At 42.0% G+C, this 230,686-nt stretch carries 231 protein-coding genes and 7 tRNA genes (2 of these 238 cut by a window edge); 84 read left to right on the top strand and 154 right to left on the bottom strand.

Annotated features, from left to right (window positions below):
* The 22 genes from KDW99_RS10420 to KDW99_RS10315 all read left to right on the top strand — a co-directional run.
* Positions 1 to 48: transfer RNA gene (locus KDW99_RS10420), tRNA-Gly, on the top strand (it extends 27 nt beyond the left edge of the window).
* Between the two features lie 55 nt (positions 49 to 103).
* A tRNA-Glu gene (locus tag KDW99_RS10415) sits at positions 104 to 179 on the top strand.
* Between the two features lie 62 nt (positions 180 to 241).
* A tRNA-Glu gene (locus KDW99_RS10410) sits at positions 242 to 317 on the top strand.
* Positions 318 to 374: 57 nt separating this feature from the next.
* Positions 375 to 449: transfer RNA gene (locus tag KDW99_RS10405), tRNA-Gly, on the top strand.
* 29 nt (positions 450 to 478) lie between these two features.
* A tRNA-Glu gene (locus KDW99_RS10400) sits at positions 479 to 554 on the top strand.
* Between the two features lie 48 nt (positions 555 to 602).
* Positions 603 to 1,430, top strand: a complete 828-nt coding sequence (gene pabC / locus KDW99_RS10395; RefSeq protein ID WP_255824635.1) for an aminodeoxychorismate lyase — start codon at positions 603 to 605, stop codon at positions 1,428 to 1,430.
* Entirely contained in the window at positions 1,417 to 2,448 is a 1,032-nt protein-coding gene (gene mltG, locus KDW99_RS10390; RefSeq protein WP_255824633.1) for an endolytic transglycosylase MltG, read from the top strand. Before pabC ends, mltG begins: the two co-directional genes overlap by 14 nt.
* Positions 2,449 to 2,459: 11 nt before the next feature.
* Positions 2,460 to 3,098 carry a dTMP kinase gene (gene tmk, locus KDW99_RS10385; RefSeq protein WP_255824631.1) on the top strand — a complete coding sequence of 213 codons (639 nt, stop codon included), beginning with the start codon at positions 2,460 to 2,462 and terminating at the stop codon, positions 3,096 to 3,098.
* Complete coding sequence (holB, locus tag KDW99_RS10380) at positions 3,099 to 4,037, top strand: DNA polymerase III subunit delta' (protein WP_255824629.1); 939 nt, start codon at positions 3,099 to 3,101, stop codon at positions 4,035 to 4,037.
* A gap of 7 nt (positions 4,038 to 4,044) precedes the next feature.
* Positions 4,045 to 4,845 carry a TatD family hydrolase gene (locus tag KDW99_RS10375; RefSeq protein WP_255824627.1) on the top strand — a complete coding sequence of 267 codons (801 nt, stop codon included), beginning with the start codon at positions 4,045 to 4,047 and terminating at the stop codon, positions 4,843 to 4,845.
* A 217-nt stretch (positions 4,846 to 5,062) separates the two neighbouring features.
* Positions 5,063 to 7,546 carry a Lon protease family protein gene (locus KDW99_RS10370; protein ID WP_255829238.1) on the top strand — a complete coding sequence of 828 codons (2,484 nt, stop codon included), beginning with the start codon at positions 5,063 to 5,065 and terminating at the stop codon, positions 7,544 to 7,546.
* A gap of 545 nt (positions 7,547 to 8,091) precedes the next feature.
* A complete protein-coding gene (locus KDW99_RS10365; RefSeq protein ID WP_255829237.1) occupies positions 8,092 to 8,517 on the top strand; it encodes a cytochrome b562 in 426 nt (141 codons plus the stop codon).
* Positions 8,518 to 8,578: 61 nt separating this feature from the next.
* Positions 8,579 to 8,932: a hypothetical protein gene (locus KDW99_RS10360; protein WP_255829236.1), complete on the top strand. Its 354-nt coding sequence runs from the start codon at positions 8,579 to 8,581 to the stop codon at positions 8,930 to 8,932.
* A 123-nt stretch (positions 8,933 to 9,055) separates the two neighbouring features.
* A complete protein-coding gene (locus tag KDW99_RS10355) occupies positions 9,056 to 10,117 on the top strand; it encodes an AraC family transcriptional regulator (protein ID WP_255829235.1) in 1,062 nt (353 codons plus the stop codon).
* A gap of 141 nt (positions 10,118 to 10,258) precedes the next feature.
* Entirely contained in the window at positions 10,259 to 12,028 is a 1,770-nt protein-coding gene (locus tag KDW99_RS10350; RefSeq protein ID WP_255829234.1) for an acyl-CoA dehydrogenase, read from the top strand.
* Between the two features lie 54 nt (positions 12,029 to 12,082).
* Positions 12,083 to 13,732, top strand: a complete 1,650-nt coding sequence (locus tag KDW99_RS10345; RefSeq protein WP_255829232.1) for an electron transfer flavoprotein-ubiquinone oxidoreductase — start codon at positions 12,083 to 12,085, stop codon at positions 13,730 to 13,732.
* 115 nt (positions 13,733 to 13,847) lie between these two features.
* The gene (locus KDW99_RS10340; RefSeq protein WP_255829231.1) at positions 13,848 to 14,297 is read left to right on the top strand and encodes a YaiI/YqxD family protein; all 450 of its coding nucleotides are present in this window, start codon (positions 13,848 to 13,850) and stop codon (positions 14,295 to 14,297) included.
* A gap of 74 nt (positions 14,298 to 14,371) precedes the next feature.
* Positions 14,372 to 15,661, top strand: a complete 1,290-nt coding sequence (locus KDW99_RS10335; protein WP_255829230.1) for an NAD(P)/FAD-dependent oxidoreductase — start codon at positions 14,372 to 14,374, stop codon at positions 15,659 to 15,661.
* Positions 15,662 to 15,817: 156 nt separating this feature from the next.
* Positions 15,818 to 16,228, top strand: coding sequence for a MerR family transcriptional regulator (locus tag KDW99_RS10330; protein ID WP_255829229.1), 411 nt, complete (start codon positions 15,818 to 15,820; stop codon positions 16,226 to 16,228).
* A 33-nt stretch (positions 16,229 to 16,261) separates the two neighbouring features.
* Positions 16,262 to 18,841 carry a heavy metal translocating P-type ATPase gene (locus tag KDW99_RS10325; protein WP_255829228.1) on the top strand — a complete coding sequence of 860 codons (2,580 nt, stop codon included), beginning with the start codon at positions 16,262 to 16,264 and terminating at the stop codon, positions 18,839 to 18,841.
* 269 nt (positions 18,842 to 19,110) lie between these two features.
* A complete protein-coding gene (locus tag KDW99_RS10320) occupies positions 19,111 to 20,298 on the top strand; it encodes an MFS transporter (protein WP_255829227.1) in 1,188 nt (395 codons plus the stop codon).
* A 113-nt stretch (positions 20,299 to 20,411) separates the two neighbouring features.
* Positions 20,412 to 21,989 carry a sensor domain-containing diguanylate cyclase gene (locus tag KDW99_RS10315; RefSeq protein WP_255829226.1) on the top strand — a complete coding sequence of 526 codons (1,578 nt, stop codon included), beginning with the start codon at positions 20,412 to 20,414 and terminating at the stop codon, positions 21,987 to 21,989.
* A gap of 224 nt (positions 21,990 to 22,213) precedes the next feature.
* Here KDW99_RS10315 and yjjG read toward each other — a convergent pair whose 3' ends face one another.
* From yjjG to KDW99_RS10280, 7 genes are all read right to left on the bottom strand, one after another.
* Positions 22,214 to 22,894, bottom strand: a complete 681-nt coding sequence (gene yjjG / locus KDW99_RS10310; RefSeq protein WP_255829225.1) for a pyrimidine 5'-nucleotidase — start codon at positions 22,892 to 22,894, stop codon at positions 22,214 to 22,216.
* 24 nt (positions 22,895 to 22,918) lie between these two features.
* A complete protein-coding gene (yjjX, locus tag KDW99_RS10305) occupies positions 22,919 to 23,485 on the bottom strand; it encodes an inosine/xanthosine triphosphatase (RefSeq protein ID WP_255829224.1) in 567 nt (188 codons plus the stop codon).
* A gap of 81 nt (positions 23,486 to 23,566) precedes the next feature.
* Positions 23,567 to 24,664, bottom strand: a complete 1,098-nt coding sequence (gene aroC, locus KDW99_RS10300; RefSeq protein WP_114412536.1) for a chorismate synthase — start codon at positions 24,662 to 24,664, stop codon at positions 23,567 to 23,569.
* A gap of 3 nt (positions 24,665 to 24,667) precedes the next feature.
* Positions 24,668 to 25,582: a 50S ribosomal protein L3 N(5)-glutamine methyltransferase gene (prmB, locus tag KDW99_RS10295; protein ID WP_255829223.1), complete on the bottom strand. Its 915-nt coding sequence runs from the start codon at positions 25,580 to 25,582 to the stop codon at positions 24,668 to 24,670.
* A 52-nt stretch (positions 25,583 to 25,634) separates the two neighbouring features.
* On the bottom strand, positions 25,635 to 26,399 hold the full coding sequence (locus tag KDW99_RS10290; protein ID WP_255829222.1) for a hypothetical protein: 765 nt from the start codon (positions 26,397 to 26,399) through the stop codon (positions 25,635 to 25,637).
* Positions 26,400 to 26,561: 162 nt separating this feature from the next.
* Entirely contained in the window at positions 26,562 to 27,581 is a 1,020-nt protein-coding gene (sppA, locus tag KDW99_RS10285) for a signal peptide peptidase SppA (protein ID WP_255829218.1), read from the bottom strand.
* 2 nt (positions 27,582 to 27,583) lie between these two features.
* Complete coding sequence (locus KDW99_RS10280) at positions 27,584 to 28,228, bottom strand: HAD-IIIA family hydrolase (RefSeq protein WP_255829216.1); 645 nt, start codon at positions 28,226 to 28,228, stop codon at positions 27,584 to 27,586.
* Between the two features lie 67 nt (positions 28,229 to 28,295).
* Here KDW99_RS10280 and KDW99_RS10275 point away from each other — a divergent pair, with 67 nt between their 5' ends.
* Positions 28,296 to 28,712, top strand: coding sequence for a MaoC family dehydratase (locus KDW99_RS10275; RefSeq protein WP_255829214.1), 417 nt, complete (start codon positions 28,296 to 28,298; stop codon positions 28,710 to 28,712).
* A 77-nt stretch (positions 28,713 to 28,789) separates the two neighbouring features.
* Here the strand turns inward: KDW99_RS10275 and adhP are convergent, their stop codons facing one another.
* Positions 28,790 to 29,800, bottom strand: coding sequence for an alcohol dehydrogenase AdhP (gene adhP / locus KDW99_RS10270; protein WP_255829213.1), 1,011 nt, complete (start codon positions 29,798 to 29,800; stop codon positions 28,790 to 28,792).
* Between the two features lie 210 nt (positions 29,801 to 30,010).
* On the opposite strand from adhP, the gene KDW99_RS10265 reads away from it, so the two are divergent.
* Both KDW99_RS10265 and KDW99_RS10260 read left to right on the top strand, forming a co-directional pair.
* A complete protein-coding gene (locus tag KDW99_RS10265) occupies positions 30,011 to 30,316 on the top strand; it encodes a hypothetical protein (protein WP_255829211.1) in 306 nt (101 codons plus the stop codon).
* 41 nt (positions 30,317 to 30,357) lie between these two features.
* Positions 30,358 to 30,951 carry a CBS domain-containing protein gene (locus KDW99_RS10260; RefSeq protein WP_255829210.1) on the top strand — a complete coding sequence of 198 codons (594 nt, stop codon included), beginning with the start codon at positions 30,358 to 30,360 and terminating at the stop codon, positions 30,949 to 30,951.
* Positions 30,952 to 31,019: 68 nt separating this feature from the next.
* Here the strand turns inward: KDW99_RS10260 and tusA are convergent, their stop codons facing one another.
* Together tusA and KDW99_RS10250 are read right to left on the bottom strand one after the other, a co-directional pair.
* The gene (gene tusA / locus KDW99_RS10255; RefSeq protein ID WP_255829208.1) at positions 31,020 to 31,253 is read right to left on the bottom strand and encodes a sulfurtransferase TusA; all 234 of its coding nucleotides are present in this window, start codon (positions 31,251 to 31,253) and stop codon (positions 31,020 to 31,022) included.
* Between the two features lie 28 nt (positions 31,254 to 31,281).
* Entirely contained in the window at positions 31,282 to 31,866 is a 585-nt protein-coding gene (locus KDW99_RS10250; RefSeq protein WP_255829207.1) for an alpha/beta family hydrolase, read from the bottom strand.
* A 183-nt stretch (positions 31,867 to 32,049) separates the two neighbouring features.
* On the opposite strand from KDW99_RS10250, the gene hemN reads away from it, so the two are divergent.
* The 3 genes from hemN to KDW99_RS10235 are packed head-to-tail and all read left to right on the top strand — an operon-like array spanning position 32,050 to position 34,770.
* Positions 32,050 to 33,420, top strand: a complete 1,371-nt coding sequence (gene hemN / locus KDW99_RS10245) for an oxygen-independent coproporphyrinogen III oxidase (protein ID WP_255829206.1) — start codon at positions 32,050 to 32,052, stop codon at positions 33,418 to 33,420.
* A 21-nt stretch (positions 33,421 to 33,441) separates the two neighbouring features.
* Positions 33,442 to 34,203 carry a fumarate/nitrate reduction transcriptional regulator Fnr gene (fnr, locus tag KDW99_RS10240; protein WP_255829205.1) on the top strand — a complete coding sequence of 254 codons (762 nt, stop codon included), beginning with the start codon at positions 33,442 to 33,444 and terminating at the stop codon, positions 34,201 to 34,203.
* Positions 34,204 to 34,227: 24 nt separating this feature from the next.
* Positions 34,228 to 34,770 (top strand): adenine phosphoribosyltransferase, encoded by a 543-nt coding sequence (locus tag KDW99_RS10235; protein ID WP_255829204.1) that lies wholly within the window; start codon positions 34,228 to 34,230, stop codon positions 34,768 to 34,770.
* Between the two features lie 61 nt (positions 34,771 to 34,831).
* On the opposite strand, the gene KDW99_RS10230 is transcribed toward KDW99_RS10235, so the two are convergent.
* From KDW99_RS10230 to KDW99_RS10215, 4 genes are all read right to left on the bottom strand, one after another.
* Positions 34,832 to 35,401 (bottom strand): YfaZ family outer membrane protein, encoded by a 570-nt coding sequence (locus KDW99_RS10230; RefSeq protein ID WP_255829203.1) that lies wholly within the window; start codon positions 35,399 to 35,401, stop codon positions 34,832 to 34,834.
* Between the two features lie 12 nt (positions 35,402 to 35,413).
* On the bottom strand, positions 35,414 to 36,253 hold the full coding sequence (gene ttcA / locus KDW99_RS10225; protein ID WP_255829202.1) for a tRNA 2-thiocytidine(32) synthetase TtcA: 840 nt from the start codon (positions 36,251 to 36,253) through the stop codon (positions 35,414 to 35,416).
* A gap of 120 nt (positions 36,254 to 36,373) precedes the next feature.
* Positions 36,374 to 36,898, bottom strand: coding sequence for a SprT family zinc-dependent metalloprotease (locus KDW99_RS10220; RefSeq protein WP_255829201.1), 525 nt, complete (start codon positions 36,896 to 36,898; stop codon positions 36,374 to 36,376).
* A complete protein-coding gene (locus tag KDW99_RS10215; protein WP_255829200.1) occupies positions 36,889 to 38,655 on the bottom strand; it encodes a RecQ family ATP-dependent DNA helicase in 1,767 nt (588 codons plus the stop codon). The genes KDW99_RS10220 and KDW99_RS10215 overlap by 10 nt, the downstream gene beginning before the upstream one ends.
* Before the next feature lie 96 nt (positions 38,656 to 38,751).
* Here KDW99_RS10215 and KDW99_RS10210 point away from each other — a divergent pair, with 96 nt between their 5' ends.
* Positions 38,752 to 39,399, top strand: coding sequence for a UPF0149 family protein (locus KDW99_RS10210; protein ID WP_255829199.1), 648 nt, complete (start codon positions 38,752 to 38,754; stop codon positions 39,397 to 39,399).
* Positions 39,400 to 39,427: 28 nt separating this feature from the next.
* On the opposite strand, the gene KDW99_RS10205 is transcribed toward KDW99_RS10210, so the two are convergent.
* The 7 genes from KDW99_RS10205 to KDW99_RS10175 are packed head-to-tail and all read right to left on the bottom strand — an operon-like array spanning position 39,428 to position 47,152.
* A complete protein-coding gene (locus KDW99_RS10205; RefSeq protein WP_255829198.1) occupies positions 39,428 to 40,582 on the bottom strand; it encodes a fused response regulator/phosphatase in 1,155 nt (384 codons plus the stop codon).
* Between the two features lie 11 nt (positions 40,583 to 40,593).
* The gene (locus tag KDW99_RS10200; protein WP_255829197.1) at positions 40,594 to 40,896 is read right to left on the bottom strand and encodes an STAS domain-containing protein; all 303 of its coding nucleotides are present in this window, start codon (positions 40,894 to 40,896) and stop codon (positions 40,594 to 40,596) included.
* Between the two features lie 27 nt (positions 40,897 to 40,923).
* Complete coding sequence (locus tag KDW99_RS10195) at positions 40,924 to 41,229, bottom strand: BolA family protein (RefSeq protein ID WP_255829196.1); 306 nt, start codon at positions 41,227 to 41,229, stop codon at positions 40,924 to 40,926.
* An 11-nt stretch (positions 41,230 to 41,240) separates the two neighbouring features.
* On the bottom strand, positions 41,241 to 44,657 hold the full coding sequence (locus KDW99_RS10190; RefSeq protein ID WP_255829195.1) for an SbcC/MukB-like Walker B domain-containing protein: 3,417 nt from the start codon (positions 44,655 to 44,657) through the stop codon (positions 41,241 to 41,243).
* 9 nt (positions 44,658 to 44,666) lie between these two features.
* Complete coding sequence (locus tag KDW99_RS10185; protein ID WP_255829194.1) at positions 44,667 to 45,314, bottom strand: DUF4194 domain-containing protein; 648 nt, start codon at positions 45,312 to 45,314, stop codon at positions 44,667 to 44,669.
* Positions 45,314 to 46,705, bottom strand: coding sequence for a Wadjet anti-phage system protein JetA family protein (locus tag KDW99_RS10180; protein WP_255829193.1), 1,392 nt, complete (start codon positions 46,703 to 46,705; stop codon positions 45,314 to 45,316). The genes KDW99_RS10185 and KDW99_RS10180 overlap by 1 nt, the downstream gene beginning before the upstream one ends.
* Before the next feature lie 39 nt (positions 46,706 to 46,744).
* Positions 46,745 to 47,152, bottom strand: a complete 408-nt coding sequence (locus KDW99_RS10175) for a sirohydrochlorin chelatase (protein ID WP_255829192.1) — start codon at positions 47,150 to 47,152, stop codon at positions 46,745 to 46,747.
* Positions 47,153 to 47,319: 167 nt separating this feature from the next.
* On the opposite strand from KDW99_RS10175, the gene KDW99_RS10170 reads away from it, so the two are divergent.
* Positions 47,320 to 48,201 carry a TIGR01777 family oxidoreductase gene (locus KDW99_RS10170; protein ID WP_255829191.1) on the top strand — a complete coding sequence of 294 codons (882 nt, stop codon included), beginning with the start codon at positions 47,320 to 47,322 and terminating at the stop codon, positions 48,199 to 48,201.
* A gap of 20 nt (positions 48,202 to 48,221) precedes the next feature.
* Here KDW99_RS10170 and KDW99_RS10165 read toward each other — a convergent pair whose 3' ends face one another.
* The 6 genes from KDW99_RS10165 to KDW99_RS10140 form a co-directional block, all read right to left on the bottom strand.
* Positions 48,222 to 48,737, bottom strand: coding sequence for a DNA topoisomerase family protein (locus KDW99_RS10165; protein WP_255829190.1), 516 nt, complete (start codon positions 48,735 to 48,737; stop codon positions 48,222 to 48,224).
* A gap of 4 nt (positions 48,738 to 48,741) precedes the next feature.
* Entirely contained in the window at positions 48,742 to 49,110 is a 369-nt protein-coding gene (locus tag KDW99_RS10160; RefSeq protein ID WP_255829189.1) for a hypothetical protein, read from the bottom strand.
* On the bottom strand, positions 49,110 to 49,847 hold the full coding sequence (locus KDW99_RS10155; protein WP_255829188.1) for an HAD family hydrolase: 738 nt from the start codon (positions 49,845 to 49,847) through the stop codon (positions 49,110 to 49,112). Before KDW99_RS10155 ends, KDW99_RS10160 begins: the two co-directional genes overlap by 1 nt.
* Before the next feature lies 1 nt (position 49,848).
* Positions 49,849 to 50,841, bottom strand: coding sequence for a ferrochelatase (hemH, locus tag KDW99_RS10150; RefSeq protein WP_255829187.1), 993 nt, complete (start codon positions 50,839 to 50,841; stop codon positions 49,849 to 49,851).
* A gap of 160 nt (positions 50,842 to 51,001) precedes the next feature.
* On the bottom strand, positions 51,002 to 51,805 hold the full coding sequence (locus tag KDW99_RS10145) for a sulfite exporter TauE/SafE family protein (RefSeq protein ID WP_255829186.1): 804 nt from the start codon (positions 51,803 to 51,805) through the stop codon (positions 51,002 to 51,004).
* Between the two features lie 104 nt (positions 51,806 to 51,909).
* Positions 51,910 to 52,845, bottom strand: a complete 936-nt coding sequence (locus KDW99_RS10140; protein ID WP_255829185.1) for a chemotaxis protein CheV — start codon at positions 52,843 to 52,845, stop codon at positions 51,910 to 51,912.
* Positions 52,846 to 52,959: 114 nt separating this feature from the next.
* Between KDW99_RS10140 and KDW99_RS10135 the strand changes: the two genes are divergently transcribed.
* The gene (locus KDW99_RS10135; protein ID WP_255829184.1) at positions 52,960 to 54,144 is read left to right on the top strand and encodes an EAL and HDOD domain-containing protein; all 1,185 of its coding nucleotides are present in this window, start codon (positions 52,960 to 52,962) and stop codon (positions 54,142 to 54,144) included.
* A complete protein-coding gene (locus KDW99_RS10130; RefSeq protein WP_255829183.1) occupies positions 54,141 to 54,917 on the top strand; it encodes a TatD family hydrolase in 777 nt (258 codons plus the stop codon). Before KDW99_RS10135 ends, KDW99_RS10130 begins: the two co-directional genes overlap by 4 nt.
* Positions 54,918 to 54,925: 8 nt before the next feature.
* Here the strand turns inward: KDW99_RS10130 and KDW99_RS10125 are convergent, their stop codons facing one another.
* Genes KDW99_RS10125 through KDW99_RS10115 form a run of 3 tightly spaced genes read right to left on the bottom strand, consistent with a single transcriptional unit; the run spans position 54,926 to position 60,477 of the window.
* The gene (locus KDW99_RS10125; protein ID WP_255829182.1) at positions 54,926 to 57,277 is read right to left on the bottom strand and encodes a DNA polymerase II; all 2,352 of its coding nucleotides are present in this window, start codon (positions 57,275 to 57,277) and stop codon (positions 54,926 to 54,928) included.
* A gap of 60 nt (positions 57,278 to 57,337) precedes the next feature.
* On the bottom strand, positions 57,338 to 59,797 hold the full coding sequence (locus tag KDW99_RS10120; RefSeq protein WP_255829181.1) for an ABC transporter permease: 2,460 nt from the start codon (positions 59,795 to 59,797) through the stop codon (positions 57,338 to 57,340).
* Positions 59,794 to 60,477 (bottom strand): ABC transporter ATP-binding protein, encoded by a 684-nt coding sequence (locus KDW99_RS10115; protein ID WP_255829180.1) that lies wholly within the window; start codon positions 60,475 to 60,477, stop codon positions 59,794 to 59,796. The genes KDW99_RS10120 and KDW99_RS10115 overlap by 4 nt, the downstream gene beginning before the upstream one ends.
* 26 nt (positions 60,478 to 60,503) lie before the next feature.
* On the opposite strand from KDW99_RS10115, the gene KDW99_RS10110 reads away from it, so the two are divergent.
* The 3 genes from KDW99_RS10110 to KDW99_RS10100 are packed head-to-tail and all read left to right on the top strand — an operon-like array spanning position 60,504 to position 62,812.
* Positions 60,504 to 61,133 carry an arylesterase gene (locus tag KDW99_RS10110; RefSeq protein WP_255829179.1) on the top strand — a complete coding sequence of 210 codons (630 nt, stop codon included), beginning with the start codon at positions 60,504 to 60,506 and terminating at the stop codon, positions 61,131 to 61,133.
* 18 nt (positions 61,134 to 61,151) lie between these two features.
* Positions 61,152 to 62,090, top strand: coding sequence for a D-2-hydroxyacid dehydrogenase (locus KDW99_RS10105; protein WP_255829178.1), 939 nt, complete (start codon positions 61,152 to 61,154; stop codon positions 62,088 to 62,090).
* Positions 62,087 to 62,812: a pseudouridine synthase gene (locus KDW99_RS10100; protein WP_255829176.1), complete on the top strand. Its 726-nt coding sequence runs from the start codon at positions 62,087 to 62,089 to the stop codon at positions 62,810 to 62,812. Before KDW99_RS10105 ends, KDW99_RS10100 begins: the two co-directional genes overlap by 4 nt.
* On the opposite strand, the gene KDW99_RS10095 is transcribed toward KDW99_RS10100, so the two are convergent.
* Positions 62,784 to 63,326 carry a GNAT family N-acetyltransferase gene (locus KDW99_RS10095; RefSeq protein WP_255829175.1) on the bottom strand — a complete coding sequence of 181 codons (543 nt, stop codon included), beginning with the start codon at positions 63,324 to 63,326 and terminating at the stop codon, positions 62,784 to 62,786. The genes KDW99_RS10100 and KDW99_RS10095 overlap by 29 nt on opposite strands.
* 146 nt (positions 63,327 to 63,472) lie before the next feature.
* On the opposite strand from KDW99_RS10095, the gene yciH reads away from it, so the two are divergent.
* The 4 genes from yciH to KDW99_RS10075 all read left to right on the top strand — a co-directional run bounded on the left by yciH (position 63,473) and on the right by KDW99_RS10075 (position 67,384).
* Complete coding sequence (gene yciH, locus KDW99_RS10090; protein WP_255829174.1) at positions 63,473 to 63,817, top strand: stress response translation initiation inhibitor YciH; 345 nt, start codon at positions 63,473 to 63,475, stop codon at positions 63,815 to 63,817.
* Positions 63,818 to 63,977: 160 nt separating this feature from the next.
* On the top strand, positions 63,978 to 65,006 hold the full coding sequence (locus KDW99_RS10085) for a GGDEF domain-containing protein (protein ID WP_255829173.1): 1,029 nt from the start codon (positions 63,978 to 63,980) through the stop codon (positions 65,004 to 65,006).
* Positions 65,007 to 65,029: 23 nt separating this feature from the next.
* On the top strand, positions 65,030 to 65,428 hold the full coding sequence (locus KDW99_RS10080; protein WP_255829171.1) for an acyl-CoA thioesterase: 399 nt from the start codon (positions 65,030 to 65,032) through the stop codon (positions 65,426 to 65,428).
* Between the two features lie 57 nt (positions 65,429 to 65,485).
* Positions 65,486 to 67,384: an alkaline phosphatase D family protein gene (locus KDW99_RS10075; protein ID WP_255829170.1), complete on the top strand. Its 1,899-nt coding sequence runs from the start codon at positions 65,486 to 65,488 to the stop codon at positions 67,382 to 67,384.
* A 362-nt stretch (positions 67,385 to 67,746) separates the two neighbouring features.
* On the opposite strand, the gene zapE (KDW99_RS10070) is transcribed toward KDW99_RS10075, so the two are convergent.
* The 3 genes from zapE (KDW99_RS10070) to KDW99_RS10060 all read right to left on the bottom strand — a co-directional run bounded on the left by zapE (KDW99_RS10070) (position 67,747) and on the right by KDW99_RS10060 (position 70,706).
* On the bottom strand, positions 67,747 to 69,219 hold the full coding sequence (zapE, locus tag KDW99_RS10070; protein WP_255829169.1) for a cell division protein ZapE: 1,473 nt from the start codon (positions 69,217 to 69,219) through the stop codon (positions 67,747 to 67,749).
* A 740-nt stretch (positions 69,220 to 69,959) separates the two neighbouring features.
* Positions 69,960 to 70,047 (bottom strand) — tRNA-Ser (locus KDW99_RS10065).
* 92 nt (positions 70,048 to 70,139) lie between these two features.
* On the bottom strand, positions 70,140 to 70,706 hold the full coding sequence (locus tag KDW99_RS10060) for a nitroreductase family protein (protein WP_255829168.1): 567 nt from the start codon (positions 70,704 to 70,706) through the stop codon (positions 70,140 to 70,142).
* Positions 70,707 to 70,816: 110 nt separating this feature from the next.
* On the opposite strand from KDW99_RS10060, the gene KDW99_RS10055 reads away from it, so the two are divergent.
* On the top strand, positions 70,817 to 72,343 hold the full coding sequence (locus KDW99_RS10055) for a hypothetical protein (RefSeq protein WP_255829167.1): 1,527 nt from the start codon (positions 70,817 to 70,819) through the stop codon (positions 72,341 to 72,343).
* 30 nt (positions 72,344 to 72,373) lie between these two features.
* Here the strand turns inward: KDW99_RS10055 and nadA are convergent, their stop codons facing one another.
* The 13 genes from nadA to KDW99_RS09990 all read right to left on the bottom strand — a co-directional run bounded on the left by nadA (position 72,374) and on the right by KDW99_RS09990 (position 83,103).
* Entirely contained in the window at positions 72,374 to 73,420 is a 1,047-nt protein-coding gene (nadA, locus tag KDW99_RS10050) for a quinolinate synthase NadA (protein ID WP_255829166.1), read from the bottom strand.
* A gap of 41 nt (positions 73,421 to 73,461) precedes the next feature.
* Positions 73,462 to 73,537: transfer RNA gene (locus KDW99_RS10045), tRNA-Lys, on the bottom strand.
* Between the two features lie 41 nt (positions 73,538 to 73,578).
* A complete protein-coding gene (ybgF, locus tag KDW99_RS10040) occupies positions 73,579 to 74,364 on the bottom strand; it encodes a tol-pal system protein YbgF (protein ID WP_255829165.1) in 786 nt (261 codons plus the stop codon).
* Positions 74,364 to 74,942: a peptidoglycan-associated lipoprotein Pal gene (gene pal, locus KDW99_RS10035; RefSeq protein WP_255829164.1), complete on the bottom strand. Its 579-nt coding sequence runs from the start codon at positions 74,940 to 74,942 to the stop codon at positions 74,364 to 74,366. The genes ybgF and pal overlap by 1 nt, the downstream gene beginning before the upstream one ends.
* 19 nt (positions 74,943 to 74,961) lie before the next feature.
* The gene (gene tolB, locus KDW99_RS10030; protein ID WP_370646891.1) at positions 74,962 to 76,257 is read right to left on the bottom strand and encodes a Tol-Pal system beta propeller repeat protein TolB; all 1,296 of its coding nucleotides are present in this window, start codon (positions 76,255 to 76,257) and stop codon (positions 74,962 to 74,964) included.
* A 2-nt stretch (positions 76,258 to 76,259) separates the two neighbouring features.
* Positions 76,260 to 77,201, bottom strand: a complete 942-nt coding sequence (gene tolA, locus KDW99_RS10025) for a cell envelope integrity protein TolA (protein WP_255829163.1) — start codon at positions 77,199 to 77,201, stop codon at positions 76,260 to 76,262.
* Positions 77,201 to 77,626 (bottom strand): protein TolR, encoded by a 426-nt coding sequence (gene tolR / locus KDW99_RS10020; RefSeq protein ID WP_255829162.1) that lies wholly within the window; start codon positions 77,624 to 77,626, stop codon positions 77,201 to 77,203. The genes tolA and tolR overlap by 1 nt, the downstream gene beginning before the upstream one ends.
* The gene (gene tolQ, locus KDW99_RS10015) at positions 77,626 to 78,306 is read right to left on the bottom strand and encodes a protein TolQ (protein WP_255829161.1); all 681 of its coding nucleotides are present in this window, start codon (positions 78,304 to 78,306) and stop codon (positions 77,626 to 77,628) included. The genes tolR and tolQ overlap by 1 nt, the downstream gene beginning before the upstream one ends.
* A 9-nt stretch (positions 78,307 to 78,315) precedes the next feature.
* Positions 78,316 to 79,329 (bottom strand): Holliday junction branch migration DNA helicase RuvB, encoded by a 1,014-nt coding sequence (ruvB, locus tag KDW99_RS10010; RefSeq protein WP_255829160.1) that lies wholly within the window; start codon positions 79,327 to 79,329, stop codon positions 78,316 to 78,318.
* Between the two features lie 4 nt (positions 79,330 to 79,333).
* Positions 79,334 to 79,936, bottom strand: coding sequence for a Holliday junction branch migration protein RuvA (gene ruvA, locus KDW99_RS10005; protein WP_255829159.1), 603 nt, complete (start codon positions 79,934 to 79,936; stop codon positions 79,334 to 79,336).
* Positions 79,933 to 80,490 (bottom strand): crossover junction endodeoxyribonuclease RuvC, encoded by a 558-nt coding sequence (ruvC, locus tag KDW99_RS10000; protein ID WP_255829158.1) that lies wholly within the window; start codon positions 80,488 to 80,490, stop codon positions 79,933 to 79,935. The genes ruvA and ruvC overlap by 4 nt, the downstream gene beginning before the upstream one ends.
* A 162-nt stretch (positions 80,491 to 80,652) precedes the next feature.
* Positions 80,653 to 82,422 (bottom strand): aspartate--tRNA ligase, encoded by a 1,770-nt coding sequence (aspS, locus tag KDW99_RS09995; RefSeq protein WP_255829157.1) that lies wholly within the window; start codon positions 82,420 to 82,422, stop codon positions 80,653 to 80,655.
* A gap of 189 nt (positions 82,423 to 82,611) precedes the next feature.
* Entirely contained in the window at positions 82,612 to 83,103 is a 492-nt protein-coding gene (locus KDW99_RS09990; RefSeq protein WP_255829156.1) for a transcription elongation factor GreAB, read from the bottom strand.
* Positions 83,104 to 83,313: 210 nt separating this feature from the next.
* On the opposite strand from KDW99_RS09990, the gene KDW99_RS09985 reads away from it, so the two are divergent.
* Positions 83,314 to 83,760, top strand: a complete 447-nt coding sequence (locus tag KDW99_RS09985; protein ID WP_255829155.1) for a MarR family winged helix-turn-helix transcriptional regulator — start codon at positions 83,314 to 83,316, stop codon at positions 83,758 to 83,760.
* Positions 83,761 to 83,770: 10 nt separating this feature from the next.
* Complete coding sequence (locus tag KDW99_RS09980) at positions 83,771 to 84,511, top strand: siderophore-interacting protein (protein ID WP_255829154.1); 741 nt, start codon at positions 83,771 to 83,773, stop codon at positions 84,509 to 84,511.
* A gap of 81 nt (positions 84,512 to 84,592) precedes the next feature.
* Here the strand turns inward: KDW99_RS09980 and cysN are convergent, their stop codons facing one another.
* The 3 genes from cysN to KDW99_RS09965 all read right to left on the bottom strand — a co-directional run bounded on the left by cysN (position 84,593) and on the right by KDW99_RS09965 (position 88,366).
* Positions 84,593 to 86,206 (bottom strand): sulfate adenylyltransferase subunit CysN, encoded by a 1,614-nt coding sequence (cysN, locus tag KDW99_RS09975; RefSeq protein WP_255829153.1) that lies wholly within the window; start codon positions 86,204 to 86,206, stop codon positions 84,593 to 84,595.
* An 18-nt stretch (positions 86,207 to 86,224) separates the two neighbouring features.
* Positions 86,225 to 87,130 (bottom strand): sulfate adenylyltransferase subunit CysD, encoded by a 906-nt coding sequence (cysD, locus tag KDW99_RS09970; protein WP_255829152.1) that lies wholly within the window; start codon positions 87,128 to 87,130, stop codon positions 86,225 to 86,227.
* Positions 87,131 to 87,442: 312 nt separating this feature from the next.
* Positions 87,443 to 88,366 (bottom strand): hypothetical protein, encoded by a 924-nt coding sequence (locus tag KDW99_RS09965; protein ID WP_255829151.1) that lies wholly within the window; start codon positions 88,364 to 88,366, stop codon positions 87,443 to 87,445.
* A 160-nt stretch (positions 88,367 to 88,526) separates the two neighbouring features.
* Between KDW99_RS09965 and KDW99_RS09960 the strand changes: the two genes are divergently transcribed.
* On the top strand, positions 88,527 to 89,111 hold the full coding sequence (locus KDW99_RS09960) for a Fe-Mn family superoxide dismutase (protein ID WP_255829150.1): 585 nt from the start codon (positions 88,527 to 88,529) through the stop codon (positions 89,109 to 89,111).
* A gap of 75 nt (positions 89,112 to 89,186) precedes the next feature.
* On the opposite strand, the gene KDW99_RS09955 is transcribed toward KDW99_RS09960, so the two are convergent.
* Both KDW99_RS09955 and KDW99_RS09950 read right to left on the bottom strand, forming a co-directional pair.
* Positions 89,187 to 89,633: a TerB family tellurite resistance protein gene (locus KDW99_RS09955; protein ID WP_255829149.1), complete on the bottom strand. Its 447-nt coding sequence runs from the start codon at positions 89,631 to 89,633 to the stop codon at positions 89,187 to 89,189.
* Positions 89,627 to 90,097 carry a DUF6942 family protein gene (locus KDW99_RS09950; RefSeq protein ID WP_255829148.1) on the bottom strand — a complete coding sequence of 157 codons (471 nt, stop codon included), beginning with the start codon at positions 90,095 to 90,097 and terminating at the stop codon, positions 89,627 to 89,629. The genes KDW99_RS09955 and KDW99_RS09950 overlap by 7 nt, the downstream gene beginning before the upstream one ends.
* A 218-nt stretch (positions 90,098 to 90,315) precedes the next feature.
* Between KDW99_RS09950 and KDW99_RS09945 the strand changes: the two genes are divergently transcribed.
* The 4 genes from KDW99_RS09945 (at position 90,316) to KDW99_RS09930 (ending at position 93,551) form a co-directional block, all read left to right on the top strand.
* Entirely contained in the window at positions 90,316 to 90,714 is a 399-nt protein-coding gene (locus KDW99_RS09945; RefSeq protein ID WP_255829147.1) for a YeeE/YedE family protein, read from the top strand.
* Between the two features lie 10 nt (positions 90,715 to 90,724).
* Positions 90,725 to 91,144: a DUF6691 family protein gene (locus KDW99_RS09940; protein WP_255829146.1), complete on the top strand. Its 420-nt coding sequence runs from the start codon at positions 90,725 to 90,727 to the stop codon at positions 91,142 to 91,144.
* A 266-nt stretch (positions 91,145 to 91,410) separates the two neighbouring features.
* The gene (locus tag KDW99_RS09935) at positions 91,411 to 92,577 is read left to right on the top strand and encodes a type III PLP-dependent enzyme (RefSeq protein ID WP_255829145.1); all 1,167 of its coding nucleotides are present in this window, start codon (positions 91,411 to 91,413) and stop codon (positions 92,575 to 92,577) included.
* Between the two features lie 131 nt (positions 92,578 to 92,708).
* The gene (locus tag KDW99_RS09930; RefSeq protein WP_255829144.1) at positions 92,709 to 93,551 is read left to right on the top strand and encodes an MOSC domain-containing protein; all 843 of its coding nucleotides are present in this window, start codon (positions 92,709 to 92,711) and stop codon (positions 93,549 to 93,551) included.
* 77 nt (positions 93,552 to 93,628) lie between these two features.
* Here KDW99_RS09930 and KDW99_RS09925 read toward each other — a convergent pair whose 3' ends face one another.
* Positions 93,629 to 95,215: an ABC-F family ATPase gene (locus KDW99_RS09925; RefSeq protein ID WP_255829143.1), complete on the bottom strand. Its 1,587-nt coding sequence runs from the start codon at positions 95,213 to 95,215 to the stop codon at positions 93,629 to 93,631.
* A gap of 299 nt (positions 95,216 to 95,514) precedes the next feature.
* On the opposite strand from KDW99_RS09925, the gene KDW99_RS09920 reads away from it, so the two are divergent.
* Positions 95,515 to 96,009 (top strand): Crp/Fnr family transcriptional regulator, encoded by a 495-nt coding sequence (locus tag KDW99_RS09920; RefSeq protein WP_255829142.1) that lies wholly within the window; start codon positions 95,515 to 95,517, stop codon positions 96,007 to 96,009.
* A 71-nt stretch (positions 96,010 to 96,080) separates the two neighbouring features.
* Here the strand turns inward: KDW99_RS09920 and KDW99_RS09915 are convergent, their stop codons facing one another.
* The 11 genes from KDW99_RS09915 to KDW99_RS09865 form a co-directional block, all read right to left on the bottom strand.
* Positions 96,081 to 96,434 (bottom strand): RidA family protein, encoded by a 354-nt coding sequence (locus tag KDW99_RS09915; protein WP_255829141.1) that lies wholly within the window; start codon positions 96,432 to 96,434, stop codon positions 96,081 to 96,083.
* A gap of 109 nt (positions 96,435 to 96,543) precedes the next feature.
* Positions 96,544 to 97,152, bottom strand: coding sequence for a cob(I)yrinic acid a,c-diamide adenosyltransferase (gene cobO / locus KDW99_RS09910; protein WP_255829140.1), 609 nt, complete (start codon positions 97,150 to 97,152; stop codon positions 96,544 to 96,546).
* 69 nt (positions 97,153 to 97,221) lie between these two features.
* The gene (gene metH, locus KDW99_RS09905) at positions 97,222 to 100,959 is read right to left on the bottom strand and encodes a methionine synthase (RefSeq protein WP_255829139.1); all 3,738 of its coding nucleotides are present in this window, start codon (positions 100,957 to 100,959) and stop codon (positions 97,222 to 97,224) included.
* 160 nt (positions 100,960 to 101,119) lie between these two features.
* Complete coding sequence (locus KDW99_RS09900) at positions 101,120 to 102,709, bottom strand: hypothetical protein (protein WP_255829138.1); 1,590 nt, start codon at positions 102,707 to 102,709, stop codon at positions 101,120 to 101,122.
* A 186-nt stretch (positions 102,710 to 102,895) separates the two neighbouring features.
* The gene (gene pepN, locus KDW99_RS09895) at positions 102,896 to 105,529 is read right to left on the bottom strand and encodes an aminopeptidase N (protein WP_255829137.1); all 2,634 of its coding nucleotides are present in this window, start codon (positions 105,527 to 105,529) and stop codon (positions 102,896 to 102,898) included.
* A 13-nt stretch (positions 105,530 to 105,542) separates the two neighbouring features.
* The gene (locus KDW99_RS09890) at positions 105,543 to 106,367 is read right to left on the bottom strand and encodes a DUF2797 domain-containing protein (protein WP_255829136.1); all 825 of its coding nucleotides are present in this window, start codon (positions 106,365 to 106,367) and stop codon (positions 105,543 to 105,545) included.
* On the bottom strand, positions 106,367 to 106,648 hold the full coding sequence (locus KDW99_RS09885; protein ID WP_114412007.1) for a YeaC family protein: 282 nt from the start codon (positions 106,646 to 106,648) through the stop codon (positions 106,367 to 106,369). The genes KDW99_RS09890 and KDW99_RS09885 overlap by 1 nt, the downstream gene beginning before the upstream one ends.
* A gap of 66 nt (positions 106,649 to 106,714) precedes the next feature.
* Positions 106,715 to 107,584, bottom strand: coding sequence for a rhomboid family intramembrane serine protease (locus KDW99_RS09880; protein WP_255829135.1), 870 nt, complete (start codon positions 107,582 to 107,584; stop codon positions 106,715 to 106,717).
* A 57-nt stretch (positions 107,585 to 107,641) separates the two neighbouring features.
* Entirely contained in the window at positions 107,642 to 108,523 is an 882-nt protein-coding gene (locus KDW99_RS09875; protein WP_114412005.1) for an NAD(+) kinase, read from the bottom strand.
* A 132-nt stretch (positions 108,524 to 108,655) separates the two neighbouring features.
* Positions 108,656 to 109,615: a 1-aminocyclopropane-1-carboxylate deaminase/D-cysteine desulfhydrase gene (locus KDW99_RS09870; protein ID WP_370646900.1), complete on the bottom strand. Its 960-nt coding sequence runs from the start codon at positions 109,613 to 109,615 to the stop codon at positions 108,656 to 108,658.
* Between the two features lie 230 nt (positions 109,616 to 109,845).
* A complete protein-coding gene (locus tag KDW99_RS09865; protein ID WP_205114672.1) occupies positions 109,846 to 110,739 on the bottom strand; it encodes a LysR family transcriptional regulator in 894 nt (297 codons plus the stop codon).
* Between the two features lie 117 nt (positions 110,740 to 110,856).
* Between KDW99_RS09865 and KDW99_RS09860 the strand changes: the two genes are divergently transcribed.
* The 3 genes from KDW99_RS09860 (at position 110,857) to KDW99_RS09850 (ending at position 116,291) form a co-directional block, all read left to right on the top strand.
* Positions 110,857 to 111,729, top strand: coding sequence for an aldo/keto reductase family oxidoreductase (locus KDW99_RS09860; RefSeq protein WP_255829133.1), 873 nt, complete (start codon positions 110,857 to 110,859; stop codon positions 111,727 to 111,729).
* Between the two features lie 689 nt (positions 111,730 to 112,418).
* The gene (ydiJ, locus tag KDW99_RS09855) at positions 112,419 to 115,493 is read left to right on the top strand and encodes a D-2-hydroxyglutarate dehydrogenase YdiJ (RefSeq protein WP_255829132.1); all 3,075 of its coding nucleotides are present in this window, start codon (positions 112,419 to 112,421) and stop codon (positions 115,491 to 115,493) included.
* Positions 115,494 to 115,562: 69 nt separating this feature from the next.
* Positions 115,563 to 116,291, top strand: a complete 729-nt coding sequence (locus KDW99_RS09850) for a spermidine synthase (protein ID WP_255829131.1) — start codon at positions 115,563 to 115,565, stop codon at positions 116,289 to 116,291.
* 86 nt (positions 116,292 to 116,377) lie between these two features.
* Here the strand turns inward: KDW99_RS09850 and pgm are convergent, their stop codons facing one another.
* Both pgm and KDW99_RS09840 read right to left on the bottom strand, forming a co-directional pair.
* Entirely contained in the window at positions 116,378 to 118,021 is a 1,644-nt protein-coding gene (pgm, locus tag KDW99_RS09845) for a phosphoglucomutase (alpha-D-glucose-1,6-bisphosphate-dependent) (RefSeq protein WP_255829130.1), read from the bottom strand.
* A 115-nt stretch (positions 118,022 to 118,136) separates the two neighbouring features.
* The gene (locus KDW99_RS09840) at positions 118,137 to 119,261 is read right to left on the bottom strand and encodes a beta-ketoacyl-ACP synthase III (RefSeq protein WP_255829129.1); all 1,125 of its coding nucleotides are present in this window, start codon (positions 119,259 to 119,261) and stop codon (positions 118,137 to 118,139) included.
* A gap of 277 nt (positions 119,262 to 119,538) precedes the next feature.
* On the opposite strand from KDW99_RS09840, the gene KDW99_RS09835 reads away from it, so the two are divergent.
* On the top strand, positions 119,539 to 120,684 hold the full coding sequence (locus KDW99_RS09835; protein ID WP_255829128.1) for a patatin-like phospholipase family protein: 1,146 nt from the start codon (positions 119,539 to 119,541) through the stop codon (positions 120,682 to 120,684).
* Between the two features lie 3 nt (positions 120,685 to 120,687).
* Here the strand turns inward: KDW99_RS09835 and murI are convergent, their stop codons facing one another.
* Genes murI through KDW99_RS09795 form a run of 8 tightly spaced genes read right to left on the bottom strand, consistent with a single transcriptional unit; the run spans position 120,688 to position 127,263 of the window.
* The gene (gene murI, locus KDW99_RS09830; RefSeq protein WP_255829127.1) at positions 120,688 to 121,497 is read right to left on the bottom strand and encodes a glutamate racemase; all 810 of its coding nucleotides are present in this window, start codon (positions 121,495 to 121,497) and stop codon (positions 120,688 to 120,690) included.
* Entirely contained in the window at positions 121,494 to 122,567 is a 1,074-nt protein-coding gene (gene murB, locus KDW99_RS09825; RefSeq protein WP_255829126.1) for a UDP-N-acetylmuramate dehydrogenase, read from the bottom strand. The genes murI and murB overlap by 4 nt, the downstream gene beginning before the upstream one ends.
* A gap of 8 nt (positions 122,568 to 122,575) precedes the next feature.
* Positions 122,576 to 123,052 (bottom strand): low molecular weight protein-tyrosine-phosphatase, encoded by a 477-nt coding sequence (locus KDW99_RS09820; RefSeq protein WP_255829125.1) that lies wholly within the window; start codon positions 123,050 to 123,052, stop codon positions 122,576 to 122,578.
* On the bottom strand, positions 123,049 to 123,246 hold the full coding sequence (locus KDW99_RS09815; RefSeq protein ID WP_255829124.1) for a Trm112 family protein: 198 nt from the start codon (positions 123,244 to 123,246) through the stop codon (positions 123,049 to 123,051). The genes KDW99_RS09820 and KDW99_RS09815 overlap by 4 nt, the downstream gene beginning before the upstream one ends.
* Positions 123,239 to 124,276: a tetraacyldisaccharide 4'-kinase gene (gene lpxK / locus KDW99_RS09810; RefSeq protein WP_255829123.1), complete on the bottom strand. Its 1,038-nt coding sequence runs from the start codon at positions 124,274 to 124,276 to the stop codon at positions 123,239 to 123,241. The genes KDW99_RS09815 and lpxK overlap by 8 nt, the downstream gene beginning before the upstream one ends.
* Positions 124,273 to 124,695 (bottom strand): ExbD/TolR family protein, encoded by a 423-nt coding sequence (locus tag KDW99_RS09805; protein ID WP_255829122.1) that lies wholly within the window; start codon positions 124,693 to 124,695, stop codon positions 124,273 to 124,275. The genes lpxK and KDW99_RS09805 overlap by 4 nt, the downstream gene beginning before the upstream one ends.
* Positions 124,692 to 125,318, bottom strand: a complete 627-nt coding sequence (locus tag KDW99_RS09800) for a MotA/TolQ/ExbB proton channel family protein (protein WP_255829121.1) — start codon at positions 125,316 to 125,318, stop codon at positions 124,692 to 124,694. Before KDW99_RS09800 ends, KDW99_RS09805 begins: the two co-directional genes overlap by 4 nt.
* Positions 125,319 to 125,331: 13 nt before the next feature.
* The gene (locus tag KDW99_RS09795; protein ID WP_255829120.1) at positions 125,332 to 127,263 is read right to left on the bottom strand and encodes a ComEC/Rec2 family competence protein; all 1,932 of its coding nucleotides are present in this window, start codon (positions 127,261 to 127,263) and stop codon (positions 125,332 to 125,334) included.
* Between the two features lie 44 nt (positions 127,264 to 127,307).
* Between KDW99_RS09795 and KDW99_RS09790 the strand changes: the two genes are divergently transcribed.
* The gene (locus tag KDW99_RS09790) at positions 127,308 to 127,823 is read left to right on the top strand and encodes a DUF2062 domain-containing protein (protein ID WP_255829119.1); all 516 of its coding nucleotides are present in this window, start codon (positions 127,308 to 127,310) and stop codon (positions 127,821 to 127,823) included.
* Between the two features lie 96 nt (positions 127,824 to 127,919).
* Here the strand turns inward: KDW99_RS09790 and KDW99_RS09785 are convergent, their stop codons facing one another.
* The 5 genes from KDW99_RS09785 to dapA form a co-directional block, all read right to left on the bottom strand.
* Complete coding sequence (locus KDW99_RS09785) at positions 127,920 to 128,603, bottom strand: ABC transporter ATP-binding protein (RefSeq protein ID WP_255829118.1); 684 nt, start codon at positions 128,601 to 128,603, stop codon at positions 127,920 to 127,922.
* Entirely contained in the window at positions 128,596 to 129,840 is a 1,245-nt protein-coding gene (locus tag KDW99_RS09780; protein ID WP_255829117.1) for a lipoprotein-releasing ABC transporter permease subunit, read from the bottom strand. The genes KDW99_RS09785 and KDW99_RS09780 overlap by 8 nt, the downstream gene beginning before the upstream one ends.
* Before the next feature lie 81 nt (positions 129,841 to 129,921).
* Entirely contained in the window at positions 129,922 to 130,638 is a 717-nt protein-coding gene (gene purC, locus KDW99_RS09775; RefSeq protein WP_255829116.1) for a phosphoribosylaminoimidazolesuccinocarboxamide synthase, read from the bottom strand.
* Positions 130,639 to 130,678: 40 nt separating this feature from the next.
* Positions 130,679 to 131,752 carry a hypothetical protein gene (locus KDW99_RS09770; RefSeq protein WP_255829115.1) on the bottom strand — a complete coding sequence of 358 codons (1,074 nt, stop codon included), beginning with the start codon at positions 131,750 to 131,752 and terminating at the stop codon, positions 130,679 to 130,681.
* Positions 131,749 to 132,630 (bottom strand): 4-hydroxy-tetrahydrodipicolinate synthase, encoded by an 882-nt coding sequence (gene dapA / locus KDW99_RS09765; protein ID WP_255829114.1) that lies wholly within the window; start codon positions 132,628 to 132,630, stop codon positions 131,749 to 131,751. Before dapA ends, KDW99_RS09770 begins: the two co-directional genes overlap by 4 nt.
* Positions 132,631 to 132,847: 217 nt before the next feature.
* Here dapA and bcp point away from each other — a divergent pair, with 217 nt between their 5' ends.
* The gene (gene bcp, locus KDW99_RS09760) at positions 132,848 to 133,297 is read left to right on the top strand and encodes a thioredoxin-dependent thiol peroxidase (protein WP_255829113.1); all 450 of its coding nucleotides are present in this window, start codon (positions 132,848 to 132,850) and stop codon (positions 133,295 to 133,297) included.
* Positions 133,298 to 133,351: 54 nt separating this feature from the next.
* Here bcp and KDW99_RS09755 read toward each other — a convergent pair whose 3' ends face one another.
* Positions 133,352 to 134,332 (bottom strand): aldo/keto reductase, encoded by a 981-nt coding sequence (locus tag KDW99_RS09755; RefSeq protein ID WP_255829112.1) that lies wholly within the window; start codon positions 134,330 to 134,332, stop codon positions 133,352 to 133,354.
* 107 nt (positions 134,333 to 134,439) lie between these two features.
* Here KDW99_RS09755 and KDW99_RS09750 point away from each other — a divergent pair, with 107 nt between their 5' ends.
* Both KDW99_RS09750 and KDW99_RS09745 read left to right on the top strand, forming a co-directional pair.
* Positions 134,440 to 135,330 (top strand): LysR family transcriptional regulator, encoded by an 891-nt coding sequence (locus tag KDW99_RS09750; RefSeq protein ID WP_255829111.1) that lies wholly within the window; start codon positions 134,440 to 134,442, stop codon positions 135,328 to 135,330.
* Positions 135,331 to 135,363: 33 nt separating this feature from the next.
* Positions 135,364 to 136,248, top strand: coding sequence for an AEC family transporter (locus KDW99_RS09745; protein WP_255829110.1), 885 nt, complete (start codon positions 135,364 to 135,366; stop codon positions 136,246 to 136,248).
* A 9-nt stretch (positions 136,249 to 136,257) separates the two neighbouring features.
* On the opposite strand, the gene KDW99_RS09740 is transcribed toward KDW99_RS09745, so the two are convergent.
* Positions 136,258 to 137,151, bottom strand: a complete 894-nt coding sequence (locus tag KDW99_RS09740; protein ID WP_255829109.1) for a choline sulfate utilization transcriptional regulator — start codon at positions 137,149 to 137,151, stop codon at positions 136,258 to 136,260.
* A 130-nt stretch (positions 137,152 to 137,281) separates the two neighbouring features.
* Here KDW99_RS09740 and betC point away from each other — a divergent pair, with 130 nt between their 5' ends.
* Complete coding sequence (gene betC / locus KDW99_RS09735; RefSeq protein ID WP_255829108.1) at positions 137,282 to 138,802, top strand: choline-sulfatase; 1,521 nt, start codon at positions 137,282 to 137,284, stop codon at positions 138,800 to 138,802.
* A 44-nt stretch (positions 138,803 to 138,846) separates the two neighbouring features.
* Positions 138,847 to 139,776 (top strand): choline ABC transporter substrate-binding protein, encoded by a 930-nt coding sequence (gene choX, locus KDW99_RS09730; protein WP_255829107.1) that lies wholly within the window; start codon positions 138,847 to 138,849, stop codon positions 139,774 to 139,776.
* 104 nt (positions 139,777 to 139,880) lie between these two features.
* Here choX and queF read toward each other — a convergent pair whose 3' ends face one another.
* The 3 genes from queF to KDW99_RS09715 are packed head-to-tail and all read right to left on the bottom strand — an operon-like array spanning position 139,881 to position 142,403.
* Positions 139,881 to 140,696: an NADPH-dependent 7-cyano-7-deazaguanine reductase QueF gene (gene queF / locus KDW99_RS09725; protein ID WP_255829106.1), complete on the bottom strand. Its 816-nt coding sequence runs from the start codon at positions 140,694 to 140,696 to the stop codon at positions 139,881 to 139,883.
* An 11-nt stretch (positions 140,697 to 140,707) separates the two neighbouring features.
* On the bottom strand, positions 140,708 to 141,481 hold the full coding sequence (locus tag KDW99_RS09720) for an ABC transporter permease (RefSeq protein ID WP_255829105.1): 774 nt from the start codon (positions 141,479 to 141,481) through the stop codon (positions 140,708 to 140,710).
* Between the two features lie 4 nt (positions 141,482 to 141,485).
* Entirely contained in the window at positions 141,486 to 142,403 is a 918-nt protein-coding gene (locus tag KDW99_RS09715) for an ABC transporter ATP-binding protein (protein WP_255829104.1), read from the bottom strand.
* Between the two features lie 61 nt (positions 142,404 to 142,464).
* Between KDW99_RS09715 and KDW99_RS09710 the strand changes: the two genes are divergently transcribed.
* Entirely contained in the window at positions 142,465 to 142,872 is a 408-nt protein-coding gene (locus KDW99_RS09710; RefSeq protein ID WP_255829103.1) for a PA2817 family protein, read from the top strand.
* A 48-nt stretch (positions 142,873 to 142,920) separates the two neighbouring features.
* Here the strand turns inward: KDW99_RS09710 and fabF are convergent, their stop codons facing one another.
* From fabF to KDW99_RS09675, 7 genes are all read right to left on the bottom strand, one after another.
* The gene (gene fabF, locus KDW99_RS09705) at positions 142,921 to 144,162 is read right to left on the bottom strand and encodes a beta-ketoacyl-ACP synthase II (RefSeq protein ID WP_255829102.1); all 1,242 of its coding nucleotides are present in this window, start codon (positions 144,160 to 144,162) and stop codon (positions 142,921 to 142,923) included.
* A 104-nt stretch (positions 144,163 to 144,266) separates the two neighbouring features.
* A complete protein-coding gene (gene acpP / locus KDW99_RS09700; RefSeq protein WP_012069834.1) occupies positions 144,267 to 144,500 on the bottom strand; it encodes an acyl carrier protein in 234 nt (77 codons plus the stop codon).
* Positions 144,501 to 144,634: 134 nt separating this feature from the next.
* On the bottom strand, positions 144,635 to 145,369 hold the full coding sequence (gene fabG / locus KDW99_RS09695; protein ID WP_255829101.1) for a 3-oxoacyl-ACP reductase FabG: 735 nt from the start codon (positions 145,367 to 145,369) through the stop codon (positions 144,635 to 144,637).
* 61 nt (positions 145,370 to 145,430) lie between these two features.
* On the bottom strand, positions 145,431 to 146,354 hold the full coding sequence (gene fabD / locus KDW99_RS09690; protein ID WP_255829100.1) for an ACP S-malonyltransferase: 924 nt from the start codon (positions 146,352 to 146,354) through the stop codon (positions 145,431 to 145,433).
* Positions 146,351 to 147,298: a fatty acid synthesis protein gene (locus KDW99_RS09685; RefSeq protein WP_255829099.1), complete on the bottom strand. Its 948-nt coding sequence runs from the start codon at positions 147,296 to 147,298 to the stop codon at positions 146,351 to 146,353. The genes fabD and KDW99_RS09685 overlap by 4 nt, the downstream gene beginning before the upstream one ends.
* A gap of 11 nt (positions 147,299 to 147,309) precedes the next feature.
* The gene (gene rpmF, locus KDW99_RS09680) at positions 147,310 to 147,489 is read right to left on the bottom strand and encodes a 50S ribosomal protein L32 (RefSeq protein WP_072839128.1); all 180 of its coding nucleotides are present in this window, start codon (positions 147,487 to 147,489) and stop codon (positions 147,310 to 147,312) included.
* A gap of 17 nt (positions 147,490 to 147,506) precedes the next feature.
* A complete protein-coding gene (locus KDW99_RS09675) occupies positions 147,507 to 148,028 on the bottom strand; it encodes a YceD family protein (RefSeq protein WP_255829098.1) in 522 nt (173 codons plus the stop codon).
* A gap of 137 nt (positions 148,029 to 148,165) precedes the next feature.
* Here KDW99_RS09675 and KDW99_RS09670 point away from each other — a divergent pair, with 137 nt between their 5' ends.
* Positions 148,166 to 148,768, top strand: a complete 603-nt coding sequence (locus KDW99_RS09670) for a Maf family protein (RefSeq protein ID WP_255829097.1) — start codon at positions 148,166 to 148,168, stop codon at positions 148,766 to 148,768.
* Between the two features lie 9 nt (positions 148,769 to 148,777).
* On the opposite strand, the gene KDW99_RS09665 is transcribed toward KDW99_RS09670, so the two are convergent.
* The 9 genes from KDW99_RS09665 to dinG all read right to left on the bottom strand — a co-directional run bounded on the left by KDW99_RS09665 (position 148,778) and on the right by dinG (position 158,299).
* The gene (locus KDW99_RS09665; RefSeq protein WP_370646890.1) at positions 148,778 to 149,701 is read right to left on the bottom strand and encodes a patatin-like phospholipase family protein; all 924 of its coding nucleotides are present in this window, start codon (positions 149,699 to 149,701) and stop codon (positions 148,778 to 148,780) included.
* A 6-nt stretch (positions 149,702 to 149,707) separates the two neighbouring features.
* Positions 149,708 to 150,499, bottom strand: coding sequence for a DUF4892 domain-containing protein (locus tag KDW99_RS09660; protein WP_255829095.1), 792 nt, complete (start codon positions 150,497 to 150,499; stop codon positions 149,708 to 149,710).
* Positions 150,500 to 150,539: 40 nt separating this feature from the next.
* Positions 150,540 to 151,403 carry an alpha/beta fold hydrolase gene (locus tag KDW99_RS09655; protein ID WP_255829094.1) on the bottom strand — a complete coding sequence of 288 codons (864 nt, stop codon included), beginning with the start codon at positions 151,401 to 151,403 and terminating at the stop codon, positions 150,540 to 150,542.
* 37 nt (positions 151,404 to 151,440) lie between these two features.
* Positions 151,441 to 151,920 (bottom strand): phosphohistidine phosphatase SixA, encoded by a 480-nt coding sequence (sixA, locus tag KDW99_RS09650; protein WP_255829093.1) that lies wholly within the window; start codon positions 151,918 to 151,920, stop codon positions 151,441 to 151,443.
* Entirely contained in the window at positions 151,907 to 152,191 is a 285-nt protein-coding gene (locus KDW99_RS09645; RefSeq protein WP_255829092.1) for a DUF4389 domain-containing protein, read from the bottom strand. The genes sixA and KDW99_RS09645 overlap by 14 nt, the downstream gene beginning before the upstream one ends.
* Positions 152,184 to 153,212: an NAD(P)H-dependent glycerol-3-phosphate dehydrogenase gene (locus KDW99_RS09640; protein ID WP_255829091.1), complete on the bottom strand. Its 1,029-nt coding sequence runs from the start codon at positions 153,210 to 153,212 to the stop codon at positions 152,184 to 152,186. The genes KDW99_RS09645 and KDW99_RS09640 overlap by 8 nt, the downstream gene beginning before the upstream one ends.
* 52 nt (positions 153,213 to 153,264) lie before the next feature.
* Positions 153,265 to 154,686 carry a protein adenylyltransferase SelO gene (locus KDW99_RS09635; protein ID WP_255829089.1) on the bottom strand — a complete coding sequence of 474 codons (1,422 nt, stop codon included), beginning with the start codon at positions 154,684 to 154,686 and terminating at the stop codon, positions 153,265 to 153,267.
* Between the two features lie 28 nt (positions 154,687 to 154,714).
* Entirely contained in the window at positions 154,715 to 156,079 is a 1,365-nt protein-coding gene (locus KDW99_RS09630; RefSeq protein ID WP_255829088.1) for a DEAD/DEAH box helicase, read from the bottom strand.
* A gap of 96 nt (positions 156,080 to 156,175) precedes the next feature.
* Positions 156,176 to 158,299 (bottom strand): ATP-dependent DNA helicase DinG, encoded by a 2,124-nt coding sequence (gene dinG, locus KDW99_RS09625; RefSeq protein ID WP_255829087.1) that lies wholly within the window; start codon positions 158,297 to 158,299, stop codon positions 156,176 to 156,178.
* Between the two features lie 69 nt (positions 158,300 to 158,368).
* Here dinG and lexA point away from each other — a divergent pair, with 69 nt between their 5' ends.
* Positions 158,369 to 158,992 (top strand): transcriptional repressor LexA, encoded by a 624-nt coding sequence (gene lexA / locus KDW99_RS09620; protein ID WP_255829086.1) that lies wholly within the window; start codon positions 158,369 to 158,371, stop codon positions 158,990 to 158,992.
* Between the two features lie 117 nt (positions 158,993 to 159,109).
* Here the strand turns inward: lexA and KDW99_RS09615 are convergent, their stop codons facing one another.
* The 3 genes from KDW99_RS09615 to topA are packed head-to-tail and all read right to left on the bottom strand — an operon-like array spanning position 159,110 to position 162,476.
* On the bottom strand, positions 159,110 to 159,376 hold the full coding sequence (locus KDW99_RS09615) for a hypothetical protein (protein WP_255829085.1): 267 nt from the start codon (positions 159,374 to 159,376) through the stop codon (positions 159,110 to 159,112).
* Positions 159,377 to 159,378: 2 nt separating this feature from the next.
* Positions 159,379 to 159,849 carry a DUF6586 family protein gene (locus KDW99_RS09610; protein WP_255829084.1) on the bottom strand — a complete coding sequence of 157 codons (471 nt, stop codon included), beginning with the start codon at positions 159,847 to 159,849 and terminating at the stop codon, positions 159,379 to 159,381.
* On the bottom strand, positions 159,846 to 162,476 hold the full coding sequence (gene topA, locus KDW99_RS09605; protein WP_255829083.1) for a type I DNA topoisomerase: 2,631 nt from the start codon (positions 162,474 to 162,476) through the stop codon (positions 159,846 to 159,848). The genes KDW99_RS09610 and topA overlap by 4 nt, the downstream gene beginning before the upstream one ends.
* A gap of 190 nt (positions 162,477 to 162,666) precedes the next feature.
* Here topA and KDW99_RS09600 point away from each other — a divergent pair, with 190 nt between their 5' ends.
* Positions 162,667 to 163,419 carry a DNA topoisomerase I gene (locus KDW99_RS09600; protein ID WP_255829082.1) on the top strand — a complete coding sequence of 251 codons (753 nt, stop codon included), beginning with the start codon at positions 162,667 to 162,669 and terminating at the stop codon, positions 163,417 to 163,419.
* Between the two features lie 36 nt (positions 163,420 to 163,455).
* Here the strand turns inward: KDW99_RS09600 and KDW99_RS09595 are convergent, their stop codons facing one another.
* Complete coding sequence (locus tag KDW99_RS09595) at positions 163,456 to 163,944, bottom strand: hypothetical protein (RefSeq protein WP_255829081.1); 489 nt, start codon at positions 163,942 to 163,944, stop codon at positions 163,456 to 163,458.
* A gap of 62 nt (positions 163,945 to 164,006) precedes the next feature.
* Here KDW99_RS09595 and KDW99_RS09590 point away from each other — a divergent pair, with 62 nt between their 5' ends.
* Entirely contained in the window at positions 164,007 to 164,447 is a 441-nt protein-coding gene (locus tag KDW99_RS09590; protein ID WP_255829080.1) for a universal stress protein, read from the top strand.
* 69 nt (positions 164,448 to 164,516) lie between these two features.
* Here the strand turns inward: KDW99_RS09590 and cysS are convergent, their stop codons facing one another.
* From cysS to KDW99_RS09565, 5 genes are all read right to left on the bottom strand, one after another.
* Positions 164,517 to 165,899 (bottom strand): cysteine--tRNA ligase, encoded by a 1,383-nt coding sequence (cysS, locus tag KDW99_RS09585; protein WP_255829079.1) that lies wholly within the window; start codon positions 165,897 to 165,899, stop codon positions 164,517 to 164,519.
* 4 nt (positions 165,900 to 165,903) lie between these two features.
* Entirely contained in the window at positions 165,904 to 167,577 is a 1,674-nt protein-coding gene (locus KDW99_RS09580) for a glutamine--tRNA ligase/YqeY domain fusion protein (protein WP_255829078.1), read from the bottom strand.
* A gap of 111 nt (positions 167,578 to 167,688) precedes the next feature.
* A complete protein-coding gene (locus KDW99_RS09575; protein WP_255829077.1) occupies positions 167,689 to 168,018 on the bottom strand; it encodes an AzlD domain-containing protein in 330 nt (109 codons plus the stop codon).
* The gene (locus tag KDW99_RS09570) at positions 168,015 to 168,749 is read right to left on the bottom strand and encodes an AzlC family ABC transporter permease (RefSeq protein ID WP_255829076.1); all 735 of its coding nucleotides are present in this window, start codon (positions 168,747 to 168,749) and stop codon (positions 168,015 to 168,017) included. Before KDW99_RS09570 ends, KDW99_RS09575 begins: the two co-directional genes overlap by 4 nt.
* Positions 168,746 to 169,729, bottom strand: coding sequence for a bifunctional helix-turn-helix transcriptional regulator/GNAT family N-acetyltransferase (locus tag KDW99_RS09565; protein ID WP_255829075.1), 984 nt, complete (start codon positions 169,727 to 169,729; stop codon positions 168,746 to 168,748). Before KDW99_RS09565 ends, KDW99_RS09570 begins: the two co-directional genes overlap by 4 nt.
* A 223-nt stretch (positions 169,730 to 169,952) precedes the next feature.
* On the opposite strand from KDW99_RS09565, the gene queC reads away from it, so the two are divergent.
* The 4 genes from queC (at position 169,953) to KDW99_RS09545 (ending at position 172,740) form a co-directional block, all read left to right on the top strand.
* Entirely contained in the window at positions 169,953 to 170,612 is a 660-nt protein-coding gene (queC, locus tag KDW99_RS09560; protein ID WP_255829074.1) for a 7-cyano-7-deazaguanine synthase QueC, read from the top strand.
* A gap of 157 nt (positions 170,613 to 170,769) precedes the next feature.
* Entirely contained in the window at positions 170,770 to 171,420 is a 651-nt protein-coding gene (queE, locus tag KDW99_RS09555; RefSeq protein ID WP_255829072.1) for a 7-carboxy-7-deazaguanine synthase, read from the top strand.
* Between the two features lie 49 nt (positions 171,421 to 171,469).
* Positions 171,470 to 171,964: a peptidylprolyl isomerase gene (locus KDW99_RS09550; RefSeq protein ID WP_114413636.1), complete on the top strand. Its 495-nt coding sequence runs from the start codon at positions 171,470 to 171,472 to the stop codon at positions 171,962 to 171,964.
* Entirely contained in the window at positions 171,964 to 172,740 is a 777-nt protein-coding gene (locus tag KDW99_RS09545; RefSeq protein WP_255829071.1) for a UDP-2,3-diacylglucosamine diphosphatase, read from the top strand. Before KDW99_RS09550 ends, KDW99_RS09545 begins: the two co-directional genes overlap by 1 nt.
* A gap of 86 nt (positions 172,741 to 172,826) precedes the next feature.
* Here KDW99_RS09545 and KDW99_RS09540 read toward each other — a convergent pair whose 3' ends face one another.
* Entirely contained in the window at positions 172,827 to 173,138 is a 312-nt protein-coding gene (locus tag KDW99_RS09540; protein WP_255829070.1) for a hypothetical protein, read from the bottom strand.
* A gap of 83 nt (positions 173,139 to 173,221) precedes the next feature.
* Positions 173,222 to 173,833: a tRNA-(ms[2]io[6]A)-hydroxylase gene (locus KDW99_RS09535; RefSeq protein WP_255829069.1), complete on the bottom strand. Its 612-nt coding sequence runs from the start codon at positions 173,831 to 173,833 to the stop codon at positions 173,222 to 173,224.
* A gap of 88 nt (positions 173,834 to 173,921) precedes the next feature.
* Between KDW99_RS09535 and KDW99_RS09530 the strand changes: the two genes are divergently transcribed.
* A complete protein-coding gene (locus tag KDW99_RS09530; protein ID WP_255829068.1) occupies positions 173,922 to 175,679 on the top strand; it encodes an SUMF1/EgtB/PvdO family nonheme iron enzyme in 1,758 nt (585 codons plus the stop codon).
* Positions 175,680 to 175,923: 244 nt separating this feature from the next.
* The gene (locus tag KDW99_RS09525) at positions 175,924 to 178,725 is read left to right on the top strand and encodes a bifunctional aconitate hydratase 2/2-methylisocitrate dehydratase (RefSeq protein ID WP_255829067.1); all 2,802 of its coding nucleotides are present in this window, start codon (positions 175,924 to 175,926) and stop codon (positions 178,723 to 178,725) included.
* A 191-nt stretch (positions 178,726 to 178,916) separates the two neighbouring features.
* Here KDW99_RS09525 and hpf read toward each other — a convergent pair whose 3' ends face one another.
* Positions 178,917 to 179,309 carry a ribosome hibernation-promoting factor, HPF/YfiA family gene (gene hpf, locus KDW99_RS09520; protein ID WP_255829066.1) on the bottom strand — a complete coding sequence of 131 codons (393 nt, stop codon included), beginning with the start codon at positions 179,307 to 179,309 and terminating at the stop codon, positions 178,917 to 178,919.
* A 566-nt stretch (positions 179,310 to 179,875) separates the two neighbouring features.
* On the opposite strand from hpf, the gene KDW99_RS09515 reads away from it, so the two are divergent.
* Together KDW99_RS09515 and KDW99_RS09510 are read left to right on the top strand one after the other, a co-directional pair.
* Positions 179,876 to 180,526 carry a hypothetical protein gene (locus KDW99_RS09515; protein WP_255829065.1) on the top strand — a complete coding sequence of 217 codons (651 nt, stop codon included), beginning with the start codon at positions 179,876 to 179,878 and terminating at the stop codon, positions 180,524 to 180,526.
* Entirely contained in the window at positions 180,519 to 181,274 is a 756-nt protein-coding gene (locus tag KDW99_RS09510) for a DUF3307 domain-containing protein (RefSeq protein ID WP_255829064.1), read from the top strand. Before KDW99_RS09515 ends, KDW99_RS09510 begins: the two co-directional genes overlap by 8 nt.
* Positions 181,275 to 181,348: 74 nt before the next feature.
* On the opposite strand, the gene asd is transcribed toward KDW99_RS09510, so the two are convergent.
* The 4 genes from asd to leuC form a co-directional block, all read right to left on the bottom strand.
* The gene (gene asd / locus KDW99_RS09505; protein ID WP_255829063.1) at positions 181,349 to 182,467 is read right to left on the bottom strand and encodes an aspartate-semialdehyde dehydrogenase; all 1,119 of its coding nucleotides are present in this window, start codon (positions 182,465 to 182,467) and stop codon (positions 181,349 to 181,351) included.
* Between the two features lie 78 nt (positions 182,468 to 182,545).
* Positions 182,546 to 183,625 (bottom strand): 3-isopropylmalate dehydrogenase, encoded by a 1,080-nt coding sequence (gene leuB, locus KDW99_RS09500; RefSeq protein ID WP_255829062.1) that lies wholly within the window; start codon positions 183,623 to 183,625, stop codon positions 182,546 to 182,548.
* Positions 183,626 to 183,671: 46 nt separating this feature from the next.
* Positions 183,672 to 184,322 (bottom strand): 3-isopropylmalate dehydratase small subunit, encoded by a 651-nt coding sequence (gene leuD, locus KDW99_RS09495; RefSeq protein WP_255829061.1) that lies wholly within the window; start codon positions 184,320 to 184,322, stop codon positions 183,672 to 183,674.
* A gap of 9 nt (positions 184,323 to 184,331) precedes the next feature.
* A complete protein-coding gene (leuC, locus tag KDW99_RS09490) occupies positions 184,332 to 185,759 on the bottom strand; it encodes a 3-isopropylmalate dehydratase large subunit (RefSeq protein WP_255829060.1) in 1,428 nt (475 codons plus the stop codon).
* 93 nt (positions 185,760 to 185,852) lie between these two features.
* On the opposite strand from leuC, the gene KDW99_RS09485 reads away from it, so the two are divergent.
* Complete coding sequence (locus tag KDW99_RS09485) at positions 185,853 to 186,734, top strand: LysR family transcriptional regulator (RefSeq protein WP_255829059.1); 882 nt, start codon at positions 185,853 to 185,855, stop codon at positions 186,732 to 186,734.
* A gap of 22 nt (positions 186,735 to 186,756) precedes the next feature.
* On the opposite strand, the gene KDW99_RS09480 is transcribed toward KDW99_RS09485, so the two are convergent.
* A complete protein-coding gene (locus KDW99_RS09480; RefSeq protein ID WP_255829058.1) occupies positions 186,757 to 187,908 on the bottom strand; it encodes an MFS transporter in 1,152 nt (383 codons plus the stop codon).
* A gap of 201 nt (positions 187,909 to 188,109) precedes the next feature.
* On the opposite strand from KDW99_RS09480, the gene KDW99_RS09475 reads away from it, so the two are divergent.
* A complete protein-coding gene (locus tag KDW99_RS09475; RefSeq protein ID WP_255829057.1) occupies positions 188,110 to 189,735 on the top strand; it encodes an alpha-glucosidase in 1,626 nt (541 codons plus the stop codon).
* 82 nt (positions 189,736 to 189,817) lie between these two features.
* Here KDW99_RS09475 and KDW99_RS09470 read toward each other — a convergent pair whose 3' ends face one another.
* Both KDW99_RS09470 and KDW99_RS09465 read right to left on the bottom strand, forming a co-directional pair.
* Positions 189,818 to 190,879 carry an AI-2E family transporter gene (locus tag KDW99_RS09470; protein ID WP_255829056.1) on the bottom strand — a complete coding sequence of 354 codons (1,062 nt, stop codon included), beginning with the start codon at positions 190,877 to 190,879 and terminating at the stop codon, positions 189,818 to 189,820.
* A gap of 12 nt (positions 190,880 to 190,891) precedes the next feature.
* Positions 190,892 to 191,137 carry a sulfurtransferase TusA family protein gene (locus tag KDW99_RS09465; RefSeq protein ID WP_255829055.1) on the bottom strand — a complete coding sequence of 82 codons (246 nt, stop codon included), beginning with the start codon at positions 191,135 to 191,137 and terminating at the stop codon, positions 190,892 to 190,894.
* Between the two features lie 35 nt (positions 191,138 to 191,172).
* On the opposite strand from KDW99_RS09465, the gene KDW99_RS09460 reads away from it, so the two are divergent.
* Positions 191,173 to 192,603, top strand: a complete 1,431-nt coding sequence (locus KDW99_RS09460) for a M48 family metallopeptidase (RefSeq protein WP_255829054.1) — start codon at positions 191,173 to 191,175, stop codon at positions 192,601 to 192,603.
* A 65-nt stretch (positions 192,604 to 192,668) separates the two neighbouring features.
* On the opposite strand, the gene KDW99_RS09455 is transcribed toward KDW99_RS09460, so the two are convergent.
* From KDW99_RS09455 to KDW99_RS09445, 3 genes are read right to left on the bottom strand one after another with little or no spacing between them, the layout of a single operon-like run.
* Positions 192,669 to 192,950 carry a hypothetical protein gene (locus tag KDW99_RS09455; RefSeq protein WP_255829053.1) on the bottom strand — a complete coding sequence of 94 codons (282 nt, stop codon included), beginning with the start codon at positions 192,948 to 192,950 and terminating at the stop codon, positions 192,669 to 192,671.
* 50 nt (positions 192,951 to 193,000) lie between these two features.
* Entirely contained in the window at positions 193,001 to 193,273 is a 273-nt protein-coding gene (locus KDW99_RS09450; RefSeq protein ID WP_255829052.1) for a hypothetical protein, read from the bottom strand.
* Between the two features lie 53 nt (positions 193,274 to 193,326).
* The gene (locus tag KDW99_RS09445) at positions 193,327 to 193,602 is read right to left on the bottom strand and encodes a hypothetical protein (protein WP_255829051.1); all 276 of its coding nucleotides are present in this window, start codon (positions 193,600 to 193,602) and stop codon (positions 193,327 to 193,329) included.
* A 332-nt stretch (positions 193,603 to 193,934) separates the two neighbouring features.
* Between KDW99_RS09445 and KDW99_RS09440 the strand changes: the two genes are divergently transcribed.
* Positions 193,935 to 195,182 carry a tyrosine-type recombinase/integrase gene (locus tag KDW99_RS09440; RefSeq protein WP_255829050.1) on the top strand — a complete coding sequence of 416 codons (1,248 nt, stop codon included), beginning with the start codon at positions 193,935 to 193,937 and terminating at the stop codon, positions 195,180 to 195,182.
* 86 nt (positions 195,183 to 195,268) lie between these two features.
* Here KDW99_RS09440 and KDW99_RS09435 read toward each other — a convergent pair whose 3' ends face one another.
* From KDW99_RS09435 to moaC, 3 genes are read right to left on the bottom strand one after another with little or no spacing between them, the layout of a single operon-like run.
* Positions 195,269 to 195,718, bottom strand: coding sequence for a molybdenum cofactor biosynthesis protein MoaE (locus KDW99_RS09435; protein ID WP_255829049.1), 450 nt, complete (start codon positions 195,716 to 195,718; stop codon positions 195,269 to 195,271).
* Complete coding sequence (locus KDW99_RS09430) at positions 195,719 to 195,973, bottom strand: MoaD/ThiS family protein (protein ID WP_255829048.1); 255 nt, start codon at positions 195,971 to 195,973, stop codon at positions 195,719 to 195,721.
* A complete protein-coding gene (gene moaC / locus KDW99_RS09425; RefSeq protein ID WP_255829047.1) occupies positions 195,966 to 196,448 on the bottom strand; it encodes a cyclic pyranopterin monophosphate synthase MoaC in 483 nt (160 codons plus the stop codon). Before moaC ends, KDW99_RS09430 begins: the two co-directional genes overlap by 8 nt.
* 151 nt (positions 196,449 to 196,599) lie before the next feature.
* Between moaC and KDW99_RS09420 the strand changes: the two genes are divergently transcribed.
* The 3 genes from KDW99_RS09420 (at position 196,600) to trmJ (ending at position 201,304) form a co-directional block, all read left to right on the top strand.
* A complete protein-coding gene (locus KDW99_RS09420) occupies positions 196,600 to 199,071 on the top strand; it encodes an EAL domain-containing protein (RefSeq protein ID WP_255829046.1) in 2,472 nt (823 codons plus the stop codon).
* Between the two features lie 105 nt (positions 199,072 to 199,176).
* Positions 199,177 to 200,481 (top strand): DnaJ domain-containing protein, encoded by a 1,305-nt coding sequence (locus KDW99_RS09415; RefSeq protein ID WP_255829045.1) that lies wholly within the window; start codon positions 199,177 to 199,179, stop codon positions 200,479 to 200,481.
* Positions 200,482 to 200,521: 40 nt separating this feature from the next.
* Positions 200,522 to 201,304 carry a tRNA (cytosine(32)/uridine(32)-2'-O)-methyltransferase TrmJ gene (gene trmJ / locus KDW99_RS09410; RefSeq protein ID WP_255829044.1) on the top strand — a complete coding sequence of 261 codons (783 nt, stop codon included), beginning with the start codon at positions 200,522 to 200,524 and terminating at the stop codon, positions 201,302 to 201,304.
* An 87-nt stretch (positions 201,305 to 201,391) separates the two neighbouring features.
* On the opposite strand, the gene efpL is transcribed toward trmJ, so the two are convergent.
* From efpL to KDW99_RS09395, 3 genes are all read right to left on the bottom strand, one after another.
* On the bottom strand, positions 201,392 to 201,964 hold the full coding sequence (efpL, locus tag KDW99_RS09405) for an elongation factor P-like protein EfpL (RefSeq protein ID WP_255829043.1): 573 nt from the start codon (positions 201,962 to 201,964) through the stop codon (positions 201,392 to 201,394).
* A gap of 171 nt (positions 201,965 to 202,135) precedes the next feature.
* Positions 202,136 to 202,498 carry a nucleotide pyrophosphohydrolase gene (locus KDW99_RS09400; protein ID WP_255829042.1) on the bottom strand — a complete coding sequence of 121 codons (363 nt, stop codon included), beginning with the start codon at positions 202,496 to 202,498 and terminating at the stop codon, positions 202,136 to 202,138.
* A gap of 3 nt (positions 202,499 to 202,501) precedes the next feature.
* Positions 202,502 to 203,656 carry a M14 family metallopeptidase gene (locus KDW99_RS09395; RefSeq protein WP_255829041.1) on the bottom strand — a complete coding sequence of 385 codons (1,155 nt, stop codon included), beginning with the start codon at positions 203,654 to 203,656 and terminating at the stop codon, positions 202,502 to 202,504.
* A 37-nt stretch (positions 203,657 to 203,693) separates the two neighbouring features.
* Between KDW99_RS09395 and KDW99_RS09390 the strand changes: the two genes are divergently transcribed.
* Both KDW99_RS09390 and KDW99_RS09385 read left to right on the top strand, forming a co-directional pair.
* Complete coding sequence (locus KDW99_RS09390) at positions 203,694 to 204,209, top strand: hypothetical protein (protein WP_255829040.1); 516 nt, start codon at positions 203,694 to 203,696, stop codon at positions 204,207 to 204,209.
* A 102-nt stretch (positions 204,210 to 204,311) separates the two neighbouring features.
* Positions 204,312 to 204,797 carry a putative 4-hydroxy-4-methyl-2-oxoglutarate aldolase gene (locus KDW99_RS09385; RefSeq protein ID WP_255829039.1) on the top strand — a complete coding sequence of 162 codons (486 nt, stop codon included), beginning with the start codon at positions 204,312 to 204,314 and terminating at the stop codon, positions 204,795 to 204,797.
* Between the two features lie 21 nt (positions 204,798 to 204,818).
* Here the strand turns inward: KDW99_RS09385 and KDW99_RS09380 are convergent, their stop codons facing one another.
* Positions 204,819 to 205,430, bottom strand: a complete 612-nt coding sequence (locus tag KDW99_RS09380) for a MarC family protein (RefSeq protein ID WP_255829038.1) — start codon at positions 205,428 to 205,430, stop codon at positions 204,819 to 204,821.
* An 83-nt stretch (positions 205,431 to 205,513) separates the two neighbouring features.
* Positions 205,514 to 205,993, bottom strand: a complete 480-nt coding sequence (locus KDW99_RS09375; RefSeq protein WP_255829037.1) for a GNAT family N-acetyltransferase — start codon at positions 205,991 to 205,993, stop codon at positions 205,514 to 205,516.
* A 516-nt stretch (positions 205,994 to 206,509) separates the two neighbouring features.
* Here KDW99_RS09375 and KDW99_RS09370 point away from each other — a divergent pair.
* The gene (locus KDW99_RS09370) at positions 206,510 to 208,414 is read left to right on the top strand and encodes a methyl-accepting chemotaxis protein (RefSeq protein ID WP_255829036.1); all 1,905 of its coding nucleotides are present in this window, start codon (positions 206,510 to 206,512) and stop codon (positions 208,412 to 208,414) included.
* An 81-nt stretch (positions 208,415 to 208,495) separates the two neighbouring features.
* On the opposite strand, the gene KDW99_RS09365 is transcribed toward KDW99_RS09370, so the two are convergent.
* The 14 genes from KDW99_RS09365 to zapE (KDW99_RS09300) form a co-directional block, all read right to left on the bottom strand.
* On the bottom strand, positions 208,496 to 209,281 hold the full coding sequence (locus tag KDW99_RS09365) for a class II glutamine amidotransferase (RefSeq protein ID WP_255829035.1): 786 nt from the start codon (positions 209,279 to 209,281) through the stop codon (positions 208,496 to 208,498).
* A complete protein-coding gene (locus KDW99_RS09360) occupies positions 209,274 to 211,145 on the bottom strand; it encodes a VWA domain-containing protein (RefSeq protein WP_255829034.1) in 1,872 nt (623 codons plus the stop codon). Before KDW99_RS09360 ends, KDW99_RS09365 begins: the two co-directional genes overlap by 8 nt.
* 56 nt (positions 211,146 to 211,201) lie before the next feature.
* Entirely contained in the window at positions 211,202 to 211,681 is a 480-nt protein-coding gene (locus KDW99_RS09355) for a YcgN family cysteine cluster protein (RefSeq protein WP_255829033.1), read from the bottom strand.
* A gap of 17 nt (positions 211,682 to 211,698) precedes the next feature.
* Entirely contained in the window at positions 211,699 to 211,992 is a 294-nt protein-coding gene (locus tag KDW99_RS09350) for a YcgL domain-containing protein (RefSeq protein ID WP_255829032.1), read from the bottom strand.
* Between the two features lie 28 nt (positions 211,993 to 212,020).
* A complete protein-coding gene (gene rnd, locus KDW99_RS09345) occupies positions 212,021 to 213,163 on the bottom strand; it encodes a ribonuclease D (RefSeq protein WP_255829031.1) in 1,143 nt (380 codons plus the stop codon).
* Position 213,164: 1 nt separating this feature from the next.
* Positions 213,165 to 213,758, bottom strand: a complete 594-nt coding sequence (recR, locus tag KDW99_RS09340) for a recombination mediator RecR (RefSeq protein ID WP_255829030.1) — start codon at positions 213,756 to 213,758, stop codon at positions 213,165 to 213,167.
* A gap of 9 nt (positions 213,759 to 213,767) precedes the next feature.
* The gene (locus tag KDW99_RS09335) at positions 213,768 to 214,094 is read right to left on the bottom strand and encodes a YbaB/EbfC family nucleoid-associated protein (RefSeq protein WP_255829029.1); all 327 of its coding nucleotides are present in this window, start codon (positions 214,092 to 214,094) and stop codon (positions 213,768 to 213,770) included.
* 17 nt (positions 214,095 to 214,111) lie between these two features.
* Positions 214,112 to 216,421, bottom strand: a complete 2,310-nt coding sequence (gene dnaX / locus KDW99_RS09330) for a DNA polymerase III subunit gamma/tau (protein ID WP_255829028.1) — start codon at positions 216,419 to 216,421, stop codon at positions 214,112 to 214,114.
* Positions 216,422 to 216,680: 259 nt separating this feature from the next.
* Positions 216,681 to 216,968, bottom strand: a complete 288-nt coding sequence (locus KDW99_RS09325) for a hypothetical protein (RefSeq protein WP_255829027.1) — start codon at positions 216,966 to 216,968, stop codon at positions 216,681 to 216,683.
* 155 nt (positions 216,969 to 217,123) lie between these two features.
* A complete protein-coding gene (locus KDW99_RS09320; protein WP_255829026.1) occupies positions 217,124 to 217,501 on the bottom strand; it encodes a ClpXP protease specificity-enhancing factor in 378 nt (125 codons plus the stop codon).
* A gap of 89 nt (positions 217,502 to 217,590) precedes the next feature.
* Entirely contained in the window at positions 217,591 to 218,223 is a 633-nt protein-coding gene (locus KDW99_RS09315) for a glutathione S-transferase N-terminal domain-containing protein (protein WP_255829025.1), read from the bottom strand.
* 399 nt (positions 218,224 to 218,622) lie between these two features.
* On the bottom strand, positions 218,623 to 219,015 hold the full coding sequence (rpsI, locus tag KDW99_RS09310) for a 30S ribosomal protein S9 (protein WP_255829024.1): 393 nt from the start codon (positions 219,013 to 219,015) through the stop codon (positions 218,623 to 218,625).
* Between the two features lie 14 nt (positions 219,016 to 219,029).
* Positions 219,030 to 219,458, bottom strand: coding sequence for a 50S ribosomal protein L13 (gene rplM, locus KDW99_RS09305; protein WP_255829023.1), 429 nt, complete (start codon positions 219,456 to 219,458; stop codon positions 219,030 to 219,032).
* 152 nt (positions 219,459 to 219,610) lie between these two features.
* Positions 219,611 to 220,711, bottom strand: a complete 1,101-nt coding sequence (gene zapE / locus KDW99_RS09300; protein WP_255829022.1) for a cell division protein ZapE — start codon at positions 220,709 to 220,711, stop codon at positions 219,611 to 219,613.
* 127 nt (positions 220,712 to 220,838) lie between these two features.
* Between zapE (KDW99_RS09300) and KDW99_RS09295 the strand changes: the two genes are divergently transcribed.
* Entirely contained in the window at positions 220,839 to 221,294 is a 456-nt protein-coding gene (locus KDW99_RS09295) for a ZapG family protein (RefSeq protein ID WP_255829021.1), read from the top strand.
* Between the two features lie 88 nt (positions 221,295 to 221,382).
* On the opposite strand, the gene KDW99_RS09290 is transcribed toward KDW99_RS09295, so the two are convergent.
* The gene (locus tag KDW99_RS09290; protein ID WP_255829020.1) at positions 221,383 to 222,144 is read right to left on the bottom strand and encodes a Nif3-like dinuclear metal center hexameric protein; all 762 of its coding nucleotides are present in this window, start codon (positions 222,142 to 222,144) and stop codon (positions 221,383 to 221,385) included.
* A 39-nt stretch (positions 222,145 to 222,183) separates the two neighbouring features.
* Between KDW99_RS09290 and KDW99_RS09285 the strand changes: the two genes are divergently transcribed.
* Positions 222,184 to 223,215 carry a S1C family serine protease gene (locus KDW99_RS09285; RefSeq protein ID WP_255829019.1) on the top strand — a complete coding sequence of 344 codons (1,032 nt, stop codon included), beginning with the start codon at positions 222,184 to 222,186 and terminating at the stop codon, positions 223,213 to 223,215.
* A gap of 8 nt (positions 223,216 to 223,223) precedes the next feature.
* Here the strand turns inward: KDW99_RS09285 and KDW99_RS09280 are convergent, their stop codons facing one another.
* The 9 genes from KDW99_RS09280 to KDW99_RS09240 all read right to left on the bottom strand — a co-directional run bounded on the left by KDW99_RS09280 (position 223,224) and on the right by KDW99_RS09240 (position 230,141).
* The gene (locus tag KDW99_RS09280; protein WP_255829018.1) at positions 223,224 to 223,775 is read right to left on the bottom strand and encodes an SRPBCC family protein; all 552 of its coding nucleotides are present in this window, start codon (positions 223,773 to 223,775) and stop codon (positions 223,224 to 223,226) included.
* Positions 223,775 to 225,085 carry a histidinol dehydrogenase gene (gene hisD, locus KDW99_RS09275; protein ID WP_255829017.1) on the bottom strand — a complete coding sequence of 437 codons (1,311 nt, stop codon included), beginning with the start codon at positions 225,083 to 225,085 and terminating at the stop codon, positions 223,775 to 223,777. The genes KDW99_RS09280 and hisD overlap by 1 nt, the downstream gene beginning before the upstream one ends.
* Complete coding sequence (hisG, locus tag KDW99_RS09270; protein ID WP_205114898.1) at positions 225,086 to 225,730, bottom strand: ATP phosphoribosyltransferase; 645 nt, start codon at positions 225,728 to 225,730, stop codon at positions 225,086 to 225,088.
* A 1-nt stretch (position 225,731) separates the two neighbouring features.
* Complete coding sequence (gene murA / locus KDW99_RS09265; protein ID WP_255829016.1) at positions 225,732 to 226,994, bottom strand: UDP-N-acetylglucosamine 1-carboxyvinyltransferase; 1,263 nt, start codon at positions 226,992 to 226,994, stop codon at positions 225,732 to 225,734.
* Positions 226,995 to 227,018: 24 nt separating this feature from the next.
* The gene (locus KDW99_RS09260) at positions 227,019 to 227,255 is read right to left on the bottom strand and encodes a BolA family protein (protein WP_255829015.1); all 237 of its coding nucleotides are present in this window, start codon (positions 227,253 to 227,255) and stop codon (positions 227,019 to 227,021) included.
* Between the two features lie 220 nt (positions 227,256 to 227,475).
* The gene (locus tag KDW99_RS09255) at positions 227,476 to 228,093 is read right to left on the bottom strand and encodes an MlaC/ttg2D family ABC transporter substrate-binding protein (protein WP_255829014.1); all 618 of its coding nucleotides are present in this window, start codon (positions 228,091 to 228,093) and stop codon (positions 227,476 to 227,478) included.
* Positions 228,094 to 228,095: 2 nt separating this feature from the next.
* Positions 228,096 to 228,560: an outer membrane lipid asymmetry maintenance protein MlaD gene (gene mlaD / locus KDW99_RS09250; protein WP_255829013.1), complete on the bottom strand. Its 465-nt coding sequence runs from the start codon at positions 228,558 to 228,560 to the stop codon at positions 228,096 to 228,098.
* A 1-nt stretch (position 228,561) separates the two neighbouring features.
* Positions 228,562 to 229,344, bottom strand: a complete 783-nt coding sequence (gene mlaE, locus KDW99_RS09245; protein ID WP_255829012.1) for a lipid asymmetry maintenance ABC transporter permease subunit MlaE — start codon at positions 229,342 to 229,344, stop codon at positions 228,562 to 228,564.
* Positions 229,341 to 230,141 (bottom strand): ABC transporter ATP-binding protein, encoded by an 801-nt coding sequence (locus KDW99_RS09240; RefSeq protein WP_370646889.1) that lies wholly within the window; start codon positions 230,139 to 230,141, stop codon positions 229,341 to 229,343. The genes mlaE and KDW99_RS09240 overlap by 4 nt, the downstream gene beginning before the upstream one ends.
* A 145-nt stretch (positions 230,142 to 230,286) precedes the next feature.
* On the opposite strand from KDW99_RS09240, the gene KDW99_RS09235 reads away from it, so the two are divergent.
* Positions 230,287 to 230,686, top strand: partial view of a calcium/sodium antiporter gene (locus KDW99_RS09235; protein WP_370646888.1) — the 5' end (the start) only. It continues 581 nt past the right edge of the window; 400 of the gene's 981 nt are visible here — the first part of the coding sequence; its start codon is at positions 230,287 to 230,289; the stop codon falls past the right edge of the window.

The following is a 230,686-nucleotide window of genomic DNA, read 5'->3' as shown; positions in this document are numbered from 1 at the left end:
ACCTTGCCAAGGTTGGGGTCGCGAGTTCGAGCCTCGTTTCCCGCTCCACTTTCTTAAACTAGAAAGTGAGTGATTAGTTGTAGCTCTATAAAAGCTAAATTGTGTCCCGTTCGTCTAGAGGCCTAGGACACCGCCCTTTCACGGCGGTAACAGGGGTTCGAACCCCCTACGGGACGCCACTTTTACTTTGAAAGTAAAAAGTGTGTGAAGAGTGATATTGTTAATGTAGTAAAAAGTTTATGTCCCGTTCGTCTAGAGGCCTAGGACACCGCCCTTTCACGGCGGTAACAGGGGTTCGAACCCCCTACGGGACGCCACTTTTACCTTTAATAAAAGGTAAAATGTTGCTAAGTAGTGTATAGCAACAAACAAATGCGGGAATAGCTCAGTGGTAGAGCACAACCTTGCCAAGGTTGGGGTCGCGAGTTCGAGCCTCGTTTCCCGCTCCACTTTCTTTGATAAAGAAAGTTTTTTGTATGTCCCATTCGTCTAGAGGCCTAGGACACCGCCCTTTCACGGCGGTAACAGGGGTTCGAACCCCCTATGGGACGCCATCCTTTTTTGCGCTATCATAGCTAACCTTAATTTTTGAGTTTTTAGCCATGACTTGGTTCGTCAATTACAGATTAGACCATTCGGTTTCCGTTGCTGATCGTAGTTTGGCTTATGGCGATGGCGTGTTCGAAACTATTCGTGTTTTTCCTCAGCGTTTCTTGCAAATAAATGATCACCTCTCTCGTCTTTATCGTGGGCTATCTAAGCTTGCTATGCCTTTCTCTACAGAGCAGAAATCTTTACTGTACGACTTTTTACATTCCAATGTTTTGCCATTAATCCATGAAGAGTCCGTTGTAAAAATTATTGTGAGTCGTGGAGAAGGTGGAAGAGGCTATTTAGCGCCTGAGAACTGCATTCACTCCGTCATTATCGGTATTCTGCCTGCACCAAATTACCAACTTCATCGTCAAAAAGGCGTTTCGCTTTCTATTTCGCCTGTTCCTGTCAGTTCCAATCGTTTTCTTGCTGGAATAAAGCATTTAAATCGGCTTGAAAATGTCATCGCCAAACAATTTTTAGTATCTGCTGATTTTGAGGCCATCATGATGAATGGCAAACGAGAGTTGGTTGAATGCATCCAGAGTAATGTTTTTTGGTGTAAGCAGGGCGTTCTTTACACACCTTCACTAGAGTTGTCGGGTGTGCAGGGAACTTATCGAAAAGCCATTATTGAAAATCAAAGCAACTACACGGTCCAAGTCGGTCATTTTTTTATTAACGACCTAATGGCCGCAGACGAAATTTTTATTACGAATAGCCTGATGGGCATAGTTCCTGTTACCGAGGTTACAGGAGTATCATTTCCAATTGGAGTTCATACTCGAAAGTTACAAATTTTATTGCAAGCTAAGGATATGCATGGCGTACATTAAGTGGTTTTATCGCGCAGTTTTTTTGTCTATTACACTGTCAGCCATATTAGCTGGTTATCTTTACCATTCAATTACCGCTCCTGTAGATATAACATCTAAAGAAGAGTTTGAGGTTAAAGCGGGAGATACGGCTTTTAGCTTGGGGCACGAGTTAAGTGAAAACGGTTTGATTTCTAACCCATATTTAACACGCGTGGTTGCCAAGCTTCATCCTGAATGGGTGCCTAAGGTTGGTAAGTATGCCATCAAACCTGAGATGAACTTATTGGATATTATGGCGTTGTTTGATTCTGGACAGTCAATTTTTTATTCCATTACGTTATTGGAAGGCAAAACGACTCGGGATTTTTTGCTTGCCATGCAAGCAAGTGGCAATATCACCATGACCTTGCTTGACGCATCAAATGAAGAAATAGCGCAAAAAGTAGGACTTGATACTCAGCACCCAGAGGGTCAATTTTTTGCTAATACTTATCGTTATCATGAAGGTGATACAGATGTCAGCATACTAAAGCATGCCCATGAATTGATGACTCAAACATTGACTGATTTATGGAACAATAAAGCTGAGAACTTACCCTATGATTCGCCATATGAAGCGTTAATTATGGCCTCAATCATTGAAAAAGAAACTGGCGTGGCTTATGAACGTCCAATGATTGCGCGAGTATTTATTAGTCGATTAGAGAAGGGGATGCGACTACAAACAGATCCCACTGTTATCTATGGGCTTGGTGATTTATTTAAAGGTAATTTGACGCGCAAAGGCTTGCAAAATTCATCACCTTATAACACTTATAAAGTCTATGGTTTGCCGCCAACACCGATCGCCAATGTCGGTAGAGAAGCTATCGAAGCGGCATTAAACCCAGGGGAAACCAAGGCCTTGTATTTTGTAGCTAAAGGCGATGGGACACACGCTTTTTCTAATACGCTAAAAGAGCATAATCGCGCGGTTAGAAAATATCAGTTTAAGCGACGAGAAGACTATCGTTCGACTCCAGCGACTGCGAAATAGAGGAAGATTGTATGAGAGGTAAATTTATTTCGCTTGAGGGTGGCGAAGGCAGTGGTAAGACGACAGCGATTCACTTTATTCGTCAGTGGTTAGATGATCATAATATTCCCTATATCATGACTCGTGAGCCAGGTGGTACGCCACTTGCGGAAGAAATTCGCCAGCTAATTTTGTCACCACGAGAAGAAGTGGTGAATGATACCACTGAGCTATTGCTTGTTTTTGCAGCCAGAGCACAGCATTTAGCTGAAAAAATCCAACCTGCTTTAGATAAAGGTACATGGGTGATCAGCGACCGTTTTTTGGACTCAAGTTATGTTTACCAAGGTAAAGCTCGTGGTGGCGATATTGCCATGCTTGACCAACTAGCGAGTTGGGTTGTTGGCGATAATAAGCCAAATGCAACTCTTGTCTTAGATGTGTCTGTCGAATTAGGGCAGGAGCGCGTTGTACAGCGACAGCATCAAGACCGTTTAGATAAAGAGTCACTAGCATTCCATCAAAAAGTGCGCGACGGTTTTCTTGAGCGAGCGAAAGCGGATCCTGAAAGAGTGAAAATAGTGGATGCCAGCCAGTCTTTAGAGTCAGTCAAGATTCAGATTGAGAAAGAGCTATCACAACTTCATAAAACTTGGGTTGGTGATTGTTAAATGTCAAAAATTGCTGACTGGTTAATTCCTTGTTTGCGTCAAGTGCAAGTGCTTAAACAAACAAACAGTTTATCACATGCCTTGTTAATTACTGGCGCTGACGGTGTTGGGCAGGAAGAATTAGCCCATGAAATGGTGAAGGATTTAATGTGCGAAAAAGATCAGGCTGCCGCGTGTGGTACCTGTCATTCTTGTCAGTTGATGAGCGCTGATACGCATCCTGATTATCGTATATTGGATGGTGAGAACGCGACGATCAAAGTTGATCAAGTGCGTTTATTGGTTCGCCAAATTAGTCAAAAACCTCAGGTTGGTCAAAACAAAGTCGTATTAATTACTCATGCTCAAGCAATGAATACGAATGCGGCAAATGCCGTACTTAAAGCCCTTGAAGAACCTGCCGATCGTACTTTTTTTGTCCTAACAAGCTCTCAGTCTACTAGCTTGTTACCGACTATTCGAAGCCGATGTTTATTGGTTAATGTGCCAACTCCTAGCATGGGGGAAGTGAAGTCTTGGTTAATGCAGCAACCAGATGGTGAAGCTTTGAGCTCTCTATTTTGGCTAACCACTCAGCCATTTCGCTTATTATCTATTCACCAGCAAAATAAGACCCAATTATACACAGCCTTGCCAGATCAATTGACGAGCATGCTGCGAGGAACAACCCCCGTTAGTGTTGTGCTGAAAGGGTTGGATAGCAATAACATTGCGGACTACTGTAACGGCTTAGCAGCGATTTTACACCAGTGTATTTGTCATTCGACTGGCGCCCCTATCGATGAGGCTTTGCAGTCAATATACGAAGCGCTTATTGCTCGCCTTGGTATTCAGACTCTAATGGTACGTTATCAATCGCTGCAAAAATTGAAGTCAGACCTTCAAAAGACAAATTTAAACCCCATTATGCAACTCACACACGAATTGAATCAGTGGTAAACCAACTATGTTAATTGATACCCATTGCCATCTCGATATGCTTGATTTGGCTCCTCATAACAATGATATCAACTCAGCCATCGATGCAGCGTACCGCCAGGGCGTTAGACAGTTGCTGACGATTTCTGTTGATCTTAACAAAATGGATACTGTGTTAGGTTTCACCCAGCGTGATGGTATTTACGCTAGCTGCGGTGTTCACCCATTACAGAGCGAAGGTTTGGTTACTGATGAAGTGCTTTTGCGTCAGTTCGCAGCAGACCCTAAAGTGATTGCTATCGGTGAAACGGGCTTAGATTACTTTTACGAAAAATCAGCAGAAGTACATGAGTCTCAGAAAGTGAGTTTCATGCATCACCTTAAAGCCGCTGGGGATTTAGAACTTCCTGTTATTGTTCATACTAGAAGTGCCAAAGAAGATACTCTGTCTTTGATTAAGCAATATGGTAATCCTAATAGCGCAGGTGTATTGCATTGTTTTACCGAAGATTACGATATGGCCAAAGCTGCATTGGATGAAAACTATCTCATCTCCATTTCTGGTATTGTGACCTTTAAAACGGCGCAAGATCTCAAGGAAACCGTTCGTAAGTTACCGCTAGAGTCTTTGATTATTGAGACCGACTCACCTTATTTAGCACCAGTACCTTATCGTGGCAAAAAAAATGAGCCTCAGTATGTGTCAGAAGTGGCTCAATATGTGGCCGATTTGAAAGGCATTCGTTATGAGGCCTTACTAGAAGCGACAGCTGCCAATTTCCATCGAGTTTTTGCGAAGGCAAATCCGCAGCATCAACTTCAGCTCTAGATGGTTTGCCAAAATTTCGCGTAATTGAGTAACAAAAAGTTGGACTACTGATGTTTTTTGCTAATAAAACCATGATATTTCTGCTTCTATATAGTCGAAGTGAAATCACAGTGTTAGTCTCAACATATTGTATTTATTTAAAATATTTGAAAGAAGAGCCTTCTTCTTTCGCAAGCCTATTTTTTGAATGGCTTGTTAGACATAAGGAAATCCATTGATGTCCAACATGGTTACTTCTCTACCTTATCAAGCTCTTTCAGCCAAAGTTCCTGCGGATCACCTGACTTTCAAGACATTAAACGACATTGAGCCGCTAAGCGGCATTTTAGGTCAAGAGCGTGCCGTTGAAGCCATTCAATTTGGTGTGGCGATGCAGCGCCCAGGCTACAATATTTTTGCTATGGGTGATTCTGGTACTGGCCGCTCTTCCTATGTACTCAGTTACTTAAAGAGTGAAGCAAAACGCCGTCCAGCACCTAATGAATGGGCTTACATTAATAATTATACCGAAAGCCATCGCCCAAAGGCATTGGAATTTTCTCCAGGACAAGCCTCTGAATTCGAAAAAGAAATTCGAGCGCTAATCGATGGGTTAATGGTTACCTTTCCTGCTGCTTTTGAAAACCCAACGTATCAGCAGCAAAAAAGTATAATCGATCGTGCCTTTAATGATCAGTACGAAGCCGCGATTAATAAAGTAGAACGAGTGTCGGGGAAAGTTGGTGTTGCCATGTTTCGTGATGCATCCTCTGTGAGTTTTGCGCCAATGAAAGATGGCAAAGCACTGGAAGAAAATGAGTTTGCTGCATTAACAGATGATGAACGTGATGCATTTCAGGAAGGCGTTTCTACACTGGAAGGGTTGCTTAATGAAGAGTTGTTGGGTTTACCACAATGGAAACGCGCAACCTACGAGAAAATTCGTCAGCTGAATCTAGATACCGTTAAAGAAGCTCTGGATCCATTAATGTCAGCCTTGTTTGAAAAATACCAAGATGATGCGGATATTAGCTCACACTTAAAGGCCTTGAGAGACGATCTAGACAAAACTATTATTGATCAAATGGCCGATGACAAAGCCACTGAAAATCGTGATGAGATTGGTCGCCGTCAGTTTTATGAAGAACTGTATTTACCCAATATCGCCGTTACACACGAAACCAGTGGCGGGCAGCCCGTGGTGTATGAACCACATCCTACTTATCGTAATTTATTTGGTCAGGTGGAGCACAGTAGCGATCAAGGTATGTTGGTAACAAGTTATCGCTTAATTCGTTCTGGTAGCTTGCATGCGGCTAATGGCGGTTATTTGATCTTAGATGCTGAGAAACTGCTGACAGATCATTACTTGTGGGAAGCCCTTAAACGCGCCCTTAAAAGTAAAACGATCAAAATTGAGCATCCTTATGCGGATATGGGATTGATGAATACCACGACCTTAACTCCGCAAGATTTACCTTTGCAAGTGAAAGTTGTGCTGATAGGCGCTCGTGATATTTATTACTTGCTACAAGATGCTGATCCTGATTTTCAAGAAATGTTCCGTGTGTTAGTTGATTTTGACGATACTCTAAAACGCTCTAAAGATTCTGAGTTGTCTTTTGCGCGTCTAATGAAGGATCGAGTTGATAAAGAAGAATACGCTAACGTGACACGTGATGGCGTTGCCGCCTTGATCGAATACAGCGGTCGTTTGGCTGAACATCAGCGTGAAATGGCAGCGAAAATCGGCGATGTGTTTGAGTTACTAGGTGAAGCGGATTTTGTGCGTCAAATGGCGAAAGAGGAAGAAATTACTGCCAACCATATTACACGTGCTTTAAAAGCGAAAAAGCATCGAACGGGTCGTGTTAGTGAAAAGATCATAGAAGAAATCATTGAAGGTACAGTGTTGCTTGAAAGTGACGGTTATGCGGTTGGTAAAATTAACGGTTTAACCGTTATGCAGATTGGAGATAGCAGCTTTGGCGCGCCTGCGCGTATTTCCACGACAGTTTATCCGGGTGGAAAAGGCATCATTGATATCGAAAGAGAATCAAACCTAGGTCAAAACATTCACTCTAAGGGTGTGTTGATCTTGTCTGGTTATCTTGGTAATAAATACGCTCAGCGTTTTCCGTTAGACATATCCGCTTCCATCGCTATGGAGCAAAGTTATGGGTATATCGATGGAGACAGTGCCTCTACGGCAGAATTATGTTGTTTGTTATCTGCATTGATTCAGGTTCCTTTACGTCAAGACCTTGCCATTACGGGCTCTTTGAATCAGTACGGTGAGATTCAGGCCATTGGTGGCGTAAACGAGAAAATTGAAGGATTCTTTAATGTTTGCAGTGCGCGTGGATTAACCGGCACACAAGGTGTGATTATACCTAAGTCTAATGCGGTTAATTTGATGCTAAGTGATGAAATTATTGATGCCGTAAAAGAGGGGATGTTCCATGTTTATGCTATTTCTACCGCCGATGAAGCATTGCACTTATTGACAGGTATTGAGCCCGGTATTGCCGATAAAGAGGGCGAATATCCAGTAGATTCTCTATCTGCTCGAGTGATAGAACGATTAGAAGAAATCTCTAAGCTTGGCGAAGAAGAGGAAGATGAAGAAGAGGAAGATGAAGAAGCATCTGATAATTCGTCAAAAGGAAATAAAGATAAAAAATCAGAGAAAGACAAAAAGCCTGAAAAAACTCAAAAATAAAGGTTAAGAACGCATAGCTTTAGTGCTTACCATTGGTTCTCTTAATGATTTTAGTTTTACATTGGGAGTTAACCAAAGAAAAAACCGTGTAATAGAGGTCGTCCGCTTTGACATAAACAAAGCTGGCGACCTCTTTTCTTTTGCTAGGAAGGTGCTTTTTTAAAACCATCGCGCTTTTGAATGTTTTCCCACCCATATATTTCTGCGCATCTTTGTCGGCTGCAAGTTTTGCGTCAAAGTCACTGCATTCTGCATAGACAAAACTGGTCGCAACTAGACTAAGCAGGATAAGTAAATGGTATCTAAACTTAAAAATATTGAACTCCTATTGTGTTTGAATGACTAACTTATATTACAGCCTAGTGATATTGGTAAGATACACGTCAAACACCTTAAGTGTCATTAGTGAATTAGACTGCAATGTCAATATCGTTTAGCGCATTACAAGATAGTAGGTGTTTTTTTTAGCGAGCATGCTATTTTAAACATATTGTCTTGTGTCATTGGTTTCATGCTTAAGTATTTTAAGAATAAAGGGTGTATTTATGAAAAAGGGTCTTCTTACTGCTGCAGTTATTTCTATCACTTGTTCATCCGGTGCGTTTGCACATGGTTCATGCGACACAGAACTACATGGATATATGCAAGATATCAAAGATGAAATGCGCGCCATGTCATCTGATGTAAAATCTGGAGACAATCAATCTGCAGCAAAACATGTAGATTCTCTTATAAGTTATTTTGAAAAATCACGCAGCGAAACGCCTCATAAATTTATCCATGACGATCTAAAAGGCGCAGAGTTAAAATCTCAAACCGCCGAATACCACAAAGTTGTTGATGGAATGATTGATGTGCTTAAAAATCTAGAAGGCGCATTACAGTCTGGCGATTCTTCTAAAGTAAGAGAATTGCTTGGAGCAATAGTTGAGCACAGAAATTCAGGACATAGTTCTTTTAAGGAATGCTAATACTGTTTGATGACCTAGAGTGAATTCACTGCTACAATGCGCGCGATAAAGAGAGGATATTATGGCTCGTGTTAAAAAATCGCGCAGTATGCGTGGAAAACTTGGAAAAACTGGTTCAAAAGAGATGATGAAAGAGCAAAACAAAGCTCGTAAGGCTTCATCAACTCGTCGTTTTGTGACAAAGAAATCCAAGGAACGCAAAGAACAAGCGCACAAAAAGCTTGAACGACTAGGTTTGCTTCCAGAAAAAGATGCTGGGGCAGCTCCCGTGCGACCTCGTCGTTTTGTTTTCGTGAAACCTGTTGATGAAAAGGCAGAAGAAGCGAAAATAGAGGTAGAATCAAACAATGTTGATACGGACAGTGAAGATCTGTCAGTAGACGAATTGTTGTCTGCATTTACTGAGCAAAAGTAAAAGCAGAAAAATAAGTAAATCAATGTACAATAAAAAAGGCTGCTGATGCGGCCTTTTTTTATGCTAAAAAAAGCATCGTAGAATAAAAATTAACTAGGATAATCTGATAGATAGGTGATAAGTGTGAAAGCTTCTGTTCCGATGTCGAGTGTTCGCTATCTTTTAAAAGCTGTGGAGAGCCAAGGGTTAGATCGTCAGTCAGTATTAGACAGCTTGGAATTAACGCAAGATGAAGTAGAACAGAGCGAGTCATTCCCCGCTTATCGTTACGGCATGCTTTATCAGAAAATCATGTGGCTGATGCAAGACGAGTCTTTTGGAATGCTCAGTGGTGGTAAGGTTCCAAACGGCACATTCAGAATGATGTGCCTGTGTATCATACATGCCCGAAGTTTGACCCATGCTTTGTACCGCTGCAGTGATTTTTATGAAATATGCAGAGGGCCAACGGTGAAGCCAGTTCTGATCAAGAAAGGGCGCTTTGCTATGGTGACCTTTGCCGCTTTGGATTCTTCTGAAGACAAAATCAACGAACTTGTGGTACCTGAGTCAAAAGAGCAATTAAGAACGACCCTTTCCATGTGGCATCATTTTATTTGCTGGTTAATCGGACGTCGATTAAATTTGAAGGCAGCTTATTTTACTAGTGAGCGTCCAGATGATGTGGAGTATTACAAAACTCTTTTTCAATCCGAAGTGAAATTCAATCAGCACGCGAATGCCTTAGTATTTCCAGCAAGTTATCTTGATATGCCAATTGTCCAAACGGAAGACAGTCTGAGAGGCTTTTTAAAAACGGCCCCTTACCAATTATTGGTGATGGTTGAGAACGACAACAGCTTGAAGTCACAAGTCATGGCGATGCTAGGGAAGGATTTTTCCAGAGAAATGCCAAGTGCTGATGAAGTAGCCAGTGCTCTTAACATGAGTGTGTCTACCTTGCGTAGACGCTTAAATGATGAAAAAACCTCCTACCAAAACATAAAGGATGATTGTCGCAAAGAAGCCGCAATTACCTATATGAATGCCCCTCAATTGAGTATTAATGATATTGCCGCTTTAATGGGCTTTGATGAGCCAAGTGCATTTTTTCGTTCCTTTAAAAAATGGACAGGAATGACCCCGGGCGAATATCGAAAAAGTGAGGAATATTTAAAGTTTGGTAAAGCAATGAAACGCCTATAAATTAGGCTCTTAACGCTTTATATTTTGTCTCATGAATGAATTTGTTAGAAATATAGGTCTGTATTGTTATTGAGAGATTTGCTTTATTTTTCCATTCTATAGGTATAAATCCGCTCGGATAAACTAACTGGAGAATAAAAAATGAGCGAATACCTATATCCAATCAACGACATTTTATTCAGCTTACGTTCTGTTGCTAAAACGGAACGCCTTACACCTTTTTTAGAAGATGCTGTCGATAACGATTTATTGGAAGCGATTCTGGGTGAAGCCGGAAAATTAGCAGAACAAGTTATTGCGCCCATCAATGCCAGTGGCGACAAAGAAGGCTCTCGAGTAGAGAATGGCGAGGTTATTGAAGCAAAAGGCTTTAAAGAGGCTTTTAAGGCTTATTCAGAAGGAGGCTGGATTGGTTTATCTGGTGACCCTGAATATGGCGGTCAAGGCCTTCCTTCTTATGTTGCTACTGCTGTTAACGAAGGCGTTCAAGCGGCCAATCTAGCTTTTTCTCTATGTCCTTTGTTAAGTCTCGGTGCAATCGAAGCGATTAGCCTGCACGCTAGTGACGAGTTAAAGAACCTCTACCTTCCTAAAATGTTGGCTGGCGAATGGGCTGGAACAATGAACCTAACTGAGTCCGCAGCGGGCTCCGACCTCGCGGCCATTGCTTGTAAAGCGATACCCGATGGGGATGTTTTTCGAATCAAAGGTCAGAAAATATTCATCACCTGGGGTGATCATCAAATGAGTGATAACATCATTCATTTGGTGTTAGCTCGCTTGCCAAATGCGCCTGAGGGTGTGAAAGGTATATCTTTATTCATAGTGCCGAAATTTACTTTGGATGATCAGGGTGAGCCTGCTCAACGTAATGATGTTCATGTGGTTTCTGTTGAACATAAAATGGGCATCCATGCCTCACCTACATGTGTAATGAGTTTTGGTGATAAAGAAGGGGCGGTTGGCTATCTTGTGGGTCAAGAAAACGAAGGCATTAAAGCCATGTTCACCATGATGAACAATGCAAGGCAAGGTGTTGGTTTACAGGGTTTGGCTATATCTGAGAGAGCGTACCAGCAAGCATTAGACTATGCTCAAGAACGTAAACAGGGAATGAATGCCGAGCGAACAGCTCGCGCTGCTATTATCGAGCATCCTGATGTGCTTCGTATGCTGATGACAATGAAGTCTCAAATAGATGCGATGCGCTCTCTTATTTACGTGTCTGCAGTGGAAAATGACTTATCACATTTCGCTTCAGGGGAAGACCAGAAACAAGCCATTGCTCGTACTGCGCTTTATACTCCAATTGTTAAAGGTTGGATCACTGAGCAAGCTCAGGAAATAACGTCGTTAGCAATTCAAGTGCATGGTGGAATGGGTTTCATCGAAGAAACGGGCGCGGCTCAGCATGCACGCGACGCGAGAATCTTGCCTATTTATGAAGGTACTAATGGTATACAGGCAATTGATTTGATTGGCCGTAAATTGCATTCAGACAAAGGGGTCGCCATGATGTCTTTATTGGCTGACATCGAAACTGAAATAGCAGAATGGCAGTCATCTACTGTGAGTGCTTATGCTGACAAAGTGAAACTAATTCTAGATCAGACTAAATCGGCCACTGAGAAATGTTTGGCTGCTATGGAAAAGAATCCTGTTTTAGGTACGGGCTTAGCGTATTCTTATATGATGTTAATGGGGTATTTGATTGGTGCCTGGTTGCAAGTAAGAGCTTTATACGCGGCACAGAATGATGAAAAACTCGACGAATCACAAAAAAATTCTTGGGAGCAATCTGTCTCATTTTATTGTGATCATGTTTTGCCACGGGCTTTGGGTCATGTTCACTCAATAATGTTTGGATCAACAACTGTTGACAAACTAAACAAAAATGTTTTCAATCGATGAAAAAGCATTTCATGACCGTAAAGAATGCCCTTAAAAAAAATAATGGGAGGCAACATGTCAGATAGAGAAGTAATGGAATTTGATGTTTTAATTGTTGGCGGTGGTCCAGCTGGGTTATCTGCGGCCTGCCGTATTATGCAAAAAGCACAAGCTGAAGAAAAAGAAATTAGTGTTTGTTTGGTTGAAAAAGGTTCTGAAATTGGAGCGCACATATTATCTGGTGCCGTAGTCGAACCATCCGCTTTAACGGAACTGTTCCCAGAGTGGCAAGAAATGGGCGCTCCGCTAAACACCAAAGTAAACGTCGACGAACTTCATTGGTTAGGTTCGGAGACAGCGTCCAAAAAATTTAACAATTGGATGATTCCGAAAACACTCCATAACGATGGCAATTATATTATTAGCTTAGGTAATCTATGCCGCTGGCTTGCTGAGCAAGCAGAATCTTTAGGTGTAGAAGTATTCCCCGGTTTTTCCGCTGCACATGTTGCCTACGATGATAAAGGCAATGTGGAAGGGGTGATCACGGGAGATATGGGGTTAGCAGCAGACGGTTCAGAAAAGGATGGCTTCATGCCAGGCATGTTACTGAAAGCCAAATACACTGTCTTTTCAGAAGGTTGTCGTGGGCATTTAGGCAAAGAGCTTCTTAATCACTTTGAGCTAGATAAAGACAAAGCCCCTCAGCATTATGGTCTTGGTATCAAAGAGTTATGGGATGTTCCTGAGTCTCAAAGCAAACCTGGCACAGTAATTCATACGGCGGGTTGGCCGTTAGGTAATGAAGCGGGCGGTGGCGGCTTTTTGTATCATTTAGAAAACAATCAAGTAGTGGTTGGTCTAATTGTTGATTTGAACTATAAAAATCCATACCTAAGTCCTTATGATGAATTTCAAAAATATAAACATCATCCGATTATCTCTGAGCACTTAAAAGGCGCCAAACGCGTATCTTACGGTGCTAGAGCGATAGCTAAAGGTGGCTGGGCTTCATTACCTAAAATGAGTTTTCCTGGTGGTTTGGTGATCGGCTGTGATGCTGGCACGTTGAATCCAGCCAAAATTAAAGGCACTCACACCGCAATGAAGAGCGGTATGTTAGCTGCAGAAAGTATTTATGATGCGCTTCAGGCAGAAACACTAGTAGCCGATCTGGTTCAGTTTAATGATGCAATGCGTAGTTCGTGGCTAGGTAAAGAATTGCAGCAAGCTCGTAACTTTGTTCCAGTAATGCATAAGCTTGGCACTTTTTGGGGCGGTGCGTACAACTGGTTAGATCAGAATATATTCTCTGGCGGTTTGCCATTCACATTCAACGATATGACACCAGACTATGCGTGCATGGAGCTGGCTGATAAACATGTAGCGCCAGAGTATAAAAAGCCAGATGGCTTATTAAGCTTTGATAAATTGTCTTCTGTGTTCTTGTCGAACACAAACCATGAAGAGAATCAACCATGTCATCTGAAATTAAAAGATGCGGCGATTCCAATACAAAGTAACTTACCCAAATATAATGAGCCCGCTCAACGGTATTGTCCAGCTGGCGTTTATGAAGTAGTCGAGTCCAATAGTGAGTCTGTTTTTCAGATAAACTCTCAAAATTGTATTCATTGTAAAACCTGTGACATAAAAGACCCTGCACAAAATATCACGTGGGTGACGCCTGAAGGTTCTGGTGGGCCAAACTACCCAAATATGTAGCTCTATTTGTGTTAGAGCAAACGGATCACTTATATGTGCTCCGTTTGTTCTTATTCACTACTGGATTTCACTTTTCGACTGATCAATAATAGAGATCTTCAAAAAGGGGAATCCTATGCGTTTATGGGTCGATGCTGACGCCTGTCCAAATGTTATTAAAACCATTCTGTTTCGTGCTGCTGAACGTGTTGAAATCCCTTGTATCTTAGTGGCTAACCAAGCCATATCCATTCCACCTTCCAAGTGGATCGAGCGTCGAGTGGTAAGTTCTGGCTTTGATGTGGCAGATAATTACATCGTCGATAACATCTCTACCGAAGATTTGGTTGTCACTGCCGATATTCCTTTGGCATCTGATGTAATTGAAAAAGGCGCTTTGGCAATAAATCCCCGCGGTGAGCTCTATACAAAAGAGAATATTAAACAGCGTCTGGGAATGCGAGATTTCATGGAACAGATGCGTTCATCTGGTGTGCAGATGGGCGGGCCAGCGACCTTTAATCAACAAGATAGAATGGCATTTGCAAACACACTAGATAAGTTATTAGCTCAAAGAATCAAGTGAGGTTTTAATCGAGGAATCTGGAAAGTAGTCGATGAATATTTTCCAGATTATTCAATGTTTATAGGTGATTTTATATGAAAAAAATCGTGGTTGTTGGCGGTGGCGCCGGTGGTTTGGAATTGGTTACCAAGCTAGGGCATAGCTTTGGTAAAAAGCGCCAAGCAGAGATTGTGCTGATTGATAGAAGCCAAACTCACATTTGGAAACCTCTGCTGCATGAGGTGGCCACGGGGTCGTTGGATATTAATAACGATGGCGTCAACTACCGAGCCCACGCTGCTAAGCACCATTATCAATTTCAATTAGGCACCCTGATGGGGGTTGATCCTGAAGCTCGTAAGCTGACCCTGGACTCTCTTTCTGATGATATGGGCCACATCGTTTTACCAGAACGTACTATTTCTTATGACATTCTAGTTATGGCGGTAGGCAGTGTGAGTAACGATTTTGGTACGCCTGGGGTGCTAGAGCATTGTTATTTTCTAGATTCCCATAAGCAAGCTGAGCGCTTTCAACAAGCGCTTTTGAATCAGTTTCTACGAATTCATCAAGAAGGAACTGATGCTAAGTTGAAGCTAGCCATTGTTGGCGGTGGCGCAACGGGTGTTGAACTGTCAGCTGAACTGTTTCATGTTGCCGACATGCTAAAAGCTTATGGCATGCCAGAAATGTCTGGTAAACGAGTGAATATCCAGCTTATCGAAGCTGGGCCTCGAATTTTAGCGGCGCTGCCAGATAGAATTGCCTCCTTAGCAACAAAAGAGCTGATCCGCTTAGGCGTCACCGTTAGTCAAAGTACTCGTGTTGTCCGTGCTTATGATGGCGGTTTTCAAACAGCAGACGAAAAAAATATCGAAGCCGACCTAATGATTTGGGCGGCAGGTGTAAAAGCGCCAGATTTCGTTGCTAAGATTGAGGGCTTTGAAACCACACGCAATAATCAGATTTTGGTAAAAGGAACCTTACAAACAACAGGGTTCGAGAATATTTATGTGATCGGAGACTGTTGCGCCTGTAAACAAGCGGATGGTTCTTTTGTACCTCCAAGAGCACAATCGGCCCATCAAATGGCAGCATTAGTATTTGATAATATCAAAGCATCTTTCTTGAGCGAGCCTTTAAAAGATTATACTTACAAAGATTATGGCTCCTTGGTTAATTTGAGCCGCTACAGTACAGTCGGCAATCTCATGGGTAACCTAATGGGTGGTTCAATGTTTATTGAAGGTCGTCTTGCCCGTTTTGTGTATGTTTCTCTATACCGACTTCATTTGATTGCGATACATGGTTGGCTTAAAGCAACGGTAATTATGGCGGCGCAAAAAATAGGCAAAGTTGTTAAACCAAAATTGAAATTGCATTAATTATTAGCCATCACAGGTAACTTAAAAACCGAGCCACTATGAGCTCGGTTTTTTTTGCTTCAAATTTTTTTCTACGTCTTCTAGTAATGCTTGACCTATGTGCAACACACAGGTTTTACACTATGGTAATGGTTTATACATTTCAAAGGAGTTCTTATGCGAGTGAGTGAGCTAGCGACAAAAGCTGATGTCACAGCCGAGACTGTTCGCCATTACACTAGACTTGGCCTGATTCACGCAGAACGAGACCCTAACAATGGCTATCAACTATACGACCATGTGGCATTACAACGATTAAATTTTATTCGTCAAGCCAGTGAATTAGGCTTCAGTTTAAAACAAATCGAAGAGATTTTTCATCAATCCGACAGTGGTGACTCACCTTGCCCTATGGTTCGGGACTTATTGCAAAAAAAAGTCCCAGAAACCAGATTGAAAATAGCTCAACTGCAAGCGCATTTAATCAAGATGGAAAATGCATTAGCCGCTTGGGAAAGCATGCCAAATGGTGCGCCTGATGGTCATTCAATCTGTTGTTTGATCGAAGATTGGGAAGAGACCAAATAGGGTATCAATAGCGGTACTAAGAGGAGGACTGAAATGACGCGAGCAGATTCAAAAACAGCCGATCAAAATACAACGTTTGCATTGAACGTTACAGGTATGTCTTGCCAAGGCTGCGTATCGAAAGTGCGCAAGCTCATTCAAGAGAAAAGCCCAGAAGCAATCATCGAAGGTATGCCGAAAGAGCATAAGTTGGTTGTTACGTCGGATTTAGATTTAGCAACAATTGAAGCCAGTGTCCAGAAAGCCGGCTATCTTTCACAGGGATTATTTGATTATGAGCGCGCTCAATTAAACGCTAAGCAGGAATCCCGAGATGACAAAGGCATTACAGATAAAAAGCAGGACAACTACGGTGAAGTGGACGATTCTGTTAATTATCAATTTTCTATTGGTGGAATGACCTGTGCTGGTTGTGTTAATACGGTACAAAAGGCGTTATTAAATTCTGAAGATGTTATTTCCGCAGATGTTAACTTCGCCAACCATACCGCACAAGTAGTCACCAAAGGTTCTCCAGATGCATTAATCAAAGCAGTAGAAAATTCAGGTTATCACGCAAACCTCATCCTTGATGCTGAGAAAAGTGAAGAAGAGCGAGACGAAAGGGAGTTGGCTGAATATTACCATAAACGTAGATCATCAGGACTTGGCTTAGGCTTAGGGATTCCCTTGATGCTATATGGTTTGTTGGGCGGAAACATGATGGTGAGCTCGCTCACTGATAGAGTTATCTGGTTTGTTGTTGGCGTTGCCACATTGTTAATTATGGTGAGTGCGGGTAAGCATTATTTCCGAGGTGCGTGGAAGGCCTTCACTAGTCATCAGGCGAATATGGATTTACTCATTGCTTTAGGTACTGGTAGCGCTTGGCTATATTCTATGCTGGTCGTGTTTGCACCGGTTAGCTGGCTGCCGGAAAATGCACGTCACCTTTACTTCGAAGCGTCAGTGATGATTATTGGGTTAATCAATCTTGGTCAAGCTTTAGAACTGAGGGCGCGTCGTAAAACGAGCCAAGCTTTGCATCGACTTTTAGATTTACGTCCAAAAATGGCCACTCTAGTAGCTGGTGATAGCGAATCTCGTATTAGTGTTTCTGATATCAAAGTAAATGATATTCTGCGAGTTCGTTCTGGTGACAAGATCCCTGTTGATGGCGAAGTCATAGAGGGTCTTTCAACAGTAAATGAATCCATGCTGACAGGCGAGGCAGCGCCAATAGAAAAGAGCACTGGGAGCTTGTTATCTGCTGGTACAGTAAACGGGCAAGGCAGCTTACTATTTAAAGCCACCCGAGTTGGATCTGACACCTTACTTGCTCAGATTATAACCATGGTGGGGAAGGCGCAAAACTCAAAACCACCGATCAGCGTATTGGCTGATAAAGTATCGTCTATCTTTGTTCCCAGTGTGATTATTATCGCCATTTTAACAGCACTTGCTTGGTTTAACCTTTCTTTATTTGGCATGGGCAATAACTCTGTTATGTCCTATATGTTGGTAACAACTATTTCGGTACTGATTATTGCTTGCCCATGCGCTTTGGGATTAGCGACGCCAATCTCTACAATGATAGGAATCGGCAAGGCCGCAGAATATGGCGGACTGATACGCAATGGCGATGCCCTGCAAAGAGCCAGTGAACTAACTGTCGTGGTACTTGATAAGACGGGAACGATTACAGAAGGTAACCCTAAAGTCGTTTACAGTGTTTATAATGAGCAAGCTCATTATAAGTTTGTTAACCAGTTGATTTTAGCCCTAGAGTCTCGAGCCAATCATCCTTTGGCGGATGCTTTGTTAAAACATTGCCAGACAGACGTAGAAGAAAAGCAAAATATCAACTTAGAAGAATTTGGTTCGCTGGTAGGTTTAGGCGTAAAAGGGCGTATTGACGGGGAAACTTATTATCTTGGTAATGAACGTCTGATGAATGAGAAGAACATACCTTTAAGTTTAAGCGCTTCTGATGAACATCATAATGCAGCAACTCGTGTTTACCTCTCTAATGAAACCATGCTATTGGCTGTTTTTTATATTGAAGATCCCATTAAACAAGGGGTTAGGGCGGCTATTTTAAACTTCAAAAAACAGGGTTTAAAAGTGGTTATGCTGACTGGCGATAACCCAGAAACCGCTGCTTCAGTTGCCAATACAGTTGGTATTGAAGATTATCATGCGCAGCTGATGCCAGACGATAAGCTGAACTGGGTTAAGAAGCTACAAGACCAAGGTGAGGTGGTTGGCATGATTGGTGATGGCATCAACGATGCTCCTGCTTTAGCTCAGGCCGATGTGGGTTTTGCGATGGGAGCAGGAACTGACGTGGCTATGGAAAGTGCTGACATTACTTTGATACATAATGAACTAACCGGCGTCGCTGATGTTATTCAGATAAGCTCCGCAACGTTAAGCAACATAAAGCAAAACCTATGGGGGGCATTTGCTTATAACAGTTTAGGTATTCCTATTGCTGCAGGGGTTTTATTTCCGTTTACAGGATGGTTATTGAGTCCAGTTATTGCTGGCGCTGCAATGGCGTTATCATCAGTCACCGTGGTGACTAATGCAAATCGACTGAGACTATTCCGTATTTCACGTTCTAATGGGTAAGTTTTGAGGAGGTAATGTGAGCGCGCTCATTAATGTAATAGGCTTTTTGCTAATTGTGTTTGTTGTTTATTGGTTTTGGTGGCCTCGCCATCAGAAAAAAGCAAAATGATAATCGCTAAAGAAACTTTTCATTAAACAATCATACTGCAAGTGTTGTAATATATTTGTGTTGATTAATAAGCCAAGGGTGCAAGCTCTTGGCTTATTTTGTTTTCAATCTTACATAGTCACTTCTACTAACAAATCTTGAATCAATCTTGGGAGCTTTTATGCTTGCTTATCAGTGGGGTATTTTCGCCATTGCATTAGGGACTTTTGGAATAGGGACAACCGAGTTTATGCCTATGGGCTTGTTACCGGTTATTGCAGATGGTGTGAATGCGTCCATTCCTGCGGCTGGTTTGCTCATTAGCGCTTACGCTGTTGGAGTAATGATTGGTGCGCCCTTAATTACTTTATACTTAACGCGCTATAGTCATAAAACCTCTTTGTTAGCTCTAATGATCATTTTTATTATTGGCAATGTGCTTTCAGCCATTTCCATTAATTATGAGACTTTCTTAGTGTCTCGTGTGATTACTAGCCTTTCTCACGGTGCTTTTTTTGGCATTGGTGCTGTTGTTGCGATGAATCTTGCGCCTATTAATAAAAAAGGATCAGCAGTAGCGTCGATTTTTTTAGGCTTGACCATTGCTAATATTGTTGGTGTACCAATTACCACTTGGTTAGGGCAAACTTTTGATTGGCGTTTGTCGTTTGCGGTAACCGCTTTATTGGGGGGGATTGCTTTTGTTGGTATTTTAAGGAGTTTGTCAGCGATGCCTAGAGCTGAAAAGCCAGACGTTAAAACAGAACTCAAGGCTATCATGCAACCTGCTGCTTTGAGGGCATTCTCTACAACGGTATTGTGCGCTGGTTCCATGTTCACGCTTTATACTTACATTGCACCTATTATGCAGACGTTGGCGAAAGCGTCGGATAACGCTATTGCTACCATGCTTATGTTGGTGGGTATTGGTTTTACACTAGGAAATTATATCAGCGGTAAAATTACTGATAAGTCACCAGACCTGGCTTTATTTGTCTTTCTAGGCTTGCAGGTTTTGGTTTTATTGATGTTTCGCTTTACGTCTACGACGCTTATTGGTGCGGGATTAACTACTTTACTGTGGGGTGTTGTAATATTTGGCAGTGGACCGCCATTACAGATGCAGGTCATGAAGATTGCTGATCAAGCACCAGGTCTAGCATCCTCTATAAATATTGGTGCATTCAATTTAGGCAATGCTTTAGGTGCCGCACTAGGTGGATTGGTTATTAGTATCGGTTTCAGCTTTGATTGGATCCCGAGTGCGGCCGCTTTACTCTCATTTTTGGCACTTGTTATGGTTTGGTTCAATCGACGGAAATCCAGCCAGATATCCAAAGCCAATCCCACAGAAAATAGTGTGGCTTGATAATCGGTAATGAGATCAAAACAAGGGGTGCAGTATGCACCCCTTGTTTTATGCTTTAACTTCATGTGTAGTATGTAGTGAGATGTTAAAATCAATGTAATGGATGAACTGTTTTGACCGTATTAAAAAGTAAATTCTTGAAGCTCAATCGATTAATTCTACTCTTAGCGCTATCCGCCACCATCTTAACTTTCATTAATAGTTTTTATTCGAACTATGAAGTACAGAAAGAGCAGTTAATTCTGCAAGCAATAGAAGTAAATAGGGCTTACGCCAATAAACTATCCGACACTACCGAAACCTTTCTGAACTCTTCTCAACAGCAGCTTGCTTACTCAGCCAAGGCGTTATTTAATAAAATGAATGACGATTCTCGCCTTAAAGAAGAGGCCAATCGACTTATGTTTCAAACAGATAGCTTTAACTCTGTCGTCATTAGTGATGCTTCTGGCCATATTCAGGCAATTTCGCCACAAGCATTAGACCTAGTTGGAATGAAGCTCTCATCAACGGGTAGTGTTGAAGCGCTAGAAGAAAAGAGGGCGCTGATAAGCAGCCCATACCTCTCAACATTAAAGAATTTAATCGTATTTCTTTCTACCCCCATTATTGATTTTAAAGGTAATTATCTTGGGTTTCTTGGTGGCGCTATTTATCTCAAAAGCCCAAACATTCTCAGCAAAATACTGGATGAGCATTATTACAAGAATGGCTCTTATATTTATGTAATAGACCAGGATAAACAAGTTCTATACCACCCAGAAAAAAAACTTATCGGCTCCTTTGTAATGGATAATGATGGCGTAGATGAAATATTAGCGACAAAAGAAGGTGGGTTATTACTGAATAACAGCAATGGAGTTGAAATGTTAGCAGGCTATTCAACAATCCCTAGCACTGGGTGGACAGTAATCACTCAAACGCCATTGGAGTCCACTTTAGTGCCATTAACTGGAATTATGGAAAAAGTTATTTTACGCACATTGCCTCTGGCTTTAGCTGTATTTCTATTTATTTGGTTTTTTGCACGAGCCATTTCTAAGCCACTTCAGCAACTTACCGATAAGGTTGGCTCGCTTGATAGTCCAACGGTTAGCGAGGACATTGAAAATATTCATTCCTGGTATGTGGAGAGCTTTGGGTTAAAACGAGCAATGTTAAATGGTGTAAAAGTCATTCAAAACCAGATTGGTGACCTTAAGCGTGACGCGGAAACAGACCCGCTAACAGGTGCGAATAACCGTCGAGCACTTCAGTTTAGACTAAAGCAATTATCATTACTTGAAATGCCATTTTCAATTTTGGCATTGGATATTGATTATTTTAAACGCATAAATGACAACTATGGCCACAGTGTAGGTGATGATGTCCTTAAGCAGCAAACCCAAATATTGCACAGGTTTTGTAGAGATCAGGATATGGTTGCCCGCACCGGCGGTGAAGAATTTGTACTGTTATTAAAAGAAACGTCTATCGAAAACGCATTTGCCATTGCTGAGCGATTACGCATCGCCATTTCAGAAGAAACATTTGGCGTAGTTGGTCACATTACCACATCGATTGGAATCGCGGCCTGGCCTATATCTGATGAGAGCAGCATAGAAGAAACTTTATCACTGGCGGATCAAGCTTTGTATGAAGCAAAAGGACAAGGTCGGAATCGCTGTATCATTGCGAATAGACCAATATAATTTCTAATAAAACGAGTAACAGCTTAAGCTTTGTATGTTGTAAGGTTGGCAACATGCAAAGCTTGAGAGCTTGTAGCAAACTAGATGATTTAATCATGAAGCTGGAGATTATGATCAAAAACTAGCGCTATTTCCTAATACTCACTATTTCCGATAATAACATTTATCGGAAATAGTGAGTCTATATAGAGCACTCTAGTTGCTACAAACTTTGATTATTTATCTTATTGAGTTTTCAACCATACCAACAACTCTGTCAGTGAATTAATTTGATGCGTTGGTGTAATCTCTTGCGGATGTTGGTTGTCATGATGGTTCAACCAACAAGTATCAATTCCAAAGTTGTTCCCACCTAAAATATCTGATTCAAGTGTGTCGCCAACCATTAATACCTGATCTTTATTTGGTGAACCCATTTGCTCTAAAGCGTGTTCAAATATCTTCGAGTGTGGTTTAGCTACGCCAACGAGTTCAGAAATAACCACTGGTGAGAAATATGGCAAAAAGCCAGTTCGTTCTAATCGGATCTGTTGTAGCTGGACAAAACCATTGGTAATGATGCCCATTTTTACGTTATTTTCATATAAATGCGTTACGAGTTCTACAGCACCTGGTAACGTTTTACAGATATCCGCCATAGAATCTAAAAACTGCTTATTAAGCTCTTTAGTGCTTATGGCCAGTCTATCGCTCCATAGCTTGAAGCGCCTAGTTTGTAATTGCTCTGCATTAATCTGATTGTTTTGATATTCCACCCAGAGCTGCTTATTTACAACTTGGTATTCATTGTATTCTGCTTTTTCAAAAGTAACGCCATGTTGCGCAAACATGTGTTTTAGGCCGGCGTAATTATCGAAATGAAATAGCGTTTCGTCAGCGTCGAATAAGATCCATTTATATTTCATCGTATCTGCTACTTATATAGGTGTTTAAATGTAATGTTCTGGGTGTAACGCAGGAGCAAGAGCAAGCACCAAAGCTTCGGTGTATACGCTTTCTCTAGTGGCTGCATGATTAGTAAACAAGCCTATGGCGCCGCCTTTTTGTCGGATGTTATCTGTATTAAATAACTCATCCATAACGTCGCCTAATTCATCATTGCTTAGTAAGCGTTGATAAACTTTATTCGGCAAAGGCAAATTAGCTGAACGTCCTGTCATTAAATGCCCTTCACTGTTTAAAATGGCGACGTAAGCAAAGGTAGCTGCGCCCTCCTCAAATTCATCGACACCACCTTCCATTGCTACAAAGAAATTCATATCTTGGTGGCTAGCATGGTTCTCAAAACAATAGCGAGCGCGGTTCTGTGCGCCAAGACGGGTTTCTGCTTCGCTCATTGGTTGTTCAGCAACACCAGAAGGAGAATGCATTTCTTCGCAATGAATGATGTGATTAGGAAAGGCCTGCGAAAAAGCCTGTCTTGCAGCATTTACTTTGACTGGATTACTTGATCCAACACAAACTCGAATAACGGTTGAGCCTAGTTTGTTAGCCATTTAGTCGCCTCAATTAAAGATGTAACAATAAAAAAGCCGCTATAATTGTTATAGCGGCTTGGTATTTAGACTATTGTAAACCTACGCTTGTCCTTTAATAATAGGCGTTGGACAAACAACGTCGGCATTTTGGGCTCTGTGTCTTAGCAAATGATCCATAATGGTCAAAGCTAACATAGCTTCTGCGATAGGCGTTGCTCTTATGCCAACACATGGATCATGTCGACCCTTTGTAATGACATCAATTGAGTTGCCTGCACGATCGATACTTTTACCAGGAATCGTGATGCTTGATGTTGGTTTTAGTGCCATGTGGACAACAATATCTTGCCCCGATGAAATACCGCCCAACACGCCGCCAGCATGATTGCTTAAAAAGCCTTCAGGCGTCATTTCGTCACGGTGTTCACTGCCTTTTTGTTCTACAACATCAAAACCGTCACCAATTTCCACGCCTTTTACTGCGTTAATGCTCATAATAGCTTTGGCTATGTCAGCATCTAAGCGATCAAAAACTGGCTCGCCTAGACCTGGCATAAGATTTTTTGCAATGACTGTAATCTTAGCACCAACAGAGTCACCTTCACGACGTAGTGCAGTCATGTATTCTTCAAGCTGCGGAATGGCGTCTGGGTCTGGGCTGAAAAAACTGTTTTCATAAACTTGGCTTAAGTCTTTAACTTCTAACTTTATTGGGCCTAGTTGCGATAGGAAGCCTTGGATTTCGATACCAAATTGTTGTTTCAAGTATTTCTTTGCAATGGCGCCAGCGGCAACACGCATCGCAGTTTCACGAGCAGATGAACGACCGCCACCACGATAATCGCGAAAACCGTATTTTTGATCATAGGTATAATCAGCGTGAGCAGGACGGAAAGTATCTGCAATATTACCGTAGTCTTTAGAGCGCTGATCGGTGTTTTCTATGATTAAGCCAATTGGTGTGCCCGTGGTTTTGCCTTCAAACACACCTGACATGATTTTAACTTCGTCAGCTTCGCGACGTTGTGTGGTGTGTTTTGATGTTCCAGGTTTACGCAGGTCTAAGTCACGCTGAAGATCTGCTTCACAAATCTCAATGCCTGGAGGGCAACCATCTACAATGGCGCCAAGCGCAAGACCGTGACTTTCACCAAAAGTGGTGACTTTAAAAAGTGTTCCAAATGTATTACCAGACATAGTTTATTTCTGCTCTTGTAATAGTTCGCTAAGTTGTTCTTTCGTTAGGATAAAAACACCATTACCACCCTGCTCTAATTCAACCCACATAAAGGGGATGTGAGGGTAAGCAGCTTGTAACGCTACTTCGGTGTTTCCTACTTCGTATACTAATATACCGTCATCTTGCAGATAATGCGCGACTTGGGCTAAAAATTCGTGGGTAAAATTAAGTCCATCTTCACCGGATGTTAAGGCCAATTCTGGCTCGTTATGGAACTCAGCCGGCGCGCTTTCAAAGTCCTCGGCATCTACATAAGGTGGATTGCAAATAATAAGATCGTATTGTTTGCCTGCTAAGCCTTTAAACATATCTGAATGAATGGCACGAACTCTGTCTTCCACTTGATGACGTTCGATATTCTCTGTGGCCACCAAAAGTGCTGCTTCGCTGATGTCTGAAATATCGACTTCAGCGTCTTCAAACACTAGGGCTGCGGCAATGCCTAAACAGCCTGAGCCGGTGCACATATCTAAAATATTTAATGGGTAGTTTTTTAGCCAAGGGGTAAATTCGCTTTCAAGTAGCGAGATAATCGGTGAGCGCGGAATTAAGGTGTCTTTGGTGACTTTAAATGGCAACCCCATAAACCAAGCTTCGCCTAACAAGTACGGTAATGGCTCGCGCTTGGTGATACGCGTCTGAACAAGTTTAAGAATGTGCTTTTTTTCATCATAAGTCAGTGCGCAGTCCAGCATATCACGATCAAAATCGAGAGGAAGCTTTAACGCGCCCATTACGAGTTGAACCGCTTCGTCCCATGGATTATCTGTACCATGACCGTAAAACAAGTTCGTTTGTTGAAAACGGCTGAATGTCCAACGAATATAATCTTTGATGGTGGTTAAATCACGAACGGCTGTTTGTTTGTAGCTCATCTTCTCTTCTTAATTTGAATACACGGATACGGCGAATGACACATTATAGCGGTTATTGTTTCGGGCCTCTATCTTTGCGTTGCATGGTTTTCACTGAGCTGGTTAATGCATCAAGTTTTTTTGTCATTTCTTGCCATTTTGTCATTTCATCTGCAGCCTTATTGTTTTGATGCTCTTCGAGTAATGCGGTCAATTTTACGTTTTCCTCGGTTAGCTTTATAAGCTGATTGTCTTGCTTGGCAAGATCCACTTCTTTTTGAGCAAGATTAATTCTGAACTCAGTGCTTTCTTTCTGCTCTTGTTTAAGCTGATTTGTTAGTACTGAATTTTGAGCAATGACCTCTTGGTACCTTTGTTCGCTATAAGTAAGTTTCTGCTGGAGCGATTCGGCTTCAGCACATACTTCTTTGTGTTTTGACGTTAATGCGTCGTGTGTATTTTGTAATTCAATTAGCGCTGAAGATAAAGACAGATAACCGCTTTGTGTTGCCTCTTGTTTACGTATTTGATGCTGTTCAATTTCGGACGATTTTTCATCGAGTAACAGCCCAATATTTTGAGTCACTTCTCTCGAGAAGCGTTTAAAGACAGGAAGCAACACATCATTAAGTTCGCTTAATTCATGTTGCTGCTGTTCTTTATAGGCTTCTTCCCAGTGAGTAATCGCATTTAGAAAAGTGGTGTTTGAACAGCGCCGCCCATCCTTTTGCAGAAAGTATTCAGTTAAGCGAGGTATATTGGGAAAGCTGTTTTTTTCGATTAGCTCCCAACAAGCTTGGTGAATTTCTTCTCTTGCTATGTTCGCTTTACGAGCCATCAGTTGTCTCCAAATCTAAATATGATAATTTATATAATTATTTTATCTTATTTATGATTTCAATAAAACTGGTTGCTTCTATCCGTCATGAACCGACATCTGAGTGTTAATTTTAGGCAATAAAAAAGCTCCCGTAGGAGCTTAGTCGCATTGCGATTGAAATTATTGAATATTGGTTGTGTTGATGACTTTTGTTGCCATTTCAACACCAAACTCTTTGGCTAGCTCTTTCCATGAGTCTTGTTTTGGCTCATAAACAACAGGTTCGGCATCTGGAAAGCGTGAGTCTAATATGCCATTTACACTAGCTAAACCATCGATAAGGCCAATTTTTACAGCCTGAGAGCCAGTAAATACCATGCCAGAGAAAACATCATCTGTAATGACTAGTCTATCACCACGACCTTCTTTAACAGCATTGATGAACTGCTGATGAGTTTCATCCAATACGGCCTGCCATTTTAATTTTGCTTCTTCTGTCATAGGGGCAAACGGATCAAGAAAGGCCTTATTGCGTCCTGCAGTGAAAGTACGTCGCTCTACACCAATTTTTTCTAATAAGTTACTTGCATCAAAACCAGATGAAATTACGCCAATGGAGCCCACTAAGCTGGCTTTATCTGCGTAAATCTCATTTGCAGCAGACGCTATGTAATATCCGCCAGAAGCCGCCATATCCTCAACAACCACGATAACCGGGATTTCTGGATAGTTTTGTTCCTTGGCGCGAATGGCATCATAGATAATACCGGAATGCACTGGGCTACCGCCCGGACTATTCATTTCAATAACGACACCTTTTAAGCGAGAGTTGCGATAGGCAGCATCAAGCAAGCCTACAAATTCTGAGGACTCAATTTCATTATCAGCACCGATGACACCGCGCATAGGGATCATGGCGACAATATCCTCTTCTAGCGTGACGTCTTGAAAGTTTGATTTTGCAAACCATGCTCCAATCACAGCCAAGAAAATAGCGAGCGTGGTAAAACGAAAGAAAATTTTCCAGCGCCTAGCGCGGCGTTTTTCAATAAGGTTTTCACTGAGTGTTTTTTCCAGTAAAGACCATATTTCTTTGTTTGGGTCTGTCTGTGATCTTTCGGTTTTTTCTTCTGTTGATGCATGCGGGCTTTCGGTATTTTTAAGTGACTTCTCGCGATCTTCGTCTTCTGTCCAGCTCATTTCTATAGCCCTAAAATATTTGATAGTTGATTGAAATCGTTAATGATAGCGTGTGGCTGGCAAGCTCTTAGGCGCTCCTCATGATGTGCGCCGTACGTTACACCAATACTTTTCATTCCAGCATTGGTTGCCATGTTTAGATCGTATTCTGTGTCGCCAATCATGATGGCGTGTTCTGGCAGAATATTTAGCTCTGCCAATATTTGCTCTAGCATTAATGGATGTGGTTTTGAAAGTGCTTCATCCGCACAGCGAGATGCAACGAAATAGTGATTGGTATTGGTCAATGATATGACTCGCTCAAGCCCTCGGCGACTCTTACCAGTTGCCACCGCCATTTTTATGCCTGAATCTTTTAGCTTGTTCAGCACATCTATCACTCCTGGGTATGCCAAGGGTGGCGTTTGATCGGATGCAACATAAATAGTCTTGTAGTGCTCAATAATGGCATTTTGCTGAATGGCGGTTAGTTCTGGCCAAACTGTGTCGATGGCTTTATCAAGTGATAATCCAATGATATTTTTTATGTCATCTTTCACTCTTACAGGCGCATTTGCCAAACGCCCAGCTTGCAGCATGCTATGACATATGTTGTCGATGGAATCAAATAAGGTACCGTCCCAATCAAAAATTACTAACTTAACCATAGATACCTCTTAAGAATAATCCGGCGAAAGTGTACCATAACCGAAAATGACAAAATAAGGATTGGTAATGACAACAGGCTATACATTAGAGCAACTTGCAATAGACCAAAATGTTGAATATCGCAAACTGGTTACACAAGCCGATGTGCAGGCTTTTGCAGACGTGACGGGCGATACAAACCCAGTACATTTGGATGCGGATTATGCAGCAACAACATCTTTCGGTAAGCCTATTGCTCACGGCATGCTGACGGCTGGGTTCATTTCAGCGGCTATAGGTACTCAATTACCAGGTCCTGGCTGCATTTATTTAGAACAGACATTAAAATTCCGCGCCCCCGTTTTTGTCGGTCAAGAAGTAGTGACCACGGTAACGGTTACGGATATCAATGAACGTCGTCGCCGTGCAACACTCAAAACGGTATGTGAATGTGAAGGTAAAGTGGTTGTAACTGGCGAGGCAACCATCATGCTACCAGCATAGATATTTATGCGGCACATTAAAAAGGGCGTAACCACACATATGGCTCCGCCCTTTTTTATTTCATGCTCTGTGCATTACTACATAGACATGACTATTCGACCAGTGATCTCGCCCTTTTCCATATCTGAAAATATATCATTAATATCTTCGAGCTTTTTCTCTTCTATGATTGCTTTGACTTTACCGCGTGCGGCAAACTCCAAACATTCTTGAAGATCTTTTCTAGTCCCAACAATGGAGCCAACAACACTAACGCCATTTAATACAGTATTAAAAATTGGTAATGGCATATCTTCAGGCGGTAAACCAACCAAGACGCATTTACCTCCTCTTCTCACTACATCGTAACTCTGTCTAAAACCAGCCTTGCTAACGGCTGTACAAACACTTGCATGCACACCATTCGTTTTATCTAAAATATCGTTAACAATGTCATCCGTTTTAAAGTCAAAAAAGTATTCTGCACCCAATGAGGTTGCAAGATCTCGTTTGGCTTCGCCCGTATCAACAGCAACCACTCTTAAGCCCATAGCAACCGCGTATTGAACAGCCAAATGACCTAGACCACCTATCCCAAAAATGGCCACCCAGTCGCCAGGCTTCGTTGCCGAAACTTTTAGCGCTTTATAGGTCGTGACGCCTGCACAAAATAAAGGCGCGGCTTCAATATAATTTAACCCCTCAGGCACTTTTACAACATAGTTAGCATCAGCCGCACAATATTCAGCATAGCTCCCATTAACGGAATATCCGGCATTTTGTTGTGAAAGGCATAGATTTTCGTCACCACTTAGGCAATATTCGCATTGCCCGCAGGCGCTAAATAACCATGGTATACCCACTCGATCGCCATTTTTTAAATGCGTAACAGCACTTCCGACCTCTACCACCTCGCCCACACCTTCGTGCCCAGGAATCAAGGGCAGCGTTGGCTTGACAGGCCAATCTCCATGACAGGCATGTAAATCAGTGTGACAGACTCCGCAAGCATGAATTTTTACGAGTATTTGATGAGCCTCTATTTTGGGCTTGGCTATATCTTCAATTTTCAAAATCGCACCAAACTCACTTGCAACAGCTGCTTTCATAACATTCTCCCAATAAATGAGTAACCTTGAATACAGATTAGCTGAATTTGAGGAGCAAAATAGCGACATAGATCAAACCATATTGAAATTGGTCACAATTTTTAAGTAATAGGTCTGATCGTGAAAATAGGCGGCATTTCATAAAAAATACTGGGATTTAGTCTGTGCCAAGCCTATATTTAGAAGACGGAACAAGGATTAGGTATTGCCATGAAAATTCAGTTGCTGATGATTATTGCCGTTATTGTATCGTCTTTATTGACGATATCTCAGCGCGCCAATGCTCAAGAAGCAAATCAGTTTCGTTGGTTAGAACCCTCTACTGAACAAAAATTTAGTGAAGTAGTTGTTCCTGATCAAAGCAATGAGCCAGACGCCGACAGCTTTGCAGTTATTGCATTTACAACTCATGCTTCTACCTCGATGGCTGTCATTTTTCCGCATTATAGCCTTCCCGCTATCAGCAAAATTATTGATCACACCAATCCCAGAGCCCCGCCTTTTTCATTGATATAACCCACGCGCAATCTATCTTTTTTTTACATTGGGGATTTATCATGAAAACTTTAACTTATGTATCTACAAAAAGCGTTAACGATTTAACTTGGCCTGTAATGACAGAAAATATAAACCTATATTCTCCAGCTTTATCTGTTTTTACTGACTTTCAAAAGGCGGGACCTAGAGTCATTGAGTCCAATACTCGTGCGGATGAGCTTGTTCAATTAATGAGACAAGAGCATGTACGTATGAAGATAGTAGTCGACACTGACAATCATTTTATTGGAGTTATTAGTCTCGAAGATTTGTCTGAAGATATTTTTATCAAGCAAGTTGCTAACGGTTTTCAGCGATCAGAACTCATGGTGGCGGATTTGATGAGAGCGAAAGAAACGCTACTTGCTTTATCTTACACATCTCTTAAAAATTCTGATATTGAGTCACTTCTGTTTAGTCAGCGCAACAATAAGTTGCAGCATTTACTGGTTATCGATGAAGATACTAAGGCTATACGTGGTTTGATCTCTTCTAACGATGTCGCTCGTCAGCTTCGTTTGGATATCGATGTTGGTTTTTCTAGCTTCGCACATACATATCAAAGCGCAGTACTAGGTCATAAAGAACCCTCAAGAAAACTGAGAGTAGCTTAATTTCCCCTTGGTTTTTATTTTGCTAAGAAGAAAGAGGCCAGATCTTGACAATCTGGCCTCTTTCTTCTTTAACTAGCCTTCTTTTCAATCCAATAGTAATAGATATCTCCTTCTTGCACTTGCTGCATAAGCTTGTGACCAAGGAATTGACAAAATTTTGGAATATCACGTGTTGTTGACGGATCCGTTGCAATGACTTTTAGCACTTCTTTTGGTGACAGCTTACGCATTTCAACATGAAGCATCATGACGGGCTCAGGGCAAAGTAAGTCTGTAGCATCAAGCAGAGCTTGGTGTTCCATAATATTTCTCTCAATATTAAGCTTCGGTTTAGGTGTTCTTTTCTAGCCAGCTTTTTGTTTGAACTGCTAGGTCTAAAATAATCTCGTCTATACTTCTATTGTATTTTTTTTGGGTTTTAAAGTCATGATCCGCACCCTCTATCCAAATAATATTCACATTATCTGGTAGTGATTGTTGGGTTACCCAATCATATGACCCAAGTGCATCTCGTGTTCCCTGAATGATAAGACACGGCACTTGTAACTCTTCAAGGAAGGCTAGCCGATGTTTCTCAGGCTTTCCTGCAGGATAGAAAGGAAAGCCAAAACACACAACAGCCTTTGTCATAGGTAGGTGTGAAAGCTGCGTTGCTACTCGTCCACCCATTGATTTGCCAGCGACGATACACGCTTCTTCATTTTCGATACAACGAGCGTACTCTGGAATAAGAGTATTAAACCGTGGTGGCGGCCTCCTCTTCCCTGTAAGTTCTTGCTGTTTCATGTATGAAAAAGTCACAGGAACAACAGTTTGTTGCCTTTGTTTTGATATAGCATCGCAAAGTAGCTTTAAAAAAGTATTGTTATGTCCCGCACCAGCGCCGTGAGCAAGATAAAAAGGAAAAGATTTCATATTTATAATTTCAAAAAATTCTATTAAAACAGATTGGAACCTTAGTTAGTACCTTGCTAAAAGCCTATTGGCACTAAAGCAATGCAAGGTTTTTCCTGCAGTTTGCTAAGTATTGATCTGTGTCAGCTAATACTCTGTCACTAAAGGGTAAACTCCTATTAGAAATTTTAATAGGAACGCATCATGATTTGGGATTCTTCACTTATCGCTAAGTACGATTTATCCGGGCCCCGCTATACTTCTTATCCGACAGCGCCTCAGTTTGACTCTGGCATCAGTAAAATTGCACTGATTGATAAGATGTTAATGCCTTCTGAGGCTCCCCTTAGCCTGTATTTTCATATTCCGTTTTGCGCTCACCTTTGTTACTACTGTGCATGCAATAAAATTGTCACCAAACAGTACGAAAAAGGCGCAGAGTACGTAGAACTACTAGGTGAAGAGATGAGATTACGTAGTCTCATGCTGGATCATACAAAAGAAGTAACACAGTTACATTTTGGTGGTGGCACGCCGACTTTTCTGACTGAGGCGTTAATTGATGTCTTGTTTGATAATATTCAGCAAAATTTTAATTTAATTAATGACGGGACACAAGATTACAGCATCGAAATTGACCCAAGAGAAATTAGCCGATCTAAACTAAAATTATTAACTGAAAAAGGCATTAATCGGATCAGTATTGGTGTTCAGGATTTTGATACAAAAGTTCAAGAAGCCATTCACCGCGTACAGCCTATTGAAATGGTGTCCGACCTTGTCGAATATTCTCGCGATCTGGGCATCAAATCGATTAATTTCGATCTGATTTATGGCTTACCTTATCAATCTATTGAAGGCTTTAAAGAGACATTGGCTCATGTGGTTGAACTGTCTCCAGAGCGAATTTCTCTTTTTAACTATGCCCACTTACCTGATCGATTCCGCGCCCAGCGACGAATTTCAGATGACAGTTTGCCGATATCCAGCATGAAGTTAGACCTTCTAAAAATGAGTATCGAGTACCTGATTTCAGCCGGATATGATTATATCGGCATGGATCATTTCGCCAAACCGACCGACAGCTTAGCAATTGCGCAGAAGCAAGGTAAGCTACAGCGTAACTTTCAAGGCTATACAACTCATGCAGGTACAGATTTGGTTGCATTTGGCGTCTCTGCCATAAGCGATTTAAATGGAGTTTACATTCAAAACCATACCGATTTATCCGCTTATAGAGCAAGTATTGAAAAGGGACAATTAGCCATCGCTAAAGGGTATATTAGTAATCTTGATGATAGAATTCGACATCAGGTTATAATGACGCTAATCTCACAATTTGAACTTAACACAGCCGTCATTGAGAAAAAGTATAATATTCACTTCTTTGACTATTTTTCTGATGAGGTTGAAGCTCTTGCTCCTATACTGGAAGATGGGATGCTAGAAATTAATCTTAGTGGAATGCAGACCACTATTCAGGTTACAGAGCGTGGTAGATTATTAATTCGCTGTATTTGTATGGCTTTTGATAAATATCTTAACGGCACTATAAAATATTCAAAAGTCATATAAGTCGGGATCAGGGAGATAAACATGTCAATGACACACACACAATCACGGTTCAACAGTACGCTTACCTCACAATGTCAAAACTGTAGCTTGAGCGCTCTTTGCCTGCCAATTGCGTTGGCGGATGAGGATATCAATAGATTAGACCAGATTATTGAACGAAAAAAACCCCTTAAGAAGGGGGAGTTTTTGTTTCGACAAGGTGAAGCGTTTAATTCTGTTTACGCAGTGCGCTCAGGAACTCTAAAAACCTTTAACATTACGTCAGTTGGAGAAGAGCAAATCACTGGCTTTTACTGTCCTAGTGAATTGGTAGGTCTGAGTGGTATTGACTCCAATGTTTACCCTGTCTCAGCAAAAGCATTAGAAACAACCACGGTATGCGAGATTCCATTTAGCCATCTTGAAGAGTTGTCCTCACAGATCCCATCGTTAAAGCACCAACTATTTAAAGTGATGAGTCGTAAAATATCAGATGATCAACAAATGATGGTTTTGTTAGGAAAAAAGAATGCAGATGAAAAAGTAGCTTCTTTTTTATTAAATCTATCTAACCGATTCAAAAAACGTGGGTACTCAGCAAGCTCTTTTCGTCTATCTATGTCTCGTGGTGAAATTGGTAATTACCTAGGTCTTGCTGTAGAAACGGTCAGTCGTGTTATTACTCGCTTCCAGAAAAATGAGCTTATACATGTTGAGGGTAAGGAAATTGAGATAATTGATTTCCCAGAAATTCAAAAAATCGTTGGGGTTGCTAGTGATTGTGGTAAAATCGCGCGCATTTGAATCATAAAATGAGGCTATACTGTAATGCTCTACGACGATTTTTACGTTAAATCACTAATTCAAACAATAGAAGACTGGCCAAAAGAAGGCATTAGCTTTAGGGATATCACCCCTATTTTTAGCGATCCTAAAGGCATGAGAATGGTTGTAGATGCTTACGTACATCGTTATATTGCAACGGATATCACTCATATAGCCTGTATTGATGCTCGCGGCTTTTTGATCGCAGCCGTGCTCGCTTACGAGCTACAAAAACCACTGATTTTAGTACGCAAAAAAGGCAAACTTCCTGGTAAGACTATCTCGCAGAAATACGCTCTAGAATATGGTGAAGCTGAGCTAGAAATTCAAGAAGGCGCAGTGAAAGCCGGTGATGAAGTGCTATTGTTTGATGACTTGATCGCTACTGGCGGCACTCTATTAGCCGCTATCAAGCTATTAACGAGCCAAGGTGCAAATATTAAAGAAGTGGCAGCCATTATAGATTTACCTGATCTAGGTGGAAGCCAGAAGTTGAGAGACAGTGATATACCAGTATTCAGTTTATGTGCGTATGATGGTGACTGATATCTTTATCGGTTAAATAAAAAAGGTGGCTTAAGCCACCTTTTTTTATTTATTAAATAGATTAAAATTCTACAGTTGCACCGACAGCAAATCCGTTATTTGCCTCTTTCCGTGTACCGGCCGCATTATCATATACAATTCTTGTTTTACCATAGCTTACGAATGCCCGTGCATTTTTCATAGTCATATATTCGGCACGAACTTCATAAACATACATATGATTTAAGTTAGTTAAAGAAAGAGATTCTGGAGCATAGTAGAGGGAACCAAAGATACTTAAGCGATTTGCTTCTGGTATTGTATAGCGATACCAACCACCTAATGCAATTGCAACCGAAATATCGCTATCATTTTTTAAATCTGTGTCTATTCCATATATACGAGCACCAAGACCAACCTGTAAAGGGCCAGTAGGGTCAGAATCTTCTATACCCAAACCAATATATCCTGTAGAGATACTCTCGTCTTTATCATAAGAAAAGCCGGCATCTACACCATATGTCCCCATATCAAAATTCGCATCACCTTTTACGGTTTCATTTGTTAAAGCAACAGTAGCTGTTGATGCACTAACCAATGATGACCCTAGAATTCCAGCAGTAAGAAGCAAGGCTTTATGAGTGAAATACATCTTTATACGATCCTATAGTGAAATAATATTTAATCGGTCAAAAGCCGCAGGTTCCTGCTTTAAGCCTTTAAAGTCAAATAAGTTTGTGTCTGCTAAGTGTGAGGGAACAATGTTTTGCATAGCAGAGAACATGGTTTCTGTTCTCCCAGGAAACTCCTTCTCCCACTTTTGCAACATGTCTTTCACGACTTGTCTTTGTAAATTTTCTTGTGAACCACAAAGATTGCATGGAATGATTGGATATTCCTTCATTGTCGCAAACGCTTCAATATCTTCTTCTTTGCAGTAAGCCAATGGTCGAATAACAACGTGCTTTCCGTCGTCACTCAACAATTTAGGCGGCATGGATTTTAGTTTCCCACCAAAAAACATGTTTAAAAATAACGTCTCCAAAATGTCATCTCGGTGGTGACCAAGGGCAATTTTGGTGGCCCCAATTTCTTCAGCAAAACCATATAAAGAACCACGGCGTAGGCGTGAACACAACCCACATGTCGTTTTCCCTTCAGGAACGATTTCTTTTACAATGCTGTAAGTATCTCGTTCTAGAATGTGAAAATCCACACCAAGCTCTTCTAGGTATGCAGGTAAAATATGCTCCGGAAAGCCAGGTTGCTTTTGGTCTAGATTCACAGCAATAATACTGAAGCTTATCGGTGCACTTGCCTGCAGATTTCGCAAAATCTCAAGCATAGTATAAGAATCTTTACCTCCTGATAAACACACCATAACTTTATCGCCATCCTCAATCATATTGAAATCAGCAATAGCTTGGCCCGTTAATCTGCGAAGGCGTTTTTGGAGCTTATTAAGCTCTAATTTTTCTTTAGGTCGATTAGATAAATCCATCATATACACGCTGTAAACAAAACGCGTCTATATTACTATAAGGATGTATCTATCGCATCAAAAATGGAGGTTATAAGGCAAAAGTGCATAAAAAATCATTTTTTAGCGATACTTTTAAGAATATTACTTATTTTTGCTAACAAATTGTAATGTGGAACGACAACCTTTGCAGATGTACTCAACGCCTCTTTGGGCTCTTGTATGACGTTGTTTAGTAAATTGATGTTTTTGACAGGCGCAATGGTATTCATAAGATTGCTTTTGAGGGGGCACCTCAAAAGAATGGGTTCTGCTAGGTGAAATTCCATATACTTTAAGCATAACCGCTTTCCACTCCTTGCCATGAGGTTTTACCGTATTGCCATAGATCTGAAAAACGATGATGTGTGCAACTTCATGAGGGACAACAGTATCTAAGAACTCAACAGGGTTTTGATGGTACATAAAATGATTAAAACGCAGTTCATTTTTTTGCAAGTGGGCGGTACCTGCTGCCCGACCTCTTTGCTTCAAATTACACGTTGAGCGTTTAAATTTATTGCCAAAAAAAGCATCCGCTTTATCAAAACACTCATTTGCCTTTTGAATAACGAGGCTCAACACATCTTCTTCATGACTTACGTTTGTCTGCTGCGAACTTAAGGGCATAGAGTGTCAGCCTCTTCGGGATCAACATCATGGATGAGTTTAATGAGTGTATCAGCAAAATCTGCCACTTTATCTTTTGATAAGCCAGTTAGACGGCTTAACGAAGCGACAGATTTTGGTTTATGTAAACAAATTAACCTAAGCTGAGTTTCACTAAGATCTGTTTTGTCATGACTGTACTTCCAAGCCAAAACCTTATGCCAATTAAGACTGTCTACTGCAAGCTGCTCTTCTTGAAGAGTCGGGTAATAGTGTTCACTAGGGATAATAATTTGGTTTTTCCCTTGCAGTACGCTTCGTGATTTCTCGTTGATTTGTACAGTAAAAATACTTGAAGGACCAAGTGTAATGTAATCATAAGCAATTAAATGCCTAATAACCGATTTCCACTGAACTTCACTCAGCTCTTTTCCTTTACCAAATAAAGCCAGCGATTGAGCGCTAATAGCAGAAACAGATTTGGTTTTTTTACCTAGCAAAACTTGAATAAGCAGTGAAAAAGGTTGTAGCCCTTTAGTGTGGTAAATCAAAGACAAAAGCTTTTGGCTAGCCGTCGTCATATTTTGTTCAGACTTGCTTGATAGACACCTATCACAATGCTGGCAAGCTGGAATACTTTCATCAAAATGCGCTAGCAAATTTTGCCTTCTACAGCCTCGTCCTTCTAAAATACGAAATAAACTGCTCAAATGCTGTAGCTCGCTTTCTGCAGATAAAGGCTGCAGAGCTGCCAATTGTTGCGCTTGCAGCATATCTTGTAAGCCGTAGAGTAAAAGAGATTTAGCCGGTTTTCCATCACGCCCTGCACGTCCCACTTCCTGAAAATAGGACTCTGGACTGCTAGGCAAATCTAAATGAACCACAAACCTGACATGGGCAACATCAATCCCCATTCCATATGCGGTGGTCGCCACCATAATCGTGCCTAGTTGCTCAGAAAAAATCTTATGATTCTTCTGTTTGTCCTCTTCTAACATGGCGGCATGGTAGCTCAAACTTGGCAAGCCAAGATCGCTTAACCAAAAGGCAAGCTCTTCGGTTTTTTTTCGTGAGCGACAATAAATTATGCCAGTTTCACCGGGGACCTCATGATGCAAAAAATACAAAATTTGTTGCTTGGCTTTTCTTTTTTGCGCAATTTGAATTTTAATATTGGTGCGGTCGAAGCTATTGCGCAATACTAAGCAATTGTTAAGTTGCAATGACCCTTGAATCGTTGTCATGGTTTTTTGATCAACGGTGCCAGTTAGAGCAATAATAGGAACGTCAGGAAATGAAGATTTTAGTTGCCCAAGTTGACTGTACTCTGGTCGAAAAAAACTCCCCCACTGTGAAATGCAATGGGCTTCATCAATAGCGAATAGTGAAATATCAAAGCTGTGAAGAAAACCTATAACCGATGGTTGAACCAGTTTTTCTGGAGATAAATACAGTAAGTCAATATGCTGATGTCGCAAAGCCCAAACCAAGTCATCTTGTTCTCCAGGGTTCAAAGTAGAGTTCAGGAACTTGGCTCTAATGCCTTTTTTGTTCAACTCTTGTACCTGCTGGGACATAAGAGACAGCAACGGACTGACAATGACGGCAACACCATTTCGCATCAATCCAGCGGCTTGATAGGCCAAAGACTTACCGCCGCCAGTAGGTGCAGCAAGTAAAACGTCCTGTCCTGCGCATAAGGCATCGATCGCCTCCTCTTGCAAAGGGCGATATTCAGAGTAGCCTAAACGTGAAAGTGTGAGCGTCTTTAAATTCATTTGCGAATTATCCCTTAACACAGCACTTTCTGCATCGATTTTTCGCCTTCTTTTAGCTAGAATCACTCACTTAATTTGTATTAGGGAAACATTTGCATGGCACACCAACCTCTTGATGATCTTGAGTTAGAGACGTTAGAAAATTTTTTGGAGTCGGATCAAGTTCATGAAGAATGCCAGAACTTCGTTATGGCTCATGGCTTCTTGACCGCACTATCTATTTGCCCTGCTTTGACAGCGGAAGATAAATGGCTACCCGTTATTTTTGAAGAAACACCGCAATTCGAGAATGAAAAACAAGAAAAGCAAATTCTTCAGTACCTATCTCGTCTTTTTGTTGATATTCAAAAAGAGTTAGAATCCGAAGATGGCTTTATGGTGCCTTGTGAGCTTGAAATGGGTTCATCACCGGAAGAACTCAGTGAACTGCAAGAATGGGCCACCGGTTTTATGGAAGGCGTATTTATGACAGAAAGTCACTGGTTTGAGGCTGAAAAAGAAGAAGTTGTTGCTGAGCTGCTTCTGCCTATTATGGTTGCTTCAGATTTGTTTGATGATGAAGAAGTTGTGCAAATCCGCCAAAGTGAAAAACTAACCGCTTCATGCATTGCGCAAATTCCAGAAGTAGTAACTGATTTATTCTTGGTGCTCCGCACAGAGCCTGAAAAGCGCCCATTCCCAAAAGCTCAACCTAAAACGAAGTCAAAGAGCAATAACAAGAAAAAAAGCGGTAAAAAATCTTAGCCTGAAGCCTGAATACCTTGCTTGCATATCATGATGGCAAGCAAGAACTTCTTAGGGCAACAAGAGTTATATCATCTAGTTGCTCTGATTCTCCCTGATAATCAGCGAGTTTTATTTCTATATTTTGTTGTGCAACTATTAAATTTTCTTCGCCGTATACACATGAGATGAGCGTTTTAACTTGATCTTCACCAAGCATCTCATCACGGCAGTTCTTTAGTTCCAAAACCCCATCAGACACAATAACTAACGTATCCCCCTTAGCTAAGTGATTACTCTGCAGATCGGCCTCAAACTCCCTCACCGAAAGGATACCTAACGGCATATGGCTAGATTGTAAGTAATCAAGCTCCCCACTGACCCGTCTAATAAGAGCATTAGGCATACCTCCGCCCCAATAAGTGATGTTACCTCGTTGTGTCATTAAGATTAGATAACCCGCACAAAACATATAATCAGGTAAAATGCTAACAAGAATTTTATTAATACGCGCAGCTAATTCATTCACACTGATAACATCATCTGCAGCATCAAAAAAAGTTTGCATAACAGGCAAAGCACCAATTGAAGCGGGCAAGCCATGACCCGTAAAATCCCCTACAAATACAAGACGTGCGCCGTCAGAGCGTGTTTTTACCAAGGCTAGATCGCCATTAAAACTGGCAGCAGATAATCTAGTGATTGCGACTTGTTCAGAGTTCTTTTCACTACGTGTTTGAATGTGATCAAGAACATGATGAGCCATCTCATGCTCACGCTCTATCATGGTTTGATAGTAGGTTAGTGCTTTATTTTTTCGATACATTTCTTTCATTAACTCGACATGCCGCATATGCGTTTTAAGTCGGATATTGAAAAGTACCTCATTAAATGGCTTAGGAATGAAGTCGTCAGCACCCGCCTTAAAGCACTTATCCATAATTGAATCTGCGGTATGGGACGCGAGAAAAATCATTGGAACAAAACGGCTACCCGATAAAGTTTTGAGTTTTTGAACCAAATCATAACCACTGCCACCCTTAACAATAACATCAAGCGTGACAATGTCTGGAGTGTCGTTTTCGAAAGCAAGAATGGCCTCATCAAAGGTAGCCACACTGTTGACGGTTACGCCTTCTTTTTCAGCGCATAAAGAAATAATTTCGCGATAAACGGGTTCACTGTCTACGCATAATAACTTCATTTATTTAGCCTTTATCGGATATCAAAACGTTTATCAAAACGCGAGATCATGAGGATATTTTTAATAAAAGCATTGGCACCAGTTAATTGAATATTACTGCCCTCATCAACACCATTGCGCATACTTAATAGCATACCAAGAGCGGCACTATCTAAATACTCAACCATGCTCATATCAACCACATACGTTTTATAACACTTAGTGAGATCTGAATAAGCAGCTCGAAACTCATTAAACAAAGAGAAGTCAAAGCTACCAACAATAGTGATTGTAGCGGTATCTTTTGGATCATTAACGGTGATAGAAATACTCATATGCTAATCGAGTTAGGGTTGTTGCCCCTACTCGCCTCCATGGCATTTTGGCGATGAAGGGGCAAGCGCGTTGCGCTCACTCCATTCTTTTATTGAGTATAGATGCATAGCAAGAGCATGTATCTTTGTCATCTCATCTTGCAAAACGCCGTAAACAAGCTGATGACGCTGGACCAACATCTTACCTTCGAACGCATCACTCACTAGAACGAGTTTAAAATGCGACTCACTTCCTTTCGGTACATTATGCATATAACTCTCATTTTCGAGAGTCATATGATGCACATCCAATTCTTCATTTATGCGTTGATCTATTTGATTTTGTACGATCATATTATTCTCAGTTACGCTGGAGTTGCTAGGCTATCAGATTGACCATTCAGTAGTACCTGACCTTTTTCTTTCGGATAAGCCACGTCGATAGACACCGCACCACCTTCTCGCCATACACTGATAACCGTATCCATATTCGCGGCCATAACGGCACGTTTATCATCTGGCGCTGCCGCAATAACTTGCAGACCAATGTCTTTCATAAAGCCCATACAAGTTGACGTTTTTACCATGTCTATTTTGTTGAAAGCCTCATCGAACATTGCCAATGAGAAGCCACCAACGATCTCGCCTTCCATGGTTTCATGTAAGCGATAAGTTGTAGACAAGGCTGCAGCAATGGCCAAATAGAACGGAATCTGGTGCTCACCACCTGAACCAGTCTGAATACGTTGACTGAGGGTCGTCTTCTTATTCCCTTCAGCATCTAAGATATCAACTTCAAAGTTATAAAACTTACGATAATCTGCCAGATCCTGCTGCTTTTCATCATCAGAAATTAGCTCTTGAATCGATGCAATTGCACGAATGTGATCAGGATCATCGCTTAAATGCGGATCAAATAGACCACCTACGTTAGCTTGGTCCTGAGCACTGAAACGCTCAACAAGATCTAATATATCTTTCATATCACCATTTGGGTAATAGCGGAACTGATAGATTTCTTGGTTAAATGGACGGCGTTTCAAGCTGTGGTTAAGTTCACGAATAATGTGTGCGACTTGATCAAGAGAGTCCTTCAATTTAGAAACATAATCCGAACGGAACGTTTCCTCGGCTTCTTTTCGAGCTAATTCAGCACGTTTAGCGTATTTCGCCAATTCCGTTTCACTCAAAACATCGATTTGATAAGTCACATAGTGCTCAAACTCTTCAAACTTAGATTCTAAATAATCTAACTGAACATCATTATCTAAATTCGCATGATGATATTTGCCATAATGATCGGCTACTTCTTTACGAACCTTCTGATCAAAACTACGTGCTTTTTCACTGGCTTTGTCCGCTCGGCTAATGGCCTCTTTATAAATAGCAGCACCGTTTACCATACTGCTTTCCAATAACGCATATCGCTCGCTAGCAAATTCAGCGTCGTACTTTGGATTCGATGTTAAGCGATTACGCTCTTCATCGAGCGCAGACAATGCTGAACTTAGTTGACTCTTTTGTGTATTCAGTGCACCAAACTGTTCCGCAATTTGTTGACGCTCGCGATCCAATTTTTTCTGATCTAACTCGACGTTGGCGATGCGAGATTTAAGTTCTTCGATACGCTCTTGCAGCTCAGTATCATCATGTTTTTGTAGCTGAGAAATTTCTGCTTCAACTGACTCTAACTCTTGCGTTAAACGGGTGATGGTATGGCTAGCATTACCGATGCTTTCAGCATCAAATTGGTTATTAGCCATCACTCGACCAAGTAAGGAGTCTGCCTGCTCAAGACGTTGGTCCGCCTTGAGGAAATTCATTAGCTCACCACTTAAGTTGGCAAGTTGTTTCTCGCGCGACTCTCGCATACCTTCAGTATTAATACCCACCATCATGTGTGGTACAAAGCGAATAGTAGAAATCGTACCAGCAAGCTTTAACATGCCATCGGCTGTCATTGCGCTGTCTTCGCGAAGCAACTCACGTTCTGTGTCTACCGGTTTAATTCCACCCAAACGACGGTTTAGGTAAGCTTGAGCGTGATCATTATTACAACGAATAAAACGCAAGGCAGAATTATGATCGCCACGATTTAACCATAGTCGAGTCTGTGTGGTATCGATAACACGACAGCCCATTAACTGGCGTCTATGAGCACGGAAGATTCGAATTGCTTCTTCAGCATCTTCAGGCTCAACAATCAGAGCTTCGCGTTGAGCACCAAGGTAGCCTTCAATGGCATCTTGCCATTTTCTGTCTGTTACTTCAGCAAGATGGCTAAGTGGTGTCGCGGTAATACTGGCGTCTTTTAATAACGCAATCAGGCGTTTTGTATTCTGTGAAAGAGGGCTAACACCTCCTTTCAGGGAGGAGACATCTGATTCAAGCTGTTTACATTCGTCTTTTAAATTTAGAATCGTACGGTTCAATTCCGAACGCTGACCAAATACCTGTGACTTTTCTTTGTCTAAAATGTCATTTAAGGCCGCTAATTTCTGCGTCAAAGGTTTAAGGTTGCCTTCTACTCGCCCTTCTTCCGTGATCAAACCATGGAAAGCAGAGAACTCATTTATTAAGGCAATAGTTTCTTTCGACAGCAGATCTTCAAAGGAATTGAGCGCAGACAATAACAAGGTTAACTGACGGACTTGCAGAATGGCCTTTTGGTCTTGCTGGCCTTGCAGAGTAAGTAGCTTCTTATTTTGCTCAAGCTGCTGTAGCTTTAAACCAACATCTGAATGTTCGTACTGTTGCTCAAAGCGCAGTAACTGCCCTTGCAGTTGTTTTAATAAGCTGGCTTGAGTTGCGAGTTGTTCTTCAATTTCCTCTTCGCGTTCTTTTTGCAGCTCGTATTGATCTTGAATGTCATCTTGTTTGCTGCCTAACTCGTCAAAGCGTGCTTCTGTCGCTATCCAGTGATAGTTAATAGCGCTTTGTTCTTGTTGATGCTTTTTCTCACAGTCTTGCTGAATGAGTTTTAAATCATCAATACGCTTGGATACTTCAAGCGTTTTGGCTTCTAGGTGACGATATTCATTGAGAGATTTTTGATAAGCGCCCACTTGCAAAGGTGCTTCTGCCAAAACAAAATCTTGCACAAAGCGAGTTGGTGATGCGATAGGTACAAACTTCAACGCATTTTTGAAGTTTTTAAGGAAGCTGTCCAAAGTGATTAAATGATCTGGACTTGGACTTAATTCTTCAAGATAGCGATTAATGTATTGAGTTGCAGAGGCACTGCCCGACTTGATGTAAGGGTCTAGGCACACTTTCTTCATTGTTTCGCGAACTTCAATCCAAGGCTTAGCCTTATAGCTACTGCCTTCCATTGCATCGATGAAGTCGGACTTTCTGGCACCAAAGTTTGATAACACAAACCGTCCAAGTACATCTTCTTCCGGGGAGGCTAAGGATGCACTTAATGATAAGCCTACAGTTGATTCTTTGCCTGTAATACTGTCCTCGAACACCAATGCAAGATAGCTTGTTGCATCTTGTCTGGGTTGCGTGCCAAACGTTTTTGTATTTGCTTGGCCTGAATCTATCATCCCCAGTATGTAAGAACGAATACTACGACCGCTGGCTTTACCGTCGTTTGCACTGGCGTTGTAATTCAGATGACGTTTGCTAGCCCCTGTCAATACGGTTTGAATCGCATCTAGCAAAGAGGATTTACCAGAACCTGTTGGTCCGATAATGGCAGTGTTGCCGCGTATATTAATTTCTTCTGCACCAAGCAGGTACCAATTTACTAATACGATTCGATTTAACTTTTTCATATTTTGGTCCTAGTCTTGATTAGTTTCTTGCGTTGTTTCTGTTTCAACATCTGAGTCAGCAATTTCATCTTCATCTGGGTCTGTGCCATTGAATGACTCTAATTGTCTTAGATAGGCTTCGGTTACGATCAATCTCACAACAGGAGTGATATTAATCATTTGGTTCTTACTGTCTTCTTCATAGGTTTTGCCGCGAATAACAATCCCATGACGACTAAACAAGGCCAAGATGTCTTTAAAACGTGTTTCATTGGGGATTTCACGTTTAACCAACTGAACGAATCTGTCTAGTATGGTGTGGGTATTGGTAGCCACAAAGCCATTATCCACCTCGAAGTTTTCAATTTTTTCTTCGTAAATTTGGCGTAGAACCAATAAGAATAATGTCTCGTCTGTTTTTAAACGCACAAAGGCTTCTTTTTGAACGGGTAAAACCCCCGCTAAACGCTCATTTTCGTTTATGTAGAGAGTCATACCCAACGCATCAAAAAGGTTAGCGAAGTAGTCCTGATAGGATTCTAAAAGAAGGTAATGCTTACGTTGGCCATGTTTGTAGGCGCTGGCAAATTGGTTTGCAATCACAAAGTTTGCGGTCTGTTGGAATTCTTGAGCGTCTTTGCCGGACTCTTCAACGACTTTTTTTAATTCTCTAAGCATTACGCTTTGCTCCTACGCACTACAGTAAATTCGCGACATTCAACGAAGTTGTGCACATCCAAATATTGATTAGTAAACTGTACTTCAAATGAATCTTCTATTTTCTTCGCACTTACACCAAGAGATCCGACATAACGTAAATGGTCAAAGCAAACAAAGTCTTCTACTGATTCGATGGTAAAATCCAGAATATGCTTACTCTCACCTAAAGCAATCTGAGTATCTAAATAATGTTGCATCTTAGGAATTGTCACTTGGCGAGCTTCATGGAAGCGACGTTGCTGATCACGAAGTTTAATGGCATCAGCCGACACTTCTGATGGTGTCATGACACGAGGCGGTGGTGGCTCACGACGTTTTGTTGGTTGCGCAGCTGAGGCCATACCAACAAAACGAGAACCAATAACTTGTTTTAAGATAGGCAGCTTGTCGTATTTCGCCACATCAGTAATGATGCCGGCCACTTTATTGGCCATGCCCGGCCGTGAACTGTCCATGTAACGCGCCGTATCGGCCGCTCGTTTTTCCAAACGATAGCGGTATTCGTCGATGCGCTCTAAGCGTTGCTCTATGTTACTGAAGGTCTGAATGATATCTCGACAGTCTTTTTCAACCATAGCTTGAGCTTCTGCCATGGTAATCAATTGTTGATCAACATAACATTGAGCAACCTGCCCCATGGTCTCAGGATTACTCAAAAATTCCTGAGTTAACTCAAGAATCTGGCGTCTAAATCGAAATGGGTTGTTACTGGTTTTGATCGTTTTGTAGTCGGCAATTAAAATACCTTCGACAAACAAATCAAAGAATCCTGCCACGATTGCTTTCGGGTCGCGGCTAGCAAATAATTCTCGCTGCAAGCTGCGAATACCAAGCAAAATCTGATTTAAATGCGCAGAGAAATCTCTAGAAGCTTCAGCAGACTGACGTAAAGTTACACCGCGTTCTTTTGGGTGCTTGGCTACCGATTCTAGGTTACTAAGTATACTTAATACAGTAGCACCATAGTTACGTTTACCATGACGGCTGATTTCGACTAAGGAGCGCAGCAACATAGAAATCTGCGGAGTCATTAACACGCTAACACGATACAGTTCTTGCTCTTCGACCAGCCACCCAGTATTGACTAAGCGGTGGTATATTCTTAGCGCATAGTCATGAATGGTTTTTGGTGAATCGAAGGATTCTTTTTGATCATCATGCCAAGCAAGCGTATCCAATTTGTGTAAGGTGTCTTCAATCGACTCAATGATTGTCGATTTATCTTTTATTGGGTCTTCTGCATGATCATAAAAAACATCGGCAAGGTCATTTAATACCGCCTCAATTAATGCTCTATTGGAGCCGCTTAAAGCCTGAAATATTTCATCAGGTAAGTGTCTAAATAGCATTCATCCGGCTCCATGAATTAACGAAAACTAATGGCATTTTTAAACCTTACCTAAATGATTGGCAACGACCGCCTGCATAGCCTGTTTTACTAATGCATCGTCTCCAATTGGCGGTAGCAATTCTATTTGAAGCTCAGCAGTTTGCAATGACTCTATTTGGGCTGGTACATCATGTCTTAGATGACGGCCAACCGCTAAAAATAGTGGCAACACAGCTAGGGTACGAACTTCTTTTGCCAATTTAGCGACAACATCTTCCAAAGAAGGAGATGTAAGTTCCATATAAGCCAAACTCACATTGTTTTTACCATACGTTTGAGACACTTGATTATAAAGTGATTCGAATGGCTCTTTCCAAAGGGGGTCAGGGCTTCCATGTGCAAGAAGTATGATGTGATCGTATTCTTTGCGTAGCATTTTGATACCTAATGTTTCTCGATTCCCCATTTTAGCCATCCTATGTCAGAAAAAGAAGGTGCAGAGTAAAAAAGCTTCAAATCTTCTGATGAAACAGGACAAATTTTAGATTATTCACTAGATTTAGGAAGTTATTGATCCTATTTCCTTTTTTATACGTAATACTGTAGCTATCGCAACACATGGAGCATTTTAAAGTGAAGATTTTGTTATCAGGAGCCACCGGCTTTATTGGCCAACATTTGCTTAAAACGTTACTAAAAGGTAACCATCAAGTTTACGCCCTTGTTAGACAAGTGGACAAACGTCTAGATAGTAAAGTTAAGCAACTGACTTTGGAATCACTCGTTGAATTAGATGAACAGTTAGATATTTTCATCAACCTCGCGGGTGAAAACATTGCGAGCCAACCATGGACCAATAAACGTAAGCAGACCTTATTTGAAAGCCGAGTGTCCTTAACAAATAACATAAAACAGTCCTTGAAGTACTCACCTAGAACGGTCATATCTATGTCTGCGGTTGGTTACTACGGTGTAGCAAGGCATGATGTTTTTTATGAGAATACGCCACCCAAAACAGGCTTCGCTCATGATTTGTGTGCGGCTTGGGAAGACGCTGCGAATGCATTTTCAACGGATAACACACGAGTCGTTATATTCCGATTAGGGGTTGTGTTAGGGACAGGTGGAGCACTTGGTAAAATGCGATTGCCTTTTTTGTGCGGACTAGGTGGGCCAATTGCAGGTGGCAAGCAATGGTTTTCATGGATTCATCTTGACGATGTAGTGAAGGCAATTAACCACGCCATTTCCGATCCATCTTATGTAGGAACCTTTAATTTAGTGGCTCCGCAATTGATTGAGCAAAAACGTTTTGCGCAATCTTACGCTGCAGTATTAAATCGCCCAGCGATTCTTCCGACACCGAAATGGATGCTAAATCTTATTTTTGGCGAGATGGCTTCTTTATTAACTGAGGGAGCAAAAATTGTACCGCAGAGGTTAGAGAAGCAAAGTTTTGAATTCCAGTATAGCAACATAGATGAAGCCCTGTTAGATATTGAAAAGCGTCGTTAATTGAAGACGGAAAGTCAGTTTTAACGCTTCTTTTTTAACACCGGTAAGCCTTTTTCATCATTTAGAGTGTTGGTGCAGACAGGGTAAGTTATACAGCCCCAAAAGTAGCCGTTTTTGCTTTTCTTTCTAACTAAATAGTGACCGCAAGCGCGACAAGGATATTTTTTCGTGCTTGAGGGAATGCCATTATCGTCTTCCACGGTTACTTTGCATTCAGGGTAATTAGAGCACCCCCAAAAAACATTATCTTTAAACGTCTTTCTTCTAAGTGGGGACTGACAAGCAGGACAAAGGTAGCGCTTAGCCCTTACGGGCTTGCCGTTTTCATTATTCGCAGTATAGCTGCATACAGGATAAGACTCGCAGCCCCAGAAAGCACCATTCGCGCCTTCTTTTAAAATCAGCAGGCTTTCGCATTTTGGGCAGCGATACCGAACCTTAGCCGATTTAATGTGAGCATCATCACCCTGTTCCAAGAACTCTTGTTCCCAGTTGCTAGAAGGTGATGCTAGTTTCTTACTGTCTTTTTCCTGCACAGACTTACTCTTTCGGGTTATTACAAGACGAACTGTCTTCTTTACAATCTTCCTGACCTACAAGACTGCGTATTTTTGATGCGCCTTTTCTCGCACTATCCGCAGTAGCTGTTCCGGCTTCTTTCATTTTATCCCATACGACTGAACCAGTGTCTTTGGCATTTTTGGCGACTTTACTGCCTAAATCAGAAGCTTTCTCGCCATACTCGGATGCTTTTTCCGATGCGCTATCCGCTATTTGTATAGTAGTATCTTTGGTCTTCCCCCACAATTCTTCAGCACCATTCTTAGCTTTATCAAGAGAGCTTTCTTCGGCCTGTACTATGGTCGACAGAAGGATAAAAGAGTAAATAATCGCTTTTATATATTTCATTATACGGCCTGTCTATTTTCACGAGTCGAAGAATTTAACCAACTAATTAGCTGATCAATATCACTAAGAGCTTCAAGCTGTGGGTAACGTAGCAATGTGTCATCTGTTACTTTTTCATGATCCCAAGTGCTATGGTAAGGAACATGTAGAGCCTGAGCCCCGAGGTCCAATACAGGCAACACATCTGATTTTAATGAGTTACCTATCATCAAAAAATTTTCTGCAGAAATTTGGTGGCGCTGCAATATTTGCAGGTAGGCGTCCGACGTTTTATCACTAACAATCTCAATGTCATCAAAATAATCCGCAATACCTGACCTAGACAACTTACTTTCTTGATCAAGTAGATCGCCTTTCGTAATAACCAGTAAACGATATTTCCCTTTCAACTGGGATAACACCCTTTCTATATTTGGTAACAAATCTACGGGAGATGCCAACATGCATTTAGCAAGCTGAATAATTTCATGTATTTCGTTACCAGAAATACGACCTTCCGTTAGTTCAATAGCCGTTTCGATCATGGATAAAGTAAAACCCTTAATGCCATAGCCAAAATGCTCTAGGTTTTTAATTTGCACCTCACCAAGGTGGGCGCGAATATAAGCTTCATCATGATACGGCAGAAGCAAATTAATAAACTCATCTTGGGCATGAATGAAAATGTCTTCATTCCGCCACAGTGTATCGTCTGCATCGAAAGCGATTGCTTTAATGTTTGAATTACTTAAATGCATTTTAGGTCCATTGCTTAGTATTTTGTTCAATCAAGTTAACATACAGAGCTACTTGATCTGCTGTGTCATTAAGCGCGGGAATGTAATCAAAGCCTAAGCCACCATTATTTTTGAACTCATCACCCAGCTCCAATGTTACTTCTTCAAGCGTCTCTATACAGTCAATTGAAAAAGCAGGGCTAATAATATTGATCTTTTTTATTCCCATCGAAGGCATCGCTTTTAATGTGGCATCAGCATAGGGTTTAAGCCACTCTTCACGCCCAAATCTAGACTGATAAACGTGAGTCCACTCGTGATCACCGAGGTCTAGCTCTTCTGCAACTAAACGACTGGTTGTTTCACATCGTCTTGCATAAGGGTCGCCATTGGTCACGTAGCGTTTAGGAATACCGTGATATGACAAAACCAAATGACGCCTTTCGCCCTGTTTATCCCATTGAGTTCGCACAGAATTAGCTAGTGCCTTAATGTATAAAGGATGGTCCGCGTAATCATGCAATAGCTGTAATGATGGCCAATGAGGGCAATTCTTTAAGGATTTCATTAATCTATCGTAAGCAGCTGCGGTCGTTGTAGCTGAGAATTGCGGGTACATAGGCATTACAAGGATGTTTTTTACGCCCTGCTTTCTCAATTTTTGAGCTGCCGTTTCAACACTGGGGTTGCCATAAGTCATTGCTAGTTCAACTGGAACACTATGACCCAATTTATCGGATAGCGATTTTTTTACATTGGCTTTTAAGCGATCACTTAACACCAACAGGGGGGAGCCTTCATCCATCCAAACTTGCTGATAAATTTTTGCCACTTTTGGCGGACGTAGAGTCAGAACAATCAGATTTAGAATAGGCTTCCAAATCAAAGGGTTTAAATCGACAACACGAGAATCAGACAAAAACTCTCTAAGGTAGCGGCGAACTGCAGGTGTTTGCGGGGCGTCTGGCGTCCCCAAGTTCATCATCAATACGCCATAGTCGCTCTTGTTTTTCATGCTATACCTTTTGGATTGGATTTATTGTCTATTATAAGCTAATAAAATGGGGACAATAATGAAAATACCAAGCTAATTCAGGCTTGATAATGTTTCGTTTAGTATCTGAAAAGAAGAATAGTGTCAGTTTTGCTTTATTGCCTTCTCAGCTAAAAGCACTTCAAGAAATCAATAAGCGAATGACTGAAAACACTATAAAGACGACGAAGCTAATGGAAAGGACATTTCTATCAAGCTCATTACCGCGATTACGACACAACCAATAAAAGAACATGTGACTACATGATAAAACGATCATTGAAGGCAGATGCACCGCTCCAGCAAAACCAGATACTCCCATATCATTGAATGTTTTGGCTGGATAAATAAAGCCTACCATTGCGGCGATAGAGGCAAAAACAACAAAACCATCTAATGTGCCTTGCCGTTGTATTTGATCAACTTTTCTTAGATGGCACAGACTATCCCCTAACACGCGTCCGCAGTTACCCGCCAGAAGAGACAAAACACCAACAATGAGTCCTACAATCATATTCCAAGACGTTGCGAATGGCATCACATGCGATCTTTCTAGCTTAGAAGAAAAAACAATATTAATTATCGCCATTAGAGATATTAATAAAAACGCAACTTTGAAGGTTAGTAGGCTACTAAGAGACAGAAGTTGAGCGCCTATTACACCACCCATTGCAATGCCTGGAGCGAAGTTAATAAGCTGCTGGGAGTCAACCGCCCCCTTCTTCATTGCAATAACCCAAGCATAAAGATGAGCTGGAATAAATGCGGTAATACAGGTTGCAACTACTGGAAGCATGAGTGCTTGAAAAGACAAACCAAACACCGGCATAAAAAAATATAAGGCAGGGATAGCGATCAAGGTAGGTGCTATCCTTATAACAGAAGCAACTGAGCCAGTTGCAGCACCAATAAAAAGTAATAGTATAATCATTTCAATGGTGGGCATAAAAACAAGACACCTTCTTTAGCCATAACTCTATAGTTATGAGTAAGACAACAAAAAGCAGGCCTTCGCCTGCTCTTTTAATAAACTAAAATTACGCGAAATAGCTATTCTTGCTCAACAACAGTACGCATGCGATCCTGAATCAATGTTGCTAATTTATCTGGCTGAAATTTTGATAAGAAATCATCACAACCTACTTTTTGCACCATTGCTTTGTTAAAACTACCGCTTAGTGATGTATGTAAAACGATATAAAGATCTTTAAGTCTTGGATCTTCACGAACTTCACGCGTTAAACGATATCCATCCATTTCAGGCATTTCGGCATCAGTGATCATCATCAGCAGTTTTTCTGGAACGATCTCGCCTTCGTCAGCCCACTTCTTAAGCGCCTCCAAGCCACGTTTACCGTTAGTCGCCTCATGCACTTTTATACCCAAAAAGTCTAATGTGGAACGGCACTGGGCTAGAGCAACCGATGAATCATCCACGATTAAAACCTCTAAACCTTTTGCTAGGGATAATAAATCTTTATCAATTACATGATCACTGATGCTACCGTCATAAGGAGAAATTTCGGCTAAGACTTTTTCAACATCAATAATTTCAACAATACGGTCATTAACACGAGTTATTGCAGTTAAATAATGCTGGCGACCAGTGCCATCTGGTGGCGGTAAGATTTCATTCCAATTCATATTGATAATGCGATCTACCTCACCAACCATAAACCCTTGAACAGTATTGTTATACTCTGTCACAATTAAATTGCATGGCTGAGTACGGTCGATTGGTCTCATACCAATGGACTCAGATAAATCGATAACTGGGACGGTTCTACCACGGAAATGTGTTACGCCAGCCACAGATGGGTGTCTATGTGGCATTAAGTTCAACTTAGGAAGCATGACGACTTCTTGAACTTTAAAAACGTTTATTGCAAACATTTGCATTCCGCCAAGGCGAAACATTAGAAGTTCTAAGCGGTTTTCACCCACCAGCTTAGTTCTTTGGTCTACAGCGTCTAACATGCTTGCCATATATTTACTCCAAACATTTTAAATTAAGGCATTATTCCATTATAACCATGATATTCTATAAGGCTAAATCTTACAGTGTTTTTTTGTGTTAACTCTTTCTAGCAAGGACTCTTAATGAAAGACGCCGATGTACTTTTTTGTCGTAAAGCCGTTGTAAATCGACTATCAGAAACAATCGCGTATTACATACTGCACCCAAACAGTGATGCACAGGGTCAGGACACTTCCTTTTTAAGCTCCCTGTTTGTTGATGTTAATCTTACCGAAATTACACAGCAAAAAACCATTTATTTTCAAACAAGTCTACATGAACTCCCTGCTCTACCGCTACAAAGCAATATTCACATGGTCATTTTCTTAAGTGGCACAGAACTATCACTAACGGATATGGATTCATTGTCAGAGTTTCGTCTTCAAGGATATCAATTCGGCATTATAAACCCTGATCTAGCATTATTCCCTGCCAGTTTTTTCAGTGTTTTTTCTCACGTACTTTTTACTCTAAATTGCCTATCAATTGAAGACGTAATTGAAACAGTTAAACACCCTTCACTGTCTGCAAAGAGTATTTGGGTAAACAAAATCGATAATATAGAGCAATTTCATCAGCTTCAAAAGGTCATTCCTGAAGGTCAATTTAGTGGTAATGCCATACATAAGGTAAAACCAGTCAAAGGAAAGCGCATCTTAGCCTACAAAGCCATTCTGATGGATTTATTAGTCGCTTTACATAACCAAGAATCCTCTCCAATTGTTTTAGCAGAATGCATTGAACGCGACCCCACGTTAACGTACCGGATTATCAAGCTTACTCATACAGTAATGTATCGAAGTCAATTTAATGTCTCCAACGCTCAGCGAGCAATCGAGATTATTGGTATTAGAGAACTAATAAAATGGGTCGGACTTGTTATGTTTGGCAGTGTGCCAGGTAGGCCAGATTGCCTTTTTCCTATAGCAGTATCTAGGGCCTGTTTTTGTCAAAGTCTCTCGGCAGCATTATTTCCAAAATTAGAAGGCGCATTTTTGGTGGGTTTGTTCTCATATCTTCCTAGCTTCCTAGACGAAGAAATGCCATCGCTGTTAAAAGATTTACCATTAGATGAGAATATAAAAACAGCTCTATTAGAATACAAAGGCAATTTAGGTGGTGTATTAAAAATAGTCGTTGCCTATGAAGCGGGTCGATGGGAGAAAATTCCTTTTGATCTACTTAAGAGTCAAAACATATCAAAACAATCATTAAAACAGCTGTACATAGAAAGTTTAAAAGAAGCTCGTGAGATGGGGCGCTTATGATAGACATCGGAGTTAATATCAATCACCGTTTTTTTCTAGATGATTTAGACAGTACTTTTGCAGATATGCAGGATGCAGGTGTCAGAGGCATGATTTGCATCGCTTCTGACCTAGAAGAAAGCCATCAAATTCAGGTATTAAGCCAGAACCACCCAGCAATGTGGCACACATTAGGCTGTCATCCCCACCAGGCAAAAACGTGGAATGCAAACAGTAAATCTCAAATAACGGATCTAATTAATGCAGCAAGACCTGTTGCAATAGGTGAAACCGGACTTGATTTCAATCGCAACTACTCAACACCAAACGAACAATTACATGCATTTAATGAGCAAATTGAGTTAGCCATTGAGCACCAGCTACCCTTGTATCTGCATGAAAGAGATGCACACAAAGAGATGATAGAGATACTTAAGCAACATCCAGATCTGGCTAAAAAATCCGTTATTCATTGTTTTACTGGCAGTCGAATTGAGTTAGAAGGATATTTAGAGTTAGGTTTATTTATAGGTATCACGGGGTGGGTATGTGATGAACGCCGAGGTGAAGACTTGCAAGCTTCTATACCTCATATTCCTTTGAATAAGCTGTTAATAGAAACCGACGCGCCGTTTCTATTGCCACGCAATATTCGACCACGCCCTAAGAAAAATCACCCTAAATATTTGCCCTGGGTAGCACAAGAAGTTGCCAGACTAAAAAACATTACTGTCGAAGAGCTCGTAAGAATAACAATCGATAACACAGAAACCGCCTTCGGAATTCGTGCCTAACAAAGCCACTAAAGCAAAGATATTTGTTGCGATAGCAAACTTGCCATGTTGGTTTTGAAAAATGGCAGGATACTATCTGCAATAGGCTCTATCTGCTTTTCGATATAATGCTCATAATCTAAATCGATTAAATCATCAGCGCTTTCGTAAGGCACCACGCCTGAACGTTGATATAGGTAATAAACGCGTTTCCTACCTTTATTGTATTCTAGCGGTAGCCCTTGCTCTTCTCTTTTTTGATCAATTATTGCCGCCGCCCTAACATGTGGTGGCTTATTTTTTGTGTAGGAAGACAAAGGGCGACTTAACTGCTTGCTGTAAATCAGCTGATCATCAAAGCCACCAGCTCTTAATTTTTCTATAGTCTGCTGAATATAAACAACCGGGCTCTCATCATTAAACACTTTTTCAAAAAGGGTTCGCTGAAACTGCCTTGCCAAAGGTGTCCAATCGGTTCGCGCCGCTTCCAAGCCTTTAAAAACAAGTTCTCCCTTTGATTTACCAGCGTAGCGTTTTTTACTGCCTTCTTCTTGCCCTCGTATTGTCGGCATAAAGAACCTTTCGTAAACCCTCTCAAACTCAAGCTCTAAATGGGAATCAAGCTGAGCATATTCCTTACACCAATTTGAAAGGCAAACGTTAATATCATCACGCAATTGCTCACCTTGTGTCTGAGGATCTGCTAGATCATTGCCCAACGTGACAAATAAAGAATCCGTATCACCATATATTACTTTTGCGCCACGCTCCTCCATCCAAGCTTGCGTTTTACCTAATAATTCATGGCCACGCATAGTAATTGAGCTTGCTAATTCAGCATGATAAAAACGGCAAACATTTGATCCCAGAACACCATAAAACGAATTCATGATGATTTTTATGGCGTAGCTCAAAATGCTATTACCCACTCTTTTTGCTTCTTCCCGTGCTTGAGCGAGCTCACCAACTAATGACGGCAAAATCGCCTTTTGCCTATCAAAGTGCGCCCCCAAAAAACCTGGAACCAACTGAATTCCAGCCGCTTCATCTTGTGTCGAATCACTACTTATGTGCTTAGCAATTATTCGAGCTAAGGGATCTACATAAAAGGTACGAATAATACTTGGATAAAGGCTTTTAAAATCAAATACCAATACATTTTTATATAACCCAGGTATGGAAGACATGACGAAACCGCCAGGGCTAGCAACAAAGTCATCATCACTCCAAGCGGGCGCAACCCAACCCGAAGTATGCAACCTAGGCAAATATAAGTTTTCAAAGGCGGCAACCGATCCACCAGTTTGTTCAAACGGAATACCGGTTAAGTCGACACGAGTTTGCTGTAATTCGATGAGTTTTAACTTTTCAAAAATACGCATGACAAGATCGCAGTCTTGAAGGTTATAGGCAACAAACGCGTCTAAATCTTCTCTATGTAACCTCTCTATTTCTTGCCAACGCTCGCTGCCATGTAATAGCTTGCCATCATCAAGGATCTCGTTGCTGACATTGTTTAAACTGTAGGATTCGAAGTGATAACCACCTACTTTCAATAAAGTAATACCGTCTAACGCAACACGCCCAGGAATACTCGCAAAGTATTTCCCTTGGTTATCTGAAGAACGAATATTCCAATTTTCCCCATTCACGCCAAACGCCGGACGAATACCTAAAACCTGACAGCGCTGATCAATAAACTGCAAATCAAAACCAATTAAATTCCAACCAATAAAAATGTCTGGTGAGTGCTTTTTTACATAACGAATAAACGCCAATAACAAGCTTTTTTCATCACTGAAGCGATGAATGATCGGTGAGGTATTTTCTTGATCGGTAACCACAAAAGCAACACGCTGATCTCGCGATGTGACGCCAATAGAGAGTAAGGTATTGGTTGAGACTGAAGTTTCGATATCCAGTGACCACACATTCCAATCGGGTTGCCAATTTCCCGCAATGACTCGGGCTTGATGAAATGTTTGATTACTAGAATCCGGAATGCCGATAAATCGCACGGCACCACGTATGTTGCGTTCCATCAAATATCGGTTGTGGGCTTTTATATCTTCCTCGAAAACAGAGAAGCCATTGCTCTTTACCCACTTAATCATTTGCTGGTGGAGCGTCAGGCTATTACTCTGAACTAGGACAACAGGTTCATTATTGAATGATTTCAAAGCGGATGCAGAACATTGAACGCCCACCACATCCTTGGGAAGGCTTTGTAACGGTGCATCGGTGAAAAATACGCTAAGCTGTCTATCTGGAAGGACCTTAACGGTTCCTTCCGGTGTTTTAATAAAAAGGCTCATTTCAATGTGGCCATTAACCTCTTTCGTATGGCGACTCACAATATAGCCAGTTTTTTCTACAAACATCTAAACAGCCCAGTATATTAAAAAGCACATAATCCAAAAACGCATAGGATACGTTTTTAATTATAACCCACGCAGTAAAAGCATGGGCGGCACTTTTAGCACAGTCCTACTGGCAAATATACCAATGGTTGAAATGACAACCACGCCAATCGTCGGCCCCAACACCCACAATAAAGGATGGAAACTCGCTTCAGCATTAAAAACAAACACCTGCAAGCCTAACAAGCAGGTTTCAGCGCCTATGGCAGCAATCAGACCAGCAAAGAATCCAAGGGCGCCAAATTCAACTAATAAAGCCTGTCGCACTAACGCTCCTCGTGCTCCTAGCACTCGCAATAAAGCCCCTTCCTCTAAACGCTCTTCTAATGTCGAGCGTACGCTGGCCAACAACACCAAAGCGCCGGCACTCAGAATACAAAACAACACCAACTGAATTGCCTGAGACAACTGCCCTATGATGGTTTGAATTTGTTTCAAGATATCGCCTACATTCAAAATCGACACGGTAGGAAACTTCGCCATGGATCGATAAAAGTCTTGCGCCTCAGTATCACTAACAAACAAGCTACTCACAAAGTTGGCTGGGTAATCTTCCAAAGCACTTTTAGGTAAAATTAGATAAAAATTAGGCTGCATTGAGCCCCAGTCCACAGTACGAACAGAGGTAATTGGCAAAGTCACAATGTTGCCACCAATATTAATGGTTAGCTCATCGCCTATTTCTAGATTGGCTTCTTTCGCTGCTTCCTGCTCAACAGAAAGACCTTCAGCGGAAAAATCACCTTCAATAAGTTCATTGCCTTTCCCTAGTGTGTCTGACCAAGTGAGATTTAACTCTCGCTCATAGAGCTCTGGCTCACCTCTACCTTCAGGATAAAGGGACTGAATTGTCGTGTTATTCACTGCGGTAACGCGACCTCGCACCATTGGATACCAGTCGGATTTTTTGAGGCCCAATTGAGTGGTATCACTATTTATCTGATCAATTTGGTTTGCTTGCACATTGAACAAATAATGATTAGGCGCATCTTCTGGAAGTTGCTGTTGCCAGTCAGCAATCAAGCTCGATTTCACCCCAATCAAGATCAAAGTCAGCATAATAATTAAGGTGAAGACCAAAAGTTGAAATAAGTTAGGGATCAATCTTCTGTATAAGGAAGCAAGACCTATCTGCCAACCACTGGTTGCTCCAGATGTTAATGAACGCCCCAATTTAAAGGCAACCCACCCAATAGCGGCGACAAACAGCGCGATCCCTAAAATGGCCGCCGTCATAATACTTGGAAGCAAAAAGCCATTGGTATACAAGCACATCAAAGCAAACATACCAATAAAGCCGATTACATAAATCGCCACACCATTGAGCTCAACTTTGGCATTAGGTTGAAGCACTGAAAGTGGTGATATTTTGATAAGGCGCGACATCAAAGGCAGACAAAAAACCACCATAGAAATTAGGCCAGTGGCTGCCCCTAACCACAAACGACTAACAGATGGCTCTGGTAAAGTCGTCGACATTAGACCAGACAGCAAAGAGGCGATGATTTCTTGCAACCCCCAGCCGATTGCCAAGCCTATAGCAGCGCCCACAATAAATAGTATGGACAACTGTAGGAAGAATAATTTCCCTAATAACTTAGGCGTTGCACCAATGGTTTTTAAAATAGCAACTTGCATCAAATGACGCTTTACAAACCGAGCGGAGGCCAGCGCCATGGCAACACCAGACATGACCACAGCTAAAGTACCAGCCAACAGCAAAAAAGACTCTGCACGGCCAATGGTATCGCCTATACGCTCTCCTCGTTGCGTTGGTGTTTGCCAGCGTTGCCCCTCATCCAATTGTGGCGTTATCCATTCTTCATACTCATCAAGAGATGCTTTGTTACCTGCAAACAATAGTGAGTAACGCACTCGACTACCAGGTATGATGACGTTTGTCGCAGCAAGATCGGCCATATTCATCACGGCACGAGGTGAAATGGCAAACGCAGAGGTAGTTGATCCTGGATCTCGGACTAAATATTGGCTAACTTTAAGAGAGGCGTCGCCCACTTCCACCTGATCGCCAAGCTTAAGTTTGAGTAAACTGGCCAACTGGGACGATACCCAGATTTCCCCTTGCTTAGGCGTGTCAGTGGAACGCTTTCCGGTACCGAACAAAACGTCATCAACCAGATAAGCCCCTTTCAATGGATATTCGTCCGTAACTGCACTTAATTGAGACAGCTGAAGTGAATCGCCTGCAAACATCATCGTTGTGAAAGACGTTCTTTGTGCGGTTTGCAAAGAAAGCTCATTAGCTTTGGCTTCCCAAGACTCAGGAATCACGTCATCTGAACGAATTAAGCGATCAGCGGCTAATAAATTCGCGGATTCCTGCTCAAAGGATAATTGTAAGCGATCAATAAACAGGCCTATCGATGTGACTGTGCTTACTGAAATAACCAAAGCCAATAGAAGCGTGATTAAGTCACCACTACGAATGTCTCGAAACATTAAGCGAAAGGCAAAACTCATAAGGATTTTTCCGTTAGCTGACCGGCAGACATGACCAATTGACGGTCGCATAGTTTGGCAAGTTCATTATCATGCGTCACCATTACCAATGTCGTGCCTTGAGATTGGTTAAGATCAAATAGCAATTTAATAATCAATTTACCATTTTCTTCATCAAGATTACCTGTCGGCTCGTCAGCGAAAAGTATTTTGGGGTTCGATGCAAAGGCACGTGCAATGGCAACACGTTGCTGTTCACCACCTGATAGCTGATTTGGATAATGGGTCAAGCGGTGCGACAGCCCTACTTTTTCAAGTAATGCTTCCGCTTTATTACGTGCATCTTTATCACCTTTTAATTCAGCCGGTAACATAACGTTTTCGATGGCTTGAAGACTTGGCAAAAGATGAAAAGATTGGAAAACAAAACCCACATATTGGCCACGAGCTAATGCCCTTTGCTCTTCAGATTGGCTAGAAAACTCTTGCTCGTACAAGAAAATATCGCCAGACGTATTGACATCCAAACCAGCTAATAGACCCAATAACGTGGACTTACCTGAACCAGATGAACCAACGATAGCAACCGACTCGCTTTCCTTGATTTCCATATTAATTCCTTTCAATATGGTTAAATTCCCTGTATTCGATGTCACGGTATGAGTTAAATTAGATACTTTAATCGCGGTGTTTCTAGCCATAGTGATTCACTCTAAAAAGGTTTGGTATGTTTTTAAAAAAGCAATTAAGGCAACTATGTACAATAATCACACTACTATTTATTAGTTCGTTTGCATCGGCTTCTACTTTACTTGTCATGGGAGACAGCCTCAGCGCGGCATATAACTTAAGACAACAAGATGGCTGGGTTAGTTTACTCGAAAATCAACTTTCTCAATCACATCCAGAAATAAACGTTGTAAATGCCAGTGTTAGCGGCGAAACAACACAAGGTGGTTTGTCTCGCTTCAATGATCTATTAGCCACCCACAAGCCCAATTGGGTCATTTTAGAACTCGGTGCTAATGATGCTTTACGTGGTTACCCTCTTACTCAGACCACAATGAATTTAGAAAAAATGGTTGAGCAAGCTCACGATGTGAATGCCACAGTATTATTGGTTGGCAACCAGATCCCGCAAAACTATGGCAAGCGCTATACGCAAATGTTCTTTAATTTGTACAAGGATATTGCCACTAAGTACAATATCGCTTACCTACCCTTTATGCTTGAAAATGTAGCGTTAAACAAAGATCTGATGCAGAACGATGGCTTACATCCAAATAAAACAGGCCAACCTATCGTACTGCAAAATATACTCCCATATTTGCTACCATTATTAGATAACACGAAGTAAAAAAATAAGGAAAGTTAAATGAAGGCGGTTTTTTTAGACAGAGGCTCATTTCCAAAGCAAATAAACATTCAACTACCAACACATATCAAAGAGGTTGTTGAATACGAGAACTCTTCTCTTGAACAGGTAGCCGAACGTATAAAAGACGCCGCTATTGTCCTCACTAATAAGTCTATAGTGGATGCTGACGCCATTAATGGTGCGGCCAATTTAAAACTGATACAAGTCATGGCAACTGGCACCAACAATGTAGATTTGGAGGCTTGCAAAAACAAACACATCATCGTTCAAAATGTCTCCGATTATTCTACAATCAGTGTACCTGAACATACTTTTGCCATGCTTCTAACACTCAGAAGAAATCTCACATCGTATTTAGATGACGTAAAGGTTGGAAGATGGTCTACCTCGGAATTTTTTTGTTTTCTTGACTACCCTATTAAGGATTTATCAGGCTCCACAATGGCCATTATCGGTGGCGGGACCTTAGGTAAAAAGGTCGCCGCCATTGCTCTAGCTTTTGGAATGCATGTGATCTTTGCTGACAGAAAAGGAGCAAAAAGTACTCGAGCGGGTTATATTAATTTTGAAGAAGCGTTAACAGCGGCCGATGTCATCAGCATCAATTGCCCATTAACGGTAGACACAAAAGATTTGATTGGCGATGCTGAATTTTTATTAATGAAACCAAGCTGTTTATTACTCAATATTAGCCGAGGTGGCATTGTTGATGAGTATGCATTAGTTCGAGCGTTTCAACATAATAGCATCGCTGGTGCTGCTTTCGATGTATCAAGTCAAGAACCTATGCCGCTAGACCATCCACTTCAAGAGCTCTCTAAAAAACCCAATTTTTTATTGACGCCTCACATTGCTTGGGCCAGTGATGAAGCCATGCAAACGTTAGTCGACATGGCGATGGAAAAAATAACCTCTTTTATAGAAAAGCCAGAATGACGTTAGAGATTTTATATCAAGATGAATACCTAGTTGCTGTCAATAAGCCTGCTGGTTTACTTGTCCATCGCACACATTTAGCCAAAGATGAAGAAGACGCCGTTGTTCAGAGGCTAAGAGATCAAACAGGACAATGGGTTTTCCCTGTGCACCGTCTTGATCGAGGCACATCTGGTGTTTTGGTTATGGCATTTACACCTGAAGTTGCAAGGCACCTTGCCACTCAGTTTTCTGAGACTAAGACTCAAAAAACCTATCATTGCTTGGTTCGTGGTTATTGTGATGATGCAGGCGTTATTGATTACCCATTAGCTAAGCTGAATGAACAAAAAGGTCGCTCTCGCTTTAAAATTGAAGGCACAGAAAGAGACGCTGAGACAAGTTTTGTTAGATTAAAACAGTTTCAGCTGCCGGTTCCGGTAAGCCGTTATGACAGTATGCGTCTAAGCTGGCTCGAAGTGACGCCAAAGCAAGGTCGGAAACATCAAATACGTCGACATTTCAAACACCATTTGAGCCCTCTTGTTGGCGACTCTTGCTATGGTTGTCGCCATATTAATAAAGTGGCCAAAGAGATTTGGGAAGATGACTTTAGATTGATGCTCCACGCATCAAGCCTCGAGTTCACCCACCCAATTACAAACCTGCCCATGAGCCTGTCAGCAGGTTTTAGTGACAAAATAGTCAATATCCTTAACAAACTGGAAGGCTATCGAACTTAGTAGTAATTAGCGGCAAGTCTTCTGCTATCGACCAACGGAAGACTAAGCTGTCGTGAATTTCTGGGTTTAAATTAATTGCGTTTTTTTGCACTTCTTTAATTTCAAAGCCGCATGACAGAAGCACTTTAATTGAGGCTTTATTGTGATCTGCAACTGTCGCAAACACCTCGGTAATTCCAGAACTTGCCCAAACGATAAGTATATGTTTCAGCACATGTTTGGCAATACCTTGGTTCGTGAAGTTCTTGGCAATACGGTAAGATACCTCTACTGATTTTTCATCCAATATTTGCCCATTAAAGCGACCAATCAGCACATCATTTGGTAAGTACACTAGATATTGCAAATGCTTCAAGTTACTTCGAAGCAAACGTCTGAAATACATTTCCGTTTGCTGTTGTAATGCTTGGTTGGGTAAAAACTGAGAAAACCACCCCCTATTGCGGAACTCAAACAGCAATATATTTCTTAGGTCGGCTTCTGTGGCTTGTCGAATTTTTACTAATGTTTTCATATCCAACACGCTTTCTAAAACTGGTATTATTATCAGCTTAGCGCAGATTTAAGTTAAATGCTGAATATTGCAATTTATATCTGATTCGCTTTTATTGAGATAATAAAATGCTAAGCATGAAAGGATGTTAAAGGTTGTAAAAATCCATGAAAAATCGAAATTTAGTCTATTCAACAGATCAGGGTCGCCTCTGCCCAGGCTGTGAGCAGCCAACTTCTGAGTGCCAGTGTAAAAAAGAAGACCCCGTTGGTAGTGGTAAAGTGTTAATTGCGCTGGAAACAAAAGGACGAAAAGGCAAAGGGGTTACTGTTATTAGCGGCCTCCCTCTAATGGAAGCGGCGCTCAAAGAGTTAGGAAAAAAACTAAAAACCCAGTGTGGCACTGGTGGCGCAGTGAAAGATGGACTCATCGAAGTGCAAGGGGACAATCGACAGAAAGTGAAAGAGTTACTTGAAAAAGAAGGTTTTTCTAGTAAATTTACTGGTGGTTAATGGCTATTATTCTTTTTTAGAATTACTATATTCGTGTTTTCAAGAATACGAAAACATGACAAAGCCGTTACAATATCGAAGCCGTAATGTTACCGAGTTTTCGCGCTCTTTTATAAACATAAGTTATCGCCAACGAAATGGGACGTCTTGGAGGTAAATCATGGCAACAGAGGTTCCGATGTTCCAACATAATATTAAGCAGGCTAACCAGCTAATGCGATCAGCTATACCTCTTATGGTAAAGCTGGATATTCCACCAACTCCCTATAACTATGGGATATGGTACGAATATGCTTCTAATAGAAACCCCAAATTTAATCAGGTTGTAGATCGTGCTTTGCGCCGATTCGGTGGCTTACCTGCTTTTGTTTCACAAGAACTATTTAACGAATTCTTAGTAACAGAAGATATTCAATATGCTCATCACCAAGGGCCTATATTGAAAGACCTAACCACTAAATTAGAATCTGGAACCACAAATATCTCTAGTGATCTAGAAACGTTTAACAACACGCTACGTACGACAAAAGCAGCGTTAGCGAATGCCAAAGAAGCATCTCAAGTTGAACAAATAGCTCAGCTTCTAGAAAAAGGAGCGTTTAAAGCTAGCCAAGCAATTGATTCGTTCAGTAGTGCTTTACACTCTGCTCAAGAAGAGTTAGCGACGCTACGTTCAGAATTATTAGACGCAAAGAAAAATACTGAACTTGACCCCATGACATTATTAGCTAATGAAAAGGGGTTTGAGCGGTCATTATTTTCAATGATGCCCTATGCAGAAGATGACTTAACATTATTGCTAATAGACATTGATAATCTTGGTCAAATTAATCAAGAGTATGGCAACAAAGCTGGCACATCACTTATTCGATACATTGCAAAACTATTGGTGAGCCTATTGCCGGATAACGGATTTATTGCACGTTTAAATGGTGGCCGATTCGCTATGTTACTAAGTGAAACAGAGCTGAGTGTCGCCTCTCAACTTGCAGAATCTATTCGGAATGAAGTGTCCATCCAAAAAATTCGCTATAAAAACACCAAGGTTTTATTGCGTCAAGTCACGGTATCCATAGGCGTTGCAACCTTGTTCGGAGATGAAAGTCCTAATGAACTAGTGCAACGTTCACAGCATTATCTGATGTATGCAAAACGGTCCGGCAAAAATCAAATTGCCCACCATGAATAAATAACGACGTTTAAGGCAAAACAATGCAGGACAACTTGAATCAAAAAGATCGCGTTTATTTTGAGGTCCGCGATTACGAGTGTGATATACAAGGAATTGTTAACAATGCTGTTTATCAGAATTATCTAGAGCACGCTAGGCATCAATTTATAAAATCAAGAGGATTAGACTTTGCTGAAATTACGGCGCAAGGGATTTACCTTGTCTTGATTAAGGCTGAACTAGACTACATACAATCTATGCACAGTGGTGATGCATTTTATATCCAGTCATCAATAGAGCGCGTATCTAAACTCAAGCTTAACTTTCTTCAGAAAGTGCACCGTACTGACAATGACCAATTGATACTTAGCGCAAAAATGACTGTCACTTCAACCACCAAGGAAGGCAAACCTATTGTAGACCATTTGGTTGCTTCCTAAATGAATAACTTGTTGAATGCTGTTAAGCCGTATTCAACAAGTTAATATGAGGAATTTATGCAGGTATTAGCTGGACCGCTATTACGAAGAATGACAGCGGATAGACTAACGTTTTGGTTGATGACCACAGAAGCTGTAACGTTTGATATCACTCTACTTCAAGACAACACTGTTTTATCAACACTCAATACTAACCAAACAGCCAAATACCACACACAACTCAAAGCTGGTACCGGACTTTTCATCCAGCTGATTGATATTAAGCTAGACAAAGCCTTACCAACTAATCAACCCATTCATTATGATCTTCGACTGAATGGGTTGGACTGGACGCATTGGGCTGAAGATCTTGTCTATCCAAATCACCCCTTCCCATTTTTTATCATCCAACCGAATATAGATAAAATATTGCATGGTTCTTGCCGAAAACCGCACCATCCTAGCAAAGATGGATTATTACGGGTGGATGAGCTGCTGGAAAATACGTCTCCTAGCGATTGGCCTAGCATCTTGATGATGAGCGGAGATCAAATATATGCAGATGATGTCGCGGCTCCAATGTTATGGGCGATTCATCAGCTAGTCCCACACCTTGGAATGCCTGACGAAACACTCCCATGCGCAGAGATTAACAGTGCCCATCAGCTGCATAAAGAAACCGCTTACTACTACGCGCGAGAAACCCTGCTACCAGAAAATAAACTGAGCCGAGGCGTGATAGATCAGGTTTTTGGAGGTGTAAGAAAGCCTGTATTTACAACAGATACAGCTCAAAATCATTTAATTTCATTGGCAGAAGTACTCGCCATGTATGCCCTTGCTTGGTCTCCTAAAGGCTGGGATTTGATATTTGAGAATGGAGGTATATCTACACCCTCAGACTTGTCAGATGAGCATGCAGCAATTTTCACAAAGCAAATTCCTATTATCGAAAACTTTGCCAAAGGTTTGCCTAAAGTCCGTCGTGCACTTGCCCATCTCCCCGTGGCAATGATTTTTGATGATCATGATATTACGGATGACTGGAACCTGACCGCAGCTTGGGAGGAAACAGCCTATAATCATGATTTTTCTGCTCGAATTATTGGCAACGCCCTTCTCGGTTATCTTATGTGCCAAGGATGGGGGAATGCACCCGAACATTTTTCTAGTGAATTGATTCACGAAGTTCAAAAGGTGCTCATTCACCCTGGCAAAAAACACCATGATGAATTACTGCACGAGCTATTCCGATTTTCTAAGTGGAACTATACTTGGCAGACAACACCACCTCTTGTTGTACTAGATACCCGCACTCATCGTTGGCGTTCTGAGAAATCACTGGAAAAACCGTCAGGACTAATGGACTGGGAGGCGCTAACCGACCTACAACATCAGCTGAAAGGCTTACAAGCCGTTATTCTGGTATCACCCGCCCCTATTTTTGGAGTCAAACTAATTGAAAGCATTCAAAGAGTGTTTACTTGGTTTGGGCAACCTCTGATGGTGGATGCAGAAAATTGGATGGCACATCCGGGTTCTGCGTATGCCCTAATGAATATGTTTAGGCATAATAAAACACCACAAAATTTTGTTATTCTATCAGGGGATGTTCATTACTCTTTTGTTTACGACATCCAGCTACGCGGCAATAAACAAGGATCAGACTTATGGCAAATCACCAGCAGTGGCATTAAAAACGAATTTCCTCAGCGGCTACTGGATATTTTTGATCGTTTAAATCGCTGGCTCTATTCACCAAGATCACCACTAAATTGGTTTACTAGACGGCGCAGCATGAAAGTCATTCCCCATAAACCAGAAACTACAGCTCATGGAAAGCGCCTCTTAAACGCGTCAGGAGTAAGCTTGGTATCATTAAATGAAGATGGCTCGCCATCTAAGGTTGTCCAACTGTGTTCGGACGGGCGTGATATACATTTCAGACTTTCTGAACAAGATGCGACTTGGGAATAAATACCATAGAAGCGATAAATTGCAGACGAAAAAAAAGACATCATGCGATGTCTTTTTTTCAAATAATGGCGGTGAGCAAGGTCGCAATGCTGTTGGTGATGTTAGTATTGAGCATGCCCTAGCCCATAAACTCAAAGACCAGCCAGGCTGAGGCAGCTTATCAAAGGGGGATTTACTACAGAAAAGAAGACTGCTGATGGAAAATTGGTATCTGAATACCCTTTAAACGAGGCATAGCAAATCCACTTTGGTTAGGGAAGCTGCGATTAAGAGCTCAAAGCGCACCAAAATTCTTTCACTTGAGCGAAAAAACATGAGGTGTCACTCATTTTAGTGTTTTTTTGCAAGGTAAATACCTTTCGTCATTGCCGTCCCCATTCCTTTCCACCCATTTCTTCCAACCGAGATGCGGCTCGTCGAAAGGAAAAGGCGAGATCATTTGCGGCTGAAAATTGTGCTAGTGACACACCAACTCGACCCGTCGCTGACCACTCAAAATATTTCCCATCTTTGGTGCGAATCATGGTCGTCGCAAAAGAACTCGAGTTTCCCCCCTTCTCATTGACAATCAATTCTTCATCTCCATCACTGCTTTCGACTTGCGCTTCAAAATCGACAAACAATTCGTCGAGCGGGACTTGTGCCGCCAGCACCAAGCGGGTGTGAGATTCATAACACGCGTCAATGAGGGTCACGAATCGTCGCGCTTCGTCGAGGTGCTTGGCATCCAGTTGGGGAACGTGGTCTATGATGAGGACCGGAAATCGGCAGCAGAGGGAAATATAATCGGCCGCCCCGAGCGGTTGGTAGCACAACTCGGAAAAATCAAACCAGGCGCACCGGTCATTCAAACGGGCGACCTGGACAGTGCGACCAAATAGGATGGGAATGATCTCAGCCTCAGTTCCGGATGCAGTGCCACCAAATATTTCTTCCAACTGCGCCTGTATGTTTTTATTAATATTATTATCGCCATGAACATCCTTGTTTGACCAAAAATAGGATTGACCACACACTCGATTTTCGAGTCGATAATCCTTGCGGGAATCCTCCATGGAAATAATGTCGGACGTGTGTTTCAACATGTCGATGAATGGCAAAAAAAGGGATCGGTTAATGCCTCCCTCATACAAGGCATCGGGGGATCTATTCGAGGTGGCCACCACCACGACATTCCAATCAAGTAATAGTGAAAATAGTCGCTTTAAAATCATGGCATCGGCGATGTCTGTCACTTGAAATTCATCTAAACAGAGGAGTTGGGCTTCTTGTGCCAATTGTTGCGCAATGATGGGAAGCGAATCACCTCGTGGGCGCTTCTGTTTGTAGACAAAGATTCGATGATGGACGTCTAGCATGAATTCATGAAAGTGGACGCGGCGTTTGGTAATCTTTGCGTGTTTGTGGCTGTCATTATTACAGCAAGAATCATCATCAGGCACAGTAACCGACGCGTAAAAGAGATCCATTAGAAAGCTCTTGCCGACCCCGACCGTTCCATGAATGTACATGCCTCGCGGCGGTGGACCAAAAAACCACAAATGGAACTTCTTTCGAAGAAAGGACTGGGCGGATGCCAGGGATCGCGCCAGTAACAGTAAAAGTGGATTTCTGCTTGTACGGCTGTTCTCACTAGGATCGTCGGTGCGTACGGGTACTTGTGGGAAAGAGGCAAGAGTCTCGTGCAGGGCATCGAATTTTGCCGCCAGAGCGACTTGAGCGTCATCTCGTCGCAGCTCCCCCGCGTCCACCTTGAGTTCATAAGCCGCTGAAACGGGGCCTGTAGAGAAGCACCGCCGAGCGACGCGATGTTGTGCTATTAACGTCTTCATCATCTTCTTCATCATCGAACTAACGAGTTTATCAACATGCTAATGTGGTACGCTAGATTGCTGTAAGGGGATCAAATAGATTTGTATTAGAGACTCAAGTTTTTGCGTTCAAGTTGAACGCCAAATTCAGCATAACTAACTGAATAATAATGCTTGTTATCTAGACAAAACACGAAACCACTCAAGGGCTATAAAATGAACCCAGACACAACCCCCTCTTTTTTAACAACAGATTTGCTAACACGCGCAGATATTCAAGTCGACAACCTGTTTAGTACAATGTGGCAGCGCCTAGGCTCCAGTCTTTCACTGCCAACTTCAAATAAGCAGCAACCTCTTTCAAGGTAAGGATTTGATCGTCCATGCAGAATGCCATCTTCTTTGGATTAGGTTACTTACATTTGAAACTGAGAGAATACGAGAAAATTGAGGAGTGAACAATAAATCAAATTAAATGGAGGGATAGCGTGATAGAAGTAACAAGTGAAAACTGTATAAATAACACTCATTTCTTGTACATTTTGTATATCCACGTTTATAACTCGGTCTTTGCAATTAATAATGTCGAAAAATTCACGGAGCGACAATTTTTCTAAATAAATAATTGTGTAAAGTATCGAGGTTTTTCAAAGCTAGAAGTACTTGAATTTCCGAACAAGATGCCACTTGGGAATAAATACCATAGAAGCGATAAACTGCAGGCGAAAAAAAAGACATCATACGATGTCTTTTTTTTCAAATAATGGCGGTGAGCAAGAGATTCGAACTCTTGATGCCTTTCGACATACACGCTTTCCAGGCGTGCTCCTTCGGCCACTCGGACAGCTCACCAAAACTTTTATACGCGCTGCGTAATTTGTGCGCGTATATTAGTGATGGAGAGGTTTAATTGCAATAGTTTTTTTGCAATTAAACCTTAGAAATTAATCTCTTACCCATGTTAGATGTGATTCAAGCTCTACCTCTCGAATGAGATCCTGTTTTTCTGTGGGGGTTCCTGTATAGATGAGGCCAATAATTTGCTCATTTGGTTTGAGTGATAAGAGATCTTTTGTTTTCTGTGTAAAGCAAGCTGGGCCGCTTCGCCACATTGCGCCATAACCAAGAGCGTTTAGGCCAAGTAAAACCTGCTGAGCGGCTGCTGAGGCTGCCATTATTTGTTCAATTGCTGGTACTTTAGGGTGATCTTGGATTCGAGCGTACACCATTAGGACTGCGGGAGCTCGGTACGCCTTTTTAATAAAAGCTTCCTCTTTACTTTCAGGCATAGAATCTACTTCAGATAAGGCATGGTGCCAATAAATCTGCCCAAGCTTTGCTCGTCCTTCCCCTTCAAAAATACAAAAACGCCAAGGCTTAAGATTGCCATGATCTGCAGCTCGGCTAGCCGCTTCGAGAATAGAACACCACTCTGTTTCGCTCGGTGCGGGTAAGTCGAGCGCTGGTTGCGATACACGATTACGCATAAATGTTATAAATTCTTTACTCATAAAATATTTAATTCCGCTAACATAAGAAAAACAGCAAGCTAAAATGATCGCTTGCTATAGTTTAATGATAATGAATATCATATCTATTGCTTTAGGGTCTAGGAGTTTTTATGTCAAAGTGGTTGATCTGGGCGCTGCTTGAACTCAGTACATTTCTTTTGTTGGCCAATGCTACCTTCTTGTGGATGATATATTCACTTGCGAAAAAAAAACAACAGGCATCAAAGGAAGGAGAAGAATCTGCTGAGATTTTAGACACTCCTTTAAGTAGTGAAGAATTAGAGGAGACTAAAACCTATAAAGGTCTCGCTCATTATATGGACCTACAGATCAATTTTGCCGCTGCTTCAATTACCTCCAATAAATTAGACCAGCATGAAGTGAATAGATTAAAAATCTGGGGGACGGTACTCAAAGCCGAAAGAGCCATTTTGCTAAATCAGGCGAATGAAAAGCCTAAACCTATCTTAAATCGATTCCTATCCAGTCTATTATATGCTCTCTCTGCCCCAAAACTACAAACAACCAATATTGATGAACTGCATCAGAATCTAAAAGAGATGGAAGATGAATTTTATCAAGCATCAGAGATACTGATTACTAAAGAATCACTTTCAAAAAACCAATCTCTACTCAATCAAGACTTACAAGACAATATCGATCAAGCCAGATTACGTATCAATCGATTAGCCATTAAACAAGCAGAACAGCAGCGCCTAGAAACAGAAATCAATGCTCTACAAGAGAAGATCAAAAAGCTCGAGCAAAAACAGTCTGAGAACACAGGAAGTTTTGCCTCATTTAACCTGCAAGCACCAAAAGCTCAAAAGCAAGATAAACAGAGTCGCAATGCTTCTTTCAAGCAGATATCAAGCTTAAGCAGCTTATCTGATCGCCAAAGAATGGTCATTGAACAACTAAAAAACGAAATTGATAAAGCTAACAACAGCAACAACTCACAGGCAGCGATTGAAGCACAAAAAGTAGCCATTTCTAAAATGGAACGGATGTCCAAAGAGTCACAAACACTTATCTTGCAACTAGAAGCAGAATTAGAAACATCAAATTTATCAATTACATCGTTAAGGCAAGATATTAGTCAGAAGGATACCAAACTAGCTGAGTTGGAAAGACAGCTCAACCAGAGTAATGAAACGGCTATTGGCAATCTACAAGCATTAAGCGCTAACAAAAAAGAAACCTTTGGCTCCTTTCGTGATGAGTTAAACACTGCACTTGAAAACCAGTCATCAGATAACCTTATTGAACAAGATAAGGATGCTCGAGTACTTGAACGCTTACTACAAGAGTCGGAGACCTGCGTTACTCTTTTAGCACAAGAATTAGACACAGCAGAAAACACCAATAACAAATTAAAAGAAGAAATAAATACCATTGCAGAAAGTACTCACCCTGACTTGGCAGCTCAGTCAAAACCACTGATGCAGGAAAGAGAAAAAAATCGACAATTAGTTCAAGCAACAACGGAGCTAAAAAACAAGCTCTTGGATACCGTAACAGGCAAGGACTTTCAAACAATTAGGGTTGCATATAACAAGAAAAACCTTGAATACGATCGATTGCAATTGGCTTTTTCGGATTTGGAAATGAAATATTTAGGGACTCTAAATAATTAGTCTTCCCTAAATACTAAATAAAGCTATGAATTATTTCACTTGAAAATCAAGCATTCGCTGCAATGGAATCAGAGCTTTGATTCTAGTTTCTTCAGTCACGTGTATCTCGCCTGTACTATCTCTTAGCGAATTTCGTAACATCTCCAGACTATTCAGCGCCATCCAAGGGCAATGCGCACAACTGCGGCAGTTTGCACCTGAGCCAGCTGTTGGGGCTTCTATAAAACGTTTATTTGGTGATGCCTGCTTCATCTTGTAAAAAATACCTCTGTCGGTAGCGACAATAAAGGTATCGTTTGACATATTTTTCGAGGCATTTAGCAGCTGCGATGTTGAGCCAACAACATCAGCAACCTCAACCACAGGCTCAGGTGATTCTGGATGAACCAGTACAGCGGCGTCAGGATAGATAGCTTTTAAATCTAAAATACCTTTGGCCTTAAACTCTTCATGAACAATGCAAGCTCCATCCCAAAGAATCATATCAGCGCCAGTTTCTCGCTGAATATAACCACCTAGATGCTGATCTGGAGCCCAAATAATTTTCTCACCCTGATCTACAAGATGATTAACAACATCTAAGGCAATACTAGAAGTCACAACCCAATCCGCTCTGGCTTTCACTGCGGCTGATGTATTGGCATACACAACGACCTTCCGATCTGGATACTGATCACAAAAAGCAGAAAATTCTTCAATTGGGCAGCCAATATCAAGTGAGCAAGTTGCTTCTAATGTTGGCATTAAGATTGTTTTTTCAGGGCTAAGTATTTTTGCTGTTTCACCCATGAATTTAACGCCTGCAACCACTAATGTCTTCGCTTCATGGTTTGCGCCAAAACGAGCCATTTCTAGTGAGTCGGCAATAATTCCGCCCGTCTCTTCTGCAAGCTCTTGAATGGCATCTTCAGTGTAATAATGAGCAACCAAAACGGCATTTTTTTGCTTAAGCAAAGATTTAATTTCGTCACGAATTTGAGCGTCGTCAACAGACTTTAATTCAAGGCTTTTTTCAGCTTCAGACAAATATTTTTGGACGGTTTCACGAAGTGCTGCTTTATTAGAAAGTTCGGACATATCATTAGCCCTTAAGTAACTGGGAGCGGAATGAGTGTTTTTGGTGGGTCGTACTGGATTCGAACCAGTGACCAATTGATTAAAAGTCAACTGCTCTACCAACTGAGCTAACGACCCAACGGGCTGCGTATATTACAGAGCCCGCTGAGAATTGCAAACTATTTAATCTTACTTAAATACCCTGCCGCCAGTTTAGCTGCTTTACTATCGGGAAAACGGCTAATTACATCTTGCAAATAAGACTTAGCTTTTGCACTGTCACCAAGTTGATCTGTCACAGTGCCTAACTTATACAAAGAATCTTGTTCTTTGCTATGACCAGGAAAACTCTTAATCACTGTAGAGAATGCATCTATAGCCTGTTGAGATTTGCCTTGAACCAATTTAACCTCCCCCAACCAATAATAACCATTACCAGTTAGCGTGTTATTTGGATAATCCTTTACAAACTTAGCCAATGCAATTTCTGCCTCATCAAACTTTCTTTGAGGGATTAAATTATAAGCATCATTATAAGCTTGCTGGGACTGGGCTGTTGGTGGCTGAAGATTAACAGGTGCTAGCGGTGAAGAAATCAAAGAACTCGTTGAGGGAACTGTTCTAGTAGCCTCTACTTGGGAGGATGACTCTACACTTTGCACTTGGGAAGATGTGTACTTTGGCTCATTAGCTGAAGCAGACATAAGTATAGAAATGCGCTTATCAAGATCAATATAACGATCCCGCTGACTCTCTTTCATTAACTTTAATTCATGACCCTGATTTTCTAATTGTCCACGAAGGCTTTGAACCTCCTGTTGCAGTGTTTCCAATTGAAAAAGCAGATCGGCAGCAGCACTTGGAGAAAGACCGCCACTCGCTTGTGGAACCTCAGCTAATGCAAATGGTGCTGATAAACACAGCACCATTGCAAAAGAGCGAACTTTTAAATCTTTATAGATCATTATTCGTAACGAACTTCAACTCGACGGTTTAACTGCCAAGCATTGCTGTCATGACCGAAGGCAACAGGAACTTCTTCACCAAAGCTTACCGTTTCGATTTGAGAAGCAGCAACACCCTGAATGGTCAAATAACGGCTAATAGCCTTTGCACGTCGCTCACCTAGAGCCATGTTGTATTCGCGAGTACCACGCTCATCAGCATGGCCTTCTAGAACTACACGCGCGTCTGGATGCGATACCAAATATTCAGCATGTTTAGCTAGAGCTTCACGAGATTCTGGACGTACAATTGATTTGTCAAAATCAAAGTAAAATACAGTTTCTACGCCAGCTAGTGAATCCATGCCGTTGTCATCATTAGCCGCAACATCTTCTTCAACAATCACGCTTGTCATCGCATCGTCTTGACCTACGCCAAATGCTTGATCAGAATTTTCAGTTGTACCAGCTTGTTCAGTTGAATTGGCATCTTCAGCAACAGTTGAAGAATCAGTATCTGTTGCTGTTGTGCTACAACCCGCAATCCAAGCTGCAGACAAACCAATTACAGCAAACTTACCTAGTTTTGTTACACTCATTATTCACTCCTCAATGTCTTTATTTGAAATACGGGGACCAAGATGGTTCTCGTACATCTCCGCTTGCTGATGGTAACCTGTATTTTACAAGTCCATCAACGGATACTACGGCTAAGATACCCTTTCCTTGATAGGTTGTGGCATATATCACCATGCTACCATTTGGCGCAATGCTTGGCGATTCATCTAAGTAAGTTTGTGTGAGGATTTGAACACGACCTGTTTTCATATCCTGGAGCGCAATATGATAATTACCATCGTTCTTTTGAACGGTGACAAGATAACGACCATCGGGCGTCATTCTTGCTCTGGTATTCAGTTCTCCTTCAAAGGTTACCCTCTCAACACGCTTACTATTTACATCTAATCGATATATTTGCGGATTACCGCCTCGATCGGATGTAAATACAATTCCCTTACCATCTGGCTCCCAGCTTGGTTCGGTATCAATTGCATAATGGTTTGTCATACGCTCCAGTTTCTGTGTCGCGATATCTAAAGTATAAATTTCTGGGTTATTATCTTTAGAAAGTACCAATGCTAATTTTTTTCCATCCGGTGACCACGAAGGCGCACCATTCAATCCTCTAAATCGCGCAATCTGTTGACGCTTTCCGGTTGCTAATTCTTGAGTGAAAATATTGGGACGTCGATTTCGAAACATTACATAGGCAATTTTTCGTCCATCCATACTCCATGATGGAGACAATATAGGTTCTTTTGACTCAACCACCACTTGAGGGCGATGTCCATCTGCATCTGCAACCTGCAATTTAAATAAAGGCGCTTTTTTATCTCCTTCGGCAGTAACGTACAATATTCTAGTACTAAATGCCCCTTTTGTCCCCGTCAATAATTCGTAGACTTTATCACTTATATAATGTGCAGCATCACGAAAGTTTCTTGAACTAACATCTATAGAACTATGCTTTTGGACTGGTTTTTGACTTAAAACGTTTAATAATTCAAAACCAATCCGATATTGATTGTTGGGTAATTTTTTAACAGTACCTATAACTACATAATCACTCTTTAAAAGACGCCAATCTCTATAAAACACATCAGATTCTTTTGATGGCATACTTAGCATATTAGAGCGAGATATAGGTTGAAATAAACCACTTCTAGCTAAATCTGCCTCTATAATTTGAGCAACATCTTCAGGGAGCGCATCCACACCATCATAGCCAAAAGGAACAACAGCTATAGGCAAAAGCTGATCTGCACCGCTGGTTATTTCAATGACTAATTGAGCTCTCGCTGAGCTTACAAATATTAAGCAAGTGAATAAAACACTCAAGTATTTTTTAATCATTATTAGTTTCTCAAATCTTGCGGGTTAAAAATTAAATCTACCTGACGAAAGTTTCGCTCAAAAACATATGAGTCGACTTTCGATAACTCTTCAATTTTTCTTACCTTGTAGACAGCATCAACTGCTCTTTGGTCAAACAAAGCATCGCCACTACTTGCTGTAACCTGAACATTCATCACCTCCCCATTTGGTAAGAAATTAATGCGCAACTGGGTTTTCATATTATTTCGAGCACTTGGTGGTCGAATCCATGCAGCAGCAACTCTGTCATTTATTAACCCACTGATGGATTGAACCATTTGTGCTTCATCAGCCGCTCTTTGTTTCGCCTCTTCCGCTGCTGCTCTAGCGGCCGCCTCCTCGGCTTTTTTCTTCTCCGCCAGTCTAGCCGCTTCCTCTTGACGCTTACGCTCTTCTTCAGCTATACGATCAGCTTCAGCTTTACGGGCAAGCTCTTTGCGTTGCTTTTCATTGGCCTCTTTTTCAGCTAAACGTTTTTTTTCAGCTTGCTCTTGAGCCAAACGCTTACTTTCTGCTTCTTGTGCTGCACGTTTTTGCTCAGCTGCTTTTTTCTTTCTTTCCGCTTCCTGACGCTCAGCTTCTGCCTTTTCTTTTGCTTGCTTAGCTTGGGCAAGTTGCTTTTGCTTTTCTTCTAAAGCCTTACGCTGGGCTTCTTTTCTTCTACTCTGTTCAGCTTCTTTTTTCTTTTTTTCTGCCAACGCGGCTGCCTGCTGCTTTGCCGCTTTCTCTTCAGATTCTCTTTGGCCTATTATGGTTTCAGAGATATCAATAACGGTCGCATTAACAATAGGCGGACGCTTTGGCTTTGGAGTCTCATTATCACTAAAATCTATCGCAACCAAGCCTGCAATAACAATACTCGCATGCAAACCTATTGCTAGGACGGTTGGAATACTATAATTATCACTGCGAAACCATTTCATTAATTTTTATCCGGTTCAGTCACTAAACCTACATTTGGAACGCCAGCGCCTTGCAAGGTAACCATCAAACCAATGACATCACCATAAGAAACATTTTTATCCCCTCTTACTAGCACGGACATCTTAGGGTTTTGGCTTAACACCTTTCTAACTCTATCCTGTATTTGAGATAAAGCTATGGACTCTTGCTTACCACCTACATCCAAATAGTATTGGCCCTTAGCATCTACAGAAGCAATCATGACATCGTTTTCTGTGTCCTGTATTGGTGAGGCATTTGCGTTGGGTAATTCGACATCCACACCTTGAGTAAGCATTGGCGCAGTAATCATAAAGATAACCAAGAGCACCAGCATAACGTCAATATAAGGAACAACGTTTATCTCAGCCATTGGGCGGCGTTTATTTCTTCTTGAGCGAGCCACTATTCAGCGCCTCCCTCTCTCACATGTACCTTACGATGTAGGATACTAGTAAATTCGTCGGCAAAATTCTCGTAACTTGAACTAAGAGATTCTGCTGTAGAAGAAAAACGGTTATATGCAATTACAGCTGGAATCGCTGCTGCCAGACCAATTGCCGTTGCAATAAGAGCTTCTGCAATACCAGGAGCAACGGTTGCCAATGTTGCCTGTTGGACCTCTGCAAGACCAATAAAAGAGTGCATTATCCCCCATACCGTACCGAACAAGCCGATGTAAGGGCTAGTTGAGCCAACAGTGGCTAAAAATGGTAAATGCTGATCAAGCTTCTCTTCCTCACGATATAGCGCCACTCGCATCGATCTTTGAACACCGTCCATAATAGCTTCTGGATCGACATTATGGCTCTGCCTTAATCGAGTAAATTCTTTAATGCCTGAGGTAAAGATAGTTTCCATACCTCCTACCTTACGGCCTTCTTGTGTGAGCTTGCGATATAATTGGCTCAAATCAATACCAGACCAAAAACTTTCTTCAAATGCGGCACGTACTTTTTTTGCTTCCTTTAAAACACGAATCCTTTGAAATATTACAATCCATGAAAACACAGAAGCAGCCAGTAAAATCAACATTACAAGCTGGACCACAAAACTAGCACTAGCGATTAGTCCCCAAATTGACATTATTAACCTCTATTTAAAATCTGAAGGTAGTTGGTAATTAAAATGTTCATAAGCACGTTTTGTAACTTGGCGACCTCTCGGCGTTCTAATTATAAAACCTTGCTGAATCAAAAACGGCTCAATGACGTCTTCGATAGTATCTTTATCTTCGCCTAATGCGGCAGAAACGCTGTCTAGACCAACCGGTCTTCCGTCAAACTTTTCTATCATAGTCAATAACATGCGTCTATCTAAGTGATCGAAGCCCTGACTATCTACACTTAACATATCTAATGCCCTCTGAGCAACTTTTTGCCCAACAAGCACCTCTCCGCTAACTTGCGCAACGTCTCTAACTCGTCGAAGTAGACGGTTTGCAATTCTTGGTGTGCCTCTTGATCTTCTTGCCACTTCAAAGCAACCTGAGTGATCTAGCTCCATACCCATTTTACTTGCGGAACGCGCTACAATTGTTGTCAGTGATTCAACATCATAAAACTCTAAGCGCTGCACAATTCCAAAGCGATCTCGGAGAGGTGATGTTAAGAGCCCTGCTCGCGTAGTTGCTCCGACAAGTGTAAACGGCGGGAGTTCAATTTTAATTGACCTAGCTGCTGGACCTTCACCAATCATTATATCCAACTGGTAATCCTCCATAGCTGGATAAAGCACCTCTTCAATTGCTGGGCTTAACCTATGTATTTCATCTATAAATAGAATGTCACCTTCATTTAGATTTGTCAGCAGCGCAGCCAAATCTCCTGCCCTCTCCAAAACAGGCCCAGATGTCGTTCTAACTTCAGCCCCCATCTCGTTACCAATAATATTGGCAAGGGTAGTTTTACCTAAGCCTGGAGGCCCAAAGATTAGGGTGTGGTCAAGAGGCTCTTCACGCTGGCGGGCGGCCTGAATGAAAATTTCCATTTGCTCTCGAACAACTGGTTGGCCAATATACTCGGCTAGGGCTTGCGGACGTATAGCACGATCAATTTGTCGATCATTACCTTTTAGCTCTGCAGAAATAATACGATCTTGTTCAATCATGTTTTTATTTCCTTAACATCCCTTTTAAAGCCGCCTTAATGACATCTTCACTATTCGCGGCATCCACAGGTACACCCGCAATGGCTTTGGCCGCCTCTTGGGGTTTATAGCCAAGAGAAATAAGGGCAGCTTCAGCTTCTTGCCTAGGATCAGCTTGCACTTGACGCAGTACGGCAGGAGCTGAAAACAAGTCAGCTTTTGCCGCCTGTCCAAGCTTATCTCTCAATTCAATAATAAGTCTCTCGGCAGTTTTTTTACCAACACCAGGAATACGAGTAAGAGCGGTAACATCCGAGTCTTGGACATTATTAATGAGCTCCTCAGATGACATACTGGACAAAATTGCCAATGCCATTTTTGGGCCAATACCATTTACTTTGATCAAAATACGAAACAATGCACGTTCGTTTTTATCAATAAATCCATAAAGTGTATGGGAGTCCTCTTTAACAAGAAGGTGAGTAAATAGCGTCACCTGCCCTCCGATTTGAGGCAAATCGTAGATTGTGGTCATAGAAGCACTGACTTCATAGCCAATTCCATTAACATCGACCATCAATTCTGGTGGCGTTTTTTCAATCAAAGTGCCGACAATTCGTCCGATCACAAAGTTTTCCTTACATCTAGTTCTGTCCAACGCTTAGAGGCGCGTCCCGCTCGCTTACCGACACCGTACTCTAGCCCACCGGAAGTTCGCGTATTAGCATGACACAAAGCAATAGCTAAAGCATCAGCCGCGTCAGCTTGGGGCTTAGAAGTTAGGTTTAATAATAGCTGAACCATCATCTGCACCTGCGTTTTATCAGCATTACCATTGCCAACCACAGACTGCTTGACTCGTCGAGCAGCATATTCATACACCACTAGCTCTTGAATAGACGCCGCAACGATAGCCGCCCCCCTCGCTTGACCTAGCTTGAGGGCTGAATTAGCATTTTTCGCTAAGAACACCTCTTCGATAGCAAACTCTTCAGGCTTATATTCTTCCAACAACGCAGAAACACTTTGAAATATATGCTTAAGCCTAACGGATAGCACCTCATCAGGTAATCGTATACATCCACTATTAACGTAAACAGATTTACCATTTATAACGTCTATGATTCCAAAGCCTGTAATTCTGGAGCCTGGGTCAATAGCTAAAATTCTGGTCTTGGGCATAATTTTATCGTGCCTTATATAATTACTGTATATTTCAACAGCCCTTTACAAAGTATGCAATGCCAAAATATAAAAAAGGCCGCTAATAAGCGGCCTTTTACGTTTTTCTTTCAAACTCTCAACATAACTTACTGTTTTAGAATAAGTTTAGAGTTGTTTCTATCATTCAACAACTGGCTTTCTAACGCGAATACTCAGTTCTTTTAATTGTTTCTCACTGACTTCGCCAGGCGCCTGAGTCAATAGACACGTTGCACTTTGCGTTTTAGGGAAAGCAATGACATCACGAATAGAGCTTGACCCCGTCATTAGCATAACAAGACGATCTAAACCAAATGCCAAACCGCCATGCGGTGGCGCGCCAAACTTCAGTGCGTCTAGCAAGAAGCCAAACTTCTCTTCTTGCTCTTCTTTGCTAATATTCAATAATTCAAACACAGTTTCTTGCATTGAAGACTGGTGAATACGGATAGAACCACCACCAAGCTCTGTGCCATTAAGAACCATATCGTAAGCCTGTGAAAGCGCTGTTAATGGATTGGCTTTCAAATCTTCAGATGAACAAGAAGGCGCAGTGAATGGGTGGTGAATAGCCGTGATTCCGCCATCGCTCGTCTCTTCGAACATTGGGAAATCGACAACCCACAATGGCGCCCATTTGCAAGTGTAAAGATTTAAATCCTCACCCAACTTACAGCGTAATGCACCTAGAGCCTCATTAACGACTTTCTCAGAATCAGCTCCGAAGAAAATCAAATCGCCATCTTCAGCTTCAAGACGCTCAAGCAAGGCAGCGCGTACCTCAACAGTCAAGAATTTAACGATTGGAGATTGTAAGCCTTCTTCTAGATTAGACTTATCGTTCACCTTGATGTAAGCCAGACCTTTTGCACCGTAAATAGATACATATTTGGTGTAATCGTCGATTTGCTTACGAGTCAAAGCATTGCCGCCAGGCACTTTTAATGCTGCAACTCGGCCTTTTGGATCAGTCGCCGGGCCAGAGAACACTTTAAAATCAACGTTTGCCATCAAATCTGAAACGGTAACGATCGTTAATGGAATACGTAAATCCGGCTTATCACTGCCGTAAGTTTCCATTGCTTCAGAGTAAGGCATACGTGGGAATGACCCCAAATCAATATCCATTAACTCTTTAAACAAGCCAACAATCATATCTTCCGTCATTGCCATGATTTCTTGTTCACCCATGAATGACGTCTCGATGTCTACTTGAGTAAATTCTGGCTGACGATCAGCACGTAAATCTTCATCGCGGAAACATTTGGCAATTTGGTAGTAACGATCAAAACCAGAAACCATCAATAACTGTTTGAACAACTGCGGAGACTGAGGTAATGCGAAGAAGCTACCTTGTTGTGTTCGGCTTGGTACCAAATAGTCGCGAGCACCTTCAGGGGTTGCACGAGTCAGGATTGGTGTCTCAATATCCAAGAAGCCATTATCATCTAAGTAACGGCGTAAAACAGAAGTTACTTTTGAGCGGAAACGCATTTTTTGCTGAATTTCAGGACGACGTAAATCAATAAAACGATTTTTTAGTCGAACATCCTCACCAACAGATTGGTGCTCATCAAGCTGAAATGGTGGTGTTTTTGCAGCGTTAAGAATTTCTAACTCTGTTCCTAATACTTCGATTTCACCAGTATTCATATTTGGATTGACTGTACCTTCTGGGCGGGCACGAACCAAACCTTTTAATTTAACAACAAATTCGTTACGAACACTGTCTGCAAGCGCAAAGCTTTCAGCACGATCTGGATCGAAAACGACTTGAGTAACGCCTTCGCGATCACGAACGTCTAAGAAGATAACGCCACCGTGGTCACGACGACGATGGACCCAACCGCATAGGGTTATTTCTTGTGAAATGTTAGAAGCATTTAACTCGCCGCAATAATGACTGCGCATAATTTCTTTCCTATTACTTTCTCAGTAAGAGAGTGATTTTTTCTTAGAACGTTTTCTATCCGATCAGCATTGCTAACTGAATTTTAAGCTCTGGATAGAAGAACAGAATATTTTAAGGCAAAGTATTATATGCGAACAGAGTCCGACTCTCTAGGGTCTGAACCAAATTTGTCCGCCACAATATCCGCTTTATGCAATAGTGGTTATTTCATAAGCGGTTTGTTTGCCATTTTGAGCTAATTCAACTTCATCCCCAAGCATTTTACCAAACAACACCTTCCCCACTGGCGTCGCTGTCGTTACGAGATAAACCGGCTTTCCTTCAATATCAATACAAAGCCCTCCCGCACAAGGTGAAATGAAAAAAAATTTCGTTATGGGGTTTGTTGAGTTGAGTTCAGATAAAGCAACCAAACACCATAAACCAACAACATCCTCTTCAGCGAATAAAACAGGCAGCTTCTTATCAAACACCAACCAATCCTTTTCGCATTCCAATACGCGCTGCGACTGTCCATGAGCCAAGTAAGAGGCCTCTAAACCAAAGGTGTCATATTTATTTTCTGCAACACTTTCTTTATTTGTTGCTGCTTCATGCGCCTGTTTTGCGGCCCATTTAGCCGTTTCATAGCGACTAAGTAGCGACTCAGTAATCGCGTTATGTACATTATGTTTATCCATTTTGACTTTATCTGTCTAATTTCAATCTGTGCATTGTATCGATTCGACTCGATAAAAAAAGCCATTTACAACATTGCTCGTGCAAGCTTTGCCTATAAAGTGTCAAAAATAATGATTTTGCAAATAAACACAATCCTAAGTTGACACTATCAACCATAAAACACTATATTGATAACCATTCTCATATTTGACATTAAAGGTAGATTTTATATGAAGGAAAAAATTGGCGAGTCACTTCATAGATTAATTCATAGTTATCGCCACCAAGTACGTGAGTCACTGTTAAGTTCAGGCGTTTCGATTCCAGTAACCCATTTACGCTCTCTGAAATGCATTAAAAAAATAGCAAACTGTAGTGCTAAAGATATCTCGGATAGGCTCGCACTAGATAAATCTCAAATTACTCGCGTGCTTAAAGAATTAGTTGGCTCAGGTTATGTGGAAAAAGTTCGCAACCCAGAAAATCACCGAAGTCAGCTATTAAGCCTGACACAAGCAGGCGATGAATTACTTACAGAACTGATGACGCTAGACCAATCTGCGGTCGAAAAGATGACACAAAACTTAACGGAACAACAAATAAATGAATTCATACACATTGCAGAAACCATGGTGAGCAACCTTCATCCATCAACCTCTTGCAATAAACAATCTTAAGGAGCCTGTGATGAGCAGACAACAACCGCGCGAATTGACGGTAATCAACAAAACCCTTGTTACGCCAAACATGTTGAGAATCACCTTTGGTGGCGAAAATATTCATACCATTCCTGAAGATCAGGAAAGTGGTTATGTAAAATTGATTTTTCCGAGAGAAGATCAAAAGTCTCTATTTCGCACTTACACCATCCGCTACCAGCGGGATAATGAAATTGATATCGATTTTGTTTTGCACGAAGATGGCGGACCTGCTTCAACGTGGGCAAAAAACGCCCAGCCTAATGATACGATCCTTGTTGGAGGGCCAGGTCCGAAGAAGTTGATCGAAGAGTCTGCGGACTGGCAAATTTTAGTAGGAGATATGACTGCACTGCCTGCCATGAGTGTCAATCTAGAAAAGCTTCCGCAAGATGCAAAAGGCTACGCCATAATTGAAGTTATTTCTGAAGATGATATTCAGGCTTTACAGCATCCTTCTGGCATTGAACTAAAATGGGTTGTTAATCCGCATCCTGGCGAAAATTCCAGTTTTTTAGTAGATCAAATTACATCATTGCCATGGCCTAAAGGCTCTGTTTCTGTCTGGGCCGCTTGTGAATTTGCTAGCATGAGAGCATTGCGCTCTTTTTTCAAAAATGACACTAACATTGAAAAAGAGAATCTCTATATTTCTAGTTATTGGAAATTAGGCAGCAATGAAGATCAGCATAAAGAAGTGAAACGAATAGACTCAGAGGAAATGGCGTAGTCAATTTTTTCGTTAGAAAAATCTCATTTAAAAAGTAAAAAGCCAGCTCAGTTTGAGCTGGCTTTTTTTTGCATTTTTACATTACAGCTGAACGCTTTCAACAATCAGATCAACGACTTCATCCAATGAGGATTCCGCAATTTGAGAATCTGCAATTGCCGTATCTGCAACCAAAAAGGCAATACCTGTCTGGCGAATCAATGCAGCCTCATGCACAGTAGCATCCGCTTTAACTAGTGCAACAACACCTTGACGTAATAGCAAGCGCTCAAGCGTATCGCCTTGTTGCAAAACACTATAAGCTAACGCAATGACGGCTGGTTTTTGACCAAGTCGTGCAGCACGGTCTTCGGCACTAACAATGGCATCTTGGTCTAGCTCAGCAACAGCTTCTTCAACCATACCTGCGCCAACTGTGACGTTGGTCAAGCGGTCAATGATAATTAAAGCGCCAGTGAATCGACTATCCGTGTATTCATCAAATGCAACGGGGGCATCAAACTGAATAACCGCATCACCAATACCATTTAGCTCCAACTCATCAATATCACTCACTTCCAGCGTATTCACATCAACGCGATGGTTAAAGTGATGAACTTTACCAGGGACCGTCTGAGTTCCTATTTTAAAGTCATAGAGCTTACCTGGAACTAAAGGGTGGTCAGCCATCCAAACAATAGATGAGCGAAGTGTTGTCGCAATAAGTGGCTCTTGACCAACATGAGACAGCATATCTCCACGACTAATATCTATTTCATCTTCCAATGTAATCGTCACAGCTTGACCAGCTTTAGCCGTCTCTAGGTCACCATCAAATGTCACTATTCTTTCAACTGTCGATGTTTTACCTGAAGGCAAAGCGACAACTTTATCACCTGGCTTAACGGCACCGGCAGCAATGGTTCCTGAAAAGCCACGAAAATCTAGGTTAGGACGATTAACGTATTGAACCGGTAAGCGGAAAGCATCACGCTTAACATCACGGTTAATTTGTACCGTTTCTAAAATAGACATCAATGGACCACCTTGATACCAAGGTGTGCTTTCTGATGCATTAACTACGTTATCACCACGCAGTGCTGACATAGGTACAAAATGAATATCTTCAGGTTTACGGTCGCCTAGCTGATCGACAAATTTAAGATAGTCGTTTTTAATTTGGTTGAATTTTTCTTCTGAAAACTCAACTAAATCCATTTTATTAATCGCAACGACAACATGCTTAATGCCTAATAGTGAAGCAATATAGCTATGACGGCGAGTTTGAGTTTGCACGCCATAACGCGCATCGATCAAAATAATAGCAAGATCACAAGTGGATGCACCTGTCGCCATGTTGCGAGTATATTGTTCATGCCCTGGAGTATCAGCAATAATAAATTTTCGCTTTTCCGTCGAGAAATAACGGTAAGCCACATCAATGGTGATGCCCTGCTCTCGCTCTGCCTGTAGACCATCAACCAATAAGGCCAAGTCTACTTCCTCTCCTTGCGTACCTGATTTTTTACTATCGCGCTTAACTGCGTCTAGGTGATCTTCATAAATCAACTTAGAGTCATGAAGTAAGCGGCCAATTAATGTGCTTTTTCCGTCGTCGACGTTGCCACAAGTAAGAAGACGCAATAAGTCTTTTTCTTCATGCTGTTTCAGATAACCAAGTATGTCTTGGCTGATCAATTCTGATTGGTGAGACATTCTTTCTTTACTCCAAACTTAGAAATAGCCTTGTTTCTTCTTCTCTTCCATTGACCCAGATGAATCATGGTCAATCATTCGCCCTTGACGCTCTGAACTTTTTGTCAGCAACATTTCCTGAATAATTTCAGGCAAAGACGCCGCCTCAGATTCCACTGCACCAGTTAATGGGTAACAGCCTAGGGTACGGAAACGAACAGACTTCATCTCAGGCACTTCACCGTTTAATGGCATACGCTCGTCGTCAACCATGATCAAGGTACCATCACGTTCAACCACTGGACGTTTAGCAGAAAAGTAAAGAGGAACAATTGGAATGCTTTCCAAATAGATGTATTGCCAAATATCCAATTCAGTCCAGTTAGACAATGGGAAAACACGGATGCTTTCCCCTTTGTTTACTTTACCGTTATAGATATTCCACAATTCTGGGCGCTGATTTTTTGGGTCCCAGCGATGCTGTTTATCACGGAAGGAATAAACACGCTCTTTTGCGCGAGATTTCTCTTCGTCACGGCGTGCGCCACCAAAAGCGGCATCAAAACCGTATTTATCTAAAGCTTGCTTAAGACCTTGGGTTTTCATTACATCAGTGTGCTTTGAACTACCATGTGTAAATGGTCCGATACCCTGATCGATACCTTCCTGATTCTGGTGAACGATAAGCTCTAACCCAAGCTTAGCGACCAACTCATCACGGAAACTGATCATTTCTTTAAATTTCCAACCAGTATCCACGTGCATTAAAGGAAACGGTGGTTTACCAGGATAAAATGCCTTCATGGCAAGATGCAGCATTACCGCTGAGTCTTTACCAATGGAATAAAGCATTACGGGGTTATCAAATTCAGCAGCAACCTCACGTATAATGTGAATACTTTCGGCTTCTAGCTGTTTTAGGTGAGTAAGTCTTGCCTCTGTCATAATTTCCCATCTCTGTTGTCAGGCTTCAGCATTTTTTGAACTATAACATGCCTTTAGGTTATAAAAACCATCACTTCTAGACTTTAGTAGAATATGCATATTAAAAAAGCTTTATAACTAAAGCCTTTAAAGGAATGATTTAATCAAAGAAGATGCAAACAAATCTCCTAGGAGCCGGTCTTTCAGAGAAGTCACAAAACAGGGCGTACCTCACAGAACGAAAACTGCCACTTTCTTGAGAGTCGAAATGGTGACGGCACAAATAAAAATGGCCGATAAATCGGCCATTTTTATTCAACAGTGACTACATATCTACTGCAAGCTTAGTTGTTGCTCTAACATGAGCTGATTAATTTGTTTGCGTAAGCGAATAATTTCACTATTCACCTGAGTTCTGAAAGCATCGCTCGAGTTAATCGCATCTTGATGCTTAGCCAAAGTATCTTGAATATTCGCCACATCTGTAGAACTTGTGTCTGCAGAGCGCTTCTCTAAGGTTGCAACCTTTTTCTGAAGAGCATTTAAATCCTGCATAATCTGATCAAGACTTAATGCCTGAGCTTCATTCTGGCCAGCTTGGGCAAGAATTTGTTTCTCGGAAGATTGCAATCGTTTTACTTGATCATCCTGTTTAACCGCAATGGCTTTTACCGCTTCATCAATAGTCGCAACAGAAGGTACAAGTTTATTGTATCCAGCCTCAACTTCATTAAAAGCTTCAGCTTGAACGGCAATACGTTTAGATTGAGTCGAAACCGTTTCACGCAATGACGCCAGCTTCTTCTGCAGCTCATCTATAGCTGTATCATTATTCGCTATCGACTTCCTATTAGTATCATAAGCAACACCCCAGAGCTTACGAATCTCACTGTCGTGATTTTTTAACGTCTCTTCTAAGGTTTCACCCTGCTTATTAGCGGAAACATCAGCGGCAAGAAGCTGATGATCCAAATTTTGGATTTCATTTTTTGCACCATACAACTCGTTACGCAGCTGCATATTTTGCTGCCATAACCAATAACCAGCCCCGGCTGAAGCTGTTAGTATCAGCATTAATAAAATATAAATACCCGCTAAACTGGGCTTCTTATGAACAATAGTAGGTGCATGAGCGGGTTTAGCAGTAGTGGGATTGGTATGACCCTTCTGTGCTGTCGCACCTTGCGGCCTTCTATCGCTGACTTCATCTTGATCCAGAGTCAGGCTTGGGATCTCAACATCATCGTCTCTACGCATGGAAATTCTTATATAGTCACTATTTAACAGAAATTATGAAAATTCGTTGATGAACAAGTGTAAATAATATTATCTTCAGTTGTTCGGTGCTACTATATAAGCACCATTAACTGCTTGATAACAAGCATTTTTCGTTAAATATAAAGCAAGGAGAAAAGAAATGGCTTTTGAATTACCCGCTCTTCCTTATGCTAAAGACGCACTAGAGCCTCATATGTCTGTTGAGACGCTTGAGTACCACTATGGCAAGCATCACAACACATACGTTGTAAAATTAAATGGCTTGGTTCCTGGTTCTGAATACGAAAATAAAACCCTTGAAGAGATCATTGTATCTGCGCCTGCAGGTCCTGTTTTCAACAATGCAGCGCAAATCTGGAACCATACTTTTTTCTGGAATAGCTTAAGCCCTAACGGCGGCGGCGAACCAACTGGCGCTCTAGCTGATGCCATCAACGCAAAATGGGGCTCTTTCGCAGAATTCCAAGCAGCGTTCGAAGATAAAGCAGTTAACAACTTCGGTTCTAGCTGGACTTGGTTAGTGAAAAATGCTGATGGTTCTCTTGATATTGCTAACACTAGCAATGCAGGCACCCCAATGACTAACGGCCAAACAGCCTTGATCACTGTTGACCTTTGGGAACACGCTTATTACATCGATTACCGCAATGTTCGTCCTGATTACCTAAAAGGTTTCTGGGCGCTTGCTAACTGGGAATTCGCATCAGCGAACTTCGCAGCTTAATTCTACCTTTCTACTATTTAGAAAGAAGAATAAGACCAGTCAAAAGGAACGCGGCTATTGCCGCGTTTTTTTATATCATTTTTCCAATTTCAACTCGTCCAAGACAAATAGTTTTGCCTGAATAAATTCAGAATGCGGCATAAACAGCAACTCACTGATAGTACGAATACGATGATCTTCATAAGAGTCAATATTGCCATCTGCTAGAGCCACACGCCATAGAGCTTTTAAAAGCAACATCTTCTGCTCTAAACTCGCAGTATCATTGATAACTTTGGTAAATTGATATAAATCATTCGCCTCATCAACACCAGAGCGAGCTTCCTCATAAAGAGTATCTATGTCATTCCCAAGTTCACTTACTTCACGAAGAAATAACTTCACCTGACCTTCTTCTTTTTCATTTATCTCATTATCAGCTAGCATGACCTCCATCAGCAGAGCCGCCACAGCTTTCTGATAAGATATTTGCTCACCCTGCTCTACAGGAAGACTAAAAAGACTCTTTAAAGCTTTTAACATTTTCTCTCCAAAATATACTCACGTAGAGCTTCAATTAGACTATTAGGAAATTGCCTATAATCTAGGTAAGGACACCAAACGTGTGGTAGACAAACAAAGGAAGTATGCACATCTCCTATTTCTTGTGCAGACGAGGACACTGGCAGTTGGTTTTTAAAGGTATTACCAACCACAAAAATCGTGCCTGTATAGTTATGCAGTTGATCTAAAGAAAAGGCCACCCCCACCTTATTCAACAACTCAGTGTCACGAAACTCTTTCCATGAATCATATCTAGATGCGGTTAATTTAGCCATTATCGTGAAAATTTTACGCCAATGGTTACCATTGAGATCAATTAATATAGAAACATCAGGTTTCTTTAAAAATGACGCATCAACAGAACTTGGTAAAACAGGCCTATTAGGCAAAAGAAATACATAGTCAGCTTCATCAGCGCTAGCGCCCAGCCACAAGTCATTCATAAAGCACTCCTTTAATGTAACAAGAATACAGCGAGTACCTTCTAATTTCTGCAACTCAATAGGTAAAGACTGTGCAACTCACAGTAAAAATAGGCATTGAGTGAGCACTCCCCATCAAAATGGACAGACAGATAAATTTTCATTTTAAAAATATTATATTAGACATTACTTATCAATATAAATTAGAATATTCTTATATAACCTAGAGGATAGCAATTATGGACAACGTGTTTAACCCACTCGTAGGCGGTCTATTAATCGGCCTTACCGCGACTATTTACCTTCTCAGTATAGGCAAGGTGATTGGCATTAGCGGGATACTATCTCAGCTATTCTTTAGTAAAGAACGCTTATTACCCTTTCTATTCATTACCGGTCTTATCATAGGCGGTGGCACATACGGGTTTCTAACTGAGCAAACGGTTGCCTTCCCTGAAACGAGAAGCCCACTAATTTTGATCATATCAGGTTTGCTAGTCGGTTATGGAACACGACTCGGTGGAGGGTGCACAAGTGGTCACGGTGTTTGTGGGATATCAAGACTGTCTCCTCGCTCAATAGTGGCAACCTTGGTCTTTATGTCTGCCGCCATTATCACTGTCACTGCTCTTAACTAGGAGAATATTTATGTACGCAATTGTTACTCTCACTGCGGGTTTATTATTTGGCTTAGGTTTGGCGTTTTCAGAAATGACGAATCCAACTGTCGTGATTGGTTTTTTAGATATTTTCGGTAACTGGAACCCTTCTTTAATCATCGTGATGGCAAGCGCCATTGCTGTTGGGATGATAGGATATGCCATTAAAGGAAAACGCTTAACACCACTATTAGGGAGTAAATGGCAAGTTCCAACATTGCGCAAAATTGACTCAAAATTAATCATTGGTTCATCTCTTTTTGGTGTAGGCTGGGGTGTTAGCGGCTATTGTCCGGGACCTGGACTAACAGCTTTAGTTAATAACCCAAGCGAAGGCTTCTACTTCGTAGCCGCCTTAATTGCAGGGAGTGGATTACATTATTTCCAGACTCGCATCACCCAAAAGTAACGCTAAAAATCCCTAAATAAAAAGGAGACTTACACAGTCTCTTTTTTTTGGTCTAAAATATGAAAAAATACTTGACCCAAGACGACTTGCGTCTTAAATTTCGCCCGCGTCATTGCTGAACATAATCCGCACCGCTTCAACTGCTGCGCTAGTCGCTTAAGGCCTTTAGGCCGGATAAGTAACAGCCATAAGTAGGACGGGAGAAGGTAAAGGCGTTTACTTATTTAATCGGTTTATGTTTTGCATAATTAAGGAGCCTCAAGCCCATGACTATAGACGTCAACTCTTTCTACACACCTGAGCGTTTTGCCCGTTTTAAAGCGTTTGCAGAAACCAAAGACACCCCTTTTGTCGTTATCGATACAGATATTATTGATGAAGCCTACACAGAGCTAACAAAAGGTTTTCCAGTTGCTGATATTTTTTACGCTATTAAAGCCAATCCAGCACCAGAAATACTGACACTACTTCGCGATCGCGGTTCAAATTTTGATGTAGCATCACGTTATGAATTGGACAAGCTGTTTGCAATTGGCGGCATCTCACCTGATCAAGTTAGTTATGGCAACACCATCAAGAAAGCCAAAGACGTGCGTTACTTTTATGAAAAAGGTGTACGTATGTTTGCGACAGACTCTGAAGCGGATTTGCGCAACATTGCAAAAGCGGCTCCAGGCTCACGCGTATATGTTCGTATTTTAACGGAAGGCACGGTAACGGCTGACTGGCCATTGTCTCGTAAATTTGGTTGCCGTCCAGATATGGCAATGGATCTATTAATATTAGCAAAAGAGCTAGGCTTGATCCCTTACGGTATCTCTTTCCATGTTGGCTCTCAGCAGCGCGATATCGGTGCTTGGGATGCGGCCATTGCTAGCGTTAAAGTAATCTTTGAACGCCTTAAAGAAGAAGATGGCATCATTCTAGAAATGATCAATATGGGCGGCGGATTCCCAGCAAACTATATTGCTCGAACCAATGACCTTGCCACCTATGCAGAAGAAATTACGCGTTTCTTGGAAGAAGACTTTGGATCAGATTTACCTCGCATTATCTTAGAGCCAGGTCGCTCCTTAATCTCTAACGCAGGCGTACTTGTAAGCGAAGTCGTTTTGATATCTCGCAAATCACACACCGCATTAAATCGCTGGGTCTTCACTGACGTAGGTAAATTCTCTGGCCTAATTGAAACGTTAGATGAATCTATCAAATATCCTATTCATGTAGATAAAGAGGGCGAATTAGAAGAAGTTATTATCGCTGGTCCAACTTGTGATAGCGCCGATATCATGTATGAAAACTACAAATATGGCCTACCGCTAAATTTGGCAATTGGTGATCGCATGTATTGGTTATCAACTGGCGCCTATACAACAACTTACAGTGCAATAGAGTTTAATGGCTTCCCGCCTTTGGCTTCATACTACTTGTAAACCATTCGTTCAAATAGCAAGCACACTAAAGCCCCAGAAATTGATTTTCTGGGGCTTTTTTATTGGAAAGACTTTCTCGTTAAGCAATAATAATGACCTATTTTTTCATCTAGCACAAAAAGGGAATTTTCATGTCGTACACCCTAAGTGAACTCGCTATCTATCCTATAAAATCTATCCAAGGTATTTCTCTAGAAAGCAGCAATGTCGAAATGGCTGGCCTTTTTGGAGATAGACGCTATATGTTGGTGCGTCCTGATGGTGAGTTCATTACTGGTCGAAAGCACCCAAACCTGACATTAGTCACCGCCAAAGCACTAAGCAATGGCTCATGGCACCTTTCTCATCCAGAGGTCATTAATAGCATTACCTTGGATTTCTCGACTTTTCCCCGTGACTATGCAGCGGTTACGGTTTGGGACAACACCGTCAATGCACAGCTTGCCCAAGAAGAAATCAATACTTGGTTTAGCGAGGTTGTAGGTGAAGCAGTAAGGCTAGTTTATTTCGGTGACAAATCAGAACGCTTTACAAGCCGTAGACCTGAAGTGCCAGTAGGGTTTGCAGATGGATATCCCTTCTTATTAACCACATCAGCGTCATTGGCTGAGTTGAATCAGACTTGCCCAGAAGACATCAAAATGGCGCAATTTCGCCCTAACCTAGTAGTAACGGGCAATCAGCCGTTTGACGAAGATAGTTGGAAGCGAATTCGTATTGGTGAAGTGGAATTTGAAAATGTTAAACCTTGTGCTCGTTGTATTTTCACAGCATTAAATCCAACTACGGCACAAAGAAGCAAAAAAGGTGAGCCACTTAAAACACTGGCTAAATTTCGTCTACTGGATAAAGAAAGCATTACATTCGGTATTAATATGATTGCGCTAAACACAGGTGTTATCAATATTGATGACAAAGTTGAGGTACTTGAGTACAAAGAACCTGAGGTATATGTAGATCGCCGAAAACGCTAACAACACTTATTAGCATAGGCATAAAAAAAGAAGGCACTTGGCCTTCTTTTTTTATAACAATAATATGACTTCTTAAATTAGGCTTCTAATTTCGCCAAATATTCATCGTATGTGCCGTGGAAGTCAACAATACCTTCACTGGTTACTTCTACAATGCGAGTCGCCAAAGACGATACAAATTCACGGTCATGACTGACGAAAATCAAAGTACCTGGATAGTTTTCAAGAGCCAAGTTCAATGATTCAATGGATTCCATATCCATGTGGTTAGTTGGCTCATCCATAACAAGAACGTTAGGTTTTTGCAGCATCAACTTACCAAACAACATACGACCTTGCTCACCACCAGAAAGTACCTTCACAGATTTCTTGATGTCATTCTGAGAGAACAAAAGACGACCTAAAGTACCGCGAATTACTTGTTCATCATCGCCTTCTTGTCCCCACTGCCCCATCCATTCAATTAGATCGACGTCTTTTTCAAATTCGTGAGCATGATCCTGTGCATAGTAACCAATATTTGCATTTTCAGACCATTTCACTTCACCTTTGGTTAAGTCAGTATCACCCACCAAACACTTCAGCAAAGTCGTTTTACCAATACCGTTTGGCCCGATAACAGCTACACGCTCACCAACTTCAAGCATCATATTCAAGCCACTGAACAACTCTTCATCATATGATTTGGCAACGTTTTCAATTTGCACAGCCATACGATGCAGTTTCTTTTCTTGCTCGAAACGAATGAATGGATTCTGACGACTGGAAGGCTTTACTTCTTCTAGTTGGATCTTATCAATCTGTTTAGCACGAGAAGTCGCTTGTTTTGACTTAGAAGCGTTGGCAGAGAACCGACTAACGAATGATTTCAATTCGTTAATTTGTGCTTTCTTCTTAGCATTGTCAGACAACAAACGCTCGCGAGCTTGAGTCGCCGCTGTCATGTACTCATCATAATTACCAGAGAACAAACGTAACTCACCGTAATCCAAATCTGCCATATTCGTACAAACAGAGTTCAAGAAATGACGGTCATGGGAAATGATGATCATGGTGCAATTACGCTCTACCAAAACACCTTCCAACCAGCGGATTGTATTAATATCCAAGTTGTTGGTTGGTTCGTCAAGTAAGAGAATTTCCGGATCAGAGAACAAAGCTTGGGCTAGCAAAACTCGAAGCTTTAAACCTGGAGCTACTTCGCTCATCAAGCCATAATGCTGCTCAGTAGGAATACCAACACCTAGCAACAATTCTCCGGCACGTGCATCAGAGGTATAACCATCCATTTCAGCAAATTCTGCTTCTAGATCACCTGCACGCAAGCCATCGGCTTCCGTCATTTCTGGATTAGCGTAAATAGCATCTTTTTCAGACTTAATCGCCCAAAGTTCTGTGTGACCCATGATAACGGTATCAATTACAGAATATTCTTCGTAAGCAAATTGATCTTGTTTCAATTTACCAAGACGCTCATTAGGGTCTTTTGAAACGTTGCCAGAACTTGGTTCCAAATCGCCACCTAGAATTTTCATAAATGTGGATTTACCACATCCATTCGCGCCTATAAGACCGTAACGTTTTCCTTCTCCGAATTTGACAGAGACGTTTTCAAAAAGAGGTTTTGCACCAAATTGCATGGTGATGTTGGCCGTCGTTAACAAAGTATTCTTCCGTTTATCATGAGGTAAATAATTGAGCTCTAGTAGACTTAATCGTCAGAGCAAAGCTGATGCGCGCATTATCGCACAGATTAGCTCGACTCTTTAAGGGCGAAAACAGTTATTACCTAAAAAAGGCGAACTTACTGTTACAGATAGAGTCAAAAAATATAAATAGAATACAAAACACTACTACTGTTTTTGCTCAAATCAGCCTAAAACTAATATAAGTCTCTCGGCTATTCAGAAACTGAAAAATTGGCCGATGGCATTAATAGAACTCAAATAAGGCGGAGAGAACAATGAAAACCGTCCAAGTAAAAGAAACACAATACGACATAACGCCAGCGCATTTGAAAGAAGGCTCTATTTTTGGCGCTTTATCAGAAGTCTCTATTCAGTTTCTATTGAATGAAGGCGTTTTGCACAAAGTCTCCAAAGGTGATGAGATTTTTTCCTATGGCAGTAAAGGTGGAAGCTTCCACACAATATTACATGGAAAGCTGGATTTTTTTAAACAGCATGGTGATAAAAAGCTGCGAACTAGAACCGTTGGCTTCGGTGAAGCAATTGGCTTTGTATCAATGATAGCCTTACATGAACGTGTCGGTAGTCTTTGTGCGCTTGAAGATAGCCTGCTACTTGAAATATCCAGCCAACTATTCAGTGACTTTCACGATCAATACCCTTTTGATTTTGGTATTCTATTGATGAACTTGTCTCGTGATATGGCTAGGACCATTAGAGTATTAAGCAACGCTTTGGTGGAAAACGATGTGGTTGTGAAAAGAAATTAAATAATGCGGCTAGTCAGAGAGAGAAAGTTAAAGGTAGGCTGGTATGAAAGGATCCAACCTACCTCAAATCATTATTTTACAGCGGCTACAACAGATATTTCGACTAGCAACTCAGGTCTTGCTAATCTCGCTTCTACACAAGCTCTCGCTGGAGCGTGACCCTTTGGAATCCACGCATCCCATACTTCGTTCATTGCAGCGAAATCTTTCATATCACGAAGATAAATAGTGGCAGATAAAATATAGGATTTATCCGTCCCTGACTGCTCCAACAAAACGTCCACTTTATCTAGCATGGTTCGTGTTTGTTCAGTAATGTCCGTATTAGCATCAGCACCAACTTGGCCGCAAAGGTATACCGTTTCATTGTGCTTAACGATACGACTCATGCGCTGACCAACTTCCATGCGCTCAATAGTAGCCATAAAAAACCTCTATTCGATTGAGAATTAAATTTTCATCTATTTGTTATTTTAATAATTACCATAAGATTCGGTATAAATCATAAGCCGACTAATATAAAACGACACAGCATCAAAACTCCAGCCCTTTTTGAGCTTTAATACCACGTTTAAATGCATGTTTTACTTCTTTTAACTCACTCACTGTGTCAGCAAGCTCTATTAAGGCATCTGACGCACCTCGACCCGTGACCACAAGATGCTGATTCTCAGGGCGGTTCATCAAGGCTTGAAGTACGTTATCTTCAAGCAAATATTCGTAATGCAATAAATAAGTTAACTCATCAAGAACAACCAAATCGATACTCGGATCAGACAACATAGCAGCGGCTTTTTCCCAAGCCTGTTCCGATGAGGCGATGTCAGATTCACGGTTTTGTGTTTCCCAAGTAAATCCTGCGGGCATAATTTCCCATTGCACATTTGCTTGCTGCTTAAAGAAATCAATTTCACCGGTGTTCCACTCGCCCTTCAAGAACTGCACCACACCAACTTTCATACCATGACCTAAAGCTCTGGCTACCATCCCCAGTGCCGAACTGGATTTGCCCTTTCCGTTGCCCGTCAAAAGAACAAAGGTGCCTTTATCTTCTTGCGCCTTAGCAATGCGTTTATCGACATGCTTTTTTATATTTTGCATTCGTTGCTGGTGCTTTTCTGGATCCTTAATTGCTTTTGACATAACGCCTCTGTGCTTAAAATATAGAGCCTTATTCATTCTCACGAACGAATAAGGCTCTAACAAGATGAATTAAATGCGATCGTCTTCAGGGTCGTAGCCAAGGTTAGGTGCTAACCAACGCTCAGCGTCATCCTTGCTCATTCCTTTACGTTCTGCGTAATCGTCCACCTGATCTGGGCCGATTTTACCAATACCAAAATACGTCGCATCAGGGTGAGCAAAATACCAGCCACTTACTGCGGCGGTTGGCAGCATGGCAAAGCTTTCCGTAATCTCCATGTCGATCTTTTCCTTCACATCCAACAAAGTCCAAAGCTTGGCTTTTTCCGTATGATCAGGACAAGCTGGATAGCCTGGTGCAGGACGAATACCTTGGTATTTTTCTTTGATTAACTGCTCATTAGTTAACTCTTCTGCTTCCGCGTAGCCCCAAAATTCCTTACGAACTTTTTCGTGTAAATACTCAGCCGTCGCTTCAGCTAAACGGTCTGCAACCGCCTTAATCATAATGGAATTGTAATCATCATGATCCGCTTCGTATTTCGCTACCAAAGGATCGATACCAAAGCCTGCCGCACAAGCAAAGGCTCCGATATAATCTGCGACGCCACTTTCTTTTGGTGCAACAAAATCGGCTAAGCTATGGTTGTATTTACCTGGGGCCGTCAGTTCGTTTTGAATACGCAGGAAAGACAAGCGCTCGATCACTTCGCTGCGTGATTCATCTGCATAGATTTCAATATCATCATGGTTTGCTTGGTTAGCAGGGAATAAGCCAACAACCGCTCTTGCTTGCAACGATTTACTCGCAATCACTTCATCCAGCATGACTAACGCATCTTGGAACACGCGGGTGGCTTCAACACCGACCACTTCGTCAGTAAGAATGCGAGGGTAAGCACCAGCCAATTCCCATGTTTGAAAGAAAGGAGTCCAATCGATGTAATCTTTTACTTTATTAAGGTCGATATCATTTTCAGTCAGAACGGTGATGCCAAGTTTGTTCGGCTGAACAACATTGCTGCCATCAAATGCGATTGGGCCTTTATTCTGGCGCGCTTTATCCAAAGAAACACGGCGACCCGCTTTAGCACGATCTTTATAACGAATACGTGTTTTTTCGTAATCCGCTTTAATTTCATCGACAAATTTTTGGTAACGCTCTTTATCTTTACTCAGTAAGGCGCTGGCCACGCCAACACTACGAGACGCATTAGTCACGTGAACGACTTGATTGCGATTATAGTTTTGTTCAATTTTTACTGCTGTGTGGGCTTTTGATGTTGTCGCACCGCCAATCATGACGGGCAAATCGAAGCCTTGGCGCTCCATTTCTTTGGCAACATGCACCATTTCATCCAACGATGGCGTGATCAAGCCAGACAAGCCGATCATGTCTGCGCCCTCTTCTTTTGCTGTGCGCAGGATTTTCTCCGCCGACACCATGACACCAAGATCGATCACTTCAAAGTTGTTACACTGCAGAACAACACCAACGATGTTTTTACCAATATCATGTACGTCGCCTTTTACAGTCGCCATAACGATCTTTCCATTGCTGGATGAAGCCGTGTCCATGTTTAGGCGTTTTTCTTCTTCAATGAATGGCATCAAGTAGGCGACGGCTTTTTTCATTACACGCGCTGATTTCACTACCTGAGGTAAGAACATCTTACCGGAACCGAATAAGTCACCAACAATGCTCATACCATCCATCAATGGACCTTCAATGACTTCTAGCGGACGCGCAAAGGCTAAACGAGCTTCTTCTGTGTCATCATCAATAAACTCAGTTATGCCTTTAACCAGCGCATGACTTAAGCGCTCAGAAACTGGCAAACCACGCCATTCTTGCGTTTCTTTTTCTGCGACTTCGCCATTTCCAGCAAACTCACCAGCGATGGCTAACAAATTGTCTGTAGCGTCCGGCGTACGGTTAAGAACAGCGTCTTCTACAGCATTACGCAATTTCGTTGGTATATCTTCATACAAAGCAAGCTGCCCTGCGTTAACGATACCCATAGTCATGCCTTGCTTGATCGCGTGATATAAAAATACCGCGTGAATGGCTTCACGTACTGGATTGTTACCACGGAACGAGAAAGAGACGTTTGAAACACCGCCTGACACCTTGGCATAAGGCAATTCGCGAGTAATATCGCCTGTTGCTTCGATAAAGTCCAAAGCGTATCGGTTATGTTCTTCAATACCTGTAGCGATAGCGAAGATGTTTGGATCGAAAATAATGTCTTCAGGTGGAAAGCCAACTTCATCCACTAAAATATGATAAGAACGTCGGCAAATTTCAATTTTACGAGCCCGCGTATCCGCTTGCCCTACTTCATCAAAGGCCATAACGATAACTGCAGCGCCGTATTTCATTAGCTTACGCGCTTGTTCGCGGAATTTATCTTCGCCCTCTTTCATACTGATAGAGTTAACGACGCCTTTACCTTGGATCCATTTCAAACCCGCTTCAAGGATTTCCCACTTCGAAGAATCCAGCATGATAGGCACACGAGAAATATCCGGTTCAGACGCGATGAGCTTAAGAAAGCGCTCCATTGCAGCTTGCGAATCCAACATACCTTCATCCATGTTGATGTCGATTATCTGCGCACCGTTTTCCACTTGCTGACGTGCCACATCCAAAGCAGTATCAAAATCACCTTCTTTGATAAGACGTTTAAACATGGCCGAGCCGGTCACGTTGGTTCTTTCACCGACGTTGACAAACAAGCTATTGCCGTCGATATTGAATGGCTCGAGTCCTGATAAACGGCAAGCTTTTTCGATCTCAGGAATGACACGTGGTATCGAGTCTGCAAAGGCTGTCGCGAACGTTTTAATGTGTTCTGGCGCCGTACCACAACAACCACCGATGATATTCAAAAATCCAGAGTCAACCCAACCTTGAATTTCTTCAAGCATCTCTTCTGGCGATTCGTCGTATTCACCAAAAGCGTTAGGTAATCCAGCATTTGGGTGAGCAGATACATGCGTATCAGCAATACGAGAAAGCTCCTCTACGTATTGGCGTAGCTCTTTAGGCCCTAGCGCACAGTTTAAACCAACTGAAATAGGCTTAGCATGGGAGATGGAATTCCAAAATGCCTCTGTGGTTTGTCCAGACAAAGTACGCCCTGAGGCATCGGTAATAGTGCCGGAAATCATTATCGGATAACGAACGCCAGTTTTTTCGAAATAATCTAATACAGCGTAAATAGCGGCTTTTGCGTTCAAGGTATCGAAGATGGTTTCGATTAGCAGAAGATCCACACCACCTTTGATTAATCCATCAACGGCCGTTGTATAAGCCTCAACTAACTCATCAAAATGTATATTACGGAAACCTGGATCGTTAACATCAGGAGAAATCGTACAAGTACGACTAGTCGGACCAACAGCTCCAGCAACAAAGCGAGGTTTATTTGGATTCTGCTTGGTGAATTCGTCAGCGGCTTCACGAGCTAATCGAGCTGATTCAAAATTTAGCTCGTAGCTAAGATCTTCCATGTGGTAATCCAGCATGGAGATATAATTGGCATTGAAAGTATTGGTTTCAATGATGTCTGCGCCGGCGGCAAGGTAACTTGAATAAATGTCTTTAATGATCTTTGGTTGAGTCAATGAAAGCAGGTCATTATTGCCTTTTAAGTCACTTTCCCAATCTTCAAAACGCTCACCACGATAATCTTGTTCTTCTAATTTATATCCTTGGATCATGGTGCCCATGGCACCATCTAGAATCAATACGTTTTCAGCTAGTCGCTTCTCTATAATAGAATACGAATCGGACTTTACCACTCTAACCACCTCAAAAAAGAATATGCAGACGTACTATACCGAAAAGTCACGCTTGTCGCGTTGAAAAAAAGTAATGAGGAGTTGAATGATCCGAGGAAAGAAAAAAGCGAAGCCAACCAATCAAGATCAACTTCGCTATTTTAAGGACGCCGCCGAGGCATTAAGAGCTTAATTCTTGGTTGTTTTTTGATTTACTAATACGGCCAATAAGAAAACCACTTAACAAACCAAGCAAAATAGCGATACCCCAATAACCGTACTTCTCAAACAAGTTCGTATTGATCAATGATAAAGTTTCATTGCCTCGGTATATTTGTCGCTGAAACGTTTGGTCTTGGAAAGAAATTTGCTGACTAACAAATAAATCCAGTTGTGCTTCTGGCTTTTCGTTTAAACCCGCTACACGCCAGCGCCATTGTAAGCGCCCATTTTGAACAACAGCACTAGCAACAGGATCACTGATCATTTGAATATCACTGTCAGTTACTAATTCTGCTTGATAGACCTGCCCAGAAAGCGAAGGACGAACGTCTGCTGACACCAATATTTCAAAATTATTATGCAAGGCCATTTCATTTGGTAGCTGCCATTGCACATTTTGTAATGAGGAGTTCATTTGCGCCTGCAAAGCTTCTATCGCTGCCGCTACGGTTATGCCACCGTTTTCATTAATTTCCAAGGCTTGCTGGGTGCCAGCTAGGCGAGCAGACAAAGCTTTGAGCTCTGCTTGGCTTTCAGCTAGCTCTTCACCTGCAGCGTTAAGTTGAGCCGTTAGTTCTGCATTATTTTGTTGCGCTTGGGCAAGCTTATTATCAAGGTCTTTCCAACGCGCTTCATAATCAGCCCCTTCATCAAGAGCAGCTTCAAGTTTTAAAATGTCAGTTTTATACTCTTCAATAAGCGACTTCTGTTCTGCTAATTGACTTTGTAAATTAGCCAACTCAATGCGCATTTGCGTATTTTCTTTTGCGTAATTCATATCATCTGTCGCGAGCGGCAATGGTGGTTGGTTAAGATTAACTATTGGCTTAGCAGCTTCAGGCTGTTTTGCTCCAAGAGAACGAATCTTATCCCACAGTACTTGATGTTGCGCTCTTGCGTCAGATAAAGCGCCACCCAAAATAAGGTTTTCTTTTTTCAGTGCGGTAAGACGTTTTTGATTAGATTGATTATCCGCTTCTAAATCAGCGTATTTGCTTTTTAGTTCCGTGTTTTCATCCAGCAAATCAAAATAGCTTTGCTTAAAAGCATCTTGCGACGTTGGCATATTTTCTAAACTAGACACTTGCTGCTTTAATGATGTGTTTTCATTTTCTAACTGACTAATACGACGTGTTAATAAATCATTATCTAATTTTAATGCAGCATAACGAGACTCAAGCGCTTCACGCTGTTTCTTTTGCTCCTCTAAAGCCACTAAAGATTTTGCGGTAGATGGCGTTTTCTGCAAGTTAGCAATAATAATATCTTTCTCATCAAGAGATTTATTTAATAGAGCGAGCTGACTTTGATTATCTAGCAATTGCTGCTGCAGTGAATCTATAAGAGAGTTTTTTGACTTTACCTGATTTTCTAGTGCAATTTCTTTTGCGCTAACAGCAGAGCTTTGGAGTGGAGCTTGGGCAACGGGTTCGGTAGAGCCTGCCGTTTGTTCAATGATCGAGTCCGACTGCTGGCGTGAAGAAGTCGTACACCCAGACATCATCAAGCCCAAGGCGATTGGAATCAAAATCGTCGTGCGTGCTTTCATTTTTCGCTCCTTAAATAAACTCAAGGTCGACAATAGGTTACCTCTCACTTATGCCAGATTTATGTGTAAAATGCAAAGAAACAGTAAAGACAAGATTCTACTTTTTATCAAGCAAACAACAAAAAAGCCCCAAAGAAAAATCTATGGGGGCTTTAGATAAGATTTTATCTAGTGGCTTATAATAGGTTAAGCAAGACTTTTAGAAATCACCTCATAAACATCTTTTGATAAATCTTCCGCCAAAATGCGCTCTAATTCTGCTTTCATTTTTGCACTTAGCTCAGGTTGCATTTTTTTCCAGCGAGTTAATGGCGTACAGAGTCTAGAAGCAATTTGTGGATTACGTTTATTTAGCACAATAATCTGATCAGCCAAGAAGCAATAACCGCTGCCGTCAGCGTTATGGAAACCCGCAACACTTTGACCAAAGCCCCCTAAAACAGAGCGCACTTTATTTGGATTTTTCAGATCGAAAGCTGGATGTTCCATTAGCCCTTGCACTGTTTCCAAAGCATTATCTTGATCTTGGCTAGCACTTAACATCAGCCATTTATTCACTACCAATGGTTCCGCTTTCCACTGTTCATAAAATGCTGACAATAGCTCTTCTGCTTGCTTGTGATGTGAGTTAACAGCAATAGACAACGCAGCAAATTGATCGGTCATGTTATTGGCCGTTTGAAATTGCGAAACAACCTCTTGCTGAGCGAGCTCATTGTTTGTCTCAACCCAGTAAGATAAAGCAATATTCTTAATGGAACGATGTGCTATATCTTTCGCTGTCGCTTGGTACTCACCGTGGATTTTATGTTCGCGGTAAACCCGCTCAAAATCCACTGACAATGCATTAGCCAATTGAGCTTTTAAATATTGGCGCGCTTGCTTGATTGCCGCTGGGTGAATTGGATTCGCTAGCTCAGACAAATACGCTTGGCTTGGCAAAGCAAGAATTAAGGCCACCATAGCTGGGTCTAGTGTCTCATCAGCTAACAAGCCTTTAAAACCATTAACCAACTGAGAGTCTATTGACAGTTCTTTACCAGCAATTGCCTGATTGATCAGCGTAGTAAGCTCATTAACTGCCAATTGTTGAGAGGCGCTCCAACGATTAAAACCATCCGAATCGGAAGACAGCAGTAACAATAGGTCTTTCGAAGAATAGTCATAACGTAATTTAACTGGTGCCGAAAAGCCTCGTAGCAAAGATGGTACAGGCTTAGAAGTCAAACCGCTAAACTCAAATTCTTGCTCACTGAATGTCAGGTGCAGAACGTGATCTTCTGCCACAACACCGTTTACCTCAGAGGATACGACAGTACCCTGCTCGTCAAGTAAACCAACGCGCACAGGAATGTGCAGTGGTAATTTTGTGGGCTGACCTGGAGTGGCTGGCGTATCTTGCTTCATCGCTAGACGATACGTGCCCGTTGCTTCATCAAAACTGTCTGTAACTGTAACAATCGGCGTACCCGCTTGAGAGTACCAACGTTTGAATTGAGAAAGATCAAAACCAGAAGCATCTTGCATAGCAGCAACAAAATCATCACAAGTCACCGCTTGACCATCGTGACGATCGAAATACAAATCAGATCCTGCACGAAATTTCTCTGCGCCTAACAAGATATGAATCATGCGAACAATTTCAGACCCCTTTTCATAGACAGTAAGCGTGTAAAAGTTGGATATCTCAATAAAAGAAGCCGGACGCACAGGATGCGCCATTGGGCCAGCATCTTCAGCGAATTGAGCGGTTTTCAGAAAAGAAACATCTTCTACACGTTTTACGGTTTCTGAATGCATATCAGCAGAAAAAGTCTGGTCACGGAAAACAGTAAAGCCTTCTTTTAAACTTAGCTGAAACCAATCTCGACAAGTAACACGGTTACCAGACCAGTTATGGAAATATTCGTGCGCAACAATGGCTTCGACACGTAAATATGTATCGTCCGTTGTGGTTTCCGGGCTAGCCAACAAGCAAGATGAATTAAAAATATTCAACCCTTTGTTTTCCATGGCACCCATATTGAAATCATCGACGGCAACGATCATGAAAATATCTAAATCGTATTCACGTCCATAGGTTTCTTCATCCCAACGCATAGAGCGTTTTAGTGCTTCCATCGCATAATCGACTTTGTCGATATTGTGAGACTCGGTGAAGATTTGCAGTTTAATATCGCGCTTACTTTGCGTGGTAAATACGTCATTTTTTACCGCAAGATCACCCGCAACTAAAGCAAAAAGATAAGCAGGTTTAGGGAATGGGTCGTGCCATACAACGACTGTTTTACCTTCATCCGTTTTACCGCGTTCAACTTCATTACCGTTAGACAACATTACAGGGTAACGAGATTCGTCAGCAATAATGGTCGTGGTAAACACAGACATGACATCAGGACGATCTAGGTAGTAGGTAATATGACGAAAACCTTCGGCCTCACATTGAGTACAAAACATAGAAGACGAACGATACAGGCCTTCAAGGCGTGTGTTGTTTTGTGGCTCAATCAAGGTTTCACAAGTCAAAATAAACTGATCTGCTGTGGCAGTAATGATCAGCTTGTCTTCACTGATGCGGTACTCTTCTGGCGGCAAGGCATAGTCGTCCATGGCAACACCAATCAATTTAACGTCTTCACCGCCATCCAAAACCAAAGGCGCTGTCGATTTGCCAAATGCAGGGTTGCGACGCATATGTAGGCGCGAAGTGACAATGGTTGTCGCTTCGTCTAGATCAAATGTAAGCTCTGTTTTATCAATAAGAAAAGGAGGAACTTTATAGTCTTTTAAATAAATCGCTGATGGCTGACTCTCTTTCATTTGTTCTTATCTCCTAGAATGTCAATGTCGCTTGGTAACCGGTGTATTTACGAATATTAATCACGCCCGTGTCTAGCATCCAGTACTGGCCTTTTATGCCCATCAAAGTGCCTTCAATGTGCGGCGTTTTTTCTGCGTTAAGGCTGGTTATTTTGGTTGGGTATTCTAAAACTGGGTAGGTAAATTCATGAGTTTCATTTTCATCGGACAAATCGGTGATGGACTGCAACCCAAACTCATGTTGCAAGGAGTCTAGACCTTCATAAAGTCGATCAATTAAACGCTCTTGCTCTTGCTCAAGATCCATTTCGATAGACGACCCTTTGAGCATGTTGCGCCAATTGGTTTTATCCGCCACTTGGGTTTTAAATAAGGTTTCGACTAAACCAGACATTCTTCGGTTTTGTACTCTAAACAAGGCTCTAGCCTGGGTGGCACCCTGATCTATCCAACGCGTGGGTAATTGATCACCACGGGTAATACCGACTTTTAACGCCGATGAATTGGCCAAATATACATAATGGCTTTGCATGCAATACTGCTCAGCCCATTCAGGTTCTCGGCACGTCCCTAGATGAAAGTGGCACTTTTCTGGACTCATGATGCAAGTATCGCAGGCGGCTAACTTTCGAAAGCAATTAAAGCAAAAGCCTTGGCTGAACGATTTTTTGGTCACCTTGCCGCAATTTACACAATGAATCGTTCCATCAAGATGCAAAGAAACTTTTTTACCTAACAAATCGTTAACCAGTACACGATCACTTCCTAGGTTCAGATGATAATACACTTGGCCATCACGAACCTCCGTCGACATTTTTTTAAGGTTACCCTGCAACATCAAGCTTGTCCCTCAGGACCATCGCCAACCCATTTAATGGTGTCTTGCTCTTTCGTTGGGTCTTTTTTGCCAACGTTTTTATGACCTGTGGTGTCGATGTAGCCAACACGATCTTTTTCTTCTTTATTGCTGTAGTCATAAGTAATAACAGCTTGTAGACATAATTCTGTTTGTTCTGGTGTCAATCTTACACCGTTCGGCCACTTACCAAGCTCTACCGCTTGCTTCAGTTTGACATATACTTCAGGCGACATATTGTCGATCATTTCTTTAAAATTCATTTTGTATCTCCCTGCTTTGAAGCAGGCCAAGTCTATAATTAAAAGATAAAATTTAAACTGTTTGAACTATTTATGACGGTGTTTGGTCGTAAGCCAGTAAACAACACCAAGCACTAACCCTGACAACAAACCGATGGTATGAGCCGTATTGGCAATACTACCAAGCCCTACCATTTCAGGAAAAGGCGTATAGCCTATACCTAACCAAACCACAAAAAACGCCATCAACTGTTTGCTGATAATGATTGGCCAGCGCTTGCTTAAAATCGGCAAAAGCCAAGCAAAACCAATTAAACCGTATACCACGCCTGACAAGCCGCCAAATAAAGGATAACCACTTATTTCGTACTGCAAAACGTTACTTAATACCGCAATAATGGCAACCCCAACACTCCAAGCGATTGACCCTAAAATACGTTCTAGTTTGCTGCCGATCTCCCAAATCCATAGTGTATTGAAAACAATATGTAGCACGCTGAAATGCAGTAATGTAGGAGTGAAAATACGCCAATACTCACCTTTAGATAACACTTCAGATAAATCATAAAAATAAATATGACCGTTTCTAATATCGAATGGACTAATAGAAAAGTAACCGACTGTTTTGATGTCACCACCAAGTTGAGTAATCACCGCTACTAATAAGGTTAACAGTAATAAGATAGTTGTCATTGGCGAGAGTTTGAGCTGAGAAAGGATTCCACCTTTAGTGGCTGTTCTGGTCACCGCTGCAGCCTGGGCTTGCTGCAACAAAGCCGGATCACCCTTCCAAATAGTCATAAGCTGCTCAACGGTTGGCAACTGGCTTGGATCCAATACCCACAACTCATTATGGCCATCTTTGAACAGAATTTGATGTGCCACTTTATGATGCCACAAAGCTTCGGTTAACCCTTTAGGGTCTTCTGTTTCTTTGAACTGATAAACAAAATACATGCAGCCCCTAAAAGGATTTGTTTACAAAATAATAAAATTTAACCAGAACCCAATATATTAAGCGCGATAACTGGATTGCCAACCTAGCTTGTCACGACACACATTGTAAAAATCATGGTTTTTAGGGTGTATCAGTCGAATTCCACCCGTTTTTTTAGAGATGTGGATCTCATCCCCTGGTGCCGCGGTAATATTAAGCTGGCCGTCACAACTCACACTTGGATACGTTAGATTCGATTCGCATACAACAATGCGTATATTGGCATTGGCATCAATCACAATAGGTCTGTTACTTAACGTATGTGGGTGCATGGGCACTAGAACCAAAGCATCTAATTTTGGCAGCATAATTGGACCACCAGCAGACAGCGCATAAGCGGTTGATCCTGTGGGTGTGGCAACAATTAAACCATCAGATTTTTGATTCATGACAAATTGATCGTCTATGAATAAGTCAAAACGAATCATTCGAGCAGATTTGCCAGGGTGAAGAACCAAATCATTGAGCGCAATACCTTCGCCGCTAGGACGATTCTGACGCTTGATTTTCGCTTCAATCATAAAGCGCTTTTCTTCATGGTATTCGCCACGAAAAATAGGGTCTAATTCTTCTTGAAGATTGTGTGGCGAGATGTCGGTTAAAAACCCCAACGTACCTCGGTTGATACCTAATACAGGAATGTCGTAATTACAGATTGCTCTAGCAGCACCAAGGAAACTTCCGTCACCTCCCACTACCATGACCATGTCACAATGATCACCTAATTCTTTTAGCGCCGATGAAGCGACTTTCACACCAGGCATCATGGTCGCCAATTGGTCTTCAAGTACCGGAGCGATGTCTTTTTCTTGAAGATACTCCATCAGTTTCTTAACCGTATCAAGAATCTGAGGTTTATCTAATCGAGCAATAATACCAACACGTCTAAAAAGACTCATGTGTCATTCTCTTCCCGTCTATCGATGTCAACAAATCAACCCACTAAAGTATGTATAACGGTTTTTATTTTCATGTGGGTTTTACATAAGTTGGGCAACTTTAACATGAAGACGTCGACTATCGCCATCTCGTTAAGAGTACGCAAAGGGATTAATATCTTTTGAAAACCCTCGCCAACCTTGCAAACCACCAGTATGAATAAATAATGTACGACGATATGGCCATGAACCTTCTTTCATGGCACTCAAAACAGCAAACATGCTTTTACAGGTATAAATAGGATCAAGTGGATGATTGGGGTTTGCACGGGCAAATTCTGATATGAAGGACTTTAGAACTGGACTTTGTTTGGCATACCCACCTTCATGACAGTCTGAATGAAAGAATAACTTGGCATCAAGCCGCTCTTTAGTTATTGATTTTAGAGTCAATCCATCGGATAAATCTAAAATCAAACCTCGCTGAGCAGGCTCACCTTTTAATGCGCTAAACACATGCAAATCTGGCGTATTGGCATTTGCCAACAAGCCCGCAGCGGTTGTGCCTGTACCAGACGATACCACCCAAGCATCATAAGCATCATCGATGGCACTAATATTATCCGCCCAATCACGACAACCCATGGCGCCAAGCTCACCACCGCCACCTTCTGGAATCCAGTAAACATTACTGTAGAGCTGGTTTATTTTGCTGACGACTTGTGCATCCATTCCAAGACGATAATCCGATCTTGATGAAGGCCATAACTCAACACTAGCAGACACCAAATCTTTTAGAGTCGGAGTGAGTGTAGGCTGAAGCTCCCCCCTTACGACAGCAACCGCTCTAAACGGCAAATCTTTGAGCGTAGCGCCAAAAGCATGAAGATGATTCGAAAACGGCCCACCAAAAGTCGCAATGACAGAGGTGTTTTGTTCCTTGGCGGCTTTAAGGTGGTGTTGGAGCTTATGCCATTTATTTCCCGGCGCATTAGGATGCTCGATGTCACCACGGTAGATGTCTAACTCGTATTGAATATCTGAAGGCTGAGCACCAGACGAATAAAGAAAGGCTGGTGGAAGGACGATTGACTGAATGCAAGACACAAGCATACTCATTTGAAAAAATGTACATGCTTTTCATATTAACATGAGCTTTAAACCCGTTATCACTTACTTTTTCAACTAAATTGATTGGGGACAAAGTAAAATTAAATCTCGATCAGCCATTGTCACTATTTTTACGCCTTTACATTCACCCGTGCGGATAATTATCCGAGCCCTAGTTTGGCTTTTCTGTAAATACGTTCGCAGCCTTTGAAGGAGAGTATGCAGACGCATTTTTAATTTATATCCCTACTTTTTACAAAATCAATAAATGTTCGTAAGGGAGTTGGCACCAATCTTCGACCAGAATAATACAAATACGGCCCGCTAAAAGACAACCACCAATTGTCAAGAATAGGTTCAAGTTGCCCTGAGTCAAAATAAGGCTGTAGCCATTCTTCAAACAAATAAACAACACCCGTGCCAGCAACAGCTGCATCAACAGCAAGATCTAGAACGCTACCTATATTAACCACTAAAGGACCTGAAACTTTGATCTCTATAACTTCATTATCTTTCTCAAATCCCCAAGTGTTGGCTAACCCTGATCGAAACCGACCCGTTAAACAAGGATAATTCAATAGGTCACGAGGGTGAGCTGGTCGACCTAACCTATCTAATAATTTAGGCGCTGCGGCTAATGCATATCGTTGTTGACGTGGTCCTATAGGCACAGCAATCATATCCTGTTCTAGTCGCTCGTCATAACGAATACCAGCATCGAAACCTGCATCAATAATATTGATAGCATCGCTCTCCGCCGTCACTTCAAGTTCAATATCAGGATAGGCCTCCAAAAATTCAGGGACAATAGCTGGCAATATTAATTTTACGGCACTAACAGGTACGTTAAGACGAAGTTTACCCGAGGGTTTATCACGATATAGATTGACCATATCTAACGCTGAATCAAATTCATTCATAACAGGATTCATACGTTCTAACAAAACCAAACCGACTTCCGTAAGGACAACACTGCGAGTATTACGATGAAACAATCGTACTCCCAACTCCCTTTCTAAGCGTCGTATGGCATCACTTAAACGTGAAGCGCTTATATTTTCTACTCTTGCGGCCTCACGAAAACCACCAGCTCTAGCAACAGCAACAAATGCCGAAATGTCATTCATAGATGCCTTCATTGTTCTAAATCTCGCACAACACGTTCTGATTAAATAGGATTGTCGCACAAAGTGATGCAACTTAGAATAGACCACCTAACCAACATCTCACATAGGAAAATCATCATGGTTAACATTCAACAAGCTGGTACATTCAAGCTCGGTAATAAAACAATCAACCGAATGGGTTACGGTGCTATGCAGTTGGCTGGCTCCGGCGTTTTTGGTCTACCTAAAGATAAAAAAGAAGCCATTGCAGTCCTTCAAGCCGCAATAGAAAGTGGCATTAACCATATCGACACCTCCGATTTTTACGGCCCACACATAACGAACCAAATCATTCGTGAGGCATTACACCCTTATACTAAAGAACTAGCATTGGTGACTAAGGTTGGTACTCTTCGGAATGAGAAAGGCGATTGGTTGCCCGCTTTTTCAAAGCCTGAACTTATTCAAGCCGTACATGATAATCTAACCAACCTTGGCATAGAACAAATCGAGGTAGTCAATCTGCGAGCTATGTTTGATGCTCATGGCCCAGCCGAAGGCTCTATTGCAGAACCATTTTCCGTACTTGCCGAGTTACAAAAAGAAGGTCTGATAAATCACTTAGGTGTCAGTAATGTTACTGCAAATCAAATTGAAGAAGCACGCAGTATCGCACCAATTGTTTGCGTACAGAACCAGTACAATCTAGTGCACAGAAGAGACGATGCACTTATTGATCTGCTTGCAAAAGAAGGCATTGCCTATACACCTTTCTTTCCACTTGGCGGCTTCACACCACTACAATCATCCATTTTAGAAGAAGTTGCGATATCGCTAAACGCGACAGTAATGCAAGTCGCTTTGGCTTGGTTGCTTCAGCGTTCAGCTAATATTCTATTAATACCAGGAACATCTTCAACTAAACATCTACAACAAAACTTAGCCGCAGCAGAGTTGATTTTACCGAGTGAGGCCATTGCCAAATTAAATAACATTGCTGTTAATATCTAAAAAATCAGCGTTAAGCCTGTAGGTGAATTAAAACTACCCAACTATCTCTAGATGGGTAGTTTTATGATCAGGCTCAATGCTAAAAGGCAAAAAAAGACCTGCCCCCAATTATTCATTACAATTATTCGACACGTTTGGAGAAGCAGCCACATAATTTGAGCGGAAAACAGATTTATTATTAACCAGTATTTATTTTCGAGCTGATTTTTTCTGAAAATAATCGTAAGAAATGAACAAACAAACAGCCAGTTTCAGGAAAGTTATTCTGAAATCGGCTGGATTTAAAGCAGGAAGTGTATATGGACAGTGTGGACAGGACACCTATTAAATGCTCTCTGGACGATATCCCCGCATAGCCAGGGAATAATTCGGGTCAGAGTAAAATTAAATTTCTACAATCAGCCATCACCCCTATTTTTACGCCAACCGCACGGCGTGGCATGGAGACTCCTTTCTCACATACTTTAAGATAAAAAAGGATAGCATGAAGAGGGATTAGCTAGGGAGTCTATTTAGTTTTACTCTGTCCCCAATTACAGTGTAGGTATTTTAGCTAGATGAAAGCCCTCAAGTTGGTTTTGCTAATGCATAGAAGATATCTTTAGAGACGACGAAGAACCATAAAAATATCCCTTTAGAACTCAGTTGTTTGTTAAAATCTGCACACTCATCAATTGTGGAGATGAAACATGATTCCAAAGCTTTCTGAAGTCTCGCCCATTCAGGCCAAATACCTTTCTTTCATCGAACGCCTGAAAGCTTCAGGATTCTCAGGAGACACCAATCCTGATTATGCCAACCGTGTGGTTCTTTCAACTGATAACTCCATTTACCAAGTCTTACCTCAAGGGGTTATCTTTCCTAAAAACACCAAAGACATTCAGTTATTGGTGCAGTTATCCAACCAGGAAGAGTTTAATGATGTGGTGTTAAGCCCGCGGGGCGGCGGCACTGGTACTAATGGCCAGTCGTTAACCGATGGTTTGGTGATTGATTTATCCAAGTACATGAATCGAATTCTGGAAATCAACGCTGAGGAAGGTTGGGCTCGTGTCGAAGCTGGCGTAGTAAAAGATCAACTTAATAAAGCGATTAAACCTCACGGCTTATTCTTTGCACCAGAGTTATCGACCAGCAACCGAGCGACTATTGGCGGTATGATCAACACCGACGCCAGCGGACAAGGTTCGGTAATGTATGGGAAAACACGCGATCATGTTCTTGAATTGAAAACCGTGCTGTTAGACGGACATCTACTAGAATCAGCCCCCATTGATGATAAAACACTGGCCGACATACAAAGTGGTAGTGACTATTCCGCTCATGCGCACCGTATTGTCGATAGTATTCAAAAAAGCAAAGCTCAAGAGATCAAAGACACCTTCCCTGAACTTAACCGCTGTTTAACTGGCTACGACTTTGCTCATATTCGCACCGAAGACGGACAATTCAATATGAACTCGGTGCTTTGCGGATCAGAAGGCACCTTAGGTTTTATCGTCGAAGCCAAGGTAAATCTTTTGACTATTCCGACTTATGCGGCTCTGGTCAATATTCGCTATGACAGCTTTGAAGGCTCGCTTCGTCATGCACGTGAGCTGCTCGCCGCCAAGCCAACCTCTATCGAAACCGTCGACTCGAAAGTACTCGGTCTTGCAAAAGGCGATATCGTTTGGAATTCTGTTGCTGAATTTTTCCCAGAAAAAGTGGGAGAAAACATCCAAGGGATCAATCTCGTCGAATACACCGGCAATGATGAACAAGACGTTGCCAACAAAATAAAAGTGCTTACTGATAAACTCGACACCTTAGTCGAACATGGCGGAAGCAGTGCATTGGGCTACACCATTGCTATGGGTCACGACAATGTGAACAAGCTTTGGGCAATGCGTAAAAAGTCGGTTGGTCTGCTTGGGAACGCTAAGGGAGAAAGACGCCCTATTCCATTTGTTGAAGACACTGCCGTGCCGCCAGAAAACCTTGCTGACTTTATTATGGAGTTTCGTGCGGTTCTAGACAGCTACAAGGTGCAATACGGCATGTTCGGCCATGTGGATGCTGGCGTTCTGCATGTTCGCCCTGCGCTTGATCTTAAAGATGAATCACAAGAACCCATGATCCGTGAAATCACCGATAAGGTGGTTGCGCTCACGCAAAAATACAATGGCTTATTGTGGGGTGAACATGGCAAAGGCGTTCGCTCGGAATATTCACCCGCTTTCTTTGGCGAGCTCTATCCTAGTATCCAGCAAGTAAAAGCCGCGTTTGATCCAAGAAACCAATTAAACCCTGGTAAAATCGCTACACCATTTGAACTCGGTGTAGATTTATTAAAGATAGATGCCGTTCCATTACGTGGTCAATTTGACCGTCAAATTCCATTGCAGAACCGCGATCAGTTTCAAGAAGGCATGTACTGTAATGGCAACGGTGCCTGCTACAACTTCGATCCAAATGATGCCATGTGCCCTTCCTGGAAAGGCACCCGAGATCGTCGCCACTCGCCAAAAGGTCGCGCTTCTTTAATGCGTGAATGGCTTCGTGGCATGAGCCAACAAGGCGTGGATACCGTAAAAGCAAGCAAAGATACTAAACACAGCAATGTCTTTTTCAATTTCTTACCAAGACTAAAAAACACTCTAGCGAAACGTCGTGGTGAATATGACTTCTCCAACGAAGTACATGAATCTATGATGGGCTGTTTGGCGTGTAAATCTTGTGTTGGGCAATGCCCAATTAAAGTCGATGTACCAGAGTTTAGAGCGAAATTCTTAGAGCTTTACTATAGTCGTTACCTACGACCTGCTAAGGATTACCTTATTGGCTCGCTAGAATTTATGATGCCAACCATGGCGATATTCCCCCAGCCATACAATTGGCTTGTTGGTCGCCGTTGGTTTAATCACTTCAGCAGCAAGTATATAGGTTTGGCTGACAACCCTAAATTGAGCACGCTCAACCTAAAAAAAGAAATGTCACGCCGTGGCATTCGTTTAGCAACACCACTGGCCATAGAATCACTAAGCCCAAAAGACAGGTCTCGCGCCGTCATCGTGGTACAAGATGCTTTCACCAGTTACTTTGAAACCGAGCTGGTGTTGGACACGATGGAAACCCTAAGCCGTCTTGGCTTCCAAGCGTATCTAGCGCCCTACATGCCTAACGGAAAACCCTTACATGTGCATGGCTTCATGAAAGCCTTTAACCGCACCGCGCGTAAGAACTTAGATATGTTACAAAGCTTGGCTTTCTATGGATTGCCTTTTATCGGCATTGACCCTTCGATGACGCTGACTTATCGCTCGGAATACACCAAAGCCTTTAGCGATACTCGACAAATTCCTAACATTCAATTGATGCAAGAATGGCTAATGAAGAAAAGCGCACACCTTATTAAACAACCTTTAATGTGCGATAGCTCGACTTACCATTTAATGACTCACTGCACTGAAAAAACCAATGCCGCAGCATCTCTTCAAGACTGGCAAAAAGTCTACAGTATTTTAGGGCTTGAATTAAAAATCGAAAACGTCGGCTGCTGTGGCATGGCGGGGACCTATGGACATGAAGCCGCTAATAAAGAAACCTCGAAAACCATTTATGATTTGTCGTGGAAAGAAAAAGTAACTGATCCAGGGCTGCTCGGAAAACTAGTGGCAACTGGCTACTCTTGTCGTAGCCAAGCAAAGCGTTTTGATGATGTTGCTATCCCTCACCCAGTACAAGCTATCTTGAAACATCTTCGAGAAGCAAAAGTCGAGTAATTTAAAATACTAAAGATTTTTCCATAAGGCTCGGTCTCCGAGCCTTATCTATTTTTATCAAGGAACACTATGTTAATACATGACAGCGCCGATGAACTTGGTCCTATTCGCATATTTGATGATGGCCAATACCGCATCCTGTCTTTTGCCGATGGCGATGAGCAAAGTCGTATTCGCCTTTCTACGCCCCATATTTTGCAGCACGAATATACGCAAGCCATGATGCTGCCCTTATTGTTTTGTGAACCAAAACGAGTGTGCATTTTAGGGCTTGGCGGTGGCACCTTGCTTAATGCACTTCACCATACGGTACCAGCCATTCATATAACTGCTGTAGAACTACGACAAGAGGTGATGGACGCGGCGGAAATGTATTTCAAATTACCCAGAGGCAAACGTATCAGTTTAGAAGTCGCCAATGGCATTGATTACATGGAAGAAGGTTTACCTAAGAAAGTCGATTTACTAATGACAGACCTCTATAACACCGAAGGAATGGATCGCGCCGTCCTCCAGACAAGCTTCATTGAAAACTGCGCCAAAAACATTAAGGAAGATGGTTGGTTAGCTTTGAATTGCTGGATTGATCAAAAGAATAACCATGAACTAACTGCCATCATTAAACAGCACTTTAACGATGTTAGAGCCTTAGATACGGGAAGTGGTAACTGGGTGATCATCGCGGGCAAAAGAATGAACAGCAGTAACGCCAAAGAGCTAAAAGCCGCCGCGCAAAAGCTCAGCGATAAAATGGGCTTTCAGTTAGGAAAATGGCTGTCTAGGTTATCAGATATTTAGTTAAACCTACTTTACGAAAACAAAAGCGCCGCTTATTTTTTAACAATAAGCGGCGTTTTTTGTTTAAAAAAGATCAAATTGCCTTACTAGCTTCCTAGCACACTGTCCACTAAGGCTTTCGCCTCACTTTCAAGCTCAGCAAGATGCGCTTCTGATATAAAGCTTTCTAAGTAGATTTTATAAACGTTTTCCGTGCCGGAGGGCCGAGCGGCAAACCAGCCATTTTCTGTCGAGACTTTTAGGCCACCAATGGCAGCATTATTACCTGGCGCATGAGTTAGCACTGATATAATCGCTTCTCCGGCTAATTCGGTTTGTGCGACATCTTTGCTATCCAAAGCGCCCAACAAGGCTTTTTGTGCAGATGTCGCGGCAACATCAATACGCTTGTAATAAGGCTTACCATATTTAGCCACTTGCGCGTCATAGTGACTCTGTGGATCTTTACCTGTCACAGCTAAAATCTCGGCCGCTAGCAGTGCCATGATAAAACCGTCTTTATCTGTCGACCAAACGCTTGCATCTTTGCGAAGGAAAGAGGCGCCTGCGCTCTCTTCTCCACCAAATGCCATTGTGCCTTCGTACAAACCTTCTACGTACCACTTAAAACCAACTGGCACTTCACAAAGTTGTCGGCCTAATCCAGTCACCACGCGGTCTATCATGCCACTAGAAACAAGGGTTTTACCAAATTGAATATCTTGTGGCCACTGAGTTCTATGTTGAGATAGATACTCAATTGCCACTGCTAAATACGCATTTGGGTTCATCAATCCAAAGCCCGCACAAACAATGCCGTGTCGGTCATAATCTGGATCATTGCCTACCGCGATATCAAAATCGTCTTTGAGTTTTAATAATCCCTTCATGGAATAAGGTGAAGAACAGTCCATACGAATACGTCCATCTTTATCACGCGGCACAAAGCGGAAAGTAGGATCAACTTCTTCATTAACGACGGTAATATCTAAACCGTATTTTTTTGCAATAGGTTCCCAATAATGAATGCCTGAGCCACCCATTGGGTCCACGCCAATACGAATTTTTTTATCCGCGATAGCCTTCATATCAATGACATTTTCAAGGTCATTAACGTAATGATTAATGAAATCAAACGGTTCGATTAAACCACTGGCTTCCACTTCATCTGGAGATAAACGTTTTACACCTTCAAGGTTAGCTTCAAGTAACGCATTCGCTCTTTTAGCTACCCAGTCGGTAATGTCTTTGTCTGCTGGACCGCCTTTACTTGAATTGTATTTAATGCCGCCGTCTTCTGGTGGGTTGTGGGAAGGCGTAATAACAATACCATCACTAACATCAGCCTCTGCTTTATTGTGGGTTAACACTGCATGAGAAATAACGGGGGTTGGTGTATAACCACCATTTAACTGGGTGCGAACCCGAACACCATTAGCAGTGAGCACGCTCACTGCTGTTTGAAAAGCCGCTTCAGACAAAGCATGCGTATCCTTCCCCAAATACAATGGGCCGGACACATTTTGAGATAAACGGTATTCCGCAATAGCCTGAGCAATGGCTAAAATATGATCTTCATTAAAACTGCTTAATAAAGCACTGCCACGGTGACCTGATGTACCAAAGCTAACACGCTCATCTGGATGTGTTGTAACACGAGGCTTTTTTAAGTAATAAGCTGACATCAGCTCTGGTAGGTTTACAAGAATATCATGAGAAGCAAGCTGCCCTGCTTGAGGATGAATTGCCATATTTTAAATGCCCTATTAAGTCATTGAAACCAATATGATTAGTCTCCCTTATAATCAGATCTGTTTCAATGACTTAACTGAGCAACTTATTCAAGCATGATAAAAGAATAAGCAATTAACGTTTACGAAGGATCAAACTGCCTATCGAGTAACCAGCGCCAAAGGAACAAATCACACCAATATCGCCTACGGCCAAATCTTCATGGTATTTGGCAAAAGCAATCATAGAACCAGCAGAGGCTGTATTGGCGTATTCATCAAGAACAACAGGCGCTTCTTCAAGCGTGGCGTCACGTCCCAACAAGCGCTTACTGATTAACAAATTCATATTGATATTAGCTTGATGTAACCACCAACGTTTTAACTCCGATACCTGAATGCCTTGGCTCTTCAAGTGATTCTCAATATGCTCAGCAGCCATAGGACAAACTTCTTTGAAAACTTTGCGGCCATTTTGATGGAAAAGCATATCCGCAGAGTAAGGATCTTCATCTGTTACACGAGTCGTATAGCCAAAGTTCGAACGAATATTGTTTGAATATGACGTAATGCACTTAGTACTTAGAACATCGAACGAATGAGCTGACTGACATGTCTCGCTGCTTTCAACAACTATGGCCGTTGCGACATCACCAAATATAAAGTGAGAATCTCGATCCATGTAATTTACTTGGGGAGACGTTAATTCTGGGTTGATCACCAAAACGCCTTTAGATGAGCCTGCTTTTACGGCATCAACAGCTCTCTGCAAGCCAAAAGTCGCCGCAGAACAAGCAACTAGCATATCGAAACCAAAGCCTTCGATGCCTAATGCGCCCTGAACTTCAATGGCAATTGCAGGATAAGAGCGCTGAGTATAAGCACAGGAAACTATCACCATATCGATATCACTGACTTTTTTATTGGCTGCTTTTAACGCTTTTTTAGCCGCGGCAATGGCCATTTCTGCTTGATGTGAAATTTGCTCATCAGTTCGAACTTCCAGCACAGGGCGCATACGGTTAATGTCTAACGCGCCTTCTTTTGAATAGATATAACGACTTTTAATACCTGATGCTTTTTCAATGAAAGCAGCGCTAGAAAGAGGTTTAGCTTCTATCTCACCTTTATCAATGGCACCTGCGTTTTTTGTGTTGAATTGCTCGGCCCAAGCGTTGTAGCTTTCTACGAGCTCTTCATTGCTGATGCTGTGTGCTGGAGTCCATAGACCAACTCCGCTAATGACAACTGAAGCATTCATGGGATTATCCTTTTTCTTATTATTCAAAAATTTTCTACTTGTATCTTTTGTATCGACTAATTTAAAGAGTATAGGCTGAATTGTGGAATAGATTGCCTAGACAGTCCACTGATAGTAATAACTAAGCCACCAGATTATTCAAAATATTTATATCATAGAATGGTATTTTTAACTAAATCGATCATACTTTGCATAAGTGAGTGATTGTTTTAATAGAAGAAACGGGGGCTTATGAGGTACATTGAACACTTAAAGATTTCAGAATAAGCGAGCTTTTATGAAAAATAATAATGCATTAATTTTATCTGGTGGCGGTGCTCGTGCTGCTTATCAGGTGGGCGTGTTGTCAGCAATGGGGAAAATGCTTCCCAAACACACTCCTCTACCTTTCCCCATATTATGCGGCACTTCAGCCGGCGCATTAAATGCTACCATGCTTGCATCGTATGCCGACAACTTTTCCAAAGCGGTGTCCTCACTTGCTTTTGTTTGGCGCCATCTTACACCTGATCAAATATACACAGTGGGCCGATGGCCTGTGGCGAGCTCACTAACAAAAACCTTGTTATCTCTATTTCATCTTCACAATCAAGATAACTCTATTGCTCTAATGGATAACACACCACTAAAAGAGCTACTAACAAATCATTTAGATTTTTCGAGAATTAGCGATGCCATTGATAAAGAACAACTCAAAGCCTTAGCCATTACCGCTATGAGTTACAGCACAGGGGAATCTACCACCTTTTTCCAAGGTTCCTCGGATTTACAAGAATGGCAGGGCAATCGACGTAAAGGTGTGACAGAAAACTTAGGCGTTGATCACCTCTTAGCTTCCAGCGCTATTCCAACGATATTTCCGGCTCATAAAATACACGATCATTATTATGGCGATGGCGCAATCCGTCAAAAATCGGCCATTTATCCAGCACTTAAACTGGGGGCAGATAAATTATTTATCATTGGTGTGAGTGGTAACCGAAGCGCACAGAAATGGGCAACACAGAAAAAAGACATTGATAGTAGCGCGCCAAGCATGGCGCAGATTCTGGGGCAACTACTAAACAGTGCTTTTATCGACAATCTTGAAGATGACATTTATCAATTAGAAATAATGAATAATCTTATTCGAGATCTACCAGAAGACAAGCGAGCAAACCACCCTAACCTTCCAACAGAAACCTTAATCATTTCACCATCGGAAGAGCTGAATGAAATCGCTCATCATTATATAGGGACATTGCCGAAAAAGATTCGTGTTTTGCTAAAAGCAGCGGGAGGATCGACAACAGAGAAAATCAGTTCCGCTGCAAGCTACTTACTCTTTACACCACAGTATTGTCGAGCCTTGATGGAGCTGGGTTATAAAGACGCTATGTGGGAAAAAGATCGTATCATCACTTTCTTTGAAAATAGCAAGTAACCATTAAATAAGCACGTGCCTTTGGTCTTTGATCGGGGTCGACGACACCACCCACGAAGTCAGGCGCGGCATATTTTTAAAGCCTAGTGAACTGCAAATCTCTATGCTGCCTTGATACTTGGCACTTAAGTCGAGCAATTGGCTCATATCATTCGGATATGATTCTGTGAGGCGGCGAATCAACTGCGCTGTCACACCTTCGCTCGGCTCTATAATTTCACACTCATCCCCAAGTATTTGCTCAAATAAATGCTTAACCAGAGGATAATGTGTGCAAGCCAATACTAAGGTATCAATATTTTGAGCCATCATATTTTGGCTCAACTGCTCAATTGTTTGTTGAACTTTGTTTTCTGTTTCTGGCCAAGCATCAATATCAAATGCCAACGTGGAACTAGACATAATAGAAACATGACTGTCTGCTTTCCAGAGATCGATCAATTGATTTAACCTTTGGCTCTCTGCGGTTACAGGCGTAGCCAGTACAGCCACTCTGCGCTTTTTACTAAGACGGAAAGCGGGTTTAACAGCAGGCTCAACGCCAATAATTGGCAACGAAGTACTGGCACGCAGCGTATCAATAGCTGCGACAGTGGCTGTATTACAAGCGACCACAATGGCACCAACTTTTTCATTTTCAAAAAAACGTCCGACCTTAACCAATCGCTCTTGTAACTGTTCGATGCTTTTACTACCGTATGGCGCAAATGCATCGTCTGCCAAATATAACAAATCAAGATAAGGGTGTTTTTGATGTATCGCATTGAGGATCGTTAGTCCTCCTGCTCCTGAATCCATAACACCGACTTTCACTGTTGCGACTCCCTACACAGAGGTAGCTGAACAGGCTCACGCTCCAGCTCAACGCTATACATCTCCAAAACAGATCGCTTAATTTTAGCCTCTAATTCCAACAAAGCAGCGGCATTAGTCTCTGAATGATTAACTAATACCAAGGCTTGTTTTTCATACACACCAACGCCTTTGTATTGCTTACCTCTCCAGCCAGCTTGGTCAATCAACCAGCCAGCTGCCAATTTGAAGCCCTCCTCAAATGGAAAAGACACCAGATTAGGAAAACGTTCTTTTAGCTCACTATGCTGAGCTTGGCTAACAATGGGATTTTTGAAGAAACTCCCTGAATTTGCTAGCACTACCGGGTCGGGTAATTTTTCACTTCGAACACGACATACGGTATCAAAAACAGCTTGAAGACTTGGCCTCTCTCCAATGCTCTCGGACAAACCGCCGTAGCTTAATAAGAGTTCAGCCTGCTTCTTCAATGAAAGCTCAACGGAAGTAATAAAGAATACATCCTTCCACATACCTTTAAAAAAACTGTCTCGATAAGAAAAACCACAGTCTCTACCATTGATCCAGTAAACATCACCGGTGTTTCTATTAATAACTTGAACTCGCGCTAGGACATCTTTGATTTCAACGCCATAAGCACCGATGTTTTGAACTGGTGCCGCCCCTGTTGTTCCAGGAATTAAAGCGAGATTTTCAATGCCATACCACTTTTGCTCTACCGCATATTTCACCACTTGATGCCAACTCTCACCTGCAGCAACCGTTAAACTCACAAGGTTGCCCGAATGCTCTCTTGCACTAATTCCAGTTAACCGATTGAGAATAACAAGGCCAGATACATCGGCCGAGATAAGCAAATTACTACCGCCACCAATCATGGTGACGGTGAGTTGAAAATGATTTGCCCAAGCTAATAACGCTTTTAAAGAGTCTAAAGACTCTGCTATGGCAAAATATTCCGCACTATAATTGAAACGAAAGGTGTTGTAAGTGGCTAGGGAAACATTTTCTTGAATGGAGCTTTCAATGCGCTGCGCAAAAACATCGTCGGTATTGAATCGCATGTTCATTGTTTGGTTTAATCTTCTCTATTGGAATGCAGGTGATGCACAAATGCGTCCGCAATTGCTATAAGGTGTTTTCTCATCTCAGCAAAACCGTCGTCACCACCATAATAAGGATCCGCCACTTCGCCAAACTTAGCTTGGTCATTAAATTCACCAAACATCACCAATGTCGCCTTGCTGTTTTTCGGTTGAATTTTCTTGAGGTTAAACAAATTTTCACTGTCCATCGCAAGAATCCAATCAAACTCATGGAAGTCATCTTTGGTAACTTGACGGGCTTTTTGTCGAGAAATATCGATATCTACCTGATGAAGAGCTTTAATGGATCGAGAATCAGGAGGGTTGCCAATGTGATAAGCCGCCGTACCCGCAGAATCAAGTTCTAGAAACACACCGCGTTTAGTCGCGACACTTTCTAATATGCCTTGCGCTGCGGGAGATCGACAAATATTGCCTAAACATACCGTCAGCACTTTATAGGATTTCATTTTGCAGAACCTGACTCTAAACGCTCATCGGCCGTTAAAGTGCGCGCTTCTGTTTCTAATAAAACAGGAATGCCATCACGAACTGGGTACGCCATGCCGCCCACTTTGCTAATTAATTCAGTCCCGTCTTTGCTTAAAGTCAGTGATGCTTTAGTAACAGGGCAAACTAAGATATCAAGTAAGGTTTTATTCATGGGAATGATCCATTTTAATGAGGTTAAGTTTTTCTAACAGCGCTTGTTGGAAACTGTTTGGCAAAACCAAAGACACTGGTAAATACCAAACATTTGAATTTGATAATTGAAGTGACTGACATTTTACCGCATCTTTCTCTGTCATCAACACTGCGCCACTTGCGGGCACGTCGCTTACTTCAAACATATGGTGATCTGTAAACCATTGCTGTGTTGTATTTTTCTTTTGCAAACCTAAGCGATCTAGCGTTGCAACAAAGCGTTCAGGATTACCAATACCCGCCATAATATGCCACTTTGGTTCATTAGCAAAAGCATCTTGGTAATCTAGAGTCTTTTTTCCATCAATTGAAACTAGCTTTGTAGGTACTAATGGAGCAAGTGTAATGGGTAAACCTAAGGTGTCGAGTGACAGGGTCATTTTCTCAGCCACACTCACCACAAAATCCACTTCAGCAAGTCGTTCAATGGGCTCTCTCAGTGGACCTACAGGTAATAAATGTCCGTTACCCACACCACGTGTCGCATCTAGCATTGCAATTTCAAGATCTCTATTAAGTTGATAATGTTGCATACCATCATCACTCACCACAATATTCACATCTGTCGTACTTAGTAGAAATTTTACCGCTTCATCCCTTTTAGGAAAAACCACCATTGGGCAAGCTGATCGGCGAGCCAACATCACAGGTTCATCACCCACGTCTTTTGGCACACTATCAGGATATACATGCGTCGGCACTTCAACCTTTGCACCGTGACCACGAGAAACAATACCAGGACGATAACCATTTTTAGCTAAAAACTCACATAGAGCGACAACCATTGGCGATTTTCCAGTTCCACCAACGCTGATATTACCAACTACAATTACTGGAACTGGCGCTTTATAAGACAATTCAGGATGCGCTAAGAACTGGGCTCTTTTATTAAGAACGGCTTTTTTTATCAATGGCTGTAATGGACGAAATACGTTAGTCCAGCCACAATGACCATACCATGAACGTGTAAACAATGACTCTACACTCACTGGGCTGGCTCTTTTTGTGCAGTATGAGCAAGCTTCGTAATACCAAGACTTGCCGCCGCGTCGTACACTCTTAGCACCATGTCATAAGACGCTTTTGCGTCTGCGGTAATAATAAGTGGTCGGGTATAATCGCCCCCTGTCACTTCTTTTAAGCCTTGTACCAAGGTGCTCACTTTCTCATTAATCAGCGTTTGACCATTGATCACATATTGGCCGTCTGCAGTGATAATCAGCTCGACGTTTTTGGTACGGTCTGAGCTTGGTGCATTTGACGTGGCAGTCGGCAAATCAATTGTTAACTCAGTACTTTGATTAAACGTTGTGCTCACCATAAAGAAAATGAGCAATAAAAAAACGACGTCGATCAGAGGTGTTAGATTGATTTGAACGTCATCTATTTTTTGACGACGAAATTTCACTGTGCAACTCCTGTCTTCTCACGATCACCATGTAATGAGTCAACCAATTTAGTCGATTGTTGCTCCATAGTGACAACAAGCTCATCAATTTTACGGCTAAAAAAGCGATGAAAAATCAACGCTGGAATTGCGACCCCAAGACCTGCTGCCGTAGTTAATAAAGCTTCTGAAATCCCGCCAGCCAACAAAGCTGTGTTTCCAGCTCCGCTTTCCATTAGTACAGAAAAGACTTTAATCATCCCCACGACCGTGCCCAACAAACCAAGCAAGGGTGATATGGCCGCAATAGTACCTAGGGTATTCATGAATCGTTCTAATTCATGAATAACATGACTAGCCGCTTCTTGAACACTTTCCTTCATCGCGCCACGACCATGTTTTGAATTTAATAGTCCGGCAGCAAAAATGGAAGCCAACCCTGTTTTGGTTTGCATTGAACGAATATATTCAATGGTCATTCTGTCATCACGCAATCTTGTCATAACATCAGATAGCAGACCTTTGGGGGCAACTGCCGCTTTGCGAAGAGTCCAAAAACGCTCAATAATAATAGCCAACGTAAGAATGGAACACGCCATTAACGGCCACATGAAAAAACCACCAGTTTGAATAAAGGCTAACACTTCGCTCTCCAATTTAAGTTTGCAGGTAATTTAACACACTCTCTAACTTTTCTACACGTTTGCAAGTGTCAGATTTTAAGAGAAAAAATGAATAGATGCAGGACGAATGACGAAGCAATACATGATTCTTTTGAAAATGAAATGCCAGTGATTCATCAGCCTTAATCACCAACCAATCGACATTCATTGCTTCAAGCATCGTCGTAATTTGTTCTGGCACTTCTCCCTTTAACATTACCCACTTAATATCGTGGTCCAAAAGCCTTTGCGGAGTAAGATCTGTTATGTCACTGGGCGATAAAACGTAGCCACCCTGTTGCTCGACGTTCAAATAAGATCCGAACATTAGTCGGGTAACATCAGCGCCCGCCCATGACTCATTTAATACAATTTCATTTTGATCCGAGACAATAAGCTTGTTGTCTCTATTTGTCAGCATTACGTCCGCAATTGCGCCATCAATCAGCACAGACAAAAATAAAACACACCAAATCCCCATCGCACTGACAACCCCTCTTTTCAGAGGACTTTGGTAAACCCAAAAGCCAATCAATAGCAACATTATCCAACGAGGAAAACTAGACGTGAATTGTTCAAAAAACAGCAATGGCAACTGAAAAGCAGTCCACTCAACAATCATCATTATGTAATAAAGCAGCACATCCAATAGTTGATAACTGTATGCCGTTCCAATAAGCAACGACTCCACACAAGACAATAATGCTATTGGAAACCATAGAAATGCAGCCAACGGAATGAGCGCAATATTCACTAAGATGGATACACTTGAAATGGCTTCTTGCCAGCCTAGTATTAATACCATTGATGCGGTGCTCAGCATGATTTGCACCATAAATAGTCGCGACAACTTGGTGGATGTCTGGCAATAGCCAATTAACAAATACACCATACTAAAAGACAACCACAAACTTGGACTCAGCACCGCCCTAGGGTTAACTAAAAGAACTAACCACAAAGCAAAGGTGATGATGCCATAAGGAGAGGCTTTTATTGCGAACATGCGAGCACATAAATAAACACTCAGCATAATGGATGCCCTTACTACAGGCTCACCCCAATTGGTTATATAGGCATACATTATCAATAAAGGCATGATGACCACCGCATCACACTGCCAACGAGTTAAACCTGACAGCATGATTCTGCTAGGTAATACCTGCCATACAGCCCGACTCAGCAAGCAACCAATCGCAAACATAAAACCAGTATGCAGCCCCGAAACAACAAATAAGTGGGCCAAACCAAGTGTACGAATTATCCATGTATCTCGCTCACTCCATAAATCATCCTGACCTAACAGCAAAGCCTTGGAGAAGCGCCAAGAATTGAACTCCCCAAACACCAAATCAAGCTTATTAAAAAGCTGATTTCTGAGAGAAAAGTGGGTTTCTTCTATTTCATGTAGCGTTTCGTCCGTAAAACGAATAGTAAGTTGTGCCGTTTGCTTTTTGATATAAAGCTGCCTTAACCACCAAGGGCCATTTTTATCTGGCAATAAGATGCTGGTGACTTCACCTGGATATAATGAATGAATCCTAACGTCATCATTTGAAAGCTCTCTGAATGCAGTTAGATCAAAATTATCTTTGGTCTGTCTTTGACCCGTTTCATTGACATATACAATGCTGACTACACTCTTAGATAAAGAGAACTTACTTGGCAATTGATCTTTTTTATAAACCAGCTGCTGCTTTTCAAAATCGACCCACACCAGATAGCCGGTCTTAAGTGGCAAAGGCTCCGTTGGTAAAAACTCACTCAAGATGACGAAAATAAAGGAGAGAAGCGTCAAATGTAGAACTATTGAACGCTTAGACCATATTAGGTAGAGACACATTAGAATGATATGAGTAGAATACACCCACAAATAATCGCTCGGCACCAGTATGGCGCCCATCAATATGGACAAACTACTTAGTAACATAAGACCTCCTTGTCTTAAATTGCTAAATTATTTTTAACCTGATTATGCCGAAGAATTATCTTAAAAAATTCATACCAAATCCAGAAAAGTTAAAGCAGAGCAAAGCTTTAGGCCTATTAGGGTCGCAAATATACGAAGCTAACTTATGGCACCTCAACCGTAAATCCGTAGCGAGAGCTTTCTTTAATGGTTTGTTTTGGGCGTTTATCCCAATGCCATTTCAAATGCTTGCTTCGGCATTATTTGCTATTCCATTAAGAGCAAATATCCCGTTGTCTATTGCCCTTGTGTGGATCACCAATCCGTTAACTATGCCATTTGTTTTTTACTTCAATTACAAGGTTGGCATGTTAATTCTGGGATCCCATGACAATAAAGACTTCCAACTTTCCGTCGAATGGATCTGGGATAAAATGGAGCACATCTGGATGCCGCTTTATGTAGGATCAATTGTATCCGGCTTAATTGTAGGCGCTATTGGTTACGCTGTAATTATCATTTTATGGCGATTTCATGTCATTAAACGCTGGAAAGAACGTAAACTAAGAAACACCAAATAACCAATCACTCACTCATTTACAATAAAAAAAGCCAAGACTCAACTGAGTCTTGGCTTTTTTTATTGTAAAGCTAACGACTACAAACCAAATGCCTTCCTACTTTAACGGATGCAAAGCGCCCTGAGATAAGCGATATGCAGAATCCATCCAGCTCAACATTTTTTCGTCATGCGTCACGACAAGGAACGCCATCTCATAAGTAGTTTTCAGTGTATTAATTAGATTCTGAATTTCTAAAGACGTACTCTCATCTAGGTTGCCAGTCGGCTCATCCATTAACACGCAAGCTGGACGATTAGCTAAAGCACGTGCAATAGCAACTCGCTGCCTTTCTCCACCAGATAATTGTGACGGTTTGTGGTTAAAGCGATCCTTTAGACCAACTTGGGTTAGAAGCTCCTCCCCACGCTGTTTGGCTTCTTGCTTATCCATGCCAGCAATCCACATCGGCATTAATACATTCTCTAGCGCCGTAAATTCAGGCAACAAATGATGGAACTGGTATACGAATCCCATTTCTTTATTGCGCATCTTGGCCCGCTTTGAATCTTTCATGCTCGACCAAGACACCCCAGCTAAACTCACATCTCCAGTGGTCGCCAAATCTAGCCCAGCCAATAAGTTCAACAAAGTCGTTTTACCTGAACCGGATGAGCCAACGATGGCGCAAGCCTGTCCCTTATGGAGCGTTAGATCAATAGACTGGAAAACATCGACAGTTTGTTTACCATCCAGATACTGCTTAGAAAGTTCGCGACACTCCAATACAACATTATTCATAACGTAATGCCTCCGCGGGCTCTACTTTCGAAGCTCGCCAAGCAGGATAAATAGTAGCAGCCACCGTCATAACAAAAGCAGATGTAACAATTAACTCCACATCAGACCACTGAAGCTCTGAAGGCAAGTAGTTGATAAAATACACGTCTGCACTTAAAAACTGAACATTTAACAATGTCTGTAGAGCGGCAATAATCTCACTAACATTGAGTGCTAAAGTGACACCTAATACCACACCAATAAGCGTTCCGAGCATGCCGATAAACATACCTTGCACAACAAATATCCACATAACCTGGCTTGAGGTTAAGCCCATTGTTCTAAGGATGGCAATGTCGTTCCGTTTATCTGTAACCACCATCACTAGGGTGGAAACAATATTGAAAGCAGCGACGGCGACAATTAACAGTAACAACAAGCCAATCATGGTTTTTTCCATTTTTATCGCTTGAAATAGGCTGCCATGGGTTCGAGTCCAGTCGCTCACCCTGTTTTGCCCCGGTACAGCGCGAGCAATATCCCAAATACGTGAAGGCGCAACAAATAAATCATCAAACGAAATACGCAATGCCTCTACATCATCCGCTTTGTAGCGCTTCAGCTTAGCAGCGTCTTTAATATTGATGTAGGCAAGACTACTGTCTAGCTCTGCCCCAACCTCAAAGGTTCCGACTACAGTAAAACGCTTTAAAACAGGTGCCACGCCAGCAATTGAAACATTAGCTTTAGGTAAAATAGCCGTTACTTTATCGCCAATATCTACTCTTAACATCTTGGCCAACTGAGCACCTAGGACGATGCCAAAGCGAGTATCGTTAAGAGCATTTAACGAACCCGAAGCCATATTATCGCCAATAATAGAAACCTTCTTTTCCATGTCTGGATTGATGCCATTTAGAATTGCACCATGGACACTTTCGCCAGATTGGAACATCACTTGCGCTTGAATATGGGGGGCTACACCAACAACATCGGGCATCTTTGCCACTAGCTTTGCGGTATCACGCCAGTCATTTAATACTGGATCACCCCATAAAGTCGCGTGAGGAACCATGCCTAAAATACGTTGACGTAATTCGCGATCAAAGCCATTCATTACAGAAAGGACGGTAATAAGCACCATCACGCCAAGGGCAAGGCCTGCGATAGAAGAAAAGCTAATAAAAGAAATGAAATGGTTGGAGCGTTTTGCTCGGGCATAACGCAAACCGATAGCAAAAGGAAGGAAGTTAATCAATGTATGTCCTTGTATGACAAGCTTGCTTGGTAATAATAGAGGAGCTTGGCTCCTCTATTATGGACTAAGTTACCAGACCGCTTATGCGTCGAAATCGATACCTATACGACGACCTACATCTTCGTAAGCTTCGATCACGCCACCCAAGCCTTGACGGAAACGATCTTTATCTAATTTCTCTTTGGTTTTGGCATCCCATAAACGACAGCCATCAGGAGAAAATTCATCACCCAATAAAACCTCACCTTTATATAGGCCAAATTCCAATTTGTAATCAACTAGAATCATGCCGCCTTCTGCAAAAATCGCTTTTAATACATCATTCACTTTGTATGTAAGCTCTTTTGCCTTAGCTAAATCAGCTGTTTTTGCCCAACCAAATGATTCAACATGAGATTCGTTGATCATTGGATCACCCAACGCATCGTTCTTTAAAAACAATTCAAATGTTGGCGGCGTAAGAGTAATACCCTCTTCCACGCCTAGACGTCGACAAAGACTACCGGCAGCAACGTTTCGAACGACACACTCAACAGGCATCATATCAAGGCACTTAACAAGTGACTCTGTATCACTTAAAAGCTTTTCAAAATGCGTTGGGATACCTGCTTCTTGTAGTTTTGTCATGATGAATGCATTGAACTTATTGTTCACCATGCCTTTACGGTCAAGCTGTTCAATTCTTTTGCCGTCAAATGCAGAAGTATCATCACGAAACACTAGAACCATTTTGTCAGGATCATCTGTACGGAATACAGATTTTGCCTTACCTGCATATAGCTCTTGTCGTTTTTCCATTGGAGGGTCTCCAGTTTTCTTTTTGAGGGGTTAATCGTATTTAATTTACAAAGCGTTGTGCTAAATGAAATGAAGTCACTTCAGGTGAGTCCATTCCAGAAACATCAATAACTAAAAATTCACCGGCTTTTTGACGCGTGATTTTGTAAGGATATTGACGCTCTTCCCAGCTAACATCGTCTAAGTCTCGACGTATAGTCTTAAGAGATTTCGTCTGTTCTTTACTTACCAATGGCAAATTTAAATCTATTACATCACCTACACGAGCAACGTCCTCTGGTGGCACGGGTGCAAGCAATTGCTTTTCGCCTGGCATTAGATAAATACCTGCAGCGCTTAATTTAGCTTCAATCTCTGCCTGAGAAACGTTCTCACCTAAGTGGATAGCGAAAAGACCATGATGATCTACCCAAATAGGGAAAGATGTGGCATCTCCGCGATTAGAAAGGTAAGCCGAAGACTGATTTAACTGGCGCCCCATAGCTCCCCATAAGCGAACAGCAACCGCATAAGCATCATCATTTTGTACTGGACTCATCCAATCCCCTGGCTCAACATCTTGTTGTTCATCGCGAAATTGTACGGTGACCAATGTTTTACCTTCCATTTCCTTAAAACGAAATGAAAAAGCAGGTTGTGCTGGATGCAAGCGAGTAATATTGCTCCATAAAGATGCCCACCAACCCTGCGGATGGAAGTCAAATGGCACACTAATTATACGATCATCGGTTTGTGAGGCAATTGAGACACCATCACCATGAAGCGCAGTTAAAAAGTCAGTTACGATACGCTTAGATTGCGTCATGCTCGCAGGAACATTTAATTCTACTGCATCGTCTTGCTCTTCAACATTAATAGCAACCATCGGATAATATACAAATGGCGCTCTAGGGGTTGTATACGGAGTCGTGCCTTCTAAATTCGCAATAGCTTTTTCATTTGGTATAACAAGAGCATTACTTAAAGGAGCCGACCCTGAAGGGACTTCCAATGAAGAAGTCACTGGTTTCTCCTGTTGATAGTCATCAGAGTGATCAGTGAAAAATGTACTACAGCCAGATAACAACAATGTTAGAGAGCTTGCGCCCATCAAATTCAGGGTGAACTTATTCATACTAATAAAACTCCAGCTTCGATCATGGCTTGTCGAACGGCCGAATGATACTGCTCAGAAAGAGGCGTTAAAGGTAACCTAATACCGTCTTCACATAGACCTAATTGGCTACACGCCCACTTAACAGGGATTGGGTTAGACTCTAAAAACAAGTTTTTATGGAGTGAAGAAATGGTTGTATCAATGGAATGAGCTTGATCCGCTTTTCCAGCCAATGCTAACTCGGCGGCTTGAGAAACGGCTTTTGGTGCAACATTGGCCGTCACGGATATATTGCCTTTACCGCCCAAAAGCATTAATGCAACTGCCGTCGGATCATCTCCAGAATAGACTGCAAAAGTCTCAGGCAATGCATTAATCAAAGCTTCGCCGCGTTCTAAATTACCAGTAGCATCTTTTATACCAACAATATTTTTCACCGAGGACAAACGCACGACTGTTTCGTTTTGCATATCACATGCCGTTCGACCTGGCACGTTGTATAGAATTTGGGGGATATCAACTGCATCTGCTATTGCTTTGAAATGCTGATACAAACCTTCTTGGGTAGGTTTGTTGTAATAAGGCGTTACAAGTAAACAAGCATCTGCGCCCGCTTCTTTTGCGCTTCGAGTAAGATCGATGGCTTCGTGGGTTGCATTGGCCCCCGTGCCGGCGATAACAGGAACACGACCATTAACAGTATTAACTACCTGACGAATTACGTTCGCATGCTCTACTGTCGTTAGAGTGGAAGATTCACCCGTGGTCCCTACCGCTACGATGCCGTGAGTCCCCTCGTTAATATGAAACTCTATTAGATCATCTAATTTTTTAGTATCTACAGCGCCATCTGGTGACATAGGAGTGATAAGCGCAACTAAACTACCTGTGATCATTTCGAGTCTCCGATAAAATTATAAGCGCGCCTATAGTAACGTCCAGACTCTGGATTAACAATAATTGACAGACGTAAAGCAGGAGTAAATTCACAAGAAACCGCATTCAGGAGGATTTTTCATTAAGGTCTTGTTAAGCTAATGACCAATAAGCAATTACTCATTAATAGACAAACTATTTTTCTTTAAATAATGCGTTGGACAGAAGAGATACATTATGACTATCGAAATCGGACAAACAGCACCGGACTTTAGTGCCAAAGATCAAAATGGCGATACCATTACACTCAGCCAATTTAAAGGCAAAAAAGTTGCCTTGTATTTTTACCCAAGAGACAACACGCCTGGGTGCACGGCTCAAGCTTGTGATTTGCGTGACAACTACCAGACGTTACTTGATCAAGGTTTTGTCACTCTTGGAATCAGTACTGATACAGAAAAGAAGCACCAGAATTTTATTGCGAAGTACGACCTACCTTTCCCATTAATTGCTGACACAGAAAAAGAAGTACATGAACTGTACGGTACCTGGCAACTAAAAAAGTTTATGGGACGAGAGTCAATGGGGACGGTAAGAACAACTTTTATCATTGATGAAAACGGCGTTATTTCCGATATCATCAGTAAAGTGAAGACCAAAGCACACGCTGAGCAAATTCTGAAATAAATGCATAGAAATGGCGCGATAATAATCGCGCCATTTCTCACTTAGCACTTAAACCTAAATCCCACCACGAATATGCTCTCTCACTTCTTCACGGTAATACTCCGATAATAGTGCATGCAAATCTTCACTCAATGGTGGTAAAGAAGATGCAGCCGCATTACGAGCTACTTGTGAAGAACGGCTAGCACCAGCAATGATGCTTGATACTTGTGGCTGATCAAGAATCCAGCGTAAAGACACATCCAATATATTTTGGTCTTCAGGCAACTTTTTCTTTAGCGCTTCCACTAGCGCCACGCCTTTTTCAAAAGGAATACCATTAAAGGTTTCCCCAACATGAAATGCAGCACCATCCTTATTGTAGGATCGATGATCATGTTCACTAAAAGCTTGTTCAAGCGCCATTTTACCGGACAGTAAACCACTTGCTAATGGTAAGCGGACAATAACCCCAACATTATTTTCCTCCGCTAACGGCAATAACGACTCAGTCGCATCTTGGCGAAAAACGTTAAATAAGATTTGTAAGCTAGCCAACTCTGGATGACTACAACAAAACATCGCTTCATCTAGCATCTCCACACTGGCCCCAAAATGCTTGATGACACCTTCTTTTTTAAAATCATCCATCCAAGCCAGCATATCGCCTGAAAACAAAACCTCGCGAGGAACACAATGCAATTGAGCAAGATCGATAGACTCCACACCCAAACGCTGAGCTGAAGCCTGTAAACTTTTTTTAACTGCCGCTTTACTATAACCATTAGGGTAAAGCTCAGCATTGCGGCCGACTTTAGTGGCGATAATCGGCGGCTTACTTAAAGACTTATGCCATTGCCCTATTCTTTCTTCACTTAAGCCACCTCCATAAACATCCGCAGTATCAAAAAAGTGAATACCTTCATCCATCGCCGTTTGCAGTATCTTTGTCGCTTCTTTATCTTCCACCGGACCAAAATCATTACCAAGCTGCCAACAGCCTAAGCCAACTTCCGATACTTTAAAGCCAGTCTTTCCTAATATTCTAGTTTTCACAAATCCTCCTATAAACGAACTAAAAACTCATACCACTACTATACGAGCCTTTTTACTGTTTATAATTATCGATATATTGAAATCATTGTTTAATAAGGCTTAACAATATGAGCACTCATTTTCCAGAAGGCATCATAGAGTTTTTGGCTGTGGTTGAAGCTCACAGCTTCTCCAAAGCATCAGAACAACTCAATATTTCCCGCGCCAGAGTCTCACAAATTATTAGCCGGTTAGAAAAAGAAATGGGCATCCAGTTGCTCTATCGCTCTACACGCTCGCTTTCTCTATCCCCAGCTGGGGAAACTTTTTATCAGCTTGCAAGGCAAGGTGTGGATCAACTAGAACATGCTGTACTATCGGCTCAAAACGCTCACTCAAGTATAGGAGGCCAAATTAGGATCAATTCAGTGGGAGGTTTATTTGGCGAAGAGATACTGGCCCCAATCTTAATTCGTTTTATGAAAGAAAACCCCAAGATAGAAGTTGAGCTTAGTTTTTCAAGCACTAGAGAAGATTTGATTGAGTCACAATACGATCTTGTGATCAGAATGGGGGCACTGACCAATTCAAATTTAGTTGGACGAAAGCTGACGAGCTACAAAAACCACCTTGTAGCGAGCCCAACATATATAAAGACAATGCCCAAGCTAGATAGCCCCAAAGATTTGATTGATCATTTTTTAATTAATGGTTCAGTAAAAAGGTGGTCGTTCACCCACAATAACGGCGAAGATAGATACGAACTCCCTGTACATGGAAAGCTAAAATGTTCAAATGGACACGTGGTAAAAAAGGCAACGCTGGATGGAGCTGGAATATCGAGACAACCCACTTACTACGTGGAGCATGACATTCAATCAGGCCAACTGGTAACACTCCTACCTGATTGGCAGCTGCCAAACTCTGATGTTACTTTACTGTATCCTCAATCAAGAAATATCAGTATTAGAGTAAAAGCCTTGGTGCACTATCTTATGGAAGCCTTTAGAATCGATTAGTAGATATAAACATCGGTTTCACAAAGGATTTCTATGCTTCCAGCATTAGCCAACTCATTAACTCCCATCTTGCTCCTTATTTGCCTAGGCTTTTTTCTTGGTAAAAAAACAGACTATCTGAATAGTCCCTCTTTGGCTGCCCTTGTCTCCAATTTAGGGCTACCAGCTTTACTGCTTTATTCCGTTTTATCAATGCAGATGCAAGTTTTCAGCATGTTCAAAATCATCGTTGCGACGGTTCTCGTGTTGGCGTTGGTTTCGCTGAGCTCATTCGTTTTACTTAAAGCCCTTAAGCTACCGACACGCTTTTACTTACCACCTTTGGTCAACCCTAACACTGGCAACCTAGGTATACCTGTTGCCTTCGCATTCTTTGGCGCCGAAGGAATGGCCATCGCCGTTGTAATATCGTCTGTCGTGCAAATTAGCCATTTTACACTCGGGGTTGGTTTTATGTCGGGCAACTACCACCCTAAACAACTATTAAAGAATGGTCCTGTTATTGCGCTAGTAATTGGTGCTTTTTTCTTAAGCCTTAACATCAACTTACCGACACCAATAATGAATACATTGAACATGTTGAGCCAGATCACATTGCCAATAATGTTAATGCTGCTCGGCAAATCTATTAGTGGTCTGTCAGTCACAGAAAGTAGCAAGATAGGGCGCGCCGCCGTACTGTCTTTATTTCGCCCAATAGTAGGCGTTATTTGCGCATGTTTGGTTGTCTATTTTTTTCCGCTTAGCCGCTTAGAAGGCTCGGTATTAATTGTATTAAGCACCATGCCAGTGGCTGTTATAAGTTTCATGCTAGCCAGCAAATTCAAAGGACCAGTTGATGAAATTGCCCTTATGATTCTTATATCTTTACCAATGTCGCTTTGTACTGTGGCACTGTTATGGTGGTTGTATCTATAGACACTTAAATTAAGATTTTAGCCAATCAAGAAAAGCAGCAACAGGCGCTGTTGGGGCTTGTTGCTTAGACAGAACAATGTAATAACCATTATCCGACTGCACCTTGAAATTTGGCAGTTCAACTAACACACCGCTTTTTATAAAGTCATCGACCAAAGGAAACCACCCAAGCCCAATCCCCTGACCGGAAATGGCGGCCTGTACCAACAAAGTATAATTATCGAACTCCATTACAGACTCTGCCGGTTGCCATTGACAGTTATTGAGCTGAAACAGCTGCTCCCAATCAATCCACTTTTGACCCATTTCCGCATTTAACTTCAAAAGCGGAGCCTTCACGAGATCCTCTAGATTTGTTAAACAAGCATACTCATCCAGTAATTTTGGGCTACAGACAGGATAAACGATTTCCGGCAATAATTTTTCAGACAGATACCCTTGATAGTGCCCGTCACCAAATAACACCGCCACATCAGCCTCTATAGAAACTAAATCCACTTCGGACTGAGAAGTCTGAATACGAATATCAATATCCTTGTGCTGTCTTCGAAAATCTGGCAATCGAGGCATTAACCAAAAAGCGGCAAAAGCGAAATCAGTTGCGACAGTAATACGCTGAGTTTTGGGTTTTTGTTTTATTTTCTGCAATACATTTCGCAGGTCCTGCAAACTAGATTGCGTCGTTTTCAATAAAACATGACCTGCATCAGTTAGCACCACGCCACGGTAAATGCGCTCAAATAATGACACACCTAAAGAAGCTTCTAATGCTCGTATTTGCTGACTTACTGCAGGTTGTGTAGTACCAAGTTCACGAGCAGCAGCAGTAAAGCTAAGCAAACGAGCAGACGCTTCAAAAATAACAAGAGATTGTAAAGGAGGTAGTTCCGAGTTAGTTAACATAATTTAAACTTATCCTATACATAAGATTTCAGTCAGTTTACAGCATCTCCATCATGGCGCAATGTATCTATAATAAAGCAAGGGTCACTAATTAAATCAAAAATTAACTTTTTATCCATTAGGAGAAACCATGTCAAAAATACAACCTAACATTCTATTTATTATGGCAGATCAACTTACTACATCTGCCCTTCCTATATATGGAAACTCCATTGTAAAAACACCAAACCTAAACAGCCTTGCAGAACAAGGGGTTGTATTTGACTCTGCATATTGTAACAGCCCACTTTGTGCTCCATCACGATATGTATTAATGACAGGGCAACTACCCAGCAAAATTGGCGCCTATGATAATGCGGCAGACTTTCAAGCAGACATCCCAACATTTGCTCACTATCTCCGTGCTCAGAATTATAAAACCGCACTTTCTGGTAAAATGCACTTTTGTGGCCCAGATCAACTGCATGGTTTTGAGGAAAGACTCACAACGGATATTTACCCAGCAGATTACGGCTGGTTTCCAAATTGGGATGATTTAAAAACTCGTCCGACTTGGTATCACAATATGTCCTCTGTTACACAGGCGGGGCCTTGTGTTAGAAGTAATCAATTGGATTTTGATGACGAGGTGGTTTTCCACGCTCAACGCTATTTGTACGATTATGTTAGAAGGGAACAAGACAGACCTTTCTGCCTAACTGTTTCTATGACACATCCTCACGATCCATATGCCATTCCTCAAGAGTATTGGGATAGATACAGTGATGATGAGATTGATCTCCCTAGAATAAATATACCTAAAGAACAACAAGACCCTCATTCTGCACGCTTACAGGAAGTGTATGCTTATTATGATCAGGAGCTTACTGATCAACAAGTGCGTAATGCACGTCGTGCTTATTACGGCGCCATAAGTTATGTAGATGATAAAGTGGGTCTGCTTTTAAAAGCACTAAAGGAAACAGGCTTAGACGATAATACAATTATTGTTTTCTCTGGTGACCATGGAGATATGCTTGGCGAAAGAAACCTCTGGTACAAGATGTCCTACTTTGAAGGGTCTGCCCGCGTTCCTATGATAGTTCACGCACCTAATCGTTTTTCCGCAAAACGAGTTAAAGAATCTGTTTCTACTATGGATTTATTGCCAACCTTTCTTGAAATGGTAACTAACAAATCTGATCATGAATACGCTATGCCCATTCAAGGCAGAAGTTTAATGCCTCACATACTAGGCCAATCAGGTGGCCATGACGAGGTCATCGGAGAGTATTTTGGAGAAGGAGCCATAGCACCTTTATTTATGATTCGCCGAGGCCAATACAAATATGTTCATTGCCACATAGATCCAGATCAATTATTTGATCTTGAAAATGACCCAGATGAATTAGTTAACTTGGCGAACAAGCCAGAGTTCGATGACCTATTGCAAGCGTTCAAAAAAGAAGCGCTAGAACGCTGGGACTCTGCAAGGCTCACTCAAGATGTACTCACCAGCCAACGCCGCCGTCGCTTAATCGTAAAAGCGATGAACAAAGGCAAGAAAACACCTTGGGATCATCAACCGATATTCGAAAGCAGCGAAATGTATATGAGAAATCACATTGATCTAGACGACCTAGAAAGTCGGTCACGCTTTCCAAAAGTCTAATAACCATAAGCTAAAAAAGCATCATCACAAATAGGAGCACGATAATGAAAGCACTTTCTTTAAAAACTCTTAGTATAGCCAGCCTACTTATTAGCAGTAGTCTCGCCCTATCCGCTGAGCCCGAGCAATGCAAAAACGTCACCTTCAGTGACCCTGGCTGGACAGACATAGGCGCAACGAATGGTGTCGCCACGACTTTATTAAAAGCAATGGGATACGACACTCAGGTATATCTCCTGAGTGTACCAGTCGGCTTTGAAAGCTTGAAAAATGGAAAAATCGATGCCTTCATGGGAAATTGGATGCCAGCCCAATCAGCCTTCATGGATAAGTACAAAGACAATCTAGACATTATCCGCACCAACTTAGAAGGCGTTAAATTTACCTTAGCGGTACCAAAATACGTTTTCGATGCTGGCGTGAAAGACTTTGCTGACCTAGCTAAATTTAGTCAAAAATTCCGTCAGAGAATATATGGAATCGATGCTGGCGCACCGGCAAACCAAAAACTCCAGAACATGATCGATACCGATGACTTTGGCCTCAAAGACTGGAAAGTTGTAGAGTCAGGCGAACAAGCTATGCTTTCGCAAGTAGCAAGAACCGTAAAACGCGATAATTTCATCGTGTTTCTTGCATGGGAACCCCATCCAATGAATGTTAATTTCGATTTAAAATATTTAACAGGTGGAGATAAATATTTTGGTCCTAATTACGGCGGCGCCACGATAAGAACAGTCACTCGCAAAGGCTACGCAAACGAATGTCCGAATGTCGGAAAATTACTCAGCAATCTGGAGTTTGGTTTAAAAATGGAGAACGAAATAATAGGCTCTAGTGAAAAACCAGAGCAAGCTGCAGCTAACTGGATTAAGACCCATCCAGAAATACTAGACAAATGGCTGCAAGGCGTTACAACTTTCGACGGCCAACCTGCACTAGCAAGAGTAAAGCAAAAACTCAGCGAAATGTAAGTCACCCTTAATATTGCAAACATAAAAAGCCCCCCAGTAATTGGAATGTCCAACTATTGGGGGTCATTTCATTATATGTTTTTTATTGTATAGCTAAAGATAAACTACTGGCGCGTTAAACGATCATTCCCCAACACCAATGGTGCAGTTGAACGATACGGATTGATATCCAACCCTCCACGTCTGACATAGCGAGCATAGACAGTTAAGCTTTCTGGCTTACATTGACGCATGATATCAATAAAAATTCGCTCAACGCATTGCTCATGAAAATCCGTATGTTCGCGAAATGAAATCACATACTTCAACAAACTTTCGTGGTGAATCTTAGGCCCCTTGTAATCAATAAAAACCGATCCCCAATCAGGTTGATTGGTAACAGGACAATTTGATTTTAAAAGATGGCTCACCAATCGTTCTTCAACCACACCCGCTGATTCATCCGTCTCTAACAGACCAGAATTTGGGTGGTATTCAGATACATCAACATCCAATTCATCGATGCAATAATCCGGTGTTAATACAACCAAAGACGCCATTGAATCTACATCGCGAATAATGACCGTCACTTCTGCACCAGCGGCATTTGAAAGATCCTTTTCAAGCAAGGCTTGCACCTCTTCCGCTGACCCATAACGCATCTGATTTAAAGAATTCAAATACAACTTAAAGGATTTGGACTCAATGATATTTGGCGAATTACATGGTAAACGAAATTCTGCTAAGGCGACAATTGGCTTACCTTTAGAATTCAACCATGACATCTCATAAGCATTCCAAACATCTTCACCAAAAAAGGGTAAGCGCTCGGACTCAATAGCCATCTCAATCCATTTATCAACTCTTGCAATGGGGTAAAGCAACCCTGCATCGTACTCAGAAACATATTCTGTTTGCTGACCTAAGGGTAAAAAACCCATATAACACTACCTCAATTTCTAATACCTTTGCCCTGATTGAGCAAACGTAGACCAAATCCAAACAACACAACTATAAACACGCAAACAATCACAAGCGCCCAATAAACATTAATATCAGAAACACCCAAAACGCCGTATCGAAACGCATTTACCATATAAAGAACAGGATTTAATAACGATACGGATTGCCAGAAATCTGGCAACAAATCGATAGAATAAAATACACCACCTAAATAGGTTAACGGCGTCAAAATAAAAGTTGGCACGATAGAGACATCATCGAAACTTCTCGCGTAAATTGCGTTAACGAAGCCGCCTAAGGAAAACATAATCGCCGTCAAACAGACGACAAGAATCGTCAGGAATAAATTCTCTAATGCTAGATGAGTAAAAAACAACGACAGCAAGGTTACCGTTACACCAACACACAAACCACGCGCCACACCACCCAGCGTGTAACCCATAAGAATAACCCAGTTTGGCGTAGGAGAAACCAATAACTCTTGCACACTATGCTGAAACTTCGCAGAAAAGAACGACGAAGACACATTAGAATATGAGTTGGTAATGACTGACATCATGATCAAGCCAGGCACTATGTATTGCATATAACTGAAACCACCCATTTCGCCGATTCGATCACCAATTAAGTTGCCGAAAATAGCGAAGTACAGTGTCATAGTGATGGCTGGTGGCAATAGAGTTTGTGGCCAAATACGAGTAAAGCGACGAATCTCTCTTACCAAAATCGTATAAAATGCGACCCAAATTTCCGAATTTTTCATTTAGCTAGCCTTTATTAATTAATTTAACGAAGAGCTCTTCGAGTCGATTAGACTTGTTTCGCATACTAAGCACATTGATTGAAACTTCATCAAGGGCTTTAAAAATAGTGTTGATAGACTGCCCTTTAATCACTTCCACTTCGATCGTACTTGCATCTTTACTGATGGACATACTAAATTCAGGTAAATCCCAATTATCTGGCAGACTGGCATCCAAATCTAAAATAAAAGTTTCTTGGTTCAGTGTTTTCAATAAAGCTTTCACACTGGTGTTTTCAACAATTTCACCGGCATTAATAATGGCAATGTTTCGACACAATTGCTCAGCTTCCTCTAGATAATGCGTAGTCAAAATAATCGTCGTACCCTGCTCATTGAGCTTTTTAATGAATTCCCACATAGAGCGACGAAGTTCAATGTCTACTCCGGCTGTTGGCTCATCTAAGATAAGCACTTCAGGCTCATGAATAAGCGCCCTTGCAATCATTAAACGGCGCTTCATTCCACCAGATAACATACGTGATTGGTCGTTTCTTTTATCCCAAAGATCCAACTGTTTTAGATATTTTTCGGCGCGCTCTTCTGCAACAGTGCGGCTGATACCATAAAAGCCAGCTTGAGTGACCACAACATTAAAAACAGTCTCAAAAACGTTGAAGTTAAACTCCTGCGGAACCACACCTAAGTATTTTTTTGCTTTAGCAAAATTTTGATCTATATCCGTTCCAAAAATAGACACTTTGCCCGATGTTTTATTCACCAACGAGCATAAAATACCTATTGTTGTAGACTTGCCCGCTCCATTTGGGCCAAGTAACGCAAAAAAATCTCCTTTTTCAACTTTTAAATCGATACCTTTTAACGCTTCAAAGCCGCCATCATAGCGTTTTTTAAGGTCACTAATTTCGATTGCATATGTCATAATTGAAGTTCTCGTACGGCAATAGCCGACTAAATAGTTACATACTTGAATAGGGTTTTACGTGGAATCACGCACACAATACATATTTGACGCATTTGTTGATTTACGTCAGCGCATCTCAGAACACGCACCTTTTGATCAGCCAGACCTAGCAGAAGAAGAATTAGACTTCTTAGAAAAGTGGGACGACCTGATGAAAAACATTCAGGAAAATACCCATGATTATACTTTCGACGCTCAAGAAGTATTATCACGCTTCATACGATGCTACGCAAATCTAGTCCCACTGATAAAAAGAGAACTATTATGGTTTGTTGGTGGAGAGTGCCTGCACTTTCTAGGTGATGAGGAAATTGCTCTTTATCAGCAGCTGGAAGATCATTTGTATGAGCTAGACAGCCAAAATCAAAGCTATGATATATCAAAAGAAATTAGTGCATTACGCGGCACACCAACTCAAATCCATTAATAAAGTTAGCTAGGCTGAACGAATTATAATTCGTTCAGCCTGTAGCGCCTAAGAAATCTTCTTAAACACTAACGTTCCATTCGTACCACCAAAACCAAACGAATTATTTAATACTACGTCTATTTTGCGTTTTTGCGGTGTTCCAGGAACATAATTCAAATCACAACCTTCGCCCGGCTCATCCAAATTAATAGTTGGCGGAGCAACTTGATCGCGAATGGCAAGAATAGAGAATATTGACTCGACAGCCCCAGAAGCGCCCAGCAAATGTCCAATCATCGACTTAGTCGAACTCATAGCAACATCTGACGCATCGTCACCCATTAGCACTTTTACGGCTTGCGTCTCCGCAAGATCACCTGCCGGTGTCGATGTGCCATGGGCATTAATATAATCTATTTCTGAAGGAATTAGATGAGCATCTTTTAATGCTGCACTCATTGCTGACGCTGCACCTTCACCACCTTCAGGTGGTGCAGTCATGTGATGCGCATCATCGCTCATACCAAAGCCTGCAAGCTCTGCGTAGATTTTTGCACCACGCGCAACAGCGTGCTCGTATTCTTCCAATACAAGAATACCTGCGCCGTCACCCATAACGAAACCATCGCGATCTTTGTCCCATGGACGACTTGCGGTCTTATGATCATCATTACGAGTAGATAAAGCCCTAGCAGCACCGAAGCCGCCGATACCTAATGGCGTAATAGCCATCTCAGCACCACCGGCAATCATCACATCCGCATCACCATAGGCAATCATACGCCCAGCCATACCGATATTATGCGTACCTGTAGTACAAGCAGTGACAATAGAAATATTTGGGCCTTTAAAACCAAAACGAATCGCAACATGACCTGAAATCATATTAATAATCGCGCCTGGAACAAAAAAAGGAGAAATACGTTTTGGGCCAGATTCATTCAATAGCTCTAGGTTTTTTTCAATCATTGGTAAACCACCAATCCCTGAACCTATCGCACAGCCAACGCGGGTTAAATCCGCTGTATCAGCATTAAGGTCAGCATCCTCTAAAGCTTGCACTGCAGCTGCGATGCCATATTGAATGAAAAGATCCATTTTGCGAGCTTCTTTGACACTCATATATTGAGTTGCATCAAAGTCATTTACTTGTGCTGCAAAACGGGTAGAAAACTGGCTAGCATCAAAAGAAGTGATCTCCGATACACCACTCTTGCCTTCCAAGATGTTATCCCACGTATCTTTCACATTATTGCCAAGGGGTGTCACCATTCCCATTCCTGTGACTACTACCCGACGACGAGACATAAGATTTCTCCAGCAAATCGCTCTCAATCATTAAGAGCTATTAATAAGAAAAGCCGCTGTAACGAATACAAGCGGCTTTTCGGAAAACTCAGTTCACCAATATATTACAAGTTAGCGTTAATGTAATCGTTCGCTGCTTGTACAGTAGTGATTTTTTCTGCTTCTTCATCAGGAATTTCAGTATCAAATTCCTCTTCAAGAGCCATTACTAGCTCAACTGTATCTAGGGAATCTGCACCTAGGTCATCAACAAAAGATGCTGAAGCAACAACATCTTCTTCTTTAACGCCTAGTTGTTCACAAACGATTTTCTTAACGCGTTCTTCAATGCTACTCATTAGAAGTTCCTACTCTACTCATTAACAGCTCAGTGTGAGCATATTATAAAAATTCGATCACCAAAAAAAGGTGTGATTCTCGACATGAACCGGAGACGTATTTTCGTTGAATTAAATATAAAATTCAACTCAAATTACGACATATACATACCGCCATTGACATGTAATGTCTCACCGGTAATGTAAGCGGCGCCATTTGACGCCAAAAATGCGACAGCTGCCGCAATTTCTTCTGGTTGACCAAGACGCGATGAAGGCACTTTTTCGACTAATTTAGCCTTATGCTCATCAGGTAACACCTTAGTCATATCTGTTTCAATGAATCCTGGAGCAACACAGTTTACCGTGATACCACGAGACGCAATTTCCGCTGCTAACGAACGGCTAAAGCCTTCTAAGCCAGCTTTCGCTGCAGAATAATTTGTTTGGCCACCGTTGCCCATGGAACCGACAACGGAACTAATACTAATCACACGACCAAATTTTGCTTTAGTCATGCCGCGTAAGCAAGCTTTTGTGACACGAAAAACAGAAGTTAGGTTGGTGTTGATCACCTGATCCCACTCATCTTCTTTCATTCGCATCATCAAGTTATCACGAGTAATGCCAGCGTTGTTAACAAGAACCGTTGGTGCACCAAATTCAGCTGTAATTTCTTTAATTACAGCGTCAACTGATTCACTTGATGACACATCAAGCACCCAGCCTTTACCATTAGCTCCCAGGTACTCTGAAATGCTTTGTGCACCAGACTCGCTAGTAGCAGTACCAATTACGGTTGCTCCCTGCTCTACTAGAGCAACAGCAATGGCTTTACCTATGCCACGAGTAGCTCCAGTTACTAGAGCAATTTTTCCTTCAAGACTCATGCTTGTCTCCTACAATATATGTCGAATCGTATATTTTTTACGAACAAATAATAAAATTCTATTACGCAGACAAAGCCGCTTCAAATCCAGCCAAATCACCTAGAGAAGATGTCTCTAAGCCTTTAACTATACGCTTATTAAGACCACTTAGCACTTTGCCTGGGCCACATTCAATAGTTGAGGTTACACCCAATTCAGAAAGCAACACAACAGTTTGCGTCCACAAAACAGGCTCACTTAACTGAGAAACCAAGTTTGCCTTAATCAGAGAAGGGTCAGATACCGCTTGAGCTGTAACATTCTGCACCAAAGTGTAAGAAGGCGCATTAAATACAATCGTGTCTAGCTTCTCTGCTAACTTAGTACCAGCTGGGATCATAAGCTCACAATGAGAAGGAACGCTAACAGGCAAAGGCAAGGCACGCTTAGCACCCGCTTCTTTAGCATTTACCATTGCAGCCTCAACCGCGGCAACATGACCAGCAATAACCACCTGACCAGGAGAGTTGAAATTAACAGCGCTAACAATACCCGGAGCAGACTCACATGCAGCAACCACTTTATCATCATCAAGACCGATAATAGCGGCCATTGCACCTTCACCAGCAGGAACCGCTTGCTGCATATATTCACCACGCAACTTCACAAGCTCTACCGCATCAGCGAAAGCGATTACACCAGCGCACACCAAAGCAGAATACTCACCAAGACTATGCCCAGCAACATATGCAGGTTTATCGCCTCCCTGCTGCCCCCAAAGACGCCATAGAGCTACGCTAGCCGTCAACAAAGCTGGCTGAGTCTTATCTGTCTGACTAAGCTTCTCAGCATCGTTTTGCACAAGGTCCCATAAATCATAGCCAAGAACATCAGATGCTTCGACAAAAGTTTGCTCTATTATATCGTGCTTCTCCGCTAAATCCGCCAACATTCCCAATTGCTGAGAACCCTGCCCCGGAAAAACAAAAGCTAATTTAGTGCTCATTTCACTTCCTCACTACAAAGTCGCGCTTCTATTGCAGAATATAAATCTGCACGCGCAATATCAATTCCATACTCAATCGCACCGATCATAGCAGACAAATCTGAACGACCATGACCTTTTACCAAATTGCCACGAACACCCACTAAACAAGCTCCATGTCTTCGCTCAGTTTGGTAAAAAGTCTCAAACAAGGATGATGCCCCATCCACTTTTTTAAACTTACTCATCATAAAAGACAAAAGTCCCTCAGATGCTTTCAAGACGGCATTACCAACCATGCCATCACATACAATGACGTTTTTATCGCCATCAAACAATTCTGTACCTTCCGCATAACCAAAATAATCAGGCCATTTCTTGCTCGCTAAAAGCCGATCAGTCTCTCTAATAACGGCACTACCTTTAGAGCTCTCTACCCCAACGTTCAATAAGCCTACCCTTGACTGTTCATCACTTAGTGTTTCTACATAAGCCGCACCCAGCTCAGCAAAGCCAACCAGCATAGATGGCGGACAGTGAACATTCGCACCCAAGTCTACCAAACATCGTAAAGGATTAGAGTATAGCTCTCTAATTAATGCTGGGTATAATTTCGGACGTAACACGCCCAATATATGGCGCGCTAATGCAACCATTGCCCCCGTATTTCCTAAGGTCACTACAACATCTGAAGACTGTTCAGACAATGCGTTTAGAGACTGGTAAAGCGTGCTGTTTCGGCGACGAAATAAGGACAACACTATCTCTTCGTCTCCATCAATAACATCAGAGCAAGCAATTAGAGATAAGCGTTCATGTGGCGCAGGAAGTTCCAGACCGGAATTAGGGGAATAATAAATAGTGATGACGACATCTCTATAGCGAGAAAGAATCTCCATCGCACCGTCAAATGCAATGCGGGGACCTAAGTCCCCGCCCATAGCGTCTAAAGCTACCCTGATCATGGGTATCTTAGTTACTCACCTTTAGGGGTGATAACTTGACGGCCACGGTAAAAACCATCTGCAGAAATATGGTGACGACGGTGAAGTTCACCAGTTGTCTTTTCTACAGAAAGAGTTGGACCTGTCAAAGCATCGTGTGAACGGCGCTGGCCGCGACGTGAACGAGTTACTTTACTTTTTTGTACTGCCATTTTTGGAGCTCCTAACTTTACTTGGCCTTTAATTGGGCCAATATACTAAATGGATTCGGTTTTTCGCCATCCGGTGCGTCATCGGTAGACGAGGCATACTTTACAGCTGTTGGGTTGCAACCACTTTCTTCGTGATAGGCGACAATTGGTAGCGCAAGTATAATTTCTTGCTCAACCATATCTGCCAAAATTACTTCACCATCGGTCATGACAACAGGATCGTAATTGTTTGGTAGATTCTTAGCATGATCTTCGTCATAAACGAATGCCAGCGACAAATCTATCTCCAGATCATGTGAAACAGCCCCCATACAACGTTGACAAACAACCTGTACTTGAGCGGTTAATGAACCGGTAGCAATATAGCGCCTATCCTCATCAACTCTAAAGTCTAGATGAATAAAAGCATTACCCTCATCTGAGGCTAATATAGCACAAAGCTCCTTAAATTGATTAAGGTGCAAGTACCCGTCGATCGCTTGCTCATGGCTAGCGTATTTACGAGGGTCAAAATATTTAGGTAACGTATCATTCAACATGGCGGGGGATAATATTGCTAAGGGCCCTTTTTGTCAAAGTCTAACTGCTCTTAAAGCACTTTTTTTCACTTTTTTAAGCCATTAGACACAAAAAAAAGTAAAATACCCATTCATCCCAATAAAACGATTATAAAACAATGCAAAAAAAACTCATATTAGGCTCATCTTCTCCTTATCGAAAAGCACTCTTAGAACGCCTAAAAATCCCATTTGAATGCCATTCACCTAATATTGATGAAAGCCCATTAAGTCAAGAATCCGCCATTGATTTAGTAAAACGCCTCAGCGTCGCCAAAGCCCACGCTGTTGACTTTGCTCGCCAGCAAAACACACCGAATTCAAACGACCTAATTATCACTTCCGATCAAGTTGCTGTGTTAAATGGGCAAATTTTAGGAAAACCACATACAACTGAAAACGCAATCAACCAGCTTTCTAGTTTTAGCGGCAAAAAAGTCAGCTTTTTAACTGGCCTCTGTGTTTTTAATCAGCAAGACCGCTCTTATCAATACACGTTAAACGAATACCACGTTCATTTTAGAGTGCTAACAACTGCAGAGATTACACAATACGTATCTATAGAGCAGCCTCTCGATTGCGCCGGCAGTTTTAAGTGCGAAGGTTTAGGCGTGTGCCTTTTTGAAAAAATGGAAGGCGATGACCCAAACAGCCTAATTGGACTACCACTCATATCTTTATCTAAATTACTCAGAGACATAGGGGTAAACCCTATAGGCTAATAGCAGTAGCTAATAGCCTTTTGGAAATGAAAAATAACTCGACTTTGGTGACTCTAGACCATCAATCGCTTTTAAAGCAGTCTTATATCCAAATTCAACCAATTCTTTGGCTCGCCAAAATTCATAGAAACCAGAGACATCCTTAGGTATTGATATGAGCAGATCTGGCGGATATCCAGCTAATTTATATTGAGTAAGAGATTCTTGCATCGTCTCAAACATCATATTTATAGTTTGTAATCGCCCCCAACTTTCTGGGGAATACTTTACTTTATCATCTGTTCCATCTTTATTTTTCCCAAAAAAGCCTTTAGTACTCAGCCACCAAGCAGGGCCACCCTGCTCACTTTCAGAGATATTATTTATAACTTGCTCTGCTGGCCCATTAAGATCAACGGCCACTATATAGTCCGCTCCTGCAGGTACTGAAGGAATGATAGGTAAAGGGTTCAATACCCCACCATCGACATACATTCGACCGTTAAGCGTCACAGGCAAAACCAGAGACGGTATAGCAGAGGAAGCACGCATCGAGCTTATTAAGTCGCCACGTTGAAACCAAAACTCTTTCTGATTCAATAGATCAACAGCAACCGAAGTATAAGAAATAGGTAAAGATTCAATAGTTGGCTCTCCTATCAAATCTTGAATTTTCTCGAAAAAACGATCACCTTTTACATAGCCACCGTTTAAAATAGACATATCCAATAGACGAATTACATTCATTCGATCCAAAGATTCCGCCCACTCACGATACTCAGACAGCTTTCCAGCTGCATAAACACCACCAACAATTGCCCCAATAGAGCAACCAGAGATGCTGACGATATCATATCCACGATCTTCAAAAGCCTGAATCACACCTATGTGCGCATTACCACGCGCTGCACCACTCCCTAAAACCAGAGCAACTGTTTTTTTCGTATTCACCATTACCGCCTAAGGACGAGCATAAACAAAAGATATGCGATTTACACCAAGAGATTCGCGACCAAGATCCGCTAAATTAATAAATCTTACCTTATCCTTTAATCGATCACCAAGCCCCGCCGACACAGTTGAAATAAGTTGATCACCGCTTTTAATAGCGCTTAAACCACCAGTTTTTTGACTGGTAACAAAACCAACTACATTTTGCCCAGCAGGTAAATCATTAACAAAACGGCGAATTCTAGGGATATCTTCAACATCCATTTGAGCAACAATATCAAACTCTGTATCGTTTGCCTCAGTGGATTTCACTTCATCCAAACGAACCATTACGTCACCTGCGCCTCGACGATTAATATATAAAATCTGGTAAACATCCTGATTATTCTTAACCACCAACAGAAACTGACTTTGATCCGAACCATACAAAAGGTAATCACCGAAGAAGCTATTCGCCCAAGCATTACTGCTCCCACAACTCCTACTCTCACATTCAAACAGGATACTGCGCTCGTCAGTTAACATTTGGGAACGATAATGAGCATACACATCGGATATAAGTGCATTACGGTTGATTTTATACAGCGACGAGAAGTAATCGCCCTTTAAGCGAATAACTGTTTCTGGCTCCCAACCCCTACCAGCACGCTGAATCTTGCTCAGCGGAATCTCAACGAACTGCTCAGCTAGAGAGCTACTCTTAACCAATTGCGCCTCTCGGTAGGGATCAACGCCTGCCCCAGCAAAAGAAACGCCACTAAAAGCAGCCAATAGATATATCACGCTACGAAATTTGACCATACAACCTTCCTTTCATCCTAAGCAAGGATGGGTTAACGCATTAGTTTTGATCTATAAATCGCTGAATTTCAGTCGCTACCGCAAAACAAGTATCGGGCTCAAGGTGAAAATGATGATTTCCTTCCAGCCATTTCAATTTAATCCATGGAAATTGGGACGCTCGTTTCTCAACCAATTGATGGTCGTTTTGATAAATCCCATCTTTTGCCACTAGAGCCAAAGTAGGACACTTTATCTCCTGAATAAAAGCCTTAACACTTTCTTCATCCATTCGAAAAGGAGAAGGGAATGTCAATTTCCCATCGTGACGCCACGTCCAAATACCATCGTCATTCTGCTTGGCACCACGTTCAACTAACAATCTCGAGCCGGATCTGGATAATTGAGTAAAACCTTCCATTCTAGCTGACACCATAGCTTCTTTGGTTGGATAACTGGTTTCTCTGTTTAAGCGATACTTTGCCATTTTGTTCACAGCACGCTGCAGCGTCACAACTCGACTTTCAGGAGAGCCACTTAAAGGCCCCATATTATCCAACACAATCAGACCGCGAACTTTATCTGGAGCAATCGCCGCGACCAACATAGCCACAGCGCCTCCCATGCTATGACCAATCAACCAAACACTTTGCTTGGACTGATTCAAAATGGACACAACATCCAAAACGTAATCCCACAAATGATAAAAACTGCCAGCCGGACGATGTAGCGATAGGCCATGCCCCGCAAGATCTAAGGCAATATGAGAGAAATCAGACAAGTGAGGAGATAAATGTGAGAAGCTGGCAGCATTATCAAGCCAACCATGCAATGACAACACCTTTAATGCAGAAGTATTTTTAGGCAACCATTGAAGCGCAGCAATTTCAGTATGCGCTAGCTTATAGACAATTTCATTTCCCATACTCGTTTTTTACCAACCATTAAATTCTATTAATAATTTATGATGGTGAGACACACCAACGGAATTGACAACATGCCCGCGCCAGAAACTCACCCTCAACCGCAGCAATCGTCGCTGTTGTCATAGCAAAACTAACAGGCAAAGGCTCATCAACTAGAAAGTCGACAAACTGATGTGCAAAAGGCTGATGAGTAACTAATAAGATGGATTCATAAGGCTGGTCATTCAGCCAATTCGCCACATCCATTTCGCGACCATCAGGTGTGATAAGAGAGCTATCTTTAACCTCAACAGAAACATCAAGATCCGCCAAAAAAACCTTCGCTGTTTGTTGCGCCCGTATGTAAGGGCTGACAAAAACAACATCAAACTGTTCGCCTTTACTGCGAAAAGCTCGGGCAGCCGTTTTCACTTCAGCCACCCCAAGCTCAGTTAACTCTCGACGCTCATCTTTATCATAGCCATATGGCTGAGCGTTACCATGACGCAGGACATAAAGACGCTTAGGCTTCTTCATCCGCATCTACCTGAGGCCATGGTTGAAATGGAAAAGGTTTCTCTTCTGACCCAAAAGACAAGAATGAAAAAATTTGCCCAATAAATGCTGTCATCGCTTTTAGCCAAGACGATAACATCACAGGCTCATGCTTCGAGCCCAACTTCACCAAGCTTACTAAAATAAGCAAAACACCAAATACAGTGACAGCAACGTTTAAAACGACCCAATAGATCAACATAAAAATCACACGAAACCAAAAACCCTGATCAGCATAACCTGGTTTAGACATTGTTATTCCCCTCATTTGTCGCAAATTCGACATCCCATTTTTGCTCACCAGTCATCATTGACCCGATCAATGATTCCAGCTTGGCACCTTTAAACAATAATTTAGACAAACCTTCCGCAAGCGGCATATACAAGCCGTGTTTGTTGGCTTCTTCTACCACCATCTTCAGGGTGTTCACCCCTTCTGCTACCTCTCCAATTCCACCCACAGCCTCGTTCAAATTTTGACCTGATCCGATGGCAAATCCAACACGGTAGTTTCGACTCAAAGGTGATGTACAGGTCGCAATTAAGTCCCCCATCCCCGCTAATCCAAGAAACGTCATTGGGTTAGCACCAAAATGCACGGCAAAGCGACTCATCTCAGCCAGACTTCGAGTCATAATCATCGACATTGTGTTTTCGCCAACATTTAGAGCTTTGGCAAGGCCACAGACAATGGCATAGATATTTTTTAGCGCGCCGGCCAACTCAACACCCGTACTATCAATATTCTCATAAACTCGAAAAGTCGGCGATTTCAACAATTCAATAACACGCTGACGCACATTATCATCAGCACTAGCGATGACAGACCCAGTCATTTGACCTGCTGCGATCTCCTTGGCTAAATTTGGACCGCTTAATACACCTATTTTTTGAGTAATAGGGTTTCGACGCAAAACATCACTCATAAGTTCAAATCGATTTGGATTAAACCCCTTGGTGGTGCTAATTAATATTTTATCCGCAGTCAATAAAGGTTCGATGCGCTGCACAACCTGCTCGAATGATTTAGACGGTATAGACACAAAAACGGTATCGCTATCGCGGATTGCTTGTTCCAAATTACTGGTCGCTAATAACTCGCGGTGCAATGGTGCATTTGGCAAATAGCGACTATTCAAACCTGTCAGATTAATTTCTTCAACCTGCTCTTCATTGCGCATCCACTGGCTAACTTGATGACCATTTTTTGCCATAATATTCGCCAAGGCGGTACCAAAACTACCACCACCCAATACACATACAGAATGCTTCATAATGACTGCTTCTCTTTTAAAATATCGTCAAACCATATAAAAATGCACGAAACTAAGACGAACAACTCACCTCCAGAGATTTCCCCCACTCAGGCGCCCTTTGCGCAAGAGCATCTGACTCAGGATGCTCATCAAAAGGATGAGTAAGTACGTTTAATAAACGACGGAATGGTAAGTAATCACCTTGTTCAGCAGCAAGAATCGCATCATGAGCCAAATAGTTTCTTAGTATAAATTTAGGGTTTATAGCCAACATGGAATTACCGACTTCAGACCACGCTGAACCGCCTTTCACTCGCGCAAGCTCATATCGCTCAAGCCAAGAAGACAGTTTTTCTCGATCAACAACCTCGTCGAGCAAAAGCGAATAATCCCCCTGTTCAATATGACTCAATAAACGGAAAAAGACGGTATAATCCATTTTTTCCACAGCCAATATTGAAAATAGTATCGGCAACAATTCGTGTACTTCTTGTACTGAGTTTAGACCCATTTTCTCCATCATCAATGAATCATAATGAGCCTGTAACTCTGGCTCATAAGATTGCAATATAGCAATCAGCTGATCCCTTTCCAGATGCTTGGAAAAACATCTCATCAAGCAATTAAGATTCCATAAACCAACGCCTGGCTGGCGCGAAAACGCATAACGCCCTTCATAGTCAGAATGATTGCAAACCCAATTAGGTTCATAATCTTCCATGAAGCCATAAGGGCCATAATCGATGGTTTCACCCGTGAAAGAAAAATTATCGGTATTCATCACGCCATGCTGAAAACCAATTGCCTGCCATTTAGCAATCATTCTTGCGGTACGCTTTACCACTTCGATCAACATGCTTTCTAAGGGGGCATCTGTCGCCAAGCATTCAGGATAATAATGTTTAAGGCAGTAATCGATAAGCTGTTCCAGTTCCGCCTGTTTACCCTGATAAAAAAAGTATTCAAAGTGGCCAAAGCGAATATGCCCTTGTGCCACTCTGAGCAGCATAGCGCCAGCCTCAGGCGTTTCTCGATACACCGCCTCTCGACTATCATAAAGCGCCAAAGCACGAGAAGAAGGCACCGACAACGCCGCCATCCCCTCACTGGCTAAGTATTCACGAATACAAGAACGTAAAACGGCACGACCATCGGCGCGTCGAGAATAAGGCGTTGGACCCGCGCCTTTCATATGCAAATCATACAAAAGACCATCTTCTCCACGAACCTCCCCTAGCAGCACACCACGGCCATCACCCAGCTGAGGCGAAAAACCACCAAATTGATGACCTGCGTAGACCATACTCAGGCTGGAAGGCAGAGCCTCCTCACCACTTAAAAGTCGTTTGGTTTCATTCGATTTAATATCAATAGACAGAAAGCTAGCGAGCGATTGGTTAAACTCTACCAATCGCTGCTCAAGAAGTGGCTGGATGAGAGTTTTCGAAGAAAACGCCTCACCCAAACTTGCAAAGTGGTGTTCTAAATTCATCTTATCTCACTTAAAAATTAAGCGATTTTTATAAAGATGTATCTACCATGTATTCACAGCGGATACTCTCACCGACGACTCTTTCGATTTCAGGAATCATGAAAGAATCATCTTCGCTGGCAAAGCTTACTGATTTACCCATTTCACCACCACGACCAGTACGACCAATGCGATGCACGTAATCTTCTGGATCTTCTGGTAATGAGTAATTAACCACTAGCTCTACGTTATCTACGTGAATTCCACGCCCAGCAACATCAGTAGCAACAAGTACTTGAATGGTGCCATCTTTGAAATTAGCCAAGGTTTTCACTCGTTTATCTTGTGCCACTTCGCCAGATAAAATCGCGCAATTAATATTTGCCTTGCGCAAACGCTCATACAGATCACGAGTTTCATCACGACGGTTAGCAAAAATGATAGTACGTTGTCCGCCATTTTTTTCGATCAACTGTTGCAATACCGGCCACTTCTGATCTGCTTCTACAGTATAGATGACCTGATCAATATTTTGGTTTGTCGCCTCTTTGGGCACAACAGAGACTTCTTTTGGAAAGTAGGTCCACTGTTGCGCTAGTGCCTGTATGTCTTTAGGGAAGGTCGCACTAAACAACATAGTTTGTCTTGTTTCTTTATGTGGCGTCATACGAATAATGCTTTTCACATCCGGAATAAAGCCCATGGACAGCATGCGGTCAGCCTCATCAAGCACTAAACATTCCACTTTACCCAATTGCACTTTGCGGCTACGAGCAAAGTCCAACAAACGACCAGGTGTTGCAACCAAGATATCAACATTTTCTGTTTCTAATGCAATTTTCTGTTTTTCATAGCTCAAACCGCCAACCAAAGTCACGACATTCAAATGACAATTTGAGGTTAACTTCACCGCTTCATCAGCGATCTGTATCGCCAACTCACGCGTCGGTGCGATAATCAAACCACGAGCAAAATTATTCGCTCGTTTTTCTTCCAGCGGATAATCAAGAAAATCACTAATCATTGCTATGAGAAATGCAGCCGTTTTACCCGTACCCGTTTGTGCTTGACCAATAATGTCATAACCCAAGAGCGTCATCGGTAAGGTTTCTGCCTGAATTTCACTGCAGTATTCAAACCCCATTTCAGAAATAGACTTTATCACTCGATCAGGAAGGTTTAAGTCATGGAAGCGCATCTTGCCCTCAACTTCCGCCACCGGAAAGTCTTCAATAGACCAAACTTTAGAGTTTGCATTACCTGTAGGCTTAGTATCATTGCTTGCTTGCGTATCAGCCTGAACACTTGCCGTATTATCATCTTGCTTTTTTGGACGCTTATTTGGGCGACGTGTACGTTTTGGCTTTGGTTTTGCTGTCGTTTCTTGTGGTGCTTCTTGAGTTTGGTTTTCCATATTGGAATCTATACGCTTCTATTGTGTTTTGAGGTTAATAATCTGTGCTAGGAGTGTACCTAATTGGTAAAGCTTTATCACCCCTTGCGTACCAAACTACTGATACTTATACGGTGGTAGGCTATTAATTAACTGCGACCCGTATCGTTTTGTGCGTAAGCGCTTATCTAAAATATGTATTTCACCAGAGTCTTTTTCACTTCTTAAAAGACGCCCAGTTGCCTGCACTAAACGCAGAGACGCATCCGGTATAGTAATTTCCATGAACGGATTACCACCACGCTTTTGAATCCATTCAGCGAGTGTCGCTTCAACAGGATCATCTGGCACCGCAAAAGGAATTTTGGCGATGTATACACAGGTCAAATAATCACCGGGCAGATCCACTCCTTCCGCAAAACTGGCTAAACCGAGCAGCAAACTGCCTTTCCCGTCATCAATGCGGGATTTATGGGAATCTAAAATTACACGTTTAGATTGCTCACCTTGCATCAAAAGTATTTCTTGCAGTCCAGCCGAAACAGACTGAGCCACTTCCTCCATCTGACGACGAGAAGAAAACAGCACCAAACTGCCCTTTTCTGTGTTCACATGTTCATTTAAGTAAGCAACAATCTCGGCAGTATGCTGTTCTACTCGGTTTGGCTCATGCTCCATATTCGGCACCACCAAAAGACCATTTTCTTGGAAATTAAACGGGCTTATGACACGCAGATATTCGCTTTCCCGCGGTACGCCTGAGCGCATATTAAAACGATGAAATTGATTTAGCGCTGTCAACGTTGCCGAGGTCACTACAGCACCAAAGCATTTGTCCCAAAGCTGCTGCCTTAAGGTATTGGCTGCAAGTATTGGAGATGCGCCCAGTTCAATATCTTGTTCCATTCCTTGACCGGACAAAACTAACCAGCGAGCATTTGGCGGGAAATTCTGATCATCTACTGTTGAGTAAAGTCGCCACAAGCCAACACATTGCTCCAGACGCCCCATAACAACACCCAAAATAGGCTGCCAAGTTTCCGCCGTTTCAGGCGTCACTCCCATGCCTTCATTTTGCTTCGTTTTTTTACACTCGTCTTGAATACTTTCTATATTGTTAAATAGTTTTTGATAGGACGTTTGTAGGCTATAAGCCAACTGGCGCAATTCATCTGGCACCTGACCAAATTCAAACCGATGTTGATTGTTTTCTTGATCCAAACCCAACCCCTGAATATAAGGAGCCAAGCCTTGTTGCGCATATTGGATAAAGTTAACAATACTTTGTATTTGCTGTGGGATTTTTAACAAAAGCTGGCCAGTCAAACTGACATCATCGGTTAACTCCTGCTTTAAGTTAACTAGATTTTTCTCCAGTTGACGTAACCAAGTAATACTTTGTTGTAAACGAACTTCATGACGGAAATGTCCAATAGCCTTATCAGGAAGATGATGCCCCTCATCAAAAACGTAGATAGTTTCTTTTGGTGGGGTAAGAATCGCACCACCACCCAATGACAAGTCTGCCAACACCAAATCATGGTTAGCTACAATCACATCCGCGACTTCAATCTCAGCGCGCGCTTTAAAAAACGGACAAGCGGAATAATTAGCGCAATTTCGATTAGTACACTGCTGATGATCGGTTGTTAAACGTCGCCAATCCTGGTCTCGAACAATGCCAGACCAGTTATCTTTATCACCATCCCATTCACCTTTTGACAAAGCGGCATCCATTTCTTGATAAAGAACAGTATTAACGTCATCTGAGTGAAGGTGCTGTTCAAATAGGCCCGCAAACATATCCTCCATGGCCAGCTCTTCTGATCCTAAAAAACCTTCGAGGTTATTCAAGCAAAGATAGCGGCCTCGGCCTTTAGCAAGCGTGTACTTGAACGAGAGTTCAGTATGCTCAAGCAAGTCTGGTAATTCTTTATGTAAAATCTGCTCTTGGAGTGCAACTGTCGCAGTAGAAATAATTAATTTGAGGCCACGTGCCTTAGCAATTGGTATTGCGGCAAGACAATACGACAGGGTTTTACCCGTACCCGTACCCGCCTCAATTACGGCAACATGCTTCTCTTCAAGGCGTTCGCCCTCAGAACCTTGTCTAATGTTGCCCAAGGTTCGAGCGATTGCACCAATCATCTGGCGCTGTCCAGCCCTTGGTTTATGGGACTTCGCATCCAAAGATGCTCGGTATGCAAGTTGAATCTGTTTTTTTAGTTCGTCTGAAAGCATTTATATCATTGAGTATAGTTAGGAATGCTGTATATAATAACAGTAACTGTATAAACAACCAGATAACCTATGATTAAATTAACCAAAAGACAATCTGACGTACTAGAAACCATTCGCGAATTTATAAGTGAAACAGGTTTTCCACCGACTAGAGCAGAAATAGCACGCCGGCTTGGGTTTAAATCCCCAAATGCAGCCGAAGAGCACCTAAAAGCCCTATGCAAAAAAGGCGCTATAGAGATGCTTTCTGGCGCATCTAGAGGAATACGCTTAGTCGATCGCGCATCAAATGATGAGCCCGTTGACGACCTTGGCTTACCTGTCATAGGCAAAGTCGCTGCAGGTTACCCTATTTTGGCTCAGGAAAACATTGCTTCGCATGTAAACATTCCAGCGAGTATGTTTTCTCCGCAAGCGGATTACTTCTTGTCTGTATCAGGCACTAGCATGAAAGATATTGGCATAATGGAAGGTGATCTCTTAGCCGTTCACAAAACCACCACCGTGCGCAATGGACAAATTGTGGTTGCTCGTATTGGTGACGAAGTAACCGTTAAGCGTTTCGAGCAGAAAGGCAGTATCGTTAGGCTCATTCCTGAAAACGAAGAGTTCAGCGACATCCTTGTTGACCTTGAAAGCGAAGAGTTTGCAATTGAAGGCCTATCGGTAGGTGTCATTCGCCAAGGACTTTGAATACTCCCATTCGCTTCAACACTAGATAAATAAAAAAGCGAAGCTTCTGCTTCGCTTTTTTATTTGAACCTATATTGCATCAATCAGTTTCATTACAGCTGATTTAGGGTCGCTTATTCAGTGCAAAATTTTAGGACGAAAATCTTCATCATCAAGATATTCCGAGTCATCGTCATAAAACGAATCATCCGAATAAACAAAATCAATGCCTGCATGAAACATACATTTCGCTAATTCAAAATAACGATCCTTTAGATAAGACCGAGTATCATCCGATATTTGCAATGTTGCTAATGGAACGGTTTCCTCACCATCTTCACTGGCTGGACGCAGCACGATATCGCCGTTATCTAGCTCAACAATTTCTAGGTAGGATTCTTTCATATTTAATACTCTGACGACTCTTCTCTAAAACGTAATACTAATTCAACCAACTTGGCTAAATATAAACTCACGGAAGCTCCCGCATCACTTCCACGCCCTATCAGGTTGTCGCTTTGAACCGCTGATGATATAGACGCACGACACTCGAACTGAACCAAATACGCCAGATCCAATTGATAGCACCAAGAATTACTATGTGCTAGCAAATCAGCCAACTCAGCCAATACAGGAACAACGATTTGCTTGTTTTCAGACTCTGCCAGCAGCTTAGCAACGTCCAAGGATCCAGATAAAGAATAAGCAGCGGTTACTTCTTTTAACAAGCCGTTAAGAGCACTTCTCAACTGGAAAATAGCCGAGCTTTCTAGCCCGACTTTCAACCACACTTCATCAGTGTCTTGACTCTGCTTAATAAAACGCCTTGCCGTGTCCAGTTTTTGATTGGTTACGCTGGCTAAACTGGCACCACTCATTTTTTCTTACCTTCCTCAACAACCCATTTAGAACCAACATAAAATGCTTTCCAGCCTGTTGGTTTACCCTCATCGTTCTCCGTCATGACGTATTGCTCTTTCGTCTTACGGCTATAACGAATGATGGCTGGACGACCTTCGGAATCCTTTACTGGTGCTTTGGCAAAGAAATGGTATTTCGGGTCGATTTGATCCATATAAGGAAGCAGCTCTTTTACCATAGGCGCTCTTGTTTCCCGCTTGCGAGGGAACTGACTAGCAGCAAGGAATAAGCCCGTCGCACCATCACGAAGCACATAGTGATCTTCCACTTTCTGACAAGCAAGGTCAGGCATTGGCACAGGATCCATCTTCGGCGGCGCAGCTTCACCACTTTTCAGCAGCTTACGAGTGTTTTTGCACTCCTCGTTTGTACAGCCAAAGTATTTACCAAAGCGGCCTGTTTTAAGCTGCATTTCTGATTCACATTTATCGCATTCAAGCGTAGGACCGTCATAGCCTTTAATCTTGAAAACACCATGCTCAACTTCATAACCAGAACAAGCTGGGTTGTTACCACACACATGAAGCTTACGGCGCTCATCCATTAAGTAACTGTCCATAGCGGATCCGCAAATCTTACAACGATGTTTATTGATCAGCGCTTTAGACTCGCCTTCTTCATCATCGACCGCTATTGCTTCATCACCACGGGTCAGGTTTATGGTTGCTTTACAACGCTCTTTTGGCGGCAATACATAACCAGAACAAGACATAAACACACCAGTACTAGCTGTACGAATCTGCATAGGTCTAGAGCATGTCGGGCATTCAATATCCGTTGGAGTCGGCTCATTTGGCATCATACCGCCATCTGGCGATTCCGCTTTAGCAAGCACAGAACTAAAATCTTTATAAAATGCATTAAGCGTTTTAATCCAATCTTTATGACCTTCAGCAATGTCATCTAACTGCTCTTCCATTTGAGCCGTAAAGCTGAAATTCATCAAAGAATTAAAGCTATCAACCAAACGTTCAGTAACAATATCACCCATTTTTTCAGCATAAAAACGACGATTTTCAACACGCACATAGCCACGATCTTGAATCGTAGAAATAATAGATGCGTAAGTTGATGGACGACCAATTCCACGCTTTTCGAGCTCTTTCACCAAACTTGCTTCACTAAAACGCGCTACAGGTTTAGTAAAATGCTGTTCAGGTAGCAACTCTTTAAGATCGAGATATTCACCCTGACCAACATCTGGCAAGATGTTATCTTCGCCTTTTTTAGCGACTGTCTGCATGGCACGAGTGTAACCATCAAAGCGTAAGATACGACCTTTCGCCTTGAATTCGTATTCGCCTGTAGTGACTGTGATAGTCGTCGACGTGTATTCCGCTGGCGTCATTTGACACGCCATAAATTGACTGCGGATCAAGTCGTATAAACGATGAGCGTCTTTTTCCATACCAAGCAAGTCATCAACACGTACATTTACATCAGAAGGTCGAATGGCTTCGTGAGCCTCTTGCGCACCTTCTTTGCTGCTGTAGCGGATAGGATCTGCTGGCAGATATGCTTCACCAAAGTTAGAAAGAATATAGCCTCTCAACGCCTCTACCGCATCAACACTTAAGTTTGTCGAGTCAGTACGCATATAGGTAATGTAACCACCTTCATACAGACGCTGAGCAAGCATCATGGTCTTCTTAACACCATAGCCCAAGCGCGTACTTGCTGCCTGCTGTAACGTAGAGGTGATAAACGGCGCAGAAGGTTTACTGCTGGTTGGTTTATCTTCTCGGCTGCTAACGAGGTATTTTGCATCATTTAAACGAGCAACATGCTCATCCGATTGAGCCTTGTTAACAGGACGATATTCTTTGTCTTGATATTTTGCCGCTTCAAACTTAATAACGTCTTTTGAAGGCGTAGCAAGCATGGCATCCAATTCCCAAAATTCATCAGGAACAAATGCACGAATCTCTTTTTCACGCTCAACGATTAAACGCACTGCAACGGACTGAACTCGTCCGGCAGACAACCCTCTTGCTACTTTAGACCAAAGCAACGGCGATACCATAAAGCCAACCACTCGATCTAAGAAACGACGAGCTTGTTGAGCATTGACTCGGTCCATGTCTAGTTCTGACGGCGTTTCAAAGGCTGCCTTGATGGCTTTTTTGGTGATCTCGTTAAAAACTACTCGCTTATAGCGAGTATCATCACCACCAATTGCTTCACGCAAATGCCACGCAATGGCCTCTCCCTCTCTATCCAAATCGGTTGCGAGATAGATGGTGTCTGCATTTTTCGCCAAACGCTTTAGCTCATCGACAACTTTTTCTTTGCCGGGCAAAATTTCATAGTGAGCCTTCCAGTTACTCTCTGGGTCAACTCCCATTCTAGAAATTAACTGTTTACGCGCTTTGCTACTTTTGTACTCAAGTTTTTCTTCCGGGCTCATTTTGCGCGTCAAAGCAGCCTGCTTTGCACGCTCTTGAGGCGTAGAGGTGGCAGTTGTACCTGATGGTAAGTCACGAATGTGTCCCACACTCGATTTGACAACAAAGTCGTTACCTAGGTATTTATTGATGGTTTTCGCCTTTGCTGGCGATTCCACGATAACCAGTGATTTTCCCATTGAACTGTGTAAGCCTTTTAATAAAGTAGGTCTGCAAATCCACGTTGCACGAAGTTTAATCTCTAGGGGCGCTGATATTAAGTAAACATCTTTTATATGACAAGGGATCCCTGTATTGTTTCACACATTAAATCTTGCTGAACTTAGTATTTCTTATTTAACATACTGAATTCGTTGCTTAAGGACAATCATGGCTACTCTTCAAATATTAACAATTGCATTCTTGATCATCATTGTACTTTTGTCAGTGGTCATTGGATCACGTGCCCACCAAAAAGAAAAAGAAATCACCGAACGTCGTGTAAAACAATTGCAATTATCAAATCGCGCAGATCGCGTTGAACAACATATTCGCGGTTTAAAAGATATTAATACCGATACCATTGCTACTGAAGTGCTTTATGATTTCTATCTAGACACACTTCGAGAGCTTCTGCAATATTCCGATGACCCTGAAAAAATTGAAGTTCGCATTGCAACTGCCGAAGAAAACAGAAACAACGACCCTATTCCATTCAATCCAGAGCCCGAAGCATTTAGCTTTCAAGAAAAAAGTAACTATAAAGAACGCCTTACCAAACTCGCTAAAATGTTGCTCTATTTACGTCGTAAAGGACGTATTAGTAACACCCATTATCAAGCCTGTTATGAATATCTTCGCTGGCTCAATCTATGGATTCAGCTAAATCGCCAAGTGGTTCAAGCGAATAAAAACTTTGCTGGTGGGGACATGCGCGTCGCCCAAACGCTTTATGGCGTCATCTTGTCACACCTTAAATCAGATGCAACAGAACGCCCAGAAAAAAACACGTTAAAAAACTTCATCACCGATCGAATGAAAGAAATTCTGTCGCCAACCATTGCCGCCATGGAGGCAAGCGAGAATCCGGAAGAAGCATTAACCGAGTTAATTAAAAACTTGGAACTGCCTAAGAGCTCTTAACACTTACCTATAAACTTCAGATCGTAGAGCGTGACGCTAAGCTGTGACGCTTTTCACCTCTACCAATGAATAAATTAATGACGACAATTCATCCAGAGTTTCTTCATCACCCGACTCATCCCAATATATAGAGACACTTCCCTGCGTTACTTTAATCCCAGCCAGTAATGCGCCATGCTTTTCCAACACTTTTTTAGCATCAGCCGTCAGTATAAATAATTTACTAGACCACCAGCCGTCAACCAAGGCATTATATTTCCATACTTCATAAGGCAACAGCCAAATACAATCAGGCAAGGAAGTAACGGGTTTCAAACGATAAAAAGAGTAAGCGACTGTTTTTTGACGAATCAATGATTTATCCCACTTGTCAGGAAGGTCAATTGATGTAAGCTGAACAGTAAGGCCAAGTTTTCGAGCATGCATACGTAAATCCATGCGCTGACGCTCTTTTTTAGGCGGCATTATCCATAACGCCGACCCCATTAAAGATAAAGTAATAAAAATAACGATAAGAGCGGTCATATTTTAATGTCTCTCTAGTTTTGAACTAAAATAAGTAAATGAGCCAAATTTGGAGGTGTTCTATGATGTATAACAGAATTTTACTCGCTGTTGACTTAACCGACGAAAGTATCAAGGTTGCTAACAAAGCCGTTGCACTGTGCAAAGCAACGGGTGCGGAACTTACCATACTTCATGTCATCGAATCACTTAATTATGCCTATGGTGGCGATGTTCCAATCGATATCACAGACATCCAAGCGCAATTGCAAGAAACAGCCAAAGAACGCATCGCCATCCTAGAAGCTCAACTGGACGTTCCTGTTCAGGAAAGCTGCATTTCACAAGGTGGCATAGAAAGCGAGATACACCGCATTGCTGAAGAAAAACGCGTTGATCTAATTGTTGTAGGCAGCCATGGTCGTCATGGTCTTGCTCTATTGCTAGGCTCTACAGCAAATGGCGTTCTACATGGCGCACCATGCGATGTACTGGCCGTTAAAGTGGTAAAAGACAGCGATTAACACACTTTGAACGCACAATAAAAAAGGCGATGCTCACATCGCCTTTATTTGTACTCACAAACTAACGCTTTAACTTCTGGTCCAAGTCGTTCCTTCACGGCTATCAAGCAGTTCAATGCCTTGGCTAGCTAATTCGTCTCGAATCTCATCACTACGTGCAAAGTTTTTATCTTTACGCGCCTGCGTTCTTGCGTCGATCAAGGCCTGTATTGCAGATTCATTCAACCCCTCAGAAACAGTACTGTTTTGTAAAAAGTACTCAGGATCTTGATAAAGCAAACCTAACAACTCGGCTAAGAATCGTAATTCAGCAGCTAACGCAGAAGCTTTATTCACATCTTCTGTTTTGGCTTTATTTAGCTCACGCACAAGTTCAAACAAAACAGAAACAGCAACCGCTGTGTTGAAATCGTCCTTCATCGCCTCTTCGAAGCGCTCAGTGAAGGCCGTTGGCTCATACTCCCCTGCAACTGGCTGCTGACGCAGAGCGGTATACAGGCGCTCTAGAGCAACCTTAGCCTCTGACAAACTTTGATCGGAGTAATCAATCGCACTGCGATATTGACTTGAAACCATCAGGTAACGAACGACTTCAGGATTAAACTTAGCCAATACATCACGCACCGTAAAAAAATTACCTAAAGACTTAGACATTTTTTCATTATTAACGCGTACTGCGCCACAGTGCATCCAGTAATTCACATAGTCTTTGCCGGTCGCCGCTTCTGATTGAGCTATTTCGTTTTCATGATGCGGAAATTTAAGATCTGGACCACCACCATGAATATCAAAATGACTGCCAAGGCAATTCGTCGACATTGCAGAACATTCAATGTGCCAACCAGGTCGACCATCACCCCATGGAGAAGCCCAAGAAACTTCGCCCGTTTTTGCCTGCTTCCACAAAACAAAGTCTGCAGGGTGCTCTTTTGCCACTTCAACATCAATACGTGCACCAGCCAACATATCTTCAAGCTTCCGGTTGTTTAATTTACCGTAATCTTTGAATTTAGTTGCTCGGTAATAAACATCGCCAGAAGTGCCCTGATAAGCAAAACCTTTATCAATAAGAATTTGCACCATATCGATAATTTCCTGCATGAACTCAGTGGCTTTTGGTTCACGGTCCGGCATTTTATTACCAAGGCGTAATTCATCTTCGCGTTGCGCTGCAATCATACGCTCAGTCAAAGACTGAGTTGATTCACTATTTTCTTCAGCTCGTTTAATGATCTTGTCATCAACATCGGTAATGTTACGAACGTAATTGAGCTCATAACCTAGGTGCCGAATAAAACGAGAAATAATATCAAAAGAAATCATCGCGCGCGCATGACCAATGTGGCAGAAGTCGTATACCGTGTTACCACAGACATACATACCTACTTTGCCTTCTTCGATTGGTTTGAAAATTTCTTTCTTCCCACTTAGGGTGTTGTAAACCTTCAACATGCGCTTAATTTCCTTTCGCTTCGATTTTCGCCCAAGAATCACGTAGTGTCACAGTAAGGTTAAATACCATACCGTCATCTTTCAAGTCACGGCAGAAGTAGCCTTCACGCTCAAACTGGAAGCCCTGACCTTTGTCAGATTTCACCAAGGAAGGCTCAATTTTGGCATTGGTTAATACAGTCAAAGACTCTGGATTAATAAAGTCCAAGAAAGTTTTATCTTCATAGTTTGCATCAGGCGCTTCATTTACGAACAAACGATCATAAAGATTCACTGTTGCGTCTACCGCGTGTTTCGCACTCACCCAATGAATAACGCCTTTTGGCTTATAACCTTCTGGGTTAACACCAAGGGTATTTTCATCATAACGACAAAGTAGCTCGATCACTTCTCCAGCTTCGTTTTTAATCGCTTCATCGCAAGTAATCACGTAACCGCCACGTAGACGAACCGCACCATCAAGTGTCAAACGCTTCCACTTACGAGGAGGCACTTCAGCAAAATCCGCAGCGTCAATGTATAGCTCTTTGCTAAACGGTACTTCACGAGTGCCCGCTTCTTCATTTTTAGGATGATTGCCAACATTGAAGATTTCTTCTTTGTCTGTTGGGTAATTGGTCAAGGTCACCTTAATAGGATTTAGCACAACCATGGCACGATTTGCACTTGCATCCAAATCTTCACGAATTGCGTGCTCTAGCATACCGACATCCACAACACTGTCAGACTTAGTCACACCAATACGCTCACAAAAGTTACGGATAGACAAAGAAGTATAACCACGACGACGCAAGCCGGAAATGGTTGGCATACGAGGATCATCCCAACCATGGACATGCTTTTCATCCACTAGCTGTTTTAGCTTACGTTTACTTGTTACTGTGTAGTTCAAGTTCAAACGGGCAAATTCAATTTGCTGCGGATGAGCAGTCTTTAGTGTATCTAAGACCCAATCGTACAATGGGCGGTGGTCTTGAAATTCTAATGTACACACAGAGTGAGTAATGTTTTCCAACGCATCAGACAAGCAATGTGTGAAGTCATACATTGGATAGACACACCATTTGTCACCTGTTTGGTGGTGATGTACGTGACGAACGCGATAGATTATAGGGTCACGCATATTGATGTTTGGGCTAGCCATGTCAATTTTGGCACGTAAAACAACTTCGCCGTCTTTGTACTTCCCGTTTTTCATGTCCATAAAAATGGCCATATTTTCTTCAACGGTACGATCGCGGAACGGACTATTCTTGCCTGGCTCTTTTAACGTGCCACGGTATTCACGCATCTGCTCTGCATTTAATTCACAGACGTAGGCTTTGCCAGCTTGAACAAGCTGTACAGCAAAATCAAACAACTGGTCAAAATAGTCAGAAGCGAACTTAGGTTCATCTTTCCACTCAAACCCTAGCCACTCTACGTCTTTTTTGATCGATTCAATGTATTCAACACTTTCCTTCTCTGGGTTAGTGTCATCGAAACGTAGATTACATTGACCGTTGTAACGCTGCGCTAAGCCAAAGTTAAGGCAAATGGATTTAGCATGACCGATGTGTAAGTAGCCATTTGGTTCAGGTGGGAAGCGAGTAAGAACCTTACCGCCATGTTTGCCTGATTCGTTATCTTTATCAATGATTTGGGTAATGAAATTACCTGGTTTAGACGTTTCTGACATGTTTGATGTAAGTCCCGATAAGTGTTGGTCTAACAATATTGTTACTTTGACCGGCAAGTATATAGTATTTAGGTTTGCATGGGATATTGAGCAGAAAATCTTTTCTCTTTTTTATAAAGAAAAACCATATTTCGCCACAAAAAAAACCAAAACGCCCACTAGAATAGTTAGCAATTGCTGCTGACGCCAAATACCGACAATAAAAGCCGCAAACGCACCAAGCAAACAAGGGTTGGACAGAGACAAATCCATATGTTGATTTGGCATTAGGATCATCGGAGTTATAATGGCTGTGAGTACAGCTACAGGAACAAACTTCAGTGCTCTTTCAATAAAAGCGGGCATGACCACTTTATCCGCTCTAGCAAACAGCACAAACCGCACACCAAAGGTGACAGCAAACATACCTATGATAATTAAAACGCTTTGCCATACCGTCATTTGCTCACCTCTTGTATACTGTCGTCCGAGTCTGAAATGGTTTTACTAGAAGAATCACTCACAAATCCCATTACTACACCTATTACCGCAGACACCAAAAGCCCCAAATTATTAGGCAACCCAGATAGAAGAATCGAAGATACTCCAGCACTTAACAAGCACAACCAAAATGCCCTGTGCTTTAAATAGGGCGTAATGATACCTATAAAGGTCGCCACCATTGCAAACTCCAACCCCCATTCGCTCATCCCAGGAATAAGCTCACCAGACAGCACACCTAAAATGGTGGTCACATTCCACATCACATAAAAGGAAAGAAACGAACCGAGGTAGACTTTGTGTCCATTTTTTTCATCCGCCGCTCCCACTTCATACATTGGACGAACGGCCGCATAGGTTTCATCAATCAATCCAAACCCCATAATCACACGCATGGGCATTGGCAAATGCTTCACAAACTTCACCAGATCCGCAGCGTATAAAAGATGTCGAAGGTTAACAATAAAAGTGGTCGATACAATCACCCAAATAGGTGCATGCAAGGCAATCAACCCCAGCGCAACAAACTGCGCTGAACCAGCAAACACAACAGCCGACATGGCAACTGCAAACCATGGACTCAAACCGTAACTAGACGCCAAGGAACCAAACAGCAACCCAAAAGGAATGCCGCCAATAATCATAGGTATCGAGGCTACAGCGCCTCGACGCATATCTTGCATTGTGTTCATAAAACAACTCTACCCTCATTCGATAATAATGACTTTTCCATATAGACATCCGCTCTTGTATATAAAGAAGGGCTAGGAAATGGCTTTTCTACAAAGCCATTTTTATCATAAAGGTGCCTTGCAGCGTCTAAACATGAAGCAGTCTCTAACGACAACACTGAAAAGTCTTGTTTTTGAGTAAAATCAATAGCTGTTGACAGTAAGTCTTGAGCCACACCCTTTCCTTGAGCATGCTCAGAAACAGATAATTTGAACACTTCCCCCCTTTTATAGTTTGAAGATCCGCCTTCCAAAGGCAAGAAAGCAATGGTTCCAACGACTGAATCAACAGGCTGTGTTTTACGAACCGCCACCCAAACCACACCACCTTTCTGAATAATTTCTTGCTGCGGGTTACTCAATATCATTCGATCTTTAGCAGCAATCTGATGTGGAAAGTAGCGCTCTAGCCACGCCATATTAAGGTCACAAAAGGCTTTTTCATGCTGAGCTTCTAGCAAGACAATATCGATAGGGCCTAAACGATCCAGCACTTTATCCGCCAAACTCCCACTCAAAACCTCTGACTCCAAAATTGACAAAGCATCCATAAAGTTTTCACTCGAAAAAGCCGTCATTTTCTCAAGGATAATTCTCATTTCTTGCAGAACAGGCTCTACCCGCTGCATAGCGCTTAAGCCAAGCTTAGAAAGCTGCAAGGAAGACCTTCGCTGATCTTGCTCATCAACTGTTTTTTCTAAGAGACTTTCTTTAATCATCTTAGTGGTTTGTTTGCTCACCGCCGGGTGACTAAGATGCAACCTATCCGCAATCTCCATCACAGATAAGCTTCCGGTTTTCTGCAACAACCTAAGGATCGGAAAGTATGTTGCTGAAATGGGAATCTCGCATTGAGAATAAATTTCTTGCACTTGAATAAACAAATGATCACTTAATCGCTTTAATCGACTACCAAGTGTCAATACACCAAACTGCTCCATTGATCTTCCAAACCATAATTAAGATAAACAAAAGCCACCAATAATAGGTAACTGGTTACGCATATAAAAATATCGTAAAGTTTCTAGTGTTACAAGTCTTGTTTTAACTTGGCTTTCTAGTTGGATCGAACGTCTGTCTGCTATACTCCTCGCTTTATCAACTCTCGCCTTACCTCAGTCTTTTTATGATTGTTATTAAGGCTTCTCTTTAGGAACCAAAAAAATGTCTGAAAAAGCCGTCGTTGTGTATTCGGGAGGAATGGATTCATATACCGTTCTGAATACAGCAATTGAAAACGGACTGGATGTTTATGCTTTATCCTTTAACTATGGACAAAAGCACAGCAAAGAATTAGATGTTGCTGCCAAGGTTTGCCAAGCCTTAGATATCCCCCACAAAATCGTCGATATCACTGCTATTAATAGCTTAATGGCGAATTCTTCTCTTACTAGTGATGCTGACATCCCCGAAGGCCACTACGAAGATGACAATATGAAGTCTACTGTAGTACCGAATCGCAACATGGTTTTACTTTCCATGGCCATTGCGTACGCAGTTTCATTAGAAGCTGGAAAAGTCTATTACGGTGCGCACTCTGGAGATCATCATATCTATCCAGATTGCCGTCCAGAATTTGTCGAAGCCATGAATGCTGTGTCTAAGATTGCTAACTATCAATCGGTTGAAATTGTCACACCTTTTTTACATGCTTCAAAAGGTGAGATTTTAAAAGCCGGTTTGGATATGAAGCTTGATTATGCCAACACTTGGACTTGTTACAACGGTCGCGAAAAATCGTGTGGTAAATGTGGAGCCTGTTGTGAACGCTTAGAAGCCTTTGCAGAGCAAGGTAAAAAAGACCCACTTGATTACGAAGCTTAAGCAAGAAGTTAGACAAAGAATTATCCCTGATTTTAGTGTGCTTGTTTTAAGGCTTGTTGGCTTTTGTTCCACAAATGACCGATGTAGCCATTAAATTATCAACTAAAGTTATCACCCTTACCTCGACTGTTTTTCGAGATGTAATAGGTATAACCAAATGTATTCTATTAAAGAAGCCTTTTATTCATTACAAGGCGAAGGTGCCCACGCTGGACGCCCTGCTCTATTTTGTCGTTTTACCGGCTGCAACCTATGGTCTGGTCTTGAAAAAACGCGAGCCAAGTCCGAATGTCAATTCTGTGATACTGATTTTATCGGCACAGACGGCCAAAATGGCGGAAAGTTCAAAACCGCCCAACAATTACGATCTCATATCGACGCTCTTTGGCCAGAAAGCCAAGGACATAAATACGTTGTTTTTACCGGTGGTGAACCTGCGCTTCAACTGGACAACGAACTCATTGCTGAAATGAAACGTCATGACTACACCATTGCGATTGAAACCAATGGCACAATGGAATTACCACAAGGAATTGACTGGATTTGCGTAAGTCCAAAAACCGCAAAGCCCTTGATTGTCTCCAAAGGCAATGAACTTAAGCTGGTGTATCCGCAATCACACCTTTCGCCCGAGTTATTTGAAAACCTAGATTTTCAGCATTTTTATCTGCAGCCAATGGATCAAAGTCACTTAACAGCAGATCAAATTCCACTAATAGATACCCAACAAGCCACTTTACACTATTGTTTATCGCATCCAAGGTGGCGTCTTAGCTTACAAACACATAAAATGCTCAACATTGATTGAACATAAATACATTTTTATATTACCGCGTTAACTTTATAAGGAATCTTAAATGATCATTTTACATACAAACCACGGTGACATTCACGTTGAGTTAGATTACGAAAAAGCCCCAAAGTCAGCGAAAAACTTTGAAGATTATGTAACATCTGGTTTTTATGACGGCGTTATTTTTCACCGTGTAATCAATGGTTTCATGGTTCAAGGCGGTGGTTTTGAGCCAGGCATGACGCAAAAAGAATCTCGCACTGCCATTGAAAACGAAGCAGACAACGGCCTTAAGAATGAAATCGGTACATTGGCGATGGCTCGCACAATGGATCCACATTCTGCATCTGCTCAGTTCTTTATCAACGTTGCTGATAACAGCTTCCTAAACCACCGTAGCAAAACTCCAGACGGTTGGGGCTACGCTGTGTTTGGTAAAGTGACAGCTGGCATGGATATCGTTAACAAAATCAAAGAAGTGAAAACCACAATGAAATCAGGTCATCAAGATGTGCCTGCTGAAGACGTGATCATCGAAAGTGCTGAACTAGTAAAATAATGATCCGTTATTTCATTTCAGATTTGCACCTTAGCGACAAACGCCCGGATTTAATCCGGGCGTTTGTACAAATGGGCAAAGCACTTATTACACGCGAAGAAAAGTCAGAGCTTTACATTTTAGGTGATTTCTACGAGGCCTGGATCGGAGACGATTTTCAGGCTGATTGGAATACCGAAATAGAAAATGCCTTGGCGGAGATCTATAAGTCAGGAATCGCCTTGTTTTTTTTACATGGCAACCGCGATTTCTTGATTGGCAGTGATTGGATTAACCGTGTTGGTGCTAAGCTTATTAAAGAGCAAACGACGCTATCTCTTGAAAATAGTGCAGTACTGCTGACACATGGTGACGAATATTGTTTGGAAGATACTGAATATCAAGCATTCAGAAAAACAGTACGCTCTAAAGCATGGCAAGAACACATATTGGCGATGCCACTTGAACAGCGGGTCGCGCTCGCAGCTCAACTTCGCAATGACAGTAAATCTATGGCATCGGAAAAATCCATGTCTATCATGGATGTCACGCCATCAGCGGTTGTTGATTCTTTGGCTCGGCATCACTGCAAAACGGTGATTCATGGACACACGCACCGACCTGATGTCCATAAAGATGATCAGTATCTGCGCTGTGTTCTCGGTGATTGGGATAACTCGATTTGGATGGCCAGCATTGAGAGCAATACTTACACTCAATTTAAGGCATCAGTAGAGAATTTCTTGCAAAACGGATTAGACGGACTAGAAGTAATTCATCAAGAAATACTTTATTAGACACCGCGCTCGTTAATTTTCAAAAGTACAACACAAAAAAGCACTATACAAAAATGCCAGCGTAAGCTGGCATTTTTTTAATTCATTTAACGATTTAAAAGCTCTCGAACCCAAACCGTCTCTGCTGAATTACGAGATCGACTGAATTCAATATTACGATTATGTAGCATTGCCACCGCACGAAAGAAAGCATTATTAACAATCACAGGGCTTAGTTGGATACCATACGTTTGCCACCAATGTTGCTGCACTTTACACGTAAGCAATTGATATAAAAAATCCAACTCCAAAGAGCCTTTGTACATGACATCTAAGTCAACAACAGGGTCTATTTTTGCAATTTCCAATGCAAGCCAATACGTGACATCTGGTAGGGTTTCACTCTTATGTATGCCCATTATATTCTCCAGAAACTCAGACAATAATATGAGTGTAGCACCCTGCTCAAAAGTCACCATTAAGATTTATAAGTTTTTGTAACTTACGCTAAGCTTGGTGGGCCACTGTGCATACGAAATTCAGTATCAGGCTCGGTAATCAGCTTTTCTTCTAAATCACGAAAGAAGGCTACACGATCATCAATGGGTTCGTTTGAATACTCTTTTGCCAATGCTAAATAATCTTCAAAGTGCCTTGCTTCAGATTTTAGTAGTGAAATATAGAACTTGGAAAGCTCTTCATCTAAGTGCGGAGCTAACGCGGCAAAACGCTCACACGAGCGCGCCTCAACAAAAGCGCCAATAATCATGGTATCAACTAATCGCGCAGGCTCGTGAGTGCGAATATGTTTACGTAGACCATCAGCATAACGTGAGGCTGACAAGTGATCATAGGCCACGTCGCGTTTGCGCATGATTTTATGAACTTGCTCGAAGTGCAATAATTCTTCACGAGCTAAACGGGACATTTTATGCAGTAAATTATCGCGATCGACATAGCGATACATTAAACTCATCGCAGTGGACGCAGCTTTTTTTTCACAGTGAGCGTGATCATTTAATAGCAGAGTTTGATTCTCAAGAGCCCAATTTACCCATGTCTCAGGAGATTCACAGGGAAGAAATTCAACAAGCTCTGGGTACGCTGATAACATTACTCTACCTTTTTGTGTTAAAAAACGTGATTATACCCTGTATTAAGCACTTAGGCAGCAACGTCTTGATTTGGATATCAAATTCGTAATGAATGATTTTTATGACCCTACAAAACTAAAAATTGGCCAACATGTTGGCGTCGAGCTCGATCCGTATGTTTTAAATTACCCTATGGATAGCTATAAAACCACTTGGGTTGCGGATCAAGGTGGGCGCCCTTTTGTCTTGCGTTTCTTTCAATCGAACAAAGGCAAAGTAGAAGATTTCTTACAAAATGCTAGGAAATATGCCAGCGTAAAACATCCCGCAATCACCCCAAACTATCCGCCGTTTTATTCTAATTTGTGGGTATTCTCATGCTCAGCGGTTTGTGGTGGCGAGAACCTCTATAGCTTTTTAGGTAAATACCCTGATGGAGCACCGCTTAATGTTGTCATTAGTTTATTCGACAACATAGCTAAAGCATTGGATCAAGTTCATCGCAATGGCCTTTTTCATGGCCATTTGGATTTGAGCTCCATTCATGTCGTTAATGGCTTAGGTTTGATGACAGGATTTGGTGCTCATAACTGGATGAAACGAATTGAAGACAGTGAAATGGACCCTCGCTTCTTCCCGCCAGAGTATTTAAAAAAGGAGCAACAACGTAGCGCAACTTCAGACAGTTTCGCTTTTATGCGGCTTTTGATGGCAGCGTTATTGGGTGAATCTATTCTTGATAAAGATTTCGCCACTGGCTTACCTGATACTCACCCTAATTTAAGTGAAGCCACATGGAGCCGTTTACTGAAATGGAGTCGTGACAGTGAACGCCACAGGCCTAAATCCTTAGCTGAAGTGATTCGAATCATTCGAGCTAATTTATACAAACCAGAAGTCAGTGATAGCTCCAATACTAAGCGAGCCGTTAAGCGCTATGTTCGCTCTCTATCTCCTATCACTATAGGTGCCGGCGCTATTGTCACCACAGGTCTTATCGCTGCTGTTCTGTTATGGCCAGAAGCAACACCGCCCCAGAAAGTTGTCGCAGCACCTGAAGCAGTTCAACCTGAAATTGAAGTAAAAACACCTTTTGAGTCGTTACCGCAAATTTTAGAAGAACCACTCAAATCCGGTGGAACAGCGCCAAAAGTAGAAAAAATTCCTCCGGCCACATTTATCATGGGCGATCAAGGTCATATGGGGGACGACAACGAGAAACCAGCTCATGAGGTTGACATACCCAATGGCTTTTATATTAGTAAATATGAAGTCACCTTTGATCAATACGACAAGTTTGCCAAAGCAACAAACAGAGAACTACCACCTGACAACGGTTGGGGACGAGGTCAACGCCCCGCTATCAACATTAGTTGGTACGACGCAAAAGCCTACACGGCATGGATATCCAATGAAACAAACGCCGAATATCGCCTACCAACAGAAATTGAATGGGAATATTCAGCAAGGGCCGATTCTGATACAGCCTTCTGGTATGGCGACAATGTTAAGCAAGGTTACAGCGTTTGCGACAGCTGCGGAAGCCAGTGGGACGGCATATCTTCGGCTCCAGTTGGCAGCCAGGCAAGTAATCCACTAGGCTTATTCGATATGCACGGTAATGTCGCAGAGTGGGTTGAAGATTGCTATCACGACACCTATGAAGGCGCACCAACTAAAAACCAAGTTTGGCTAGCAAACCAATGCGACAACAGAGTGTTGCGTGGTGGTTCTTGGTTTGATATCCCAAGAGTAGGTAGGAGCTCGACTCGATATAGAGCTCAGCCCGATTTAAAAGCCAGCAATTGGGGCTTTAGAGTAGTAAGGATTATTCAGCAATCTGATGACGTGGCCAAATCAGAATAATTCCGCTAAATGTCACCTATTCGAAATTGTTATGGTGCACAGTAAGTCTTTAGCACTTTTTTTCTATAAAATAAGTGCATCAAAAAATGAGAAGAATTTTGTACGACTTGTTTTCAATTGAAAACAAGTCTGCGTTTTCTAACATTACAATCGATAAATCGAAAATGAAATCTAAGGGAGATTAATACGCTAGAAGCATATTGTTAGACATAACATTTTCGTAAATTATTATTCAGAGGTGCAAATGAGCTTATATTTAGAGTACTTACAAGAAATAGAGAATCGTAAAAGCCAAGGATTGCATCCTAAACCAATTGATGGTGCTGACTTATTAACTGAAATCATTGATCAAATCAAAGATGCTGACCATGAGCACCGCAAAGAATCTCTTTCCTTTTTCATCTATAACACTTTACCAGGCACAACAAGCGCTGCAGTTGTAAAAGCCAAGTTCTTGAAAGAAATCATCTTAGGCGAAACCAGTGTAAAAGAAATCACGCCTGAATTTGCTCTAGAGTTACTTTCTCACATGAAAGGCGGCCCTTCTGTAGAAGTGTTGATTGACCTTGCATTGTCTGATGATTCCGCTATTGCAACGCCAGCCGCTGAAGTATTAAAAACTCAAGTATTCTTGTACGAAGCGGATATGGAACGCTTAGAGTCAGCTTATAACGCTGGCAACAGCATTGCTAAAGAGATTCTAGAAAGCTATGCCAAAGCTGAGTTCTTCACTAAGCTTCCTGACATCAGCGAAGAAATTGAAGTTGTCACTTACATTGCTGCGGAAGGTGATATTTCTACAGACTTACTTTCCCCAGGTAACCAAGCTCACTCTCGCTCTGACCGTGAACTTCATGGCAAGTGCATGATTACTCCTCAAGCTCAGCAAGAGATCAAAGCACTACAAGTCAAACACCCAAATGCGAAAGTCATGCTTATCGCTGAAAAAGGCACAATGGGTGTTGGCTCTTCACGTATGTCTGGTGTGAATAACGTGGCACTTTGGGCTGGCCAACAAGCGAGCCCATACATCCCATTCGTGAACTTTGCTCCTGTTGTAGCTGGCACAAACGGTATCTCCCCTATTTTCATGACGACGGTAGGCGTTACCGGCGGTATTGGTCTAGACCTTAAAAACTGGGTTAAGAAAGTAGATGCCAATGGCAAGCCTGTTCTTGATGCTAATGGTGACACAATTCTTGAGCAAACCTACTCTGTTGAAACTGGCACTGTTTTAACCATCAACACTAAAGAAAAGAAACTTTACAACGGCGATAAAGAGCTGGTTGATGTTTCTTCTGCTTTTACACCTCAACAAGTTGAATTCATGAAAGCCGGCAGCTCCTACGCTGTGGTATTCGGTAAGAAACTACAAACCTTTGCTGCTGAAACGCTAGGTATACCAACACCAACTGTTTATGCGCCAGCGCAAGAAATATCGAAGGATAATCAAGGCCTAACGGCTGTTGAGAAAATCTTCAACAAAAATGCAGTGGGTGTAAAATCTAAAAAAGCGCTTCATGCTGGATCTGATGTGCGCGTTAAAGTAAACATCGTCGGTTCACAAGATACGACTGGTTTGATGACTGCGCAAGAACTAGAGTCTATGGCGGCCACCGTTATTTCCCCTAGTGTTGATGGTGCTTACCAATCAGGTTGTCACACAGCGTCTGTATGGGATTCTAAAGCGCAAGCTAACATTCCAAAACTGATGTCTTTCATGAACAAATTTGGATTAATCACTGGTCGTGATCCAAAAGGCGTTTACCCTCCAATGACAGACGTTATTCATAAAGTATTGAATGACATTACTGTTGATGACACTGCGATCATCATTGGTGGTGACTCTCATACACGTATGTCTAAAGGCGTTGCTTTTGGTGCTGACTCTGGAACCGTTGCTCTTGCATTGGCAACAGGCGAAGCGACTATGCCAATCCCTGAATCTGTCAAAGTAACCTTTAAGGGTGAAATGAAGAGCTACATGGATTTCCGTGACGTTGTTCACGCTACGCAAGCTCAAATGCTGAAACAGTTTGGCGGAGAAAACGTATTCCAAGGCCGTGTAATCGAAGTACACATCGGTACATTGATGGCTGACCAAGCGTTTACCTTTACTGACTGGACTGCTGAGATGAAAGCGAAAGCTTCTATCTGTATTTCTCAAGATAAGACTCTTATTCAATCTCTTGAACTAGCTAAAAAACGCATTCAGATCATGATTGATAAAGGCATGGAAAATGAAGCTCAAACGCTTCACGGCTTGATTGCTCTTGCTGACAAGCGTATTGCAGGTATCACTTCTGGCGAGCAACCAGCGCTAGTTCCTGATAACAATGCTAAGTACTACGCTGACGTAGTCGTTGACCTTGACGAAATCATTGAGCCAATGATTGCCGATCCAGATGTAAACAATGATGACGTATCTAAGCGTTACACTCATGACGTAATTCGCCAAGTATCTTTCTACAAAGATAAGCCTGTCGATCTTGGTTTTGTTGGTTCTTGTATGGTTCACAAAGGTGACATGCAAATCATCGCTCAGATGTTGCGTAATCTTGAAAAACAAAACGGTAGCGTATCATTCAAAGTGCCTTTAGTTGTTGCTCCACCAACGTATAACATCGTTGATGAATTAAAAGCGGAAGGCGACTGGGATATCCTGAAAAAATACGCTGGTTTCGAATTTGACGACGCTAAGCCAAAAGGTGAAGCACGTACTAAATACGAAAACATCATGTACTTGGAGCGCCCTGGATGTAACCTATGCATGGGTAACCAAGAAAAAGCAGAGCCTGGTGATACGGTTATTGCAACTTCAACTCGTCTTTTCCAAGGCCGTGTTGTTGCAGACTCCACAGAGAAGAAAGGTGAATCCTTACTTGGCTCTACTCCAGTCGTTGTACTTTCTACAATATTGGGACGTTTCCCAACCTTGGAAGAATACAAAGCAGCGGTTGATGGCATTACGCTTACTGACTTCGCTCCACCGCTAGATGCCATGACAATGGCTCCTGTAGAGTTTATTCCTGCAACTAATATTTAATCATTACCGATTAAATAGTGTGTGATATAGAAAAGCGACGCTCAAGGCGTCGCTTTTTTTATTTACCTTAATCTGGCTATCCTTTCTCTGCTTTCCCTCGCTCATGCAGGCAAATATAATTTATCCAATTTTATACAGGCACAAAAAAGCCCCGCTATAAGCGAGGCTTCTTCCTAGAAGGTTTTGTTAGCTTAAATAACTTCGCGCTCAACAAGCTCATCAAATTCCGCTTGTAACTGACGCTCTACAGGACTTTCTACATCCTTAGCGTTAATGTGGTGCTGTCGACCAGCATGCTTCGCTTTATGTTTAATTAACTGTTTTTCCAACTTGCCAACTAACAGGTCAAGGGCAGGTTTAAGTTGTTTTTCTGTTTGAACCATTGCAAAAAGGTCATGACCAGGAATATGAACACTGGCTTCTACTATTAATTCATGAGTCCCATGCTTCTCTGTATTTAAGGTCACATTAATGGTGGTAATCTGATTATTGATACGCGCCAAGTGATCCATTTTATCTTTTACTACTTCTTGAACTTCTTCACCAGATTGGACGTGGTGACCGCTAATATTCAATGTATACATAGAGAATTTCCTTCTGTTTTGGTCAGGTTTTTTTATTAACTTAAGTCTTGTTACTCCTCTGCTGCTCTTACTTATAATCTATGGGTACTTGCGTTTAATTTCAATGCCTAGAATGTAAATACTTGCTCAAGATCATGAACAAAACACAGCAATCAAAAAAACTTACACAACACCCTTAAATACTTTATATATCAATACCATAAATCTTCTATTGAAAATATATTTCAATACGGTATAGATAAAATAATAAGTTTTGACACCCATAGCAAGCTTTAGTTTTATCAATAAAAAAGGCAGCAATTCAATGGATGTCATCTCCTATTTAAATCAGTGTAGCAGCCCCAGAAGCAATTGAGCGATGAAATACTACTCTTCTGGCCATAATCCTATAAAAAATGCTAATCGCAGCCACAAGTCAGATACTTATCGTTTCATTAGGCTAAAATAGCAATTCCGTTATAATTAGCCATAAATAGCTAATCGATATTTATTAGCCCAATTTGGCTAAATTTGTATTTTTAGTCATAAACGGCTAAATTACTCTTATCAACTTAAGAGGACATCGCATGAAGCAGACAGTTAAACCTATTGCCGTGATAAGCGGTGATGTTGTTGGCTCAACCAAACTTACTTCTGATGAATTCGAACAACTATTGCAACGAATCAAAGATATCCAAGCGTGGATCAACAAAGGGAACGACTCTAACCTTCATAGCATTGAACGCGGAGATGAGTTCCAGACAGTCATACATGATATTAACAACGCTCTGAGATACGCAATTCTATATCGAATTGGCATCAAAGCGCTTGGCAAAGCCTTTGAAAGCCGTATTAGCTTTGCTATTGCATCTAACGCTGACTTGCGCGCCTCAGTCTCAGAGTCAATGGGAGAAGCTTTTGTTTTATCTGGTCGGGGATTAAAAGCCCTGAAAAATGACCGCTTCATTTTTCACTCAGAGCGTCTAGAACTGACAGAGCGCTTTGAGCTACTCTTCAAATATCTAGATAAACAGCTCACCGAACTAACATCTCGACAATGTGCCGTATTAGTTCCCATGTTACGCAATCATGAAGTTTTGTCTGTGAGCGAACTTGCGGATAAACTCGGGATTGCCACAGCGACGGCCAGCAAATCTCTTAAAGCATCAGGGTGGCCGCTTATAAGTGAACTAAATAGTCTATTTATAAACCAAGTAACAAGGCTTAAAGATGTCTGATTTTAGCACCCTACTCGTGTCATTTTTACTGATCCATACCCTTTGTGACTTTTACCTCCAACCAAAGCATTGGATAAAAGAAAAGGAAGAAAAAAAACACAGATCACCAAAGCTCTATTTGCATTCGATTTTACATGGCGTGGCATTACTCATCCCTGCGTTAGCCCTAAAGATCGACTGGATTAACATTGCTAGTATCATCTCGATTGTTACCATTACTCATTTCGCCATCGATCTATGGAAAGTCAGCACATCAAAAGGTGACGCCTTTTCACGCTTCGCCATTGACCAAATATTGCATGTACTAGTATTTATCATTACAGCTTTTTACATCACTGACAGCATCACCATTACTGAACTACTACAACATGATCAGTTACCAGAAGCTACCATGATCACCTTTGCTTACTTACTGATACTTAAACCTACCTCTGTCGCAATCGGCTGCATTTTAAGCAAATACCCGATTTCAGGAGGCGAGAAAGAAAGTGTTAACGGATTGGTTGCTGGCGGCGAATTAATTGGTTACTTAGAGAGAATATTGATACTAACTTTCACTCTAGTGGGCAGCTACGCTGCTATAGGCTTTGTATTAGCGGCTAAATCAATCTTCAGATTTGGTGAGCTAAATAAATCAAGCGATCGGAGCATGGCTGAATACATGTTAATTGGATCATTAGTGTCTGTGGTTATGACAACTCTAATAGGGATACTGGTGATACTAGGCTTAGACATAGGCGTCGAATAACCCATTTCAACACCTTTATTAAGACATAAAAAAACCCGCTTAAGCGGGTTTTTATGATTCATTAGAAACGATAATTAGTCTTCAATTAGGATGCGCAGCATACGACGTAGTGGCTCAGCAGCACCCCATAGCAATTGGTCACCCACTGAGAAAGCACTAATGTATTCAGGCCCCATGTTCAGCTTACGAATACGACCCACTGGAATACCAAGCGTGCCAGTCGCTACAGTTGGTGTTAAACGCTGCATTGTTGCTTCTTTATCGTTTGGTACAACATCAACCCACTGGTTGTGCTCAGCAAGCAAGCCTTCGATATCCGCCACCGGAATGTCTTTGTTCAGTTTGATGGTGTATGCCTGACTATGGCAACGCATTGCACCGATACGAACACACAGGCCATCAACTGGAATTGGGTTGCCGTCGATACCTAGGATCTTGTTCGCTTCAGCTTGTGCTTTCCACTCTTCACGGCTCTGGCCGTTATCAAGCTGGCTATCGATATAAGGAATCAAAGAACCCGCTAGAGGCACACCAAACTGATCTGTTGGAAGCGTACCAGAACGCATTGTTTCTGCGACCTTACGATCGATCTCAAGAATCGCACTGGCAGGATCTGCAAGCTCACTAGCAACCGAGCCTTGCAGCATACCCATCTGATTGATCAGCTCACGCATATGACGAGCACCGCCACCAGACGCCGCTTGGTAAGTCATAGAAGTCATCCATTCGATATGACCTTTTTCAAACAACCCACCTAGCGCCAATAGCATCAAGCTAACAGTACAATTGCCACCAACAAAAGTTTTAACGCCACTCGTTAAACCTTGTTTAATAACATCCAAGTTAACTGGGTCAAGTACGATAATGGCATCTTTATCCATACGTAGAGAAGATGCCGCATCGATCCAGTAACCTTTCCAACCAGCATTACGCAACTGTGGGTAAATAGCCTTGGTGTAATCCCCGCCTTGACAGGTAATAATAATATCCATCTTTTTCAATGCTTCAATGTCGCTTGCATCTTGAAGTAATGGAATATCTTTACCAATTTCTGGACCTTTCTGCCCCGTTTGAGATGTAGTGAAGAAAACTGGATCAATATGATCAAAGTCTTTTTCTTCCATCATGCGTTGCATCAACACGGAACCGACCATTCCGCGCCATCCGACTAAACCTACAGCTTGTTTTGACATGGTTAACGTTACCTTTTTTTGTGGGGCCACTCATACCAAGAGCAGTATCCCTAATGAATACCCAATATCGTTATGATATTAAGCTTTTAATGCTGCTAGAACGGCATCGCCCATGGCTTGCGTACTAACAGTTTCGCATCCTTCTGATGCAATATCTGCCGTTCTAAGACCTAGATCCAGAACCTTGCTGACTGCCGCTTCAATCGCGTCCGCCGCATCTTTGGCGTCTAAAGAATAACGCAACATCATAGCAACTGACAAAATTGTCGCCAATGGGTTAGCGATTCCTTTACCTGCGATGTCTGGTGCAGAACCGTGACATGGCTCATACATACCGCGACCTTCAGCATTTAGTGAAGCAGAAGGTAGCATACCAATAGAACCTGTCAACATGGCAGCAGCATCAGAAAGGATATCACCAAACATATTGCCAGTAACCATTACATCAAACTGTTTTGGTGCACGAACAAGCTGCATAGCAGCATTATCGACTAGCATATGAGTCAATTCGACGTCTGGATACTCTTTCGCCACTTCTTCCATGACTTCTTTCCAAAGCACAGTCACTTCTAACACGTTGGACTTATCAATTGAGCAAACACGCTTACCACGTTGGCGAGCCGCTTCAAAAGCAGAACGTCCAATACGACGAATCTCTGATTCGCTGTAAACATAAGTGTTAAAACCTTCTCGCTCACCATTTTCTAACGTGCGAATACCACGAGGCTGCCCAAAGTAAATGCCGCCTGTTAGTTCGCGAACAATTAGGATGTCCAAGCCAGCAACGATTTCTGGCTTCAAGCTAGACGCATCAGCTAACTGTGGGTATAGAATCGCAGGACGAAGATTCGAAAATAACTCTAGGTTAGAGCGCAAGCCAAGTAAGCCTTTTTCAGGGCGAACTGACATGTCTAACTTGTCCCACTTAGGACCGCCAACCGCACCAAGCAAAATCGCGTCTGCGGTTTTAGCTTTAGCTAATGTCGCTTCTGGCAATGGAGAACCAGTCTCATCATAAGCAGAACCACCGACTAAAGCGCTCTCATGCTGAATATTCAATGAAAACTGTTCATTCACTGCATCCAAAACGCGCACCGCTTGCGCTACGATTTCAGGACCTATACCGTCACCCGGCAATACCAATACATTCTTAGTCATGTTAAACCCTTTAAAAAATCTGTCTTCTAATATGTTGTTTTGGAAACTACTGACCGCGTGACAAGAAAAGCCACGGCGCATCATTCATGCGTTTTTCTTCATAGCGACGAATCGCAGAATCTTGCTGTAACGTTAAGCCGATATCGTCTAAACCATTCAACAAACAATGTTTACGGAAATTATCCACGTTGAACTCGAATGTCGCACCAGAAGGCGAGGTTACAGTTTGATTTTCAAGATCGACAATAATTTCTGCGCCTTCACGCAAGGCTACTTCTGCAAATAATTGATCTACTTCTTCTGCTTGTAAAACGATAGGCAACAAGCCATTTTTGAAGCAGTTGTTATAGAAAATGTCGGCAAAGCTTGGTGCAATAATCGTGCGGAAACCGTAATCATCTAATGCCCAAGGCGCGTGTTCACGACTAGAACCACAACCAAAGTTCTGACGCGCTAATAACACACTCGCGCCTTTGTAACGATCTTGGTTTAACACAAAATCCTGACGAATAGGACGACCATCGCATTCTTGGTCTGGTTGACCTTCGTCTTCATAACGCAGTTCATCAAATAAATTTTTCCCAAAACCAGTACGTTTTATGGATTTCAAAAACTGTTTTGGAATGATCATATCAGTATCAACGTTCGCCAAATCCAAAGGAGCGGCTAGACCTGTATGTTTAGTAAAAGGACGCATACTGTTCTCCTAGTGTTTAACAAACTCATTAACATCAACAAAGTGGCCTGCAATCGCTGCTGCCGCTGCCATTGCTGGACTCACCAAATGCGTACGACCACCAAAACCTTGACGACCTTCAAAGTTGCGGTTGGAAGTAGACGCACAATGTTCGCCAGCACCTAGCTTGTCAGCGTTCATTGCCAAACACATAGAACAACCTGGCTCACGCCATTCTAATCCAGCGGCTTCGAAAATCTCGTGCAAACCCTCTTTTTCAGCTTGCGCTTTTACCAAGCCAGAACCAGGAACGACGATCGCTTGCTTAAGAGTCGTTGCCACTTTACGGCCTTTAACTACTTGCGCTGCAATACGAAGATCTTCAATGCGTGAGTTTGTACAAGAACCAATGAAAACTCGATCTAGAACGATATCGGAAAGCATAGTTTTACCTTCAAGGCCCATGTATTTCCAAGCGCGTGCATAACCTTCTTTCTTCACTGGGTCTTTCTGATCTTCTGCACGAGGAATCGCCTCATCAATAGCAATAACCATTTCTGGCGACGTTCCCCAAGTCACTTGTGGCTTGATGTCTTCCGATTTGATTACAACCACTTCATCAAATTGCGCCTCTTTATCAGAAACAAGATCTTTCCATGCTTCTACCGCCATATCCCAATGGTCACCTTTTGGTGCATAAGGACGACCTTTAACGTATTCAATAGTGGTCTCGTCTACTGCAATCAAACCAACACGAGCGCCCGCTTCGATAGCCATATTACAGACAGTCATACGACCTTCCATAGACAAAGACTGAATACCTGTACCGCCAAACTCAATCGCATAACCTGTACCACCGGCGGTACCAATCGCACCGATAATCGCTAAGACAACGTCTTTAGCAGAGACCCATGGTGACAATTCACCATCAACACGAACCAACATGTTGCGGCTTTTCTTCTGCACCAAACACTGAGTAGCTAATACATGCTCAACTTCAGAGGTACCAATACCATGTGCCAAAGCACCAAAGGCACCATGAGTCGATGTGTGAGAATCACCACACACTACTGTCATACCTGGAAGCGTCGCACCCTGCTCTGGCCCAACAACGTGCACGATTCCTTGGCGAATATCTTTCATGTTGAATTCAGTGATACCGAATTCGTTACAGTTATCATCCAACGTGGTTACTTGGATTTTAGAAACTGGGTCTTCAATACCATCTACACCAGAAATACGTTCTTTCTTAGTCGTAGGAACATTATGGTCTGGCGTTGCTAAGCTTGAAGACACGCGCCAAGGCTTACGTCCTGCCAATCGAAGACCTTCAAAAGCCTGTGGTGAAGTCACTTCATGAAGTAGTTGTAAATCAATATAAATCAATGCACTACCGTCATCTCGTTGCTGAACAAGGTGGCTATCCCACAACTTGTCATAAAGGGTTTTCGCTGACATAAGTTCTCTCCTCAGAAATCTATTGCGCTATCCTAAAACTTTGGCTTAAATTACTCAAATTCATATTTTTCATGTTTTGGATAATTTTTTGGAATGATAGACATCGCAGAGCTACTAACCTTTATAAAAGTCGCTGAAACCAGCTCGTTTTCAGAAGCAGGTGATCAACTTTTTGTTACGCAACCCGCCATTAGCAAACGAGTAGCTTCGCTCGAAAACAGCCTTGGTGTAAAACTTTTTGATCGCATTGGACGACAAGTGCAATTAACCGAAGCAGGTATTCGCTTATTACCCAAAGCTCGAAAAATGGCAGAAGATCTGCAAGACATAAAACGCAGCATGACATTGCAAATGCAAGACGTAAGCGGTGAATTACGCCTATCCACCAGCCATCACGTTGGCTTACATCGCTTGCCTAAATCACTAAAACGATTTCAAGAAGATTTTCCCAGTGCGCACTTGGAAATTGAATTTGTTCAATCAGAGGAAGCCTATCAAGATGTTTTGAAAGGACGCGCTGAGTTAGGGGTTATTACCTTATCCAATAAAGAAAATCCGCTCATTGAGTCATTGCCTATTTGGTCAGACCCACTAGCATGCGTGGTCAGTAAAGATCACCCTCTCGCATTTTCTAAAAACCTGAGCTTAATTGAATTAGCGCAACATGCTTGTGTGTTGCCCAATAAAAACACCTTTACCAGACAAATAGCAGAGCAGGCATTTGGCAAGCAAGGCCTGAAGCCTCAAGTGAGAATGAATACAAATAACTTGGAAACACTAGCAATGCTAGTCAATATTGGTTGGGGATGGTCGTTACTCCCCTCAACACTCGTCGACGAAAAGTTAGCCGTATTGAACCTGCCGGATTTGAACGTAGAAAGAAAACTGGGGGTTATTCATCACAAACAAAGAACGCTTAGTCGTGCCGCCATCGCCTTTATCGAATTATTAAAAAGCGACGGCTCTTGTTTATAGCAAATAGATATCGGTAAACAGACTAACGACGCTGACTAAGCAAAAGAATGGCTAATGCCAGCGCACTCACGCCAGCTGCGAGGGTGAAAACCCATGCTCCGCCCAACCATTCCCATAAATAGCCCGTAATCACCATACCAAGTCCGCCACCTAAACCTATAGCAAATGCACTGTACATAGCCTGGCCTTGCCCGGCAAAGCGCTCAGGAAAAAGACGTCTTATTTGATCAATCGATACCATATGAAATAAAGCAAACGTAATACAATGCAACAGCTGAGTAATAATAAGCACCCAAGCAATAGAAGCAAACCACCCGACCAGAAGCCAACGAACAATTCCGCAAATAAAACAAAGCGTAATAATATGAACCACATCGAAGCGTTTAATCGTATTACCAAAAAATAAGAATAAAAAAATCTCAATCACCACACCCAATGCCATAAGCAAACCAATGGATTCACCGCTGTAGCCAAAGTTAGACAAATGCACAGCAAAAAACACATTAAATGGCGCATGCGACATAAATGCCAAAAAAGCTAAAACGAAAAACAGTATGGATTCAGGGCTTTTAACGAGTGACAAAAATGAAACACTTGCCTTTTGCTGGTTGACCTCATAGGCCTGCTCTTTAAGAAAAAAAGACGTCACGACAGCAAGTGCCATAAAAACACAAATAGTTGGAATAACAATTCCAACACCAAATTGTCCAATCAAAAAGCCGGCGCTTGTTACCGAAAATACATAGCCAATCGAGCCGCCTACTCTCAGTCGCGTATAAGGCACATCCAAGCGTCGAATACTTCTCACCGCCAGAGAATCAGTCATCGGGATAAGGGCTGAATAAAACAAGGCCATCGTACAGGTCAAAAGCCAAAATGTTTCGAATTGGTTACTCCAATTAAATGGAATAACCGCAATGAAGCAACCAAGAATTCCTACTTGAAGTATGCGTTTTGGCAGTCCAACTTTTGCTGTGAGCCACCCCCAAAAATGAGGCACCAAAATTCCAGATAATGTAAAAGTCGACATCAAACGGCCAATCTCGGAGGCAGTTAAACCAATCGATTTATAATACATCGAGATATAAGGCATCATGACGCCCACAACAGCACAGAAAAAAAAGTAAAAGAAGAACAAAGGCCAAGCCACAGGGCGAGCATTTTCAGAAAACATCATGTCTCCAAGGAAGAAAATAAGATTATTATCGTCTAAGACAATAAAAATTATGCATAAATAATAATGTTTGAGTATGCTGGAAATAATGAGAAAAAGCACCAAAGAAGACGCCACACATACCCTAAAGCTCTGATCTAATATCAGAACCGAGTATGACTAAGATCTAATAAACATTTTCCATCTAAAGCGAGAGAAATCATGACAGACAAACAAGAATGGTGGCGTGGAGCCGTAATTTACCAAGTTTATCCTCGCAGTTTTTTTGATTCAAATAACGATGGCATTGGCGATCTTCCCGGCGTTACCGCAAAAATGCATTATATCGCTTCTCTAGGTGTCGATGCCATTTGGTTATCACCATTTTTCACCTCACCTATGAAAGATTTTGGTTACGATGTTTCCGACTACTGCGGTGTCGATCCTATTTTTGGAACCCTGGACGATTTTGATGAACTGATTGCCTCAGCTCATCATCATGGTCTTAAAGTGATGATTGACCAAGTACTGAACCACAGCTCGGATCAACACCCTTGGTTTGTTGAATCGCGCAGTAGTCACGATAACGATAAAGCAGATTGGTATATTTGGGCTGACGCTAACCCTGATGGCACAGTCCCTAACAATTGGTTATCTGTCTTTGGTGGCCCTGCATGGCATTGGGACAGTCGTCGCAGACAATATTATCTACATAATTTCTTAGACAGTCAGCCAGACTTAAATTTCCACAATCCAGACGTTGTGGATGCTTTACTTGAAACCGTGGAATTCTGGTTAAAATGCGGTGTAGACGGTTTCCGTTTAGACACAGCGAATTATTATTACCATGATATAGAACTGAGAAATAACCCACCAAAAGACGAAGTCGTCGAAGGCAGTATTGGCGTAAGACTCGACAACCCATACGCTTATCAGCTACACCTATATGACAAATCCAGACCCGAAAACATTGCCTTTTTACAACGTCTACGCAGCTTATTAGACCAATACCCCAATACAACGACTGTGGGTGAAGTGGGATGTGATTTTGCGCTAGAAACCATGGCGGCGTACACCCAAGGTAAAGACAAGCTGCACATGTGCTATTCGTTCGATCTGTTAACGCATGATTCTTCTATGACTCACATTCGCAATACCATGGAAACGATAGAAGCAGGTTTAGGCGATGGATGGCCTTGCTGGTCAATTGGAAATCATGACGTAGAACGCGTAGTGACTCGCTGGGGTAAGAATCATGACCCAATCGCCAAAAGCAAAATTTATATGGCGATGCTTTTAACCTTACGCGGTAGTGTTTGTCTGTATCAAGGCGAAGAACTCGGCCTGCCGGAAGCTGAACTGACCTTTGAGCAACTGGTTGACCCATTCGGAATTAATTTCTGGCCAGAATTTAAAGGCAGAGATGGCTGCAGAACACCTATTCCATGGAAAAATGAAACGTTAGGAGGCTTTACTCAATCCGCAGAAGCTTGGTTACCTATTGCTGAATCCCAACGCCCAATGGCAGTGAGTGAGCAGGAAGGTAATCGCCACTCGGTGCTGCATGCCTATCGTGATTTTCTACATATTAGACGCAGCCACCCAGAACTGCGCCATGGCAATATCGAGTTTTTATATAACGATGAAACAACCCTAACCTTCATCCGTAGCTATGAAGGCAAACGCATTTATGTCGCTATTAATACCGCAAGCCAAGACATCATCCTGCCGGTCGAGCTTCATTTGTCGCCCCTTACGTTGCCAGAAGCCATACACAGCGGCTATGTAGATGGAAATACCATTGTCCTTGCTCCGTTTAGTATTTTATTGGCTTCTATTACCGACTAATATTTGTGCATAAAATAAAAGTCATAAAAAAAGTCCCGACCAACCATGTTGGAGCGGGACTTAAATTTAGAACAAGAAAGCACTAAGAGGATAGCTGCTCTTGACTTGGCCAAGCATTGATAATTGCTTTCACCAAGGTCGCTAACGGAATCGCAAAAAAGATTCCCCAGAACCCCCATATGCCGCCGAAAAATAACACCGCTACAATAATGGCCAAAGGATGCAGGTTCACCGCTTCTGAAAACAACAGAGGGACAAGCACATTGCCATCCAAAGCCTGTACGATTAAATAGGCAATGACCACATAGATAAACTCACTCTGAGTACCATATTGATAGAAGGCCACCAAGATAACAGGAATGGTCACGGCCGCTGCTCCTATATAAGGAATCAGTACAGATAATCCAACCAGCAATGCCAACAGTTCTGCGTACTTCAAACCAAACACTAAAAAGACAATGTAGGTCACTACGCCAACGACAAGCATCTCAATAAACTTACCACGAATATAATTCGCTATCTGATCATTCATTTCATGCGCGATATTACGCATCATTTTTCTTTCTTTTGGCAGCCATGATGTTAAATAGCTTAGTATTTTGCGCTGGTCTTTTAGTAAGAAGAAAATCACCAGAGGTACTAGAACCACATAAATGACAACCGAAAATAATGATGGAATACTTGCCAGTGAAAAGGACAGCAACCATTGCCCAAGGCTGGTTGACTCATTAGCCAGCGAGTTGGTTATTTCATCTATAGCTGCTTGGCTAACCAAGTCACTATGTCCTTGCGCAAAATGCAGCACCTCATCTCTAATAACGGTAAACATCCTCGGTGCATCTTGAACAAGTCGTACCGCTTGACGCCATACAATTGGCACCATAAAGCCGATAAAAACGCTGCATGCTGTTAAAAAGGTAAAAAATACAATAAAAACAGACGGAAGATGACCTAACCTAAGCCGTTGTAGCCTTTCAACCAACCCTTGCAATAAAAAGGCTAAAACAATAGCAATCAAGATAGGTGCTAAAATCCCTCCCCAAAATGCCAAAACACATAGGGTAGCAACCATTAGTAAAATAAAGACGACTACTTCTTCATTAGAAAAATACCGCTTAATCAGCGTATCAACAATTTTAAACATATTGAGTCCGTTTTAGCTTTTTTGAATCACAAAGGTGTACACATCATTGTCTTCTGATTTTGACAATAGAGAAAATCCAACTAACGCAACGTATTGAGGAATGTCTTTTAAAGAACCTGCATCACATGTTGTCACACACAAACGCTCCCCCACCGCCATCTGACTTAACGCCATTTTTGCCTTTAATAAAGGCATTGGGCAACGATCTTCTCTTGCATCCAAGATTGCGTCATACTGATTACCTAGATTAACCGCCATTTTATAACTTACCCAATAAATGCATTAGCCATATTATGAGACTATTTTTAAACGTTACAACAGGCTTAACCATCTTAGCCGTTGTTTTTACAAGCACTTTATCTACTATTAGCTCTGCAGGCATTCCTGATCTGGAGGCAAACAAAGACGAAAGAGCCTTATCGAACCCATCTTATATTTTAGGGCAACATTGGTTTAGAAAACTCAATGGCAGTCGAGCATTAATCGATTTCCCACCAGCCTACGATTACCTAAAAAATGCGTTATCTCAAATTCTTCCGCAAACTAACCTTTACAACACCACAGTCGAAATGACCTTGCTAAACAGCTCCAAAAGTAATGCCTTTGTCATTCCGGGCAATCATCTGTTCATTTATTCCGATATTATGGAGATGATTACCAGCGAAGACATGCTATTCGGCTTACTTGGGCACGAAATTGCCCATTTAGATCTTCGACACTATGAGCGGCAAACCAAACATTCTGGTGAAGAATTACAAAAAACAATGGTTATGCTGGGAGCAGGCATCGCTGCGGCTTTAGCCGGCGCAGGTTCGGATGCAACTACCGCACTCTGGTTAGGGGGGATAGCCAACCAAGCAGAGAACACTTTAACCTACAGCCGTAACCAAGAACAAGAAGCCGATCGTCGTGGTCGTGAATATCTAATCAATGCAGGGCTTGACCCAGAAGGCATGACTAAACTCTTTCAGGCTTTCTTTAAGCAAGCCTTGGGAAGACCAAAACTGGAATTTTTATCAAGTCACCCTTCACCAGACTCAAGAATGTCTGATTCTTTTAATGCAGAAACCAAAGGAACAATATTAAGCAATAGAAGAACAAGCAATTTTGAGTTCTTTAGAGCAAGCCTGTTAGCGTACAGAGCAGGCATTGAAGATAAACCTTATTCTTATTTAGATCAAAACATCCAAGATAATGATACTAAAATTTTCGCCAAAGGGCTATTTTCTTACCTTATTCAATCACCTATTCGAGCTTTAGATTATTTAACTAAACTAGAAAATCACAACCAATTTACCGATTACCTTCAAGCACTAAGCTATGCTGCATCCGGTCAAACCGAGGAAGGACTAAAAATAATCAACATGAGGTTGGATCTTGAGCCAAAAAATATTATGTTTTCAATGTTGTATTCACAGCTAACCCATTCAAAGCCTACTAACGTTCGGTCTGATTATTTGTATGAAAAACGTTTGATATGGCGGGCTAATATTCAATACTATCAATCCAGAAACAATATACCTATGGCTCTGAATTATCGGGCCCTATTAGACTTTAGCCAAGGTAAAGACAAAACAGCTCAATATCTTATTAAACGTGCAGAAAATGACGCGCATCACAATGATAAAAATCTCATCCAGAGCACAGAGAACTATTTTAAAAGAATAAACGAAGCAGAAAAACAGGAAGATTTAGAAGAGGAGAATTTTAGATTAAATAGATAATATTTAAACAGACATAAAAAAGCCAAACCTAATAGTTTGGCTTTTTTATTGACAACAAGTCAGCATCATTCTGCTGCTTGTGCATGTAGAGTATCAAACTCTGCCTGCAATTCAGCATGCTTAGCATTGTATAGCGATACTTTCTGATCAACAGTGTAAGCACCTTTTAAGTTAACAGACGCATCAACATCAGCACCCATGTTTTCAAGAGTTACAGCAAGTGCTTCTACACCACCTCTTGCACTTTGAATACGATCACTTGGGCTTTCATCTGAAGCTGCAAAAGCGCTAGTGGCCATAACAGATGCAGTTACTAAAGCGAGAACGGTTTTACTTAACGTTTTCATGGTAATATCCTTTTTCAATAATATAAAGTTACTTAAATAATATGGGGTTATTATTCAGCTGACTGAGCATGTAATGAATCAAATTGATCTTGTAATTCAGCATGTTTTGCATTGTAAACAGCCGCTTTTTGATCAAAAGTATAAGCACCATTCAAGTCAACGCTGGTATCAACATTGGCACCCATATTTTCAAGAGTTGTACCCAATGCTTCAACACTACCTTTTGCACTTTGCACTCGTTCTGTACCAGTTTCAGCAAAAGCAGCGGTTGTCATTACGGAAGCAGTTACTAGAGTAAGAATAGTTTTGTGTAGATTTTTCATAACATTCACCTTTTAAATTAAGTATTTTTAAACAAGAAGTTTCTTGTGTTTGATTACTCTGCTGTTTGGTTATGTAAGTCATCAAACTGACGTTGTAATTCTTCGTGTTTAGCATTATAAACAGCCGCTTTTTGGCTAAAAGTATATGCGCCACTCAAGTCAACACTAGTATCAACGTCAGCACCCATGTTTTCTAATGTGGTACCCAATGCTTCAACACTACCTTTTGCACTCTGTAAACGTTCTTCCACAGTGTCATTAGCAAATGCAGAAGTTGTCATTACAGCTGCAGTTAATAAAGCCAAAGTTGTTTTAGTAAAAGTTTTCATATTAATCTCCTTATGAGAGTAGAAGTTTGTATTTAAAATTTAATTCGTTTTGCGTTTCGATAAGTTCATAATAGTCCTTTACAAAAAATTAAAAAGCCCAAAACCCTACCTTCCACTGTTGTTTCAAATACGAATTAATAAACGTCAGATTGCATAAAAATCACACAAAATAGGCACGTATCAAAATAAATAAGGTCAAAGTGGTGTTAAATAAGGAATAAAAAGACAAGAATCGACGGCTGTGACAGGTTAAATAGGGATAAAGGGGCAAATCGATAGGGATAGATCGAAAATTTTGCTAAAATAGACCATCTGTTTGGATATATAAGACTATGACACCACTTGCCTTAATCGATAATTTAGAACATTTACCTAACCCTTTTACTCAATTTGATAGCATTGTTGATCATTTGAAAGGCTCTACACCTCACCTTAATGACCCTGAATACCGAAGAGACCTCCAACTCGCTCTATGCTTTATCTACAGTTACAACGGATCACAGGCTACTTTTAACTCGTATCGTCGAGAAGTTGAGCGACTACTGCTTTGGTCATGGCATATAGCCAACAGCCCTACCACTGAATTACGCCGTGATCAGATCGAAGAATTCATACATTTTTGTATTACCCCTCCAGAAAACTGGATCGGTATTAAAAACGTCGCTCGTTTTAAGCTCCACATGGGACAAAGAATCGCTAATAAAGATTGGCGACCATTTGTCGCCCATGTAAGTAAATTAGAGTTTAAAAATGGTGATGTACCAAAAACCAAACTGCATTCATTATCTCAAGCAGCCATAAGAGCAACGTTTTCAATATTGTCGTCTTACTATGGTTTCCTTATGCAAGAGGACGCAGCACAACAAAACCCAGTGGCATTGATTCGACAAAAAAGTAAATTTGTAAAAAAAGAAGTGACTCGCAAACAAGTAAGACGAATTTCAAATTTACAATGGGATTATGTAATCGAAACCGCTGAAATGTTGGCGGAAGAAGACCCAGCACATCACGAACGCACTCTATTTATCATGAACGCCCTACTCGGTATGTATTTACGAATTTCTGAACTTGTCGCTGATGAACGCTCTGCGCCAACAATGGGTGATTTTATAAAAGACGCCGATGGACATTGGTGGTTTAAAGTCCTTTCAAAGGGTAATAAAGAACGCCTTGTTGCTGTCTCTGATGATATGTTAAATGCGTTAAAACGCTATCGACAGTTCCGTGATCTACCATTACTTCCCACCATTGCAGAAAACACACCGCTCGTACCTAAAAATCGTGGCCAAGGTGCAATGACAAGCTCGAGACAAGTTCGTAACATCGTTCAATTCTGTTTTGATAGAGCATATGAGCGCATGTGTGAAGATGGCATGAAAGCCGATGCAGATGATCTACGCGTCGCAACGGTCCACTGGTTAAGACACACAGGCATATCAGAAGACGTGAAGACGAGACCAAAAGAGCACGTCAGAGAAGACGCTGGCCATGCGAGCATGGCAACAACCGATAAATACATTGATACAGAGTATCGAGAACGCCACGCCAGTGGCCGAAAAAAAACGCTACGCCCCCATTAATAGTTGAAGCTACCAAGCACATCGCTTTAATCTATTAGGATATAATTCCTAGTGCCTTATCGCGATGCGGTTCATTTAGCATTATGCTATTTAGACCAGCGCTCCAGACTTTCCTCGTCATTAGTATTGGCTTCAACCCAATGACTTTGTGAGCCCTGGGACTCTTTCTTCCAAAACGCCGCTCGGCTTTTTAGGTAGTCCATTATAAAATCACACGCTTGAAAAGCTTCAGCCCGATGAGAGGCGCTTACACCAACAAAAACAATCTGATCATCAACCGACAAACGACCCACACGGTGTACAACGCAAACGTCTAATAAAGGCCAACGAGAATTAGCTTCGTCCACAATAACTTGCAAGTTCCGCTCAGTCATTCCTGGATAATGCTCAAGTTCGAAACTACACGCTTCTTTAGGTAAATCAGAGAACTGCCGCACTAAACCAACGAACATAGCAACAGCACCGGTTTTATTGGCTGTCAATAAACTGTTATACAAAGCATCAACTTGAAAATCTTCTTCTTGTACAAGAATCATTTAGCCTCCGGTAACGGGTGGAAAAAACGCCACTTCATGGACAGATTCAGGGACAATATCAGCGTCTCTGGCAAATTCAAAATCAATTGAAGATTGAATGCCTTTTTCCAACAACGCCTGCCCTTTATCTAATTCATTCGCCAATTGCTGCTTTAATTCGCCTAGACTCAATGGTAGTGCTAACTCTGCTACGTATTCATTCTGGCCAATACTTTCTTTAAGCGACGCAAAAAAAACCACTTTCACTTTAGACATTTCCTTTGCTCCAATCACCGCTCTTACCACCTTTTTTTTCTAACAAAGACACATTCTGAATAATTATGCCTTTATCCACCGCTTTGCACATATCATAAAGCGTCAGTGCAGCGATACTCGCACCAGTGAGCGCCTCCATCTCAACACCTGTTTTACCAGATAGTGAGCAGGTACATAACACTTCCAGCTCACAATCACTGATGACATTAATATCAACCGTCACCTTGGTTAACATCAGAGGATGACACAGGGGTATCAAATCCGATGTTTTTTTTGCCGCTTGAATACCGGCAATACGAGCAGTAGCCAACACATCACCTTTTGGCAAACCACCTTCAATGATTTTTGTAAGTGTGGTTGGTTGCATTAAAAGTGTAGCTTGAGCAGTGGCCGTGCGCTTCGTCATGTCTTTGTCCGAGACATCAACCATATGTGCATGTCCCTGACTATCTAAATGGGTAAGTGTATCGCTCATAAAAATCCTAAACAGTGTACATAGATTAAAAATGTCGCCTATATTTTAAGAAAGCCAACAAAAATGCAAGCGAAGTCTTACTTGAGACGGCTACAATCACGATCTTACATGGATCAGCCTAATCATCGTATTTTAATTAGGAACAACAGAAATGGTATCCAGACTTATTCTCTTATGCATTCTTCTCGCACCACCTTTGTGGGCGCAAAATGTAGCATTTCCTTTGGAAAAAATGGAATCAAGAATAGATACCCCCATCCCTACATTCAAAGAAACACATACAATATCTGCTCAAGAGGCATTACTCACTAGCGAGTTCAAAGAAGCAACCTATAATGAATCACAAGGTTTTTCCAAACACGCTTACTGGCATAAATTAAGCTTCCCTAAAATAACACCGGGTACAAAAAAAACACTTTTTCTTGGCTTAAATTATTTCGTCATCGAGCATCTCGATTTTTATCTATTCCATGACGAGCAACTCCAATCCCAGTGGAAAAGAGGTGCGCTAGAAAATTGGCAAGGAGATACGCAGCACTACGAAGGTATTTGGATCCCTATTACTCTCTCAGACCTGCATGATACAACCCTGCTCATACGCAAGCAGGGCAATAGTCCACTTTTGACACCATTTATGCTATTTGACGAGAAAAGTGCAGAAACCAGAAAAGAACAAAAACTCATCTTCTGGACCTTTATCATCAGCAGCTTGGCAATATTACTCGCGCACAACGTATTTGTTTTTATTCTACTTAGACAACCTGGCTTCATTTACTATCTTGGTTTAAACATCATTATATTTATTGCCCTGTCGGTGATCACAGGCTTCAGCCGTTGGATTTTCTCAGAAGAAATTAACCAATGGATTCTTAAAAATCTGTTTGTCATTTTTGGAATCGGCGCTTGGATCCTATTTCGCTTCAGCCTGTACTTTTTAAAAGAAGTTCAAATACCTCCCCCTCAATCATTGATTAGAAAATATGGCGATAGTCTTTTCATTGCGTTCTTACTATTAACCCAACTACTACCAGTAAAAAGCGTGGCTTTTCTTTTTGGTGTAATAGAATTCTGTATGTTCCTAATGTGTACTTACTGGGGAGTCAAAGCCTATGCAAAGGGCTTTACAGCCGTTCGATTTTATTTGTTCTCCTGGTTCTTTTTAATCATTGGCAGCATATTAAACACCTTCATTTTTTGGAAAATACTGCCTATAAACCTGTTTACAGAGTCTATTCTGCCTGTCTGTAGCATACTGCAACTACTTGGTTTTGCTTTTGCTTTTGCTGATAAAGCGAAGCAGTTTGAGCGCAATAGAAAACTACAGGCACTTACCGATTTGCAAACTGGACTCCCTAATCGAAACTATTTTTTTAGCAAACTGCCCTCTCTGTTAAAAGAAATGACGAGGAAACCACCTCAATTCGCGCTTATCATGATAGAAATCAGTAACTATCAAACGCTTAGTCAAGCCTTCGGCCCGGCCAAGACTGACTCAGTGATATCAGACATTATTCAAAGCCTTCATCAACAAGCATTAGATATCAAAGACGTTTTACCATTCCCCTTATCCAATAAGAATAGCTATAAAGTCATTCGTATAACAGCCACCAACATTGTCTTAATCAGTACAAATCCTGAGATAATCCATCAACAAATACGACAAATTCAAAATGTTCTTGATGCGCCAACACAGGTAAATAAAATTCAGTTCAGACATCAATACAAAATTGGCAGCGCCCTTTCCTCTTCGCAAGAAACAGACTTAGACAAACTTTATCAAAACGCACTTATTGCTAATCGTTCGGTAAGCTATTCATCTGGAACCTGGGTTGCGTTTAATGAAAACCTTAAAAACAACCATGCACATCAGCTGAATTTAATCACGCAGCTAACAGACGACATTCAGTACGAGAAGCTGTATTTCCACATACAGCCACAAGTCAACTTAGTGGACAGAAGCATTATCGGTGGAGAAGTCCTCATTCGTTGGCATAACCAGCACTTAGGACAAGTATCACCCGCGGAGTTTATTCCACTTGCAGAGCAAACTGGCCTCATAAACAAACTCACTGACATGTTGCTAGAAAAAGTATTTTCTTGGGTTTCATTGCACCCTGAGCTACTGGCCAAACAACGCTTATCGGTCAATATTTCCGCATTGGATTTACTACAAGAAGACTTTGCTGAGGGAGTTATTAAACAGATCAAAACTCACCAATTATCAGCCAGCAAGTTCACTATAGAAATCACTGAAACCAGTATTTTTCAGAATAACGATATTGTACATAACAACGTAAAGCAGCTACATCAAGCAGGCTTTAAGCTTGCTATCGACGATTTTGGAGTTGGTTATAGTTCCATGCAAAACCTTGTCGCCCTAGAAACCGACGAGCTAAAAATTGATCAATTCTTTGTGATGAACTTACTAAACGACCCACAGAGTCATATTTTGTGTAAAAATATGATCGATCTATGCAAAGCACTTAATATCGTCAGTGTGGCAGAAGGCATTGAATCTGAAGACGTTTTGAAATTACTACTGGAATGGCAGTGCCAAGTAGGACAGGGCTATCATCTATACAGACCCATGTCACCAACCGATTATTTAATGCTCTTAGATTAAAACGTTCCACCTTTGTCAGAACTAACAAATCGTGCATAATGCATTAAGTATTAATTAATTGATCCCTACCATTCATAACGAAAAACGGTTAATAGCCAACACCTCATGAGCTTAATAGACGATTATCAACTGCTGGAGATTCCAACTACCGCCAGCGAGCAGGAAGCAAAAACCGCGTTTAGACGTTTGGCAAGGCGCTATCATCCTGACAAAAACCCTGACAAGGATACAACTGAGCTTTTTCAGCGCCTCCAAGCCGCTTACGAAAACGTCACCAGCGCTATTCGTCAAGGCGCACAAGTTAATGATTGGAAACCGTTTACTTTCACCAAAGAAAACACTCAAAGCTCCGACGCGAAAAACCGTTATACGAATTTTTCAACCGCCACAGACAAGGAGCAAGAAGCCTTTGTAAAAGAGCGACAGCGCGCCTACGAAGAAATGAAACGCAACAATGCGCATCACGAAAAGACCCGCAATGACGCCATCAAAGCCGCCCGAAATACCCTAAATGAAAAACGCGTTAAAGCCCTTTACGAAGAAGCCTTCAAAGCATCCAAAAACTTCACTTCACAAGGCTACAACTACACAGACAAGCCAAATAACGAAAAACCAGACATCCCGCCTTATCAGTCCTTTGTTGATGATGAGGAAGAGTTCACACACACAACACAGTCATTCTATAGTGAACCAGTTAGCCAGCCGATTAAATTAGACGCCGCAAAAGCCGCCTTTCGCGCTGCAACTTATATTGCTTGTTTTGCAGCGGGTATTTACAGCACGCTGTATTGGCAATCGTCAAAGCAAGAGGCCGTCTCCGAGCAAAAAGCTACCACCTACATTAGTGGCTTATACCCACAATTTCGTGTTGGCATAGGTTACACTTTATTGGACACCGTATTGTATGCAGAACCGGATGCATCCAGCGCCATCCTGCAAACCATTCCTACTCAATCAGACCTGCAAAGCATTAAATCACAGGGGAATTGGCTAACCGTACGATACAACGGAATGAATGGATGGGTGCAAGCAAAAAATATCGGTTTCGGTAGTGTTCAGCACGCTCTTCAAACTGGTTGCTTTGGTCAGCCTGGCACAGCACCTGAACATGGCGAGTTAATAGGAAAAGCTGACGGCAATAGTCGCTTACGTATTCTCAATCAATTACCCGAGCACAGCATGCTCACCTTCCAGTCTTATGATGGGCAAGCGCCCTTTTCTATCTATTTGTATGGAAAACAAGCTTATGCAGCCAATTACATTCCAAGAGGCAACTACCGATTGGTGTTAGAGACAGGTTCCCTGTATCATCATGCCTGTAACCAATTCCTCTTTAACGACACAACCAAAGTCATCTTAGACAATGTCGATTTTGCCAGCACCGAGCAATCACTCACGCTGAAGCCATAATCACCCTAACTGACAAATAACCCTGAGTACTTCACGACCCATGCTAAGTAACATCCGAATCGTACTGATCAACACATTTCATCCTGGCAACGTCGGTGCTATTGCCCGCGCTATGAAGAACATGGGATTAACCAACCTTTATTTGGTTGACCCAAATGACTACCCATCAGAAGAAGCCACCAGCCGCGCTGCTGGTGCAGTTGATCTACTTGAAAACGCTACCATCGTTTCCACATTGGAAGAAGCCATCGCTGATTGCAGCCTTGTCATTGGTACAAGTGCCCGTCATCGTACATTTCAACTGCCGATTATGAATGCCCGAGAATGCGCAGAAAGCGTCATTCCAGAAGCGGTTGACCATAATGTTGCTATTGTTTTTGGTCGTGAGACAACAGGCTTATTAAACGATGAAATTGCGCAATGCCATCGCCAAGTTTATATTGATGCCAACGACGAATACCCAGTGTTAAATATTTCACAAGCCGTGCAAATCGTCGCTTACGAAATCTGGATGGCAAACCAGAATAAAGAAAACTACAAAAAAGAAACGCCAGAATACCCACATAAAAAAGACATGGACCTTTTCTATGAGCATTTAGAAGAGACGCTTTATGGTATCAACTTCATCATCCGCAGCCATCCTGGAAAGGTGCTAGACAAATTACATCGTTTCTTTAATCGCTCTCGTCCTGAGAAACAAGAATTAGGGATTTTACGCGGTGTATTAGCGGCAGTTCAACGTGAAGCTGGATTAACAGAAGCGAACAATCACCCAGAGAAAAAAGCCAAAGACGCATTAAAAGAAACCGCTAAAAAAGATTAAACTATATTTTATTATTGGCGAATACCTGAAACAAAAATGCAGCCAACTGGCTGCATTTTTATGTCTTTTACAAAAGCTTTAGAAATATTATTTCTCAGCGCGCCCTGCAAATTTACGCTCTTCTACGTTGACCTTGATGCGGTCACCTGTAGAAATATGCTCTGGCACTTGAATCACAGCGCCAGTCGACAACTTCGCGGGTTTGTTACGAGAGGTAGCTGAAGCGCCTTTAATAGAAGGATCGGTTTCTATGACTTCTAACTCAACGTTCGTAGGCAACTCGATAATAACAGGCACGTCATTAACCAAAACAACTTGAATACCAACGGTCTCTTCGTTTACAAAAAGAATTTCTTCTTCAATCGCACTCTTATTCAAGTTATAAGGCGTGTAGTCTTCATTGTCCATGAACACATACTCATCACCATCGGAATAAGAAAACATCGCTTGACGACGAACAAGATCGGCAAGATCTATCATATCGGAATCTTTGAACGTCTCATCTAATTTACGGCCCGTCACCACGTCGTACATACGCATACGATAAAGACTACCGCCAGCACGACCTTGTGGCACAGAACGCTCAATGTCTTTGACTATGTACGTTTTATTGTCATAGCTGATAGCAATATTCTTTTTAATTTCACTTGCCTTAGGCATTTTTCTTCGTCCTAAAATTACGTTTTATAAAAATAAATATGGATATAAATTCATTGCAATTTTGAAAGCCAGATCCTAATCCAGTTTGCTTAATTTCGCTAGATAGCAAATCAAGATTTACTCTACGAATAACGTAAAATAACGACAAATAGAAGATTTAATAGCTTAAAATCAATATTGATTGTATTTCTTCGCACTGCCCTTCACTTTTTCGGCTGGATAACGCTCGGTATTTTTCGCAATTTTGTCTTTTGCTGCTGTAAACAAATCGACGTTTAGTTTATCCGCTAGGCGAACCGTAAAAAGCAACACATCCGCTAGCTCATCTTTCACCGCCGAGATTTGCCCATCATCCAATTCATATGATGCCTCTTCCGTTAACCAGCGAAAGCAATCCAATAATTCAGCCGTCTCACCCGCCAAGGCCATCGACAAGTTTTTAGGCGAATGGAATTGCTCCCATTCTCTGTCTTGTGCGAATTGGCGCATGGCGAGTTTTAGTTGCTCTAACGAGTCGTTATTTAGAGCAGACATAAATCAATCATTTGCCTTCATATGAGCACTCATTATCACTTGATGAATTGGATACAAGACATCGGCACCAAGAATCTTAGCTCGCTCCGGAGACCAACCAACCACATCATCTGGCAAGTTATTATTGTCTTTAAATGGCATTTCCAGGGTAAAAGACAAACAATTATAGGTTTCCCCTACCCATTTGGTTGCTACAGTTAAATTCGCTTCACCAAATTGATCAGGCGTATAACCGATCTCCGTCTGAAAATCTGGACTCACCGCGGTAAAGACATCTTTAAATAAAGTCTCCATTGATTCCATGCGCGCATCAAATGACGGTACACCTTGGCAACCATCAACAAAATTCACTGGCAATGCTTCATCACCGTGTATGTCCAAAAACAAATCCACACCGGTCTCAGCCATTTTCTTTTGCACGGCTAATACTTCTGGACTGAATTCTGCTGTTGGATTCTTCCACTCACGATTCAAATTCACGCCTTTGGAATTGACTCGTAGATTTCCGTGCACAGCGCCGTCTGGGTTCATGTTTGGCACCACATAAAATCGACATTGCTTTAACAGCGAACGCGCGATGGGGTGCGATTCATCAAACAAGCGCTCAAGCAAGCCTTCAATAAACCATTCCGCCATGGTCTCACCTGGATGCTGACGAGCAATAATCCAAATATTTTTCGCCAACCCTTGGGTTTTGCTAATTTCTAACAAAGTAATATCACGGCCTTCTGCCGTTTCGCCCAAATGATCGGTAATACAATCCTCGTTACTTGCGGCCCAAGCAATCATGTCCAGATGACGCTCGTAGCTGTAAGGCGCAAAATACGCGTAATACACACTGTCTTGTTCTGGCTGATGCGTAATTACCAATTTGCCGTCTACATATTCCGTTGGGACACGGAACCAATACTCGCGATCGTAAGAAGCTACCGCTTGGTAATCGACCCAGCCATCTGGGTAAGCAGCGTCGCTGGCGTTCTCAAAATGGATAACACATTGCTCGCCCATACCGCCTTGTAAACGAAAATAAAACCACTGCAAAAATTTAGAGTTTGTATCATTAGGGATCTTTACTCTAATATTGTCCGGCTCCGAAGCATTAATAACGGAGATGTTACCGCCATCAAACGCACTACTGATCTTGATTCGGCTGGTCATTTATTCTTCCTTAACAATCAAACATTGGTTCTAAATTATGGCAAGTTTACCTATATTCATGACGGCTGTCGCCAACTCTTCCGACGAGCCCGCTTTTCCATTACTTTTCACTTGGTCTACTCATGAAGCGCAAGTAAAAGAAGTACTGGTGATCCCCGACGACGAATGGTTAGAAAACCATCGCATCGAGCCTAACGCACTCGACCTTGATGAACAACAACTCTACGAATTTGGTTTTGAAGCCAGCGACATTCTAGCGGAATGGATCAATGAATTTGACACAGACGTCATTTACGCCCTTGAGCCAGAACCACTCAACCTGCTGGTTGAAGCAATTTACGACATAAAAGGCTTAGAGCCTAGCTTTGAAGTTCAAAGCATTCACTCTTGGTTCCAAGAACGCGACGTGGACCTAAACGACGCCGTCGCAGAGCAAGGCCAAACCACACCTTTGCACCTACTACCACCCGATGAGCTAGTCATTCAGCTGCTTCAAATAGCCGTAGAACATGGCCTGATCGACCCAAATGATATTCCAGCCGTTGATGACTAATCACACCACTGAATAATGATTATTGCTCAGAACAACTGGCTATATTAAAACCACTTATTTAGAGTCTAAGATATTCTTAGTCACTCTAGATAGGTGCTCAAAATGAAAGACCTTCTCCCCGATCTGTGCGACCTGTACTCTGAACAACTACAAATAGCAGAACCTATTTTCACCTCTTACGGAAAGCGCACGTGTTTTTATGGCGAAGTGGTTACTGTATCCTGCTTTGAAGACAACAGCCGAGTTCGAGAACTAGTCGCTCAAAATGGTAAAGGGAAAATCATGGTGATTGACGGCGGAGGCAGCAAACGACGCGCCTTACTTGGGGATATGTTGGCGGAAAAAGCCGTCAACAATGGCTGGGAAGGTTTTGTAATAAATGGCGCGATTCGTGACATAGCCGCTCAATCACAACTAAGCATCGGCATTCATGCTTTATGCGCGCACCCAATGCCGACAGAAAAACGTGGTCTAGGAGACCTAGGGAAAACGCTTCGTTTTGCGGGCATAACAATCGCCCCAGGAGATTATATTTATTGTGACTTAAATGGAATTGCCGTATCTAAACAGCCATTAGCCCTTCCGTAGAAGGGCTAATTTTATAGAGACTTACAACGCAGCTAAGGTATGAGTGAACAAACTGCGAATACCATTGACCAACATTTGTACAGACATCATTAACAGCAACATGCCCATCAAACGCTCTAACGCAGCCAACCCTTTCTCTCTCAATATTCTGTTCAACAAAGGCGCCATCGCTAAAATAATCACGGAAATTGCCCAGGCCGCGCCAACAGAAATCAGCAAGTCTTGTTGATCATTCGGATAACTCTTCACCATCACCAATAATGTCGCCAAAGTTGAAGGTCCAGCCAACATCGGAATAGAAATAGGTACGATGAAAGGTTCCATTACCGGTCCAGCGTCTTTCGAATAAGGCGAAGGAAAAATCATCTTCAATGCAATAACGAACAACACAACTCCGCCGGCAATGGAAATAGATTCCGTTTCCAAATGCAGCAGGGCCAAAAACTCCGCCCCAAAAAACAAGAAGCACACCAAAATAATCAAACCAATCAAACCATCGCGCAACACGATTTGATATTGACGCTTCTGCGGTACGCCTTTCATCACAGACAACAAAATAGGAATGTTGCCGAACGGATCGATAACAAACAAAAACAACAAGGTGGCAGATAAAATAGAAAACTCAGTGCTCATCAGATCAGATTCTCGAATTAATATGACGGAATTTTAGGGTGCGTAGTTTAGCCTATAACCCAAGATGACGATAGTTGAGGTTATCACTCTCCAGACACTAAGCACTGCCGCTCCATGACATAATTAATCAACTTTTCCCCTCGAATCGTAACAATCTGTTCATTTACAGCCGAAAAAGCATAGCGCTCAAAGAAAGGTTTAGCGGTGACACTCACATAAGAGTAAAGGCGAGCAACACCTCGCTCATCTGCTAAGCGTAAAATATGATTCATTAATGCTCTTCCAATACCTTGCCCTTGATATTCATGATGACAAAAGAAATGATCAATCAAACCGTCAGGCTGCAAATCACAATAACCCACAATCACATCATCCACTTCAGCAACAAATGGCTGAAGATCACTCATCTTGTTTTGCCAAACTCTCATATCAAAAGATTCCGGCGCCCAAGCTTTAACCTGAGCAAGAGAATAATCACGAGCATTCACGATTCGAACCGTATTGAAAAACACCTGCCAAAGAGCAGCGGAGTCGCCCTCTTTATATTGTCTTATCTTAATCAAAATTTTTCTGCCTTTCTTCCCGCATTCTCAATCATCTATCGAAAACACAAGCTGTTCATACCTTTGCTTTTAGCTATACATCGTCAGCTCATGTTTTCGCCATATTCTTTAAGCGAGATTCAGTTACTTCACTCTTATAACGGGCCATATTGAATAACGAAACAGATAACGAAACAGAGCCACAATCACTCACGACAAGCCTTCAAAACCATACGATTGCTTTGTCATAGTGTAAATTAGAAATCATACCTGCGTTGCTATATGTAATTTGGTTACTTGAATAATCAATGTAGTCACCTTGAGCACATGCATTAAAAAATATTTCTGAATGAGAACAGAATATAGCGAAAGATTCTACTTTATATGAATTAGGGCTTTTGTAACTTTATAAAATAGATATCCATGGATTCTCATCGCAAAAATCCATCAGAAAAATTATTATTGCACGCGAAATCATTCACTCAAGCCACATCAGAAAAATCACTTCAAAACTTGCGTCATGTGAAAGGAAATTTAATGAAAAACCCCTTCGAAAATATATCTATTGGACTCAAACTTGTTTGGGGCTTTGGCCTAGTTCTGTTATTAACACTCATCGTTGCAATTGCAGGCTTCGTTGGTGTAGATACACTGCTAGAAAGAGCTCATAAGGTTCAATTATCCAACCAGCTTAATAGCATCGTTCTAGATCTTAGAGAGCAACGAAAATTATACCTCGATAAAGGTAGTAAAGATGCTTACCAAGATGTGGTTAATCTTGAGTCAACACTCTCGAAACAGTTTCAAGATTCTTTTAACCTTTATACTGGTGAGGGAAGTTTAGCCCTTGTCAAACAGGCTTCTAGTGCCTTAGATCAATATACACTCACATTTGAAGAGGTTCACACATTTCGCCAAGACTGGGGCAACACGGGTAAAACAGCTGCTGGTATTCGCAATGAAATTAAGAGCCAAGCCGACCAGCTCATAGATAGCCTCAGCAATTCCAGCGATACCAATGCAGTGACAACCACCTTACGTATGTCGAATGAACTCGCTGATACTATGCTAATCATTACAACAAGTGTCGGCCAAGGAAAACCTATTCCACAAGATATAATAAATGTTCGTATCCCAAAAATTGCATCCGAAATGGAGAAACTGCAACTCACAGGGCAGTCACAAGCTATTCAGCAGAAAATCAATGAGCTGTTTAAAACCTACCAAGGATTACTCGCTCTAAACCCTCCTCTGACGCTGAAATTGGATAACGGAACTCAAAAACTTGCAGAATTGGCAACAACTATTACCGATAAGCTTGAAGATTTAGAAGCGCTGCAACAAGTCAAAAGTGCTGAAGATGGCGCTCAAGTTCGCACATTGCTTATATCGATCACAATCGCCGCTATCTTCATGGGATTATTCTTCGCGTGGTTTATCCGCCGCATGATAGTCACACCAATGAATGACGTTACTTTGGCGTTAGAGTCCATTTCTGCCGGCGACTTGACTCAAAGTTACTCCACTGAACGTCGCGATGAACTTGGTAAACTCTACAACGACATCGGCAAGATGAGCCTGACGTTAAACAAATTGATCTCGGAAGTTGTTAGCGGTGTACTTAACCTAAGCTCTACCAGTGAACAATTGGAAACCATCACTAAAAACAGCCAAAGCAGAATGCAGTCTCAACGAGACGAAACAGATCAAGTCGCCACCGCAATAAATGAAATGTCTGCAACAGTTGCCGAAGTAGCACGCAATGCTGAAACAGCAGCCTCAGCTACAACAAAAACTGACACTATCGTCAACCAAGGCAGTGCCATGGTTAATGATACAGCGACTCAAATAAGCAACTTAGCAACTGAACTTAACAATACCAGCCAAACAATGGAGACACTAAAAGAACGCTCTGACAATGTTGGAAACGTACTAGAAGTGATCAAAGCTGTTGCCGAACAAACCAACCTATTGGCATTGAATGCCGCCATTGAAGCAGCCAGAGCTGGTGAAGCGGGTCGCGGGTTTGCCGTAGTGGCCGACGAAGTGCGTGGTCTAGCAAGCCGAACGCAAGACTCAGCCAAAGAAATTGAAGACTTAATCCACCAATTACAAAGCGGTGCACAAGAGTCCTTAGAGAAAATTCAAACAAGCCGCGACCTATCTATTAATAACGCCGAACAAGCCAAAAGCGTTGTGACTCTGTTTGATAATATCAGCCAAGAAATGGGGCATGTGCAAGATATGACTCAACAAATTGCAACTGCAGCAGAACAACAGTCACACGTTTCTGAAGAAATAAGCAGCAGCGTTGAAAATGTACGTCAATTAGCTGACAAAACTACTGAAGGTGCTACGGAATCTGCTATGGCCGTCAGTAACTTGAAGGCGCTTAGTCTAGAGCTGAAAGCCCTAACAGAACGCTTTAAAATCAAACACTAGAATTTAACTTCCAAAAGCCCCTTTACTATTAGGGGCTTTTTATGGCTTTTAAAACAGCCATAATATAGTAAAGACAATTTTTTAATCGATAGCTTTGATCTGACAAACCACTTCGCCACCTTCAAACACGCACAATTCGCCCTCTTCCATTTGTTGCCATGTTTCATCATGTGTTAATGGTTGCGTGGCGATCATGGTGACGACGTCTTTGTCCGTGGTGACTTCTTTAAAGTCTATAATCACATCTTCGTCCGACAAGGTGGCTTTTTTAAAGGGTGCTCGACGGGTGATCCAATGCAGCTTGGTGGTACAAAAACAATATAAGCGCACGCCATCCGAGAGCATCATGTTAAACACGCCCATGGCTTTCAGCTGCAAAGCCAATTCTGAAAGCACTGCCGACACGTCATTTAAATCGGGCTCTTGGTCGCCAAAACGGGCCTGTAGCTGTTCAAAGATCCAGCAAAAGGCTCGCTCTGAGTCCGTACTGCCTAATGGGTGATAATGCTCTATTGGCAACGAGCCTGACGACTCTAATTGACCATTATGAGCGTAAGTCCAAGTTTTGCCCCACAGCATACGATTGAAGGGATGGGTGTTTAATAGGCTCACTGCACCCACGTTCGCTTGACGAATGTGACTGATGACAATATCGCATTTTAACGAACTGTTACTGATGACTTCCGCCATGTCTGAATCGGCACTTGGCCTTGGATCATGAATAGCCCAAACATAGCCATCACGATACATAGCCATTCCCCAGCCATCTTTATGGGGACCCGTTCGCCCACCGCGAGCACGTAGGCCCGAAAAACTAAAACATATATCCGTTGGCACATTCGCACTCATGCCTAATAACTCACACATCGTCTAGTTCTTCTCTCTTAATCGAATTGTTTTTCTTTATCCGACGATACATAAATATACCGCCTGCGATCACGACAATGCCGCCAATGTTTAGAGCGCCATACAAAAGCCATTCTGTTTTGGACAGGCTATTCGCCTCATCCATCACCTTCTCAGTCGTCGATTCTTCTGCTGACATACTCGTTTCTTCAGGCGAAGCATCCGACCTTTCTTCAGCATCGCTCACCACTGAAATAGAAGGCGAAACCGACATTGGCGTCACACCTTTGTTGGAGGCTGCAGCAGAAATAATAGCAGCCCCTAAAGGAGCAATTTCACCTAGCCCAACCGATGGCTCGTCATTACCCTGTCGATTAAAATGCCAAACTGGTGTCCAATATTCAAAACGTAATCCGGTTTGGGTAAAACCAATTAACTGAGCACGAACTTTTACGTTATCATTTGCAGATACTGGAATGATTATTTCCCAATAGCCTTGACCAATAAGCGGCATTTCCTCAACTTCTGTGGTGCCGTTGTTATAGGTGAATTCAAGTTTCACATTAGAACGCTGCATATTCAGTTTTAAATTCACCGGTTTGGCAGAAAAAGACACCAAGTTACCGCTCGGATTACTCCCCTCGAAACTGATCGCAGGACTCACAGTGAAAAATTGGCTCAGCTGACGAGAGAAGGTTTTCCCATCGACCAGGCTCACTAATTCATAATTCCCCGGCTCTGTAATACCTTCCAGACGTTGCTTAAATTGCCCGTTCGTCTTGTCCATTGTATGAGAAAATACGGTTTCTTTTTGCTCGCCACTTAAACGTACTAATGTTTGTTTAACGGTCAGCAGGTTCAATATCTTGTCGTCTTTTATAACCTTGTCTTTCTGAAATAAAGCGACAGTGGAATAAATCGGCTCATTCTGAAATATGACTGGCGCGATCGGCGTTGCCTGGCCACTTAAATCGGTAATAACTCTGACACTACTCCGCTCTAGATCGACATTATTAACTTGCCACTCACCCGAAGCAGGAGCACGAACCGTAATGAGGGTGTAATGATTTGATGTAGACACAGAAACGTTTTGATCACTCACCAAAGACAAAAGAGTCCCATCCGGTTTCACAATATGAGGCTGTATACCATTTTCATGAAACACCACTAATGTCAGTTCTTTAATTGCGTCGTCCACAGTAAAACGATTGCCATCGAATGGTAATTCGTCAGAAGGCGAAGCTTGAGTAAAAATGCGGTCGAAGGTGTCTAATAAATCTTCAGGTATGGCGACTTCAGTGTGCGTCGCATTGGTTCGCAGAGAAAGCGATTCGAGCAAAGCTTTATCAGTGTAGCCCGTCATAGAAATAGTATGAAGATGAATACCGCGCTCTTCTAGTTTGTCAGTCAGCTCATTAAGGATACGATCACGCGATGCCTTATTTACTGCATCGTCCAGGCTGATATCCACCATACCATCGGTCACTAAAATCCAATGACGATTAAAACCGGGTTTTAGGTCGCCCGAATCAGGTGTTTCTAACAGCAACTTAACAATGGCTTCTAGATCGGTTTTGACGTCTTGCGTTACATAGCTGTCAACATAGCTCGCCAGTTTGGCTTTATTGGCTTTGTTCACAACGGCTTCTGGTAAAAGGACACGGGGCTCTTCACCAAACAACCAAATTCCCAGAGTGGCTTTTTCTTCTGGAGCAAGATTTGAAATAAGACGTAATGCCTCAGAAGTGAGCTTATCAGGATCACTGATCAACATACTACCAGAGGCATCAACAATAACACGGAATTGAGTATCCGCTTGGCTAGATGGCATCCAAAAGGATAAAACAGCCACTAACAACACAGTATTTATTTTCAACCACTTCACGTTTGCGAACTCCTTGAACTACTTTACTTGCTGAGATTAGCAACCGTTCGTCATACTCACGTTATTTCATACGGCTCCGGCATACCATGTACCCATTTAATAATATGCGTTTCCCAATCTTCTTCGTCAACCGTATTTTCGTTCACCGCGTAATGGCGAACCGTAAGACCTTGTTGGAGCATCTCTTTGTCATTCCCCACCACCAAAGGGTGCCAGTTTGGCAACTCTTTGGTTTCATGCAATACGCGATAACTGCAGGTATCAGGCAACCAATGAAACTCATCAATCTGATCTGAGGTTAGCGTAATACAAGTCGATACTTTTTCCTGTCGAGTGTTGTAAACCTTACACTGGCAAGAAGCAATATTGAGTTGATGGCAAGATAAATTGGTATAAAAAACCTCTTCTGTTTCGTCATCTTGTAATTTTTGCAGACAACATTTTCCGCAACCGTCACAGATAGACTCCCATTCCGCTTGAGACATCTGCTCTAGCGGTGTGGTTTTCCAAAAAGGTTCGTAACGCTTTGCAATCATTATCTAAATCCAGGTAATTAATAAACCGCTTCTGTCGGTGTTTTATACAAATCCAACAAATAGTCATCTTTCGCTGGTGGCAATTGTAAATAGAAGCCTTTTTCACGAATGCCTTCAGTTACTTTTTCAGGCGTTGCTCGAGCCAATTTACTTTCATTAGTTAACAACATGGTCATCGCACTGATGCCTTTGCCAAATCGAGACATAAGCTCTTCAGGGATATCTTTTAGTCCCTTACTTTTTTCCACGTACAAGTACATTCCATCATGCTTGCTAGAACGAAATACTTCTACGATTAAATGCTGTTTCATATTTTACCCTTGGCGCTTTAACGCCATGTTAGGACTCTTTAAATGTCTCTAGTACTGGATTAACGATCACGTCACGTCGCCAGCCTGTTAAGGCAGGGTTCTGCCAATCAATCTCAGTGCCGTCATACAAATGACGCACTAAAGGATCTAACAGCTTACGCTTCATCATAGCTTCTGGTGCAATTTTCAGCGCATCTGCTTTTTCACGAACAAATGACTTGATACGTTTCGTCAATTCTCCTGCCTGAGATGGCAAAGGAATTTCCAGTGGCAATTGATATTCATCAGGCGACAACTCATTTACCAAGGCAACATTCTGCAAAATCACCTCACCGTACAAACGATGCTGACGACCCGTTAACTCTTCTGCTTCAGAAACCGCTTTATGGTGTGTCGGCATGGTTTTCGCCAATGACCATAAAGTTCGATCTTTGAGAATCTGACCTTTTGGCACATCCTCTTTACGAGCTTGCTCATCACGCCAAATAAACAACAAGCGTAATAGCGTCAAACCTGCTGGTGACAAGCGCCATGCGGTTTTCACACCGTCCCAATTTTGCTCTGGATCAGAGTTCATCTGATACTGCCACTTCAATGATTCACAATCTTCCATGACCCATTCAAGCATGTTTTTTTCTTCTAAACGGGCAATTTGCATTGGGTACACTTTCGCCAAATACACCACATCAAGAGCCGCATAACGTTTTTGCGCATCGGTTAACGGACGTTGAACCCAGTCAGAACGGGTTTCATCTTTTGCCACTTCAATTTGCAAATACTCATGAATAAGCTTCACATAACTCAGCGACCATTGGGCGCTGGCGTAGGCTTCACCAATTTGAGTATCGTAAAAAGGAGCAGGCAAAACACCTAACAAACGTTCAAAAACATCCAGATCTTCAGAACAAGCATGGAAAACTTTCATCACAGAAGGGTTCACCATCAAATCACGAAGTGGTTCCCATTCATCAATGCTCAAAGGATCAATCAGTACGGCTTTCTCGCCTTCACTAATTTGGATTAGCCCCGTAATTGGAAAATAGGTCGTGCGACGAATAAATTCTGTATCGACGGCGATAACGGGTAATTCTGCCCAGTACTCACACCAACTCGCCAGTGATTCATTGTCCGCAACCCAAATAATATTCAGAGCATCATCTTGATCATTCATACTAGAGTTTTTTCCGTCCCTCTAGCGCTAAAGCCAGAGTGTTTCCATCAACGTATTCCAGCTCACCACCCATGGGGACACCATGAGCAATTCGACTGACATTGATGTTCAATGTTTTTAATTTTTCAGCGATATAATGGCAAGTTGCCTCACCTTCAACCGTCGAATTCGTGGCGATTATCGCCTCTTCAACCTGGTTATGTTGAACCAAGGTTTCTAAACGATCTAAGCCTAATTCTTCTGGACCAATGCCGTCGATAGGAGACAAATGTCCTAGCAAAACAAAATAACGCCCAGAAAAACTACCTGCAGATTCAATTGCGACAACATCTGCGGGCGTTTCTACAATACATAAATGCTTTGAATCACGTTCTGGGTCTGTACAAAGTTGGCACTCAGTCTCTTCAGTCAGAGTACGACAACTTGAACAACGCCCAACTTTGTCGAGCGCCTCGCGCAATGCATTTGCCAGTCTATCTGCCCCTTGATGATCACGTTCTAATAAATACAATGCCATCTTTTGCGCCGATCTTGGCCCAACACCCGGCAAACAACGTAATGATTCAATCAGTTCTTTAATTAAGGGACTAAACAAAGCTCGCTCCTAGAAAGGCATCTTAAAGCCAGGTGGCAAAGACATACCCGCCGTAGCTGCAGCCATTTTTTCTTTTTGAGATACTTCGATATTGCGCACAGCATCGTTCACAGCGGCCGCGATTAAATCCTCTAACATCTCTTTGTCATCACCAAACAAAGAATCATCGATAGAAACTCGCTTCACATCATGACGACCCGTCATTAGAATTTTTACCAGACCCGCACCTGCTTGGCCTTCAATTTCCATATTGGCAACTTCTTCTTGTGCTTTCTGCACATTTTCTTGCATCTGCTGCGCTTGGCGCATCATGTTACCCATACCACCTTTAAACATAACTTTTGCTCTCCAATTTAAGCTTTAACTTTAACCGTATCGTAAACCAATTGTGCGCCCATCGTCGCCGACAAAGCTTGCACAACTGGATGTGAATTTAAATGAGTGATCGCAACCTGTAAGGCTTCTGCTCGCTTACTGGCGGCAAATTCTTCTGCGGTCACACCCGTGGTGTCTTCCACTGTATCTATAATCAAAGGCACCGTCATCCCGAAGAAGTCGCTCAACGCACCTTGTATTTGTTCATAACGCACTTGGTTAAGCATGTGCCCATACTCTAAAGGCACTTCAAGGCGAACACCTTGATCGCTTGCATCCACCAAGCTGGAATTCATTAAAATATTTTGCACCAAACCTGTCAAAGGCAAACGAGGCGCCACCAGCCACCAAAGTTTCATGGTTAGCTCATTATAATGGCTCATCTCAGGTAATGGCATGCCTAGTGCAGGTTGAGCGATTGTATCCGGCACTTTCGCTAAACGTGTATCAGGCTCTTTGTTTTCTTCGACGACGGGCGAATCAATAGGTTCCGCACCTAAAGCATCAACCAATTCCGCAGCGGGATTAAATGGATCGACGATATCGGCAATGGCGCGTTCTTCCGCTTCTTCATCATCCTCATCTTCATCGCTTTCATCGAAGCCGTCTTCTGCGAATGTTTCTTGTGCAACAACAAAAGGTTTAGGCTCATGCCCTGTTTTTTTAACCGTTTCTGTCGGTATGTCTGGCTCTTGCGAAACAGCAACATTCCCTGCTGTGCTCTCTTCTTCCATCATCGCCTCAACAGGCTCTAATGGATCGTCGTTTTCAATTTCAGCAGCATCGACATGATGCGGAGTGACAGGCTCAACTTCTTCAGTGTGTTCTTGAGGTGCTTCATCCTGAAGGTTTTCAGAGGTAACACCTTCAACCACGGTATTTTCAGCAGCATCCTGCTCTACAAGAGTCGCTTCGACCGCTACCGATTCAGGAGCATCTTCCCAAGGTGGATGTTCTGCAGGCACTGTTGGCACAGCAGGTTCTTCTTGTGCATGTTCTGGCTCAGGCATTTGCTCAGCAGGTTCAGATACTACTGGTTCATCTTGCTCAATAACGGCTGTTTTTTTTTCCGCCATCGCCTGCGACGAATAATCAGGCTCTGTTGTTTGATTCAGGGTATCTGATGACGCCACTGGTGTTGGAGCCACTTCTGTGTGAGCCTGTATTGCTGGCGGCGCATCATGACTAACTACCATTGGCGGTGCTGGGCGGAAGGCTATCAACCTTAGCATCAGCATTTCAAACCCGGCGCGGACTGAATGAGCCAAGTGCAAATCACGACGACCAATTAATAAGCTCTGATACAAAATTTGTATTTCTTCAGAACTCACACTGGCGGCAATCGCTTGAATACGCGCCAAGTCACCCATCTGGTCCATCAAGGCGCCAGGCACTTGTTGCTCAATCGCTACACGGTGCAACACATCTAGCAAGCTTCCACAAATCGCTGCGAAATCTGGTTGGTAATCGGCAAGTTGCTCTATTCTATTCAACACTTGCGCTGCGTTTTTAGACGCTACACTTTCTAATAAATCCAATACTTGTGCTTGATTCACCAAGCCCAACATTGCTGTCACACCAGATTCCGAGATCGTCCCATTGCCAAAAGCAATCGCTTGATCCGTCAAACTCAAGGCATCACGCATACTGCCATTGGCTGCTTGTCCAATTTGCCAAAGCGCTGGCTGGTCAAAATTAACTTGCTCGGTGTTAAGCACGGTTTGTAAATAGTCCACCACGCGCTGTGGCGACATATTTTTAAGATTGAACTGCAAACAACGAGATAAAATGGTCACAGGAAGTTTCTGTGGATCGGTCGTTGCCAGCAAAAATTTGACATGGGCTGGCGGCTCTTCAAGGGTTTTTAATAACGCATTGAAGGAGTGAGTCGACAGCATGTGTACTTCGTCTATCAGGTAGACTTTAAAGCGACCACGAGTTGGCGCGTATTGTACGTTTTCTAATAATTCGCGGGTATCTTCTACCTTGGTACGAGAGGCTGCATCCACTTCGATCAGATCAACAAAACGACCTTCAGCGATTTCACGGCAACTATCGCAGGTTCCACAAGGCTCTGGGGAAATGCCATTGGTTTCACAATTTAAGCATTTAGCAAAAATACGTGCGATCGTGGTTTTACCGACACCACGTGTACCAGTAAACAAATAAGCGTGATGTAAACGCTGTTGGCGTAAGGCATTCACCAACGCTTGAAGTACATGGTCTTGCCCAGCCATTTCAAGGAAAGTCTGTGGGCGCCATTTTCGTGCGAGTACTTGGTAGCTCATGCAATCCAATCTGATGATTATTGAGGCTGTGTAGCACAGCGTTTGATTGTTTAACCATACTACAGTCAACGCATATGGTTATATAATTTGCTGAATTTTAAGCTTTTTCAGCTTAAAAAGAAATGAGCTGACAGGAATACTATAGAGAACAAAATACCCCACAGGCTAAATCAGCCTAGTGGGGTGTCGAATTTATTGACGATCCTTTAATTTGAAGTCTTTTGGAACCTCAAAACGGCTGGTATGTTCACCAGACATATTAGCGGGCTTTCACTTCGCGGATATAAGAAATAATCGGCTTACCGTCTTCCATCCCCATCCATTTTTTGGCACCTTTTTCTGCTTGATCAGAAAAGAAACTACCTACCATGTCTTTCAAAGAGTTAACAGGGTCTTTGGCATCAAACTTAGGGTCATCCTTTTTAGCTTCTGTCTCTGGGCAAGTATTCACATCTGCATACCACTCAAGTTTCACAGAGATTGGCTCACCACCAACGGATGTCAGTTTTTTCATTTCATTTTCTTTACCAGCACTAAAGAAAGCCATCGCGCTTTCCATATTTTGATCAAGCAAACGTCAAAACCATGAACCTCTTGTAAAGCTTGCTTTGAGTACGCGCTAGCAATTCAAAAAACAAAACTTTCAAGATTACTCTAGCTATCTTCTGAAGCCAATTCCCATTGAGCAACAAATAAACTATATTATTTCACAACTTTTAGTTGGAAACCTTTTTTAGGCTCTGGTGGCGTCGGAGTGGGCTCATCAAGAAACTCCTCATCCGGAAACACAAAACCATCACCATTCTCTTTTGCGTACAAAGCAAGGGCCGATCGCATAGGAACATAAACCTGCATGGGCCGACCACTGAAACGCGCCTCAAATGAAACCGCCTCTTTATCCATGATCAAATGACGGACAGCAGTCATACCAATGTTTAATACTATCTGACCATCTTTAACGAATTCGGTAGGCACCACGACATCTTTCTGCTCAGCATCAACCAACAAATAAGGTGTCATATCATTATCAGCAACCCAAGAATAAGCCGCATTTAATAAATAAGATCTCTTCGGTAACATTTTATCTCCTACCCAATAAATATTTTGTAAAAAAAAGGAGCTATAAGCTCCTCTTTTACTACTTAACCAAACCGAGATAAAGCCTCAGCTTAGTCTAAACGCATTTCTTGTTCTGCTTCGGAAAGACTTTCTTGGAAAGACTCACGAGCAAAGACAAGATCCATATATTTGTATAACGCTCTTGCTTGATCTTTAGGAATCTCTACACCTAAAGCAGGCAAACGCCACAAGATCGGAGCCAAACAACAATCTACGATAGTAAACTCATCGCTCATGAAATAAGGTTTTTCTTCGAAAATTGGCGCAACATTCAATAAACCTTCACGCAATTCTTTCTGCGCTTTAGCTACAGCTTCTTTGTCTTTACTTGTAAGAATCAAGTCAACTAGCTTCGCCCAGTCACGCTGAATACGATACATAAACAAACGGCTTTCAGCACGAGCAACAGGATATACAGGCAGCAACGGTGGATGTGGAAAACGCTCATCCAAATATTCCATCATCACATTTGGCTCATAAAGAACCAAGTCACGATCGACTAACGCTGGTAGTTCATTATATGGATTAACATCCGCCAACTCGTCTGGCTTATTAAACGGGTCTACATCTATGATGTCCACTGTGACGGCTTTCTCAGCCAATACAATACGAACTCGATGGCTGTAATGATCTTCTCCATCAGAGAAGAACGTCATTGAGGAGCGCTTTGCAATAACACCCATGTCTAACCCCTATATTGAAAATATCTACATCCCCTTCAAAGGAGGGGACAAACTATATTATGATGACGAAGTAACAAAAATATTACACGATATCGCCAACACAGAAAATCGTTCATGGAATATTTACTTACGTACCTTTCATCAAACAAGGCTTTAACTTATCGCTTGGCGGTCTATACAGAAAAAACCTTCAAACCCAACTATCAAGCAATACGCAGTAAACTAAAAACACAACTCTAAACCATGAATTTCAGAGTTCATCTATTGTAACATTATTTCTAAACAATTTTTCTTAGAAAAATCATTTTGTTGCAAGAATTCTACAACCTGCTTTATTTCAAGCAAAAAAAACGCTTGGCGAAAACACCAAGCGTTTTGATAATAATTCCAAAGCGAAAATTAACGCTTAGAGAACTGAGGACGACGACGTGCTTTGCGTAGACCAACTTTCTTACGTTCAACTTCACGAGAGTCGCGTGTAACGAATCCTGCAGAACGTAGAGTACGACGTAGAGTCTCATCGTATTGCATCAATGCGCGTGTGATACCGTGACGGATCGCACCAGCTTGACCAGAGATACCACCACCTTTAACAGTGATGTAAACGTCAAATTTTTCAGTAGCGTTAACAAGTTCAAGAGGCTGACGAACAACCATTTGAGCCGTTTCACGACCGAAGTACTGAGAAAGAGTACGGTTATTGATAACTAGGTTACCAGAACCCGCTTTAAGGAACACACGAGCGGTAGACGTTTTACGACGACCTGTACCGTAGTATTGAGTAGCTGACATAATGATCTTCCGTATTAAATGTTAAGGGCTTGAGGCTGTTGAGCAGCATGTGGATGCTCAGTACCAGCGTACACTTTCATTTTCTTGTGCATTGCACGGCCCAAAGGACCTTTTGGCAACATACCTTTTACGGCGATTTCAAGAACGCGCTCAGGAGCGTGATCAATCAACTTCTCGAAATTCATAGAACGCAAGCCGCCTGGGTAACCAGTATGGCGGTAGTATTGTTTAGCAGCTGCTTTGTTACCTGTAACGTGAACTTTCTCAGCATTGATAACAACGATGTAATCACCAGTGTCAACATGAGGAGTGAATTCCGCTTTATGCTTACCGCGAAGACGGCGAGCAATTTCAGTAGCCAAGCGACCTAGAGTTTTGCCTTCAGCATCAACCACGAACCAGTCGCGGCGAACTTCAGCAGGTTTAGCTGTAAAAGTTTTCATGAAAAAACCCTATCAATATGCGTGTTCAATGACACGCTATACCTATTATTATTGGTTGGCAGAAAGCAAAGCTTTCGATCAACGTACACTTACCTTTAAAAAGGCGAGCGAAGTATATATCAACCTAACAAAATATGAAAGTCAAAATACTCTTAAGGACGGTGCTCTAAAGACAAATACTCTTCAGATTGCATCTCTAACAATCGGCTCACGGTACGATCGTATTCAAAGGCCAATCGCGTACCAGTGTAGATATCTGGAATAGCCACTTCAGCAGAGAAAATCACCTTAACATGACGATCATAAAACTCATCCACCAAGTTAATAAAACGTCTCGCTAAATCATCACGCGACGCATCCATTTGAGGTAAATTAGAAATAATTACCGTACTGTAAAGGCGAGCCAACTCAATGTAATCGACCTGACTTCTTGGCCCATCACACAATGCCTTAATATCAAACCAAGCAAGACCTTCACAGCTTCGAATCAAAGGAATATCTCGACCTTCAATTTCTGCCGCACCACCCTCAACAATATGAGAGGCGTCTGAGATGAGACTCTTAAAACGTTCATCCAAAGCTTCATCTGCTTCATCATTTAACGGAAAGTGATAAAGCTTAGCTTGTTTCAATGTGCGTAATCGGTAATCTACACCACCATCTACATTCATCACTTTAGTGTGTTTCTTGACGAGATCAATAGCGGGCAAGAAACGCGCACGCTGCAAACCATTCTTATACAAACCGTCTGGCTCTATATTAGAAGTCGCTACTAAAGTTGTGCCGTTTTCAAACAACACGTCAAGTAGCCCCGCCAAAATCATGGCATCAGTAATATCTGTCACAAAAAACTCATCAAAGCACAACACTTGCGCTTTAGATGAAATTTGCTTTCCAACAATCTCTAATGGATTTTTAACATCATGCAACTTACGAAGCTCTTGATGCACCATCTGCATAAAACGATGAAAATGCAGACGCATTTTCTTTTCTGTCGGTAAGCAGTCAAAAAAAGTATCCATCAAATAGGTCTTACCTCGACCTACTCCACCCCAAAAATACAAACCCTGCTCAACAGTCGGTGCCTTCTTTTTTAGAAAACGCCCAAGAAGGCCGCCTGAGGGTTTATCAGCTTGATTAGCAACCAATCGGTCAAATAAATCCTGAAGCGCCTCAACAGCCTCCTCCTGCGCTGGATCATAATTAAAGTCAGCTCTAGTTAAATCTTGCTTGTAACGTGTAATGGGTGTCATCGCCGCTCTTTCGTTAAATTAGTAAATTACGTATATTCTAACAAATTGCATCTTAAACAACACCTATCAAGCTGTTATCGTAGAGGCTGTTTCGCTATAATGTGTTATCTGTTTTTTGGAGAAAGTCATGAACTTGGAAGAATTCAACATTATCATCTTTATTACCGGCATTATTATTGGCTGTGTCGCAACACTTGCTCTTAAAAGCTACAACGCAAAAAATAACAGCAAGAAAGTAAACACCAGCTCCAACATCATCACCATGAAGTCTCTGCAACAAGAACTTGATAATAAACAAGTGATCATTGACAACTTCTTCACCGACAGCAACGAACATCTAGCATCTGCAGAAAAACGTTTAGCTGACCTTAGAAACGCACTGGCTGATAACGCAAGCCAGTTAAGCAACGTTAAAATTGAAAGAAGCGGAGTAGCCGCTAACACTCCAGACACAGAGGAATCTTCATCTTTCGAGCCACCAAGAGATTACGCTTTGAAAAAAGACAAAGAGCCAGGCATGCTCAGTGAGACATTTGGGTTTAATGATAAAAACATGGATATTGAGCCCAAGCGCACTATCTAATACCAATAGCATCAATACAAACTAAAAAGAAAACAAAAAAACGGGCTTTTAAAAGCCCGTTTTTTTTACACATCTGCAATCACCTGCGCTAAGCAGGATTATCCACATCAATAAATACCGCATCCAAGCCACACTCATCTGCAAGATACGCTGCTACAGATCTCGCTCCAAAACGCTCAGTAGCATGATGACCTGCCGCAACAAAGTGAATCCCCATCTCGCGGGCAATATGAATGGTTTGCTCTGAAACCTCACCAGTAATAAACACATCCGCTCCAACGGCTACAGCTTGCTCTATATAACCTTGCGCACCACCAGTGCATAACGCCACACGCTGAATCGGTTGATCGTTAACACTTTCAAACAGTACGTTGCGATCCACGGCCGTCTCGACCATTTTTTGAAACTCGCTGGAGGATACTGGCTTACTTAACTCCCCAACGACACCGATTGACTCCTCAATGGGGACACCGACCTGCAAACCCGATCGATTCAAAAGCCCCAAGGCGTCAGCCAATCCCGCATTATTACCCAGAGTTGGATGCGCATCCAACGGCAAGTGGTATCCATACAAATTAATGTCATTCTTAATCAAAGCAGCAATACGTCGATACTTCATACCAACAATGCGGGGATCTTCATTTTTCCAAAAATAGCCATGATGAACAAAGATAGCGTCTGCTTTATATTCAATAGCAGCGTCAATTAACGCCTGACTCGCAGTTACGCCCGTTACAACACGGTTAATCTCTTTTTTTCCTTCCACCTGTAAACCATTGGGCGCATAATCCTTAAATCGACTTGGACTCAATGTCTTATTAAGCAATAACTCAAATTCACTGCGTAGCAAAACAACTCCTTATACTTTATGAATAAAAAATACTACTGGATGCCCATCATTATCTCCATTCTAGCAGGCACTTGTATAGGTCTAGCTGTACTACTTATACAAGAGAAGCAAAAGGTGGCCGACTCCAGCTACTCAACATCTGTGAAAATAGCCACACCGTCGGTTGTTAATATTTACACTCAGGTCATTCAACAAAAAGGTCTGAACGACTCGAGCAAAGCAAAACACAGCATTAACCTCGGTTCCGGCGTCATAGCAACAGAAGATGGCTTCATCCTCACCAATCATCACGTTATTCAAAATGCACAAAGTATTGTTATCGCCCTTCATGATGATAGGCGTGTTGAAGCAAAACTCATCGGCTCAGACCCATCCACCGATCTCGCTGTTTTAAAAATAGATCTACTGAACCTCCCCAATATAAAAATGGGCAACAGTGACAAAGTTTCCGTTGGCGACAAAATCCTAGCCATAGGCAACCCATTTGGAATAGGACAAACAGTGACAGCCGGCATCATTAGTGCAAAAGGTCGCAACAGCATAGGATTGAATACTTACGAAAATTTCCTACAGACCGACGCTGCTATAAACCCAGGCAATTCCGGTGGCGCTTTAGTTAATCTAAAAGGTGAACTCATTGGCATTAGTTCTGCCATATACTCAAGCACTGGTGGCTCTCAAGGAATAGGCTTCGCCACTCCCATTGATGATGCCCTGGATGTCATGAGCGATATAATAAAACATGGTGAAGTCGTACGAGGCTATCTAGGAATGGATGCGCAAAAAATCACACAATCGCTAGCAAAAAATTTACTCTTACCTTCAAATCATGGACTACTGGTAAGCGACATAACAAAAGAAAGTCCGGCGGAAAAAGCAGGAATAGAAGTAGGAGATATAATACTTGAAATTAACAACACACCCAGCGAAGACCCATTTCAAATAAGACATCTAATAGCTTCGTTAAAACCTGGGACACGCATTTCATTGGTAGGTATTCGTGGGCAGCAATCCTATCAGACAAATGTCATGCTAGAAAAGCAACCCACAATGCAGCGCATAACCTATTAAAGAAAATGTTAGCGCTGGAGCTCTACCAGTTCTTTCAGTTTCTGCAAACTGCGTTCAAAATTACTGCCTGCAATATCATTTGCAAACATAGCAAGGTAAGGACTCAACAAACCCGCACTAAGACTACCGTCGATCGTCCATTTAACCAAAGTGCCGCCATTGACTTCCTGCAATTCAATTTGATTATGAACAAGATTGACCTTCGGCTTAGGACGCACATCAAAACGCACAACATCTTCGGACGACTCAATCACCGACAAAACGCCCTGTTCGGCGGTTTTGTCGTAAAACAAAGCAACGGAATCGCCCTTATTCAAAACACCTTCTGATGTAGCAACTTTACCATCCTGAATAAACATCCAATTTGGCAAACGATCGCCTTGCAGCATATCCTGATAAACCTGATCGCGAGAAGCGTTAATCGTTACACTACGCTCCACACGATAGTCTGTCGGCATGAAAAAACCAACGACAACCAAAAACAAGATAACGATTGCAGAAATGCGCGTTACCTTTCGCAACTTATAAAGAGCAGCTGGATGCGATGACTGACTCGCCATCAAGACCCCTTCAGAATACGATATTCTGCCGACATTGCATGCGCCTCTAAAGACTCTCCACGAGCCAAAGGTGCCGCAATCTTCGCTAACTCACTTGCTCCTTCTGGGGAACAGTAAATTAATGAACTACGCTTTTGGAAATCATAGACCCCCAAAGGAGAGGAAAATCTAGCCGTACCAGACGTAGGCAAAACATGATTTGGCCCAGCACAATAATCACCCAATGCCTCTGGCGTATGACGCCCCATAAAAATCGCACCAGCATGACGGATCTTTTCCGCCCACTTTTCAGGCTCATCAATTGACAACTCAAGATGCTCAGCAGCCACGATGTTCGCGATATCCATAGCTTCATCCATATTTTCAACATGGATAAAGGCCCCACGCCCCTCTAACGAAGCTTTAATAATATCTTTTCGACTTTGCGTCTCAACCAAGCGTTCCATCGAAGCTTTGACATCTTTAATAAACGCCAAATCAGGAGAGATCAAAATAGACTGAGCATCCTCATCGTGTTCTGCTTGGGAAAATAAATCCATGGCAATCCAATCTGGATCGGTCTTACCATCACACACAACTAGAATCTCAGAAGGCCCAGCAATCATATCGATACCGACAACACCGAACACCATCTTCTTAGCAGTCGCTACGTAAATATTACCAGGACCGACAATCTTATCGACTTTTGGAATGGACTCTGTGCCATAAGCCAAAGCAGCAACAGCCTGAGCACCACCAATAGTGAACACACGATCAACGCCAGCAATGTAAGCGGCAGCCAAAACGATATCGTTAACCAAACCATCAGGAGTTGGAACAACCATGATAATTTCGCCAACACCGGCCACTTTAGCAGGCATTACATTCATTAATACCGATGAAGGGTAAGCCGCTTTACCACCTGGCACATAAACACCAACACGATCCAAAGGCGTAACTTTTTGACCAAGCACTGTGCCGTCATTTTCTTGATATTGCCAAGAAGGCTGTTTTTGACGTTCATGATAATCATGTACACGCTTTGCAGCCGCCTCTAAACTAGCAACCAGCTCCGCGCTAACTCGGCCTTTCGCCAAAGCCAACTCTTCACGAGAGATCTCAAGCTCTTTAGAAGAAGTAACTTGTCGACGGTCAAATCGGTTTGTAAATTCAATGACTGCAGCATCACCGTTAAGGCGAATTTGCTCAACAATATCAGCGACGGCCTTTTGTACGCCCGCATCAGACACTGAGTCCCATGCAAGCAAAGCATCTAACTCAGTGCGAAAGCCATCAGAGCTAGAAGAAAATTCTCGAATATTCAGGTTCAATTACTTACCCTCGTTATCTTCAACCGCGCGTCTTATCATTTCTAAGATAGGCTCTATTTCAGAGTATTTAGTTTTATAAGCGGCTTTATTTACTACCAAGCGCGTACTGATTGGTGCAATCAACTCACGAGCCTCAAGACCATTTGCCTTTAGCGTATTCCCAGTATCAACGATATCCACAATAAGATCGGCCAAGCCCATAATAGGCGCCAATTCCATCGCGCCATATAGCTTAACCACATCCGCCTGAACACCTTGCTCAGCAAAATACGCTTTCGCCGTTTTAATAAACTTCGAAGCCACTTTCAAACGCCTATTCGGCAAAGGCTGGCCAACAACGCCAGCCGTCATCAAACGACATTTCGCAATTTTAAGGTCCAGCAGCTCGTAAAGATTTTTTGTTGATGCTTCCATCAATACATCTTTACCAGCAACACCAAAGTCAGCCACACCATGATCAACATAAGTAGGAACGTCAGTCGCACGCAAGATAACTAGCTTGATGTGCTCATGATTGGTATCAAATATTAATTTTCGGCTTTTACTAATATCTTCAACTGGAACTATATTCGCTTTTTCTAAAAGCGGTAAAGTTTCACCAAGGATGCGCCCTTTCGACAGCGCAATCGTTAATGTTTTACTCATATTAATTTAAGACCCGTGAAATTTTCGCACCCAATGAACCGAATTTTTCTTCAATACACTCATAACCACGGTCAATATGGTAAATGCGATCAATCTTTGTATCACCGTCTGCTACTAGAGCAGAAAGCACTAAACTTGCTGAAGCTCGTAAATCTGTCGCCATGACTGGCGCACCCTTCAAACGCTCACAACCACGAACGATTGCAGTATTACCATTCACTTCAATATCTGCGCCCATGCGAAGCATTTCATCAACATGCATAAAGCGGTTTTCAAAGATATTTTCAATCACTCGGCCAACACCATTTGCAACCGAGTTCAAAGCAACAAACTGGGCTTGCATATCGGTTGGGAATGCAGGATATGGTGCTGTACTAATATTAACAGCCTCTGGACGACGTCCTTCCATATCGACTTCAATCCAGTCTTCACCACAAGTTACCTTTGCCCCAGCTTCTTCCAGCTTAGACAAAACAGCTTCAAGTGATTTAACGTTGGTATCAATCACGCGTACTTTTCCGCCAGTAATGGCAGCAGCAACCAAGAAAGTACCCGTTTCAATACGATCAGGCATAACTGGGTAGCTTGTACCATGCAATGTTTCAACGCCATCAACAACAATAGTATCAGTGCCATGCCCGGTAATTTTAGCGCCCATAGCAATAAGACACTCAGCCAAATCAACCACTTCTGGTTCACGCGCTGCATTTTCTAAAATGGTTTGACCGTCCGCCAAAGTTGCCGCCATTAGCAAGTTTTCAGTGCCAGTAACCGTTACCTTGTCAAAGAAGATACGCGCACCTTTAAGGCGACCATCAACACTGGCAACGATATCGCCACCTTCCACAGAGATTGTCGCACCCATGGCTTCCAAACCACGTAAATGCAAATCCACTGGACGGCTACCAATAGCACACCCACCAGGAAGAGACACAACCGCTTTACCAAAATGACTTACCAATGGGCCAAGCACCAAAATAGAAGCTCGCATGGTTTTAACAAGGTCATAAGGTGCTTCACAGTTATTAAGCGTCGACACGTCTAACTGAACGCTCATCTTTTCGTCAACCACAACACCACAACCCATAGAGCCAAGCAGTTCAAGCATGGTGGTAATGTCATGTAGATGAGGTAAATTCTTAATTGTGATCAATTCTTTTGTTAACAAAGTTGCCGCTAAAATAGGCAACGCAGCATTTTTCGCGCCAGAAGCACGAACAACGCCATTAAGCCGAGTACCACCGGTAATCAGAAGCTTATCCATATGTTTAATCTCTTATAATCGCTTTTATAGCTTGCTTAATTGTTCGGGCGTGTAGGTTTTCATTGTAACGGCATGAATCGCGCCACTGGAAATAGCTTCTTGAAGATGCGAGTAGACAAGCTGCTGTCTCTTAACTGTCGACAGACCCTCAAATTCGCTTGTCACTACAACTACTTGAAAATTACAACCTTCTCCTTTAGCAACCACTTCGCAGTTGTTGATAGAGGATTCTAAAAGTGCTTTAACTTCACCTGCGTTCACAGTCGCTCCAAAAGATAAAAATTCTTGATTGCTTTATTCTACATGAGTACAGCCAACTACTTAACACCTCTAAGCCCAACTCTGAATAAAAAACCACTTGTTTTCCAAGATTTTATTCAAGACTGACAATACTCACTACCACTCACTACCAAAAATAAAAAATCCGAACTCATAAAATGAGTTCGGATTTTATTATTCACAAAATACAGATCTTACTCAGTTAAGACTTCTTAGCCAAAGACTCTCGCCAAGCAGAAATCGCCAACTCTATGTCATTTTTGTTTTGCTGCATCATGACGCCAAATTGCTTACGGAAAGTTAAGCCAAAGTTGATATTATTAATCACCACATTGCTCAACATCCAATTACCAGCCTTGGTTTCTTCCATATAAAAACTGATATTTAACATCCCACCTGCTTCCATTTGGAAATCCACATCAACTTTTGTTTCTCTCCCCCTTCCCTGAGGACCTAGAGGTAAGACATTAATGCGATCAGCATCAAGCTCTAGCAAAGACGTACCGTAAGTTTTTAACAGTGTATCCTTAGTAACGTTGGCAAAACGAGCACGTTGTTCAGGCGACGCTCTTCGATAATATTTCCCCATTACTTTTTTGGAAAAATCATCAAAATCAACCACACCAGTCAAAATACTGTTAACTCGCTCTTCTAATAGAGCAGGATCTTTAGCCAGCACCGCTTTATCCGCAACAATATCATTACGAAAAGCCTCTACCACTTTAACAACAGTATCTCTTGCCCCTTCCTCATTTGACCAAGTTAAACTTGAACCGAGTAAAGCAAAAACAAAAAAAACACCAGATAAAATCTTAGTCATAACTACTTCTCCGAATCGCCAGATTTAAACAAAAACTGACTGATCAAAGTCTCTAAAACCAAAGCAGACTGAGTATCGTAAATTTCGCTACCATTTTTCAGCACCTCATCATCGGCACCAATAGAAATACCTAAGTATTTTTCACCCAATAGACCACTAGTTAAAACCGCAATAGAGCTATCAGTAGGAATATTATTAACATCTGAATCAATATTCATTGTTACTAAAGCCATATACAGCTCTTTATCAAAGGTGATGGATTCAACATTACCCACAGCCACACCCGCAATAGAAACCTTAGCTCGACTTGTTAGACCTGCAATATCATCAAACCTAGCTACGACTTGATAAGTATCCTTTTTGCTAGAAAAAGCCAGCCCACTCACCTGTACAGCCAAATAAACAAGAGCAGCGACGCCCAACACGATAAAACATCCGACCAATAATTCTGAACGTTTACTTCTCATCCTAAAAATCCCCAAACATAGCAGCGGTTAATACAAAATCTAAAGCCAAAATAGCCAATGAACCCAGCACCACCGTACGAGTGGTTGCTTTACCGATTCCTTCAGAAGTGGGAACACATTCATAGCCTTGATAAACGGCAATCCAAGTTACAACCACTGAAAAACACAACGCCTTAATCAAACCATTAACGATATCGGTATCGAAATACACAGACTGCTGCATGGATGACCAAAATGCGCCATCATAAACACCCAACCATTCGACCGATACAAGATGTCCACCAAGAATCCCCGAAGCAGAAAAAATTAGACTTAAGATCGGCAGACAAATGACGCCAGCAATGAAACGAGGCGCAATGACTCGTCTTAGCGGATCAACACCCATCATCTCAAAACTAGACAATTGCTCGGTCGCCTTCATCAAGCCTATTTCAGCCGTCAACGACGAACCTGCGCGTCCAGCAAAAAGCAGCGCCGTGACAACGGGTGACAACTCTCTCAACAGCGAAAGCGCCAGTAATTGCCCCACCGCCTCTTCAGACCCAAATTTAGCCAAAATACTGTAACCTTGCAGCGACAGCACCATACCAATAAATGCACCCGAAACAATGATAATTACGAGTGACAATACCCCAACAGAATAAAGCTGTTTCACCAGCAAATTCACAGACTCTTTAAAGCGCACAGGCAATCTAAATATGCTTTGCACCAAAAAGATCCCAGCTCGCCCAACAGCCTCAAGCCAATCCAACAAGGACGCCCCTAACAACCCAATAGCTTTCATAGTGCCACCTTAGCGGAGATATCTTCTTCTGGATAATGGAAAGGAACTGGCCCATCAGGCTCACCGTTTAGAAACTGCTTCACTTCAGGATCATTTGAAGCCCGGATTTCATCAGCAGAACCTTCAGCAATAACTCGCCCACCAGCCAAAATACAAACGTGATCAGCAATAGAAAGTGATTCTTCAACATCATGAGAGACAAGCACAGACGTCATATTTGCTGAATCATTCAGCTGACGTATTAGCTTCACAAGCACCCCTTTAGAAATAGGATCTTGCCCAGTAAAAGGCTCATCGTACATGACAAGTTCAGGATCTAAAGCAATAGCCCTAGCCAATGCAACACGTCTCGCCATACCGCCCGATAACTCAGATGGCATTAAACTAGCGGCTCCCCGCAAACCAACACTGTGAAGTTTCTTTGCAACAATGTCCGCTATTGCCTTAGCATCTAACTTAGTATGTTCCTCCATGGGAAAAGCAATATTCTCAGCAACAGACATATCACTAAACAAAGCGCCACTCTGAAAAAGCATCCCCATTTTTTTCCGCACTCTATAAAGTTCAGACCGTGATAAAGCGTGAACATCCTGTCCATCAACTAAAATAGTGCCTGAATTAGGTGCAAGTTGTGCGGCAATCAAACGCAGCAAGGTTGTTTTACCTGTTCCACTAGGCCCCATTACTGCCGTAATTTTACCTCGAGGAATGGTGAGGGATACATTTTCGTAAATTGCCCGCCCTCCCCTAAAAAAACTAACGTCTTGGACTGTTATATAAGCATCTACCACTGACACACCTTTTTAATCCCTATCGAATATCGACCGATACTACCATCGCCCCTAGATAAATAAAATCACAGAGCGGCCAAATACACTTTGTTTGTAAGATCAAGCCTTGAATTTAAACGTCAAACCTCATTAAATGGTACCTCCTGTATCAATGAGTAATATCAATACCATGCTATTGTTTTCTATCGCCCTAATTGTAGGGCTAGTTTTACTGGTTATGAGCTCCGACAAATTCATCGAGCACTCTGCCCTTGTGGCAGAAAAACTCAACGTAAACCCTATGATCATAGGGATAACGCTGGTTGCCTTTGGCACGTCCGCACCAGAAATGGTCGTTTCAGCCATAGCAGCACTTGATAATGCCCCTGAAATTGCCGTGGGTAACGTACTTGGCTCTAACATTGCCAACATCGCCCTTGTCTTTGGTATCACATTGCTTTTTTCGGCTATTCCAATAGCCTCTGGCTTATCTACCAAAGAAGTCCCTCTTGTATTAGGTATCACACTTTTAGCAGGCTTTTTGCTATTTGATCAGACACTTAGCGTATGGG

It is taken from the genome of Marinomonas rhizomae (genome assembly GCF_024397855.1).
Classification (GTDB): Bacteria; Pseudomonadota; Gammaproteobacteria; order Pseudomonadales; family Marinomonadaceae; genus Marinomonas; species Marinomonas rhizomae_A.
Note: the sequence above shows the minus strand (reverse complement) of the source record. Positions and strands in the feature narration are given on the sequence as shown.

Coding starts and splice junctions, on each gene's coding strand:
- pabC (WP_255824635.1), top strand. CDS start 603: ATGACTTGGTTCGTCAATTACAGATTAGACCATTCGGTTTCCGTTGCT.
- mltG (WP_255824633.1), top strand. CDS start 1,417: ATGGCGTACATTAAGTGGTTTTATCGCGCAGTTTTTTTGTCTATTACA.
- tmk (WP_255824631.1), top strand. CDS start 2,460: ATGAGAGGTAAATTTATTTCGCTTGAGGGTGGCGAAGGCAGTGGTAAG.
- holB (WP_255824629.1), top strand. CDS start 3,099: ATGTCAAAAATTGCTGACTGGTTAATTCCTTGTTTGCGTCAAGTGCAA.
- KDW99_RS10375 (WP_255824627.1), top strand. CDS start 4,045: ATGTTAATTGATACCCATTGCCATCTCGATATGCTTGATTTGGCTCCT.
- KDW99_RS10370 (WP_255829238.1), top strand. CDS start 5,063: ATGTCCAACATGGTTACTTCTCTACCTTATCAAGCTCTTTCAGCCAAA.
- KDW99_RS10365 (WP_255829237.1), top strand. CDS start 8,092: ATGAAAAAGGGTCTTCTTACTGCTGCAGTTATTTCTATCACTTGTTCA.
- KDW99_RS10360 (WP_255829236.1), top strand. CDS start 8,579: ATGGCTCGTGTTAAAAAATCGCGCAGTATGCGTGGAAAACTTGGAAAA.
- KDW99_RS10350 (WP_255829234.1), top strand. CDS start 10,259: ATGAGCGAATACCTATATCCAATCAACGACATTTTATTCAGCTTACGT.
- KDW99_RS10345 (WP_255829232.1), top strand. CDS start 12,083: ATGTCAGATAGAGAAGTAATGGAATTTGATGTTTTAATTGTTGGCGGT.
- KDW99_RS10340 (WP_255829231.1), top strand. CDS start 13,848: ATGCGTTTATGGGTCGATGCTGACGCCTGTCCAAATGTTATTAAAACC.
- KDW99_RS10335 (WP_255829230.1), top strand. CDS start 14,372: ATGAAAAAAATCGTGGTTGTTGGCGGTGGCGCCGGTGGTTTGGAATTG.
- KDW99_RS10330 (WP_255829229.1), top strand. CDS start 15,818: ATGCGAGTGAGTGAGCTAGCGACAAAAGCTGATGTCACAGCCGAGACT.
- KDW99_RS10325 (WP_255829228.1), top strand. CDS start 16,262: ATGACGCGAGCAGATTCAAAAACAGCCGATCAAAATACAACGTTTGCA.
- KDW99_RS10320 (WP_255829227.1), top strand. CDS start 19,111: ATGCTTGCTTATCAGTGGGGTATTTTCGCCATTGCATTAGGGACTTTT.
- yjjG (WP_255829225.1), bottom strand. CDS start 22,894: ATGAAATATAAATGGATCTTATTCGACGCTGACGAAACGCTATTTCAT.
- yjjX (WP_255829224.1), bottom strand. CDS start 23,485: ATGGCTAACAAACTAGGCTCAACCGTTATTCGAGTTTGTGTTGGATCA.
- aroC (WP_114412536.1), bottom strand. CDS start 24,664: ATGTCTGGTAATACATTTGGAACACTTTTTAAAGTCACCACTTTTGGT.
- prmB (WP_255829223.1), bottom strand. CDS start 25,582: ATGAGCTACAAACAAACAGCCGTTCGTGATTTAACCACCATCAAAGAT.
- KDW99_RS10290 (WP_255829222.1), bottom strand. CDS start 26,399: ATGGCTCGTAAAGCGAACATAGCAAGAGAAGAAATTCACCAAGCTTGT.
- sppA (WP_255829218.1), bottom strand. CDS start 27,581: ATGAGCTGGACAGAAGACGAAGATCGCGAGAAGTCACTTAAAAATACC.
- KDW99_RS10280 (WP_255829216.1), bottom strand. CDS start 28,228: ATGGTTAAGTTAGTAATTTTTGATTGGGACGGTACCTTATTTGATTCC.
- KDW99_RS10275 (WP_255829214.1), top strand. CDS start 28,296: ATGACAACAGGCTATACATTAGAGCAACTTGCAATAGACCAAAATGTT.
- adhP (WP_255829213.1), bottom strand. CDS start 29,800: ATGAAAGCAGCTGTTGCAAGTGAGTTTGGTGCGATTTTGAAAATTGAA.
- KDW99_RS10265 (WP_255829211.1), top strand. CDS start 30,011: ATGAAAATTCAGTTGCTGATGATTATTGCCGTTATTGTATCGTCTTTA.
- KDW99_RS10260 (WP_255829210.1), top strand. CDS start 30,358: ATGAAAACTTTAACTTATGTATCTACAAAAAGCGTTAACGATTTAACT.
- tusA (WP_255829208.1), bottom strand. CDS start 31,253: ATGGAACACCAAGCTCTGCTTGATGCTACAGACTTACTTTGCCCTGAG.
- KDW99_RS10250 (WP_255829207.1), bottom strand. CDS start 31,866: ATGAAATCTTTTCCTTTTTATCTTGCTCACGGCGCTGGTGCGGGACAT.
- hemN (WP_255829206.1), top strand. CDS start 32,050: ATGATTTGGGATTCTTCACTTATCGCTAAGTACGATTTATCCGGGCCC.
- fnr (WP_255829205.1), top strand. CDS start 33,442: ATGTCAATGACACACACACAATCACGGTTCAACAGTACGCTTACCTCA.
- KDW99_RS10235 (WP_255829204.1), top strand. CDS start 34,228: ATGCTCTACGACGATTTTTACGTTAAATCACTAATTCAAACAATAGAA.
- KDW99_RS10230 (WP_255829203.1), bottom strand. CDS start 35,401: ATGTATTTCACTCATAAAGCCTTGCTTCTTACTGCTGGAATTCTAGGG.
- ttcA (WP_255829202.1), bottom strand. CDS start 36,253: ATGATGGATTTATCTAATCGACCTAAAGAAAAATTAGAGCTTAATAAG.
- KDW99_RS10220 (WP_255829201.1), bottom strand. CDS start 36,898: ATGCCCTTAAGTTCGCAGCAGACAAACGTAAGTCATGAAGAAGATGTG.
- KDW99_RS10215 (WP_255829200.1), bottom strand. CDS start 38,655: ATGAATTTAAAGACGCTCACACTTTCACGTTTAGGCTACTCTGAATAT.
- KDW99_RS10210 (WP_255829199.1), top strand. CDS start 38,752: ATGGCACACCAACCTCTTGATGATCTTGAGTTAGAGACGTTAGAAAAT.
- KDW99_RS10205 (WP_255829198.1), bottom strand. CDS start 40,582: ATGAAGTTATTATGCGTAGACAGTGAACCCGTTTATCGCGAAATTATT.
- KDW99_RS10200 (WP_255829197.1), bottom strand. CDS start 40,896: ATGAGTATTTCTATCACCGTTAATGATCCAAAAGATACCGCTACAATC.
- KDW99_RS10195 (WP_255829196.1), bottom strand. CDS start 41,229: ATGATCGTACAAAATCAAATAGATCAACGCATAAATGAAGAATTGGAT.
- KDW99_RS10190 (WP_255829195.1), bottom strand. CDS start 44,657: ATGAAAAAGTTAAATCGAATCGTATTAGTAAATTGGTACCTGCTTGGT.
- KDW99_RS10185 (WP_255829194.1), bottom strand. CDS start 45,314: ATGCTTAGAGAATTAAAAAAAGTCGTTGAAGAGTCCGGCAAAGACGCT.
- KDW99_RS10180 (WP_255829193.1), bottom strand. CDS start 46,705: ATGCTATTTAGACACTTACCTGATGAAATATTTCAGGCTTTAAGCGGC.
- KDW99_RS10175 (WP_255829192.1), bottom strand. CDS start 47,152: ATGGGGAATCGAGAAACATTAGGTATCAAAATGCTACGCAAAGAATAC.
- KDW99_RS10160 (WP_255829189.1), bottom strand. CDS start 49,110: ATGAAATATATAAAAGCGATTATTTACTCTTTTATCCTTCTGTCGACC.
- KDW99_RS10155 (WP_255829188.1), bottom strand. CDS start 49,847: ATGCATTTAAGTAATTCAAACATTAAAGCAATCGCTTTCGATGCAGAC.
- hemH (WP_255829187.1), bottom strand. CDS start 50,841: ATGAAAAACAAGAGCGACTATGGCGTATTGATGATGAACTTGGGGACG.
- KDW99_RS10145 (WP_255829186.1), bottom strand. CDS start 51,805: ATGCCCACCATTGAAATGATTATACTATTACTTTTTATTGGTGCTGCA.
- KDW99_RS10140 (WP_255829185.1), bottom strand. CDS start 52,845: ATGGCAAGCATGTTAGACGCTGTAGACCAAAGAACTAAGCTGGTGGGT.
- KDW99_RS10135 (WP_255829184.1), top strand. CDS start 52,960: ATGAAAGACGCCGATGTACTTTTTTGTCGTAAAGCCGTTGTAAATCGA.
- KDW99_RS10130 (WP_255829183.1), top strand. CDS start 54,141: ATGATAGACATCGGAGTTAATATCAATCACCGTTTTTTTCTAGATGAT.
- KDW99_RS10125 (WP_255829182.1), bottom strand. CDS start 57,277: ATGTTTGTAGAAAAAACTGGCTATATTGTGAGTCGCCATACGAAAGAG.
- KDW99_RS10120 (WP_255829181.1), bottom strand. CDS start 59,797: ATGAGTTTTGCCTTTCGCTTAATGTTTCGAGACATTCGTAGTGGTGAC.
- KDW99_RS10115 (WP_255829180.1), bottom strand. CDS start 60,477: ATGGCTAGAAACACCGCGATTAAAGTATCTAATTTAACTCATACCGTG.
- KDW99_RS10110 (WP_255829179.1), top strand. CDS start 60,504: ATGTTTTTAAAAAAGCAATTAAGGCAACTATGTACAATAATCACACTA.
- KDW99_RS10105 (WP_255829178.1), top strand. CDS start 61,152: ATGAAGGCGGTTTTTTTAGACAGAGGCTCATTTCCAAAGCAAATAAAC.
- KDW99_RS10100 (WP_255829176.1), top strand. CDS start 62,087: ATGACGTTAGAGATTTTATATCAAGATGAATACCTAGTTGCTGTCAAT.
- KDW99_RS10095 (WP_255829175.1), bottom strand. CDS start 63,326: ATGAAAACATTAGTAAAAATTCGACAAGCCACAGAAGCCGACCTAAGA.
- yciH (WP_255829174.1), top strand. CDS start 63,473: ATGAAAAATCGAAATTTAGTCTATTCAACAGATCAGGGTCGCCTCTGC.
- KDW99_RS10085 (WP_255829173.1), top strand. CDS start 63,978: ATGGCAACAGAGGTTCCGATGTTCCAACATAATATTAAGCAGGCTAAC.
- KDW99_RS10080 (WP_255829171.1), top strand. CDS start 65,030: ATGCAGGACAACTTGAATCAAAAAGATCGCGTTTATTTTGAGGTCCGC.
- KDW99_RS10075 (WP_255829170.1), top strand. CDS start 65,486: ATGCAGGTATTAGCTGGACCGCTATTACGAAGAATGACAGCGGATAGA.
- zapE (WP_255829169.1), bottom strand. CDS start 69,219: ATGATGAAGACGTTAATAGCACAACATCGCGTCGCTCGGCGGTGCTTC.
- KDW99_RS10060 (WP_255829168.1), bottom strand. CDS start 70,706: ATGAGTAAAGAATTTATAACATTTATGCGTAATCGTGTATCGCAACCA.
- KDW99_RS10055 (WP_255829167.1), top strand. CDS start 70,817: ATGTCAAAGTGGTTGATCTGGGCGCTGCTTGAACTCAGTACATTTCTT.
- nadA (WP_255829166.1), bottom strand. CDS start 73,420: ATGTCCGAACTTTCTAATAAAGCAGCACTTCGTGAAACCGTCCAAAAA.
- ybgF (WP_255829165.1), bottom strand. CDS start 74,364: ATGATCTATAAAGATTTAAAAGTTCGCTCTTTTGCAATGGTGCTGTGT.
- pal (WP_255829164.1), bottom strand. CDS start 74,942: ATGAGTGTAACAAAACTAGGTAAGTTTGCTGTAATTGGTTTGTCTGCA.
- tolB (WP_370646891.1), bottom strand. CDS start 76,257: ATGATTAAAAAATACTTGAGTGTTTTATTCACTTGCTTAATATTTGTA.
- tolA (WP_255829163.1), bottom strand. CDS start 77,201: ATGAAATGGTTTCGCAGTGATAATTATAGTATTCCAACCGTCCTAGCA.
- tolQ (WP_255829161.1), bottom strand. CDS start 78,306: ATGTCAATTTGGGGACTAATCGCTAGTGCTAGTTTTGTGGTCCAGCTT.
- ruvB (WP_255829160.1), bottom strand. CDS start 79,329: ATGATTGAACAAGATCGTATTATTTCTGCAGAGCTAAAAGGTAATGAT.
- ruvC (WP_255829158.1), bottom strand. CDS start 80,490: ATGCCCAAGACCAGAATTTTAGCTATTGACCCAGGCTCCAGAATTACA.
- aspS (WP_255829157.1), bottom strand. CDS start 82,422: ATGCGCAGTCATTATTGCGGCGAGTTAAATGCTTCTAACATTTCACAA.
- KDW99_RS09990 (WP_255829156.1), bottom strand. CDS start 83,103: ATGGATAAACATAATGTACATAACGCGATTACTGAGTCGCTACTTAGT.
- KDW99_RS09985 (WP_255829155.1), top strand. CDS start 83,314: ATGAAGGAAAAAATTGGCGAGTCACTTCATAGATTAATTCATAGTTAT.
- KDW99_RS09980 (WP_255829154.1), top strand. CDS start 83,771: ATGAGCAGACAACAACCGCGCGAATTGACGGTAATCAACAAAACCCTT.
- cysN (WP_255829153.1), bottom strand. CDS start 86,206: ATGTCTCACCAATCAGAATTGATCAGCCAAGACATACTTGGTTATCTG.
- cysD (WP_255829152.1), bottom strand. CDS start 87,130: ATGACAGAGGCAAGACTTACTCACCTAAAACAGCTAGAAGCCGAAAGT.
- KDW99_RS09965 (WP_255829151.1), bottom strand. CDS start 88,366: ATGCGTAGAGACGATGATGTTGAGATCCCAAGCCTGACTCTGGATCAA.
- KDW99_RS09960 (WP_255829150.1), top strand. CDS start 88,527: ATGGCTTTTGAATTACCCGCTCTTCCTTATGCTAAAGACGCACTAGAG.
- KDW99_RS09955 (WP_255829149.1), bottom strand. CDS start 89,633: ATGTTAAAAGCTTTAAAGAGTCTTTTTAGTCTTCCTGTAGAGCAGGGT.
- KDW99_RS09950 (WP_255829148.1), bottom strand. CDS start 90,097: ATGAATGACTTGTGGCTGGGCGCTAGCGCTGATGAAGCTGACTATGTA.
- KDW99_RS09945 (WP_255829147.1), top strand. CDS start 90,316: ATGGACAACGTGTTTAACCCACTCGTAGGCGGTCTATTAATCGGCCTT.
- KDW99_RS09940 (WP_255829146.1), top strand. CDS start 90,725: ATGTACGCAATTGTTACTCTCACTGCGGGTTTATTATTTGGCTTAGGT.
- KDW99_RS09935 (WP_255829145.1), top strand. CDS start 91,411: ATGACTATAGACGTCAACTCTTTCTACACACCTGAGCGTTTTGCCCGT.
- KDW99_RS09930 (WP_255829144.1), top strand. CDS start 92,709: ATGTCGTACACCCTAAGTGAACTCGCTATCTATCCTATAAAATCTATC.
- KDW99_RS09920 (WP_255829142.1), top strand. CDS start 95,515: ATGAAAACCGTCCAAGTAAAAGAAACACAATACGACATAACGCCAGCG.
- KDW99_RS09915 (WP_255829141.1), bottom strand. CDS start 96,434: ATGGCTACTATTGAGCGCATGGAAGTTGGTCAGCGCATGAGTCGTATC.
- cobO (WP_255829140.1), bottom strand. CDS start 97,152: ATGTCAAAAGCAATTAAGGATCCAGAAAAGCACCAGCAACGAATGCAA.
- KDW99_RS09900 (WP_255829138.1), bottom strand. CDS start 102,709: ATGAAAGCACGCACGACGATTTTGATTCCAATCGCCTTGGGCTTGATG.
- pepN (WP_255829137.1), bottom strand. CDS start 105,529: ATGAAAGAGAGTCAGCCATCAGCGATTTATTTAAAAGACTATAAAGTT.
- KDW99_RS09890 (WP_255829136.1), bottom strand. CDS start 106,367: ATGTTGCAGGGTAACCTTAAAAAAATGTCGACGGAGGTTCGTGATGGC.
- KDW99_RS09885 (WP_114412007.1), bottom strand. CDS start 106,648: ATGAATTTTAAAGAAATGATCGACAATATGTCGCCTGAAGTATATGTC.
- KDW99_RS09880 (WP_255829135.1), bottom strand. CDS start 107,584: ATGTATTTTGTTTATCAGTTCAAAGAAACAGAAGACCCTAAAGGGTTA.
- KDW99_RS09875 (WP_114412005.1), bottom strand. CDS start 108,523: ATGAGTCTTTTTAGACGTGTTGGTATTATTGCTCGATTAGATAAACCT.
- KDW99_RS09870 (WP_370646900.1), bottom strand. CDS start 109,615: ATGCTTGTGTCTTGCATTCAGTCAATCGTCCTTCCACCAGCCTTTCTT.
- KDW99_RS09865 (WP_205114672.1), bottom strand. CDS start 110,739: ATGAATGACATTTCGGCATTTGTTGCTGTTGCTAGAGCTGGTGGTTTT.
- KDW99_RS09860 (WP_255829133.1), top strand. CDS start 110,857: ATGGTTAACATTCAACAAGCTGGTACATTCAAGCTCGGTAATAAAACA.
- ydiJ (WP_255829132.1), top strand. CDS start 112,419: ATGATTCCAAAGCTTTCTGAAGTCTCGCCCATTCAGGCCAAATACCTT.
- KDW99_RS09850 (WP_255829131.1), top strand. CDS start 115,563: ATGTTAATACATGACAGCGCCGATGAACTTGGTCCTATTCGCATATTT.
- pgm (WP_255829130.1), bottom strand. CDS start 118,021: ATGGCAATTCATCCTCAAGCAGGGCAGCTTGCTTCTCATGATATTCTT.
- KDW99_RS09840 (WP_255829129.1), bottom strand. CDS start 119,261: ATGAATGCTTCAGTTGTCATTAGCGGAGTTGGTCTATGGACTCCAGCA.
- KDW99_RS09835 (WP_255829128.1), top strand. CDS start 119,539: ATGAAAAATAATAATGCATTAATTTTATCTGGTGGCGGTGCTCGTGCT.
- murB (WP_255829126.1), bottom strand. CDS start 122,567: ATGAACATGCGATTCAATACCGACGATGTTTTTGCGCAGCGCATTGAA.
- KDW99_RS09820 (WP_255829125.1), bottom strand. CDS start 123,052: ATGAAATCCTATAAAGTGCTGACGGTATGTTTAGGCAATATTTGTCGA.
- KDW99_RS09815 (WP_255829124.1), bottom strand. CDS start 123,246: ATGAATAAAACCTTACTTGATATCTTAGTTTGCCCTGTTACTAAAGCA.
- KDW99_RS09795 (WP_255829120.1), bottom strand. CDS start 127,263: ATGTTACTAAGTAGTTTGTCCATATTGATGGGCGCCATACTGGTGCCG.
- KDW99_RS09790 (WP_255829119.1), top strand. CDS start 127,308: ATGCCGAAGAATTATCTTAAAAAATTCATACCAAATCCAGAAAAGTTA.
- KDW99_RS09785 (WP_255829118.1), bottom strand. CDS start 128,603: ATGAATAATGTTGTATTGGAGTGTCGCGAACTTTCTAAGCAGTATCTG.
- purC (WP_255829116.1), bottom strand. CDS start 130,638: ATGGAAAAACGACAAGAGCTATATGCAGGTAAGGCAAAATCTGTATTC.
- KDW99_RS09770 (WP_255829115.1), bottom strand. CDS start 131,752: ATGAATAAGTTCACCCTGAATTTGATGGGCGCAAGCTCTCTAACATTG.
- dapA (WP_255829114.1), bottom strand. CDS start 132,630: ATGATCACAGGTAGTTTAGTTGCGCTTATCACTCCTATGTCACCAGAT.
- bcp (WP_255829113.1), top strand. CDS start 132,848: ATGACTATCGAAATCGGACAAACAGCACCGGACTTTAGTGCCAAAGAT.
- KDW99_RS09750 (WP_255829111.1), top strand. CDS start 134,440: ATGAGCACTCATTTTCCAGAAGGCATCATAGAGTTTTTGGCTGTGGTT.
- KDW99_RS09745 (WP_255829110.1), top strand. CDS start 135,364: ATGCTTCCAGCATTAGCCAACTCATTAACTCCCATCTTGCTCCTTATT.
- KDW99_RS09740 (WP_255829109.1), bottom strand. CDS start 137,151: ATGTTAACTAACTCGGAACTACCTCCTTTACAATCTCTTGTTATTTTT.
- betC (WP_255829108.1), top strand. CDS start 137,282: ATGTCAAAAATACAACCTAACATTCTATTTATTATGGCAGATCAACTT.
- choX (WP_255829107.1), top strand. CDS start 138,847: ATGAAAGCACTTTCTTTAAAAACTCTTAGTATAGCCAGCCTACTTATT.
- queF (WP_255829106.1), bottom strand. CDS start 140,696: ATGGGTTTTTTACCCTTAGGTCAGCAAACAGAATATGTTTCTGAGTAC.
- KDW99_RS09720 (WP_255829105.1), bottom strand. CDS start 141,481: ATGAAAAATTCGGAAATTTGGGTCGCATTTTATACGATTTTGGTAAGA.
- KDW99_RS09715 (WP_255829104.1), bottom strand. CDS start 142,403: ATGACATATGCAATCGAAATTAGTGACCTTAAAAAACGCTATGATGGC.
- fabF (WP_255829102.1), bottom strand. CDS start 144,162: ATGTCTCGTCGTCGGGTAGTAGTCACAGGAATGGGAATGGTGACACCC.
- acpP (WP_012069834.1), bottom strand. CDS start 144,500: ATGAGTAGCATTGAAGAACGCGTTAAGAAAATCGTTTGTGAACAACTA.
- fabG (WP_255829101.1), bottom strand. CDS start 145,369: ATGAGTCTTGAAGGAAAAATTGCTCTAGTAACTGGAGCTACTCGTGGC.
- fabD (WP_255829100.1), bottom strand. CDS start 146,354: ATGAGCACTAAATTAGCTTTTGTTTTTCCGGGGCAGGGTTCTCAGCAA.
- KDW99_RS09685 (WP_255829099.1), bottom strand. CDS start 147,298: ATGATCAGGGTAGCTTTAGACGCTATGGGCGGGGACTTAGGTCCCCGC.
- rpmF (WP_072839128.1), bottom strand. CDS start 147,489: ATGGCAGTACAAAAAAGTAAAGTAACTCGTTCACGTCGCGGCCAGCGC.
- KDW99_RS09675 (WP_255829098.1), bottom strand. CDS start 148,028: ATGTTGAATGATACGTTACCTAAATATTTTGACCCTCGTAAATACGCT.
- KDW99_RS09670 (WP_255829097.1), top strand. CDS start 148,166: ATGCAAAAAAAACTCATATTAGGCTCATCTTCTCCTTATCGAAAAGCA.
- KDW99_RS09665 (WP_370646890.1), bottom strand. CDS start 149,701: ATGGTGAATACGAAAAAAACAGTTGCTCTGGTTTTAGGGAGTGGTGCA.
- KDW99_RS09660 (WP_255829095.1), bottom strand. CDS start 150,499: ATGGTCAAATTTCGTAGCGTGATATATCTATTGGCTGCTTTTAGTGGC.
- KDW99_RS09655 (WP_255829094.1), bottom strand. CDS start 151,403: ATGGGAAATGAAATTGTCTATAAGCTAGCGCATACTGAAATTGCTGCG.
- sixA (WP_255829093.1), bottom strand. CDS start 151,920: ATGAAGAAGCCTAAGCGTCTTTATGTCCTGCGTCATGGTAACGCTCAG.
- KDW99_RS09645 (WP_255829092.1), bottom strand. CDS start 152,191: ATGTCTAAACCAGGTTATGCTGATCAGGGTTTTTGGTTTCGTGTGATT.
- KDW99_RS09640 (WP_255829091.1), bottom strand. CDS start 153,212: ATGAAGCATTCTGTATGTGTATTGGGTGGTGGTAGTTTTGGTACCGCC.
- KDW99_RS09635 (WP_255829089.1), bottom strand. CDS start 154,686: ATGAATTTAGAACACCACTTTGCAAGTTTGGGTGAGGCGTTTTCTTCG.
- KDW99_RS09630 (WP_255829088.1), bottom strand. CDS start 156,079: ATGGAAAACCAAACTCAAGAAGCACCACAAGAAACGACAGCAAAACCA.
- dinG (WP_255829087.1), bottom strand. CDS start 158,299: ATGCTTTCAGACGAACTAAAAAAACAGATTCAACTTGCATACCGAGCA.
- lexA (WP_255829086.1), top strand. CDS start 158,369: ATGATTAAATTAACCAAAAGACAATCTGACGTACTAGAAACCATTCGC.
- KDW99_RS09615 (WP_255829085.1), bottom strand. CDS start 159,376: ATGAAAGAATCCTACCTAGAAATTGTTGAGCTAGATAACGGCGATATC.
- KDW99_RS09610 (WP_255829084.1), bottom strand. CDS start 159,849: ATGAGTGGTGCCAGTTTAGCCAGCGTAACCAATCAAAAACTGGACACG.
- topA (WP_255829083.1), bottom strand. CDS start 162,476: ATGGGAAAATCACTGGTTATCGTGGAATCGCCAGCAAAGGCGAAAACC.
- KDW99_RS09600 (WP_255829082.1), top strand. CDS start 162,667: ATGGCTACTCTTCAAATATTAACAATTGCATTCTTGATCATCATTGTA.
- KDW99_RS09595 (WP_255829081.1), bottom strand. CDS start 163,944: ATGACCGCTCTTATCGTTATTTTTATTACTTTATCTTTAATGGGGTCG.
- KDW99_RS09590 (WP_255829080.1), top strand. CDS start 164,007: ATGATGTATAACAGAATTTTACTCGCTGTTGACTTAACCGACGAAAGT.
- cysS (WP_255829079.1), bottom strand. CDS start 165,899: ATGTTGAAGGTTTACAACACCCTAAGTGGGAAGAAAGAAATTTTCAAA.
- KDW99_RS09580 (WP_255829078.1), bottom strand. CDS start 167,577: ATGTCAGAAACGTCTAAACCAGGTAATTTCATTACCCAAATCATTGAT.
- KDW99_RS09575 (WP_255829077.1), bottom strand. CDS start 168,018: ATGACGGTATGGCAAAGCGTTTTAATTATCATAGGTATGTTTGCTGTC.
- KDW99_RS09570 (WP_255829076.1), bottom strand. CDS start 168,749: ATGAACACAATGCAAGATATGCGTCGAGGCGCTGTAGCCTCGATACCT.
- KDW99_RS09565 (WP_255829075.1), bottom strand. CDS start 169,729: ATGGAGCAGTTTGGTGTATTGACACTTGGTAGTCGATTAAAGCGATTA.
- queC (WP_255829074.1), top strand. CDS start 169,953: ATGTCTGAAAAAGCCGTCGTTGTGTATTCGGGAGGAATGGATTCATAT.
- queE (WP_255829072.1), top strand. CDS start 170,770: ATGTATTCTATTAAAGAAGCCTTTTATTCATTACAAGGCGAAGGTGCC.
- KDW99_RS09550 (WP_114413636.1), top strand. CDS start 171,470: ATGATCATTTTACATACAAACCACGGTGACATTCACGTTGAGTTAGAT.
- KDW99_RS09545 (WP_255829071.1), top strand. CDS start 171,964: ATGATCCGTTATTTCATTTCAGATTTGCACCTTAGCGACAAACGCCCG.
- KDW99_RS09540 (WP_255829070.1), bottom strand. CDS start 173,138: ATGGGCATACATAAGAGTGAAACCCTACCAGATGTCACGTATTGGCTT.
- KDW99_RS09535 (WP_255829069.1), bottom strand. CDS start 173,833: ATGTTATCAGCGTACCCAGAGCTTGTTGAATTTCTTCCCTGTGAATCT.
- KDW99_RS09530 (WP_255829068.1), top strand. CDS start 173,922: ATGAATGATTTTTATGACCCTACAAAACTAAAAATTGGCCAACATGTT.
- KDW99_RS09525 (WP_255829067.1), top strand. CDS start 175,924: ATGAGCTTATATTTAGAGTACTTACAAGAAATAGAGAATCGTAAAAGC.
- hpf (WP_255829066.1), bottom strand. CDS start 179,309: ATGTATACATTGAATATTAGCGGTCACCACGTCCAATCTGGTGAAGAA.
- KDW99_RS09515 (WP_255829065.1), top strand. CDS start 179,876: ATGAAGCAGACAGTTAAACCTATTGCCGTGATAAGCGGTGATGTTGTT.
- KDW99_RS09510 (WP_255829064.1), top strand. CDS start 180,519: ATGTCTGATTTTAGCACCCTACTCGTGTCATTTTTACTGATCCATACC.
- asd (WP_255829063.1), bottom strand. CDS start 182,467: ATGTCAAAACAAGCTGTAGGTTTAGTCGGATGGCGCGGAATGGTCGGT.
- leuB (WP_255829062.1), bottom strand. CDS start 183,625: ATGACTAAGAATGTATTGGTATTGCCGGGTGACGGTATAGGTCCTGAA.
- leuD (WP_255829061.1), bottom strand. CDS start 184,322: ATGCGTCCTTTTACTAAACATACAGGTCTAGCCGCTCCTTTGGATTTG.
- leuC (WP_255829060.1), bottom strand. CDS start 185,759: ATGTCAGCGAAAACCCTTTATGACAAGTTGTGGGATAGCCACCTTGTT.
- KDW99_RS09485 (WP_255829059.1), top strand. CDS start 185,853: ATGATAGACATCGCAGAGCTACTAACCTTTATAAAAGTCGCTGAAACC.
- KDW99_RS09480 (WP_255829058.1), bottom strand. CDS start 187,908: ATGTTTTCTGAAAATGCTCGCCCTGTGGCTTGGCCTTTGTTCTTCTTT.
- KDW99_RS09475 (WP_255829057.1), top strand. CDS start 188,110: ATGACAGACAAACAAGAATGGTGGCGTGGAGCCGTAATTTACCAAGTT.
- KDW99_RS09470 (WP_255829056.1), bottom strand. CDS start 190,879: ATGTTTAAAATTGTTGATACGCTGATTAAGCGGTATTTTTCTAATGAA.
- KDW99_RS09465 (WP_255829055.1), bottom strand. CDS start 191,137: ATGGCGGTTAATCTAGGTAATCAGTATGACGCAATCTTGGATGCAAGA.
- KDW99_RS09460 (WP_255829054.1), top strand. CDS start 191,173: ATGAGACTATTTTTAAACGTTACAACAGGCTTAACCATCTTAGCCGTT.
- KDW99_RS09455 (WP_255829053.1), bottom strand. CDS start 192,950: ATGAAAACGTTAAGTAAAACCGTTCTCGCTTTAGTAACTGCATCTGTT.
- KDW99_RS09450 (WP_255829052.1), bottom strand. CDS start 193,273: ATGAAAAATCTACACAAAACTATTCTTACTCTAGTAACTGCTTCCGTA.
- KDW99_RS09445 (WP_255829051.1), bottom strand. CDS start 193,602: ATGAAAACTTTTACTAAAACAACTTTGGCTTTATTAACTGCAGCTGTA.
- KDW99_RS09440 (WP_255829050.1), top strand. CDS start 193,935: ATGACACCACTTGCCTTAATCGATAATTTAGAACATTTACCTAACCCT.
- KDW99_RS09435 (WP_255829049.1), bottom strand. CDS start 195,718: ATGATTCTTGTACAAGAAGAAGATTTTCAAGTTGATGCTTTGTATAAC.
- KDW99_RS09430 (WP_255829048.1), bottom strand. CDS start 195,973: ATGTCTAAAGTGAAAGTGGTTTTTTTTGCGTCGCTTAAAGAAAGTATT.
- moaC (WP_255829047.1), bottom strand. CDS start 196,448: ATGAGCGATACACTTACCCATTTAGATAGTCAGGGACATGCACATATG.
- KDW99_RS09420 (WP_255829046.1), top strand. CDS start 196,600: ATGGTATCCAGACTTATTCTCTTATGCATTCTTCTCGCACCACCTTTG.
- KDW99_RS09415 (WP_255829045.1), top strand. CDS start 199,177: ATGAGCTTAATAGACGATTATCAACTGCTGGAGATTCCAACTACCGCC.
- trmJ (WP_255829044.1), top strand. CDS start 200,522: ATGCTAAGTAACATCCGAATCGTACTGATCAACACATTTCATCCTGGC.
- efpL (WP_255829043.1), bottom strand. CDS start 201,964: ATGCCTAAGGCAAGTGAAATTAAAAAGAATATTGCTATCAGCTATGAC.
- KDW99_RS09400 (WP_255829042.1), bottom strand. CDS start 202,498: ATGTCTGCTCTAAATAACGACTCGTTAGAGCAACTAAAACTCGCCATG.
- KDW99_RS09395 (WP_255829041.1), bottom strand. CDS start 203,656: ATGACCAGCCGAATCAAGATCAGTAGTGCGTTTGATGGCGGTAACATC.
- KDW99_RS09390 (WP_255829040.1), top strand. CDS start 203,694: ATGGCAAGTTTACCTATATTCATGACGGCTGTCGCCAACTCTTCCGAC.
- KDW99_RS09385 (WP_255829039.1), top strand. CDS start 204,312: ATGAAAGACCTTCTCCCCGATCTGTGCGACCTGTACTCTGAACAACTA.
- KDW99_RS09380 (WP_255829038.1), bottom strand. CDS start 205,430: ATGAGCACTGAGTTTTCTATTTTATCTGCCACCTTGTTGTTTTTGTTT.
- KDW99_RS09370 (WP_255829036.1), top strand. CDS start 206,510: ATGAAAAACCCCTTCGAAAATATATCTATTGGACTCAAACTTGTTTGG.
- KDW99_RS09365 (WP_255829035.1), bottom strand. CDS start 209,281: ATGTGTGAGTTATTAGGCATGAGTGCGAATGTGCCAACGGATATATGT.
- KDW99_RS09355 (WP_255829033.1), bottom strand. CDS start 211,681: ATGATTGCAAAGCGTTACGAACCTTTTTGGAAAACCACACCGCTAGAG.
- KDW99_RS09350 (WP_255829032.1), bottom strand. CDS start 211,992: ATGAAACAGCATTTAATCGTAGAAGTATTTCGTTCTAGCAAGCATGAT.
- rnd (WP_255829031.1), bottom strand. CDS start 213,163: ATGAATGATCAAGATGATGCTCTGAATATTATTTGGGTTGCGGACAAT.
- KDW99_RS09335 (WP_255829029.1), bottom strand. CDS start 214,094: ATGTTTAAAGGTGGTATGGGTAACATGATGCGCCAAGCGCAGCAGATG.
- dnaX (WP_255829028.1), bottom strand. CDS start 216,421: ATGAGCTACCAAGTACTCGCACGAAAATGGCGCCCACAGACTTTCCTT.
- KDW99_RS09325 (WP_255829027.1), bottom strand. CDS start 216,968: ATGGCTTTCTTTAGTGCTGGTAAAGAAAATGAAATGAAAAAACTGACA.
- KDW99_RS09320 (WP_255829026.1), bottom strand. CDS start 217,501: ATGTTACCGAAGAGATCTTATTTATTAAATGCGGCTTATTCTTGGGTT.
- KDW99_RS09315 (WP_255829025.1), bottom strand. CDS start 218,223: ATGGGTGTTATTGCAAAGCGCTCCTCAATGACGTTCTTCTCTGATGGA.
- rpsI (WP_255829024.1), bottom strand. CDS start 219,015: ATGTCAGCTACTCAATACTACGGTACAGGTCGTCGTAAAACGTCTACC.
- rplM (WP_255829023.1), bottom strand. CDS start 219,458: ATGAAAACTTTTACAGCTAAACCTGCTGAAGTTCGCCGCGACTGGTTC.
- zapE (WP_255829022.1), bottom strand. CDS start 220,711: ATGACACCCATTACACGTTACAAGCAAGATTTAACTAGAGCTGACTTT.
- KDW99_RS09295 (WP_255829021.1), top strand. CDS start 220,839: ATGAACTTGGAAGAATTCAACATTATCATCTTTATTACCGGCATTATT.
- KDW99_RS09285 (WP_255829019.1), top strand. CDS start 222,184: ATGCCCATCATTATCTCCATTCTAGCAGGCACTTGTATAGGTCTAGCT.
- KDW99_RS09280 (WP_255829018.1), bottom strand. CDS start 223,775: ATGGCGAGTCAGTCATCGCATCCAGCTGCTCTTTATAAGTTGCGAAAG.
- hisG (WP_205114898.1), bottom strand. CDS start 225,730: ATGAGTAAAACATTAACGATTGCGCTGTCGAAAGGGCGCATCCTTGGT.
- murA (WP_255829016.1), bottom strand. CDS start 226,994: ATGGATAAGCTTCTGATTACCGGTGGTACTCGGCTTAATGGCGTTGTT.
- KDW99_RS09255 (WP_255829014.1), bottom strand. CDS start 228,093: ATGACTAAGATTTTATCTGGTGTTTTTTTTGTTTTTGCTTTACTCGGT.
- mlaD (WP_255829013.1), bottom strand. CDS start 228,560: ATGAGAAGTAAACGTTCAGAATTATTGGTCGGATGTTTTATCGTGTTG.
- mlaE (WP_255829012.1), bottom strand. CDS start 229,344: ATGAAAGCTATTGGGTTGTTAGGGGCGTCCTTGTTGGATTGGCTTGAG.